This is a genomic window from Micromonospora sp. NPDC048839 (assembly GCF_040649915.1).
Taxonomy (GTDB): Bacteria; Actinomycetota; Actinomycetes; order Mycobacteriales; family Micromonosporaceae; genus Micromonospora.
The window spans coordinates 283,097-446,416 of record NZ_JBEZGL010000005.1; the positions used below are offsets into that span (position 1 = coordinate 283,097).

General features: G+C 70.6%; 122 protein-coding genes and 3 pseudogenes (1 of these 125 running past the window's edge). 53 read left to right on the plus strand and 72 right to left on the minus strand.

Translation table 11 applies throughout. The features are described from left to right. From AB0C25_RS12555 to AB0C25_RS12600, 10 genes are all read right to left on the minus strand, one after another. On the minus strand, positions 1-832 hold the 5' portion of the coding sequence (locus tag AB0C25_RS12555) for a S9 family peptidase (RefSeq protein WP_357372483.1). Its footprint begins 1,013 nt before the window's first position; 832 of the gene's 1,845 nt are visible here — the first part of the coding sequence; its start codon is at positions 830-832; its stop codon lies off the left edge, out of view. After that, complete coding sequence (locus AB0C25_RS12560) at positions 833-2,611, minus strand: N-acetylglutaminylglutamine amidotransferase (protein WP_357372485.1); 1,779 nt, start codon at positions 2,609-2,611, stop codon at positions 833-835. It lies immediately after the preceding gene. A 99-nt stretch (positions 2,612-2,710) separates the two neighbouring features. Then, the gene (locus AB0C25_RS12565; RefSeq protein ID WP_357372744.1) at positions 2,711-5,380 is read right to left on the minus strand and encodes a carboxylate--amine ligase/circularly permuted type 2 ATP-grasp protein; all 2,670 of its coding nucleotides are present in this window, start codon (positions 5,378-5,380) and stop codon (positions 2,711-2,713) included. A gap of 208 nt (positions 5,381-5,588) precedes the next feature. Then, the gene (locus AB0C25_RS12570) at positions 5,589-6,968 is read right to left on the minus strand and encodes a cellulase family glycosylhydrolase (protein WP_357372487.1); all 1,380 of its coding nucleotides are present in this window, start codon (positions 6,966-6,968) and stop codon (positions 5,589-5,591) included. A gap of 123 nt (positions 6,969-7,091) precedes the next feature. Then, entirely contained in the window at positions 7,092-8,324 is a 1,233-nt protein-coding gene (locus AB0C25_RS12575) for a VWA-like domain-containing protein (RefSeq protein ID WP_357372489.1), read from the minus strand. Continuing rightward, positions 8,321-9,547, minus strand: a complete 1,227-nt coding sequence (locus AB0C25_RS12580) for a MoxR family ATPase (protein ID WP_357372491.1) — start codon at positions 9,545-9,547, stop codon at positions 8,321-8,323. Before AB0C25_RS12580 ends, AB0C25_RS12575 begins: the two co-directional genes overlap by 4 nt. Before the next feature lie 60 nt (positions 9,548-9,607). Continuing rightward, the gene (locus tag AB0C25_RS12585) at positions 9,608-10,987 is read right to left on the minus strand and encodes a hypothetical protein (RefSeq protein WP_357372493.1); all 1,380 of its coding nucleotides are present in this window, start codon (positions 10,985-10,987) and stop codon (positions 9,608-9,610) included. Positions 10,988-11,163: 176 nt separating this feature from the next. Next, positions 11,164-11,766, minus strand: coding sequence for a dihydrofolate reductase family protein (locus AB0C25_RS12590; RefSeq protein ID WP_357372495.1), 603 nt, complete (start codon positions 11,764-11,766; stop codon positions 11,164-11,166). A gap of 163 nt (positions 11,767-11,929) precedes the next feature. Beyond that, positions 11,930-13,195: a GDSL-type esterase/lipase family protein gene (locus AB0C25_RS12595; RefSeq protein ID WP_357372746.1), complete on the minus strand. Its 1,266-nt coding sequence runs from the start codon at positions 13,193-13,195 to the stop codon at positions 11,930-11,932. A 137-nt stretch (positions 13,196-13,332) separates the two neighbouring features. After that, positions 13,333-13,941: a dihydrofolate reductase family protein gene (locus AB0C25_RS12600; RefSeq protein ID WP_357372497.1), complete on the minus strand. Its 609-nt coding sequence runs from the start codon at positions 13,939-13,941 to the stop codon at positions 13,333-13,335. Between the two features lie 104 nt (positions 13,942-14,045). Between AB0C25_RS12600 and AB0C25_RS12605 the strand changes: the two genes are divergently transcribed. Then, positions 14,046-15,023, plus strand: a complete 978-nt coding sequence (locus AB0C25_RS12605) for an aldo/keto reductase (protein ID WP_357372499.1) — start codon at positions 14,046-14,048, stop codon at positions 15,021-15,023. Between the two features lie 24 nt (positions 15,024-15,047). Here the strand turns inward: AB0C25_RS12605 and AB0C25_RS12610 are convergent, their stop codons facing one another. Then, entirely contained in the window at positions 15,048-15,791 is a 744-nt protein-coding gene (locus tag AB0C25_RS12610; RefSeq protein ID WP_357372501.1) for a DUF2071 domain-containing protein, read from the minus strand. A 336-nt stretch (positions 15,792-16,127) separates the two neighbouring features. Between AB0C25_RS12610 and AB0C25_RS12615 the strand changes: the two genes are divergently transcribed. The 3 genes from AB0C25_RS12615 (at position 16,128) to AB0C25_RS12625 (ending at position 19,205) form a co-directional block, all read left to right on the plus strand. Continuing rightward, a complete protein-coding gene (locus AB0C25_RS12615) occupies positions 16,128-16,892 on the plus strand; it encodes a glucose 1-dehydrogenase (RefSeq protein WP_357372503.1) in 765 nt (254 codons plus the stop codon). Between the two features lie 36 nt (positions 16,893-16,928). Beyond that, positions 16,929-18,422, plus strand: a complete 1,494-nt coding sequence (locus tag AB0C25_RS12620; protein ID WP_357372504.1) for an MFS transporter — start codon at positions 16,929-16,931, stop codon at positions 18,420-18,422. 156 nt (positions 18,423-18,578) lie between these two features. Next, positions 18,579-19,205, plus strand: a complete 627-nt coding sequence (locus AB0C25_RS12625; RefSeq protein WP_357372506.1) for a TetR/AcrR family transcriptional regulator — start codon at positions 18,579-18,581, stop codon at positions 19,203-19,205. Between the two features lie 56 nt (positions 19,206-19,261). On the opposite strand, the gene AB0C25_RS12630 is transcribed toward AB0C25_RS12625, so the two are convergent. Further along, on the minus strand, positions 19,262-20,428 hold the full coding sequence (locus AB0C25_RS12630; RefSeq protein WP_357372508.1) for a winged helix DNA-binding domain-containing protein: 1,167 nt from the start codon (positions 20,426-20,428) through the stop codon (positions 19,262-19,264). Positions 20,429-20,667: 239 nt separating this feature from the next. On the opposite strand from AB0C25_RS12630, the gene AB0C25_RS12635 reads away from it, so the two are divergent. The 3 genes from AB0C25_RS12635 to AB0C25_RS12645 all read left to right on the plus strand — a co-directional run bounded on the left by AB0C25_RS12635 (position 20,668) and on the right by AB0C25_RS12645 (position 23,160). Further along, complete coding sequence (locus tag AB0C25_RS12635) at positions 20,668-21,591, plus strand: sigma-70 family RNA polymerase sigma factor (protein ID WP_357372510.1); 924 nt, start codon at positions 20,668-20,670, stop codon at positions 21,589-21,591. A gap of 112 nt (positions 21,592-21,703) precedes the next feature. Continuing rightward, positions 21,704-22,588 (plus strand): alpha/beta hydrolase, encoded by an 885-nt coding sequence (locus AB0C25_RS12640; RefSeq protein WP_357372512.1) that lies wholly within the window; start codon positions 21,704-21,706, stop codon positions 22,586-22,588. 110 nt (positions 22,589-22,698) lie between these two features. Next, positions 22,699-23,160: a DUF5709 domain-containing protein gene (locus tag AB0C25_RS12645; RefSeq protein WP_357372514.1), complete on the plus strand. Its 462-nt coding sequence runs from the start codon at positions 22,699-22,701 to the stop codon at positions 23,158-23,160. A 62-nt stretch (positions 23,161-23,222) separates the two neighbouring features. Here AB0C25_RS12645 and AB0C25_RS12650 read toward each other — a convergent pair whose 3' ends face one another. Further along, entirely contained in the window at positions 23,223-24,803 is a 1,581-nt protein-coding gene (locus AB0C25_RS12650) for a DHA2 family efflux MFS transporter permease subunit (RefSeq protein WP_357372516.1), read from the minus strand. A 533-nt stretch (positions 24,804-25,336) separates the two neighbouring features. Between AB0C25_RS12650 and AB0C25_RS12655 the strand changes: the two genes are divergently transcribed. Beyond that, positions 25,337-26,170, plus strand: coding sequence for a helix-turn-helix transcriptional regulator (locus tag AB0C25_RS12655; RefSeq protein WP_357372518.1), 834 nt, complete (start codon positions 25,337-25,339; stop codon positions 26,168-26,170). 6 nt (positions 26,171-26,176) lie between these two features. Here AB0C25_RS12655 and AB0C25_RS12660 read toward each other — a convergent pair whose 3' ends face one another. Then, positions 26,177-27,001: an AraC family transcriptional regulator gene (locus AB0C25_RS12660; protein ID WP_357372521.1), complete on the minus strand. Its 825-nt coding sequence runs from the start codon at positions 26,999-27,001 to the stop codon at positions 26,177-26,179. 49 nt (positions 27,002-27,050) lie between these two features. Here AB0C25_RS12660 and AB0C25_RS12665 point away from each other — a divergent pair, with 49 nt between their 5' ends. Together AB0C25_RS12665 and AB0C25_RS12670 are read left to right on the plus strand one after the other, a co-directional pair. After that, positions 27,051-27,473: a DUF2000 domain-containing protein gene (locus AB0C25_RS12665; RefSeq protein WP_357372523.1), complete on the plus strand. Its 423-nt coding sequence runs from the start codon at positions 27,051-27,053 to the stop codon at positions 27,471-27,473. A 167-nt stretch (positions 27,474-27,640) separates the two neighbouring features. After that, the gene (locus tag AB0C25_RS12670) at positions 27,641-29,254 is read left to right on the plus strand and encodes a ricin-type beta-trefoil lectin domain protein (protein ID WP_357372525.1); all 1,614 of its coding nucleotides are present in this window, start codon (positions 27,641-27,643) and stop codon (positions 29,252-29,254) included. A gap of 212 nt (positions 29,255-29,466) precedes the next feature. Here AB0C25_RS12670 and AB0C25_RS12675 read toward each other — a convergent pair whose 3' ends face one another. Both AB0C25_RS12675 and AB0C25_RS12680 read right to left on the minus strand, forming a co-directional pair. Further along, positions 29,467-31,998 (minus strand): ABC transporter permease, encoded by a 2,532-nt coding sequence (locus AB0C25_RS12675; protein WP_357372527.1) that lies wholly within the window; start codon positions 31,996-31,998, stop codon positions 29,467-29,469. Then, positions 31,995-32,753: an ABC transporter ATP-binding protein gene (locus AB0C25_RS12680; protein WP_357372529.1), complete on the minus strand. Its 759-nt coding sequence runs from the start codon at positions 32,751-32,753 to the stop codon at positions 31,995-31,997. Before AB0C25_RS12680 ends, AB0C25_RS12675 begins: the two co-directional genes overlap by 4 nt. Positions 32,754-32,979: 226 nt before the next feature. Here AB0C25_RS12680 and AB0C25_RS12685 point away from each other — a divergent pair, with 226 nt between their 5' ends. The 4 genes from AB0C25_RS12685 to sthA all read left to right on the plus strand — a co-directional run bounded on the left by AB0C25_RS12685 (position 32,980) and on the right by sthA (position 37,381). Further along, positions 32,980-34,173 carry a histidine kinase gene (locus AB0C25_RS12685; protein ID WP_357372531.1) on the plus strand — a complete coding sequence of 398 codons (1,194 nt, stop codon included), beginning with the start codon at positions 32,980-32,982 and terminating at the stop codon, positions 34,171-34,173. Next, positions 34,170-34,808 carry a response regulator transcription factor gene (locus AB0C25_RS12690; protein WP_357372533.1) on the plus strand — a complete coding sequence of 213 codons (639 nt, stop codon included), beginning with the start codon at positions 34,170-34,172 and terminating at the stop codon, positions 34,806-34,808. The genes AB0C25_RS12685 and AB0C25_RS12690 overlap by 4 nt, the downstream gene beginning before the upstream one ends. 90 nt (positions 34,809-34,898) lie before the next feature. Beyond that, the gene (locus tag AB0C25_RS12695) at positions 34,899-35,924 is read left to right on the plus strand and encodes a fibronectin type III domain-containing protein (RefSeq protein WP_357372535.1); all 1,026 of its coding nucleotides are present in this window, start codon (positions 34,899-34,901) and stop codon (positions 35,922-35,924) included. Positions 35,925-35,977: 53 nt separating this feature from the next. Continuing rightward, a complete protein-coding gene (gene sthA, locus AB0C25_RS12700) occupies positions 35,978-37,381 on the plus strand; it encodes a Si-specific NAD(P)(+) transhydrogenase (protein ID WP_357372537.1) in 1,404 nt (467 codons plus the stop codon). Between the two features lie 5 nt (positions 37,382-37,386). Here the strand turns inward: sthA and AB0C25_RS12705 are convergent, their stop codons facing one another. Beyond that, positions 37,387-38,418: a CU044_5270 family protein gene (locus tag AB0C25_RS12705; RefSeq protein ID WP_357372539.1), complete on the minus strand. Its 1,032-nt coding sequence runs from the start codon at positions 38,416-38,418 to the stop codon at positions 37,387-37,389. A gap of 1 nt (position 38,419) precedes the next feature. Next, positions 38,420-38,965 (minus strand): sigma-70 family RNA polymerase sigma factor, encoded by a 546-nt coding sequence (locus tag AB0C25_RS12710; protein WP_357372541.1) that lies wholly within the window; start codon positions 38,963-38,965, stop codon positions 38,420-38,422. Between the two features lie 167 nt (positions 38,966-39,132). On the opposite strand from AB0C25_RS12710, the gene AB0C25_RS12715 reads away from it, so the two are divergent. From AB0C25_RS12715 to AB0C25_RS12725, 3 genes are all read left to right on the plus strand, one after another. Beyond that, positions 39,133-39,576 (plus strand): hypothetical protein, encoded by a 444-nt coding sequence (locus AB0C25_RS12715; protein ID WP_357372543.1) that lies wholly within the window; start codon positions 39,133-39,135, stop codon positions 39,574-39,576. 324 nt (positions 39,577-39,900) lie between these two features. Next, a complete protein-coding gene (locus tag AB0C25_RS12720; RefSeq protein WP_357372545.1) occupies positions 39,901-40,302 on the plus strand; it encodes a PadR family transcriptional regulator in 402 nt (133 codons plus the stop codon). Then, positions 40,299-40,883, plus strand: coding sequence for a hypothetical protein (locus AB0C25_RS12725; protein ID WP_357372547.1), 585 nt, complete (start codon positions 40,299-40,301; stop codon positions 40,881-40,883). The genes AB0C25_RS12720 and AB0C25_RS12725 overlap by 4 nt, the downstream gene beginning before the upstream one ends. Before the next feature lie 54 nt (positions 40,884-40,937). Here the strand turns inward: AB0C25_RS12725 and AB0C25_RS12730 are convergent, their stop codons facing one another. Next, positions 40,938-41,240, minus strand: a complete 303-nt coding sequence (locus AB0C25_RS12730; protein WP_357372549.1) for a transposase — start codon at positions 41,238-41,240, stop codon at positions 40,938-40,940. Positions 41,241-41,729: 489 nt separating this feature from the next. After that, a complete protein-coding gene (locus AB0C25_RS12735) occupies positions 41,730-42,122 on the minus strand; it encodes a MerR family transcriptional regulator (RefSeq protein ID WP_357372551.1) in 393 nt (130 codons plus the stop codon). Between the two features lie 43 nt (positions 42,123-42,165). Between AB0C25_RS12735 and AB0C25_RS12740 the strand changes: the two genes are divergently transcribed. After that, on the plus strand, positions 42,166-42,861 hold the full coding sequence (locus tag AB0C25_RS12740) for a methyltransferase domain-containing protein (RefSeq protein ID WP_357372553.1): 696 nt from the start codon (positions 42,166-42,168) through the stop codon (positions 42,859-42,861). A 155-nt stretch (positions 42,862-43,016) separates the two neighbouring features. Here the strand turns inward: AB0C25_RS12740 and AB0C25_RS12745 are convergent, their stop codons facing one another. Both AB0C25_RS12745 and AB0C25_RS12750 read right to left on the minus strand, forming a co-directional pair. Further along, positions 43,017-44,354 carry an endo-1,4-beta-xylanase gene (locus tag AB0C25_RS12745; RefSeq protein WP_357372748.1) on the minus strand — a complete coding sequence of 446 codons (1,338 nt, stop codon included), beginning with the start codon at positions 44,352-44,354 and terminating at the stop codon, positions 43,017-43,019. Positions 44,355-44,467: 113 nt separating this feature from the next. Next, the gene (locus AB0C25_RS12750; protein ID WP_357372555.1) at positions 44,468-45,823 is read right to left on the minus strand and encodes a PHB depolymerase family esterase; all 1,356 of its coding nucleotides are present in this window, start codon (positions 45,821-45,823) and stop codon (positions 44,468-44,470) included. Between the two features lie 315 nt (positions 45,824-46,138). Here AB0C25_RS12750 and manD point away from each other — a divergent pair, with 315 nt between their 5' ends. Beyond that, complete coding sequence (gene manD, locus AB0C25_RS12755; protein WP_357372558.1) at positions 46,139-47,347, plus strand: D-mannonate dehydratase ManD; 1,209 nt, start codon at positions 46,139-46,141, stop codon at positions 47,345-47,347. Between the two features lie 25 nt (positions 47,348-47,372). Here the strand turns inward: manD and AB0C25_RS12760 are convergent, their stop codons facing one another. The 6 genes from AB0C25_RS12760 to AB0C25_RS12785 all read right to left on the minus strand — a co-directional run bounded on the left by AB0C25_RS12760 (position 47,373) and on the right by AB0C25_RS12785 (position 56,370). Continuing rightward, positions 47,373-49,487, minus strand: coding sequence for an alpha-glucuronidase (locus tag AB0C25_RS12760; RefSeq protein ID WP_357372560.1), 2,115 nt, complete (start codon positions 49,485-49,487; stop codon positions 47,373-47,375). A gap of 87 nt (positions 49,488-49,574) precedes the next feature. Further along, the gene (locus tag AB0C25_RS12765) at positions 49,575-50,261 is read right to left on the minus strand and encodes a DUF624 domain-containing protein (protein ID WP_357372562.1); all 687 of its coding nucleotides are present in this window, start codon (positions 50,259-50,261) and stop codon (positions 49,575-49,577) included. A gap of 142 nt (positions 50,262-50,403) precedes the next feature. Beyond that, positions 50,404-52,041, minus strand: a complete 1,638-nt coding sequence (locus AB0C25_RS12770; protein WP_357372564.1) for an extracellular solute-binding protein — start codon at positions 52,039-52,041, stop codon at positions 50,404-50,406. A gap of 55 nt (positions 52,042-52,096) precedes the next feature. Next, on the minus strand, positions 52,097-53,005 hold the full coding sequence (locus tag AB0C25_RS12775) for a carbohydrate ABC transporter permease (RefSeq protein WP_357372566.1): 909 nt from the start codon (positions 53,003-53,005) through the stop codon (positions 52,097-52,099). After that, on the minus strand, positions 53,002-53,991 hold the full coding sequence (locus AB0C25_RS12780) for an ABC transporter permease subunit (RefSeq protein WP_357372568.1): 990 nt from the start codon (positions 53,989-53,991) through the stop codon (positions 53,002-53,004). Before AB0C25_RS12780 ends, AB0C25_RS12775 begins: the two co-directional genes overlap by 4 nt. Before the next feature lie 12 nt (positions 53,992-54,003). Further along, positions 54,004-56,370, minus strand: a complete 2,367-nt coding sequence (locus AB0C25_RS12785; RefSeq protein WP_357372570.1) for a glycoside hydrolase family 3 N-terminal domain-containing protein — start codon at positions 56,368-56,370, stop codon at positions 54,004-54,006. Positions 56,371-56,689: 319 nt separating this feature from the next. Here AB0C25_RS12785 and AB0C25_RS12790 point away from each other — a divergent pair, with 319 nt between their 5' ends. The 5 genes from AB0C25_RS12790 to AB0C25_RS12810 all read left to right on the plus strand — a co-directional run bounded on the left by AB0C25_RS12790 (position 56,690) and on the right by AB0C25_RS12810 (position 61,925). Next, complete coding sequence (locus AB0C25_RS12790; RefSeq protein WP_357372573.1) at positions 56,690-57,727, plus strand: LacI family DNA-binding transcriptional regulator; 1,038 nt, start codon at positions 56,690-56,692, stop codon at positions 57,725-57,727. A gap of 21 nt (positions 57,728-57,748) precedes the next feature. After that, complete coding sequence (locus AB0C25_RS12795; RefSeq protein ID WP_357372575.1) at positions 57,749-58,774, plus strand: acetylxylan esterase; 1,026 nt, start codon at positions 57,749-57,751, stop codon at positions 58,772-58,774. 260 nt (positions 58,775-59,034) lie between these two features. Next, positions 59,035-60,174, plus strand: a complete 1,140-nt coding sequence (locus AB0C25_RS12800) for a cellulose binding domain-containing protein (protein ID WP_357372577.1) — start codon at positions 59,035-59,037, stop codon at positions 60,172-60,174. A gap of 144 nt (positions 60,175-60,318) precedes the next feature. Next, positions 60,319-60,705, plus strand: coding sequence for a YciI family protein (locus tag AB0C25_RS12805; RefSeq protein ID WP_357372579.1), 387 nt, complete (start codon positions 60,319-60,321; stop codon positions 60,703-60,705). Beyond that, complete coding sequence (locus AB0C25_RS12810; protein ID WP_357372581.1) at positions 60,705-61,925, plus strand: sigma-70 family RNA polymerase sigma factor; 1,221 nt, start codon at positions 60,705-60,707, stop codon at positions 61,923-61,925. Before AB0C25_RS12805 ends, AB0C25_RS12810 begins: the two co-directional genes overlap by 1 nt. A gap of 68 nt (positions 61,926-61,993) precedes the next feature. On the opposite strand, the pseudogene AB0C25_RS12815 reads toward AB0C25_RS12810, so the two are convergent. The 12 genes and pseudogenes from AB0C25_RS12815 to AB0C25_RS12870 form a co-directional block, all read right to left on the minus strand. Beyond that, positions 61,994-62,347 (minus strand): annotated as a pseudogene (locus tag AB0C25_RS12815) (hypothetical protein); the annotation flags it as partial. Beyond that, positions 62,266-63,441, minus strand: a pseudogene (locus AB0C25_RS12820) (endo-1,4-beta-xylanase); the annotation flags it as partial. The pseudogenes AB0C25_RS12815 and AB0C25_RS12820, both read right to left, overlap by 82 nt. A 453-nt stretch (positions 63,442-63,894) precedes the next feature. After that, positions 63,895-64,356 carry a MaoC family dehydratase gene (locus AB0C25_RS12825; RefSeq protein WP_357372583.1) on the minus strand — a complete coding sequence of 154 codons (462 nt, stop codon included), beginning with the start codon at positions 64,354-64,356 and terminating at the stop codon, positions 63,895-63,897. A 17-nt stretch (positions 64,357-64,373) separates the two neighbouring features. Continuing rightward, on the minus strand, positions 64,374-65,522 hold the full coding sequence (locus AB0C25_RS12830; protein ID WP_357372585.1) for an acyl-CoA dehydrogenase family protein: 1,149 nt from the start codon (positions 65,520-65,522) through the stop codon (positions 64,374-64,376). A gap of 50 nt (positions 65,523-65,572) precedes the next feature. Beyond that, complete coding sequence (locus AB0C25_RS12835; RefSeq protein WP_357372587.1) at positions 65,573-68,359, minus strand: AAA family ATPase; 2,787 nt, start codon at positions 68,357-68,359, stop codon at positions 65,573-65,575. Between the two features lie 63 nt (positions 68,360-68,422). Further along, on the minus strand, positions 68,423-69,034 hold the full coding sequence (locus tag AB0C25_RS12840) for a TetR/AcrR family transcriptional regulator (protein ID WP_357372750.1): 612 nt from the start codon (positions 69,032-69,034) through the stop codon (positions 68,423-68,425). A 434-nt stretch (positions 69,035-69,468) separates the two neighbouring features. Continuing rightward, positions 69,469-70,755, minus strand: a complete 1,287-nt coding sequence (locus tag AB0C25_RS12845; protein ID WP_357372589.1) for an ABC transporter substrate-binding protein — start codon at positions 70,753-70,755, stop codon at positions 69,469-69,471. Between the two features lie 84 nt (positions 70,756-70,839). Next, positions 70,840-71,937, minus strand: a complete 1,098-nt coding sequence (locus tag AB0C25_RS12850) for a branched-chain amino acid ABC transporter permease (RefSeq protein WP_357372591.1) — start codon at positions 71,935-71,937, stop codon at positions 70,840-70,842. Further along, positions 71,934-72,812: a branched-chain amino acid ABC transporter permease gene (locus AB0C25_RS12855; RefSeq protein WP_357372593.1), complete on the minus strand. Its 879-nt coding sequence runs from the start codon at positions 72,810-72,812 to the stop codon at positions 71,934-71,936. The genes AB0C25_RS12850 and AB0C25_RS12855 overlap by 4 nt, the downstream gene beginning before the upstream one ends. 30 nt (positions 72,813-72,842) lie before the next feature. Further along, positions 72,843-73,607 carry an ABC transporter ATP-binding protein gene (locus AB0C25_RS12860; protein ID WP_357372595.1) on the minus strand — a complete coding sequence of 255 codons (765 nt, stop codon included), beginning with the start codon at positions 73,605-73,607 and terminating at the stop codon, positions 72,843-72,845. Then, a complete protein-coding gene (locus AB0C25_RS12865) occupies positions 73,604-74,389 on the minus strand; it encodes an ATP-binding cassette domain-containing protein (RefSeq protein WP_357372597.1) in 786 nt (261 codons plus the stop codon). Before AB0C25_RS12865 ends, AB0C25_RS12860 begins: the two co-directional genes overlap by 4 nt. 136 nt (positions 74,390-74,525) lie before the next feature. After that, complete coding sequence (locus tag AB0C25_RS12870) at positions 74,526-75,416, minus strand: alpha/beta hydrolase (RefSeq protein ID WP_357372599.1); 891 nt, start codon at positions 75,414-75,416, stop codon at positions 74,526-74,528. A gap of 184 nt (positions 75,417-75,600) precedes the next feature. On the opposite strand from AB0C25_RS12870, the gene AB0C25_RS12875 reads away from it, so the two are divergent. After that, a complete protein-coding gene (locus AB0C25_RS12875) occupies positions 75,601-77,862 on the plus strand; it encodes a catalase (RefSeq protein WP_357372601.1) in 2,262 nt (753 codons plus the stop codon). 69 nt (positions 77,863-77,931) lie between these two features. On the opposite strand, the gene AB0C25_RS12880 is transcribed toward AB0C25_RS12875, so the two are convergent. Together AB0C25_RS12880 and AB0C25_RS12885 are read right to left on the minus strand one after the other, a co-directional pair. Further along, a complete protein-coding gene (locus tag AB0C25_RS12880; protein ID WP_357372752.1) occupies positions 77,932-79,938 on the minus strand; it encodes a serine/threonine protein kinase in 2,007 nt (668 codons plus the stop codon). Positions 79,939-80,087: 149 nt separating this feature from the next. Continuing rightward, positions 80,088-80,960, minus strand: a complete 873-nt coding sequence (locus AB0C25_RS12885; protein WP_357372603.1) for an LLM class F420-dependent oxidoreductase — start codon at positions 80,958-80,960, stop codon at positions 80,088-80,090. 126 nt (positions 80,961-81,086) lie between these two features. Here AB0C25_RS12885 and AB0C25_RS12890 point away from each other — a divergent pair, with 126 nt between their 5' ends. The 3 genes from AB0C25_RS12890 to AB0C25_RS12900 are packed head-to-tail and all read left to right on the plus strand — an operon-like array spanning position 81,087 to position 84,420. After that, positions 81,087-82,235 (plus strand): acyltransferase, encoded by a 1,149-nt coding sequence (locus AB0C25_RS12890; RefSeq protein ID WP_357372605.1) that lies wholly within the window; start codon positions 81,087-81,089, stop codon positions 82,233-82,235. Further along, a complete protein-coding gene (gene alr / locus AB0C25_RS12895; RefSeq protein ID WP_357372607.1) occupies positions 82,232-83,374 on the plus strand; it encodes an alanine racemase in 1,143 nt (380 codons plus the stop codon). The genes AB0C25_RS12890 and alr overlap by 4 nt, the downstream gene beginning before the upstream one ends. Next, entirely contained in the window at positions 83,371-84,420 is a 1,050-nt protein-coding gene (locus AB0C25_RS12900; protein WP_357372609.1) for a D-alanine--D-alanine ligase family protein, read from the plus strand. Before alr ends, AB0C25_RS12900 begins: the two co-directional genes overlap by 4 nt. Here the strand turns inward: AB0C25_RS12900 and AB0C25_RS12905 are convergent. Genes AB0C25_RS12905 through AB0C25_RS12920 form a run of 4 tightly spaced genes read right to left on the minus strand, consistent with a single transcriptional unit; the run spans position 84,413 to position 88,038 of the window. Next, positions 84,413-84,907, minus strand: coding sequence for a hypothetical protein (locus AB0C25_RS12905; RefSeq protein ID WP_357372611.1), 495 nt, complete (start codon positions 84,905-84,907; stop codon positions 84,413-84,415). The two genes, AB0C25_RS12900 and AB0C25_RS12905, sit on opposite strands and share 8 nt — an antisense overlap. Next, positions 84,904-86,358, minus strand: coding sequence for a HAMP domain-containing sensor histidine kinase (locus AB0C25_RS12910; RefSeq protein WP_357372613.1), 1,455 nt, complete (start codon positions 86,356-86,358; stop codon positions 84,904-84,906). The genes AB0C25_RS12905 and AB0C25_RS12910 overlap by 4 nt, the downstream gene beginning before the upstream one ends. Further along, positions 86,355-87,050 (minus strand): response regulator transcription factor, encoded by a 696-nt coding sequence (locus AB0C25_RS12915; RefSeq protein ID WP_357372615.1) that lies wholly within the window; start codon positions 87,048-87,050, stop codon positions 86,355-86,357. The genes AB0C25_RS12910 and AB0C25_RS12915 overlap by 4 nt, the downstream gene beginning before the upstream one ends. Before the next feature lie 16 nt (positions 87,051-87,066). Beyond that, the gene (locus tag AB0C25_RS12920; RefSeq protein ID WP_357372617.1) at positions 87,067-88,038 is read right to left on the minus strand and encodes a phosphatase PAP2 family protein; all 972 of its coding nucleotides are present in this window, start codon (positions 88,036-88,038) and stop codon (positions 87,067-87,069) included. Positions 88,039-88,289: 251 nt separating this feature from the next. On the opposite strand from AB0C25_RS12920, the gene AB0C25_RS12925 reads away from it, so the two are divergent. After that, positions 88,290-88,796, plus strand: a complete 507-nt coding sequence (locus AB0C25_RS12925; RefSeq protein WP_357372619.1) for a winged helix-turn-helix domain-containing protein — start codon at positions 88,290-88,292, stop codon at positions 88,794-88,796. Between the two features lie 72 nt (positions 88,797-88,868). Here AB0C25_RS12925 and AB0C25_RS12930 read toward each other — a convergent pair whose 3' ends face one another. Then, on the minus strand, positions 88,869-93,272 hold the full coding sequence (locus AB0C25_RS12930) for a S8 family serine peptidase (protein WP_357372621.1): 4,404 nt from the start codon (positions 93,270-93,272) through the stop codon (positions 88,869-88,871). A 240-nt stretch (positions 93,273-93,512) separates the two neighbouring features. Here AB0C25_RS12930 and AB0C25_RS12935 point away from each other — a divergent pair, with 240 nt between their 5' ends. Further along, a complete protein-coding gene (locus AB0C25_RS12935; RefSeq protein ID WP_357372623.1) occupies positions 93,513-94,097 on the plus strand; it encodes a winged helix-turn-helix domain-containing protein in 585 nt (194 codons plus the stop codon). A 129-nt stretch (positions 94,098-94,226) separates the two neighbouring features. Beyond that, positions 94,227-94,730, plus strand: a complete 504-nt coding sequence (locus tag AB0C25_RS12940) for a VOC family protein (RefSeq protein ID WP_357372625.1) — start codon at positions 94,227-94,229, stop codon at positions 94,728-94,730. 61 nt (positions 94,731-94,791) lie between these two features. On the opposite strand, the gene AB0C25_RS12945 is transcribed toward AB0C25_RS12940, so the two are convergent. The 5 genes from AB0C25_RS12945 to AB0C25_RS12965 form a co-directional block, all read right to left on the minus strand. Then, positions 94,792-96,075: an OFA family MFS transporter gene (locus AB0C25_RS12945; RefSeq protein WP_357372627.1), complete on the minus strand. Its 1,284-nt coding sequence runs from the start codon at positions 96,073-96,075 to the stop codon at positions 94,792-94,794. Between the two features lie 50 nt (positions 96,076-96,125). Then, positions 96,126-97,202 (minus strand): NrfD/PsrC family molybdoenzyme membrane anchor subunit, encoded by a 1,077-nt coding sequence (nrfD, locus tag AB0C25_RS12950; protein ID WP_357372629.1) that lies wholly within the window; start codon positions 97,200-97,202, stop codon positions 96,126-96,128. Continuing rightward, positions 97,199-98,248 (minus strand): 4Fe-4S dicluster domain-containing protein, encoded by a 1,050-nt coding sequence (locus tag AB0C25_RS12955; protein ID WP_357372631.1) that lies wholly within the window; start codon positions 98,246-98,248, stop codon positions 97,199-97,201. The genes nrfD and AB0C25_RS12955 overlap by 4 nt, the downstream gene beginning before the upstream one ends. Before the next feature lie 3 nt (positions 98,249-98,251). Beyond that, a complete protein-coding gene (gene fdh, locus AB0C25_RS12960) occupies positions 98,252-101,527 on the minus strand; it encodes a formate dehydrogenase (protein WP_357372633.1) in 3,276 nt (1,091 codons plus the stop codon). Between the two features lie 144 nt (positions 101,528-101,671). Continuing rightward, entirely contained in the window at positions 101,672-102,469 is a 798-nt protein-coding gene (locus AB0C25_RS12965) for a PrsW family glutamic-type intramembrane protease (protein WP_357372635.1), read from the minus strand. A gap of 107 nt (positions 102,470-102,576) precedes the next feature. On the opposite strand from AB0C25_RS12965, the gene AB0C25_RS12970 reads away from it, so the two are divergent. Further along, on the plus strand, positions 102,577-103,281 hold the full coding sequence (locus AB0C25_RS12970; protein ID WP_357372637.1) for a permease-like cell division protein FtsX: 705 nt from the start codon (positions 102,577-102,579) through the stop codon (positions 103,279-103,281). Between the two features lie 223 nt (positions 103,282-103,504). Here AB0C25_RS12970 and AB0C25_RS12975 read toward each other — a convergent pair whose 3' ends face one another. The 7 genes and pseudogenes from AB0C25_RS12975 to AB0C25_RS13005 all read right to left on the minus strand — a co-directional run bounded on the left by AB0C25_RS12975 (position 103,505) and on the right by AB0C25_RS13005 (position 111,224). After that, complete coding sequence (locus tag AB0C25_RS12975; RefSeq protein WP_357372639.1) at positions 103,505-104,089, minus strand: hypothetical protein; 585 nt, start codon at positions 104,087-104,089, stop codon at positions 103,505-103,507. 21 nt (positions 104,090-104,110) lie between these two features. Next, entirely contained in the window at positions 104,111-106,012 is a 1,902-nt protein-coding gene (locus tag AB0C25_RS12980; RefSeq protein ID WP_357372641.1) for a hypothetical protein, read from the minus strand. Next, complete coding sequence (locus tag AB0C25_RS12985) at positions 106,009-106,773, minus strand: ABC transporter ATP-binding protein (protein WP_357372643.1); 765 nt, start codon at positions 106,771-106,773, stop codon at positions 106,009-106,011. Before AB0C25_RS12985 ends, AB0C25_RS12980 begins: the two co-directional genes overlap by 4 nt. Positions 106,774-106,821: 48 nt before the next feature. Beyond that, complete coding sequence (locus AB0C25_RS12990) at positions 106,822-107,652, minus strand: FkbM family methyltransferase (protein WP_357372645.1); 831 nt, start codon at positions 107,650-107,652, stop codon at positions 106,822-106,824. Positions 107,653-107,695: 43 nt separating this feature from the next. After that, the gene (locus AB0C25_RS12995) at positions 107,696-109,357 is read right to left on the minus strand and encodes a sulfatase-like hydrolase/transferase (protein ID WP_357372647.1); all 1,662 of its coding nucleotides are present in this window, start codon (positions 109,355-109,357) and stop codon (positions 107,696-107,698) included. 214 nt (positions 109,358-109,571) lie between these two features. Then, a pseudogene (locus AB0C25_RS13000) lies at positions 109,572-110,246 on the minus strand (CDP-alcohol phosphatidyltransferase family protein); the annotation flags it as partial. 159 nt (positions 110,247-110,405) lie between these two features. Further along, on the minus strand, positions 110,406-111,224 hold the full coding sequence (locus AB0C25_RS13005) for a helix-turn-helix transcriptional regulator (protein ID WP_357372649.1): 819 nt from the start codon (positions 111,222-111,224) through the stop codon (positions 110,406-110,408). 120 nt (positions 111,225-111,344) lie between these two features. On the opposite strand from AB0C25_RS13005, the gene AB0C25_RS13010 reads away from it, so the two are divergent. Next, complete coding sequence (locus tag AB0C25_RS13010) at positions 111,345-111,689, plus strand: DUF1330 domain-containing protein (protein ID WP_357372650.1); 345 nt, start codon at positions 111,345-111,347, stop codon at positions 111,687-111,689. 99 nt (positions 111,690-111,788) lie between these two features. Here the strand turns inward: AB0C25_RS13010 and AB0C25_RS13015 are convergent, their stop codons facing one another. Continuing rightward, the gene (locus AB0C25_RS13015; protein WP_357372652.1) at positions 111,789-112,964 is read right to left on the minus strand and encodes a beta-propeller fold lactonase family protein; all 1,176 of its coding nucleotides are present in this window, start codon (positions 112,962-112,964) and stop codon (positions 111,789-111,791) included. A 208-nt stretch (positions 112,965-113,172) separates the two neighbouring features. Between AB0C25_RS13015 and AB0C25_RS13020 the strand changes: the two genes are divergently transcribed. From AB0C25_RS13020 to AB0C25_RS13040, 5 genes are all read left to right on the plus strand, one after another. Further along, the gene (locus AB0C25_RS13020; protein WP_357372654.1) at positions 113,173-113,568 is read left to right on the plus strand and encodes a hypothetical protein; all 396 of its coding nucleotides are present in this window, start codon (positions 113,173-113,175) and stop codon (positions 113,566-113,568) included. Positions 113,569-113,738: 170 nt separating this feature from the next. Continuing rightward, the gene (locus tag AB0C25_RS13025) at positions 113,739-114,665 is read left to right on the plus strand and encodes a hypothetical protein (RefSeq protein ID WP_357372656.1); all 927 of its coding nucleotides are present in this window, start codon (positions 113,739-113,741) and stop codon (positions 114,663-114,665) included. After that, positions 114,662-115,114 (plus strand): ABA4-like family protein, encoded by a 453-nt coding sequence (locus AB0C25_RS13030; protein ID WP_357249857.1) that lies wholly within the window; start codon positions 114,662-114,664, stop codon positions 115,112-115,114. The genes AB0C25_RS13025 and AB0C25_RS13030 overlap by 4 nt, the downstream gene beginning before the upstream one ends. 5 nt (positions 115,115-115,119) lie before the next feature. Next, the gene (locus AB0C25_RS13035; protein WP_357372658.1) at positions 115,120-116,361 is read left to right on the plus strand and encodes a histidine kinase; all 1,242 of its coding nucleotides are present in this window, start codon (positions 115,120-115,122) and stop codon (positions 116,359-116,361) included. Beyond that, positions 116,358-116,984, plus strand: coding sequence for a response regulator transcription factor (locus tag AB0C25_RS13040; RefSeq protein WP_357372659.1), 627 nt, complete (start codon positions 116,358-116,360; stop codon positions 116,982-116,984). The genes AB0C25_RS13035 and AB0C25_RS13040 overlap by 4 nt, the downstream gene beginning before the upstream one ends. A gap of 8 nt (positions 116,985-116,992) precedes the next feature. Here AB0C25_RS13040 and AB0C25_RS13045 read toward each other — a convergent pair whose 3' ends face one another. From AB0C25_RS13045 to AB0C25_RS13060, 4 genes are all read right to left on the minus strand, one after another. Next, positions 116,993-118,783 carry a gamma-glutamyltransferase family protein gene (locus AB0C25_RS13045; protein ID WP_357372661.1) on the minus strand — a complete coding sequence of 597 codons (1,791 nt, stop codon included), beginning with the start codon at positions 118,781-118,783 and terminating at the stop codon, positions 116,993-116,995. 74 nt (positions 118,784-118,857) lie between these two features. Further along, positions 118,858-120,075 (minus strand): MFS transporter, encoded by a 1,218-nt coding sequence (locus AB0C25_RS13050; protein ID WP_357372663.1) that lies wholly within the window; start codon positions 120,073-120,075, stop codon positions 118,858-118,860. Between the two features lie 393 nt (positions 120,076-120,468). Continuing rightward, positions 120,469-124,503 carry a discoidin domain-containing protein gene (locus AB0C25_RS13055; RefSeq protein WP_357372665.1) on the minus strand — a complete coding sequence of 1,345 codons (4,035 nt, stop codon included), beginning with the start codon at positions 124,501-124,503 and terminating at the stop codon, positions 120,469-120,471. A 275-nt stretch (positions 124,504-124,778) separates the two neighbouring features. Further along, positions 124,779-126,713 (minus strand): Na+/H+ antiporter NhaA, encoded by a 1,935-nt coding sequence (locus AB0C25_RS13060; RefSeq protein WP_357372667.1) that lies wholly within the window; start codon positions 126,711-126,713, stop codon positions 124,779-124,781. A 269-nt stretch (positions 126,714-126,982) separates the two neighbouring features. Here AB0C25_RS13060 and AB0C25_RS13065 point away from each other — a divergent pair, with 269 nt between their 5' ends. Further along, the gene (locus AB0C25_RS13065) at positions 126,983-127,537 is read left to right on the plus strand and encodes a Uma2 family endonuclease (protein WP_357372669.1); all 555 of its coding nucleotides are present in this window, start codon (positions 126,983-126,985) and stop codon (positions 127,535-127,537) included. 17 nt (positions 127,538-127,554) lie between these two features. On the opposite strand, the gene AB0C25_RS13070 is transcribed toward AB0C25_RS13065, so the two are convergent. Continuing rightward, on the minus strand, positions 127,555-133,620 hold the full coding sequence (locus AB0C25_RS13070) for a DUF4011 domain-containing protein (RefSeq protein ID WP_357372671.1): 6,066 nt from the start codon (positions 133,618-133,620) through the stop codon (positions 127,555-127,557). 118 nt (positions 133,621-133,738) lie between these two features. Between AB0C25_RS13070 and AB0C25_RS13075 the strand changes: the two genes are divergently transcribed. Then, positions 133,739-134,227 (plus strand): hypothetical protein, encoded by a 489-nt coding sequence (locus tag AB0C25_RS13075; protein ID WP_357372673.1) that lies wholly within the window; start codon positions 133,739-133,741, stop codon positions 134,225-134,227. 280 nt (positions 134,228-134,507) lie between these two features. Further along, on the plus strand, positions 134,508-134,879 hold the full coding sequence (locus AB0C25_RS13080) for a hypothetical protein (RefSeq protein WP_357372675.1): 372 nt from the start codon (positions 134,508-134,510) through the stop codon (positions 134,877-134,879). 162 nt (positions 134,880-135,041) lie between these two features. On the opposite strand, the gene AB0C25_RS13085 is transcribed toward AB0C25_RS13080, so the two are convergent. After that, complete coding sequence (locus tag AB0C25_RS13085; protein WP_357372677.1) at positions 135,042-135,293, minus strand: hypothetical protein; 252 nt, start codon at positions 135,291-135,293, stop codon at positions 135,042-135,044. Beyond that, on the minus strand, positions 135,290-135,580 hold the full coding sequence (locus AB0C25_RS13090) for a DivIVA domain-containing protein (RefSeq protein WP_357372679.1): 291 nt from the start codon (positions 135,578-135,580) through the stop codon (positions 135,290-135,292). Before AB0C25_RS13090 ends, AB0C25_RS13085 begins: the two co-directional genes overlap by 4 nt. 229 nt (positions 135,581-135,809) lie before the next feature. On the opposite strand from AB0C25_RS13090, the gene AB0C25_RS13095 reads away from it, so the two are divergent. The 4 genes from AB0C25_RS13095 to AB0C25_RS13110 all read left to right on the plus strand — a co-directional run bounded on the left by AB0C25_RS13095 (position 135,810) and on the right by AB0C25_RS13110 (position 141,196). Next, the gene (locus AB0C25_RS13095) at positions 135,810-136,697 is read left to right on the plus strand and encodes a helix-turn-helix transcriptional regulator (RefSeq protein WP_357372681.1); all 888 of its coding nucleotides are present in this window, start codon (positions 135,810-135,812) and stop codon (positions 136,695-136,697) included. After that, a complete protein-coding gene (locus AB0C25_RS13100) occupies positions 136,690-136,893 on the plus strand; it encodes a DUF397 domain-containing protein (RefSeq protein ID WP_357372683.1) in 204 nt (67 codons plus the stop codon). The genes AB0C25_RS13095 and AB0C25_RS13100 overlap by 8 nt, the downstream gene beginning before the upstream one ends. Positions 136,894-136,948: 55 nt before the next feature. Next, a complete protein-coding gene (locus AB0C25_RS13105) occupies positions 136,949-137,764 on the plus strand; it encodes a hypothetical protein (RefSeq protein ID WP_357372685.1) in 816 nt (271 codons plus the stop codon). Positions 137,765-138,094: 330 nt separating this feature from the next. Further along, positions 138,095-141,196, plus strand: coding sequence for an N-6 DNA methylase (locus tag AB0C25_RS13110; protein WP_357372687.1), 3,102 nt, complete (start codon positions 138,095-138,097; stop codon positions 141,194-141,196). Between the two features lie 34 nt (positions 141,197-141,230). Here AB0C25_RS13110 and AB0C25_RS13115 read toward each other — a convergent pair whose 3' ends face one another. Genes AB0C25_RS13115 through AB0C25_RS13125 form a run of 3 tightly spaced genes read right to left on the minus strand, consistent with a single transcriptional unit; the run spans position 141,231 to position 151,134 of the window. Continuing rightward, the gene (locus AB0C25_RS13115; protein ID WP_357372689.1) at positions 141,231-142,475 is read right to left on the minus strand and encodes a protein kinase; all 1,245 of its coding nucleotides are present in this window, start codon (positions 142,473-142,475) and stop codon (positions 141,231-141,233) included. A 50-nt stretch (positions 142,476-142,525) separates the two neighbouring features. Beyond that, complete coding sequence (locus AB0C25_RS13120; protein WP_357372692.1) at positions 142,526-144,709, minus strand: UvrD-helicase domain-containing protein; 2,184 nt, start codon at positions 144,707-144,709, stop codon at positions 142,526-142,528. Then, positions 144,706-151,134 (minus strand): DEAD/DEAH box helicase, encoded by a 6,429-nt coding sequence (locus AB0C25_RS13125; RefSeq protein ID WP_357372694.1) that lies wholly within the window; start codon positions 151,132-151,134, stop codon positions 144,706-144,708. The genes AB0C25_RS13120 and AB0C25_RS13125 overlap by 4 nt, the downstream gene beginning before the upstream one ends. A gap of 137 nt (positions 151,135-151,271) precedes the next feature. Here AB0C25_RS13125 and AB0C25_RS13130 point away from each other — a divergent pair, with 137 nt between their 5' ends. From AB0C25_RS13130 to AB0C25_RS13140, 3 genes are all read left to right on the plus strand, one after another. Further along, a complete protein-coding gene (locus AB0C25_RS13130; RefSeq protein ID WP_357372696.1) occupies positions 151,272-152,126 on the plus strand; it encodes a hypothetical protein in 855 nt (284 codons plus the stop codon). A gap of 54 nt (positions 152,127-152,180) precedes the next feature. Continuing rightward, positions 152,181-153,584, plus strand: coding sequence for a CBS domain-containing protein (locus tag AB0C25_RS13135; RefSeq protein WP_357372698.1), 1,404 nt, complete (start codon positions 152,181-152,183; stop codon positions 153,582-153,584). 221 nt (positions 153,585-153,805) lie between these two features. Then, positions 153,806-154,585 carry a hypothetical protein gene (locus tag AB0C25_RS13140; RefSeq protein WP_357372700.1) on the plus strand — a complete coding sequence of 260 codons (780 nt, stop codon included), beginning with the start codon at positions 153,806-153,808 and terminating at the stop codon, positions 154,583-154,585. A 1,046-nt stretch (positions 154,586-155,631) separates the two neighbouring features. Here the strand turns inward: AB0C25_RS13140 and AB0C25_RS13145 are convergent. Beyond that, complete coding sequence (locus tag AB0C25_RS13145) at positions 155,632-156,030, minus strand: hypothetical protein (RefSeq protein WP_357372702.1); 399 nt, start codon at positions 156,028-156,030, stop codon at positions 155,632-155,634. Between the two features lie 115 nt (positions 156,031-156,145). On the opposite strand from AB0C25_RS13145, the gene AB0C25_RS13150 reads away from it, so the two are divergent. The 4 genes from AB0C25_RS13150 (at position 156,146) to AB0C25_RS13165 (ending at position 160,943) form a co-directional block, all read left to right on the plus strand. Further along, on the plus strand, positions 156,146-156,418 hold the full coding sequence (locus AB0C25_RS13150; protein ID WP_357372704.1) for a hypothetical protein: 273 nt from the start codon (positions 156,146-156,148) through the stop codon (positions 156,416-156,418). Further along, positions 156,411-157,022, plus strand: coding sequence for a DUF6879 family protein (locus AB0C25_RS13155; protein WP_357372706.1), 612 nt, complete (start codon positions 156,411-156,413; stop codon positions 157,020-157,022). The genes AB0C25_RS13150 and AB0C25_RS13155 overlap by 8 nt, the downstream gene beginning before the upstream one ends. 3 nt (positions 157,023-157,025) lie before the next feature. Beyond that, positions 157,026-159,425: a tetratricopeptide repeat protein gene (locus tag AB0C25_RS13160; RefSeq protein ID WP_357372708.1), complete on the plus strand. Its 2,400-nt coding sequence runs from the start codon at positions 157,026-157,028 to the stop codon at positions 159,423-159,425. Between the two features lie 102 nt (positions 159,426-159,527). Then, on the plus strand, positions 159,528-160,943 hold the full coding sequence (locus tag AB0C25_RS13165) for a hypothetical protein (protein ID WP_357372710.1): 1,416 nt from the start codon (positions 159,528-159,530) through the stop codon (positions 160,941-160,943). Positions 160,944-161,156: 213 nt separating this feature from the next. Here AB0C25_RS13165 and AB0C25_RS13170 read toward each other — a convergent pair whose 3' ends face one another. Beyond that, complete coding sequence (locus tag AB0C25_RS13170; protein ID WP_357372712.1) at positions 161,157-162,494, minus strand: PIN domain-containing protein; 1,338 nt, start codon at positions 162,492-162,494, stop codon at positions 161,157-161,159. Between the two features lie 422 nt (positions 162,495-162,916). Here AB0C25_RS13170 and AB0C25_RS13175 point away from each other — a divergent pair, with 422 nt between their 5' ends. Continuing rightward, on the plus strand, positions 162,917-163,225 hold the full coding sequence (locus AB0C25_RS13175; RefSeq protein ID WP_357372714.1) for a hypothetical protein: 309 nt from the start codon (positions 162,917-162,919) through the stop codon (positions 163,223-163,225). The last annotated feature ends 95 nt before the right edge of the window (positions 163,226-163,320 follow it).

A 163,320-nucleotide genomic window follows, 5' to 3' on the forward strand; every position in this document is an offset into this window, starting at 1 on the left:
CGCCGTAGGTGTTCCACAGCAGCGCGACACGGCGGCCGTCCGTGCTCGGAGCGGCGTGCTCCAACTCGGCGTCCGGTCGCCCGGCGAGCCGGGTCGGCGTCCGCTCCGGTCGGGTCAGGTCGACCCGTACCAGCGCGGCCAGCTCCGAGAACGCGTCGGTACGGGCCAGCACGCTGGTGCCGTCCGGGCCGAACCAGCCCTGGTCGGTGCTGCCCTGGCCGGTGTCCGGGAACAACCGCAGCTGTTCGCCTGTCGCCACGTCGAGCAGCTCCAGCCACCGGGCGTTGCGGGGGCCACGGCGCAGCAGGGCGGCACCGGCGTCCGGGGTCACGTCCAGGAGGGTGAGCAGGTCACCCTCGGCGAGCACCCGCCGGTGCCCGGTGCCCGCGTCGACCAGGACGGCCCGGCCCCGCTCGTCGGTCTCGGTGACCATCAGGACCGCGCCGTCGGGCAGCCAGCCGGCCAGCGCGGCGCTGCACCTGCCGAACCCGGCGACCTGCCGGCGTCGCGAACCGTCCGGGCGCAGCACCCACAGCTCGGTGCGGGGCGCGCCACCGGGGGCGACGACGCAGGCCAGCCACCGCCCGTCCGGGGACCAGCTCAGCGCCAGCACCGGCTCGTCACCGGTGGGCAGCACGACGGCCTCGGCGGTGTCGACGTCGCGGACCCAGACTCGTGGGCTGCCGCCCTGGTCGGAGAGGTACGCGATCCGGCGGCCGTCGGGCGACGGCGCCGGACGGTACTCCTCGCCCACGGGCACCGGCACCGCCGGCGCAGGGCTGGCCGGTCGGGTCCGCCAGACGGTACGCGGCACCTCGGTCCGAACGATCATCTAAACCCCGATCCGCTGCAACCAGAGCTCCAGCAGCCCGAGCTGCCAGAGCGCGTTGGAGCCCAGCGTGGTCCGCCGGGCGTTCGGCGCGTCCAGCAACTCCTCCAGGTAGTCCTTGCGGAACAGCCCCCGCTCGCGCGCCGGCTGGGCGGTCAGCGCGTCCCGGACGTCGTCGAGCAGTGGGCCGGAGAGGTGCCGGATGGCGGGGACCGGGAAGTAGCCCTTCGGCCGGTCGATCACCTCGTCCGGGACGATGCCCCGGCTCGCCGCCTTGAGCACGCCCTTGCCGCCCTGGGCCAGCTTCAGCGCGGGTGGGCAGGCCGCGGCCAGCTCGACCACCTCGTGGTCGAGGAACGGCACGCGCGCCTCCAACCCCCAGGCCATCGTCATGTTGTCGACCCGTTTGACCGGATCGTCGACGAGCATCACCAGGCTGTCCTGGCGCAGCGCCGCGTCCAGCGCGGTGTCCGCGCCGGGCGCGCCGAAGTGGGCGGCGACGAACTCCAGGCTCGCGTCGTGGTCGAGCATCCACTCGGGCGCCAGGTGCCCGCCGAGCGCGTCGTGCCGACGGTCGAAGAACACCTGGGCGTACGCCTCGACGGCGTCCGCGCGGGCCACGTTGGCCATCGGCGGGTACCAGTCGTAGCCGGCCAGGATCTCGTCGGCGCCCTGCCCGGACTGCACCACCGTGATGCGCTGCGAGACCTCCTCGGAGAGCAGGTGGAACGCGACGCAGTCGTGGCTGACCATCGGCTCGCTCATCGCCGCGATGGCGTCGTGCACGGCGGGGACGAACCGGCTGGCACCGATGCGGATCTGCTGGTGGTCGGTGTCGAAGTGGCGGGCCACCAGGTCGGAGTAGTGGAACTCGTCGCCGCTCTCCCCCGCCGCCGCCTCGAACCCGATGCTGAAGGTGGCCAGCCCGGTCTGGCCCTGCTCGGCCAGCAGCGCGACGATCAGGCTGGAGTCGAGCCCGCCGGAGAGCAGCACCCCGACCGGCACGTCGGCGACCATCCGTCGGCGTACGGCGGTGCGCAACGCCGCCATGAGCCGTTCCTGCCATTCGTCGGCGGACATCGGGTCGGCCGCGGCCCGGTTGAACTGCGGCTGCCAGTAGAGCGTGTCGGTGCTCCGGCCGTCCGCGGTGATCACCCGCACGGTGGCCGGTGGGAGCTTGCGGACCCCGGCGAGGATCGTGCGCGGTGGGGGCACCACCGAGTGGAAGGTCATGTAGTGGTGCAGCGCCACCGGGTCGAGGTCGGTGTCCACGTCACCGGCGGCGAGCAACGCCGGCAGGGTCGAGGCGAAGCGGACCCGTCCCGGCCCCTCGGACACGTAGAGCGGCTTGATGCCGAGCCGGTCGCGGGCCAGCACCAGGGTGTGCGTGGCCAGCTCGACCAGGGCGAACGCGAACATCCCGTAGAACCGTTCGACGCAGGCCGTCCCCCACCTGTGGTACGCCTTGAGGATCACCTCGGTGTCGGAGGTCGACCGGAAGGAGTAGCCGAGGCCGGTCAGCTCGTCGCGCAGCTCCCGGTAGTTGTAGATGCAGCCGTTGAAGACCAGGGCCAGGCCCAGTTCGGGGTCGACCATCGGCTGGGCGCCGGCGTCGGAGAGGTCGATGATGCGCAACCGGCGGTGCACCAGGGCCGCCGGCCCGTGCTGCCACACACCCGCACCGTCCGGGCCTCGGGGGGCCAGGACGGGGAGCATCCGCTCGACGGCGGCAACGTCCGGTGGCGTCCCGTCGAGGCGTAACTCGCCTCCGATACCGCACATGGCACTCACCTCTCATCGGCTCGGATCCGCTCGGGCCGCTGACCGGTCCAGGTTTGGCGGACCGGGTTGCGAACCGATGACGGGTTGGTCAACCGTGCGTTACACCGAATTCTGCTCGTCTCCACCGAGCAGCCAGGTGTCCTTCGACCCACCGCCTCGCGACGAGTTGACGATCATGCTGCCGGCGGGTGCGACCCTGGTCAGCGCCACCGGCGCGACCTCGGCCTGCTCGCCGAGGAACACGAAGGCCCGCAGGTCGACGTGGCGGGGAACGAGAGCCGTCCCGTCGAAGACCGGGTGGGTGGTGAGCGAGACCATCTCCTGGGCGATCCACCGGTGCGGGGCCGCGAGGATCTGCTCCCGGACGGCGTCCAGCTCCTCCGCCTCGGCCCGCGGGCCGATCACCACGCGGTCGCCGCCGTACCCGTCGACCGGCTTGAGCACCAACTGGTCGAGCCGGTCCAGCACCTCGGCCCGCTGCTCGGGCAGCCCACACAGGTACGTCGGCACGTCCCCCAGCAGGGGCTTCTCGCCCAGGTAGTACTCGATCAGTCGGGGCACGTACGCGTACAGCGCCTTGTCGTCGCCGACGCCGTTGCCCAGCGCGTTGGCGAGCGTGAGCCGCCCGGCGTGCACCGCGGCGAGCAACGGCCAGCCCAGCGGCACCCCGTCGGCGCCGGGCGCGTGCAGCAGCGCCTCCTCGTCCATCCGTAGGTAGATCACGTCGACCCGGCTGCGGATGCCGGCCCGGACCAACCAGACCCGACCCTCCTCCACCAGCAGGTCGCTGGTCTCGGTCAGTGGCACCGCCATCTCGTCGGCGAGCAACCGGTGCTCGAACCACGCGGGGTCACCCGGGCCGCTGCTGAGGACCACCACGGCGGGATCGTCGGCCGCAGCGGGCGCGGCGGCGATCAGCGCCCGGTACAGCATCGCGGGCGTCTCGTCGGCGGGCAGCAGGTCGTCGGGCACCGGCAGCTCCGGGAGCACCGCCTGGGTGAGCCGGCGGTTCTGCACCGCGTAGCCGATCCCGGAGGGCACCCGCAGGTTGTCCTCCAGGACGTACCAGCCGCCGTCCGGGTCCCGGACCAGGTCGGTCCCGGACACCTGGGCGCGGGTGCCCCGCCGGCCCATCAGCGCGCCGGTCGGGCGCAACCCGGGTGAGGACTCCACCACCCACGCCGGCACCACGCCGTCGGCCACCACGGCCCGGTCGCCGTAGACGTCCCGGAGGAACGCGTCCAGGGCGTGGGCACGCTGCACCAGGCCGGTGCGCAGGGTCCGCCAGTCGGCGGCCGGCACCACGCGAGGCACCAGGTCGACCGGGAAGAGCCGGGTGCTCGCCTCACCGGCCACGCTGAACGTCACGCCCCGCGCGCGCTGCTCCTCGTCCCGGTCGTGCTCCCGCTGACGGAGGGCGCCGGCACCGAGGTGGCGCAGGGCCGCCAGGATCGGGGCGTACGCCGGCTCCGGCCCGACCGCTCCGAAGACCTCGTCACCGGCATCGGCGTACGTGGGCAGCTCCGGTGGTGTGTGCGCACCCGGCAGCGTCTCGCGGACCCGGCCCCGGGTCTCATCGAGGAGCAGGTCCACCACGTCGGCCAGCCGGCCGCGACGCTCGTACGCCCGCCGCTGCCGCGCGGCGGAGCTACCGCGCTCCAGGGCGTACCGGGTCAGCTCCCGGATCTGCTCCCAGTCACCGGTCGCCTCCAGTTGCGGGCGCAGGTCGGTCACCAGGCGGCGGACCGCCTCGGCGGCCGGCACCGGCCGGGCCGAGCGGGGTAGGTCGAGCAGGTCACCCTCCAGGCCGGAGCGGGCCGCCCGCCACACGGCGGCTCGCAGCACCGGGGGCCGCACGGCGGTGCGCTCCACCCCGGCGCGCAGGGCGGCGACCTCCCGCCGGACCAACGCCCGGAACAGGCCGGTGAGCAGGACGATGGTCTCCACGTCGGCGTTGGCGTCGGTGATGCGCAGCTCCACGGTGGGGACGTGCGCCGACGGCCGGACATCGAAGTAGATCATGGCGGGGTCGGTGATCGTCTCGGAGGAGATCAGCTCGGCGACCAGGGCCTCGTGATCCGCCGCGCTGGTCACCTCGCCCGGGTCACCCGCCGTGGGCCAGCGCTGCCAGACCAGCGACCGCATGCTGGCGTAGCCGCTGTCCTGACCCATCCAGTACGGCGAGCTGGTCGACAGGGCGAGCAGCACCGGCAGCCACGGCTGGACCCGGCGGGTGACCGCGACGGCCAGGTCCCGGTCGGTCACCCCGACGTGCACCTGCGCGCCGCAGATCAACTGCTCCCGCGCGAGCAGCTGGTACTCGTCGAGCATCCGCCGGTACCGGGAGGTCGGGGTGACGCTCGGGTCGCCGTCGGCACGCAACGGCACCGTACCGGCCGCCACGATGCCCAGCCCGGCCCGGTCGGCGACCTGCACGGCCAGCCGGCGCAGCCGGGTCAGCTCGGCGCGGATCTCGTCCAGGGTGCGGCAGACCGCGGTGTTGGTCTCCACCACGCTGCGGTGCAACTCCGCGGTGAACGAGTCGGCCGGCAGCCGGTCGAGCAACTCTCCCGCCCGGGGCACCAGCTCCCTGGTGTGCAGGTCGACGACGTGGAACTCCTCCTCCACACCGAGCGTGGCGAGATCCGCCGGGTCGCCGTCGTCGAGGGTCGCGGCCGTGTTGGCGCGCGGCGTGGGCACTGCCCGGCCGTTGCCGGACCGGCTGGTCGGCCCGTCGAACGTCGGCACGTTCGTGGTGTTGTCGGCCATGGTCACCCCGGTTCGCGTATCGGTGGTCGTGGCTGTCCGACGAGCGTTCCCAGGTTTGGTACCGGGCGTGTTTCCGGTGCGTTAAGGTGGCGGACCGTTCTGCCTCGGGCCACTCAGCGATGGCGGAACACCGCGATGTCGGGGTGTCGCGCCGCAGCGGACACCCCGACATTGGCGATCTGGAGTTGATCAAGCGTGCGCGGCCGGGTTACCTCATGTTCGCCACCACGAACGGCGCGTGGCCGTGCAGGTAGTTGCTCCACCCGCCGGTCACCGGCGCGCCGGGGCTGAGCAGGTTCGTCGTGTCGGTGCCGACGTCGAGCTTCCACGCCGTCCAGGAGATGCCGTTCGCCCTCATCCAGTCGATCCAGGACTGCGCCTCGGGCAGGCAGGAGCGTCCGTCGAGCCCGCCATCGGCGTTGCTGGCGCCCCACTCGGTGACGAAGAGCGCGAGGCCGGCACGGATCGCCGCGTCACCCTTGGCCCGCAGCGACGCGCCGTGCGTGCACGAGTAGAAGTGCAGGGTGTACATCAGGTTGGTGCCGCTCACCGGGCTGGCCGCCGCCACGTCCACGTCCTGCGACCAGGTCGGTGTGCCGAGCACGACGATGTTGTCCGGGTCGGCGGCGCGGATCGCGGAGACCACCGCCTGGTGGTACGGCTTGATGACGCTGGTCCAGCTCACCTGCAACGGCTCGTTGTACGGCTCCCAGATGACGTTGGGCAGGTGGCCGTAGCGGCGGGCCAGGTCGCCGAAGAACGCCACCGCCTGGGACTGGTTGTTCTGCGCCTCGTGCGCGTGCCAGTCGACGATCACGTACACCCCGGCGGTGACCGCGTTGTTGATGATGGTCTCCACCTGCGCCCGCGCCCTGGCCGGGTCACTCAGGTACGCGCCGGCCGGCTCCACGCCCATGGCCGCGCGGATCACCTGGAGGTTCCAGTTGTCCCGCATCCACCTGAGCGCGGAGAGATTCTCGGCGTACGGGGCGGTCTCCCAGTTGAGCCACATGCTGCTGATGCCGCGCAACTGCACCCGCGCGCCGGACCTGTCGCACATCGTCGTGCCGCAGACCCGGAGCTGCCCGTGCCGCTCGACGGGTGTGCCGGTGCTCGGCGGCGGGGTGGTCGGTGGCGGAGTCGTGGGCGGAGTGGTCGTCGGGGGCAACGTGGTCGGTGGCGCCGTCGTCGGTGGCGTGCCACCGGTGCAGGACGCGCCGTTCACCGTGCAGTTGAGCGGAGTGCCGGTGCCGTTGACGAGAAAGCCGAACGACGTCGAGGCCCCGGCGGCGAGCGCGCCGTTCCAGGACACGTTGGTGAAGGTGTAGTGGCTGCCGGAGGTCGTCTGCTGGGCGTTCCACGACTGGTTGACGCTCGATCCGGCCGGCAGGTCGAACTCGACGCGCCAACTGTTGATCTGGGCGGAGGTGTTGTTGGTGACGGTGACCTGCCCCTGGTAGCCGTTGCCCCAGTTGTTGGTCACGGAGAACACGGCGGTCGCCGCGCTGGCCGGTGTGGCGACTGTCGCCACCGCACCGGCGAGCAGGCCGGCGACGGCCAGAGTCGTGACAAGTCTCAGTGCGCGCATGGTGAACCCGCTTCGGTCGATCGACGGTGATGGCCTGGGGCGGGGCGGCGCCTGCGGCCGACAGTATCGATCATCGGCTATGCAGTTCAAGGTCGGGCCACTGATTTTCTCGGCTGCTCGGACTCAGTGCGGCCCGATGGTCACCACCCGCGCCCACTCCGGTGGCCTGAGCGGCACGCGGTCCGCGTCCTCGGTCCACGACCCCCGGCCCCGGGGAAAGAGGCCCACCACCGTCCGCGCCACCGGGCGGGCGCGCGGCCAGGGCGTCTGCCCGTCGGTGAGCGCCACGATGACGTCCGGCCGGACCCGCTGCGCACGGGTGAACCCGGTCCGCAGATCCGTGCCACCACCGCCGATCAGCGGGATCTCCTCCGCGCGACACAGTGCGTGCACCGCCCGGGCCGCCGCGTCGCACGGCACCACGCTCACCAGGTCGCGTCGACCGCCCACGGCCCGGGATATCGCCGCCACCTCAAGCAGCGCGCTACCCAACTCGGCGTCGCTGACCGACCCGGACGTGTCGACGATGACGCAGACCGTCGGAGGTCGGCGGCGCAGGCTGGGCAGAATCACGCCCGGCACGCCCTGGGACCGCCGGGACGGCCGGCCGTAGCTGTGGTCCGTACCGGTCCCGGCCGCCACCGCCGCCGAGCGGACCGCCGCCCCCAGCAGGTCACGCCACGGCTGCGGTGGGTGGAACGCCTGCTCCGCCCACCGTCGCCACCCCTGAGGCACGGATCCGGGGCGGCCGGTGATGCCCTCCGCCACCCGGAACCGGACCGCGTCGCGCTCCTGCTCGCTGAGGCCCTGTGCGCCGTCCGGTCCCAGGTCCCACTCCCGTTCCAGCCCGTCCGCGCCACTGCCACAGTCCAACCAGACCAGACCCTGCGTACGCGGACCCAGCCCGAACTGGCGCAGGTAGTCCTCCATCAACTCCCCCGGGCGGAGGCCCAGCGACGCCGGCTCGACGGCGCCCTCGGGCATCGTCAACCCGTCACCGAAGACGTCGTCGTTGATCTCGCAGTCCGCGGCGATGTTCATGCGCAGCCGCTCCCCCGGGCCGTTGAGCCCCCGGTCCCGGGCGACCCGGTCACCGCGGCCATGGTGGTCGCGCAGCAGATGCGACACCTCGTGCACCCACACCCCGGCGAGTTGCTCCAACGGGGTGCGGTCCACGAACGTCGGCGAGACGTAGCAGCGCCAGTGCCGGTCCACCGCCATCGTCGGCACCTGCCGCGACGCCACCGGGTGCAGGGCGAACAACGCGGTCGCCAGGTAGGGACGCACCCGGGCGGCGTACAGGCGGGCGGCGTACAGCTTGTCGACGTCGAGCGTCGTCCGGACGCCCGCGTTCATCGCCCGGCCCCGGCGGTGGCCGCGATCCGGGTCGCCACCTGGTCGGCTCGCCGGGACAGCGACACCGCCCCGGCGAGGCGTTCGATCGTCGCGGGCACGTCCCAGTCCTCGCGGCGCAGGCTGGCGAGAGTGGTCGCGGGGACCACCACCAGGTCCGGCGGGCCCGTGTCCACGGCCCGCGCCAACAGCACCCACGCCGCGTCCCACCGGGACCGCTCCGGGCGGTTGCGGACCGCGGCCACCACGGCGTCCAACACGGCCTGCCGCAGATCCCCCCGCTCGGGCAGCACCGCCGCGGCCGGGTCAGCCAGCAGGTCCTCCGGGTCGGGCAGGTCCATCCGATCCATGCTGGCCAGCAGCTCCAATCCGGGGCCGTCGCCGACCGTGCCCCGGACCAGGAGCGACAGCACCTCACGGGAGACGCCCGCCGCCGTCGCGAAGGCGGTCAGGCGCAGCGCCATCTCCCAGCTCCGCGGGGACGGCCACGGCCCGCCCCGGGCGGCGTCGGTGGTGGGCAGCCGGTGCACGAGATCCGGACGGACGGACAGCAGACCGCACACCGCCCGGCGGGCGAAGGTGACGGCCTCCGGCAGCAGGTCCGGGTCGAGCCGGGGCAGCGCCGCACGCGGCCAGGTGCCACCGAGTCCGCGTACGACGATCTCGTGGTCGTGGGTCCACTGCAGATGGACGAAGCGGTTGGCCAACGGTGGACTCAGCTCCCATCCCTCGGCGGCCGACGACCGTGGGTTGGCGGCGGCGACGATCCGTACGCCGGGTGGCAGCCGCAGGGCGCCGACGCGGCGCTCCAGGACGAGGCGCAGCAGGGCGGCCTGGACGGCGGGCGGCGCGGTGGACAACTCGTCGAGGAACAGCAGGCCCCGACCCGCCCGGACCAGGCGCACCGCCCAGTCCGGCGGGGCCATCGGGACGCCCTGGTTCGCCGGGTCGTCGCCGACGATCGGCAGTCCCGAGAAGTCGGACGGCTCGTGGACGCTGGCGACGACTGTCGTCAGGGGAAGGTCCAGGGTCGCGGCCAGGTGGGTCAGGGCCGCCGTCTTGCCGATGCCGGGCGCTCCCCAGAGCAGGACGGGCAGATCCGCCGCCACGGTCAGCGTCAGGGCCGACAGCTGGATGTCGGTACGGGGTTCGGTGGTGGTCGCGCTCAGCAGAGCGATCAGGTCGTCGGCGACATCGAGTTGGGGACTGGACGCAGGCATGGTCATCACCTTTTTGGGTTGGCGTTGGGTGCGGTGGGAGTCGTACCGGGAAGAGCCGGTGTTCGGTCAGCCGGATGTCGCCTGGCGCGTGCGCCGCCGGCGCACGCCCGAGCGGCGGGGTCCGTCGGCGGTGGGGCCGCGCCCGGCCCCGATCAGGCCGGCCCGGAACAGGCCGTGGTTGATCCGCCGCTGCGCGGCGGACTCGAGTTCGTCGCGCAGGGCGCCGTCGCGCAGCAGCGCCTCGGGGCCGAGCAGGGCCTCGACGGTGGCCAGCGCGCCGGCGGTGTCGCCGTGGTCGAGCCGCGCCCGCACGTCGGGAAGGCACTCCGGTTGTCGGTGCGCCTCGTCGATGGCCCGCAGGCAGGGCAGCGGGGTCCCGGTGAGCGCGGCCAGCAGCTCCTCCCGGCGGATCTCGGCCGGGTCGTGGTCCAGCGCGGCGAGCACCCCGTCGACCAGGCCGATGCGATGCAGGGCGCCTCGGCACGGCACCAGGCGCGGTGCCGAGGCCCGATCCGACGCCGCCGGGCGGGTGGACACCTGACGTTCGGGCACCAGCGCCGCCGCGACCAGGGGATGCAGTTCGGCCGGCTCGATCAGCCCGGCGCGCAGCAGCGCCAGGTCGGGCAGCACCCAGGTCGCCGCGTCGGGCAGCACCGGCAGCCCGGTCCCGCCCGCCCGCGGGCCGACCCGCGCCAGGGCTGACCGCTCGTCATCCGCGCCCGCCACCACACCAGCTCGTGGGTCGGGGGGCAGGACCAGCCGGCGTCCGGTGCCGAGCCGCACCGCGACGGCACCGTTGGTCCGTCCCTCGGCCGCGAGCAGAAGCGCCGCCTCGGCTCGCCACCGGTCGATCGCGTACCGGTACGCGTCGACAGTCGTCACCAGTTCGTCGGGGACGCCCTCGGGTGGGACCGAGGCCCGGCCCGCGCCCGATCGGGTGCGCAACTCCGTGGTCCGGCGCGCGTCGAACAGGTGGCGGTGCAGGTCGAGGCGGAACCGCTTGTCGGGGTGCGGATGTCGGCCGGACCCCTCCCACAGTCCGAGGCTGATCCGTTGCCCGGCATCCGCCCAGGCCGGCGGAGTACGGGCCACCAGGTGCACCGTGCCACCGGTGGGCTGCTCCGGGTCGTACCGGATCAGCGAGATGGTCAGGCCCGGACGCAGCAGACCATCGGGGGCGACCCTCGGTAGGTGCCAGCGCAGCAGGTCAGGGGCCAGGTGACGGAGGTCCGCCCGAAGCCGTGCCGCCAACTCTCGACCGTGGCGGTGGGCGACCGCTCGCAGGCTGAGGTCGGCATCGACACGCGCGGCGGCACACGCCCCACCCCAGTCACCGACCAGGCGGCGAGCACCCGCTCGCTCGATCATGGACGGCGGCACGGCGAACTCGCGCACGCGCCGCCAGCAGGACAGTCGAGAATCCGCATCCGCGGCCCGGGAGTGCATCAGCACTCACCGTTCGCGGATCGGACCCCCAATCTGAAACGAGAGGAAGTGATCATCGCGGCGGAGCATACCGCCCCGGGTCCCGGGTCCGCCAGAGCCGGCGGTGGCGCGCAGAGCAGCGGACCCGGCGTCAGGTCGGGCGGGGACCGACCCGACCGGGCCGGTCCCCGCGGCGCTCAGGCCGTCGGACGTACCGCGTAGGCCAGGTGGGTGACGCCGTTGCCCTCGACGACGCGCAGGGGGCCGTCGAGTTGCAGGGGCGCGATCCTCAGGTCGGCGAACAGGGGGATGCCGCTGCCGAGCACCACCGGCACGAGATCGACGTGCACCTCGTCGAGCAGGCCGGCCTCGACGACCTGGGCCGCGATGGTGCCACCGTTGACGCCCACCTCCTTGCCGCCGGCCAGCGCCTTCGCCCGCTCGAGGGCGCTGGCGATGCCGTCGGTGACGAACACGAAGGACTCACTCTCCGGCTCCCACCCCGCCGGCACGCTGTGCGTGACGACCACGACGGGAACGTCCATCGGGTGCCGGCCACCCCACCCCTTGGTCATGTCGAACAGCCGCCGGCCGACGACCAGCACCCCGGTCCGCTCGGTGAGCTCCCGCAGGTGCCGGGCGCTCGCCGCGGACGTCCGGAACGTCAACGCGGGGTTGGCCGTCGGCGTCTCGACGTCGCCGTTGTCGTACCACTGGAAGAGGTACTCGAAGCCACCGTGGGACGCGTTCGCGATGTAGCCGTCCAACGACATCGTCGCCCCGGTCGTCACCTTCGTCATCGATCCACTCCTTGGTCCATGCCGTGTCTGCCTTCGGGTGGGACCGGATGTGTCCCGGCCCGCACCCGGTGGTCGAAGCCGACGCCGACGCTCTCGACACGTCCACCTGACTATTTTCGACCTCGCGCCGACTGGAGCCCACCGAATCGCCGAGAGCTGGTGCTCAGCGGATCCGGGCGGCGACGACGACAGCGGCAGCGGTCGCCCCGGCGTCGTTGAGGTGCAGGTGATCGCCGTGGTCGTACGCGGGCCGTAGCGCGTCCCGGTCGGCCGGATCGGCGAGGACCCGGTCGAGGTCGACGACGGCGTCGTACGCGCCGCTGGTGCGGATCCAGTGGTTCACCTCGTCGCGGACCGCCTCGTTGGCCGGGGTGTCGTAGCCGGTCGCGTTCTTGATGGGCGGCATCGTGGCGCCGACGATGGTGATCCGCTGGGCGTGGGCGGCCCGGATCAGCGCCCGGTGACCGTCGATGAGCTGCGCGGCGGTCACCACGGGTGAGGCGCCACAGCCGAAGTCGGGGTAGCCGCCGCCACCGATGTCGTTGATGCCGATCAGGACGACCGCCGAGCGCACCCCCGGCTGTCCGAGGGCGTCGCGGCGGAACCGGTCGACGCCCCGCTCGCCGAAGCACGACGAGTCGGCGAGCAGCTTGTTGCCGCCGATGCCGGCGTTGACCACGGCCAGCGGGCGGCCGGCGGCGACCAGGTGCTCGGCCAACTGGTCCGGGTAGCGGTTGTCGGCACCCGGGGTGGAACCGTAGCCGTCGGTCAGTGAGTCACCGAACGTCACCACCGTCCCCCGGGTACGCGTCGACCCGGCGACGTCGACCCCCGCCAGGTGGTACCACGACTGGCTGGTCTCGCCGGAGAACACGGCGCCACGGTGATCTAAGCGGTGATCGCCGGTCGCGCGGTACGTGCTGGTGAGCCCGTCCTGGTGGTAGGTCGCCGGGCCGGTGGCGCCGGCGAAGTACAGCGTCACGGTCAGCGCCTCCAACGCCCGTACCGGCAGGAGCACCGGGTCGGAGGTGGCCTCGGCACCAGCGGCCACCGTGGTCGAGCGCCGCCGGTCGAAGGTCACCGGGACCAGGGTGCCGGGTCGCACCGCCGCCCCGGCGTCCGGCCGGCCCACGGTGGCACCGGTCAGCCGCAGCGGTTGGCTGCCGTACCGGTTGGACACGCGGATCCGGATCCGGGAACCGGCCGCGCTGACCCGGACCACCTGCCGAACCGACTCGTCGGCGAAGCCGGGCACGGACCAGTTCGCGCCGAACCAGTCGTTGCCCGGCACGGGGTGGTGGTGCGCGACCGACCAGGCCGCCGACCAGGTGACCGGGTTGTCGCGGCCGGTGCTCGCGGCGTTCGCCGGGGCGGCCGACGCCAGCAGGAACAGGGCGGTGAGTACGGGGAGGAGGCGGCCTGTCGACATCGACACGGGAGTGTCCCTTCCGGAGGCTTTGGTGGGTGAACTGCCGCCCGTGGCGGCCGATGTGGTTCACCCTGCGCCGGCCGCCTTACCGTCTGCTTACGGTGTTCTGCCGAACCGCCCGCCCTACCCGCGCTTCGCTACAGGACGGTGCCGTACGACGGCTCGCCCGCCACCTCGTAGGTGGCGTAGACGACGCCGGCCCTGGTGGTACGCGAGCCGGTCAGTCGCAGCCCCGCCGGGGCGGTCCCCTCGGCGAAGAGCCGCTTTCCCTGGCCGAGGACGACCGGGAAAATCAGCAGGCGGTACTCGTCGACCAGCCCCGCGGCCTGCAGAGTACGCAGCAGGTCGCTGCTGCCCTGCACGAGCAGCTCACCGTCGGTGCGCTGCTTGAGCGCGGCGACGGTCTCGGCGGCCTCGCCGACCAAGACCTCGGTGTTGTGCCAGTCGGCGGTCATCGGGCTGCGCGTCGCCACGTACTTCGGCATGCTGTTGATCTTCGCCCCGCCGTCCTCGTCGGGGACGTTGGGCCAGTGCCCGGAGAGGGTGTCATAGGACCTGCGGCCCAGCAGCAACCCGTCCGCGCGGTCGAACACCCCGCCCATGATCTCGCCGAATCCCTCGTCCACGTGCGGCGGCAGCCACCCGCCGTGCGGGAACCCGAACGAGTCGTCCTCGCCGGGCCCGCCGGGGCCCTGCATCACACCGTCCAGGGACAGGAACGTCCCCACCACCAGCTTGCTCCCCACGTGGCAGCTCCAATCGCAGGTCAGAGGCAACGATCAATGGTCCGACCCTACTGGCCCGCCACACCGCATGCGGGCCGCCCGAGCCGGGTCGTAGCGTGGGGCGCATGCGAACCACCACGCTGGGCAGCGCAGGCCCCGAGGTCGGCGTCATCGGCCTCGGCTGCATGGGCATGACCCACGCCTACGACGTCACCGGCCCGCGCGACGACGACACCTCGATCGCGGTCATCCACCAGGCACTCGACCTGGGCGCCACGCTCATCGACACGTCCGACGTGTACGGGCCGTACACCAACGAGGAACTGGTCGGGCGGGCGCTGGCCGGCGGTCAACGTGAGCGGGCCGTCCTCGCGACCAAGGCCGGTCTGGTGGTCACGTCCCCCACCGGTGGCCCCGGCAACCTCGCGAAGATCGGCAACAACGGCCGCCCGGAGCACATCCGCGCGGCGATCGACGACAGCCTGCGCCGGCTCGGCACCGACCACGTCGACCTCTACCAGTTGCACCGCGTCGACCCGGAGGTGCCCATCGAGGAGTCCTGGGGTGCGATGGCGGAGATCGTCGCGGCGGGCAAGGCACGGCAGATCGGACTGTCCGAGGTGACGGTGGCCCAGATCGTGCGGGCCCAGGCGGTACACCCGGTGGCATCGGTGCAGTCCGAGTTGTCACTGTGGACCCGCGACCCGCTGGCCGAGGTGCTGCCGTACTGCGTCGAGCAGGGCATCGCCTTCCTGCCGTTCTCCCCGCTCGGTCGCGGTTTCCTGGCCGGCCGGTTCACCTCGTTCGACGATCTGCCCGCCGACGACTTCCGCCGCGGCCTTCCCCGTTTCCAACAGGACGCGCTGCGCGCCAACCTCGCCATCGTCGCCCGGGTCCGGGAGATCGCCGACCGGGCCGGGGTCAGCCCCGCGCAGGTCGCCCTCGCCTGGGTGGTCGCCCAGGGCGCCCAGGTCATCCCGATCCCGGGCACCAAGACCCCGAGGTACCTGGTGGACAACTGCGCCGCCGGCGACGTGCGGCTCAGCGCCGAGGACCTGGCCGACCTGGACGCGCTGCCCGCACCCGAGGGCGGTCGCTACTGAGGCTGCGGCGGCCCGGCACAACGCTCAGCCGGGCCGCCGCAGTGCCACCGGCGGGCCGAACCTGACCCCGACGCCGGGCGAGTAGAGCACGCTGACCGGCGGCCCGACCGGTGCCGGCAGCCCGGCGGCGGCGACCAGCTCGTCGTCCAGGTGCAGCAGCTCGGCCCGGTGCAGCGGCCAGCGCGGATGCCAGTTCGGCAGGTGCAGGGTGCCCCCGTGAGCCCGCGTGTGCAGGCCCCAGCGCGCGGTGACGAAATGCTCAAGGGGGGTCGGGTCGGCGATCCGCTCCCCCACCCGCACCACCATCGCGCTCGTCGTACCCGCCGGCCCAGGCCAGCGTCGCCGGCACCGGTAGCTGCGGCGGTCACCGTCGTGGTCCAACCGCATCCACGACCAGAGGTACGGCAGCCGCAGAGTCGCCCGCGCCACCAGCACCGGCACCAGGCGGGACGCGTCGAGCGAGCGGAACACCACGGCTCGCCGGCCGGCGTCGTCGACCGAGTAGAGCCGGACGTTGGTCTCGGCGAAGGTGCCGAAATACGGCACACCCGGACCGCGGCCGAAGCCCAGCCCGACCATCCGGAAGCCGATCAGGCCGACGAAGCTCACGCCGTCCATCGTGTCCGGGCGGGTGCCGGCCGGCAGCAACGGCGCGACGATCTCCGGGGCGACGGCCCAGTACAGGAAGGTGAGGTCCTCCCAGCGCTGTCGCAGGACCGCCCAGGGGAACGCCTGCCGGGGCGCGTGGTCGACCGGCTCGATGTCCACCTTTCCATCCTGCCCCGACGGGTGGTCTCCGGGTGTCGGTCGGCCGACGGCGTACGCATCCGTCGGGCGGTGGCTGAACGCTTTTGTTCCTGCTGCGGGGATGGCCAGGGTCACTCCGCCGATCGCCAGCAGAAGTGGACGACGCTCGTCCCCTTGGGCTAACTTCGCTGAAGCGGACGATGACCGTCCGGCCGCGGATGACCAGGTGGCGATCTTCCGACAGTGCCGCGGAGCGCTGTCCGCCACCGCACACGCCCGATCCGTACCGCCGATTCGCGGGCGGCTCGTGCTCACCCGTGGAACACCCCTGCCTCAACACCCAGAGAAGGATCAATCATGCCCGCACGCTTCGCAAACAAGGTCATTCTGGTCACCGGTGCCACCTCCGGCATGGGGCAGGCCCTGGTGGAACGGGTCGCCGCCGAAGGCGCGAAGGTCGTCCTGGCCGCTCGCGGCAAGGAGGCCGGCGAGGCACTCGCCGCCACCCTTCGTTCCGCTGGGCGAGACGCGTTCTTCGTACCGACCGACGTGACGGTCGGCACCGAGATGGAGAAGCTGGTGCAGCGAGCGGTCGATCACTACGGCCGACTCGACGGCGTGTTCAACAACGTGGGCGCGGCCACCGCGATCGGTCCGATCACCGAGATCGGCCACGACGCGTGGGCCGCCGAGATGGCGCTCAACCTGAGCAGCGTCTTCTTCGGACTCAGGTACCAGATTCCCGCGCTGCAGGCCTCCGGCGGCGGCTCGATCGTGAACAACGCCTCCGTCAGCGGTGTCACCGGCTCGGCCGGCATGGCCTCCTACAGCGCCGCCAAGCATGGCGTGGTCGGGCTCACCCGCTCGGCGGCACTGGAGGTGGCCGCCACGGGTGTACGGGTCAACGCCCTCGTCACCGGTGGCGTGGACACGCCTCTCCTGCGGCGCAACCTGGGCCCGAACCCGGACGAGGCTCTCCAGTTGGGCAACGCCATGCACCCCGTCGGACGCATCGGGCGACCCGACGAGATCGCCGCGCTTGCCGCCTTCCTGCTGAGCGACGAAGCCCCGTTCATCACTGGCGCCGCGCTCGCGATCGACGGCGGCCTGACCGCCGCGTGACGACCCACTGCCACTCCCTCCCCGGAAGGAACAACGATGCCGACTCCGCACACCGCACCGGACTCTCAACGGTGGAAAGCCCTGCTGTTCATCTCCATCGCCCAACTGATGGTCGTTCTCGACGGCGCCGTCATGAACATCGCTCTGCCCTCGGCCCAGCAGGCGCTGCACTTCACCGACGGAAGTCGTCAGTGGGTGGTCACCGCGTACGGTCTGACCTTCGGGGGGCTCCTGCTGGTCGGGGGCCGGATCGGCGACATGGTGGGACGCAAGCGCGTCTTCCTGATCGCCCTGGCGGGCTTCGCGATCGCCTCGGCGATCGGCGGCCTGGCGGCCAACGCGGAGATGCTGCTGATCGCTCGGGCGTTGCAGGGAGCCTTCGCGGCCCTGCTCGCGCCGGCCGCGCTCTCGCTGATCTCCCTGTCGTTCACGCAGCCCCGGGAACGAGCCAAGGCCTTCGGCGTGTTCGCTGCGGTCTCGATCGCCGGTGGCGCCGTCGGCCTGATCACCGGCGGTCTGCTCACCCAGTACCTGAACTGGCGTTTCGCGATGTTCATCCTGGTTCCGATAGCGGTCATCGGGATCCTGGGCGCCACCGCCACCGTGCACGACAACGGTGAGCGACACCGTTCCCGGCTCGACATCCCCGGCGTGGTGCTGGCGAGCCTCGGTCTCGTCGGCCTGGTCTACGGTTTCAGCGCCGCGGAGAGCCACGGCTGGCTGGCCGGTCCGACCATCGGGTCCTTCGTGGTCGGCGCGCTGCTCCTGACGGCCTTCGTCGTGGTGCAGTCACGGGTGACGGCCCCGCTGCTCCCGCTGCGCGTCCTGAGCGAACGCAACCGGGCCGCCGCCTACCTGTCGGTGGGTCTCGCCATCGTCAGCATGTTCGGGATGTTCCTCCTGCTGAGCTACTACTTCCAGCAGGTCAAGGGATGGTCACCGGTCATGGCCGGGTTGGCGTTCATGCCGATGGCGGTGCTGCAGGCCCTCGGGGCCACACAGGTCGGCGCCCGGCTCGCGCACCGGATCGCGCCGCGGCCGATCATGGTCGGCGGCTACCTCGTCAGCGCGGCTGGCCTCGTGCTGCTCGCCCTGCTCGACGCGGACAGCAGCTTCCTGGAGATCGCGATCGCCGAGGCGGTGGTCGGCATTGGCATCGGCACCGCGTTCATGCCGGCGATGAGCATCTCCACCCACGGTGTCGACGCCACGGACGTCGGTGTCGCCTCCGCAATGATCAGCTCGTCGCAACAGGTCGGAGGGTCGATCGGCGTGGCGCTGCTCAACACCGTCGCGACCAGTACCGCCACCTCCTACCTGGTCACCCACGGCGGTACGGCAGCGCCCGTCCACGTCCAGAACCAGGCGCTGATGCACGGCTACTCGGCCGCGTACTGGCTGGCCACCATCTTCGTCGTGGCCGCGGCCGTGGTCTCCGCGATCCTGGTGAACGCGGGCGCACCGGAGCACCTCCCGACTCCGGCGTCGGACGACGTCACGCTGGACGCCGTCCCGCTGCCCGCTCACTGAGCGGCGGGTCGGCTGGGCGATCGTCGAGATCGTCGCCGCGTCGGCTCCCGACTCTTCTGGTAGCCGGGAACTCACCCGCATCTGTCGGGCGCGCGGCCGATGGGCCGTACGGTCAACAATCGGACGATCGACGTCCGCTTGTGCTACGCTCTCCGGATGCCTGATCTGGACCCGGCGTCCGGGGTCCGCGCGGACGCGCGGCACAACCGACGCCAGCTGATCATCGCGACGAGGGAGGCGATCGCCGCCCGCGGGCTCGACGTCTCGGCCCTGGACATCGCCACCGCCGCCGGCGTGGGAGTCGGCACGCTGTACCGGCGCTTCGGCACCAAGGAAGCGCTGCTCGACAACGCCGTGCTCGGCCTCTACGACGAGTTGTGCGACACCGCACGGGCCTGCCTGGAGCGCCCGGATCCGTGGGACGGACTGGTGGAGTTCGTGCTGGAACTGGCCGGCGCCCACCGGGACAGCCGTGGCCTGGCCGAGGTCACCGCGGCCTGCGACCGGCCGCCAACACCCGAGCTCACGCAGCGCACCGTCGCGCTGCAGGAGGCCGTCACCAAACTGACTGACCGCGCGCACGCCGCGGGTGCTCTCCGTGTCGACGTGACCTGGCCGGACGTCCTGCTCTGCTCACGCGCGGCACTGGACACCGACCACTGCCTCGGTGTCGACGCGGCACCGGACGGGTGGCGGCGAGTCGTCCTGATCCTGCTCGACGGCATGCGCGCCCCTGCGCGCACCCCTCTGCAGGGGCCGCCACCGCAGGTCCGGCCGGCGTAACACCGCGCGGAGCGCGGTTCCAGACGAGCGGAGAGGCCGCATCCGGGCCGATGCCCTCAGGCGTGCGGGCCGATGGTGACGGTGCCGATCGTCAGCGACGGCTTCCCTTCCAGGATCTCCCCGACCCGCTCGACCTCCTGCTCCAACGCCCGGCGGCGAGCGGCGCCGAGCGCCCGCAACGGCTCGACGGTGATGCGGATCGTGCGCCCGGAGCGGCGCTGGTGCCACACGCCGGCGACCGTCCCGTCCACGAGCAGCACCGGAAAGTTGCCGGCCTGCCCTCCGGCCAGCGCCCGCTCGGCAGCGGCCCCGGGAAAGAGCCGCTCACGGGGGTGGCAGCCGACCGCGTACGCGTCGAAGTAGGGCAGCAACCGCAACCCGGACGGCGGACCGTCCGGGAAGTCGGTGTCACCGGCGACCACCCACGCCCGCGTGCCGGCCACGGTGACCTCGGCCAGATCCAGCGACCGGAACACCCCGGTCGCCCACCGCTCGGTTGCCGACAGCCACTGGGCGAACTGGGCCGGAGTGGCCGGCCCGTACGCGTGCAGGTAGTGCCGGACCAGGTCGGCCAGCGCGGCCGGGCCGGGCATCGGCGTGAACCCGGGCAGCCAGCGGGCCGGGCTGGTGTAGGTGGTGGCGCGTCCCCGGGTCGGGCCGTGACACATCACGCCGCCCCGGGTGGCGGCCGACATCGCGGCCATCCACCTGGGCCACCTGTCCTGGAAGGCCTCCATGACCCGCTCGCCCGCCCAGCCACCCGTGCGGGCGACGATCTCCTCGGTCAGCTCGGCGCTTGTCAGCTCGGCCTCGGCCAACGCGTCGGCGATGGCCGCGAGGACCTGCTCGGTCTGCTCGGGAGTCAACAGCCCTCGGCTCTGCTCCCACGGCGGGGCGGGCATCGCGCTCAGCGCGCCGGTCCACATCGGCAGGTCCGCGGCGGCGAGCAGGTGCACCGTCCCGCGCGGACCACGGGTCTTGACCAGGGTGCGGTCCCCCCACACCGCCTGGCGCACCAGGGCACGAGTCGCGCCCGGGACGCGGAGCCCGACGGACAGCTCGGCGGCCGAGGCGACCTGGGCATGCGCACCGCACATCGTGGACACCACGTCGGCGACGCGGTCCACGTCCGGGTCGGCGTCCGGCGCGGACGCCGCCGGTGCCGAAAGCCCGTGTCGCGCCAGTCGCCGGGCGGACACCTGCGCCCAGCTCAGCTCGGTCACCGCGGGCCCCCGCGGACGTCGGCCGCACAGGAGGGCGGGACTTCGAGAGCGCGTCTGGTCATGCCTCCCACGCTACGACCGACGTACGTCACTTTCCGGCAGCCACCGTCGGCGTCGGACGACGGTCCGGGTTCCGGCCCAGAGATCGACGCCATCACCCGTCGTAGGCTGGTAGGGGCGACAGGCACCGAGAAAACCGACCAGACCGCCGCGAACGGGACGCACGGGAGGACGTACGCGTGACGCAGGGTGAGACGGAGCTGGTGGTGCTCGCGCAGGCCGGCGACGCGGCGGCGCTCGGTGTGCTGCTGGCCCGTCACGAGGCCGAGATGCGGGCCGTGGCGCTCAGCGTTCTCGGCTACGGGCCGGACGCCGAGGACGCGGTGCAGGACGCGATGGTGGTGGCGCTGCGGCGTATCGGCGACGTCCGCGACCCGGCCGCCGTCGGCCCGTGGTTGCGCGCCATCGTCCGCAACAACAGTCGGATGGCGCTTCGCAGCCCCAGAGCCGTCCCGGTCGCCGAGCCGGAGTGGTTCGCCGGCCCGGCCGACACACCCACCCCGGAGGAGGCACTGGACCGGGGCGCGATGCGCGACTGGGTGTGGCACGCCATCGGGCGGCTGTCCGAGCCGGACCGGCTGGTCACGCTCCTGCGCTACTTCAGCGACGCGTCCTCGTACGAGCAGATCGCGGCCGTGTGCGGGATCCCGGTCGGCACCGTCCGCAGCCGGCTCAGCCACGCCCGCCGTGCGCTCACCGGCGGCCTGCGCACGGCGGCGGACGCCGCGCACACCGACGTCGCCGCGGCGAGCGAGTCCCGGTGGCGGGAGGGTCGCGACATGATCGCCACGGCGATGGGCGGCGACTTCGACCGGGTCGTGCGCGAGAGCTGGTGGCCGCACGCCGAGATGCTCGTCCCGGGTGGCCCGCGCGGTGGCCGTGACCTGGCGGTCAACGGCATGAACCGCGATCTGACCGCCGGGGTACGCCAGCGGCTGCGCAACGTGGTGGCCAGCGGCGACGTGCTGATCTGGGAGACCGACCTGATCAGCCCACCGGACGACCCGGAGCACTGTCCGCCCGCGGCGCTGTGGTTGCAGGTGCTGCGCGAGGGGCGGGTGCGCCACCTCACCCTCTTCCACCCCGTGCCCGCGCTGCGCTGAAAAAGGTCTCCGACCGAGCGAACTTTCCCGTGGACCCACGCATCTGGTCCGTGTCATGCACCAGTCGCCGTGCCGGCACACGCCGCGCGGGTCTCGAATCGGGAGTTAGTTCATGGGTTCCACCAGCCACGACGTCAGCGCCCTCGCACCGGGCGCCCACACCTTCGCCGTCGACGGCGTCCGGCAGGTCTACCACGTCGCCGGCACCGGCCCGGTGTGCGTGGCGCACTCCGGCGGTCCCGGCATCGAGTGGGCGTACCTGCGGACGCCGAGCCTGGAAGAGCACTTCACGATGGTGTACGTCGAGCCGGTCGGGACCGGCGCCTCGGGGCGCCTCGACGACCCCGCCGACTACCGTCTCGACACGTATGTCCGGTTCCTCGATGCCGTCGTCCAGCACCTCGGCGCACCCCGGGTGTACCTCCTCGGGCACTCGCACGGCGGTTTCGTCGTCCAGCGGTACGCGCTCGCCCACCCGCACCGGGTCGCCGGTCTCGCCCTGTACGACACCTCGCCTGTCACCGGCGCCGAGTTCTGGGCCGAGGCGATGGCCGGGCTGGCCGCGTACCCGCAGCGGCACCCGGACCGGCCGGAGGCGGCGGCGGTCCCGGCGGCCTTCGGGCAGATCGGCGCCGCCACCGACGACGAGTCGTTGGCGACCGCCCTGCGCGCCGCCCTTCCGGTCTACTTCGCGGACTTCTGGGGCCGGCAGGACGAATTCGCCGCGTTCCAGGCCGCTGTCCGGATCTCGTTGGCCCCGGCGAGTGCGCAGGACCCGACGCCCTTCGACGTGCGGGAGAACCTGGCGGAGATCGCCGTGCCCGTCGTGGTGATCGTCGGCGCGTACGACTTCATCTGCCCCCCACGCCGCGCCGAGGAACTGCATGCGGGCCTCAAGGACTCGCGGCTGGTGCTGCTGGAGCAGAGCGGGCACTTCGCCCACATCGAGCAGCCGGCGGAGTTCACCGAGGCCGTGGTCGAGCTGCTCACGCGCTGAACCGGTGCGGCCGAGGCCGGTTCGTCACAGCGGGCAGGCCTCGGCGCTCGCCGGCGTTGCACGGTCATAGGCTGGGCACTTTGGTGCACCGTGACGAAGAGGAGACCGCCGTGAGCCAGACCGAGCGGATGGATTCCGTCGACGAGTGGAACGTGGCCGAGGACGACGGAGTCCTGGACGCCTCCGACACCCTCGACGACGACCGGGTCGGCGACCCCCTCGACACCGGCATCGTCGCCGCGGACCACTGGACCGCGGCCAACCGGTTCGGCACCACGCCGGCCGAGGAGCGGGCGGGCGAGTCCGTGGCGCAGCACCTCGCCCAGGAGGTGCCGGATGTCGACCCCTACGCCGAGGGCGGCGACGACGAGGACGAGCTGACCCGCCGGGGGTACGAGAGCGAGGCCCGCGCGGGCCGCCTCGTCGCCTACGACGAGGGCGTCCGGGAGGATGACGAGGCCGAGTCGGTGGCGTGGGACGCCGGCATCGACGCGGGCGGGGCAAGCGCCGAGGAGGCCGCGATCCACGTGGTCGACGACCCGGACGGACCCGGCGACGGCCCGTTGCGCTGACCCACTGCCGCGCCCGCCGCGCTCACCTCCGCAGGAGGTGCTGAGCGCGGCGGGCGCGTCGCTCAGTGGATGACGACGGGCGTCCGGACCTGCTCGCCCTGCGGGTCGTCGAGCTGCGCCGGCTGACGTCGGCGCGGCAGGAACGCCGCCGGAACGATCGTGAGCACGACAAGCGCGAACGCGACCCAGAACGTGGTGGCGAACGACTTGGCGGCGAAGTCGAGCCCGCGTTCGATGATCGACAGGTCCACCGGCATCTGCTGGAGCAGCTCCGGCCGCTGCTGGGAGGCGATGGCCAGCCCGGCCTCGGTGATCGGCTTGCCACTCTCGTCCACCAGGCCGGGGATCGGCCGGGATCCGTTCAGCTCGTTGGTGAGGATCACCGACATGACGGCGGCACCGACCGAGCCGCCGATCTGCTGGAGGATGTTGACAAGCGTCGAGCCGCGCGCCACGTCGTTTGCCGACAACGTCCGCAACGCCGACGTCATGATCGGCATCATCGTGCCGCCCATGCCCAGGCCCATCACGAACAGCGAGCCCTCGAGCAGCAGGTACGACGTCTGCGGGTCGACCTGGGTGAAGCCGAAGAACCCGACGACGATGAGCGCCAGCGCGAACGGGACGGTCCGCCCGATCGGCACCCGGTCGGCCAGAATGCCGGCGATCGGCATGGTGATCATCGCGCCGATGCCCTGCGGGGCCATCAGCAGACCGGCGGTCAGCGTCGTCTCGCCGCGCACCTGGAGGAAGTAGCTCGGGAACAGCAGGCCGGCGCCCATGAACGCGATGATGAACACGAACAGCGTCAGCGACGCGATGGTCAGGCTGCGGTTGCGGAACAGCCGCAGGTCGAGCAGCGGGTGCCGGGGCTTGAACGAGTAGAGCACGAACGCCACCACCAGCGCGCCGCCGACGAGCATCGGGGCCCAGACCTTGGTCGCGGCGAAGGTGCCCGCCTCCGGCAGCGACGACACGCCGTAGAGGAAGAGCGCCAGGCCCGGCGAGAGCATGAGCATGCCGACGAAGTCGAACGACTCGGACGGCTCCGGGGCGTCCTTCGGCAGCGCCATCTGCGCGTAGATCAGGCCGACGACGCCGATCGGCAGGTTGATCAGGAAGATCCAGTGCCAACTCGCGGTGTCGATCAGCCAGCCGCCGAGGATCGGGCCGCCGATCGGGCCGAGCAGCATCGGGATGCCCAGGACGGCCATCAGTCGGCCGATCCGGTGCGGCCCCGCCGCGCGGGTCATGATGGTCATGCCCAGCGGCATGAGCATGCCGCCGCCGAGGCCCTGGAGCACGCGGTAGCCGATCAGCTCGCCGATCGTGTCGGCCGTGGCGCAGAGCCCCGACCCGATGGTGAACAGGGCCAGCGCCACCATGTAGAGGCGCTTGGTGCCGAACCGGTCGGCCGCCCAGCCGCTGAGCGGGATCACGGTGGCGAGCGCGAGGGTGTAGGCGGTCATCGTCCACGCGACGCGGGCGTACGACGCGTCGAAGTCGCTCTGGAATCTGGGCAGCGCCACACTGACCACTGTCACGTCGAGGATCGACATGATCGCGCCGAGGACGACGACGCCTGCCACCTTGAGCACCGCGCCGTCGAGTTTGTCCGATGTCGCGACGGATTGCTGTGTCACTAACTCTCCTGAAGTCGATTGAGCGCCGAATGGTGGGTGGTGGCGACGTGCCGCGCCTGCGTCGGCGCGTGGCGCGACGTACCGGGGCGTCGACGCGCGCTGGCAGACTAACCGTCAGTTGTGACGGTTCGCCGCCGGGTTTCGTGACCACCTGGAGGGCGCAATCCGATCGGCCGTCCCATTTGGGCCGGACGTCGGGGTGTCGATCAGCGAGTAGCACCGCGAAATGGACGAGTAGTTCCTGACCCTGGCTGGGGCGGTGGGCGCAGTTGACGCTGGCGGTGACTGTCGATCACCTCACTGGGGGCGGGTGCAGTGGCGAGCCATATACCTCAGAGTCATATTCATGACTCTGAGGTATATGGCTCGACAGCACATCGACCTGGCGGGCAGCCAATGCGGATGGCCAGTGCCCTTCGATCGCCGTCGTCCTGGCCGCACGCTGCGGAACACCACGCCCCTGCGCGCCTGTTGCACCCGGTGTGCCGGCCACCGCCGGCACCACCAATCCGACCGCTGAAGGATGAGACACCGTGGACCGCGCCTCGCTCGCCAGTTTTCTGCGCACCCGCCGCGAGGCCCTTCAGCCCGAGGACGTCGGGTTGCCCCGGGGCCCACGTCGGCGCACCAGTGGGCTACGGCGCGAGGAAGTCGCCACGTTGAGCGGAATGTCCACCGACTACTACAGCCGGTTGGAACAGCAGCGGGGGCCGCACCCGTCGGAGCAGATGCTCGCCGCCCTGGCCCGTGGCCTGCGGCTCTCCCGGGCCGAACGGGACCACCTGTTCCAACTCGCCGGCCACGCCGTCCCCCACCGGACGGTACGGGCCGACCACGTCAACCCGGGAATGATGCGGATCCTCGACCGGATGCACGACACACCGGCCCAGGTGATGAACCACCTCGGCGAGACCCTTGCGCAGACCGCGCCGGCCATTGCCCTGCTCGGCGACGAGACCCGGCACACCGGGCTGGCCCGCAGCGCGCACCACCGCTGGTTCACCGACCCGACGGCACGGCGGCTGCACCCGGCGGAGGACCACCACACGCAGAGCCGCCTGCTGGTGGCGAGCCTGCACGCCTCGTACACCCGGGACGGCCGGGGGTCGCGGGCAGCGACCCTCGTCGAGGATCTGCTGGCCCGGAGCCCGGAGTTCGCCCAGCTCTGGCGGGAGCACCCGGTGCCGGCCAGCTACTGCCCGCCGAAGCGCTTCCTGCACCCGGAGGTCGGGGCGTTGGAGCTGCACTGTCAGACCCTGGTGGACCCCGACGCGTCCCAGACGTTGCTGGTCTTCACCGCCGTGCCCGGGTCGGAGAGCGACGAGAGACTGCGGCTGCTCACCGTCATCGGCGGACAGCTCGTCTGATCGCCGTCAGCCCTCGCCGGAGCGCTGGGTCCGGCGCCGGGTGTAGCGCGCCGGGCTGACGCCCAGGTGCCGTCGGAAGTGGCGGGTCAGGTGCGCCTGGTCGAAGAAGCCGGCCGCGACGGCGACCGCGGCGGGCCGCTGCCCGGCGAGGAGCAGGCGGCGCGCCAGCTCGATCCGACGACCGGTCAGGTACGAGTGGGGTGGTACCCCGTGCACGTGGGTGAACGTGCGGACCAGGTGGGTCGGGTGGGCGTGCAGGAGCTCGGCGGCTTCCCCGAGCGTGATGCCCTCGATGGTCCGGGAGTCCAGCAGCTCCCGCAGTCGGGCCGCGAGGCCACCCGCGGGCGGTGTGAGACTGACCGGGGTGCGCTTGTGAAGCTGCCCGCGCAGCCGGTCCAGGATGAGCGCGAGTCGACTCTCGGCCTCGAACTCGTCACCGGGTGCGGCGAGCACCCGGTGCAGGTGGTCGATCCGGTCGCGCAGCCGCGGGTCGGCCAGGTCCGGCTCGTCGACCGCCCGGCCGACCAGCTCGGCCCCGAGCGCCGAGGTGTCGAGGTACAGGACCCGCTTGCGGAAGCCGTTCGCGGTGGCGGAGCGGCCGTCGTGCGGCACGTACGGCGGCAGCAGGGTGACCGAGGTGCGCAGCGCGCCGTGCCGGTGTCGGTCGAGGTCGAAGCGGACCGCGCCGTCGTCGACGATCAGCAGCGTCCAGACGTCGTGGATGTGCCGGGGGTAGGCGTGGTCCACGAAATGGGCGTGGAAGACCTCGGCGACCCCGGCTACCGCAGGTCGCCACGCGCTGACGTGCGAGCCCGGCGGGCGGGTGGCCACGCTAAGAACGTACAAGACCGTTCGATGTCGCGGCGGGCAGGCTCGACGCATGAGCGAACCCATCCGATTCCCCACCAAGATCGCCGTGTTGCTGCGCAACGACCTGGCGAGCTGGCAGCGGCTCAACGTCACGGCCTTTCTGGTCAGTGGCATCGCGAACGCCGTGCCGGAGCTGCTGGGCGAGGAGTACCGCGACGCGGACGGGACCGCGTACCTGCCGATGTTCGGCCAGCCGGTGCTGGTCTTCGCCGGTGACCGGGCGACGCTTGTCGGCGCCCACTCGCGCGCCCTGGCCCGTGGGTTGCGGATGGCGGTCTTCACGTCGGAGTTGTTCGCCACCGGCAACGACCGGGACAACCGGGCCGCCGTGCAGGCCGTCGGCCGGGACAAGCTCGACCTGGTCGGCGTGGCGCTGCACGCTCCGCGCGCTGTGGTGGACAAGGTGCTCAAGGGTGCGTCCATGCACCCTTAGTGCGTGGGTCAAAGCCCCTGGCCGGCCTGCGGCGGGCCCAGCTCGACCGAGGACTTCGACACACGCCCCAACGGCATCCGGGGCGACGAAGGCATTGATATCGGTGCGTATGACTGTAATGATTAACACACTTTACAGTTGTTTCGCCGCCCCGGAAGGACCCCCACATGGCGCGACGATCGGCCGGGCCCCTGCCCCGCCGCCCCCGCATCAGACTGACCTCCGCGCTCGCCGCGGCCCTGCTCGCCGTACCGACCGGCCTGACGGTCGGCGCCGCACCCGCGATGGCGGCCGCGACGGGTGCCATCATCGGGTACGGCGGCAAGTGCGTCGACGTGGCCGCCGCGAACCCGGCCAACAACACAGCCGTCCAGCTCTACACCTGCAACGGCTCGACGGCGCAACAGTGGACGGTGGGCGACGACGGCACGATCCGGGCGCTCGGCAAGTGCCTCGACATCGCCGCCGCCAGCACCGCCAACGGCGCCCGGGTGCAGATCTACGACTGCAACGGCACCGGGGCTCAGCAGTGGTCGTCCAGCGCCGGGCAGGTGGTCAACCCCACCTCCGGCAAGTGCCTCGACGCGACCGGCCAGAGCGCCGCCGACGGCACCCCGCTGCAGATCTGGAGTTGCACCGGCACCGCCAACCAGATCTGGACCCTGCCCACCGGCGGTGGCACCACACCACCCCCGTCCGGTGGTTTCACGCACCCCGGCGTGCTGGTCAGCCGGGGGCAGCTCGACTTCGTCCGCGGTCGGGTGCAGGCCGGCGCGCAGCCGTGGGCATCGGCCTACAGCCAGATGATGGGCAGCCGGTACGCCTCGCTGTCGCGCACCCCGGCACCCCGCTCGGTGGTCGAGTGCGGCTCCTACTCCAACCCTAACAACGGCTGCACCGAGGAGCGGGAGGACGCGATCGCCGCGTACACCGACGCGCTCGCCTGGTACCTCACCGGCGACGCCCGGTACGCGCAGAAATCGATCCAGATCATGGACGCGTGGTCGGCCACGATCACCGCGCACACCGGCAGCAACGCCCCGCTGCAGACCGGCTGGGCGGCCTCGGTCTGGCCCCGGGCCGCCGAGATCATCAAGTACACGTACACGAGCTGGCCCAACGCCAACCGCTTCGCCACCATGCTGCGCAACGTCTACCTGCCGGTGGTGCGCAACGGCTCGAACAGCAACGGCAACTGGGAACTGACAATGATGGAGGCAGCGGTCGGCATCTCGGTCTTCCTGGACGATCGCAGCGCCTACGACGCGGCGGTCAGCCGCTTCCTCAACCGCACCCGGGCCTTCGTCTACCTGCCCAGCGACGGCGCACTGCCGTACACCACGCCCGGCAGCGGCCTGGACACCAGCTCGGAGATCATCGGCTACTGGCAGGGCCAGTCCACCTTCGTCGCCGGCCTCGCGCAGGAGACGTGCCGCGACTTCGTCCACACCGGCTACGGGATCTCCGCCATCTCGCACGTCGCGGAGACCTCCAGGATCCAGGGACGGGACCTGTACCCGCAGGTCGGTGAGCGGTTGCGCCAGGCGCTCGGCTTCCACTCCCGCTACCAGCTCGGCGAGGCGCCGCCCTCCTGGCTCTGCGGCGGCAGCCTCACCCGGGGCCTGGGGCCGATCACCGAGGTCGGCTTCAACGCGATGAGCACCCGGCTGGGCAACGTCATGACCAACACCCAGACGCTCACGCTGCAACAACGTCCGGCCGGCACCAACAACCTGTTCGTCGCGTGGGAGACGCTGACCCACGCCAACAACCCCAATTAAGGCCTGTTTCATAAGAACTGGCCGGCCTCCGGCGGGCCCGGACGACGACCGGCGGCGTTGCGCTTTCGCCCGGATACAACACCGGTATCCGAACGAAATCGCGCCTTGCCGGATCGCCGCCCGGACTCCGCCTCGGCTCGACCGCCCTTATGAAACAGGCCTTGGGGCCGCCGTGGGCCGGCACCAGGTTCCGGTGCCGGCCCACGGGGTGCTCAGTTGTCGGCGCCCAGCGCCACCACCGGGCTGACCCGCGACGCCCGACGGGCCGGCAGCACCCCGGCCAGCGCGGTCAGCGCGACGAGCACCACGAACAGCCCGGCCAGCGGTAGCAGCGGCGCGGTGAGCGGTGCCTCGATCCCGAGGGCCTGGACCGCCAACCAGGCGTACGGGATGCCGAGCACCAGGCCGATCGTCGCCCCGATCACCCCGTACAGGCCGGACTCGACGGTCAGCATCGTGCGCAGGCCGGTCCGGGACAGGCCGATCGCGCGGAGCAACCCGGACTCGCGGATCCGCTCCACCACCGACAGCGCGGTCGTGGAGCCCACGCCGACGACGGCGATCAGCACGGTCAGGCCGACCAGGCCCACCGCGATCCAGACCAGGGTGCGCACCAACGCGTCGTTGCGGTCCCGTTCGTCGGCGAGCACCGCGAGGCCCACGCCGTCGCTGCCCCCGATCGCCTGCCGCAGCGCCCGCACGCCGGCGGTGCGACCGTCCTCGCCGGCGCCGGCCGCGTCGGCCAGCAGACCCGTGTACGCGCCCGGCACGCCGATCCGGTCCAGGTCGGCCGGATCGGCGAGGATGCCCGCGTGCAGCGGGCCGTCACCGGGCAGGACCGCGGCCACCCGCACCTCGACCCGGCCCGTGTCGACGGCGAGCGTGACGGTGTCGCCGGCCCGCAGACCCGCGTCCCGGGCGACCCAACTGTTGAGCACGATCCGGCCGGGGCCACGATCGGCCAGGGTGCCCTGGGCCACGTCCAGGTCACCGGTGCTCGGCAGCGCCGCCAGGTCCAGGTCGCTGGTCGGGTAACCGGACTCGACGTCGCCGAGCTTGTCGGCCCCGCGCAGCAGCGTGGCGTCGCCGACCATCCGGTACGGCACCACCCGGGCCAGTGCGCCGCGCGCCGCCTCGGCCCGGGTCACCACGTCCGGCGGCAACGTCCCATCGTTGCCGGTGACCTCGAAGTCGGTCGGCGCCGACAGCGCCATCTCGCGGTCGGCGAGGATCTGCAACGACGCGCCGCCGATGACCACCCCGGAGATCAGGGTCACGCCCAGCGCCACCACGACGGAGACCGCGGCCGCGCGGCGCGGCGCCCCGCCGATCCCGCCGACCGACATCCGCCCGAGCGGCCCGAGCTGGCGCAGCGGCCAACCCACCACGGCCAGCACCGGGCGCACCAGCAGCGGGCCGAGGGCCACCAGCGCGAAGAACGCCAGCGCGCCGGACGCGACGAGCAGGAGCAGTGGCATCGACGGGTCGTAGTCCGACTGCTCCGGCTTCGGCAACCGGCTGATCGTGGCGACCGCCGCCAGGACCGCGCCGACGGCCAGGAGCAGCCCGAGGACCAGACGCGGGACCCCGATGCCGCGCCGGCCGGCGGTGACGCTCGCCGTCCGCAGCGCCTCCAGCGGGGAGACCCGGGCAGCCGAGAGCGCCGGTGCCAGCACGGCCAGCACGGTGATCACGACCGCGCCGATCACCACCGCGACCGCCGCCGCCAGGGGCAGGCCCGGTGAGGAGACCTGGTGGCCGGTGGCGCGCAGGATCGCCGGCAACGCGTACCCGAGGGTGAGGGCGCTGGCGACCCCGACGACCCCGGCGACCAGGCCGGTCAGGGCGCCCTCGGCGGTCAGCGCGCCGACCAGGGTGCCCCGACTCGCGCCGACGGCCCGCAGCAGCGCGAGCTGCCGCATCCGCTGGGCGAAGACGATGCGGAAGGTCGAGGTGACCACCAGTGCCGCCGCGACGACCGCGATGGAGACGAACATGCCGACCAGGATGAAGAGTTTCCCGACCTGTTCGGCCGCCGCGTTGGCCTCGGCGTCGCGCACCTCGGCGCCGGAGCGGATCGGCTGGCCGGCGACCGCCGCGCTCACCCGTTGGCGGACGTCCTCCGTCGAGGTGCCGGGACCGACCCGCACGTCGACGCGCTCCACCGCCGTCAGGCGCGCCCAACCGATCACGGCGCTGTCCGGGGCGTACGCGTCGTAGCCGGCGTCGGCGCCGACGTCCACCACGCCGGTCACGGTCAGGGGTGCGGGCGAGGTGAGTTCGCCGCCGGTACCGCTGGTGGTGGTGCCGACCGAGAGCCCGAGCCGCTCGGCGGTACGCGGGGTGATCGCGATCTCGCCGGGCTGGTCCGGATACCTGCCCTCGATCACCCGGACCGTGCTCAACGGGCCGTTCCCCGGATCGGACTGGAGGTTGAGGTACCCCGCGCCGATGGAGACCCCGGTCGCCACCCGGGGCACCGCCTCGGCCACCCCGGGCACGGCCCGGATCGTCCGCAGGTCCGTCACCGTGGGTGGCGGCACGTCCACGCTGCCGATCACCAGGTCGGTGACGGCCGGGGTGCCACTGAGGTTGTCCCGCACGGTCCGCTCGGTGATCTGCTGCACCAGCACGGTGCCGAAGACGACGAAGGAGGCGACCAGGATCGCCAGGCCGGTCAGGATCAGCCGGCCGGGCCGTCGGGCGGCGGCGGTCGTCTGCGTACGCAGCACTGTCGCCCTCATCGACGGGCCGCCAGATCACGCAGCGCGTCGGTGACCGACACCTGGTCCGGCTTGTCGATCTCGCCGGCCAGCCGCCCGTCGGCGAGCAGCACCACCCGGTCGGCGTACGCGGCGGCGATCGGGTCGTGGGTGACCATGACGACGGTCTGGCCGAGGTCACGTACCGAGTCGCGCAGGATGGTGAGCACCTCCGCGCCGGAGCGGGAGTCGAGGTTGCCGGTCGGCTCGTCGGCGAAGACCACCTCGGGCCGCGCCACCAGGGCGCGGGCCAACGCGACCCGCTGCTGCTGGCCGCCGGAGAGTTCGCTGGGCCGGTGGTTGAGCCGGTCACCGAGGCCCAGCACCCGCACCAGGTGCGCGAGGAGTTCGGCGTCGGGCTGTCGGCCGGCGAGGTCCAGCGGCAGGGTGATGTTCTGTGCCGCGGTGAGCTGCGGCAGCAGGTTGAAGGACTGGAACACGAAGCCGATCCGCTCCCGACGGACCCGGGTCAGCGTCCGGTCCGACTGGCGCGTCAGCTCCGTGCCGCCGAGCAGGACGCGGCCGGAGGTGGCCGTGTCGAGACCGGCGAGGCAGTGCATGAGCGTCGACTTGCCGGACCCGGACGAGCCCATGATGGCGGTGAACTCGGCCCGGCCGAAGCCGACCGAGACCCCGTCCAGGGCACGGACGGCGGTGTCGCCGCTGCCGTACACCTTCACCAGGTCGACCGCGGCGACCGCGGCGTGGCTGGTCTCCGGCGGGGCGTGGGTTGTCATTGTTCCTCCAGTGGCTGCGATGTGACCCGGGCAGCCAGTGGCTGCGATGTGACCCGGGCAGCCGGTGGCTGCGATGTGACCCGGGCAGCCGGTGGCTGCGATGTGGCCCGGAAAGCGTCGCCGCCACCGGCGGGTGGGCGCATCGGCCCGTGGCCGGGTATCGCCGGCGCCGGGTCTGTCTTTCGGCCGATCTGCGCGCGCCGCCCGCTGGCTACGCTGGGTCACCATGAGCACGCCGGATCTTCGACGTTTGTGGGTACGCCTGGCCCAGGCCGCCGGCCTGGTGGCCATGGGGCTGCTCGCCCTCTTCGACCTCCGGCGCGGCGCGCCCGAGAGCATGGCCGCTCTCCTGGTCCTCCTGGTGCGGATGGGGCTGGCGGTGGCGACGGTGCCGCTCTGGCTGCCGGTGCACCGGCTGGGTTCGCGGGTGGTGCCGCTGGCCGCGCTGGCGCTCGCCTTCGTCTCACTTGCCGTGACCGCGGCCGTCGTGCTCCTCGCCAACGGCATCTACCTGTTCGGCGGCAGCTGGGGGCTCGCCGAGTCGGCCGGGCTGATCGGGGTGGTCTTCGTGGTCGCCCGCTGGGGCGCGACCCGGCTCGCCCCGTGGGCGGCGGTGGCCGTCGGGCTGGCCGTCGCCGCGTTGCCACTGCGGTCCGGCACCGAGAACCTGCTGGTGATCTTCGGACTGCTCCAGGTGCTCGCCGCGGCCGGCGCCGCCGGGGTGGGGCTCTACCTGCGGATCATCGCGGCCGGTCGGGACCGGGCGATCGCGCTGGTACGGGCCGAGCAGCGCACGGAGTTCGCCCGTGACCTGCACGACTTCATCGCCCACCACGTGACCGGCATCGTGGTGCAGGCGCAGGGTGCCCGGTTCGTCGCCGAGCAGGACCCGGGTCGGGTGATCGTCGCGCTGGAGCAGATCGAGCGGGCCGGCACGGAGACGATGGCCTCGATGCGCCGGATGGTGGGGATCCTGCGGAACCCGGACACCCCTCCGGACGCGCCGTTGGCCCCCCTCGCCGGCGTGGCCGACCTGCCGCCGCTGCTGGCCGGGTTCAACGGCACGGCGAGCGCCCCGGCACGCCTGCACGTCGACGGCGACCTGGACGGACTGCCGGTGGAGGTCTCGACCTCGGCGTACCGGGTGGTGATGGAGGGGCTGACAAACACCCGCCAGCACGCCCCGGACGCCCGTTCCGTCGACGTCGCCGTGCGTCGTACCCCGGACTGGTTGCTCGTCCGGGTCGCCGACGACGGTGCGGCCGGGCGGACCGCGCCCGCCCGGGGGCACGGCTTCGGCCTGATCGGCCTCACCGAGCGGGTACGCGCCCTCGGCGGCACGATCACCGCCGGACCCGGCGTCGCCGGCGGCTGGGTGCTCGACGCGGCGTTCCCGCTGCGGGCGGCGGTGGGACGATGATCCGGGTGTTGATCGCCGACGACCAGGCGATGGTCCGGACCGGCTTCGGCATGATCATCGGCGCGCAGTCGGACATGGAGGTGGTCGGCGAGGCCACCGACGGGGTGGTCGCCGTGGAGTTGGCCCGACGGCTGCGCCCGGACGTGGTGCTGCTGGACATCCGGATGCCCCGCCTCGACGGGCTCGAAGCACTGCGGCTGATCGCCGGGCCGGGCGTCGCCGACCCGATCCGTGTGGTCGTGGTGACGACCTTCGACCTCGACGATTACGTGCACACCGCGCTCTCCAACGGCGCGTGCGGATTCCTGCTCAAGGACTCCGGCCCGACGTTGCTGGTGGAGGCGGTCCGCGCGGCCGTGTCTGGCGACGCGCTGATCAGCCCCTCCATCACGGTACGGCTGCTGGAACACCTCAGCTCGCCCGCCCCGGCACGCGGCGACACCGGGCTGTCACCACGGGAACTCGACGTCGTGAAGCTCGTCGCCCGGGGCCTGACAAACGCCGAGATCGCCGCCGGGCTCTTCATCGCCGTCGGCACTGTCAAGACCCACCTGGCCAGCGTGCAGATGAAGCTCAAGGCCCGCAACCGGGTGGAGATCGCCGCGTGGGCGTGGGAACGCCGCCTCGTCGGCTGAGGGGGACAGCGACGCGACCGCCACTGGCCTACCATCGTCATCAGTCGATGACTGGTCCGCTGCGGTCACCCGAATGCGAGGCGATCAACCATGCGCGATCATCCCTGGCGCGGCGTCCGGTCCAGGGCAGCCGCACTGGCCGCCTGCACGCTCACGGCGGTCCTGGTGGCGACGGGCGCGACCCCGGCCCTCGCGGCTGCCGCCGACACCGAGCCTCCCACCACCCCAGGCCCGATCACCGTCGCCGCCATCGACGCCACCTGGGTCGAGCTGACCTGGGCTGCCTCGACCGACAACGTGGGGGTGGTCAGTTACCCGGTCTCCGCGCAGTTCGAGGACAACGGCAGGACCTGGTCGACCGACACCAACAGCATTCGGCTCACCGACCTGCAGCCGTCACGCACGTACACCTTCTTCGTGAGGGCGCTGGACGCGGCCGGCAACAGCTCACCGTCGACCGGGCCCCTGCGGTTCACCATGTCACCGGGAGACGACCAACCGCCGGGCGCGCCGGGTCAACCGGTGGCGCTCGACGTCACCGCCACCGGGGTTCGGCTGCGCTGGGCGCACTCGGTGGAGAACGGGGCGGTCGAACGGTACGAGGTGTTCCGGGTGGACGCCGGCGGCGCTCTCACCCTGGTCCGCGATGTCTCCCAGTACCCGCCCGTCAACAGTGCCCAGATCAGCGGGTTGACGGCGAACACCACGTACACGTTCGTGGTGCGGGCTCGCGACGAGGTCGGACTCCTGTCCCCGCTGTCCGCACCGGTCACCGTGACCACCCTGCCACCGCCGCCGAGTTGCTCGGTCCGGTCCGACGTGCGGCAGTGGTCGGACGGGTTCGTGGCGCACCTCGCCGTCAAGAACACCGGCACCACTGCGATCAACGGGTGGACGATGACGTGGCGGTTCTGGGCCAGCCAGCAGGTCCACGGCATCTGGGGCGCGAAGTTCGTCGACCGCCCCAACTACGGCCTCCTGCGGGTGGGCAACACCGGTCGCAACGCGGTGATCCCGCCGGGCGGCACGGTGTCGCTGGGGCTCGTCGCCTCCGGCACGCAACTGCCGCAGGAGATCACGCTCAACGGTGGCCTCTGCGTGGTGGCAGACGAATAACGCTCGGCTCCGGGGTCTGGCGCCAGTCGCGACATCTTGCGACGCTAGCGGTTGTGTATGACTACGACCTGTTGGTGCTGGGCTCCGGACCCAGCGGTCAGAAGGCCGCGATCGCTGCCGCCAAGCTCGGCAGGCGCGTCGGCATCGTCGACCGCCGCGACATGATCGGCGGGGTGTGCATCAACACCGGCACGGTCCCCTCCAAGACGCTGCGCGAGGCCGTCCTCTACCTGACCGGGCTGAGCCAGCGAGACCTCTACGGCAGCAACTACCGGGTCAAGGAAGAGATCACGGTCAGCGACCTGGCGGCCCGGACCCAACACGTGATCACCCGGCAGACCGACGTCATCCTCAATCAACTGGCCCGCAACCGGGTCGCGCTGATCACCGGCACCGGGCGCTTCGCGGACGCGCACTCGATCTGGGTCGACAGCGACTCCGGCCGCGAGTCGAAGGTGACCTTCGACAAAATCATCATCGCGGCGGGCACCCGCCCGGCCCGCCCGGACAGCGTCGACTTCGACGACCGCACGATCGTGGACTCCGACGGCGTCATCAACCTGCAGGCCGTCCCGCGCAGCATGGTCGTGGTCGGCGCCGGCGTGATCGGCATGGAGTACGCGTCGATGTTCGCCGCGCTCGGCACCAAGGTGACCGTGGTGGAGCGCCGCGAAAGGATGCTCGACTTCTGCGACGACGAGGTGATCGAGTCGCTCAAATACCATCTGCGCGACCTGTCCGTGGCGTTCCGCTTCGGCGAGGAGGTCGCCGCCGTGGAGAAGCACCAGACCGCCGCGCTGTGCATCCTCAAGAGCGGCAAGAAGATCGTCGCGGACACGGTCATGTACTCGGCCGGTCGGCAGGGTCAGACCGACGACCTGGCCCTGGAGGCGGCCGGGTTGGAGGCGGACCGACGCGGCCGGATCAAGGTGGACGCCAACTACCGCACGTCGGTGGACAACATCTACGCCGTCGGCGACGTGATCGGCTTTCCCGCGCTCGCGTCGACCTCGATGGAGCAGGGCCGGCTGGCGGCACAGCACGCCTGCGGCGAACCGATCCGGGAGATGCACGGCCTGCAACCGATCGGCATCTACACCATCCCGGAGATCAGCTTCGTCGGGCAGACCGAGGCGCAGCTCACCGACACCTCGACTCCGTTCGAGGTCGGCATAGCGCGTTACCGGGAACTGGCCCGAGGTCAGATCGTCGGTGACTCGTACGGCATGCTCAAGCTGCTCGTCTCCCCCGAGGACGGCCGGCTGCTCGGGGTGCACGTGTTCGGCACCGCCGCCACCGAGATCGTCCACATCGGGCAGGCGGTGATGGGCTGCGGTGGCACGATCGACTACCTCATCGACGCGGTGTTCAACTATCCGACGCTGGCCGAGGCGTACAAGGTGGCCGCCCTGGACGCGTCCAACAAGATCCGCAACATCACCCGCATCGACGGCTGAGCCGTTCAGCCTGGCATCGGGGCGTACTCCGCGACCAGATACGTTCGGTAGGTGATCACCGCGGGGATCGTCACGTTCAACCTGCCCGCCGTCGTGGTCAGCACCTCCTCGTAGCCGAGCAGCACGCCCGAGTCGGGATCGATGATGATCGTGTACTGGGCGGGCAGCCCATGGACGCTGGAGGTGATCGAGTACGCCTCACCGGCGCGGCCGGCCCGGTCGGTGACGGTCCCGGTCACGGTGATGCCCGGGAGGTCGGCCAGCAGCCGCAGCGTCGTGGCCCGCTGCGCCGGGTTCAGCAGCCGCACCCCGGCCAGCTGGGCGACGTCCTCCAGATACTGCACCGGCTCCCCGGGTGGGCTGCCCGCGTCCAACCACCCGCGCAGCGTCGCGACGTCCGTCGGCACCGCGCCCGGCCAGCCCGGGGTGAACTCACCAGCGGCGTAGTCGGTCGTCTCCCGTGACGAGTCGACCCGGCCGCCCCGCCGCTGCCACTCCTTCCGGTCGGCATCGGAGCGGAAGACCGGCGGCAGCTCCTTCCTCACCATCCGGCCGGCGTCGTCGTCGGTGCGCCACGACCGCCACTGCTGCGGTACGACGGCGGACGTCGTCCGGCCGCCGGAGATCGAGGAGTTGAGGAACCAGTTCGCCGACTCCAGGTGCTCCACCGTGCCCGCCGGCCTCGGTGGCGCCGGCTGTGCGACCGCCACCTCGGCCAGGCGGCGCAGCCGGACGTCGGCCCGTTCCGTGGTCAACGCCGGGCCGTAGGTCAGCATCGCCGGGGTGACCGCCCACACCGGCTGCGGCTCCCGCACCGTCTCAAGCGTGACGACCCCGGCTGCCAACGCCAGCGCCGCCGCGCCGGCCGCCAGCACGAAACGGCGTCGCGGGCGGACACGACGACCGGCAGACGGCGCACGATCCGTGGCGAGGATTCGGGCGAGGTCCGCGGCCGGACGCCGCTCGTCGGCGGGAACAAGCTCGCGCGCCGGGTCGAGGTCGCCCAACAATCGGCGTACGTCATCGAGGGTCTTCATCTCACCCACCCACGTTCATCGACGGCGTCTCGGCCGATGGTTGGCTCGTCCCGTCAGCTGTCACATCCAACCGTGCCCGCAGCCGACGGCGGGCACGCATCAACCGCATCGCGAACGTCGCTCTCGTGCATCCGAGCACCACCGCCGCCTCGGTCGGGGTCAGCCGCTCCCAGGCCACCAACCGCAGGATCTCCTGGTCAGCATCGGAAACCTGAGCGAAGGCGGTCACGACGTCCCGCTGGCTGATCACCTCGTCGGCGTGGTCGTCCTCCACCGACCGACCCGGCTCGGCCGCGACCCGCAGCGTCAACTCCCGCCACCGCTGTCGCCCCCTCGCCTCGTTCGCCAACACCAGCCGGGCCACGCCGTAGAGCCACGGCAGCACCGAGGCGGGCGGCACGTCGGCCAGGCGACGCCACGCCACCAGGAACACCTCGGCGACCACGTCACTGACGTCGGACCCGATGACCCGACGCGCCACGTACCGCCACACGTCGTCGTGATGACGCCTGTACAACTCGGTGAACCGCTCCTCCACCACGTCCACAGCACCCCCTATCGGGCTTATGTCCGGGACCAGCCAGGACATCACACCTGATCAAGGCGGCCGTGCGGGTTGGGCGCGACAAAACGCCGCGCGCACGTCAGGGTCGCGATGTCGGTGCTGCCCGCTACCGTGCCGGCACTGTTGGGACCTGGAGGAAAGAGGCAGCGGTGGGCGCATCCGGATGGAGCTACCTTGTGGCGTACCAGCCAGACCTGGACGCGGCGTTGGACGCCCTGCGGGACACCGTCTTCGCCGAGGGCGACTACTGGTGGGCCCGGGGTGAGACCCCCAACGTGGCCAGCGACTATCCCCACCGTCCCGCCACGATGGAAGAGCTGTTCGACGACGAGTGGGTGCAGGAGATGGGCACCCACTCCATCCTCGACGTCTACCGAGTCCTGGCCGAGCGCGAAAAGCCCGACTTCGGCACGGTCGAGCCGGTGAGCGCCGCCGAGGCGCTGCGCGTGGCCGGCACCGAGCGGCTCACCCGCGAGCACCTGGACGCGATCAAGGGGCTGGCCTCGCAGGCGTGGTTCGGCCGCTGCGCGGTCCTGCACGACGAGCGGGGCAAGCCGGAGGAGATTTACTTCTGGGGATACTCCGGCGACTAAGGCGTGTTTTCAGAGGTCGTGGGTGGCCGGTGAAGGTCACGGCGTGGCGGTGACCTGGCTGACGGTCCAGGGCAAACCGGCCGTGATCCGGAGTGGTCATGGTGGTGGTGTCCGAGGCGGGGCCACGTGGTGCATTGACGCGCTGGACCTGAAGGCGGATTCCCCGGCCACGTTGTGGGATTCACGATTGGCCTGAACAGGCGCCTGTCTACCGTGCCTCAGTGACCAGCACTCCGGACGCGGCGCGCATGCGCCTCCGCTTACGCGTTCACCACGTGTCCCACTATCTTGTGAAGCAAGACAGCGTTTGAGACGGTAGACAGCATGGTGTCGGCCGGCGTGGAGAACTCCGAGCAGCGAAGAAGTCAACTGCTGCGCGGAGTTCTCGACGTCTGCCTCCTGGCCCTCATCAGCGAAGAGCCCCGGTACGGCTACGAGTTGGCTGAGGGCCTGGCCCAGCGGGGACTCGCGCTGGTGAGCGAGGGGAGCATCTATCCGCTGCTCAGCCGCATGCAGAGCGCCGGCCTGGTGTCGGTCTTCAAGACCGCATCGGGCAACGGCCCGCCGCGCAAGTACTACCAGCTCACCGACGCAGGGGCCGCGGAGCTCGCGGCGGGCCGGCGGAGCTGGGCAGCCTTCGCCGAATCTGTAGGCCAGGTCCTGGCCGTCCCGACTCGTCCCGAACCTTCGCCATCCGTACCATCGCGCCATCAGGAGGACTCGTGAACGGACACCACGATGCCGAGACCACCGCGTCAGGTCATGACAAGGTGCTCGCCCGCTGCCGTCATCAATGGGAGACGGCGGGCCTGTCGCCGGCCGCGATCAACGACATGCTCGACGAACTGAGCACGCACCTGACCCAGGCCGCGACGCGCGGGCGCACCGCCGAAGACGTGGTCGGCCCCGACCTGGGCACGTTCGCCCGCGAGTGGGCGCGAGCCCGTACGCCGCGCCCGACACGCTGGCTGCGGCTGGCGGTGAACGCGATCACCGTCCTGATGCTGCTCTCCCTGGTACGCCACTTGATCCTGCGGGACGCCACCCTGGAGATCACGCCGGGATACATCGTGTTCGCGGTGTCGCTGCTCGTCATCCTCATCGGCTGGCCGAAACGTAGTGGCGAGCCCAGCTACGGGCAGTTCGCCGCTGCGAGCGCGGTGGGCCTGGCCCTGGCCGTCCTCGTCGACCTGGTGCTGCTGCCGGATCGGACAGTGTTCATCCTGCCGCTGTGGGCAACAGCCACGGTGGCCGCCCTCACCCTGGCCTTCGCCTACTGGGAGAACCGGGACCGATCCGCTAGCTGATCGGGGCACGGCCCTCATAGGGTCATACCGACCCATAAGGCAAATAGTTGATGTTCAGGCAGCGGCGTAGCGGACTTCTGGCCTGCGGAACAAGGCTTTCACGATGTCCGGCTGGTTCTGTCTACGTCGAAGACGCGCCGTCGCGGCGGCGGTCAACTCGGTCACGTTGCCTGGATTCGCTTGCGCCACACGGCGTTCGACGTCGCCGTTGAGCAGTTCGACGGGGTCCAGTTCGGGTGCGTACCCGGGCAGCATGTGCATCTCAATGCTGGCCCCGTTTTCGGCCGGCCAGTCCCGTACCGAGATGCGGCGGCGCACGGGGTGCCGGTCCACAATCAGGTGGAAGGCTGGAGACACCCGACGCGCCCGACCTGACCGCCCGCGTACGCGGACAGCTCACCGCACCCCTCCCCCGGCGACGCCGCTGGGGCGCCCGTGTCGCCGCCGCGCTCGTCGCCCTGCTGGTGGCGGTGCTGCCGCCAGGGCGGGCGCAGGCACGCTGCGCATCGACGCCTTCGACGGCCGCCTCGACCTGGCCTTCCACGAGCGGACCAGCCGGCCCGGAGCGCAGTGGACCCAGGTTGGCGGCGACTTCGCCATCCGGGTCGGTGGCCCACACGTCTTGTCCTCCGTGGACCGGACGGGAGAGGTCCGCCGTGAGACGGCCCGACTCGCCGCCTCGACGCTGATCTGGGAGGCGGCCGGCGTGAGCTACCGACTTGAGGGCGACCTCACCAGGCCCGAGGCGATCAGGATCGCCGAATCGCTTGAGGTCACCTCACGATCGGCGGCTGCCGTACTGAAGCCTGTTTCGTAAGGGCGGTGTCAGTTCTTATGGAACAGGCCTCAGCCGCCGCCCCCGACCTCCACCATCTCCGCCAACTGGCTGCGGTAGTTCGGGCAGGTCGCGACGTCCTCGTGTGAGCAGTTCAGCCCGGCCTCCAACAGATTGAGCGCCGACTGCAGCGCCGCCATCCTGGCTCGCAGCGCGCCGTGGTTGCGGCGCAGCACGTCCTTGCGCACGGCGGGGTTGCCTGCGGCGAGGACCGCCCGGATGTCCGGCAGCGACAGGCCGGCCTGCTTGGCGCGCAGGATCGAGGCCACCCGGAACAGGTCGTCGCGGGTGTAGCGGCGATGACCGCCGGTGACCCGGGCGGGGCAGAGCAGGCCCACCGACTCCCAGTGCCGCAGTACGTGCGCCGGCAGGCCAAAGTGGTCGGCCACTTCACCGATCGTCATCGTGCTTGACATCATGTCGACATTAAGTCCGAGCATGGCGGGCATGTCCAGTCTGCTAGCTGTCCTCGATGTCATCGAAAGCAAGCCCGCCGCCGTCGAACTGCGCGCCCGTTCCTACGAGTTACTTGGCGACCTCACTGACCGAACCGTCGTCGACGTTGGCTGTGGCAGTGGCCGCGCCGTCGCCGAGCTGGCCGAACGCGGAGCCCACGCGCTCGGCGTCGACCTCGATCCCGAGATGATCGGCGTGGCCCGTGAGCGCTGGCCGGCCGGCGAGTTCCGTGTCGGCGACGCCACGAAGCTGCCGCTGGAGACCGGATCGGTCACCTACTATCGGGCGGACAAGGTGTTGCACGTGCTCGACGACCCGGCGCGAGCCGTGGCCGAGGCCCGGCGGGTGCTCGCGCCGGGCGGCCGAGCCGTGCTGCTCGGCCAGGACTGGGACCTGATCGCCATCGACTCCGAGGACTCGGGGACCACCCGTCGGCTGGTCCACGAGAAGGCGGACTCGCTGCCGTCGCCGCGCGTTGCCCGTAGGTATCGCAACCTGCTGCTCGACGCCGGGTTCACCGACCCGGTCGTCGAGGTGCACACCACGGTGCTCACCGACGACACCGCGCTCGACGTGGTGAAACGGATCACCGACGAGGAGAGCTGGCTCGCCGAGCAGACCGAGCGCGCCCACGCGAACCGGATCCTCGTCGTCGTGCCGATCTTCCTCGTCGCCGCCCAGGCTTAACGGTCGGTGCTGCCCGCCCCGCCACAGCACGCGGTGATCATGAGGTTGGCGTCCGGACACGCCAGGCAGGATGACCGCGAACCTCATGATCACCGAGCGCTGGGGGTGGGGCCGGTGCGGGGCTGGGTGGGCGTCCGCACCGGCCGATGATCCGTCTACCTGGCCGCGCAGGTGGGGCTGAGGCTGCCGGCGGTGCCGGTGCCCTGGAAGCCGAACTCGGTGGACTGCCCGGCGCCGACCTGGCCGTTGTAGGACACGTTCGTCCAGTTCGTCGTGCCGGTGGTACCGCTGGAGTTGGCACTCCAGGAGTTGGTGACCGTCGCGCCGGACGGCAACGTGATCGACACGGTCCAGCCGTTGAGAGCTGACGAGCCGGCTGTCACCCGTACGTTCGCCACGAAGCCGCCGGTCCACTGGTTCACCGTCACCGTCGCGGTGCAGCCACCCTGCCCCGGCGGAGGAGTGGTGGGCGGTGCCGTGGTGGGCGGGGCCGTGGTGGGCGGCGCGGTGGTCGGCGGGACGCTTGTGGGCGGGGCCGTCGTGGGCGGCGTGGTGCCGTTGTTCAGCGCGGCGAGGACGGCGTCGTACGCCGGCTTCTTGGAGCCGTTGCTGTTGAACAGCAGCGGCGTCTGCGAGGCCCGCCACGAGTCACTGTCGCGGATGCCCCAGACCGTGATCCCGTTGCAGCGAGCCACGGCCAGGCAGTCCTCGACGACCCTGCGGTAGGTGTCCGCCGACGCCCCCTGGATGTCCAGCTCGGTGATCTGCACGTCCACACCCAGCGCCGCGAAGCTCGACAGCGTCGTGCGGTAGTTGCTGGCATACGGCGAGTCGTTGTTGAAGTGCGACTGGAAACCCACGCAGTCGATCGGCACACCACGGGCCTTGAAGTCCCGCACCATGTTGTAGACGCCCTGCGTCTTGGCCCAGGTCCAGTTGTCGGTGTTGTAGTCGTTGTAGCAGAGCTTCGCGCCCGGATCCGCGGCGCGGGCGGCCCGGAACGCGGCCTCGATCCAGTCGTTGCCGGTGCGCTGCAGGTTCGAGTCCCGACGGCCGCCGGAGTTGCCGTCGGCGAACGCCTCGTTCACCACGTCCCAGGAATAGATCTGTCCCCGGTAGTGGGTCGCTACCTGCGTCACGTGGTTGAGCATCGCGTTGCGCAGCGCGGTGCCCTCCATGCCCTGCATCCACCCCGGCTGCTGGCCGTGCCAGGCCAGGGTGTGACCGCGTACCTGCATCCCGCGACTGCGGGCGTGGTTGACGATCGGATCCGCCTGGGTGTACCGGAACTGACCCTGCTGCGGCTCGGTCGCGTCGATCTTCATCTCGTTCTCGGCCGTCACCATGTTGAACTCACGGTTCAAGATCGTGGTGTACGCGCTGTCCGAGAGCTTGTACGCCGCCACCGCCGTACCGAAGTAGCGACCCTTCTCGGCGGCGGACGCGCCGAGCGTGGTCCCGGCGGAGGCGGGTGCCGTCACGAACAGCGCCATGCCGACGGCGAGGGCACCCGCGCCGGTCAGCGCGACCACGGCCCTCGATGCCGCCTTCCATCTCGTGTTTCTCATCGTGTGACTCCCTCTGTGGTGGTGGGGTGGCAGGACAGTCAGGACACCGAGCAGGCCGCGCCGTTCAGGGTGAACGACGAGGGTTTGCCGGTGCCGCCTCCGTGCGTGGCCTGGAAGCCGATCTCGACCGACGCGTTCGGGGCGATGGTGGCGTTGTAGGAGACGTTGCGGGCGGTCACCGCACCGCTGGTCGGGGAGTACTGCGCGTTCCAGCCGCCGGTGATGGCCTGCCCGCTGGGCAGCGTGAAGGCCAGCGCCCACCCGTTCACGGCGGCCGTGCCGGTGTTGGTGACGGTCACGCTCGCGGTGAGCCCGTTGTTCCAGGCGTTGACCGCGTAGCCGACCCGGCAGGCGCCCGTGCTCGGCGGCGGCGTGGTCGGGGGTGGCGTGGTCGGGGGTGGCGTGGTGGGCGGTGGAGTCGTCGGGGGCGGTGTGGTGGGGGGCGGTGTCGTCGGCGGCGGCGTGGTGGGCGGGGTGGTGCCGTCCAGCCCGAAGAAGCGGATGACCTGCGCGGCGTCCACCGGCAGGTTGTGCGTGACGCCCTGCATGCTGATCGCCTCGACGGGCGCCATCGGGCCGCTGCTGCCGTACCGGGTGCGGGTGTGGCCGGACTGCGGCGAGTCGGTGTACGTCGGGGTCTGACTCAACCCGTGCACGTTCGTCCACTGCTTGACCTGCTCGCCGAAGTTCGGGTAGCGCAGCGTCTCGTCGTTGGTGCCGTGCCAGATCTGCATGCGTGGTCGCGGACCGGTGTAGCCCGGGTACGCCGCACGGACCAGGTCCCCCCACTGCTGCGGGGTCCTGATGAGCTGCCCGTTGGCGCACTCGCTGTTCCACTCGGAGCTGCCCCCGGTGGCGAAGCAGCCGAACGGCACCCCGGCGAAGGAGGCACCCGCCGCGAACACGTCCGGGTAGTCACCGAGCATGACGTTGGTCATCATCGCTCCGGACGAGGTGCCGGTGGCGAAGATCCGCGCCGGGTCGGCGGCGTAGCGCTGCCGCACGTGGTCGACCATCGACATGAGCCCGACCGGGTCGCTGCCTCCGCCACGGCGCAGGGCCTGCGGTGAGGCCACGTCCCAGCACTTGCTGCTGCGGGTCACCGACGGGTAGATCACGATGAATCCGTACCGGTCCGCCAGGGACGCGTACTGGGTGCCGGAGTGGAATGCCGGACCCGACCCGGTGCAGTAGTGCAGGGCCAGCAGGATCGCCGGTCGGGTGGCCACCCGGTCCGGGACGTACAGGTGCATCTGAAGGTTTGTGGGGTTGGTGCCGAAACCGGTCACCTGGGTCAGCGTCGCCGCCGACGCCGGGGTGGCGACGGTCAGCGCGGCGGCGGCCAGCGTCAGGGCCGCCATGGCGGCACCGAGCAGCCTTGTCTTGAGTGTCATCGATCGCGATCCCTCGGGAGATAGGCGCGTGGAAGGGGACTGAAGTCGAGGACTGCCCTTCGCCCGACCCTGACCGCGGCTCGCGTGACGAAGTCAGCTTCGATCGAGCACACTCGATTGTCAAGACTTCCGGAAACCTTTCGCTGCAAGGGATTGCGGGTTCACCTGCGCAACCCTTCGCACGGGCGGGTCCGGCCGCCGGTGGCGGCTCGCGGGCTATTATCGGGAGGTTCTCGAAACGTGCCGGACTTTCACATCCCTCCCGCCCCTCGATGCGCGTCCGCCGACGACGCCCGCGGGCACGAAGGAGATTTAGTGAGGATCATCGATGCCCGGGTCATCCTGACCTGTCCGGGCCGCAACTTCGTCACTCTCAAGATCGTCACCGACGAGGGGGTGACCGGGGTCGGGGACGCCACCCTCAACGGCCGGGAGTTGGCCGTCGCGTCGTACCTGCGCGACCACGTGGCACCTCTGCTGATCGGCCGGGACCCGGCCCGCATCGAGGACACCTGGCAGTACCTGTACCAGGGGGCGTACTGGCGGCGCGGCCCGGTCACGATGAGCGCCATCGCCGCCGTGGACACGGCGCTGTGGGATATCAAGGGCAAGGTCGCCGGCCTGCCGGTCTACCAACTGCTCGGTGGTCGGTCGCGCGAGGGCGTCACCGTGTACGGCCACGCCAACGGCGAGACCGTCGAGGACGTGCTGGTGGAGGTCGCCCGCTACGTCGACCTCGGCTACCGGGCGGTCCGGGTGCAGTGTGGGGTGCCGGGCCTACCCAAGACGTACGGGGTCAGCACCGACAAGTTCTTCTACGAGCCGGCGGACGCGGCGCTGCCCAGCGAGGCGACCTGGTCGACACCCCGTTACCTGGCGCACGTGCCGAAGGTGTTCGCCCAGGTACGCGACGAGTTCGGCCCGACGCTGCGGCTGCTGCACGACGTGCACCACCGGCTCACCCCGATCGAGGCGGCCCGGCTCGGCCGCAGCCTGGAGCCCTACGCGCTGACCTGGATGGAGGACCCGGTCCCCGCCGACCTCCAGGAGGGCTTCCGCCTGATCCGGCAGCACACCACCACCCCGATCGCCGTCGGGGAGGTGTTCAACAGCATCTTCGACGCGGCCCAGCTCATCCGGGAACAGCTCATCGACTACATCCGGGCCACCGTGGTGCACGCCGGCGGGATCACCCACCTGCGTCGCATCTTCGACCTCGCGGCGTTGCACCACGTCCGCAGCGGATCACACGGCGCCACTGACCTCTCCCCCGTCTGCATGGCCGCCGCGTTGCAGCTCGACATCTCCATCCCCAACTTCGGCCTGCAGGAATACATGCGGCACACCGAGCAGACCGACGAGGTGTTCCCGCACGGCTACCACTTCGCCGACGGCTACCTGCACCCGGCCGAGACACCCGGTCTCGGGGTGGACATCGACGAGGAGGCGGCGGCACGTTATCCGTACTCGCCGGCGTACCTGCCGGTGAACCGGCTGGAGGACGGCACGGTCCATCCCTGGTGACCGCGCCGCCGGTGCCCGGCGGGGTTCAGTGGATGCGCCGTCCCCGCTCGTCCGGCACCCCGGACTTGCGGAAGAAGTACGTGTTGATCTGGTCGCGCCACTCGGTGGCGGACCGCACCTGCTCGTCGAGGCGTTCGGCCACCCGCTCGTACACGGCCGGGTCGATCATCCCGTTCAGCGTCTGCCACCTGCGGCGCATCGCCGTCACCTCCTCGACACCGGCGAAGTGCGTGTCGTAGATGTGCTGGATGACAGTTGATCCGCTCCGCAGGACGTGCCGGTACGGCACATGGTGGAAGAAGAGCAGCAGCTCGTCGGGGCAGGTCTCCGGAGTCTCGTACACCTCGGCCCAGTACGGCGGGTACTGGCCGGCGAAGCCGGTGCCCGACGCGCGGCTGCGGTCCACGCCGACGCCGTCGCGGTCGGCGAAGTGGTAGGTGCCCCACCGCGAGTACTCGTACCCGTCGACGCCGGGGCCGTAGTGGCCATCGGGGTTGACCATGAAGCCAACGCCCAACGGGGCGGTGTACCGCTCGTAGGTGCACCACGAGTCGTCCATGATCTCGTGCAGCGTCCGCCGCACCAGGGCCGGGTCGGCGGTGGCGGACGGCGGGAAGGTCAGCGTCATCCATTCGTCGAGGACCACCGTCGGGTCCAGCTCCGGATTCCAGGCGAGCCGCCCGAACGAGTACAGGTTGGCCTGCGCCAACGGGTGCCCGGTCCAGAACCTGTCGTCGCCGGTGTTGGCGACCGCGACGAGGCCACCGCCGGCGCCCGCCGTCCCCGCCACCACGTCGGCCACCGAGCGTCCGCCCGGTCCCCAGGGGGCGAAGCGCAGCACCTCACTCCACCAGGGGCCGAGGTGGCAGATGTGTCGCTGCTGGCCGGTGTATTCCTGCGTGACCTGCAACTCCACCGCCAGTCGGGTGGCCGGCATCGCGGCGATCACCGGGGAGACCGGCTCACGGGTCTGGAAGTCCACCGGACCGTACTTCACCTGGAGGATCACGTTGGTGCGGAACCGCCCGTCGAGTGGGGCGAAGTGGTCGTACGCGGCGCGCGCCCGGTCGGTCGACCGGTCCCGCCAGTCCTGGTGGTGGTTGTAGACGAACGCCCGCCAGTGCACGACTCCCCCGTGCGGGGCGAGCGCGTCCGCCAGCAGGTTGGCCCCGTCGGCGTGGTCGCGTCCGTAGGTGAACGGGCCGGGTTGCCCCTCCGAGTCGGCCTTCACCACGTAGCCGCCGAAGTCGGAAATGCGGTCGTAGACGTTGCGGGTGGTCTCCGCCCACCAGCCCCGCACCTTCTCGTCCAGCGGGTCGGCGGTCGACAGGCCACCGAGGACCATCGGCGCGGCGAAGGTGACCGACAGGTGCACCCGGATGCCGTACGGGCGCAGCACGTCGGCGATCTCGGCCACGTCGCCGAGCCGGTCGGTGAGCAGCAGCGCCTCCGTACGGGCGACGTTGACGTTGTTCACCGAGATGGCGTTGACGCCGCTCGCGGCCAGGAGTCGTCCGTACTCGCGGATCCGTGCCAGGTCGCGGCGCGACCGGCCGTCCTGCCAGAAGATCGAGCCGCCCGCGTACCCCCGTTCGACCTGGCCCATCACCGGGTGCACGGCCACGTTGTCCCAGTGGTTCAGCATCCGCCGGCGCAGCGCGGGCCGGTGCCGCTCCGGCGGGCGGGTCGGGTCGAAGGCCGCCGCGCAGAGCCGGACCACGTGGAAGAGCCCGTACAGCAGACCGGCGGGCGCGTCGGCCAGCACCACTGTCACCGGGCCGGCGTGGGTCAGCAGGAACCCCTCCTTGCCGAGCGTGCCGTCGCCGGCCTCGGCACGTGCCGCCTCCACCGCCGGGCCGGGCGGCTCGCCCGCGCCCCGCACGGCGAGCACCAGGTCGACGTCGACGTCCCAGGAGGGGTTGTGCCACACCCGCCCGCCGTAGCGCGCGCAGGCCCGCGACACCTCGTCGAGCACGGTGTCGACGAGCAACCCGTCGCCGTGGACGAGAACGCGACGCGCGCCGAGGGTCCGGAAAGCCTCAGGTGGCAGCCAGGCCGGGTGTACGCGCGGCTCGTCCGTGTCCAGCGACTCCTCGACGAACATCAGTTGCTCCAGGTCCACCCATTCTTCGGCGTTCATCGATCCTCCCTCAGCACGACGACACCGTACGCCAGCTTCCCCACGTTCGGTTGTCGTCGCCCCCGAAAGGCACCGTGACGGGCGGGCTCATCGGAGGAAATCCTTCTGGATCAGCCGGACCATTGGGTCGCTGACGCCCAGGAGCGCCAGGACCGCGACCGAACCGAGCATCGCCAGCACGGCCTCGGAGAAGACCGCGGTGACCGCGGCCGCCGCGACCACCAGCAGCGCGTTGCCGACGGTGACACCGGGGGTACGCACCAGGAAGTGCACGGCCAGTCGGAGTACGTCCCGGGTGCGGAAGTCGAACAGCGAGGTGATCACCAGGGCGTTCGCCGCGCAGAGCGTCACACCCACCGCGAGCAGGATCAGCGGCACGGTCCACCAACCGGGGAGCCCGACCGCGCCCCGGTAGGCGAGGTTCACGGCGAGCACGGTCAGCCACAGCAGCGTCGGCACCCAGACGCGCAGCACGCCGGACAGGTTGGCCCGGTAGCCGCGCCAGAAGACGGCGGCGGGCCGCAGGTCGGTCAGGTCGCTGCGTTGGTGGCGCAGGGCGTACAGGGCAGCCGAGAGAGCCGGCCCGACCGGCACCAGCAGGAGGGCGGCCAGCGGCAGGTTGCTGGGGTCACGGCTCAGCAGCAGCATCGGGAGCAGGCCGGGCAGGGTGGTGAGCAGGAGCAGCAGCTCGACGACGAGCAGGATGTAGACCCGCGAGGTGATCCGCGACAGTGGCCCGTCGCCGAACTGTCGCCAGGTGCGCGCGGCGCTCACGGCTGCTCCCTCCGGTCGCGACTGCGCATCGCAGTCCTCTGGTCGTCCGGCGCGAGGGTGAGCGGGTCACCCGCGCCCCGGGCCGGTGGTGTTCGGGGAGTCCGGTCGGGCCTGGTGACCGCCCGCCCGGACTCCCCGCTGATCAGCCGTTGTCCTTCTGGAACCGCTCGTAGGCCTTGTTGACCACGTTGATGTACTGCTCGGAGTTCTTGGCCTTCAGCTCGGCCACGTAGGCGTCCCACTCGCTGAGGGGCCGCTGGCCGAGGGCGAACTTGAGCGTGTTCTGGGTGACGAAGTCCTTCAGCGGGGTCTCCCAGAGCGACACCTGCTCGCGTTCCTCGTCGGTGAACGGGCGCGGCGGGGGGACCTCCCTCGGCTTGCGGGCGTCCATCACCTTCTGGAACTCCAGCTCCTCCGGCGAGAAGAACCCACGGACCAGGTCGGGTGCGCCGCCGTAGGCGAAGACGCCGTTCTGGAAGCCGAAGTCCTTCTGCAGGTGCTTGGATGCCTTCGGGTTGAGCCCCAGGAAACTGACGTCAGGGACGAGCGTGCGCTTGCCGGACGCGTCCTTGGTGAAGGTGGTGCCCTCGACGCCCCAGCGGGCAAATTCCAAACCCGCGTCCGAATACCACAGCCAGTCGATGAACTGCATCATGGCGACGAAGTTCTTGCTCTCCCGGGCCTTCGAGGAGATCATGATGCCGTTCTCCAGCCGGGGGAACGGGTTGACCTCGCCGGCCGGGCCGATCGGCAGCGGAATCTTGGCCATCTTCGCGTTCGGCAGGGTCTTGGCCAGGTCGGGCCGGTGGTTGTTGACAAGCGTCTGCGCGTTGCCGGTGACCACGAAGGACTTGCCGTTGGCGAGCTTCTGGCGGGCCTGGTCGTCGGTCTGGGTGAAGCTCTCCGGGTCGAGCAGGCCCTCGGCGACGAGCTTGTGCAGGAACGTGACCATCTGCTTGTACTGCTCGGACGACCCGGTGTAGGTGAACTTCTTCTCCGCCGGGTTCCAGGTGGCGTGCTGGTAGTCCCAGCCGGCGTAGGTGCCGTGGGACGAGCCGAGGAGGTTCAGCAGGGCGCCGGTCGGGTTGGGCTTGCTGAAGAGGTCGGAGTACGGGTAGACGTCCGGGTACTTCGCCTTCATCGCCTTGAGCACCGTGTAGAGGTCGTCCCAGGTCTTCGGGACGGGGAGGTTGAGCTCCTGCATGATGTCGGTGCGCACCAGCACCGTGTAGTCCTGCGTGGGCTTCTCGTGCAGGCCGGGCAGCAGGTAGAACTTACCGTCGGCCTGCCGCAGGTTGTCGATCTCCGGCTTGAGGTTCCACTTGGTGATCTTGTCCTTGAGGTTGGGCATCAGATCCAGGTAGTCGCTCACCGGGAGGATCGCCCCGGAGGACACGAACGCGTCCTCCTGCGGGTGGTACGTCTTGGGGATGATCAGCGGGGCGTCCCCGGCGCCGATCAGCAGGCTGCGCTTCTGCTCGTAGTCGCTCAGCGGTACGGCCACCGGCTCGATCTTGACGTTGGTCCGCTTGGTCAGCTCCGACCAGAACGCCCAGTCTTCCTTGAGCGGGTAGAACGTGTGGTTGTTGTAGAGGGTGGAGAAGGAGAGCGCCTCGGTGGCCTTGAACTGGTCGCCGACGCCGTAGCTGGCCATCGCCCCGACCTTGTTCTCCGAGAGGTCCGTCGACTCGCCGGGGTCCTCGGAACAGGCGGTGCTGAGGGTGAGCGCGAGCAGACCCGCGGTGGCTATCGCCACCCGGCGCCACGTCTTGTGGAGCATGGCTCGTCCTTTCGGTGGTGGTGGGGATTCGAGGTGGAACGGTGCGGCGTCGGCGTCACCCCTTGACCGCGCCGAGCATCACGCCGCGGACGAAGTACCGCTGGACGAAGGGATAGACCACCAGGATCGGCAGGGTGGTCAGCACGATCGTCACGGCCTCAAGGGTGGCCGCGGCCTGGACCTTGTCGGCGTTGGCGGCGGCGGACTCGGCACTGGTGGCGCCCGCGATGAGGTTGCGCAGGTAGACGGTGACCGGCAGCAGGTCCTGCTGGTCGATGTAGAGGAACGCGGTGAACCACGAGTTCCAGAACGACACCGCGTAGAAGAGCACCATCGTCGCGATGATCGCCTTCGACAGCGGCAGCACGATCCGCAGCAGGATGCCGTACGTGTTCAGCCCGTCGACCGCGGCAGCCTCCTCCAGCTCGCTCGGCAGGCTCTCGAAGAACGCCTTCATGACCAGCAGGTTGAACACGCTGATGGCGTTGGGCACCGCTACGGCCCAGATGGTGTTCTTCATGCCCAGGCTGGTGACCAGCACGTAGTTGGGGATCAGGCCGCCGGAGAAGAACATGGTGAACAGCGCGACGCCGACGAGAAGGCCGCGCCCCTTGAGCTGGGGCTTCGACAGCACGTACGCGTAACAGGTGGTCAGCACGATCGAGATGAGCGTGGCGACCACCGTGTACACCACCGTGTTGCGGTAGTTGGTCCAGAACAACCCGTCGGACATCAACAGCTTGTACGCGGTCAGGTCGAACCCGCGCGGGACGATACTCACCTTCCCCGCGATGATGTACGCCTCTTCGCTGAGCGAGCGGGCCACGATGTTGAGGAACGGAAACAGTGTCACGACCACGACGCCGATCAGGACGACCGTGTTGACGATCCGGAAGATCCGGTAGCCCCGACTGTCCACCGGGCCCCGCGTCTTCGGGGCGTCGCTCTTGGTGCCGAGGATCACCACAGGCTCGTCCCCACCGTGCGCCGGGAGATGAGGTTCGCCGTCAGGACCAGGATCAACCCGATCACCGCTTCGAAGAGGCCGACGGCCGCGGCGTAGCTGAAGTTGCTGGACTGGAAGCCCATCCGGAACAGGTAGGTGGAGATCACGTCCGCGGTGGGGTACGTCAGCGGGTTGTAGAGCAGCAGGATCTTCTCGAATCCGACCGCCAGGAAGCTGCCGATGTTCAGGATCAGCAACGTCATCATCGTCGGCCGGATCCCCGGCAACGTCACGTGCCAGGTCTGGCGCCACCGGCTGGCGCCGTCGATCCGGGCCGCCTCGTACAGGTCCTCGTCGACCGTGGTGAGCGCGGCGAGGTAGAGGATCGTCCCCCAGCCGACGGTCTGCCAGACCTCGGACGAGACGTAGATGGTGCGGAACCACTCCGGTTTCTGCAGGAAGGGCACCGGGTCGCCGCCGAACAGACCGACGAGCTGGTTGGCCGCGCCACCGACCGAGGTCAGTTGCATGACCATCGCCGCCACGATCACGATCGACAGGAAGTGGGGCAGGTAGGACACCGACTGCACGAACCGCTTGAACCGGCGGGCGCGCACCTCGTTGAGCATCAGCGCCAGCACGATCGGCAGTGGGAAGCAGAACAGCAGGGTCAGCGTCCCGAGCACCAGCGTGTTGGTGAAGACCTCCCAGAACGTCGGGTCGCTCAGGAACATCCGGAAGTACCGCAGGCCGACCCAGTACTCACCGAAGATGCTGCCGCCCGGCTTGAACCGGCGGAACGCGATGATGTTCCCGACCATCGGCAGGTACCGGAAGATCAGGAAGAACAGCAGCGGCAGGACGGCGAGCGAGTAGAGCTGCCAGTCCCGGCGCAGCGCCTGCCGCCAGCTCCGGCGGCGGCGCGGCACCCGCGGGGCGGGGCTGGCCGCCTCCGCCGGCGACCGGGGTGGCGCTGGCGGCGGTGGCCGTAAGGTCGATGTCATCCTCGGCCCCTCCTAGGCGGAATGCGGGACGGCCACGAGGGGCTCCACCCGCACCGACGTGAGCAGGTCCCGCTGGTGGCCGACCTGGCGCTCGACGCCGGTCAGCCGCAGCGGCAGGGTCGCCGCCACGTCGCCGCTCGACCGGCCGAAGCGCAGCTCCACGTCGCCGGGCTCGACGATCCGCCGGCCGGACAGTCCGCAGAACGAGGCCAGGTCGGCGGGTACGCCGAACGTCACGTGCGCCGCCTCGCCGGGTGCCAGCGGCAGTCGGGTGTAGCCGACCAGCCGGACCACCGGGCGGGTGGTCTGCGCGACCGGATCGTGCAGGTAGAGCTGCACCACCTCGGTGCCGGCCCGGTCACCGGTGTTGGTGACGGTGATCCGCACCCGCGCCTCGCCGTCCACCGGCCAGGCCGCCGGCGACTCGTCGGCCGCACCGACCACGGTGGCGTCGGCCCACTCGAAGGTGGTGTAGCTCAGCCCGTGGCCGAACGGGTACGCCGGGGTGGGGTCGACCGAGGAGACCTGGGTGCGGCGACCGAGCGGCGGCGCCAGGTAGGTGCCCGGCAGGCCGCCGGCGTCGCGGGGAACGCTGACCGGCAACCGTCCGGACGGGTTCACCGCGCCGGTGAGGACCTCGGCGAGCGCCTGCCCGCCGAGCTGCCCGAGGAAGAACGCCTGCACCACGGCCGCCGCGGTGTCGACCTCCGGGCCGAGCGCGTAGGGGCGACCGGTCATCAGCACCAGGACGACCGGGGTGCCGGTGGCCAGGACGGCGCGGACGAGGTCGGCCTGGACGCCGGGCAGCCGCAGATCGACGGCGTCGCAGCCCTCGCCGGAGGTGCCCCGGCCGAACATTCCCGCCCGGTCGCCGACGGCGAGCACGCACACGTCGGCGGCGGCCGCCGCGGCGACCGCGGCCGGAATGCCTGAGGTGTCCTCGCCGGTGATGGTGCAGCCCGGTTCGTGGCTGAGCAGGGGGACGCGTCGGGCCAGCTCGTCGCGCAGCGAGGGGATCTCCAGGCCGAGCCCGTGGTCAGCGTGGTGGATGCCCACGTGGTTGGGGAACGAGTAGCAGCCCAGCATGGCCATCGGGTCGTCGGCGACCGGGCCGATCAGGGCGACCCGGCTCCCGACGGCCAGCGGGAGGACGCCGCTGTTGCGCAGCAGGACGACGGACTCCCGGGCCAGGCGGACGGCCACGTCCTGGCTGGCCTCGTCGTCGAGTCGCAGGTTCGCCACGTCGTCGGGGAGCACCTGCCAGTCCTCGTCGAGCAGGCCGATCTCGATCTTCTGGATCAGCACCCGTCGCAGCGCACGGTCGATCAGCGCCTCGTCGACGTCGCCGCGGCGTACCGCCTCGACCAGCGGGGCGCCGAAGGCGTCCACGGTGGGCAGCTCGACGTCGATCCCGGCCCGCAGGGCGAGCCGGGCGGCGTCGGCCGCGTCGGCGGCGACCCGGTGCAGGGTCTCCAGGAAGCGGACGGCGAAGTAGTCGGCGACGACGATGCCGGTGAAACCCCACTCGTCGCGGAGAAGGCGGGTCAGCAGTTCCTCGTCGGCGGCGGCGGGCAGGCCGTCGATCTCGGCGTAGGAGTTCATCACCGAGCGGGCGCCGCCCAGCCGAAGGGCCATCTCGAACGGCGGCAGGATCACGTCGGTCAGCTCCCGACGACCCATCGGCACCGGCGCGTGGTTGCGCCCGCCCCGGGAGGCGGAGTAGCCGGCGAAGTGCTTGAGGGTGGCGACGACACCGGCGCCTTCCAGGCCCCGCACGTACGCGGCACCTGTCGTCCCCACCAGGTAGGGGTCTTCGCCGATCGTCTCCTCCGTGCGGCCCCAGCGGTAGTCGCGGGTGACGTCGAGGACCGGCGCGAGCCCCTGGTGCACGCCCGCGGCGCGCATGGAGCGCCCGATCCGGTCGGCCATCGCCTCGACCAGGTCGGGGTCGAAGGAAGCGCCCCAACCGAGCGGGGTCGGGTAGACGGTGGCCCGCCAGGCCGCGAACCCGGTGAGGCACTCCTCGTGCACCTGGGCCGGGATGCCGAACCGGCTGGCGGCGACGATCTGCGCCTGGGAGGCGGCGAGCGACCGGGCGCCGACGACCGGGTCGACCGGCGCGGTGCCGAACGGCCGGGTGAGCTGGCCCAACCCGTACTCGATGAGGCTGTTCCACGGCGGAAGTTCGGTGATCATGTCGGACTGGTGTGGGGCGACGCCCTCGCCGGAGGCGTCCGCGCCGACCCAGACTCCGACGAGTTGCGCGATCTTCTCTTCCAGTGTCATCAACGGCAGGAGCGCCTCGGCCCGTTCGGTCGGCGACAGCCGCGGATCGCGCCACGGCGCGGCGTCGCTGTGCACGGGCAACTGACTTCTCATGCCATGACCCCTTAGCTCCGGCCACATCCCCGCGCCCTGGTGGAACCCGGTTCCGTGGCGGACGTTCGACCGATCCGAAACTTTCCGGAAGCCTGCGCAACCTTTTCGGCAACCTAAGTGCCCCATCGATGAGTGTCAAGGGTCTCAGCTGGACTCCGGCGGCACGTTCCCTGCACACGGTGAGTCCATCATCGGCACTCCGTCGCGAATCCGCCCCGGAATGACCCGCGAACGGGCCGAGCAGCTGTCGCATCGGCTGGTGTGACTGGCCAATCGTGTTAAGGTCTCCCGAAAATTTCGGATGCTGCATGGGGCTGCGATGACAGAGCACCGCCCGCTCGATCCACCCGCCTCCACCACCATCGCGACAATCGCCCACGACGTCGGCGTTTCGGTGGCCACGGTCTCCAAGGTCCTCAACGGACGTGGCGATGTCGCCCCCGGCACCAGAGCGCGCGTGGAGGCGAGCCTCGATCGCCACCAGTACCAGCGCCGCACCCGGCGACCCTCGACCAGCGGGGGGCGCATCGATCTCGTGTTCCACGAGTTCGACACCGGATGGGCCATGGAGATCCTGCGCGGTGTCGAGGCGGTGACCGCCGCGGCCGGCATCGGGTTGTCGGTGGCTCAACTCAACGGCGCGCACCGCCCGCCGGCGCGCTGGCTGGACGCGATCCTCGCCGACCGCCCGTTGGGCGTGGTGTTCGTCCTGTCCCACCTGGCCGAGGCCCAGCAGCAGCACCTGCGGCGTCAGGGCATACCGTTCGTCGTCGTCGACACCGACAGCGCGACCTCGGCCTCCGTACCCACCGTCGGCTCGAACAACTGGAACGGTGGCCTGCTGGCCGCCCGGCACCTCCTGGAGTTGGGGCACCGGCGGATCGCCATCATCTCCGGGCCGCCCGATGTGCTCTGCAGCCGGGCCCGCGCTGCCGGCTTCCAGTCGGCCCACGAGGAGGCCGGGCTCGTGGTCGACCGCGAGCTGGTCCGCTACGGCAGCTTCTCCGCGGGAGCCGGACACGCCCACGGGCTGGAACTGCTCCGCCTGCCGTCCCGACCCACGGCGATCTTCGCCGGCTCCGACACCCAGGCCATGGGGGTGCTCCGGGCCGCCCGCCAGTGCGGCCTGCGGGTGCCCGAGGACCTGTCGGTGATCGGGTACGACAACCTGCCGGTCTCCACCTGGACCGACCCGGCCCTCACCACGATCAACCAGCCGTTGCGCGACATGGCGGGCATCGCCACCCAGATGCTGCTCGACCTGACCAGGGGCAACGAGCCGGCGACCAGCCGGATCGACCTGGTGACCGAGTTGGTCGTCCGGGAGAGCACCGCACCCCCCGCCAGCCCGCACTGACCCGAGCCCCTGCGAGGACCCGTGCCCCACGCCGCCGCCCTGCTCGACGACCTCCACCGGTACGCCCCGGACATCGTCGAACCCGACGACTTCGACGAGTTCTGGCGCGACACCCTCACCGAGGCGTCCGCCCGACCGGTGCTCGTCGACGTCCGTCCAGAGTCCACCGACCTGCGGCTGCTGGACTCCTGGGACGTCACGTTCGCGGGCTTCGGCGGCGACCCGGTCCGGGCCTGGTACACCCGCCCGGCCGGGGTGTCCGAGCCACTGCCCACCGTCGTCGAGTACGCCGGCTACGGCCGTGGTCGCGGTCTGCCCCACGAGCGACTGACCTGGCCCACGGCCGGGTACGCCCACCTGCTGATGGACAACCGGGGCCAGGCCGGCCAGTACGCTCCCGGGGACACCATCGATCCGCACGGCGCACCCGGCGGCCCCTGGCCGGCCACCTGGGGGATCCTCGACCCGCGCGACTACCACTACCGGCGTCTGATCACCGACGCGGTCCGGGCGGTCGAGGCGGTCCGCGCTCTGCCGGGGGTCGACGGCGCCCGGGTCGCCGCGGTCGGCAACAGCCAGGGCGGCGGCCTGGCCCTGGCGGTCGCCGGCCTGGTCGGCGATCTGGGCGCGGTGCTGACCACCGCCCCGTTCCTCTGCGACATGCGGCGGGCCGTCCAGCTCAGCGAACCGGCGCCGTACGGCGAGATCGCCCGCTACCTGGCCGTGCACCGGGAGGCCGAGGACGCGGTGTGGCGCACCCTGTCCTACGTCGACGGGGTGAGCTTCGCCCGGCGCGCCACGGCGCCGGCGCACTTCGGGATCGGGCTGCGGGACACCGTCTGCCCGCCGAGCACCGGCTTCGCCGCCTACAACCAGTACGCGGCGGTGGCCCGGCCGCCGGTTCCGCCCACCCGCGAGATGCACGTCTACCCGTTCAACGGTCACGAGGGCGGCGAGGCCGTGCACGTCCGGCGTCAGCTGCGGTGGCTCGGCTCGACGCTGCACCCGGCTGGCCCGTCCGGAGGGCCTCCGGGTCACAACTCATAGTCGGACACCGATCTCTTGCCGGTGTTGGCGATGCCACGTTAAGGTGCGTCAGGCGAGGTGCAGGGCAACACTTCCGCCGCCGTCCATCGATCCGTCACCCCCGACCATCGATGACAAGTGTCAGCGCCACGACCACCAGCGCAGATGTCCGGGTTCCTGGTCGTTCCCCGCAGCCCGCTCCCCCGCGTACCGCGTCCTGGCGGCGACCGTCCTCCCGGTGGCCGCTGTCGTCGCGCACCCTCACCACCAGAGGAAGTCCCATGAGCAGTGCAACGCTCGGCCACCCCGTCCCTCCGCCACCCACCACCGCCGCGACGACGTCGAGGCCCGGACGAGCCCGCCTGTGGTGGGCGGCCCTGGCCGCCGTCGCGGCGGTGGCCGCGGCCGTACCGATCGCGACCGCTCCGGCGAACGCGGAATCCAACGGCGGCGTACGCGTGATGCCCCTCGGCGACTCGATCACCGACGGGTTCAACGTCGCGGGTGGATACCGGATCGAGCTCTGGCAGCGGTTCACGACCGGTGGTTACCGGATCGACTTCGTCGGCTCCCAGTTCAACGGCCCCGCCAGCCTCGGCGACCACGACCACCAGGGCCACTCCGGATGGACCATCGCCCAGATCGACGCCAACGTCGTCAACTGGTTGCGGGCCACGAATCCCCGGACCGTGCTGCTGCACATCGGCACCAACGACATGTACGGCGACACGTCCGGCGCCCCGGGCCGGCTGGCCACCCTCGTCGACCGGATCACCACCACCGCCCCGAACGCGGACGTGTTCGTCGCGACGATCATCCCGAAGTCGGGCGCGGACAACCAGGTCCGCGGGTACAACGCGGCGATCCCGGGGATCGTGCAGGCCCGGGCCGCTGCCGGCAAACGCGTCCACCTGGTCGACATGTACCGCGCCCTGACGCTCAGCGACCTGGCCGACGGGGTGCACCCCAACGCCACCGGCTATCGCAAGATGGCCGTGGCCTGGTACGACGCCCTCCGGTCGGTGCCCGGCAGCATCGGCGGCGACACCCCGCCGACCACCGCGCCGCCCACCACCGCGCCGCCGACCACGCCGCCGCCGTCGGGTGCGTGCCGTGTCACGTACACGGTCAACGCCTGGGGCAACGGGCTCACCGCAGCTGTCTCGGTGGCCAACACCGGCAGCACGCCGGTCAACGGTTGGGCGTTGACGTTCACGTTGCCGGGCGGGCAGACCATCACCGGCGGCTGGAACGCCAACTACTCCCCGTCGAGCGGAGCGGTGACCGCACGCAACGTCTCCTACAACGCGACGATCGCGCCGAGCACCTCGGTCGACATCGGCTTCCAGGCCACCCACACCGGGAACGCCGGGCGGCCGTCCGCATTCACCCTCAACGGCACCGCCTGCACCCTCGCCTGACGACTCTTGTCGCGGTGCCGGGCCGCACCGGCCCGGCACCGCCGCGGTGAGAGATCATCGAGGCGCCGTGTCGATCCGCGCGCCGCTCGTTCGACATGGGGGTGCGCGGGCCGGGACGCGGCCCCGCCGGACGAGGAGGACGTGATGTCGACGTACATGCTGATCATGCGGGGCACCGACGAGACGAACGCGGCCATGATGGCCACCATCGACGAGGCGATGGCCGCGACCGGCCGGTTCATCGAGGAGATGATGGCGGCCGGCGTGCTCGTCGCGGCCGAAGGGCTGGACGATCCGGGCCGGGGCGTCGTCGTCGACTTCAGCGGCGAGGCCCCGGTGGTCACCGACGGGCCGTACGGCGAGACCAGGGAACTGTTCGGTGGCTACTTCCTCCTCGACGTCGCCACGCAACAGGAGGCGGTCGAGTGGGCCAGGCGGTTCCCGGCGGTCCGCGGCTCCAAGATCGAGGTCCGGCGGGTGGCCGGCGCCGACGAGGTGCCGCCCGGCAGCGAGAGCAACGGCCAGATCTGATGGGTACGGCCGACGTCGAGGCCGTCTGGCGGGTCGAGTCGGCCCGGATCGTCGCCGCGTTGACCCGGTTCACCGGTGACTTCGGGCTGGCCGAGGACGCCGCCCAGGAGGCGGTGGCCGAGGCGCTGGTGTCGTGGCCGCGCGCGTCACCCACCAACCCGGCCGGCTGGCTGATGGCCACGGCCCGGCGGCGGGCGATCGACGCGATCCGCCGTCGGGTCGCCCTGCAGGACCGGTACGCCCTGCTGGCGGCCGACCCGGCCGTGAACTCGGCGGTCGACGAGGACGTCGATCTCGACCGGATCGACGACGACGTCCTGGCGCTGATGTTCGTCAGCTGCCACCCGGTGCTCTCCCCGGCGGCCCGGGTGGCACTGACCCTGCGGGTGGTCGGCGGCCTGACCAGCGAGCAGATCGCCCGTGCGTTCCTGGTGCCGGTGCCGACCGTGCAGGCCCGCGTCACCCGGGCCAAGAAGACGATCGCGGCGGCCGGAGTGCCGTTCGAGTTACCGCCGGCCGGCGAGCGCCGGGATCGGCTGGGCGGCGTGCTCAGCGTCCTCTATGTGATCTTCACCGAAGGGTCGACGGCCACCTCGGGCGACGACCTGTTGCGCCCCGACGTCGCGTACGAGGCGGTCCGCCTGACCCGCATGCTCGCGGCGCTGCAACCGGACGAACCGGAGGTGCACGGCCTCCTCGCGCTGTGCGAGCTGACGGCCGCGCGCTTCCCGGCCCGGACCGGGCCGGACGGTTCGCCGGTTCTGCTCGCCGATCAGGACCGCCGGTTGTGGGACCGTACGGCGATCCACCGCGGGCTGGCCGCACTGGCCCGGGCATCGGCCCGCGGCCCGTACGGCCTGCAGGCCGCGATCGCCGCCAGCCACGCGTCGGCACCCTCGGTCGAGGAGACCGACTGGGACCGGATCGTCGTGCTCTACGAGGCACTCGGCCGGACCGCGCCCTCCCCGATGGTCGAGCTCAACCGGGCCGTCGCCGTGGCCATGGCCTCGGGTCCCGCACCGGCCCTGGCCATCGTGGACGAGCTGATCGCCGCGAACCGGCTCCCCGGCTCGCACCTGGTCCCGACCGTACGCGGTGAGCTGCTGACCCGCCTCGGCCGGCGACCGGAGGCGCGCGCCGAGTTGGAGCTGGCGGCCCGGCTCTGCGCCAACCAGCGTGAGCGCTCGGTGCTCCTGGGCAGGGCGGCGGCGCTGAGCTGACGTCGGCCAGCCGTGGACCCGATCTGGTCACGGAGGATGGGGCGGCGACGGAATCCGTCGCCGCCCCATCAGCGTGCGGTGGTGCTCAGGAGGCGGTGCAGGAAAGCACCTGTGGGCGGGTCCAGTTGCCGTTGGCCATCGTGGTGAAGCCGAAGACGTTGCCGCTGCCGTTCGACCGCATCGTCATGACGTTTCCGCTGCTGTCCCAGGTGGGGCTGCCGTTCCAGGTGGCGGACACCTTCTGTGGCGGGGTGACGGCCACCACGACGCTCCAGTTGCTCGCCCCGCTGACGGTCACCTGACTGTTGAACCGGTCGCCCCACCGGGTGCTGTCCTGCAGCGTCGCGGTGCAGCCGCCGCCGGGCGGAGGCGTAGTGGGCGGAGCGGAGGTCGGCGGCGCGGAGGTCGGCGGAGTGGAGGTCGGCGGAGCGGAGGTCGGCGGAGCGGAGGTCGGCGGAGTGCTTGTCGGCGGAGCCGTCGTCGGGACCGCGGCGCCGTTGTTCAGCGCGGCGAGGACGGCGTCGTACGCGGCCTTCTTGGAGCCGTTGCTGTTGAACAGCAGCGGCGTCTGCGAGGCCAGCCACGAGTCGCTGTCGCGGATGCCCCAGACCGTGATCCCGTTGCAGCGGGGCACGGCCATGCAGTCCTCCACCACGCTGCGGTAGGTGTTCGCCGGAGCGCCCTGGATGTCCAGCTCGGTGATCTGCACGTCCACGCCCAACGCGGCGAAGCTCGACAACGTGGTGCGGTAGTTGCTCACGTACGGCGAGTTGTTGTTGAAGTGCGACTGGAAGCCGACGCAGTCGATCGGCACGCCACGGGCCTTGAAGTCGCGCACCATGTTGTAGACGCCCTGGGTCTTGGCGTGCGTCCAGTTGTCGGTGTTGTAGTCGTTGTAGCAGAGCTTCGCGTTGGGGTCTGCGGCGTCCGCCGCCCGGAACGCCGCCTCGATCCAGTCGTTGCCGGTGCGCTGCAGGTTGGAGTCGCGACGCCCCCCGGAACTGCCGTCGGCGAACGCCTCGTTCACCACGTCCCACGCGACCACCTGGCCGCGGAAGTGCGTGGCCACCTGCGTCACGTGGTTGAGCATCGCCTGTCGCAACGCGCTGCCACTCATGCTCTCCATCCAGCCGGGCTGCTGGGAGTGCCAGGCGAGGGTGTGACCCCGCACGCTCATCCCACGGCTGCGGGCGTGGTTGACGATCTGCTCCGCCGCCCCGTAACTGAACCGGCCCTGCTGCGGCTCGGTGGCGTTCATCTTCATCTCGTTCTCGGCCGTGACCATGTTGAACTCACGGTTCAAGATCGTGGTGTACGCGTTGTCGCTCAACCGGCTCGCGGCCACCGCCGTGCCAAAATAGCGACCCTTCTCGGCGGCGGACGCGCCCAGAGTGGTTCCGGCACTCGCCGTGTTCGGCAGGAACGCTGCGCCTGTCGCGGCGAGCAGAGCCGCGGCGGCGAGGACGATAGCCGTACGCGCTCGTGGGCGGGTGTCCCCGTGGCACCTCTCGGTCATGTCTTTCCTTCCGGTGGGACCCGGGATGGAGTGTCTGACGCAGCACCCCGGTGGGTGGTGGTGTCATCGACTTCGATGGATGTGGAGTATGTCAGCGTCGCCGATCGACGAGCAACAATTTCCGGAAGTTTTACGAGACCCGCACGGTGCCGTTCAGCTGCCAACAATAGAGCCGTCCAGGTGAACGGCCACTCGACACGAGCGCGATGCGGTGAACCGACGAGCGCGGCGGAGCAGTGGAGGCGGGAGGGCCACAAGTTCCGGAACTTCTCCGCAAGGCAGGGCCGCCGCAACGACGACCTGGACGAGCAACTCCGGTCACCGTCGGTCACCCAGGTGGGGTGGGTGCGGTAGTGAGCGGTATACCTCAGAGTCATGAATATGACCCTGAGGTATACCGCTCAACAGCACATCGACCTGGCGTGCGGCCCCAAGCGGAAGGTCAGCGCATCATCAACTCGTCGCGTGGTAGAGCCGGCTGACGGTCTCGGCCACGCAGACGGGCTTGCCGCCGCTGTCGCTCTCCACGGTGACCGTCGCGACCACCTGCACGCCGCCGGTCACCGGGGACACCTCGGCGAACGTGACAGCGGCCCGGACGGCGGCGCCGACCCGCACCGGGGCGGGGAAGCGGACCCGGTTCAGCCCGTAGTTGACCCCCATCGCCACCCCCTCCACCCGGTAGAGCCGGCCGGCCAGCGCCGGCAGCAGCGACAGCGTCAGGTACCCGTGGGCGACGGTCCCGCCGAACGGCCCCGACGCGGCCCGGACCGGGTCGAGGTGGATCCACTGGTGGTCGTCGGTGGCGTCGGCGAAGAGGTCGACCCGGCTCTGTTCGATCCGCTCCCACGGACCGGGTCCGAGGGTCTCGCCGACCGCGGTGGCCAGTTCCTCGACCGAGCTGAAGACTCGCATGTCAGGTCTCCCGGAGACTAGAAGGCGTTGACGCCGGTGAGCGCGCGTCCGATGAGGAGTTGCTGGATCTGGCTGGTGCCCTCGTAGAGGGTGGCGACCCGGGCGTCACGCAGGTACTTGCCGACCGGGTATTCGTCGATGTAGCCGTACCCGCCGAAGACCTGGACCGCGTTGTTGGCCGCGCGGACGGCGGCCTCGCTGGCGAAGAGCTTGGCCATCGACGCCTCGGTGGCGAACGGCTGGTCCCGGTCGATCAGGTCGGCCACCTGCCACACCAGCAGCCGGGCGGCGGCGGTGTCCACGGCGATGGCGGTGAGCAGTTGTTGGACGAGCTGGTGCCCTGCGATGGGCTTGCCGAACTGGGTGCGCTGCCCGGCGTAGCCGACCGCCGCGTCGAGGCAGCCCTGGGCGATGCCGACGCACCCGGCGGCCACCGACATCCGGCCCTTGGCGAGGGTCGCGAGGGCCAGCCGAAACCCGGCGCCCTCGTCGCCGAGGCGGGCGGCGTCGGGCACGCGTACCCCGTCGAAGCTCAACTCCCCGGTGGCCTGGCCGCGCAGGCCCAGCTTGCCGTGGATCTCCCGGCGGGTCAGCCCCGGGCTGTCGGTGGGCACCAGGAACGCGCTGATGCCACGGTGCCCGGGGCCGCCGGTGCGGGCGAAGACCAGCGCGACGTCGGCGGTGGTGCCGTTGGTGATGAACGTCTTCGTGCCGGTGAGCAGCCAGTCGGTGCCGTCGCGGACCGCGCGGGTGCGCAGCGCGGCGGCGTCCGAGCCGCTGTCCGGCTCGGTCAGCGCGAAACAGCCGAGCGCGGTGCCGGCGCAGAGTCGGGGCAGCCACTCGGCCCGCTGCTCGGCCGTGCCGTGGCCGGCGATCGACTTCGCGACCAGGCCGAGGGAGACCGAGACGATGCCGCGCACCGCCGAGTCGCCCCGGCCCAGTTCCTCCAGGACCAGGCAGTACGCGAGGTGGTCGCCGCCGGAACCGCCGTCGGACTCGGCGATGGTCAGCCCCAGGAAGCCCAGGTCGCCGAGCATGCCGACGATGGCGGGGTCGACCGACTCGCGCCGGTCCCAGACGGCGGCGTGCGGCACCAGCTCACGGTCGGCGAACTCGGCGGCCAGCTGGCGGACCGCGGCCTGCTCGGCGGAGAGGGTGAGGTCCATGGCCATTAAACTAGCGGTGATAGTTTATGCCGTCCAGAGCGGACCCCGGGTCACCGGTCGGAGGCCAGCCCGGCGTGCCGCTCGCCCGCGAACGCGCGGGCCAACTCGGTCCGCGAGCGGATGCCGAGACGGTGGAACACGTTGCGCAGGTGATGGTCGATCGTGCGGATCGAGAGGAACATCTGGGCCGCGATCTCGCGGTTGGTGGCACCCTCCGCGACCAGCTCCGCGATCCGCAGTTGCTGGCCGGTCAGCAGCCGCGCCGCCGGCAGGTCCGGCGGACCGACCGACTCCCCGGCGGCCCGCAGCTCCGAAGTGGCCCGCTCCGCCCAACACGCCACCCCGAGCAGACTGAACGTCTCCCGGGCCTGGTGCAGGTGCGTACGCGCGTCACGTGGGCGTCGACTGCGCCGCAGCTCCTGGCCGAAGAGCAGCTCGGTGCGGGCCAGCTCGAACGTGCCGGCCTCGGTCGGGTGCAGCCGCAGCGCCGCCTGGAAATTGCGTTCCGCCTCGGCGCTGCCCCGGGGGGCGAGCAGCGCGTGGCACCGGGCGGACAGGGCCCGGCGCAGCGGGCTCGCCGTGCTGCTGGCCCATCTGTCGAACACGGTGAGCGCGGCCGCGGCCGCCGGTCGGTGTGCCAGGTGCGCCGCCGCCTCCACCAGGTACGGCGTCGCCATCACCTGCACCAGGACCTGACCTCGACCGGTACCGAGCCGAGCCAGCGACGCCAGCCGGTCCGCGGCCTCGGCGTGCCGTCCGTCGATGAGGTCGAGCACCGCCAGCGCCCACCCGGCGAGCGCGTGCGGACGGCTGCCCGGCGTCGGCGACTCGCCGATCTCACGGATCTGCCGCAGGCTGGTGTCGCGGTCGGCCCGGATCGCGGCGAGCACCGCGAGCATGCCCAGGTGGACGTTGGCGCAGTTGACCTGACCCGTGGCGCGAGCGACCCGCAGCCCGTCGCGGGAAGTCTCCGCCGCCGCCTCGTGCCGGCCCTGCCAGTACTCGGCGATCGCCCGCAGCTCCAGCGCCCGGGACAGCATGGACAACTCGCCCCGATCGCGGGCCAGCGCGACCGCACGCTCGGCGAGCCGGTGCGCCGCGCCGTCCACGGCGACCACCAGGCCGGCCGCCGCCGCACAGGTGAGCGCGGTGGGGGTCATCGCCGAGCCGTTCAACCGGGCACCCAGCACGACGGCGCGGCGCAGCGTGGGGCCGGCCCGCTCGTGGTCGCCGCGCAGGGTCGCCGCCACCCCGGTGACCAGGCTGCCCATCAGCTCCATCGCCGGCGGGTCGGCCGACCGCCGGAGGGCCAGCGCCCGCCGACCGACCTCGGCGTACCGGTACTGGTCGCCGGCGAAGCAGACGGCCTCGCCGGCTCGTACCAGCCCGGACATCGCCAGGAACCGGTCGGTGTCGGCGACCGCTCCGGCCGCGTCCAGCAGTCGGGCCGAGGCATCCGACGCCGCGCCGCACCGCAGCTCCAACTCACCACGCAGCAGGTCGGCGCGGCCCCGCAGGGCCGGGTCCGTGGAGACCCCACGCAGGCGGTCGAGCAGCAACCGGGCCACCTCGGGTTGCCCGCCGACCCAGGCGTACTGGGCGGCGCCCAGCAGCCGGACGGCCGTCTGGAACGGATGGTCGCTGAGGTCGGCGGCCCAGCGCAGCGCCTCCGAGGCGACGGCCCAGCCACCGGCGCCGCCCGAGGCCGCCTCCTCCAACTCCGCGGCCAGGACCGGATCGGCGCCTGCCGTGGCGGCGGCCAGGTGCATGGCCCGGCGCAGCCGCTGCCCGTCGTCGCTCAGCACCCCGGCCAACAGCCGGTGTGCGGCGCGGCGCTCGGCGAGGGGCGCGCTGGCCACGATCATCGTGCGAACCAACGGTTGGGGGAAGGTGACGCCCTGCGGCTCGACGCGGACCAGGCCGGCGACCTCCGCCGGGGCGAGCGCCTCGACCTCGGTGCCGGCGGCGCCGGCTGCCCGGATCAGCGTGCCCGGCGCGCCGTCCTGGTCGAGCGCGGCGAGCAGCAGCATCCGCCGGGTGTCCGGCGGCAACCGGTCCAGCCGTGCCCGGTACGCGCGGCCCAGCGCACCGTCCTCCGGCGGCGCGGCGGGCAGCGGCTCCTCGCCCCGCCACTGGGCCGGGCTGAGCACCTCGGCGAGGTCCACCAGGGCCTGCGGGTTGCCGCCGCCGATCGCGGCCAAGGCGCTCACCACCGACGCGGCGGGCCGCTCGGGTAGCCGGTCGGCGAGGACGGCGACGCTGCTGCGCGTGTCGAGCGGCCGGAGGCGGTGCGCCGGTATCCCGTCGATCGTGACCCCGACGTCCGCGGTGAGCAGGACGACGATCGGTAGGTGCCGCAGCCGGCGGGCCACGACGGCCAGTACCTGCCCGGTCAGCGGGTCGCCCCGATCCACGTCGTCCATGGTGACGAGCAGCGGGCGGTCCCGTGCCCCGTCGGCGAGGATTCCGAGCACGGCCATCGACAGGGCCAGCCGGCGATGGGCTGGGCAACCGTCCCCGCCCAGTGCCCGCCGGAGCAGGTCGCGCTGCGGCGTTGGCAGGGCTGCGGCGTGGTGCAGCACCGGGTCGAGGAGTCGTTGCAGACCCGCGTACGGCAGCGCGGCCTCCTCGGCCAGTCCGCTCGCGGCGAGCACGGTGACGCCCTCGGCGTGGCGATGGGCGTGGCCGAGCAGCGCGGTGCGGCCTGAGCCCGGTTCACCGTGCAGCAGCAGGGCACCGCCACCGTTGGTCACGCCGTCGAGCAGGCACCGGACGGCGCGGCATTCGTCGTCCCGGCCGCGCAGCACGGTTAGTTGCACTCTCGATGCAGTAACCATGCATGAAGTGTCACTCATCGGTAACCAAATGGAAAGAGGAGCCGATATCGGCCCGAGCCGGAATCAGTCGGCCGTGACCTCGGCCAGCAGCGCGCCCACCGTCCGGGCCATCACGGCGCGGGCCGAGTCCACGCCCAGCCCGAGCCCGTAGCGCAGCATCGACCAGGCCTGCCACGTGCTCGCCGCCACCAGTGCGTTCAGCAACTGCTCCCGCCCCGGCCCGGCCGCGGCCAGCTCGACGGCGAAGAGCTCGGCGACCTCGTCGCAGACCCGTTCGATGTGCTTGAGGCGGTTGCGGTGCAGCTGCTCGGAGACCGGCTCGCGCATCTGGGCGGCCCGCGCCGACGGCGCGATGAGCTGGAGCAACCGGGCCCGCTGCCGGCAGTACGCGTCGACTCGCTTCGCCAACGGCAGCCCGGGAGAGATCGGCCGATGGGCGGCGTCCTGCTGCCGGAGCACCTCCGCGCCGCTGGCCTCGAAGAGCGTCTCCATGTCCTTGAAGTTGGTCCAGAGCGTCCGCAGCGAGATGCCGGCCCGATCAGCGATGCGTTCCCCGGTCGGGCGCAGGTCCCCCTCGCCGATGAGCGCGAGGTGAGCCTCGACGATGGCCGCGCGGGTGCGCTCGGCCCGAGCGGTACGCCCGTCGACCCGGCTCGCGACCTCGACCCCGTCCATCCGCCCCCGCCCCTTCACCGCCACCGCGCCTCCTGACGCACCGACGAGTCTAGACAGGCGGTGATCAGCGGCCCCGGACCGACCGCCGCGCTCATCCGACGCGACCGGTGAGCGCGACGCCACCGCCGGTCCCCCGACCGACGCCGGTGACGATGGCGACACGGCTCGCAAGCCGAACAAAATATGCATTCACAGTGCAGATATTAGGAGCGGTAATCGGTGTCGGTCAACGTCTCGACGACATCGCCGGGGGAACGGGCACGGCCACTCGGGCTGGCCCGGCATCTCAGGTGCTGTTGAGCGGTATACCTCAGAGTCATATTCATACCTCTGAGGTATACCGCTCGAAACCGCGCCCGCCCCGACCGAGGCGACCGACGGTCACCGCCGGCGGTAAGTACGAGATCGCCGAGCAGGGAGGCCGAGATGGGTCCTCAGGAGACGGTCGGCACCCCGTTCGCCGGTGGCGCGGCCGGGGTGGCGGTGTACTCGTTGACCGGCCCGTCCGCCTCGTCGGTCTCGTACGCCGGACCGAAGTAGCTCTGCACTCCCCCGGTCACCCGGCTCAGCCGCTGACCGCCGTACCCGGAGTGGTCCTTCGCGGAGAAGCGCAGCGGCACCAGTCCGGGACCCTGGAAGCCGCCCTTCTGCACGGCCTCCAGCACCTTTTCCCGGGTGAGATCCTTGCCGGCGGCGAGCAACGTCTGCACGAAGAGATAACCGACCGACATGCCGTAGACGGTGTTGCCGTCGAACGGCGCGTCCCCGTTGTGCTCCTTGTTGATCTTCGTGAAGAGCTGGATCCACGGGTTCGCGGTGTCGTTCTGCATCGGCAGGTAGTTGGTGCCCACCATGCCCTCCAGGATCGGGGCGGCGGCGCCGAGCTGCTTGGCCAGGGTCGGGTAGTCGGCGCCGACGTTGGAGACCAGCCACTGCGCCTTGAAGCCCAGCCGGGCGGCGGTGCCGACGGAGAGCGCGGTGAAGCCGGGCACGGTGGCGAGCACGATGACCTTGCACCCGGCCGCCTTGAACGCGCCGATCTGCGGCGCCACGTTGGTGTTGCTGGTGACGTAGGTCTGCTTGACCGCCACGGCACCGGCGCCGAGCACCTTCTCCACGCCGGCCAGGCTGTCGCGACCGAAGTCGTCGTCCTGGCCGAGGAAGCAGACCTTCTGACCGGCCAGGTTCGCCTTGGCGTAGTTGGCGAGGATCTTGCCCTCGACCGTGTAGTCCGGGTTGAACCCGAACGTGCCCGGATACTTGTCCGGCTGGTCCCAGCTGCGGCTGCCGGAGGCGACGAAGAGGTCCGGCACCCGGTTGCTCTTCAGGAAGTCGAGCACCCCGGTGTGCGTCGGCGTGCCGAGACCGTTGAGGACGGCGAAGACCTTGTCCTGCAGGACGAGCTGGCGTACCACCTGCTGGGTGTTCGCCGGGTTGTAGCCGTCGTCCATGATCTTGTAGGTGATCTTCCGACCGTGCACGCCGCCGTTGGCGTTGACGTAGTCGAAGTACGCCTTCGTCGCCGGGGCGATCTTCGAGTAGCCGGCCGAGGCCGGCCCGGTGAGCGGCATGTGGGTGCCGACGACGACCTCGGTGTCGGTGACGCCCGGCACCGATGCCCCGCCGGGACCGGAGCCGTCGTCACCGCTGCAACCAGCGGCGGCGGCCAACAGGGCGATGGTGCTGGCGATCGCGAGACCACGTTGTGCCAAACGGTGCATGGAGAACACCGACCTTTCTCGGTCCGGTTTGTGGGGAACGGTGTGGGTGGTGGAACGCCCGGCCGGGGCCGGGCACGGAGCAGCTCAGGAACGCCGGGTCCGCAGACGCCGACCAAGACGGGACAGCAGTCCCTGTACGCCACCGGGTGCCGCGATCATGACGACGATCAGGGTGAGGCCGAAGATCGCCAGCGGCAGGTTTCCCTCCAGCCGCTGTGCCACCGCGGGCGAGAGCGTGAGCAACTCGGTCGCGGAGTGGGTGAGGTCGGGCAGGGCGACCAGCAGGACGGCCCCCCACAGTGCGCCGGTGAGCCGGCCGAGACCACCGATCACCACGGCCATCAGCAGGAACAGCGACAGGGTCAGCGAGAACGCCCCGGGCGAGACGCTCTGCGCGAGTACCGCCAGCAGTGCCCCGCCGAGCCCGGCGGTGGCGGCGCTGACCACGAACGCGAGAACCTGGGTGCGGGCCACGTGGATGCCGGCCAGTCGGGCCGCCACCTCGTCGTCCCGAACCGCCCGGAAGGTGCGCCCGTACCGGCTGCGGATCAGGTTGGCCAGCAGCAGCAGCGCCAGCAGGGTCGCCGCGCCGGTGAGCCAGAGCTGCCACCGCTCGTAGGGGAAGTACGGGCCGAGCGACATCGGCGGCGGCTCCACCGGCACCGACAGCCCCTGCTCGCCGTTGAAGACGCCGTCGAAGGTGACCGCCAGCGCCGGCACCACCACGGCCACCGCGAGGGTGACCCCGGCCAGGTAGGGGCCGCGCAGTCGGGCCGCCGCCACACCGACCACCGCGCCGACCGCGACCGTGCTGACGATCGCCGCGCCCAGCGAGAGCGGCAGCAGCCAGCCGCCGGTCATCCCCCGGTCGGCGAACGCGTTCTGGCACAGCGCCACGGTGTACGCCCCGGTGGCCATCAACGCGCCGTGCCCGAGCGACAGTTGACCGTTGAGTCCGGTGAGGACGGTCAGCCCCGCGGTCGCGCAGAGGTAGGCGGCCACGGTGGCGAGCTGGAAGTTGCGGAACGGCTCGACGGCGTAGCTGACCCCGACCAGCAGCAGCCCAACGACGAGCACGATCGCGAGATGGCGCAGCAGCGTCGAGCCGCGTCGCCGGTCGACGGGTCGGTCCGCCTCGGCGGTCTGCTGCTTCGGCGGCACTGCCGCCCTCGTGGCGCTCACACCCGCCTCGCCGCGACCGGGGCGAACAGCCCACCGGGCCGGACCAGCAGCACCGCCAACAGCAGGACCAGCACCGCGAGCGGCGTCACGTCGCTCCCGGCGTAACCGCTCACGTAGGAGAGCAGCAGACCCACCACCAGGCCGCCGACCACCGCCCCCGGTGGGCTGTCCAGCCCACCGACCACCGCCGCGGTGAACGCCGAGACGAACACCAGGTCCATCGCGTGCGGGTGCAGACCCAGCTCGGTCGGCAGGACCAGCATGGCGGCCAGCGCGCCCACCCCGGAGGCGAGCGCCCAGCCGAGGGTCAACATCCCACCGACGTTGACCCCGAGCAGCCGGGACACCTCGGGGGCGAAGGCCGCCGCACGCATCCGCAACCCGACCGGGGTACGGGCGAACATCCAGGCCAGGCCGCTGACCGCCACCGCGATCGTGGCGAAGACGAACAGGTCGTACGGTGACAGCACGGCCACCCCGCCGACGGTGAGAGCGGACCGACTGAACGGCGCCTCGGCGGGACGGAACTCGTTGCCGTACACCATGCCCAGCACGGCCTGGATCAACAGCACCAGGCCGAGCGCGACGATCACGGGGTTGAGCGGCGAGGTGTGGTCGACGTGCCGCATCACGACACGGTCCACAAGGGCACCGAGCAGCAGGCCGGCGACAATCGCGACCACGAAGCCCAGCCAGTAGGAGCCGGTCGCGGCGCTGACGGTGTAGGCGACGTACGCGGCGGCGACGGCCATCGCCCCCTGGGCGAAGTTGACGACCCGCGCCGCCCGCCAGATGAGCACCAGGGCCAGCGCGAACGCGGCGTACACCGCGCCCCGGGACAGGCCGTCGATGGTGAGGAAGACGAAGCGGTCCAACAGTCCTCCCTCCGGGGGACGAGGTGGTGGTCAGAATCCGAGGTACGCGTGGCGCAGGTCGACGTCGTCACGCAGCTTCGCCGCCGGGGCGGCGATCACCACCTGACCGAGGGACATCACGACGCCCTGGTCGGCGACGGCGAGCGCGCTGCGCACGTTCTGCTCGACCAGCAGGACGGTCAGGCCGGTACGGTCGCGCAGCTGGCGCAGCAGGGCCATGGTCCGGGCGACCACCCGTGGCGCCAGGCCGAGCGACGGCTCGTCGAGCAGCAGCAGGCGGGGTCGGCCGACAAGTGCCCGGCCGAGGGCGAGCATCTGCCGCTCCCCGCCGGAGAGCTGGTGGCCGAGGTGCCGGCGGCGTCGGGCCAGCGGCTCGAAGAGTTCGTAGACCTCGTCGAGGGCACGCGCCGCGTCGGCCCGGTCGCGCCGCCACAACCCGCCGAGCCGCAGGTTCTCGTCGACGGTCAGCTCACTGATCACGCCCCGCCCCTCCGGCACGTGCGCCATGCCGCGTCGGACGAGCTGCTCCACTGGCGTGCCGCGCAGGTCCTCCCCGGCGAGGAGCACCTGGCCGGCGGCCGGGCGGATCATGCCGGAGAGGGCGCGCAGCAGGGTGGTCTTGCCGGCGCCGTTGGCGCCGACGACCGCGGCGATGGTGCCGGCCGGGACGGTGAGGTCGATGGCCCGCAACACGGGCGCGGCGCCGTAACCGGCCACCAACCCCCGCACGACGAGCAGATCGGGGGTGCCGCCCGCGCTCGGGGCTCGCACATCCGGCTCACTCCTCGCGGTCATGGGGAGACCTCCTCGACGGTGGCGCCGAGGTAGGCGTCGGTGACCGCCGGATCGTCGCGGATCTCGTCCGGGGTGCCGGCGGCGATGACCCGGCCGAAGTCGAGCACCACGAGCTCGTCGCAGACGGCCATCACCAGGTCCATGTGGTGCTCGACCAGCAGCACCGCACAGCTGTCGTCGTCGCGCCGGGGCAGGTGCCGGACCAGCTCGGCCAGCTCGGCGATGTCGTCGGCGCCGAGGCCACCGGCGGGCTCGTCGAGCAGCAGCAGCCGGGGCCGGGCGGCGAGCGCGCGGGCCAGGGCGACCCGCTGTCGTACGGCGAAGGGCAGTGTGGTGGGCGCGGCCTCGGCGTGCCCGGCGATCCCCAGGTCGTCGAGGATGGCCAGGGCGTGCTGACGGAGCCGGCGCTCGTCGCGGTCGCTGGCCGGCAGCCCGAGCAGGGCCGGGACGAAGCCCGCACGGGCGGTGTGGGAGGCGCCGGTCATCACGTTCTCCAGCACGGTCAGACCGGCGAAGAGGCCGGTCCCCTGCAGGGTCCGGGCGATGCCGAGCCGGGTCAGCCGGTGCGGCCGTGGCCGCAGCGGTCGGCCGTCGAGGGTGAGCGAGCCGGTCTCCGGCGCGACGAACCCGCAGATCACGTTGAACAGCGTGGTCTTGCCGGCGCCGTTGGGCCCGATCACGCCCACCACCCGGTTGGGCGGCACCCGCAGGGAGACGTCGTCGAGGGCGGTGAGGCCGCCGAAACGGACGCCGATGTGGTGCAGTTCGAGGCCGCGCTCCATCACCCATCCCTCTGTCGTGGCGGGTGTTTATTTACACTCGCAGTGTACGTTTCTCGGGTATCGCGTCAAGACCTTCAATGGCCCTGCGTGCACGCCGAAAGGGCGGCCGCCACCGGCGACCGCCCCGCGACCACGCTCAGGAACTGGGACAGGTGTTGCGATACTCCTCGATCTGCGATCCGCTCGGCCCGGGGCAGAGGAACTGCTCGTAGCGGGTGTCGTCGTCGACGAACCGCTTCAACCAGGCCACCATCTGCCGGGCGGTGGGCGTGTTCGTCGTCTGCGGGAAGAAGTGGCTCGCCCCGTTCAGCTCCAGGTACGCCTTCTCGGCCGAGGCCGGGATGCTGTTGTAGAACGGCACCGAGTGCGACGCGACCGGCGCCACGGAGTCGCTCTCGCCACCGATGATCAGCGTGGGCACCCGTAGCTCGGACCAGCTCTTGTCCGTGTTCCACGGCGCGAGCGGCACGGCGGCCTGCAACGACGGCCGCGACGAGGCCGCTTCCAGGGAGCCCCCGCCACCCATCGAGTGCCCCGCCACCGCGAGCCGACTGCTGTCGATCCGGGTGCGGACCGAGCTGCGCTCGGTGAGGTAGTCGAGCGCGGCGAGCAACTGGCGGCCCCGGCTGGCCGGCTGATCCAACCGGCTGTTGGTCTCGATGCCGATCACCACGAAGCCGTGCGAGGCGATCCGCGGTCCGAGCCAGCTGATGCTGGACCAGGCGGCGGTGTAACCGGGCGAGATGGCGATGGCCCCGAAGGTGCCCTCGCTGGTGCTGGTCGGGTAGTAGATGACGCCGCCGCCGAAGCCGGTGACGCTCAGCGACGACACGCTCTGCGACGCCGTGGCGAACGGGCCGCGACTGGCCTCCAGGATCGAGGTGGTCGGGGCCGGGCCGCGCTCGTACGGGCCGGCGGCCTGCGCGGCGCCGGTCGGGCCGGCGAGGACGCCGCCGGCGACCAGGACGGCGGCCACCGCGAGTCGGGTTACGACGGAACGGGGACGGGTGGTGGTTGGTGAGGACACGTCGGGCACTCCCTAGGGTCGAGGGATATCGACGTACGTCAGTTTTGGCCGGTCCACCGGTCCGCGCATCGGCGAAATCACCAGTTCCGACGCAGGTTGCCGGGATCGGTCGTGTTTCGACCCTCTGACCAGGGGTAGCAGGGCTCTCGCCTGCCCACACACGCTCCATGGAGGGGTTCGTCAAGTGGAAACGAGCAAGCCCGCCGAGGCGGTCAAGAACGCCGTGAAGACGGCCTCCGGAAAGATCGCCGACGCCCTGACCCCGGATGTCCCCGGCGCACCGGGTAGCGCGCCACCAAGCGTCGAGGAGCCGACGACGCCGCACGACCCGTTGCCGCCGAAGGCGGAACAGGGGGCACCGCAGACGCGTACGCCGACCGGCGCGGAGACCGGCGCACCGACGACCGCGAACGGTCAGCAGGGCGCCTACCTCACGACCGCGAACGGGGCGCGGCTGCGGGACACGGACCACTCGCTCAAGGCCGGCCCACGCGGCCCGGTGCTCCTGCAGGACCACCACCTACGCGAGAAGATCACGCACTTCGATCACGAGCGCATCCCGGAGCGCGTGGTGCACGCCCGGGGCGCCGGTGCGCACGGCGTGTTCACCGCGTACGGCACCGCCGAGGCGGTCACCAGGGCCGGCTTCCTCAAGAAGGGGCGCGAGACCGACGTCTTCGTGCGGTTCTCCACCGTGCTCGGCTCGCGCGGTTCGGCCGACACGGTCCGCGACACCCGCGGCTTCGCCACGAAGTTCTACACCGACGAGGGCACCTTCGACCTGGTCGGCAACAACATGCCGGTGTTCTTCATCCAGGACGCGATCAAGTTCCCGGACATCATCCACGCCGGCAAGCCGCACCCGGACCGGGAGATCCCGCAGGCGCAGAGCGCCCACGACACCTTCTGGGACTTCGTCTCGCTGCACACCGAGGCCCAGCACCACACCATCTGGAACATGTCCGACCGGGGCATCCCGCGGTCGTACCGGACGATGGAGGGCTTCGGTGTGCACACCTTCCGCCTCGTCAACGAGGCCGGGGAGACGGTGCTGGCCAAGTTCCACTGGAAGCCCAAGCTCGGTGTGCACTCCCTGACCTGGGAGGAGGCGCAACTGCTCGGCGGCATGGACCCGGACTTCCACCGGCGCGACCTCTACGACGCGATCGAGGCCGGCGCCTACCCCGAGTGGGAGTTGGGCATCCAGGTCTTCCCGGACACCCCGGAGGAGACCTTCGCCGGCATCGACCTGCTGGACCCGACGAAGATCGTGCCGGAGGAACTGGCCGAGGTGCAGCCCATCGGGCGGCTGGTGCTCAACCGGACGCCGACGAACTTCTTCGCCGAGACCGAGCAGGTCGCCTTCCACCTGGGCCACCTGCCGCCGGGCATCGACGTGACGAACGACCCGCTGTTGCAGGGCCGGCTCTTCTCGTACGTCGACACGCAGCTCACCCGGCTGGGCGGTCCCAACTTCACCCAGATCCCGATCAACCGCCCGCACGCCGCCGTCAACGACATGCTGCGCGACGGCTTCCACCAGCACGCCGTGCACGCGGGCGTCGCCCCGTACCGGCCGAACTCGCTCGACGGCGGCAACCCGTTCCCCGCCGGGGACGCCGAGCACGCGTTCGTCGACGTGCCGGTCACGGTGGCGCAGGCGCCGAAGGTACGCGCCAACCCGGCCTCGTTCGACGACCACTACAGCCAGGTACGCCTCTTCTGGTCGAGCATGTCGCCGGTCGAGAAGGAGCACATCATCCGGGCGTACACCTTCGAGCTGGGCAAGTGCTACCACCAGGCGATCAAGGAGCGCCAGCTCCAGTGCCTCGCCAACATCGACCCGGTGCTCTGCGAGCAGGTCGCCACGGGGCTGGGCCTGCCCGCCCCGCAACCGACCGTGCCGCTGCCCGACGTCACGCCCAGCCCGGCGCTGTCGCAGGTCGGCCGGGAATGGCCGAGTGACGGTCGTACCGTCGGCATCGTCGTCGACCCCGACGGCGACCTTGACGACGTCGACGAGGTCCGGCGGGCCGTGTTCGCGGCCGGCATGGTGCCGCTGCTGATCGCCCCGCACGGTGGCATGGTGGGCGACCTGCCGGTGCAGCGCACCTTCGCCACCGGCCGGTCCGTCGAGTTCGACGCGGTCCTGCTGGCCGGAGCGCCGGCGCCCGCGCCGGATGCCGTCCCGGCCCGCGACGCCAAGGCGGGCAAGCCGGGGCCGGCCGCCGTCGATCCGCGCGTGCTGCTGCTCGTCGAGGAGAGCTGGCGGCACGCCAAGGCCGTCGGCGCCTGGGGTGCCGGCGTCACCGTGCTGGAGCAGGCTGGGGTGGCCGGAACGCCCGGCGTCGTGACGGCGGATTCCGGTGCCGAGGCGTTGGCAGTCGTGCAGCAGTTGATGGCCGCGCACCGGGTGTGGGAGAGGTTCCCCGCCACGGTCGCCTGACCCGCACACCGAGGGGCTGCCCTCCCCCGCACGGGGAGGTCAGCCCCTCGGGCTGTCCCGGGGCAGCCGTCAGCTCCGGGTCCAGCGCAGGTCGTTCGTTCCGGCGCCGCAGTCGCGCTGTTCGATGAGCGCGCCGTCCGCGGTGCTCTGGTCGACCGCGCCCAGGCACAGTCGGCTGTGCGCGTTGACCAGGTGGCGGTCCGCGTCGAGGGTGAACTGCTGCGCCGGTGTCGTGTTACAGGTGGTGAGCTGGATTGCCGCACCGGCGTCGCTGGAGGCGCCGAGCACGTCCAGGCACCGCCCACCGAGCCGCACGCTGCCGTCCGGTCCCGTGGTCCAGAGCTGGTTGGCGGCGCGGTCGTCGCGGCAGTCCCGGAGTCGGAGCCGGACCGGATCGGGCGACTGCGGCGTCGCGATGTCCAGGCAGCGCTTACTGGCCGTCCCGACGAACCGGTAGCCCGACCGGGCCGGTGACGTGCTCGGCCTCGGTGATCCGCTGGTCGGAGGTGTGCCGGTCGGTGGGGTGCCGAGGGCTGCCGACGCCGGCCGGAACCCCGAGGTGACCTTCCGGAACGCGTCGACACCCCAGGCGGTCTCGGGCGTGAACCAGGCGAGGCTGTAGCCCTGACGCTCCGCCGTCCGGAAGGTCCGCTGACGGGCGTGCATCGCCGTGCCACCGTCGCCGGTGTAGAGCCACTCCAGGTCCGCGGCCCTGACCTGGTAGTTGACGGCGAGCAGCTCGACCTGGCGATAGTCGCGATACCGCTCGCTGACGGCCGAGCCGTCCAACTCGGCCAGCGGGTCGGCGCGTGGCGTGTCGGTCTGGCTGACCACGAGCATCCGTTCGCCGTCCGGCTCGTGGAACTCGACCCGCTGACCCCGCCGGACGACCTGCCAGTCACGCGGCGCCGGCACCACGAAGCCACTGCCGTCCCGGTAGACCGACCAGGCGATCGGCCCGGCAGCGGCAACGCTCGGTGGGCCGCCGGGCGTCGGCGTCGTACCCGGCGCGGCCGCACCCACCAGCTCGGCGGCGCCGCCGCTCGGACGCGGCGCGGGTCGGGTGGCCAGCGGAATGCCGATCCCCAGGCCGAGCGCCAGCGCGACCGCGACCCCACCGAGCAGCCAGGTCCGCCGGCGGCGGCCCGGCGCGGGGCCGTCACCGTCCAACCGGGAGGCAGGCCCCGTCGGGGGTACGTCGCCGGCCACCACCGCCAGGGCGGGGGTCCCCGGTGGACGCGTTCCCGCCGTGGGCAGCGCGGTGCCGTCGAGGGCCGCGCGCAGCAGCCGCTCGGCGGTGTCGGCGTCCATCCGTTCGGCCGGGTCCTTGCGCAGCAGGCCGGCCAACACCGGGGCGAGCGGTCCCGCGTTCCGCGCGGTGGGTGGTGGTTCGGTGACCAGGGCGGTGAGGCTCATCAGACTGGACGGCCGGGCGTACGGCGACTGACCCTCGACCGCCGCGTACAGGGTCGCGCCGAGTGACCAGAAGTCCCCCTCGGGGTCGACGGTGCCGCGCATGGCCCGCTCCGGAGAGACGTACGCGGGCGAGCCGAGCACCACACCGCTGAGCGTCAGGTTCACGTCCTCGACGGCGGTGGCCAGGCCGAAGTCGGTGAGCACGATCCGACCGTCCGCGCCGACGAGGATGTTCGCGGGTTTGACGTCGCGGTGCACGATGCCGGCGCGGTGGGCGGCGCGGAGCGCGCCGAGCACGGCCAGCCCGATGGCGGCCGCCCGCACCGGTGGGATCGGACCGTCGGTGGTGATGGCGTCGTGCAGTGACCGGGACGGCACGTACTCCATCACGATCTGCGGATCACCGTCGGCGCCCACCAGCACGTCGAAGACCCGGACGACGTTGACGTGGTCGAGCTGCGCGATCGCCCGAGCCTCCCGAAGCGACCGGATCCGCAATTCCTGACGCGCCTCATTGGTCAGCCCGGGCGGTGGAACGATTTCCTTGATGGCGACGTCCCGCTGCAGCATTCGGTCGCGGGCTTTCCACACTCGGCCCATTCCACCCTGGCCGAGGAGCTCCACGACGTCATACCGATCGGTAACAAGAAGCGGCAACATCTGCGACACGCGGAGAGGCTACCTGGCACACCGTGCGAACAATTTTCGGGCAGTCGGAACGGCCGCTTACGTGATCCGTCTCTTTACCGCCGGGAATCGGTCCTTTGTACACGGTGACTCCGTTTCCCGCGACCGCCGCCGCGGCGGAGTCAGCCGATGTCCGCCAGTCGGGACACCACCTCGTCGCCGAGCCGCTCGGCGAACTCGACCGGGTGCCGATCGGGGGTCACCTGCACCTCGCGCACACCGAGCGCGGCGTAGTCGGACACCTCGGCGAGGAACGCGTCGGTGTCGTCCAGCGGCGACCGGGAGGCGACCACCGTCTTCTCGATGGTGTCGTAGTCGCGACCCTCGGCGGCGCAGTGCCCGCGCAGCACGTCCAGCTTGCGCGCCACGTCGTCGGCGCCCGCACGGCCGAACAGGTTGCAGGCGTCGGCATAGCGCGCCACCAGCAGCAGCGTCTTCTTCTCGCCCCCGCCACCGATCATGATGGGCGGGTGCGGGCGGCGCAGCGGCTGCGGCGAGTTGATGGTCTCGGCGAGCTGGTAGTGGCGTCCGTCGAACGGGCCGTCGTCGGCACTCCACATCTGCAGGCAGATGCGCAGCGTCTCCTCCAGCCGCTCGAACCGCTCGGCCACCGGGACCACCGGCACGCCCAGCCCGAGCTGCTCCCGCTCGTACCAGGAGGCGCCGATGCCGAGGCGGGCCCGGCCGCCGGAGAGCACGTCGAGGGTCGTCACGGTCTTGGCCAGCAACCCCGGGTACCGGTACATCACACCGGTGACCAGCACGCCCAACGTCATCCGCTGGGTCTTCGCCGCGACGAAGCCCAGCGTGGTGTACGCCTCCAGCATCGGCTCCTCGGCGGCGAACACCGCGTCCATCTGGAAGAAGTGGTCCATCACCGTGAACGACGCGACGCCGGCCTGCTCGGCGGTGGTGGCCGCCTGCGCCAGGGTGGGCGCGATCGCGGCCGGGTCGGCCGGGGTCGAGTAGTTCCAGTAGTGCAGCCCGAGCTTCATGTTCGGCACCTCCGCACCGAGCCTAGGGGACGTCTCGCGACCTGTCTCGTGGGCTGGTCGCGTCCATTACCGGTTCATGACAATTCGTGGACCACGCGCGGATATCCGGCTGGCAGCTTCTGCTGAGTGATCCAACAGTTGTCTCCCACCGAGTCCCAGCCCGCCGAAACGCAGCCGGGGGCGACGCGCGTCCGGTTTCGCCACCGATACTGGACCGGGACCGTCTCCACCGGCCGGCAGACACACCGGGCGCAGTGGGCCGACGCGGCGAAGGGCGTCTGCATCATCCTCGTCGTGCTGTGGCACGTCGTGGTGAAGGACTACCTGCAGATCGACTGGCACGTCGGCGTACCGGTGCCGGGCCTGTGGGGAACGCTCGGTGAGCAGTTCCTGCCGCTACGGATGCCGCTGTTCTTCACGATCTCGGGCGTCTTCGCGGCGAACGCCGCGCAGCGGCCGTGGCGGGTCGTCGCCCGCAGCCGGATCGGCGGGTTCCTCTACCTGTACGTCGTGTGGCTGCTGATCCACACCGCGGTCCTCGCCGCCGCCCCACAACTGCCGACCGACCGCGCCACCTCCGTCCTCGGCCTGTTGGAGCAGCTCACCATCACGCCATCCAACCTCTGGTACCTGTACGCGCTGGCGCTGTACTTCACCCTCGCCAAGGCCACCCGCCGGGTGCCCCGGGCGCTGGTCCTCGTACCCGCCGCGGCGCTGTCCGCGATCGCCGCCGCCGGCCTGCTCGACACCCCGGGCAACCGGGCCGGCCTCTACCAGAACCTGGTCTTCTTCCTCGCCGGACTGTCCCTGCGACCGCAGATCGAGCGGTGGGCGGACACCGCCAGCGGACGCCGCCTCGTGCTGACCTCGGGCGCCTACGCGCTCGCGCTCGCCGCGATGGCGGCGGCCGGCGCCCAGCAGTGGTTCGGCGTATGGACGGCGGTGTCCGTGCTGGCAGTGATCTTCGGCATAACCGCCGCTGCCCGGCTGGCCCGGTGGTCGGCGCTCAGCAGTCCGCTGGCTAGGCTCGGCCGCATCACACTGCCGATCTACGTCATTCACATGCCGGTCCTGGCCCTGCTGCACCGGCTGCTGCTCGTACCGGTTTCCGGGCTGGACCGGTCCGCCCAGGGCCTGATCGTGCTCGGTTATCCGATTCTGCTGAGCGGGCTGGTGATCGTTCTGAGCCTGGCCGTCCACCGCGGGCTGTTGGCGGTGCGCGCACGTTGGCTGTTCGCGCTCCCCGGCCCCCGCCGGGTGGAGGCGACCGGATGAGCGCCCTGGCCGAGGCGGTGGTCGACCTCGGGGCGGTCGCCGACAACGTGCGCGCCATCACGTCGCTCACCGGCACCGACCTGATGGCCGTGGTGAAGGCGGACGGGTTCGGCCACGGCGCGGTGCAGGTGGCCCGTGCCGCGCTGCGCGCCGGCGCCCGCTGGCTCGGGGTGACCTCGGCGGCCGAGGCGCTGGCCCTGCGTACGGCGGGTGTGACCGCCCCCACGCTGAGCTGGCTGCACCGGCCCAACGACGACTTCGGGTCGTTGATCACGGCGGGCGTCGACATCGGGGTGTCCACCACGACGCACCTGCACGCCGTCGTCGACGCGGTCCACCTGCTCGGCGTACCGGCGATGGTGCAGCTCAAGGCGGACACCGGTCTGTCCCGCAACGGGGCCGCCGGGGACGACTGGCCGGAGTTGGTGGGTTGGGCCCGCAAGTACGAGCGGGAGGGCGCGGTCCGGGTGCGCGGGGTGTGGTCCCACCTCGTCGACGCGGACCTGCCGGGCGCTCCCGAGCTGAATCGGCAGGTGGCGACCTTCGAGGAGGCGTTGCGGGTGACCCGCGCCGCCGGCCTCGACCCGGACCTGGTCCATCTGGCCAACTCGGCGGCCGCGCTGTCCGCACCGCGGACACGCTACGACCTCTGCCGGATCGGGATCGCGCTGTACGGCGTGGACCCGTTCGGGGCGAGCGGTCCGGGCGAGTTCGGGCTGACGGCGGCGATGACGTTGCGCACGAGTGTGGTCAACGTCAAGCGGGTGTCCGCCGGCACGAGCGTCTCCTACGGTCCCGACCACGTCACCGCCGCGCCGACCACGCTGGCGCTGCTGCCGCTCGGCTACGCCGACGGGTTGCCCCGCGCCACCGGCGGTCGCGCGGAGGTGTGGCTCGGCGGCCGACGCTGCCCCATCGTCGGGCGCGTCGCCATGGACCAGTGCGTGGTAGACGCCGGGGACCTTCCGGTGGCGATCGGCGACCCGGTCGTGGTCTTCGGCCCCGCCGAGGGTGACCAGGCCCCACCGACTGTCGTCGAGTGGGCCCGCTGGGCCGACACCAACCCGCACGAGATCTTGACCGGGATCGGGCCGCGGGTGGCCCGTGACCATCTCCACGAAAGGGCACGGAATTCATGACGACCCGACTGGCAGTGCTGTACGGCGGGCAGAGCGGCGAGCACGAGGTGTCCTGCCGCTCGGCGGAGAGCATCCTCGCCAACCTGGACCGGGAGCGGTACGAGGTCACCGAGGTGCTCATCGACCGTGCCGGCGGGTGGCACGTCGGCGGTCGCCCGACGACACTGCCCCAGGCGCTGCGGGTGCTGCGTACCCAGGATGTGGTGTTCCCGGCCCTGCACGGCCCGTACGGCGAGGACGGCACGGTGGCGTCGCTGCTGGAGTGGCTCGGCGTGCCGTACGTCGGAAACGGTGTCTTCGCCAGCGCCGCCGGCATGGACAAGGGGGTCACCAAGCGACTCCTCGCGGCGGAGGGCCTGCGGGTCAGCCCGGGGGTGACCCTGCGTCCCGGCGAGGAGTTGTCGCCCACCGACCGGCAACGGCTGGACCTGCCGGTCTTCGTCAAGCCGGCCCGGGCCGGTTCCAGCCTCGGCGTGGTGAAGGTGGACGAGTGGGCCGGTGTGCCCGCCGCGCTGGAGCAGGCCCGTGCGGTCGACCCGAAGGTGCTTGTCGAGCAGGGGGCGCGCGGGCGGGAGATCGACGTGGCGGTCCTCCAGCACCCGGACGGGCGGGTGCAGGCCGGCCCGCCGCTGGAGATCCGGGTGACCGGTCCCGGCTTCTTCGACTACGACGCGAAGTACGACGGCGGGGCGGCGTTCCAGATCCCCGCCCCGCTCGACGCGGAGACCACCGAGGTGCTCCAGGACCGGGCGATCCGCGCCTTCCGCGCCCTGGACTGCCGTGGCCTGCTCCGGGTCGACTTCTTCCTGCCCGCCGAGGGGTCACCCGAGCCCATCGTGAACGAGGTCAACACGTTCCCCGGTTTCACCGCCGCGTCGCAGTTCCCGCAGATCTGGGCGCAGGCCGGTCTCGGGTTCGCCGCGCTTATCGACATCCTGATCGCCGGCGCGCTCGTCGATGAGGACCGGGGTCACCAATCCGGGCTGCCCCGGCATGCGCGACCCGTCGACCTGGCGCGCAGCGGCGGTCGGCACGCGGTCAGCTGAGCGGGCACGGCCGGGGTGGCCGGGCGCCGTCGGACCCGACGATGGTGACCGCTGTGGAATTCTCCGCCAGGCCAGACTGGGCCGCGGCGTCGGCCACCGTACAGATGATCTGGTCGGCCGCCCTCGACGACAGCGACCGCGCCGCGGCAGTCGTCCGTACCGTGAGGTCGTCGGACCGGTTGGCCCCGGACGTCAGCGTGACCGGGTCGAGCCCGGCCGGCACCTCGCTGGTGAGGCCCTGCTTGCGTTCGTTCTCGTCCGGACCGGCCGCGAGCAGGGCGAGCGCGTTGGCGGGCGAGGCGTCCGCCGACGCCGGGCGGAGGACCAGCACGAGTTCACCCTCCGCGAGCAGGTAGAGCCCGACGCCCCGGGAGGGTCCGCTGACCGCGGGCCGGCCGGTGATGACCTCACTGGGCCGTACCCCGCAGCCGCCGGTGGCGAGCAGCGTGAGCAGGACGCCACCGGCGAGCAGCGCGCGCCTGGTCACCGGGCACCTCCGGCGTCCGCCGGGTCGCGGGGCAGGCGGAGGGTGAACACCGCTCCGCCACCGGGGGCGTTGCCCGCGACGAGGCTTCCCCGCCGGTCGCCGTGGTGGTGCAGGCGGGCGTTCTCCCAGGAGATGGCGAGGCCGAGGCCGCTGCCCTCGGAGCGGGTCCGGGCGGTGTCGGCCTTGTAGAAGCGGTCGAACACCTGCGGCAGGACCGCCGGGTCCAACCCCGGCCCCTGGTCGGCGACCTCGATGGTCACCCAGTCCGCGTCCGCGCGCAGGCGTACCGACACCGGCTCGGCGCCGTGCCGGAAGGCGTTGCCGACCAGGTTGGCGACGATGACGTCGAGCCGGCGGGGATCCAGCCGGGCCACCACTCCGGGTGGCAGTTCGGCGCGTACCCGGTCGAGCCAACCCCGGATCCGAAGGGTCGCGGTCACCGCCGCGGCCACGTCCACGTCGTCCAGGGCGAGCCGTGCGGTGCCGGAGTCGAACCTACTGACCTCGATGAGGTCGTTGACCAGCTGGGTGAGGTTCTGCGTCTCCCGGCTGACCAGCCGCGCGGCCCGGCCAGCGTCGCCGGGCAGGTGCTCCGCCTCCTCGTCGAGCACGTCGGTGACCGCCGTCATCGCCGCCAGTGGCGTACGCAGTTCGTGCGAGACGTCGGCCACGAAGCGGCGGGCGTCGGACTCCATCCGCCGTAGCTCCCCGACCTGCCGTTCCAGCGTGCCGGCGGTGTCGTTGAAGGTCCGCGCCACATCGGCCAGTTCGTCGGCGCCCCGGACGGTCAGCCGGGTGCTCAGGTCGCCCTCGCCGAGGCGGCGTGCCGCCCGGCCCAGGTCGCGGACGGGTCGCAGCACACCCCGGGCGGCGAGCAGGGCCAGCAGGACGGCGAGGATCAGGGACAGCCCGCCGGTCTGCCACGCCCGGGTGGCGAGCCGGTCGATGCTCTGCTGCTCGGGCACGAGGTTGCGCACCGAGTAGACCTCCAGCCCGGACGGCCGGGACGTGCCGTCGGACACCTCGAGCGTCAGCTGGGTGCCGATGAGCAGCCAGGGTTGTCCGTCGCGCGCGATCCGCTGCCAGGCGATCCGCCCGTCGCCGACCTCCCGGCGCAGCTCGGGGGTGAGCGGGTCGGCGATCTCCGCACCGCCCGACGACCGCATGTCCCGGTAGACGACCACCGCGAAGCCCTGCCGGTCGGAGAGCCGCTGGGCCAGCAGGTCGAGGTCGGCCTGGGTCGGTGGGAGCTGGACGATCGGGTACACCTTGGTGAGTTGGTCGGTCAACGACATCACGGCGGCGTCCTGCGCCTGTTGCAGGATGACCGTCCGGGCCTGGACGTAGCTGCCACTGGCCACGGCCGCCGTCGTGGTCACGCCCAGCAGCGCGAAGGTCAGCAGCAGCCGGACCCGCAGGCCCAGGACCCGGGCACTGGCCCAGCGGGTCACAGCGGCCCGAAACGGTAGCCGAAGCCACGCACGGTCTGGATGAAGACCGGCGCCGACGAGTCGATCTCGATCTTGGCGCGCAGCCGCTGGACGCACGCGTCCACGAGTCGCGAGTCCCCGAGATACCCGTGCTCCCACACGGCCTCCAGCAGTTGCTGACGGCTGAGCACCTGGCCCGGGGTGTGCGAGAGTTCGAGCAGCAGGCGCAGCTCGGTCGGCGCCAGGCCGACCGGCGTCCCGTCCTTGCTGACCACGAGCGCGGCCCGGTCGATGGTCAGCGGGCCGTACTGTTCCACAGCGGCGCGCTCGCCGGCGGGACGCCGCGACTCGCCACCGGTGCGTCGGAGCACCGCGCGGATGCGCGCCTCGAGCACCCGGGCCTGCACGGGCTTGACCACGTAGTCGTCCGCGCCGGCCTCCAGGCCCGCCACCACGTCCATGTCGTCGTTGCGGGCGGTGAGCATGATGATCGGCAGGTCACCGAGCTGCCGAATCCGGCGACACACCTCGAACCCGTCCATCCCGGGCAGCATGAGGTCGAGGACCACCACGTCGGACGAGGTCGTACGCAGCCGGTCCAGTCCCTGCTCACCGGTCCCGACGGCGTGCACGGTGTGGCCCTGTCGGGTGAGCGCCAACTGCAGCCCGTCGCGCACCGTCTGGTGGTCTTCGATCAGCAGCACCTGCGACATGTCGTCAAGTATCCCATCATGAGATCTTTTGAGATCCGGTCGATGACCGCGACCGCGCGGGAGGCGGACCCGCGAAGTCGGCCGTCCGCACCAGGAACACCACCGAACCCACCAGGACCATCGTCACCGCGCCGACCCCCACGATGGCGACGAGCGCCCCGCGCTGCACCGCCGCGGCCAGCCCGGGCACGACCACCACCAGCGCCCACACCAGCGCGACCAGGCCGGCCGTCGCCGCAGCCAGGCCGCGCCACCGGCCACCGCCCTCCGGTCGACCGTCCGCGCCCTGGTCACCGCCCCAGGCCACCAGCGCCGCCGCGGCGAGGCAGAACAACGCCACCCCCAGCAGTACGCCGCCGAGCGCGTCACTGAACCGGTGCCAGCCCGCGATCATCGTGGCCGAGGCGATGACCGCCACACCGGCCGCGCCCGGCACCACCAGCCACCGCCGGGCCCAACCGGGCAGGACCAGCATGAACGCCAGCAGCAGCGCCGTCGCCGCCGCGACGTGGCCGCTGGGGAAACTGTTGTGGGTGGTCGAACTCTCGATCTGGAGATCCGGGCGGGGAAGCGCCGACTTCACCACGCCGGCCACCACCACCGCGCACACGACCAGGCCCACGCCGACCACGCCCGCCGCCAGCCGTCGGCGGAGCGCACCCACCACCAGCACCGCGCCGAGCAGGGCGGCGAGGAGTGTCGGGCTGCCGAAGGCGGCCAGGACGCCCTTGGCCGGACCCACCAGGACGGTCTGCTGCTCGTACCCGCCGCCCCGCTCGGCGCGCGGCAGGAGCGCGCCGTCCCACCACTGACCGGGGTACGTGCGCACGAAGACGGCCGCCGTGAGGGTCAGGGCGAGCAGGCCGCACAGCGACGCCGCGAGCAGCCGGAGACCCAGCGGCACCACCGCGCGGGCGTGTGGCAGCGGGCGCGCCGGCTGCGGGCCGGGCGTCGACCGCCCGACGGGGTACGACGATCCGATGGACATGGCCACCATGCTCGCCCGGGCAGGTCCGTACGCCGTACGCGGAATGTCTTGGTTCTGTCACAACCGCTGTCGGACCGTCGAAGGCCCGGCTGGCGCCCCGGTGACGTGGTCAAATTCATCTGCTTACATGCGACGATGTTTTACCCGCCCGAGATCAGCCGCCACTAGGGTCAGGGCGCCGATCGATGTGTGCGTCGACGGTGCGCAAAATCCATCCGGAGTGAGTTGGGGAACCGGAAGGGGTTGGGGGAATGCAGCAAATTCCAGTCGCCAGCCTGGTCATCGGCATCGCGTCGTCACCGGCCGAACGCCGACAGCTGGCCCGACTACTCGGCGGGAGCGACGCCTTCCTGATCGTCTCGACAGTCGACCAGGCGCGGGAGTTCCTCGGGGTGATCGAGACGCCTCCCCTTCCGGCTCCCCCGGTCACGGGCGTGCTCGCCGAGGGGGCGCCGAGCCCACCGCCACCGCCACCGGAGCTGACCGTCGACTCCGACCGGCGGGTGCTGCGGTGGCGCGACCAGGAGATCGACCTGACCCGTCTGGAGCACGACGTCCTGCTCTGCCTGGTGCACGTGCCCGGGCAGATCTGGACCTACGAGCGCCTGCACCTTGAGGTCTGGGGCAACCGGCACCTCGGGCGCGGCTCCGACATGCACTCGGTGGTCCGCCGGGTACGCGGCAAGCTCGCCCGGCTGAACGCCGCCGCGACGATCCACTCGGTACGCGGGGTCGGCTTCCGGCTCGTCCCGGTCTGATCCGCCGGACCCGGTCCGGCCCGCCTGGTCTGCAGACCAGGCGGGCCGGACGTCGTCGCTACCGCTGGGGTGTCAGCACCGGATCGGCGCCAACCCGAAGTTCTCCACCGTGGGAGTGGCGACGTTGATCTTCGTCTGACGGGTCTGCGGCTTCCAGCCGTCCTTGGCGACGATCATCGTGATCGGGTTGTTGCGGCGGTCCACCCAGTAGGCGTACCTGCCCTCGGCGTCGGTCGCGAAGGTCCACGACGACGCCCACGAGTCGACCTGCACGACCGCGCCGGTGAGCGGCGAGGTCGCACCCTGGCAGCTGGTGCCGGTGACCGTACCCATGAGCTTGCCCCACGTCTTCGGGGGGTTCACGGTCATGGTCACCGCGACCGGCGCGACCGAGTACGGCGTGTTCTCCGCGATCGCGACTGCACCGGAGTAGGTACCCGGCTGGTCCACGTTCGCCGTCATCGTGACGGTGACCGTGACCTTCGCACCCGGCGCGAGGGTGGCCGCCGACTTGTCGATCGCCATCCAGCTGACATCGGCCGCCGACTCGGCGCAGCCCTCGAAGCCGGGCAGCACCTCGCTGTCCGGGGCCGCGTCGAAGCTGCCGGACGAACCGCCGATCTTGTAGAAGCCACACGCCGCCCCGCCGCGGTAACGCGGGGTGTTGGCGTTCGGCAGGTTCGACCACGAACCGGCGCCCGGGTCGAAGGCGAAGCCCGCGTTGCTGATGGCCCCACCCTGCGAGCCACCGACGACGAGGAGCTTGCCGTTGGCGACGGCGTACGAGCTGGCCCAGTTGTCGCTCGGTGCGTCCGCGATCGTGGACCAGGTGTTGGCACCCGGGTCGTAGGCGTAGCTGGACTTCTGCGCGGCGGCCCCGTCGTTGCCGCCGGTGCAGTAGATCATGCCGTCGATGCCGCCGCAGGAGGCGAAGGCCACCGACTTCGGGTAGTTGGCAAGCGTCGTCCAGGTGTCACTGCCCGGGTCGTACCGGACGACACTGTTCGACATCGGCGTGCAGCCGGCGGTGGTACAGCCGCCGATGGCGTACAGCTTGCCGTCGACGACGGCCTGACCGGCCGCCGATCGCGGCGCCGGGTTGTCGGCCAGCTCCGTCCAGGTGTTGGCCCCCGGGTCGTACGACCAGGTGGCGGAGTCCGGCCCCGAGTCACCCCAGCCGCCGGTGACGATGATCTTCCCCTCCACGACGCCCGCCGTCAGGGCGTTGCGGGCACCGGGAAGGTCGGCGATCGCCGTCCAGGTCTGCGCGACCGGGTCGTAGGCGTAGTTCTTCGTGGTGGAGGCGCTCCCGTCGCCACCACCGAGCGAGTAGACCTTGCCGCCCAGGTTGACCACCCGGTTGTCCATGATGGTGGACGGGTAGTCGGCGATGTCGGTCCACGGCGCCGCTTGCGCGCCGACTCCGGCGGTGGCCGCCTTGGCCTGCTTGCCGGACGCCTTCGCGGCGAAGGACGTCGCGGCGGTGATCCGCTGCTCCGGCGCACCGGAGCCACCGAGCACCTGCTGGCGGGTGACCGTGGACCCGTCCGCCCGGAGGAGTTCGAATCCGTTGTCCCGCTCGGCGAACTTGACCTCGACCGGCGCGCCACCGGTGTTGGTCACCGTGAACGTCTTGCTGGCCTTGCCGTTGGGCATCTGGAGCGTGGCGCTCAGCTGCGTCGGCGTCACCGACAGCCGACCGGCCGCGAGCTGGAAGTTCGCGACGGTCGCCCAGTCGGCCTCCACGTCGACCTGCTTGGTCTGGCTGACGTAGTTGCCGGCGCTCGCGGTGAACGGGTGCGTGCCGGTGAGCGTCGAGTAGATCCAGTAGAAGCCGTCGGCCAACTCCGGGTCGTCCGGGGTCGCCACGGTGACCGCCTTCTCGGCGGGCTTGTCCTTGCTGGTGACGGTCGCGCCGTTGACGTAGCTGTTGTCGTTCTTGTCGCGGACGTTGCCGACGACCAACCCGCCGTCGACCGGCACGCAGGTGATCTCGCTGCCGATCAGGACGTTGTCGACCTCCCACCACCACTCGTAGCTCGCGTCGTAGTAGTGGAACCGGACCTGCACCTGCGCCTGACCGGCCGCCTGCGGGATCGCGATCTCGGTCACCTTCGGGCCCCGGACGTCGGTCTCCTGGCGGAGCACGTTGGTCCAGGTGGCACCACCGTCGATGCTCAGATCCACGTCGGCGGTGTCGTCGTTGAGCTGGTTGAAGTCCTGGTTGAATCGGATGACCGGGGCCGTGACGCCGGTCAGGTCGACCACCGGGCTGACCAGGGAGGTGTCCTGGCTGGTGCCCGCACCGTAGTTGTCACTGTCGATCATCGCGAAGTTGCCGCTGCCGCCGGTCAGGTTGCCCCGGTCGCCCTCGTCGGTGAACGTCCAGACCTGGCCGCTGCCCGCGTTGTCCACGACCGTCCAGCCGGGCGGCGCGGTCGTGCCGTCGAAGGACTCGTACTCACCGTCGGAGCCGAACGTGTAGCCGGGCGCGGTGGTGCAGGTGGTGGTGTCCACCGGCACCGCGACGTTGGCGGTGGTGTTGCCCGAACCGACCACGACCTGCTTGGTGACGGTCTGGTAACCCGGGTACTGCGACTCGTACGTCAGGGTGTAGGTCTGCCCGGCCGGCAGCTTGAGGCTGTATCGGCCGTTCGACGGCGTGGTGTAGTCGTAGACACCGGCCACCCCGGTCACGGTCACCTTCGCGTACAACGGCCAGCCGTGGCCGGAGCCGTCGGTGACCGCCCCGGTGACGTTCACGCTCGGCACCGGCGTCAGCGCGACGTCGAGCGTGGTGGTCGTTGCCTTGGTGACCGTCGCCGACTTCGTGGTGCTGGCGTAGCCGAAGGCCGCAACGGCGACCTGGTAGTCGCCGGTGGGGAGTTGGGTCGAGTAGGTGCCGTTGGCGCCGGTGGTCACCTCACGCGCGGTGGGGCCGGTGAGCGTCAGGGTCGCGCCGGCGATCGGGGCGCCGGTCGCCGCGTCGGTGACCGTGCCGGCCAGGGTGCCGATGTCGCCGGTCGGCGCGGCGGTGAGCAACGCGAGGGCGTCCAGCCGGCCTTCGCCGTAGACGTTGTTGTCGGCCGTGGTGCCGCCGCACTGGGCGTCGGCCTTGTCGATCGCGGTGCCGTTGAGCAGCGCACGGGTCGCGTCGACGTCACCGATGAGCGACGGGGCCGCCGAGTACAGCAGCGCGATCGCACCCGCGAGGTGCGGTGCGGCCATCGAGGTGCCGCTGGCGCTGCCGTAGGCGTTGCCCGGGATGCTCGACCGGACGTTCACGCCGGGGGCGGAGATGTTGGGCTTGATCTCGCCGTTCTGCCCGGCACCGCGGGCGGAGAAGCCGGCGATGTTGTTGTTGGCGTCGTACGCGCCGGTGGAGTAGTTGCTGGCGAGGCTGCCGGGTGAGCCGCTGGTCTGGCATGCCGGCCCGCTGTTGCCGTTGGACCAGACGCCGAAGATCCCGGACGCGGCCCAGGCGTCCGTCACGTCCTCCATGAAGGGCTCGTTGGACGGGTCCCGGGTGCCCCACGAGTTGTTGATGACGTTCGGTCGCTTGCTCGCGTCCGCGTTCTGGCCGTTGAGGTCGAGCGGTTCGAGCATCCACTGTCCGGACTCGATCAGAGCGGCGTCGGTGGGGCAGCAACCGTTCGCCGCGATCCACTTGACCCCGGGGGCGACACCGATCTGGTTCGCGCCGTCGGAGCCGGCCATGGTGCCCATCGTGTGCGTACCGTGGCCGTCGTCGTCGCACGGGCCGGTCGCGCAGGCGTCGGCGGCGTCGAACCAGTTGTAGTTGTGGTCGAACGTCCCGTCGCCGTTGTTGCCGCGGTAGGAGTTCACGAGCGCCGGGTGGTCGAACTGCACCCCGCTGTCGATGCTCGCGATGGTGATGCCCTCGCCCTTGACGCCGAACTGGGACCAGACGTCGTCGGCGTTGATGTTGGCGATGCCCCACTCCAGGGCGTTCACGGTCTTCTCGTCGGTGCCCTTGATCGTCTCGGGCAGCTTGTAGGCGACCGGGGCGTAGAGGCCCTCGACCTCGGCGTGGCCGGCGAACTTCTGCGCCATCGCGAGGGAGCCGCTGTTCACCTTGATCGCGTTGGTGACCCAGAAGGTCTGGTACTTCGCGCCCGCGCTGTCGAGATTGGCCCGGATCTTGCCCTGGCTCGCCGCGGCGGTCTTGCGCAGAGCGTCCGCGACCGCCGTGCCGCGCTTCGACCAGTCCTTGATGGCGCTGGCCTTGCTCAGGTCCGCCCGGTCCTTGAACCGGATCCAGAAGTCCCCTTCACTCTTGGCCTGGAGCTGCTTCGCGAGCTCCGGTCGGATCTTGTCTCCCGCCCCCATCGCGCCGCCCGGCGCGGCCTGCGCGCCGGATCCGATGGTGACCAAGCAGGTTGCGGCGAGGATCGTCGCCGCCCCGGCGCTGACCAGTGATCTGGCCGCGCGCCCCCATTGTGGACGTCTGAACATTGGTGCTGCCTCCCTCAGAACGACCCAGGGTGTCAATGGGCCATGGTGAGGGTGCGGGAGGATCGTCTCGGCGGGCCGAGCGATCGAACCCCCATGCCTCCCCATGCACCGCGCGGGTCACGCCGGTTGCCCGACTGGACACTATGATCGAGATGAACGGGCGATCAAGAACTTGCCGTGAGCAACTTGTCGCTAAGAGTTGCCCTGCTGGCGACGCGCTTGCCAATCATTGTCAGGACCATGACGATAGCTGGGCAGGGATGCCCATCGATCCCGGGCGGTGCTGTGGCCGAGGACGACGACGAGGCGACGTGGAATCGGGGTGATCCGGCCGACGAGCCGTTCCCGCTGCTGATCGCGGTGACCTCGTCCCCGGCCGAACGGATCCGGCTCGCGGAACGCCTCGACGGCATCGCGCCACTGCTGCTGGTGGCCGACCTCGACGAGCTACGCCGACTGATCGCCGTGCCACAGCAGCCGGCGAGCACGACGCCCGCCCCTGCGACCGGAGCCAACTCCGCCCTGGTGATCGACTCCGCCCGGTCCGTCGCCCGCTACCGGGACCGCGAGGTCGACCTCACCCGGCTGGAGCACGACCTGCTGATCTGCCTGACCACCGAGCCCGTCCGGGTCTGGAGCTACGCCGACCTGCACCGGTCGGTCTGGCGGGACGAGGGACGAGAGCGCAAGGCGGACGTGCAGTCCCTGGTGAAGCGGCTGCGGCGCAAGCTGCTCGAACTCGACACCGGAGCCAGCATCGAAGCGGTACGAGGCGTCGGGTTGCGGCTGACCGATCGTCGGCATCCGCGCATCGAAAGAGCGTGACGCCTGCCTGATGTGGGCAGGCGGCGGGTGTGCGGCCGGACACGTCGTCGCATGATCCGGCGCGAACGGGGTACGACACCAAGATCAGCAACGACAAGGCGACGAAGAACGCTGGTAAGGAGAGTCAGAATGGCATTCCCGAACCCCTCGACGGTGTCCATCGGCCTCACCTCGGCCGCGCACGTCGGGATCGCGGTGAGTGACCTTGACCGCTCGGTCGCGTTCTACCAGGCCCTGCTCGGCGCGGAGCCGGTCGTACGGGACGAGAGCATGCACGGAGCCGGATTCGCGCAGGCACAGGGGCTGCCGACCACGAAGCTGCGGTACGCCACGTTCAACCTCGACAACCTCGGGATCGACCTGATCCAGTTCCAGGAGCCGGTCGGCGACGCCGCCCAGGTCGCCGCCAACCGGCCCGGCTCGATGCACCTGTGCTTCCACGTCGACGACGTGCGGTCGGTCTTCGACCGGATGAGCGCGGCCGGGATCGAGTTCCTCGGGCAGCCGTACACCTTCGCCGACGGCGAGGTGAACCCGCCGGCCGCCGTCGGCACGGAGGTCGCCTACTTCAACGACCCCGACGGCACCAACCTCGAAATCATCGCCCCCAAGGGCGGGTTCTCCCGCGAGTGATGTCGACGTGGGGTGCGGACCGGTTCGCGGTCCGCACCCCACGTCGCTCTCGCCAGCCGGCTCAGCGGCCTGCGCCGCCCGATGACCGGGGCAGTCCCGGCTCGGACGGCATCCGGGTGATCGGCGGCAGGATCAGCGCGATGAGGGCGAGGATCGCGATGACCGTGAACGGCAGCGTGTAGCTCTTTCCGCTCGCCTCGTAGAGCAGCGACGTGACAAGCGGGCCGACCACGCCGCCGATGCTCCAGGCCACGATCATCGCGCCGTAGATGGCACCGCCGTTGGGCGTGCCGAAGTAGTCGGCCGCGGTGGCGGGCATCGTGCCGAATCCGCCGCCGTACGCGAGGTAGACCAGGGCGGCCAGGACCGCGAAGAGCGCCAGCGACGCGGCGTGCGGCAGGATGAAGAAGCAGATCGCCTGGAGCAGCAGCATCCCCAGGAACGCCGGCATCCGCCCGGTGCGGTCGGACAACCACGCCCAGGCCACCCGCCCGGCCCCGTTGAACAGACCGAGCACACCGACCAGGGTGGCGGCCGCCGCCGCACTGGCCCCGGTTATCACCTGGGCGGCGTCGGACGCCTGGGAGATCAGCGCGATGCCACAGGTGACGTTGAGCGCGAGGATGCCGGTGAGCAGGTACCACTGCCGGGTGCGCAGAGCCTCGCGCAGGGTGTAGACCCGGGTGCCGGCGAGGGCCCGACCGGCGGTCTTCGGAGTGAACCCGGGCACCTGGTAGCCCGCCGGCGGGTTACGGAAGAACGACGCTCCGAGCAGGACCGCGATCAGGTACGCGACGCCCAGTGGGAAGAACACGTGGGTGGGATCGTCGGTGCCGTTGAGCAGCCCCTTCGCCACCGGCGCGACGATCACGGCGCCGAAGCCGAACCCGGCGACCGCGATGCCGGTGATCAGGCCGCGCCGATCCGGGAACCACTTGGCGAGCATCGCGATCGGGGTGATGTACGCGGCCCCCAGGCCGATTCCCCCCAGCACGCCGTAGGTGAGCACCAGCAACCACAGGTCGTCCTCCGACGAGGTGAGCGAGGCCAGCATGTTGCCGACCGCGTAGAGCACCCCACCGCCGAGCGCGACCGGTCGTGGGCCACGCCGGTCCTGGATGCGACCGCCGATCAGGCTGCCGATGAAGATCGTGCCGATCGCCACCTCGAACGGCAGCACGGCCTCCCACTTGGCCCAGCCGAATTCGTCCTGCAATGGCTTGTTGAACACGCTCCACGCGTACACCGCGCCGAGCGCGAGTTGGACGAGCACCGCGGCGACGACGAGACCCCATCGGCCCCGCGTCGGCGCGGATCTTCCCTGGTCGGTTGCGGAGTGTGCCATGAGCTGAGTCCCCCGTCTGCTGGCTCATTGGCTGGCGCCTGCTGGTCGAGCTATGTCCCCTTCTCGGCCGGCGACCGGCCCTCCCGGCGGTCGCGCCGCTCCCGTTGCGGCACGACCGTGTACTTCGGGTCGCGCGCCGACGCCATGCCCGCCTCGAAGACGCCGAACCGGGTGGCCACCGACGATGCGACAAGTGCGGCGCCGGAGAGCGCGGACAGGACCCGGCTCCGCCGGCTGAACAACGCGGCGACGGTGCCCACGCCCAGCAGCACGTCTCCCGCCCGGACCAGACGGCCGCTGCGACCCTGCCGGTAGGGCTCACCGACCAGACCCATCCGCTCCATCCGGCGACCGCCGAGATACTTGATGGTCGACGCCACGACGGCGAGTCGTCGCAGCGGAGCGGTCTGGGCCGTGGGTGCCGCAATCAGTCCGACCCCGGCGGCGGCGGCGAGCGCGCTGCCACCGAAGACGAACGGCATGAAGGGGTACGCCTCGTGCCAGGCCGGTACGGCGGTGTCGGACAGCAGCACCCCGGTGTACGTGGCGAGCGCCGGGGCGGTGACCGCCGAGGCCAGCCCGGCGACGTCGCCGACGGTCGGCGCCAGCCGGCGGACGAATCCGAGAAGACCATGCTCGGGGAGCCGGGGCGCCAGCTCGGCGATCGCGGCCACACCGGCGGCCGGGCCGAACGCGGTGAGGATCCAGGTGCCGACGGACATCGGCGAGGTCAGCTTGGCGACCCGGAGCATGTGGTGGAACCGGGCGGGCCGCCCGAGGTCGTGCACCAGCAGGTACGCGCTGGCGGTGACGCCGCCGAGAGCGGTCCACCGTCCCACCTGACGCAGGCCGGGCCGGCCGGTCAGTTGGGCGCCCGCGCCGATCAACGCGCCCCCGGCGGCGAGGCCCCCGGTGAACAGGTAACCGGCGATGTCGTGCTTCCACACCGGCGGTTTCAGGACCGGCCGGCCGTAGTAGGAGGTGAAGTCGGCCACCGGGACGGTCAGTTGCTCGCCGTCGTGACCGCGCCCCCGGCCGTGCTGGCGCTGCCCGACGGCCTGGTCGACGCGGTCCTGGAACTCGCGGAACCGGGCGCCGGCCGGCTCGTTCGGTGGCCGGTCGGTCATCGCCGACCTCCCACGAACGCGAACACGGTGGCAGCCGTCATGGCGAGGGCGGCGAGCCCGGCGCGTTTCCACATGGCCGGCAGGTCACGGGTCGTCACGACCGGATCCGGTGGCAACCCGTACACCTCGGGCTCGTCCAACAGCAGGAAGAACGCCCCGTCACCACCCACCCCGTCATTCGGATCATCCCCGTACAGACGGGCCTCCGGCACCCCCCGCCCCCGCAACGTCGCCACCCGCGTGGCCGCCCGCTCCCGCAACTCCTCCAGGGGCCCGTACTGGATCGACTCCGTCGGACACGCCTGCGCACACGCCGGCGTCATCCCCGCACCCAACCGGTCATAACACAGCGTGCACTTCCACGCCCGACCGTCGTCCTTACGCTGATCGATCACCCCGTACGGACACGCCGAAATGCAGTACCCACACCCATTGCAGATGTCCTCCTGCACCACCACCGACCCGAACTCCGTCCGGAACAACGAACCCGTCGGACACACATCCAAACAAGCCGCATGCGTGCAGTGCTTACAAACGTCCGACATCATCAACCACCGGAAATCGGTACGCTCCTCAACGCCCGTCCCCCGCCCCGGCGGCTGCGCCCCCGGCATCCCCAGGAACTCCGGTTGCGGGCCGGCCGACATGCGCGCCGCCGCCCCGGGCGACCCGGTGGGCAACCCCGGGTTGGTCCCGGTGTCGACGCTTGTCAGCGCGCCCAGCGCCGCAGTTGCCGGGCTGATCGCCGGCCCGTCCGGGTTCTGCTCGAACGCGGGGGTCGCCAGGCCGGCCCGGCGGGGCTGCTCGACGAACGCGACGTGCCGCCACGAGTTCGCGGTCAGCGCGCCGGTGTTGTCGTACGACATGCCGAGCAGGTCCAGGCCGCTCTCCGGGACGCCGTTCCACTCCTTGCAGGCCACCTCGCAGGCCTTGCAGCCGATGCAGACGCTGGTGTCGGTGAAGAACCCCATCCGCGGCGGCGCGTTCTCGTAACCGGCGTCCGGCGCCGGATCCAACGGGCCGTACAGGGCGTTGGCGTGGGGCATGGGTCAGACCTCCTGGTCCGGGCCGCCGTCGGCGGAGTCGGTCGTGACCTGCGGTGGGTAGTGCGGGTTGAGGTCCCCGGAGCGCCGCCGGTAGTCGACGACGAGTTCCTGGAGCTGGAGTCCCCGGGGGCGTCGCCCCGGCCGGACGTCGCAGGTGCCGACCTTGCTCTCCTGGATCAGGACGTTCGGATCCAGGCTGATGCCGAACAGGTCGTTCGCCGAGTCGCCGGTCACCAGGCCCTCGAAACCGAAGTGGTACGGCAACCACACCTGGTGGATGATCCGACCGTCCACCCGCAGCGGAGTGAGCCGATCGGTCACCAGCACCTTCGCCTCGATGGCGGCGCGGGCGGTCACCAGGTGCGCCCACCCCAGGTGGGTGAGCCCGCGCTCGACCGCCAGCTCCGGTGACACCTCGACGAACATCTCCGGTTGCAGCTCGGCAAGCGTCCGGACGGTCCGACTCATCCCACCGGCGGTGTGGTGCTCGGTGAGCCGGCTGACCGTGAACACGTACGGGAACACCTGGCTGTGGGGTTCCGGTGGGCTCGGGTTGAGCGTGTTGATCGGATGGGTGTAGACCTTGCGGGTCGGGTTGGCCTGCTGCCGGTAGAGCGGGTTGCGCACCGGCGACTCCACCGGCTCGTAGTGCGTGGGCATGGGTCCGTCGAGCACGCCGGTGGGCGCGTACAGCCAGCCCTTGCCGTCGCCCTGGAGGATGAACGGGTCGTCGCCGGCGATGCCCGCCACACCCGAGGCGTCCTTGGCCGGCCGGTACGACGGCGGTTTGGTCTTCTCGAAGTCCGGCACGTCGTAGCCGGTCCACTCGGATTTCTCCGCGTCCCACCACACGTAGCGTTTGCGCTCACTCCACGGGTTGCCATCCGGATCGGCCGAGGCACGGTTGTAGAGGATGCGCCGGTTCGCCGGCCACGCCCACCCCCACTCCGGGGCCACCAGGGACTGTTCCGCGCCGGGTTTGCGGCGGGCAGCCTGGTTGACGCCGTCGGCGTACACCCCGGTGTAGATCCAGCAACCGCCTGCGGTCGAGCCGTCGTCCTTCATCTCGGTGAAGGAGGACAGGGGTCGGCCGGTCGCCACGTCGTACCCGTTGATCTCGTAGAGCACCGCCTCGGCGCTCGGCTCCGCGTACGGACCGTGCGTGGGGTAGTTCCAGTTGAGGTCGAGCAGGGCACGGTCGCGCGGCCGGGTCGACGACGCCAGCCGTTCCCGGACGATCCGCCCGAGGTGGTAGAAGAACCACAGCTCCGAGCGGGCGTCACCCGGCGGCTCGACGGCCTTCTCCCGCCACTGCAACAGCCGCTGCGTCTGGGTGAACGTGCCCTCCTTCTCCACGTGCGAGGCGGCGGGCAGGAAGAACACCTCGGTCCGGCACTCCCCCGTCATGATCTCGCCGGTCTCGATCTCCGGAGCGTTCTTCCAGAACGTGGCGCTCTCGATCTCGAACAGGTCCCGGACGACCAACCAGTCGAGGTTGGCCATGCCGAGCCGCTGCGCGCGACCGTGGGCGGACCCGACCGCCGGGTTCTGACCCAGCAGGAAGTACCCCTTGATCTTCCCGTCGATCATGTCGAGCACCTGCTGGTAGGTGCCGTGGTCACCGGTCATCCGCGGCAGGTAGCCGTAGCAGTAGTCGTTGTCGGCGGTGGCGGCGTCACCCCAGTACGCCTTGAGCAGGTTGACGCCGTAGGTGCGCGCGTTGCCCCAGAAGCCCTTCTGCCCGGGGTGCGCGATGCTGTCCACCCATTTGTCCAGCGTCGGGTGGTTGGCGTGGTGCGGCATCGGCAGGTACCCGGGCAGCAGGTTGAACAGCGTCGGAATGTCCGTCGACCCCTGGATGCTGGCGTGCCCCCGCAGCGCCATCACACCGCCACCCGGACGACCCATGTTGCCGAGCAGCAGCTGGATGATCGCGCCCGTACGGATGTACTGCACACCCACGCTGTGCTGCGTCCACCCCACCGAGTAGACGAGCATGCCGGTGCGGTCCCGACCGGAGTTCTCCGTCCACGCCTGGGCCAGTCCGAGGAACTTCTCCTGCGGGATGCCGCAGACCCGTTCCACCATCTCCGGGGTGTAGCGGGAGAAGTGCCGCTTGAGGATCTGGTAGACGCAGCGCGGGTCCTGCAACGTCTCGTCGCGTTCGGTCTGCCCACCGACCGGTGCGCCGTGCGACTCGTTCTCCAACCCGGCCGCGGTTTCCCGCTGCGTCTCGCTGTCGCGGGTCGTCTGGGTCTGGCTGTGACCCTCGTACCGCCAACTGGCCTGGTCGTAGGTGGCGTTGTCGTCGTTGAAGCCGGAGAAGAGCCCGTGCATGTCCTCGGTGTCGACGAACTCGTCGGTCACGATCGTCGCGGCGTTGGTGTAGGCGACGACGTACTCCCGGAAGTCCAGCTCGTTGTTGAGGATGTAGCGGATCACCCCGCCGAGCAGGGCGATGTCGGTGCCGGCCCGGATCGGCAGGTACGAGTCAGCCAGCGCGCTGGTGCGGGTGAACCGCGGGTCGACGTGGAACACCTTTGCGCCGCGACGCTTGGCCTCCATCACCCACTGGAAGCCCACCGGGTGCGCCTCGGCCATGTTCGAACCCTGGATGACGATCACGTCGGAGTTCGACAGGTCCTGCTGGAACTGGGTGGCGCCGCCGCGACCGAAGCTGGTCCCCAGACCGGGGACGGTGGCGGAGTGTCAAATACGGGCCTGGTTCTCGATCTGGAGCGCCCCCATCGCGGTGAACAACTTCTTGATGAGGTAGTTCTCCTCGTTGTCCAGCGTCGCCCCACCCAGACTGGAGAAACCCAGCGTCCGGTTCAGCGGGCGGCCCTCGGCGTCGACGTCCTCCCAGGTCTCGTCCCGGGCGGCCAGGACCCGATCGGCGATCATGTTCATCGCCGTGTCGAGGTCGAGGTCCTCCCACTCGGTGCCGTACGGCCGGCGGTAGCGGACCGTGGTCTGCCGCAGCGGGCTGGTCACCAGACTCCTGCTGGCCGAGCCCTTCGGGCAGAGCCGACCCCGCGAGATCGGGCTGTCCGGATCGCCCTCGATCTGACTGACCTGGCCGTCCTTGACGTACACCCGCTGGCCGCAGCCGACGGCGCAGTACGGGCAGACGGACCGCGCCACCGAGTCGGCGGTGTCGGTGCGGGCGGTGAGCGCCCGGGATCCGTCGGACTCGGCCGCCGTACCCCGGCCGAGCGGGTCGGTGCCGGTGAGCTGGCGGTAGACCGGCCAGCCCTCGATCCAGGTCCGCACCCCCATCGCCGCACCTTCCCGACTAATCACACCAAATGTGAACAGCCTGACAGTAGACGAGGCGTCGACCCGATCGCAGCGAGATCACCAACAGTCATGCCTCCCCCGGCCCTTCGTGCGGGCCGGGGAAGGCATGGAGGACGGCGCTTGTCAGCTCGGTTGCAGTCGGCCCACGTGCTGGTCACCGAAGGCCCGGTAGCGGCGCAGCTCCCAGAGCAGCCACCCGATGCTGATGATCGCCAAGACGACGAAGACAAGTGAACCGGAGAACGTGTCCCACAGGGTGTGCAGGACGACGACACCCAGGAACGTGCCGAGGAAGCCGAAGAGCCGACCGACGCTCGGGCTGGCCAACAGCGCCCACAGCGCGCCGGCGGTGAGCCCGGTCCACGCGGTGTGCCCGGCGGGCGCGGTCAGACCACGGATGAACAGGGTCTGCTCCACCGCGCCGATGTTGCCCTGCGAACTCAGCAGCGCGGTGAAGGCGTACCCCATCGTCTCCAGCGCGGCGAATCCCATCCCGGCGGCGATACCGATGATCAACCCGTCCGAGGGCACCCGACGCCGATGCTGGGCCACCACCGTGAACAGCAGCACCACCGGGACGATCAGCTTCGCCGACTCCTCGATCAGTGCCACGAACAGCATCGGCAGGGCGCCGAGGCCGCGCAGGGTGTCGTACTCCAGCGTGCCGGCGACCACCGTGCCGATCACCCCGCCGAAGAACGCCGACGTCACCAGCACCGACGCCGGCACCTGCCATCGACCGGTACGCGCCTGCGCGAACGTCAGGAACGTCAACGGCACAAGCGTCGCGCCGAGCAGGATGAGCGCCGGGACGAAGTTCGGATTCTTGGTGCTGACGAGCGTCCGCAGCACCGCAAGGTAAAGGATCAGCCCGACGACCAGCACTCCGACCCACGCCCACCGGCGCCAACGATCACCCATACCGCGGAGTCTGGCGGATCCAGGTTACGAACACTAGCCACAGCGCTGAGATCCTGACGACTCACGTGGGCGCCTGTCCTGCTTCACGATCACCTACCATCTGCGCCATGCGTCGCGTGGCACGGTCCCTGGCACTAACCCTCCTCCTGGTCCTGTCGACCTGCACCGGGAAGCTCGACGATGCCGGGGACGTCGCGTTGACCGTCTTCCTGGACAACGACGCGACGGCGACACAGAGAGACGCCGTGCAGCAGCGACTCCGGTCGATGCCGAGTGTCGAAGGCGTGGCTCTCGAAACCCGCGACCAGGTGTACGAGCGCTCCAAGGCCGATTTCCAGGACCAGCCCGACCTGCTGGCGGATCTCAAGCCGGAGTACGCGCCCGAGTTGGTGCACGGCACGGTCACCGACTCTCTGATCGCTGAGGCGATCGAGATGGTGATGGCCGAGGCCGACGGTGTCGACGGGGTGTCGTTCCGGATGGCGGACGCCGACCCTCGGCCCTCCCGGATCGGGGTCATCGTTCGGTTGGAAACCTCGGCGACAAGCGAACAACGAGCCACCATCCAGGACGCCGTCCGCGCACTGCCACACGCGACGTCGGTCGGGTTCGAGGACCGATCCGCCGCGTACGAGCGCCTGCGCAAGCGGTGCCAGGGCAAGGGTGACCTGACCACGCAGCTCAAAGCGCTGATACCGCACGAGTCGTGGCGGTTCACGCATCCCCTCAATGGCAAGGGCTCTGGAGTGTCGGACCTGATGACACTCGACGGGGTCGACGGCATCAATCTGGTTCCCGTCGAGATGCTGTAGTCGCGCTTCTCTTCCTCACCTGGTTGAGCCGGCGGCCGGCGTCGGTCACCTCCGTGGGGGCGGTGCAGTGTTGAGCGGTATACCTCAGGGTCATGAATATGACTGTGTGGTATACCGCTCCACCGCACACCGACCTGGCAGGCGGCCGCAGCGGATGGCGAGCGCCGTTCTCCGCGACCCCAGCCGTCTGATCAGCGTTGTGCCCCGGATACCCGGGAGGGAGTCACCTGTTGCGAGATCCGGCTTGGGTGGCGAGCCAGTTCGGCGGCAGGGGAATGGTGTGGAACCACTCGCGCGATATCTGGCCGTAAAATGGCGCCTTGAGCACCGGAGTTCCCCCACCGAACCGGGCGGCGGCCGCGGAGGCTCGCCGGACGTTCAGCCACCAGCCACCCCTCCCCCGGGAGGCGACAATTCTGCCACCCTGGACGATTCCCACGTGCCGGGTCGTGGGTGGCAGATTACTCGTCGTCCACACCCGACCCTGGAAGTAGACGATGGCGTCGATGTTGGACCACTTCTCGCGCGTCGCGGGCCGGCCGAAGTCGTCCGGGCCCAGGTAGACGCCCTGCTCGTCGATGGCGAAGAGCAGTTCCCGACGCATCGCGCTCTGCACGCGACGACGTGCGGTAGCGAGGAAGATGACCTCGAACAGCACCCCGAGGATGAAGAACAGGAAGCGGACGCGCAGGTCCTGCAGGCCGATCACGATGGCCGTGACCGGCAACAGGCTGTACAGCCCCAACGTCAGCCCGGTCCGGGTCCGGCTCCGCCGAACCACGTACGCCGAGGCGGCATCCATTCTCATGACTAGAAGATACGGTGGCGATCAGGAGCGGCCCGGCCGCGGCCGGCGGTCCCACAGCACCAGGCCGGTGAGCAGCATCGCGACGCCCAGCCCGACCATCGCCAACCCCACCGCCGTGTGCGCGCTCCCGCTGAGGTGACCGGCCACGATCCACCCACTGTCGATGCCGAACGCCAACGGCATCACCCCCTGCGGGATCACCGGGATCCACCCCACCGTGAGCAGTCCGAGTGCCCACGCGGTCGCCGTGTTCTCCCGGTACCACCCGGCGTCCCAGGTCAGCGGGAGCACCGTCTCCGGGGGCCGGCTCCGCTGGCCGGCCGCGGCGAGCACGTCGGTTCCGCGTCGGGTGAGGCGTTCGTCGGCCAACCAGATGCCGCCCCAGCAGGCCGCGGCGCCGCTGAGCAGCCCGACCAGGGGCAGCAGCGGTGCCACCTCCGGCGGACCCCAGATCACCAGGGCGAGCACCGGCGCGGCGGCCACCAACCCCGACCCGGTGGCGACCAGCACGCTGACGACGTCGGTGGGGTTGTCGGCCGACGTCGGGTGCCGTGGGTCGGCTACCGGGCGCACCCGCAGCAGCGACACCCACACCGGCACCGCCGCGCCCGCGCCGAGCAGAGCCGGCAGGGTGGAGAGCGCGGCCAGCGGGTCGACGTCGGGCGCGAGGAGCACACCGACGACGGCGAGCAGCACCCCGATCGGGGTGACCAGCGCCAGCCAGGCCAGGGCCCTACCCCGGACCTCGGCCCGTTCGCCGCCTGGTGTGGTGAGCGGCAGCCACAAGGCGGTGCCGTCCAGTCCGACCAGTCCGGCCGACATCGCCGCCGCGCCGAGCACGGCGAGCGACCCGGCCCACGGCAGCAGCAGGTACACGTCGGACAGCAGCGGCAGCCCAGCGAGCAGCGCGCCGTACACCACCGCGAACGCCAGATACTGCAACCGCAGCGGATGCCGCATCCAGGCCCGTACCTCACGCCCCGCGACCGCCCGCGTCGCGGCCGGCACCCACGCCCGCCAGCCGCGCTCGGGACGCCCGACTCCGGCCGGTGACGCCGCCGTGGTCGCGCGCCGCGCGGCCGGCTCGTCGCCGTCGCGCCGGACGAGCGGGAACGGGGTGGTCCCGCGCGGCCGGAACGGCACGCCCATGGTGATCACCCTTCGCACGAGCAGGAGGTACGCGGCGGCGCAGAGCGCCACGACGCCCACCAGGGTCGCCATCAGGCGCACCCCCTGCCCGCTTGGTCCGGACGCGGCGGCGACCGGCCAGGCGCTCGGCACGTACCCCATGGCCCGGACGACCCTGTCCGGCGCCCCGACGAGCAGGATCGACACCCAGGGGAAGACCGCCCAGAGCGAGCCGGCGACACCCATCGCCGTGCCGGTGAGGATGCCGGTGAGCAGTGCCCCGGCCGGACCGCCGGCGTGGCCGACGATCTCCAGTGCGATCGCCGAACCGATCAGCCCGAGCAACCAGAGCAGTACCGCGCCGACGGCGGCGACGAGGACCGCGGCGAGGCCGTGCCGAGCGGCGTGCACCGGCAGCGCGGCGAGCGCCACGAGTGAGACGGCCGGGCCGATGCCGATCGCCGACGCGGCGAGCAGGCCGGTGGCGGCCGGGACGCCGCCGATCGGCTCCAACCGTAGGTGAGCTGGGCGGACCCGGCCGCGCCCACCGCCGAGCAGCAGCGGCAGGACGATCCAGCCGAGCACCCACGCCCCGACGAGCAGGGCGAGGGTGTGCTGGTCACCGCGCAACGCGTACCGGATCAGCCAGACGGCGGCGAGCAGACCGGCCAGGCCGGCCACCGTGGGTCCCGGATGCTCGCGCAGCGAGCGACGCAGCATGGCCGCGCGCATCCGGGCGGGCACCGCGATCGTGTGCAGGGTGCCGGCCTGCGCGGCGTGCGGTTGCGCGCTCATCGTGCCTCGGTCAGCCAGTCCAGACCGGCGCTGCCGGAGGCGTCGGCGCCGACCAACTCGACGAACCGTTCCTCCAGGCTGCCGCCGGCGGCGACCTCGGCGACCGGCCCCGCGGCGGCGACCCGGCCCTGATGGATCACGGTGACCTCGTCGCACATCTGCTCGACCAGCAGCATCGAGTGGGTGGACAGCACGCAGGTGCCGCCGCCGCCCACGAACCGGCGCAGCACCCGGCGGATGGTGGCCGCGGAGACCGGGTCGACCGCCTCGAACGGTTCGTCGAGCACGAGCAGCCGGGGGGCGTGCAGCAGCGCCTGGGCGAGGCCGAGCTTCTTGCGGGTGCCGGTCGAGCAGTCGGCGAGTGGTGTGCCGGCGCCCTTGGCCAGGCCGAGCACCTCGATCAGCTCGGCCGCGCGTTCGGTGGCCGCGACGCGGTGCAGCCCCCGCAGGCCGGCGCTGTAGCGCAGCAACTCGGCGCCGGTGAGGCGTTCCGGGAAGTCGAGGCCGTCGGGCAACACCCCGGTCAGCGCCCGGGTCAGGCCACGGTCGCGCAGCGCGTCGTGCCCGAGGATCCGGATCTCACCGGCGTCGGGAGTGACCAGCCCGACGGCCATTCCGATGGTGGTGGACTTGCCCGCGCCGTTGGGACCGACGATGCCGTGGAACGTGCCCGAGTGGACCGTCAGATCGATGTCGTCCACCGCGCGATGCGCCCCGAAGGTCTTCACCAGGCCGCGGATCTCCAGTGCTGGGGTGATCACGCGCCGAGCATAGGGGACCCCTTCGATCCATGGTGGACCGAGCGGGGCTCAGACGGCGGGCGTCAGACGGCGGCGGGCGATCGACGCGGCTTCGGCCTGACGCCGACCGGTCACGCAGTACACGTCGCCGGAATTCGTCAGGTGTGGCAGGTCGCGCAGGTGTGCCGCCATGTCACCCGCGGGCAGCCACCTCTCGAACGTCATCGACTTGTCGTCGCCCAGCGCGACGTCGAAGCCGTCGAACCCGAGCACGGTCAGGCGATCGAGACACCGACCAGCGACCGCGCGCGCGATCGTGGTGAATTCGAACGAGAGCGCCGGCAGCGGCCCGCTCAGGCCGGCCAGCACCTCGTCCTCGAAGCCCTCCACGTCGATCTTGGTGAAGCGTGGCGTGCCGTACTCGTCGATCAGCGCGTCGACGGTGACCACCGGGACCTCGATGACCGAGTCCCACACCTCGCCCTCCCACCCGCCCGCGCCCCGGGCCGCCCGCACGAACTCGGGTGAGGCGGTCGACACGGTCGGGTTGGCGGAGTTCACCTGCAGCCGGGTACGGCCGGGGGCCGCGCCACACGCGGCGTCGACGAGCGTCACCTGATCGTCGTCGGCGTAGATCGCCCGCAGGGCACGCAGGCACAGCGGCTGCGGCTCCACGGCGACGACCCGGGCTCCGAGGCGGCGGAAGCTGCCAATGTGGTCGCCCACGTGGGAGCCGATGTCGAAGACGAGATCCCCGTCGGTGACGAACCGGGAGTAGAAGGCGTCCATCCGCGCGTCGCGTTCGGGGTCGCCGTAGTAGACGTCCAGCGAGCGGTGCAGCGGGGACATCGCCGGGTCGCTCCGGAGCGCGGCGATCCTGGTGTCGGTGGTAGCCGTCATGCGTCTGGGTCCAGTCCGTGAGAGGGGTGCGACGGGGACCGGGTCACGGTCCGAAGGCGGTCAGGAACCGGTCCCGGAAGGTGTCCATCCGCCAGACCGGCGCCTGCGGTCCCGGCTTGAGACCGTCCTGCCAGCCCCACCCGGAGATCCGGTCCAGCACGGCCCGGTCCTTCGTGATGATCGTGATCGGGACGTCGTGGCTGGCGTTCTCACCGGTGACGACCGCGGCGGGCTGGTGGTCGCCGAGGAAGACGAACACGAGGTCGTCGTCTCCGTAGGTCTGCACGTAGGAGATGAGCGTGTTCAGCGTGTACTCGATGGTCGTGCGGTAGTCCGCCCGGATCTGGGTGGTGTTGCGGCGCCGGTCGTCGTCCGACCCGCCCGCGCCGGCGGCGCGGTAGACCGACCCGTCGCCGACGGCCGCCCAGTCGAGCAACGGCGGAACGGGGGTCCAGGGCGCGTGGCTCGACACCAGCGCCAGCTCCGTCATCACGTTGCCGTCCGGCTTCGTCTGCTCCAGGCGCTGCCAACTGGCCAGGGTGTACTGGTCCGGCATCGTGCCGAAGCTGAACTTCGGGCCACGGTACGCGAGCGCCTTGGCGTCGTAGAACCGCTGGTAGCCGAAGAACGACCCCTCCGGCCACGCCCTGCTGACGGCCGGCATCACCCCCACGGTCTGCCAACTCGCCCGCCGGAAGGCGCCGTTGAGGGTCAGCCGGTCACTCGCCAGCAGGGTGCGGTGACGCTGGTCGTTGTCGATCCAGAGGCCGGAGAGCAACGTGTCGTGCGCGAGCCAACTGCCACCACCGAACGTCGGCGAGGTGAGGAAGCCGCTCTGCGCCGCGAAGCCGGCCGCGCCCAGCCGGCTGGTGCCGCCGTCGAGGACGGCACCGACCTGCGGCGCGAACTCCGGGTCCTCGACGGCGTCCCGGCCGTAGCTCTCCACGAACGCGACGACCACGTTCTTGCCCCGCAGCGCGGTCAACAGCTGGTCGCCCGGGGTGTCGCGGAACGGGTCGGCCTCGATCAGCGAGGAGAACGTCTTCCGGTCGTCCAGACGCAGGCGTACCTGGAAGCCGTGACCGTTGGCCAGGGTCGTCGCGGACGTGTCGGCGACCGGAACGGCCGGCGTCACCCGCACATCGAACGCGGCGCAGGCCACCCAGATGACCACGAGCGCGGCCACCACCCGGGTGGTGCCGGTGCGATGCCCGACCACCAGCCGCCGCAGTCGCCGCACCGACAGCGTCACCAGGACGGGCAGTCCCACCAGCACCACCGCCACGATGGCGGCGACACCGATCGCGGCGGGCCGGCCGTACGACTCGCTGAGGAAGGCGAACCCCTCGTCGAGCAACGCCCAGTCGAGCACCGGGTCGAACGTCCGACTGAGCGCGGCCGTGAACCCCAGGTCGAGCAACTTCAGCAGGCCCAACAGGCCGAGGGCCACCCCGGCGAGGGTGGCGACCAGTCGGCTGCCCCGCTGCGGCAGGGCGAGCAGGAGGGCCACGACCAGCAGCGCCTCCAGGGGGATCCGGACGAACGCGGCAGGGGTGAGGCGGCCGAAGTCGTACGGCATGGTGAGGACGACCAGCACGAGCAGCGCGGCCAGGACGGCCGTCAGCCCGGCGGCGACGCGCCGCCTCGCGCGACCCGCGCCCGCGCTGCCGTCGTCGGCGGTACCACCCGGGACTCCGTCCCGCAACGCCTTCCGTCTCTGGTTCGGCAGCTCACGTACTCGCGTCAAGAGCGACAACCCGGGCATCCTTCCATGGGCAGTGCGGTGTACGGGCGGCTCAGACGCGGGCGACGTCACCGCGGGTCGCGGTGACCGTCGGGCGGTGGCTGCTCACCTGGACCATCGTGGCCGGTACGCCCAGGATGCTGCGGAGCGGGGTGCGGCGACGGTGCCGGGTCACCCACAACCACCTGACGTCGCGGCCGAACGACTCGATCAGCAGCGCCAGCGACGCCATCAGCACGACTGTCGTCAGCAGTCCGGGCAGCGCGTCCGCCAGGGCCACCAGCAGCACCACGCCCTGGATCGCCGCGACGACCTTGCGCCAGTAGCGCGGCGGCAGGGACCCGCGCATCCACCCCAGCACCCAGCTCGCGGCGACGAAGACGTAGCGCATCGCGCCGATCGCGAGCACCCAACCGCCCACCGCCGGAGCCACGTGGAGGCAGAGCACCAGCACCAGGAACGAGTCGATCTCCATGTCGAAGCGCGCGCCCAGCTCACTCGTGGTCCCGGTGCGTCGGGCCGTGTACCCGTCCACCGCGTCGAGGGCCAGCGCCACGGCGGTCAGGGCGACCATCACCGCGATCGGCGCCGGCCGGGTGAGCGCGTCCGCGGCCAGGGCCGTCACGCCGCCGACGAGGATCGCCCGGCTCAGGGTCACCCGGTCCGCCGGGCTCAGACCGGGCGCGACCGACCGGGACATCCCCCTGCCGAGCAGGACGCACAGACCCACCCCGTACGCCAGGCCGGCCACCCATCCCGCAGCGCCGAGACCCACCGTCCCGGCAAGCACCGCCAGCAGCGCGATCTGCACGATCAGTCCGAGGACCGGACCGGTTCGAACCGTTGACATCGTGCCTCCGCGACTCTGGTGGGTGACCTCACCGGGAACACGGAAAATATGACCGATAGGTTCATTCTGAAACGCCCGCGGCAACGGCTGGCACTGCGCACGCGGGAGGAGTCGCCCCGGCCGAGGTGTGCCGACAGGACGCCCCGACAGGCGTCGAGGTCAGCGCGTGCCGGCTCCAGGCGTGCCGAGGGCGTGCAGCGCGGCGGCGGTCACCGGATCGGCGGGGAAGAATGCCTCGACGGCCAGCCCGGCGACGGTGACGTCCAGCGGGGTGCCGAAGAGGGTGGTGGTGCTGATGAAGGACAGCTCCCGCTCACCGTGGCGGTACCGCAGTGGCATGACGACACGCGGCCGTTCGTCGCTGGTGGGCGCCACGACGTCGTCGCCACTGGGATAGCCGCGAAGTTCTTCGAGCAGGTCGGACAGGACCGGGTCGGTGGTCATCGCGGCCTGCTGACGCAGGCGTGCGAGCAGGTGGGCCCGCCACTCGGGCAGGTTGATGATTCTTGACGCCATGCCGTCGGGGTGCAGGCTGAGCCGCAGCACGTTGATCGGTGGGGTCAGCAGGTGAGGTTCCGCGCCGTCGGTGAACAGGGCGACGGCGGGGTTGGCCTCGACGAGCTGCCAGTGCTGGTCGACGAGCACCGCGGGGTACGGACTGCGCCCGTCGAGCATCTGCCGTACGGCGGCCCGTAGCGGGGCGAGTTCCGGGTCGCTCAGCTCCTGGCTGGGATAGGCGGGGGCGTATCCGCCGGCGAGCAGCACCGTGTTGCGCTCCGCCAGTGGCATGTCGAGCTGCTCGGCCAGCCGCAGGATCAGGTCCGGGCTTGGCCGCGACCGCCCGGTTTCCACGAAGCTCAGATGCCGGGCCGACACTCCCGCCCCGATCGACAGGTCGAGCTGACTCAACCCACGGGCTCGACGCCAGTCGCGCAGCAGCTCCCCCACCGCCCGGCCCGGCCTGGTCCTGGTCGTCACTCCCTGACCCTAGTGACCACAACGGGGTGCGCCCTATTACCTGCGACGTAATCGACAGCGAGCGCCGTACTCGCGATCATTTCCGGCAAGGCCACGACCCGTCCGCAACGAAGGAGAATCATGACCGCGTACATGCTTGCTCATCTGCGCCGGGCACCCATCCACAGCGAGGTGCTGGAATACCTGGAGCGCATCGATGCCACTCTGGTGCCCTTCGGTGGCCGGTTCATCGTCCACGGTGGGTCTGTCGAGGTGCTGGAAGGTGGTTGGTCGGGCGACCTGGTCATCGTCGAGTTTCCCGATTCGGCAAGTGCCCGATCCTGGTACCACTCGCCCGCGTACCAGGAGATCAAACCCCTGCGGACGAGGCACCTCGCGGGCGAGTTGGTCCTCGTCGATGGAGTCGACGCCGACCACCGCTCAGCGGATTTGGCTGCCGCGCTCAGACGGGCGAATGGCTCCTGACGTCGGGGGCAGGTCCTCGGCGGGGCACGGCCCTCGGGGGCGGGCCCCCACGGAACTGGTCCCGGTCGGCGAGCGACCGGGACCAGCGGGTGACGCCGTTCAGGAGGCGGCGATGCCCTCCATGCCGATGCCGTTCTCGAACTTCGGCAGGCCCTCCACGGTGGTGACGAGCTTCAGCGAGCCGTCCTCGTTCACCTCGTAGCCCTGCACGTTGCCGGCGGTGGCGTTCTGGACGTACAGGAAGCCGTCGCTGGTGGTCATGTCGATCGATCCGCCGTTGGTGTCGGCGGCGACGTTCTTGACCAGTTCGAGCTTGCCGTCGTCGTCGACCCGGTAGGAGCTGATGGTGGAACTGCCGGCGTTGGCGACGAAGAAGTAGTCGCCGACGCGTTGGATCCAGCACGGCGCCAGCTGACCGTTGGGCACCGACGACCCGACCTGGTCGAGCGTGCCGTCGTCCTCGAGCTCGAACCGGCTGACCGCGTTCGCGTTGGACTCGGTGACCAGCAGCGAGTCGTCGGTGTCGAAGGTGAAGCCGAACGGACCGTCCCCCGCGTCGCTGACGACGGGGTTCCGGGCCAGTTCACCGTGACGACCGATCTCGTAGCTGAACATGACATTGGCGGCCTTCGTCGACACCAGGACGAACTCGCTGTCCGGGTCGATCTTGACCTGAGCCGGGGCGGTGCCGAACGCGGGCGGGTTGCCGTTGTGCAGTCCGAGCGACCGGTTGGCGTCCTCGATCCGCGACAGGCGGCCCTTGTGCAGCTCGAAGCCCTGCACCGAGCCCTCGCCACCGGCGTTGAGGACGTAGACGAGGTCGCCGCGGGCCGCGATGCTTACCGGCAGCAGGCCCCCGGACCAGATGACCTGGAGCTTGTGCAGCTTGGTGCCCTCGACACCGAAGACGGTCACGGTGTTGCTGCCGGCGTTGACGGCGAAGAGCAACCCCTTGTGGTAGATCAGGGAGCCCTGCGAGGCCAGCGCGTCGAGCGGCGCGCCGATGGTGAAGCCGCCCAGCCCGCCGGTCTCGTACTCACCCGCCTTGGTGAGACGGCCGTCGCCGTCGCGGTCGTACACCTTGATGGTGTTGCCCTCGGCCTTGTTGGTCTGGACGAAGACCGCGCCCTCGTCGTCGCCGTGGTGGTGTTCACCTCCCTTGCGGTCGTCGTGGTATCCGGGGCCACCACCGTCGGCGAGAGCGGTCCCGGGGGCTGATCCGACGCTGGTCAGACCCGCCAGGAGGGCTGCCGCGAGCGCAACGCTGCGCTTCATCACTGACTCCTTTACGCACACGAAGGGAGGAATACGAGTTTTCCTCTGCTTCGAAAGCTATCGGAGGATGTAGTCGTGATGGGTGCTCTTACCCTAAAGCGGTAATTTCGTGCCGTTGTGTGAAACGAGCAGACGTACGCGCTTGGGTGGCATATCGCGAAGCGGACGGTGATGGCGTGCACGGACCACCGGATGGGATGCTGCACGGGTGATACGCCGACACACCGTCCGGCTCGGGCTGGCGATCGCGCTACTCGCCGGCTGCTCCGAGGCGGCGTACCCGCTGCCGGACCGAAACTCGGCTGACGTTCAGGCTGAGGAGGAACGGCTCTCGACGCTCCTCCCCGGCGAGCTGCTGGGCGGACCAGGCACCTGCAAGGTCCGACTGCTCGGGCGCGACGGCTCTTCCTCGTTTGCGTGGGCGCACTGCGATGCAGCCCCGGGGCCCGAGGGCGGCTGGAGCGTCTCCGTGCCGGTGCGAGTGGACGGCGATCGCGTAACGCAGCCCGGCGACGGCAGCGAATACTCCGCGAGTGTGCGCCGCATGTTCCCCGAGCGGCTGGCAAGAATCGTTCTCGACGACGACGGCAAGCTGCGGCCCTGACGGACTCGGATGGCGACGGCATCGCTGCCGGTTCGCGGATCTCGGGCGCGGGGAGGTCCGAGGCCGGCTTTCGCCTCCTACCCAGGGAGGAGGCCCGCTCCGACCGCCGGCCGCAACCGGGGCTCGCGGTCGGACGCTTTCGACCGGACTGGCCGCGAGCATCTACAGACATGACTACCGTGCTGCGTCGGGCGACGCACTGGAACCGCCCACTGATGGTCCTGGTCTCCGTGATGGCGGTGCTCACCGTAATCGCCGCGGTCGGCACACTCGCCGACTCGCGCGTCCTCACCGGTGTTCCGATCTGGCTCAAGCCGTTCAAGTTCGGGGTGTCCTTCGTGCTGTACGGCGCGACGCTGGCCTGGATGCTCTCCCTCCTGCCCCGACGCAGCCGGGCCACCGAGAGGGCGGCCGTCGTCATCGTCGGGGTGGCGGTCGTCGAGAACGCGTGGATCGTCGGTCAGATGCTCCGCGGGGAGACCAGCCACTACAACATCTCCACCCCCCTGAATACCCTGTTGACCGCGTTGACGGGCCTGGCGATCATGATTCTGTTCTTCGCGCACCTCGTCATTGGAGTCGTCGTCCTGATCCAGCGGATTCCCGACCGGGCCGCCGCGACCGCCGTCGGGTGGGGCCTCGGCCTGTCCCTGCTGGGCATGCTCGCGGCGGTACCGATGGTGCTGCCGATGCAGGACCCGGGCATCGAGGGGATCAGCGGGGCGCACAGCGTCGGCGTGCCCGACGGCGGGCCGGGGTTGCCGATCGTCGGCTGGAGCACCACCGGCGGCGACCTGCGGATCGGGCACTTCGTGGGGCTGCACGCCCTTCAGGCGCTGCCGATCCTGGCGATCCTGCTGACCCGGTTCGCCACGCGGCTGGACCAGCGCACCCACGTCCGCCTGCTGGTCGTCGCGGGCAGCGCGTACGGCGTACTCATCGTGCTGTTGACCTGGCAGGCGCTGCGCGGACAGCCGCTGCTGCGCCCGGACGCCAGCACGCTGGCCGCGGTCGCGGTCCTGGTGGTCGCGACGGCGGCCGCCAGCGGGCTGGTGCTGGCCGGCCGACGCCGCCCGGAACTGGCGTTGGCCGCATGACCGAGACGCTGTTCTCCCTGACGTTCACGGTGGCCGCGCCGTTCTGGGCGCTGATGATCCTGCTGCCGCGCTGGTCGTGGACCGCCCGGATCATCGCCTCGCCGCTGATCGTGCTGCCGGTCGTGGTGATCTACGCCCTGCTGGTGATCCCGGCGATGGGCGACGTGCTGACGGCCGTGGGGTCGCCGACCCTGGACGGTGTGCGTGACCTGCTCGGCACCTCCACCGGGGCGGCGGCGGGCTGGGCGCACATGATCGCGTTCGACCTGTTCGTCGGCCGCTGGGCGTGGTTGGACAGCAGGGAACGGGGGGTGCCGGCGCTGGTGATGGCTCCGGTGCTGCTGCTGACCATCCTGCTCGGACCGCTGGGCCTGGCCGCGTACCTCGCGGTCCGGCCCCGGTGGCGGCGGCCGGCGGCTGCCGCCACCGACCCGCAGCACCTAGGCTGACCACCGTGGGATGGCCGGCGCGACTGTTCGACATGCGCGACACGCTCGTGCGGATGGCGCTGCTCGACCTCAGCGGGATCTGCTACCTGCTCTTCGTCCCCCACTCCACCAGGACACCGACCGGCACACAGTGGACGCTCGCGATGCTGGCGTTCGCGGTGGCTCTGGTGACACACCGTTGGCCGGTGGCCAACCTGCTGACCCAGGCCGCCGTGCTGGTGGTCGCGATCGGCCTGGTCGACGACTTCACCATCAACCAGGTTGGTGCCAGTTGGGCGCTGCTCGAGGTCACCATGCGGGCACACCGCCCCCGGGTCATCTGGCTGTCCGCCGCGTTGCTTGTCGCGGTCGACCTGACCGACTCGATCGGCGCCCCGGCCAACCAGGTCGCCTCCGGCGTCGTCGGACTGGCCCTGGAGGTTGGCGTGCCGGTGCTGCTCGGCCTCGTCATCCGCACCAACCGCCAGTTGAGTCGACAGGCCGTCGAGCGGGCCGTGGCCGAGCAGCGCCAGCACGCGTCGGAGACCCGCGCGGCCCGCGCCGACGAACGCACCGCCATCGCCCGCGAGCTGCACGACGTCGTCGCGCACCACGTGGCATCGATGGTCCTGCGGGTCGGCGTGGCCCGGCACGTGCTCACCGACCTGGACCCCCGGGTGGACGAGGTGTTCGACGACGTGCACGGCACCGGCACCGCGGCCCTGGCGGAGCTGCGCCGGCTGGTCGCGGTGCTGCGCAACCCCGACGGAGTACGCGGTGACGCGGCGCTGACCGCGATCGAACCCTCCGCGCTGCCGGCGGCGATCGGCACCTCCATCGACCGGGCCCGGCAGGCCGGCATCACCGTGGACGCCGACCTGGACCCGGCGATCGGTTCGCTCGACGCGGTCCGCGGCATGGCGGTCCTGCGACTGACCCAGGAGGCGCTGACAAACGTGGCCAAACACGCGGGGACGTCCGCGCTCGCGCACCTCGTGGTCGCCGTCCGCGACGGCGCCGTGCACTGGGAGGTGACCGACGACGGACACGGTGGGAAGCCGGTGGGCGTACCGACCGGCGGCGGGCACGGCATCACCGGAATGCGCGAACGCGTCGAGGTCCTCGGCGGTCGGCTGGAGGCCGGCCCGACCCCGACGGGGTGGCGGGTGCGTACCGTGCTCCCGGCCTCCGGCGCCGAGCCGCCCGCCCCCACGGTGCCCCGGGGCCGCACGTCCCCCGCCGGTTCGCCCGCGCCGGAGCCGGCGTGATCCGGGTGCTGCTGGTCGACGACCAGCACCTCATCCGCGCCGGGCTGCGGATGCTCTGCGACGCCCAACCCGACATCGAGGTCGTCGGCGAGGCCGACAACGGCCGCGAGGCGATCCCGCTGGCCGGGCGGCTCCTGCCCGACGTCGTCGTCATGGACCTGCGGATGCCCGGTGTCGACGGGATCACCGCGACCAGCCGGATCCTCGCCGACCGGCCCAGCACCCGCATCCTGGTGCTGACCACGTTCGGCGACGACGACCACCTCTACCCCGCCCTGACCGCCGGGGCCTGCGGGTTCCTGCTCAAGGACGCGCCCCCGACCGAGCTGCTCGACGGCATCCGCCGGGCCGCCGTCGGTGACAGCCCGTTCAGCCCGGAGGTGCTGCGGCGTCTCGTCCAGCGCGCGGTGCACGCCCGACCCGGGACACCACGGCAGGCGCAGGGTCTGACCGCCCGCGAACGGGACGTGTTGGACCTGGTCGCCGAGGGCCTGTCCAACACCGAGATCGCCGACCGGCTGCACATCGGTGTCACCACGGTCAAGACCCACATCACCAGCCTGATGACCAAGACCGACAGCCCCAACCGGGTACGCCTCGCCCTGTTCGCGCGCGGCGTCTGACCCACGCCCTAACGGCCGCACGCGTAGCCCTGCATCCCCCGGGGGTTCGCACCGGCGGACAGCACACCCGTCGCCGGATCGCGGGTCACCGCGCACAGCCGGCCCAGGCTCCACCCGTCGGTGACCCGCACCTCGTGCCCGTACGCCCGCAGGGCCGCCCGCACGCCCTCGTCGAGCCGGTCCTCCACCACCAGGACGCCGGGCTCCATCGCGCGTGGATAGAACGACTCCGGCAGGCTCAGCGTGTGCCACGCCGGCGCGTCGATTGCCTCCTGCAGCGGCTGGCCGGCGACGAGATGCCGCAGCAGGAACGGCAACTGCCACTGGTCCTGCTGGTCGCCGCCGGGGGTCCCGCAGGCCAGCACCGGCTCGCCGTCGCGGTGCACCATCGTCGGGCTCAACGTCGTACGCGGCCGACGGCCCGGCGCCAACGAGGACGCGAGCCCCTCCTCCAGCCAGCACATCTGCAACCGGCTGCCCAGCGGGAAGCCGAGGTCCGGAATGGTCGGCGAACTCTGCAACCAGCCACCACTGGGGGTCGCGGAGATCATGTTGCCCCAGCGGTCGACGACGTCCACGTGGCAGGTGTCGCCACGGGTCACCCCGTCCGCCTGCACGGTCGGCTCCCCCGTCGTGGGATCCGTCGCGGCCGCCCGCCGGACGGTGTCGGGTCGGACGTGGGCCGGCAGGCGTGGCCGCGAACCGTCCGGCCTACCCGGCCGCAACTGCGCCGACGCGCGGTCACCGATCAGGGCCGCCCGCTCGCGCGCGTACTCCCGGGAGAGCAGCGCCGCGCCGGGCACGTCGACGCCGTCGCCGTACCAGGCCTCCCGGTCGGCGAAGGCGAGCTTGAGCGCCTCGACCTGAGCGTGCACACCCGCCGCGGTCGCCGGGTCGTACGCGCCCGGATCGTCGAGCGCGTCCAGGGTGGCCAGCGTCTCCAGCAACACCGGACCCTGGCCCCAGAAACCGGTCTTCGCCACCGAGTAGCCGTGCCAGTCGAGGGTGACGGGCGCCTCCCAGGTCGCCGAGTACGCGGCCAGGTCGTCGCCGGTGACCAGTCCGGCGTGCGGCCGTCCACTGGAGTCCTGGAACGGCCGCCGGCTGAACGTGTCGATCGCCTCGGCCACGAAACCCGTGCTCCAGGCCCGCCGGGCGGCCTCGATCTGCGACTCCCGGTCCGCGCCGGCCGCCTGTCCCGCCTCGACCAGCCGGCGCAGGGTGTCCGCGTACGCCGGGTTGGTGACCAGCTCCCCCGCCGCCGGTGGCCGGCCACCGCGCAGCCAGAGGGCGGCGGAGGTGGGCCAGTGCTCCTCGAACAGTGATTGGACGGCGGCCACGGTGGCACCGACCCGGCCCACCAGCGGGTGTCCGGCGGCGGCGTAGCCGATGGCCGGCTCCAGCACCTCGGCGAGGGTACGTGTGCCGTGCTCGCGTAGCAGCAGGAGCCAGGCGTCCACGGCGCCGGGTACGGCCGCCGCGAGCGGCCCGGCGCCCGGGACGAGGTCCATCCCGAGGGACCGGAAGTGCGCGATCGTGGCACCGGCCGGCGCGGGACCCTGCCCGCACAGCACCTTCGGCCTGGGATCCTGCGCGGTGGCCACGATGGCCGGCACCTCGCCGCCCGGTCCGTTGAGGTGCGGTTCGACCACGTGCAGGACGAACCCGGCGGCGACCGCCGCGTCGAAGGCGTTGCCGCCGCGTTCCAGGATGCCCATCGCCGACTGGCTGGCGAGCCAGTGCGTCGAGGAGACCATGCCGAAGGTGCCCCGCAGCGTGGGCCGGGTGGTGAACGTCATGATCACACCTCACTCGGATCCACGGTGCGAACGCAAGACCTGCGGGTCTGCCCGCGCACCGCCCCGCCCGGTGCTCAGCGCGCGGGCCGGGTCCGGTTGCCGCGGAAGAGACTGAGCAGGACGACCAGGGCGAGCACCGCCACCACCGCGCTGAAGATCTCGGCGGCGGGACGCAGACCGGTGCCCTGGATCAGCAGGCCCACCCCGACGGCGGGCACGCCGAGCATGGCGAACAGGATCGCGAAGAAGGTCGACACCGCCTCGGCCCGGTGCTGCGGTTCGGTCTTCATCGTGATCGTCGCGATGCCGTCGCCGACCGCCACCCCGGACGCGACCCCGATGATCGCCGCGCTGAGGACGAGCGTCCCCAGCAGCGCCATCCACATGCTGAACGCGAGCAGGCCCGCCCCCACGATCAGGCCGACGCAGGCGCTGGCCAGCGCGGCGCGCGAGGACAGGACTCGGGTCAGCAACTGCCCGAACGCGGCGCCGGCGAACGCCACGAAGACCACGAGCGCGGCCAGGGTGTGCGAGGTCTCGTGCAGGACCATGCCGAGGAACAGCCCGCTCACCGACGTGAGCACCCCGAGGGCGGCGAACCCCGCGCCAGCGGTGATCGCCGAGCGGACGAAGGCGCCCCGGATGTTCGCCGGCACGTGCAACCGTTGCACCCGCAGCGTCACCGGCGAGCGCTCCCGCACCGTCTCCGGTACGCCGCGCAACGCGACGATCGCGGCGACCGCCAGGAGCAGCACGATCACCCACGGCAGCCGGAGCGGGTCGGGCGCCACGTCCGCCACGATCCCGGACAGCAGGGTGCCGGTGGCCAGGCCGCCCAGGTTCGCGAAGATCGAAACGGTGGCGGCGCGCTTCGGGTGCCGCGGGCTGATCAACTCGGCCAACGCCGCGGTCGCCGCGCCGATGATCAGGGCGGCGGAGAGGCCGGCCAGGATCCGACCCACAATGATCATCGCCAGGTCCACGGCAGCCAGGAACACGGCGTCCGCGGCGACCGAGAGCAGCAACGCGACGAGGATGACCGGACGTCGTCCGATCTGGTCGGAGAGCCGACCGAAGACCAGCAACCCGACGACCACGCCCAACGCGTACAGCGCGTAGACCACTGTCACGGTCAACGACGCGAAGCCGAACTCCATCTCGTAGAGCGGGTAGAGCGGCGTCGGCACGGTGGTGCCCACCAGCGTGATCCAGAAGGCGAACGTGACCCGCACCGCGCCGGATGTGGAGCCCGACCGTGTCGTTGCGCCATCGGCACGGCTGGCGTTGGACATGATCGGTCCCTTCGGGCTCGGACACCCCTGCTGCGGGCCATCGCGGCTCCTGTCCCCCGTGCAGCATGGGTCCTGGCCCACCGCGCAGGTGCGACAACGGCCCGAAAAGCCCTCATCAGGTGGCCAGACCATCGAAGAGCCGCTGCCGCGCCGCCGCGTACCCAGCCGTCGGTGTGGTCGGCCCCGCGTACTCCTCATCCCAACCCTGGCTGGGGCGGTGACCGTCGGTCACCCTCCGCGGGGGCGGATGCGGTAGTGAGCCGTATACCTGTGAGTCATGAATATGACCCACAGGTATACCGCTCAACTGCACATCGGCAGGGCGGGCAGCCACAGCGGAGGGCCAGCGCCCCTCGCCGCGACGCAGCCCCGTCTTGACTGGGGACCTACCGTCTAGGAGTTGTACGCCTGCGCCGTCACCGTGACCTCACGGGCGAGGCCTGGCCGCGCGGGCCAGGAGACCTCCACCTGACGGGACTCCCCGGGCAGGAGCCAGAAGTAGTTGTCGTCGAAGCGGGCCGGCAGGACCCGGTCACCGCGCTTGTCGCGCACGCCGAGTCGGACCAGCGCGGCGACGGCCCGACCCTGGTTGCGGACCGTCGTGGTGACGGTGTTCCGCCCGTGTACGACGCGGACCATGCCCGACGACGTGGACAGTCGGGTGCTCGGCAGGCCGTTGAGCGCCCGCATCTGCTCGGCCTTGTCGTAGCGCCAGTAGGTGTTCTCCGTGAGCAGCCGGTCGCGGCTGTCGCGCAGCTCGAGCCGGACCAGGTGCAGACCGCCACCGTCCGGCGCGGCGAGGACGAAGGCCGGCGTCGTGGCCGACCGGGCGACGTCCACCTGCTGCCGCTGGGGTGAGCCCAGCGAGCGGCCACTCAGGTCGTACCGGCGGGCAGTGGCGGTGACGCCGGTGAGCGGCGCGGCGGTGTGGTTGACCACGCGCACCTGCCAGGTGCCCGGGTCGGCCTGCACGTGCAGGGGCTCGCAACCCTTGCGGGCGCCGTAGTAGGCGCCGTTGACGTCGAGGTCGTAGTCGTAGGTCTGCCAGACCGTGCTGTGCCATGCCGGGTGCGACATCCACAGCAGCAGACCGGTGGCGTCCTGCCACAGGTTGGCGTTCCACGCCTCGAACATGGCACGGTGGCTTTCGTAGTTGACGAACTGCGCCCGGTCGGCGAACTCGTCGAGGGAGCCGGATTCGCCCAGCCGCACGTCGATCGCGGCCTGGTACGTCCCGACGCGTTGGTTACCGATGGTCGACCAGTCGTGGTAGTTCCACACCTCACCGATCGGCCACTGCGGTGCGTCGCCGACGAGGTTGCGCATGCTCTCCACCACCGGAATCACCGGCATGCCGATCTCGGTGTGGAAACCGAACGCCCCGGTGTCGTACGTGTTCCGGTTGTTGTATGTCGCCGGCTCCACCCAGTGGTACGGGCCGTGGCCGCTGACGATGCCGCCGGCCGAGTTGGGGATGTAGAGGATCTCCGGGTGTTCGGTGGCGGCGGCCTGCTTGAGCCCGGCGTCCACGATCGGCGGCGGGTCCCCCTCGTTGGCGCCGCACCACACCACGATGCTGGGATGGTGGCGGAACCGGCGGATGGTGTCGGCGGCGATGTCGACGTAGCCGGGCGGGTTGGGCAGGAACGCGCCCGCCTGCCAGAAGTCGTTCCACACCAGGATGCCCTGCTCGTCGCAGGCCTGGTACAGCTCCTCGCGGTTGCTGCTGCCGAGCCAGTTGCGGATCATCGTGAAGTTCATGTCGCGGTGCATCTCGACCGTGTCGGCCAGCCGGTCGGGCAGCACCCGACGCAGCAGTTCGTCCCAGCCCCAGTTGCCGCCCCGGGCGAACACCGGCACCCCGTTCACGCTGATCTTGAGCTGGGTGATGGCGTTGCTGACCGACTTCACGTCGGTCCACCGCTGCCCGTCGTTCGAGACCTGGATGACGAAGTCGCGGGCGTACGCCTGCTCCCAGACGATGGTGACCTGGTCGAAGCTGACCGCAGCGCCGAGGTCGACCTGGATCCACTGGTTGTCCTCGAACTGTGACGACCACCGGGTCCGGGGGTTGCCGTCGACGACCCGGTCGGGCCCGGTCGAGTCGCTGTCGGACGACGACGCGGTGGCGGTCTTGCGCAGGGCCAGGTCGTTGTCCGGCTCGGCCTGCCGTTGCACCGACAGTGCCCACATGGACACGCCCCACGAGGTCACCCGCGCGCCGGTCTGGATGCGCAGGTGCTGGGCGGTCTGACTGGCGAACGTCTCGACCTGGGTGGCGCGACTGCCCAATGGGGTGTCGTTGCTGACCGACGTCACGTCGTTCCAGGCGTCCCCGTCGGTGGAGACCTGGACGCGGTAGTCAAGCGCGTACGCCTGCTCCCACACGATGGTGACCCGGTCGAAGTCGACCGCCGCGCCGAGGTCGACCTGGATCCACTGGTTGTCCTCGGCCTGGGAGGCCCAGCGGGTCGCCGCGTCGCCGTCCACGGCCTTGCCGGGCCCGTTGCCCTCGTTCTCCGACGACGACGCGGTGGCGTCGCGGCGCAGGGCGAGATCCGGACCGGTGCCGTCGGCCACCGACAGCGCGAACATCGAGATGCCCCACCCGGTGGCGCGCTGGCCGGCCTGGATACGCACGTGCCGGGCGTGCTGCCGGTCGAACGTGACCGTCTGGGTGGCCGCGCCGTCGACGAACTCCAGGGCGGGCTTACCGGGCGGCGAGATCACGATCGGCTGGTGCCAGTCGTAGGCGAACTCCCGGATGCCGAAGCGGAGCTGGCGCCGGTCGCTGACCGCGCGCTTGACGGTGGCGGTGAGCGTGAGGTCGTACAGGTGGGGCTCGCCGTAGCCGTTGGGCCACCACAGTCGCGGCTTGCGCAGGCGCAGCGCACCGAAGCGCTCCGGGGCGAAGGTGACAGTGGTGCTGCCGCCGCCGGGGACGGTGACGGTGGACTCGACGCGTACCCTGTCGAATTCCGCACGGACGGTGACCGTGGTGGCGGTGGTCGACGCGTTGCGGACCGGCACCCGGATGGTGACCTCGGCGACGTCGGTGCCCGGCAGGTCGGGAAGGGTGGTCTGCACGTGTGGATCGCCGATGACCACGGCGCCGGTGCTGCGCAGGCGGACGTGGTCCCACAGGCCGGTGGCCCGGTCGCGGACGGCGGGCATCCAGTCCCACCCGGAAACCGCCAGGTACGTCGGCGCGTCGAGGTAGTGATGCGCCGACTGGAGGAAGGTACGACCGTCGGTGCCCTTGTCGCCGGGGGTGCCCGGGTGCGGCATCGGGGTGACCCGGACGGCGAGGACGTGCTCGCCCCGGTGACCGGCCAGGGCGTCGGTGATGTCGAAGGCGGCCCGCGCGAACGGGTGCGTCACGTTGCCGACCCGCACGCCGTTGACCCAGGCGGTCGCCTCGTGGTTGATGCCGTCGAACTCCAGCCAGATCCGACGACCGGCCGAGGTGTCCAGGCCGCGCGGCAACCGCAGCGCACGCCGGTACCACCAGGTGTGCCGCGACAGCGCCTCGGGGATGCGCATGTTGTTGAAGCCGGCGACGGGGTCGGGCAGGTGGCCCTGCTCGACAAGGGTGCCCAGCACGGTGCCGGGCACCGTCGCCGGCAGCCAGGAGCGCACGTCGACGCCAGCGCGGGCGAGTTCGGCGCCATCGGCGGTGCCGGCGAAGTCGTCAATCGTCAGCGACCAGCCCGACTCCAGCGGCACCGTGCCGTCGGCGGCCACCCGCAGCTCGGGGGCCGGACCGGTGTTACCGCCCTCCCAGTTGGTCCAGCCCGCGGCCTTCGGCCGGGCCGCCAGGGGTACGCCGTACACCTGGAAGCCGTTGAGGCCCACCGGGTTGCTGTTCGAGCGCCTCGTGGCGGTCATCCGGATCCACCGGGCGGTGACCGGCTCGGGCAGCTTGATGGTCTGCGTGCCGCCCTGGCCCTCGCTGGTCTCGTACACCGACCGCCAGGCACGGCCGTCGGTGGAGACCTCGATCCGGTATGCCGTCGCGGCGCTGGAGAGGATCTCGTCGCCGTCGGTGTCGGTGTAGTTGCCGTCGAACGGCCCGTCGGCGAGCGTGGCCTCGAAGACCAGGGTGACGGCCTCGATGCGGCAGGGGGCCTGCAGATCCACCGAGATCCATTGCGGATCGCCGTTGGCGGCCCGCCAGCCACTGCCCCGGACGCCGACCTGCGGCAGACCGTCCACGGCGAAGCCGCCGGGGGTCGGCGCGTAGTCGGTGGAGGAGACCGCCACCGGGCGGTTCCGGGCGAGGTCGGTGGCCGGTGCCGGGGCGGCCGGCGTCGCCGGGGCGGCGGCGGCGACGGTGTCCGGCAGGACGGCGGTCACCCCGACCGAGGCCAGCAACGTGGCTCCGGCGGAGAGAAAGGTACGCCGCGACAGGGGCGGTAGCTCGGACATCTTGCCTCCAGACATGACAACGTTGTCAGATGGTGGATGATGACAACGTTGTCAGATCGTGTCCGCATGTTTCCCCAGAGTCAAGACCCAAACTCCATCGTGATCCCACGAACACATTCCGCATCTGTTCCACTTCGGACCTGGCGTGACTGTCCAGATATCCACCGTCCCCGGCTGCGACCCGAACGTGCTGCCGCACTGTGGTGATCGGAATCGGCCAGGGCATCACGCGACGCTGATCGACCACCTGCCGGCTGACGATCCCGGTCGTGCGGTCAGGTCGCCGGGCCGCTCTCCCGGTGCCCGGGATCCCGAGGGTGGTACTCGGGGCGGAGCTTGGCGCTGGCGAACGCCCCCTTCACCGCCGCGGAGAGCGCGGCCATGTCGTACGCGCCGTGGTGCCGCCGGCCGTTGATGAAGAACGTCGGGGTGCCGGTGACGCCGCTGAGGTCGGCGGAGTCGACGTCCTCGGCGACCCGGTCGACGCCCATCCGCTTCACCATGTGCTCCCGGAACTGGTCCGGGTCCAGGCCGAGCTGTTCGGCGTAGCCGAGCACCTCGGCAGGGTCGAGTGCGTGCTGGTGCGTGAGGAGCAGGTCGTGCATCTCCCAGAACGCGCCCTGCGCCCCCGCCGCCTCGGCGGCCTCAGCCGCGAGTTGGGCGTGTGAGTGGACGTCGGTGAGCGGCAGGTGCCGCCAGACGTACCGGACGTTGGCGAAGTCGGCAAGCAGTTCCCGGACCACCGACTCGGCCTGCCCGCAGTAGGGGCACTCGAAGTCGCCGTACTCCACGACCGTCACCGGCGCCTCGACCGGTCCCCGCATGTGGTCGCGCTGCTCGTCGACCGGCAGCATCAGGTCGACGATCCCCTCGGTGACGCCCAGCAGCGCCCGGGTACGCCGTGCCGGCGACATCCGCCCGGCCGTGCGGAACACCAGCCAGGTGACGAGGGACGCGCCGAGCGTCGCGACGAGGATGCCGAGTTTCGCCTCGTCCAGGGCGGGACCGCTGAGCGCATGGGTGGCGATCAGGAGGGCGACGGTGAACCCGATGCCGGAGACCGTGCCGACCCCCGCGACGGCGAGCCAGCCCACGGGCGGGCGGAACCGGTTGCCGCTCAGCCGGGCCACCAGCCACGACGTGGCCACGATCCCGGCCGGCTTGCCGACGACGTACGCGACCACGACACCGAGCGTGACCGGCGAGGTCACGGCCCGGCCCAGCAACTCACCGTCGATCACGATTCCGGCGTTCGCCAGTGCGAAGAGCGGTACGACCACGTAGCTCGCCCACGGATGGTAGAGAGTCTGCAGCCGCTCGTTCGGCGACACCGCCGAGGTGAGCCCGGCTCGGGCCATCCGGGCGAGCTGCGGGGTGGGCTGTTCCCGGAAGAGGCGGAACTGGTCGGTTGCCCGCTGCAGGTCGCCGCGACCGGGGGCGTAGGCGTAGGTCAGCAGGCCCATCACCAGGCCCACCGCGACCGGGTCGACACCGGATTTCGAGACGGCGACCCAGGCCGCCACCCCCAGCAGCGCGTAGATTGGCCCGAATCGCACGCCGCACCCCCGCACCAGCAGGACGACGGCGAAGATGCCCACCGCGACGAGCAGCGCCATCGGCGAAGGATGCTTCGGGTAGGCGATCGCGAGCACCACGATGGCCAGCACATCGTCGACGACTGACACGGTCAGCAGGAAACCTCGCAGCCGATCGGAGAAGCGCGGCCCGAAGACGGCCAGCGCGCCGAGCGCGAGCGCCGTGTCCGTGGCCATCACCGCCCCCCAACCCGCGGCGGTGGTGTGCCCGGCGTTGATCGCGAGATAGATCCCGATCGGCAGGAGCATGCCGCCGAACCCAGCCAGCATCGGCAACGCCAGTCGACGCCGCTCCCGCAGCTCGCCGATGTCGAACTCGCGGCGCAACTCCAACCCGGCCACCAGGAAGAAGAAGGTCATGAGGCCGCTGTTGACCCAGGTACGCAGGTCGTGTGACAGGGACCAGTCGCCGAGTTGGACCGACAACGACGTGCCCCAGAGCGACTCGTACGACCGGACGTGCAGATTGGTCCACGCGAGAGCCACCACCGCGGCGACCAGCACCAGCCGGGCACCACCGGTCTCGGTACGCAGGAACGCGCGCAGCGGAGCGTTGAACCGCCCCTCCCTGGCGGTCCGGCTGCTCCATCCCCGGTGCGTGTTGTTGCTCGTCACGGAGACAATCCTTGTCGATCTGATCTCGACGCGGCGGTAAATCGTCCACCCGGTGCGGCGTCAGTTGGGAGGGACGACATGGTGGAGTTGTACGACGTGGCGGCGCTACCACCGCGAGGTGCGGCGCTCCACCGATCGGTTCGAGGGCGTGCACGACCCGCAGGCGCCCGGTCCACGACCCGCCCCAGCTGGACCGCGTCGGGGAGCAGTCCACGGCGGCGCGCTCCCACCAGCGCCGGAGTGGGGCGGCGAACCGGTACGATGCGCCCATGAGCTCAGACGCGGTTGGCAGGTACATGCCCCCGGTCGTGACGCTCGATGACCTGACGGCGATGATGGCCGCAGACGACAACCACCGGTATGAAATCAGCCCCGAGGGAGTCGTCTCCATCATGCCGCCGCCGGGGTACAACCACGCGATCATCGCGACCCGGCTCATGGTGTGGCTCGCTCAGGGTGGTGTCCCGGCGGAACACATTGCCCAAGCAGTCGGGCTACGCATACCGGGTCGTGACGGCGGCGTCGGCGGACGCATTCCTGACCTCGTCGTTTGGAGCAAGGCTCAGGCAGACGGTGTGTGGCTGCCAGTCGCCGACGTGCTCCTTGTGATCGAGATCGTTTCGCCCGGCTCCGAGGGTGTCGACACGGTGACCAAGCGCAGTGAGTACGCCGCCGCCAGCATCCCCCAGTACTGGGTGGTCGACCAGGATGCGGCGCAGACCGTCACCATGCACCGCCTCGACGGCGACCAGTACGTCGCCCGCGCGACCATGCCGCTCGCCTGGGTCCTCAACACACGCCCGGACGAGCACGGCCTCGGCTGAACGAGTCGTGACCCTCGTCAGCCGCGGGTGAGGCGACCGTCCTGGTCGACACGGAGGCGACCGCTGGTCACGGCGACGTGCAGCCCGTACCGGAGCAGTTTGTCGATCTTTTCGGTGCGGCGGCGGTAACCGAGCCGTTCCAGGCCGGCGCGCAGCAACCGCTCCTCGTCCATGCTCGGTACGCCCTGGAGTACGTGCACGAAGGCGTTGGCCACCTCCTCGGGTGGCACCTCCTCGAACGCGCGGTCGTTGCTCGCCTGCGTGACCCGGTACGCGCGGTACGTCCGCGGGTCGGCGTCCTCGGGCCAGGCGTAGCGGCTCACGGTCGGGTGCGCGTACAGGCGGCGGGAGTCGACGAGCGACAGTACGGCGACACGCCGGTCCTCCCGGGTCCGGAGGAACCCGAACCGAGCGAGGGCGAGGCGGGCGAGCCGGTGCTGCTCGACGGGTCCCTCCGCCTCGATGATCTCGCGGAGCGCGTTCCGCATCAGCTCACGGATCCGACGGTCGGTGGCCAGGAGGTCGAGGTCGGCCTGGTCGCCGAGCGACGTGGGCACGTAGGGCACGAACGGGCCCACCGTGATGGTGTCCGCGTCCGAGATCGCCGTCGTCGTGGCGGCCAGTGCGGTGACGGGTGCCGACGATTCGCTCCGAAAGAGTTCCTCGTCCACCGCGAGGCGCGGCTGCGGCACCTCGGCAGTCGGTGCCGGGTGCGGCGGTTCCACATCCGCCTCGGAGCGCGGCTGCGGCAGTTCGATGGCTTCGGGCGACGCGGCGACCGCCGACGAGTCGGGTTCCGGTTCGGCGGTCGCGGGGGCGTCGGCCCGGGTGACCGCCTCGTCGACCCGGTCGAGCAGCGCCGACCGGTCGTGGATCCACGACGGCAGCCAGAACCGCACGACCTCCGGCCAGCCCATGATCGAGCGCAGGAGCGCGGGCGCCGAGTCCCGGTCGGCCACCGTCGGGCGTGCGCTCCAGTCCGGGCCGTCGAGCATGACGGCCACCTGCCACCGGGGTGCGCCTGGTCGGCGTACCGCGATGTCCACGGTGAAGTCGGAGAGACCGTGCGAGGTACGGACCTCGTGGCCGCGGTCGCGTAGCGCCGCGGCCACCTCGTCGCGGATCCGGCTGCGCCGCTCGGTGCGGTCCGTGGCGAGGTCGCCCAGGCGCTCCGCGCCGGCGGCGGCCATCTCGCAGTACGCGCGCAGGTGCTGGGTGCCCAGCGCGGACGTGCGGGACAAGTCGATGTCGGACGGGTCGAAGGACGAGTAGAGGACGACCTGGCGGCGGGCGCGGGTGATGGCCACGTTGAGCCGCCGCTCGCCGCCGGCCTGGCTCAGCGGGCCGAAGTTCAGCGGGAGCTGACCGGTCTCCGGGTTGGTGGAGAAGGCCAGGGAGAACAGGACGACGTCGCGCTCGTCGCCCTGCACGTTCTCCAGGTTCTTCACGAAGATCGGCTCCGCGACCGCACCGGACAGGTGCTCGCGGATGATCGGATCGGCGCTCTCCTCCAGCAGGTTGAGGATGAGGTCGCGCTGCTGGATGTTGAAGGTGACCACGCCCACGGACTGGGTTGCGGTCGCCGGGTCGTGCAACCGCCGGGTGATGTCCGCGAGGATCGCCCGCGCCTCGACCTCGTTGGTGCGGGATCCGCCCCGGTCGTACCGGCCGTCGACGCGCCGCCAGCTGACGCCCGCCTCGCTGGCGGCTCCGGGCGACGGGAGGCTGGACAGTTTGTTGTCGTAGTAGTAGCGGTTGGAGAAGGCGATGAGTGACTCGTCGTGACTGCGGTAGTGCCAGGAGAGCCACCGTTGCGGCAGTCCCGACTCGACGGCCTCGCTGAGAATGCTCTCCAGGTCCTCCGGCACGGGACCGTCACCCTCGTCGACCTCGTCCAGGCTGTGGCTGGCCTGCATGATGCTGCTCGGTGGCATCTGCCGGGAGTCGCCGACCACCACCACGGCGCTGCCCCGACCCATCGCGCCGATCGCCTCCGCCACCCGGATCTGCGAGGCCTCGTCGAAGATGACCAGGTCGAAACGTTGGCTCCCCGGTGCCAGGAAGTTCGCGGCGGACGCGGGGCTGACCAGCACACACGGAGTCAGTGCGAGCACCGCGTCCGGGTACTGCTCGAACAGTTCCCGGAAGGACCGCCCGCCGCGCTTGCGGCGAAGCTCCGCCGCGAAGTCGGCGAAGCGGCCCCGCCGGTCGGTCGGGCTGAAGGGGCGGCGACGGACCAGCACCGACGGCAGCTGCGTGGGCAGCGCGGACCGCAGCTCACCGGCGGCTGCCTCGAACTGGCTGATCTCGTCGTCGTGCAGTTCCGCGTCGAAGTACTGCAGGCCGCCGGCCCGGACCCGCTCGGCCAGGGACGCCGTCGCGACTCCCCGCCGGTAGACCTCCTCGGCGAGATGCGCGGGCACCTCGGCGCCCAGCAGTTGGTCCCGGTAGTCGGTGAGACCTGCCGAGGCGAGCACGTCGGCGTGGGCCAGGACGGTCGCCCACCGGCGCAGCGGGAACAACTCCTTGCCCCGCAACTCGTGCAGCCAGGTCGCGCCGTCGCGCTGCCAGGCGTCGACCCAGTGCGCACCGGCGGCCCACCGGGCCAGCTCGGCCGCACCGGAGCGCAACACACCCCGCCAGGCCCGCCACCGCGAGGCGAACCGGTCGAGGAGCACCGCGTCGGCCTCGGTGCACCCGCCGTCGAACAGCTCCCAGGCTCGCGGGTGCCGGGCCAGGAGCGTGCGGCCCACCCGGGTCGCCTCGATCGCTTCGGTCAACCGCTCCTGCGCGTCGGGGTCGGTGGGCTGCCACCGCGACAGCCGCAGCCCGCCCACCGCCACGACATGCTGGTGGAGGGCCGCCGCCTGCGCCTGGGCGGCCACCAGCCGACCGGTGGTGACCTCCACCCGATCGACGTCGAGCGTCGCGCCGGCGACCAGGTGCACCGCCAGCAGATCCGCGACGGCCTGCCGCCGCTTGCGCTTGCCGAACAGCTTCTTCGCCGCCTCCTGCGCCGCCGCGTGCCAGGCGGTCAGCTCCGGTCGAGCGAACACGTCCGGCCGGAAGGTGGCCAGCTCACCGGCGAAGCCCTGCCGGAAGGCCGCCAGGTCCGCCTGGAGCCGGGCCACCGCCTCGTCCCACCGTCGGTCGCCGGCGTGCAGGGTGGTCGGCCGGTCCGGCAGCAGTCCGCGTACGGCGAGCCACGCGCCCGCCTGCAGCTCACTCACGGTCTCCGGGGCGGGCAGCGTCCGCAGCAACTCCACCAGGTGCGGGTGGGCGGCGAGGTCGGCACGGAGACGTTCGAGCTCACCGGCGATCTCGGTGACCGCGTCGCCGTGCAGCCCGTCGAGGGTGCGGCAGCCGCTGAGCGCCCACGGGTGCGCGGCCCGGAGTCGAGCCGATCGTGCGGCCGCCGGGAACTCCCGCAGGGTCGTCTCGACCTGTACGCGTGCCGGGGCGGGTGCGTGCAGGTAGGCCACCGGGATCGGGGCGACCGGGCCGTCGCCGTACGCCAGGGTCTGCTCGTAGGCCGACCAGAGCGACATCCCGACGGGGTTCGTGGTGTGCACCTGGGCCGGGTACTCGGTCAACGGGGCCAGCCGCGTCCGGTAGGCCGTCTCGACGGCCGTCCACGTGCCGCCGCCGCCGTGGTCGGACTGGTCCAGCGCGTCGCGCAACTGCTGGCGGATCGCGTTGAGGGACTGCTTGCGCCCGTGCAGGTCGAGCGCGAACGGCCCGAGGCCGATCTGCTTGAGGCGGCGCTTCACCACCTCCAGTGCGGCCTGCTTCTCGGCGACGAACAGCACCGACCGGCCCGCGCCGACCGCCTGCGCGATCATGTTGGTGATGGTCTGGGACTTGCCGGTGCCCGGCGGACCCTCCAGGACGAAGGAGTGGCCCCGCTCGGCGCGCACGATGGCCTGCATCTGCGACCCGTCGGCGGGGATGGGCAGGTGCAGGTCGGCCTCGTCGACGGCGATCTCGACGTCGTGCTCCGGGCGGGCGGGGTCGTCGAACGTGGCGCCGGAGGACTCGACCAGGTGCCGGACGACCGGGTTCTCCAGAAAGCGGGGCCAGTGGTCGGTGAGGTCCCGCCACATCTGGAAGGTGGAGAACTGCAACAGGCGAAGGCTGGCGGTCTCGTCGATGCGGTAGTTGAGCCGGTTGTCGAGCAACCCGGTGTTGATCGCCGCGAGGGTCTTGGCGATGTCGATGCCGTGCTCGTCGAGGACCGGTCGTTCCAGCTCCGGGATCCGCACACCGTGCTTGACCCGCAACCACTCGATGAGGCAGTGGTTCGGGCTGGCGACCTCGGTGCCGTCGATGACCATCGCGTACGGGCGACGGCCGCTGCCGCCCTCGATGCGCACCGGCAGGAGGAACAGCGGCGCGTACGCCTCTCCCCCGGTCGTCTTCGTGTGCACCAGGGTGCCGATAGTCAGGTAGAGGTAGTTGCTGCCGGTCTCCTGCTCCATCGTGCGCGCCTCGCGTTGCAACGCGCGCATAGCGGTCTTGTAGCGGGCGTCGGTGACCGCACCGTAGACCCGCCGGTCGGTACGCAACTCCCGGGTGAGGATCTCGGCGTCGAGGTCCTGCGCCCGGCGCGTCCCGGCCAACTCGTGGACGTGACTGATGGCGTCCTGCGGGATGACCTGCACCTGGCGACCATCGTGGATCAGGTCGTCGAGTAGGGCCAACGCACCCGCCGGCACGTGCAGGTCCAGGCCACGGCCCCGCTTGGGCAGGTTGAGCAGCGGATTACGCAGGCTCAGGTCGAGCAGCGACTTCTTCCACTGCTGGACGCGCGCCGGTGACCCGTCGGACTGCTGCGGCACCTCCTCGCCCTCGTCGGCGAACTGGCGCAGCCGCGCGGCGGCAACGCCAGGAGGCAGGTCGAGGGACGCTGTTGTGGCGGGCGTCGCTTCGGCTGTCTTCGGCGTCGCCTCAGCTGTCTTCGGCGTCGCCTCGGCGTCGACCGCGGCGGGCGCGATCAGCTCGTCGGCTGACGGCAGGGGGCGGATCCCCGAGCGATGGGCTAGGTGCACGTCGACGACGCCCTGCATGCGCTCGCCGTTGCCGCGGAAGTGGCCGAGCCCGACGCGTACCGCCTCGGTGAAGGTCGCCGACTGCGCGCCCGGCCCGATGCGGGTCAGCTCGACCGGCACGGCCCGGCCCGAGTCCACCATGGAGATCAGCAGATTGGTCTCGATCACCGCGGCCGAACCCAGCCGCTCCTCCTCCAGCAGGAAACCGCCGAAGGCGTGCCCCGCGCTGACGAAGACGAGCGGGTGCAGCCCCGCCGCCTCCAGACAAGCGGCGTACGTGACGGACAGGTCGAGGCAGTTGCCGAGCCGCCCGTCGAGCACCGCCGCCGTCGTGCGCACCTTCTGGCCGGTGTTCTCGAACGACGCCGGCAGGGTCTGGTAGGTGATCTCCAGTTGACGCAGCGCCTCGTAGACCGCGCCGGCGATCAGCGCCGCCCGCTCCGAACCCTCCTGATAGCCCTGCAACGAGCCGGAGCCGGTACGCGCGAGCAGGAGCTGGGCGGCAGCGCGCAGGACCGCCTCCACCGCCTTGGTGTTCGGCTGCACGAAGGCCGCCAGGCTGTCGTACAGGGCGGGGCTGTTGAACCACTCGTTGTGCGCCAACACTCTGGACGGGGCGACAAGCGTCAGTGCGGTCTCGCGTGCCTCGACTGCATTGTCGGCTGCCGCGGCTGCGTTTTCGGCTGTCGCGACGGTGAGGCGGTAGTCGACCGGGAACGCCTCGTCGGTGCGGTACAGCAGCGTGCGGTCGGGTGTGAAGTCGCGGAAGTCGTCCCAGCTCGTGCTGGCCCCGGGCCGCAATGGCTGGGTCAGCGTCCGTGCCCACGGCTCAGTCAGCGCGCCGTCCGGGCGGCGCAGTTCCAGCGTCACCGTGACGTCGGTCAGCGGCACCGCGCCACGGTTGACGAGCGTGAGGTGACGGACCAGCGGCACCCGGTTGTGCACCAGGGCGGCGTTGATCGCCGGCTGCACGAGCAGCCCGACTTCGAGCTGGTCGTCGTCGGCGGTGAACTGCGCGAAGACGCTGTCGGACATGGCGTTTCTCCAGGTAACGAGACCAGGGAGGGCCAGCCTAGCGGTCGACCGACCGGTGGAGAGGGCCCCGGCCGTAAGACGATCTTGGAAGTCGTACGTCTGAGGCAGGATGTTCGCCATGACGACGCAACACCAGCACCTGGTCTACGGCCACGCCACGGCGCACGACTGCCTTGCCTTCGCCGACGCGGGCACCGCTACCGAGGAGGCCGCGGAGATCCGGGCGCTCGCCGCCGCGCGAACGTGGGGCGAGGCCCGCCAGGTCCGGATGACCCACCTGTGGAACCCCGCCGGCCCGGATTACCACGACCCGGAGGACGGGTACGCCGACGACAAGCCCTTCGACGTCACCGGTGTGGGTGCGGTCGCGGACGGACGCTGGCCGCGGATGGTCACCGAGCGGGCGTTCACGGTGCTGCCGCAGGACCTGCAGGACCGGTACGGCAAGCGCCAGGTCACGGTCCATGACGGCGACTACCTCGAGATCCCGGTTGCCGGCGAGGGCGAACTGGTGGCCGAACTGCGTGAACGCGGCTACGAGGTGACCCGCGACGACGCGCTGATCAACCAGCTCGGCGGTTCCCGGCTGGGCTCGCTGGCCAGCTGACCGGCCCCCCGACCCAGCGGCGGCGTAGCTGGCTCAGAACGTCCCCCTCGAGTCCGAGACGCCGCCGCTTCGGCCCCGAGGCGGGCTCTCGCCGCCATCCCTGCCCTGGCAGCTCAGGCGATGCAGGTGTCTTAAGCAATGGAGATTCATGAGCGCGTATACACGTCGAAGGCATTGGCGGCGTGGCCACTGGGTCAACGACCACCGAGTCAATCGTCCACATCCCACTGCACGCCGACGACCGAGTCCCACCTCGGCCCCATCAGGCGTCGGAGCCTTCATGTGGCTTGCAGGGATCATCATCGTAATCCCTTTCGTTGTCATGTACTGGGCCGTGAAGGCCTACATCAAGTGGCCAGCCGCACGGGTCGCCGCCCTCACCTTCTTCTGTTTCAACACTGCGGTAGCGGTTGTGGGTGCAGCGACGCAGGATGCTGAGATGTGGCCGGCCGCAGCATTTAGTGCGGTGATCAGCGCCCTGATTGCCTGGCACGTGCGACACACCTTTACTCGTCGTCGCAGGGGGAATGCAGAGAACGTGGCGACCGAAGCGCTCCACATCCCCCGGCACTGGAACACCGAACCGCACGCTGAGCCGACAGCATCCACGCAGACGTCAACCGATCTGCAGGTAGAGCACCTGGACGGTTAGTGGCGGACCGGAAGCCAACTGGACGAGTTCTAACAATTGCCGGTCAGCGGCCACCGGCCGTGAATTCCAGGAGACCGACAACGGCGACGCACCGAAACTCCAGACCCTTCATCGCGTGCATCGTCGCGAGTCGCACCCGTTGACGGCGCCCATTCGCCCACCTCATCGGCGCAAGCGGCGGGAGCAGTCACCTTCGTGGCCGTCGCGCAGGAGGCAGCGCCGGCCGCCAGGCAGCCGCAGGTCGCAGAAGACCCGGTGGCGGAGGAACTGCTGGTCCTCTTCGGAGACGGTGGTCTCCCCCGGGTCCGCCATCGGCAACACCAGCATCCACCTGCCGATGACCCGGGCCAGGCGTTGCGCGGCGGGTAGGTCGGCGGCAACGACGGGCAGGTGGATGACGTACCGCTGGCTCACCGGGTGTGGCCCCGCTCGTTGCGGGCACCGGCCTGATCGGTCTGCCCGCGAAGCAGGCCGGCCTTGACCCGGGCAGTCTCGCGGCGGCTCTCGGCGAGAGCGGCGTAGACGGCGGCCATGTCGACGGCGACCCGATCGAGGAAGGCGTACACGTCGTCGGGGTCCAGACCGCGACGTCCGAACCCCGTCGGCGCGAAGCGGCGCTCGCGCACCTGCCAGGGCAAGAGACTGGTGTACGCGGTGGAGTGGTAGGTCGGTGGCCCTGGTCGCTGGTTTCTGGGGTTCATCTGCCTGCCTTCCGGACGCGGAGGGGCGAGGTGTGCTCGGGAAGCACGGCGGCCGTTCGGGGGGACCGGCCGGCCCCCGTGCTGCGACCAGCCTGCGACACTCCGCAGTGGAAACGCAACGTTCCAGAACGCATTTTCGCCGTTGTGCATTGACTTTCTTGGCTGCAACCCGTAGGAGTTGCAGGAGCAGGTCACGCAGTGTTGCGTGGCGGAACCAGGGAGTGTGCGGATGCCCGACGACATCGGGTCGACAGTGCCGCGCCGACAACTCGGCCGGCTCCTGCGACAGTTCCGCAACGAGGCCGGGGTGACGCTCGACGCCGCCGCCGAGGCCCTCGAATACAGCCGACAGAAAATCTGGCGCCTCGAGTGCGGCCAGGGCTCGGTCCGGGTGCTCGACGTCAAGGCGATGTGCGAGCTGTACGGGGTGTCGCCCGAGATGACCGAGGCGATGCGCGGGCTGGCCGTGGAGACGAAGTCGAAGGGCTGGTGGCACGCGTACGGGGACGCGGTGCCGAACTGGTTCGAGCTGTACGTGGGGCTGGAATCCGCCGCCGCCCACCTCCGTCGTTATGACGAGTCGCTCATCCCTGGGCTTCTGCAGACCAAGGAGTACGCCCACGCGCTCTACCGCCGTGGCGGGATGCTGAGCGAAGAGGATCGCGAGCGGGCCGTACAGGTCCGACTTCAACGGCAGGCATTGCTCTTTCGGCGGTTACCGGCAGCTCCCAAGCTTGAGTCCGTGCTGTCTGAAGCGGTACTCCGCCGTGGCGTTGGTGGCTCGCCGGTCATGACCGAACAGCTCGCTCACCTCACCAAGCTGTCCGAGCTACCAAACGTCAGCGTCCGGGTGCTGCCGCTGGCGGCGGGACCGCAGCCCGGTGCGGTTGCGGGATCCTTCGTGGTCCTCGACTTTCCGGCGACCAAAGGTGGTCGCGCCGCGCCGGAACCGTCGGTGGTCTACAGCGAATCCTTGACCGGGGCGCTCTACCTCGACAAGCCCGACGAGTTGGCCGCCTATGAGCGCGTCTGGCGCGGGCTGGATGCGCTGGCCCTCGGCGAGGCAGAATCGACTGACATGATCAAGCGGATCGTTGGGGAGATGCGGCATGACTGACCTGACCGGTGCCATCTGGCGCAAGAGCACCCGCAGCGGCGACAACGGTGGCGACTGCGTCGAGGTCGCTACCAACCTTCCCAGAATCGTCGCCGTCCGCGATTCAAAGGACGCCACTGGACCACTGCTCACCTTCACCATGCAGGCATGGACCGACTTCATCGCGGCTGCCTGCCGCGAGGGACGCATCAGTTGAAGTTCAGCTTCCCCGTCGGTTGGCACGCGCGATCGATCTTGGAAGGATCAGAGCCATGACCGACCACAAGGTGGCCCACCCGTCCGACGAGACTGGAAGCAGATCCGGATACTGCGTCTACCTTTACCGCCAGCGTGGCGTCATCGTCTATGTGGGGCGCGGCGCGAGCCCGCAACGCGCCCTCGACCACACCACCGGCAGCCATAATCCTCAGCTTGAGAACCTCATACTCGGCCGCGAGTACGAGATCGAAATCGCTGGCCCCTACGCCGATTCTGACGCTGCAGCACAGGTAGAGGCGGCCCTGATCTCCGCGCTGAAGCCCGCCGGGCGCCATGACCTGTACAACAAAACAGCAGGTGAGGGACCAAAATTTCGGCCCCTTGGAGTACCCGCAGAGTTCGCCGACCGCCAGATGGCCGATCCCCTGACGCTTACTCAGGTCGGCCAGATGACGGGCGGCGCTCTGATCGTTCGGAACGCGTTTGGAGCCGACCTAGCGCCCGGGAGGCCCCGCCTCGACCCTCTACGCCCGGACAGTGCAGTGCTGATCGATAACCTCCGACGCCACTGGCAGCTGAACCGGCTACACGAGGAGTGGTCCACCGACCTGAGCCTCAAGCCACATGTGGCAATGAGCGCGGCTGGACCCGTCGGCCATCGTTACGTCGCGGCTGCCGTCCCTATCGACCGGGCCGCGCTCGGTGACGAGCCGAGGGACGAGATTCCATTGGATCTCGTCGCTGCCCCGAACCTCGACGCGTGCGGCTTGCGGGGGCGCCTCCTCGCCGATGTCCGGTTCAGCAACATACGGCAGAACCTGGTCATCTGGGTCGACGGCTTCGGCGCAGTCCGCTGGCCGCGCCCCTAGTTCCCTCCAGCGAGGCCCCGCACCGGGTGGGGTCAGCTGTCGGTCGAGGCGTTTCAACGAAGGACCTGCAGCTGGCAATGCCAGGGCCAGCGAGCGCAGGAAGAAGGCTGCGATGTTCAGTCTCCTGCCTGAAGGGTCGACGCGTCAGTGCGCACATGGCCAGGTTGCCATGCCTCCTGCGTGATCGTCGCCGCGGCGGATACGACCCAACCGGCCACGCTGTCGGCTTCCAGGCCCACCTGAATCCCATCACTACCGGTAGCTGTCCATAATCCGACAGCGATTCACTATTTCCTTGGATCCGATGAGTCACCGGATCCAGACTGGTACATGGCCCGCTCGGACGGTACGCCACATGCAAGCCGTAGCCGCCAGACGTCGCCTCGACCGGAGGTGCGTGCGCCCGACGGCTTTCCCCCTTCGCTGCAGCCGTTGTTGGCGCGAATCGCCGATCGCCGCGCCGCCCGCAGCGAAGCGACTCTGCAGGCCGACATTCGACAGCTCCTGCTGGCCGGCGACTTCGGCCTCGTTGACTCCCACCTCGACGTTGACCTTGAGGCTCCAGCCGGCGGCGGCAGACGCATCGACATCGAGGTCGGTTACACCGTCATCGAGGTCAAGCGCCGGCTCCAGAACGGACGTCCGTTGCAGGAGGCCGAGCGGCAGCTCGGCGGCTACGTCCGGTCGCGGAGCCAGGAGAGCAGCCAACGGTACGTCGGCATTCTCACCGACGGGGCCACCTGGCGTGCGTACCAGCTGACCGGCGATTCGCTGACCGTCATCGACAGCCACACGCTGGCTGCCGCCCGCCCCGACGGTCTGGCCCTCTTCTACTGGCTGGAAGGCGTGCTGGCGACGAGCCATCGGGTCCGGCCGGCACCGGCCGAGGTTGCCCGTCGCCTCGGCGCGGCGAGCACCTCCCACAAGCTGGATCGCGCCGCGCTCGCCGCACTCTACGACGAGCACGCGCAGGTGCCGACCGTGAAACTGAAACGGCAGCTCTGGGCAGGGCTGTTGGACAGCGCGCTCGGCACGCAATTCGTCGACGACCCGGACCTCTTCGTCGAGCACACCCTGCTGATGAACAGCGCGCACATCATCGCGCACCTGGTCGTCGGTATCGATGCCATGGACTTGCAGCCGCAGGACCTCATCACTGGGCAACGGTTCGACCAGGCCCGCATCCTCGGCGTGGTCGAGCACGACTTCTTCGGCTGGACCACGGAGGTGCCCGGCGGCCGCGAATTCGTCCAGGGGCTCACCAGGCGGCTGGCCCGGTTCGACTGGCTGCGGGCCGACCACGACATCCTGAAGGTGCTCTACGAGTCGATGATTGGGGCCGAGACGCGCAAACGGATGGGCGAGTACTACACCCCAGACTGGCTTGCCGAGCATCTCGTCGATACCGTCGTCACCGATCCACTGCGGCAACGGGTGCTGGACCCCGCCTGCGGCTCCGGCACCTTCCTCTTCCACGCCGTACGCCGGTATCTCGCCGCAGCCGAGGCGGCGGCCGTTCCGCTCGACGCCGCGTTGACGCAGCTCACCAAGCATGTGGTCGGTGTCGACCTGCACCCGGTCGCCGTGGCGCTCGCCCGGGTGACCTACCTGCTCGCCATCGGCCACGAGCGGCTGACCGATCAGCGCGACGCCATCACCATCCCGGTCTACCTGGGCGACAGCATGCAGTGGCGGGAACGACGCGACCTCTTCAGCGAGGAGCACGTACGGATCAGCGCCGGCTACAACGCGAGCGAGGTCGAGGAGTGGCTCCGCTTCCCGAAGGATCTGCTCAACGAGCCGAGCCGCTTCGACCAGATCGTCGCGGGGCTCGCCAGCATCGCGGCGAAGCCGAGAGAGGGAAACGGCCCGCCGTCGCTGGCGGCGTTCTTCCACCGGATGCAGATCGGGCCTGACGACCAGCCGATGATTCTCAGCACCTTCGAGGCGATGTGCCGGCTGCACGACGAAGGGCGCGACCACATTTGGAGCTATTACCTACGCAACCTGGCCCGGCCGGTCTGGCTGGCCATCGACGACAACCGCGTTGACATCCTGATCGGCAACCCGCCGTGGCTGTCCTACCGTCACATGCCACGGGACATGCAGAGACGGTTCAAAGAGCTGTCCCACGGCCGCGGGCTGTGGCACGGTCGAGAGTTCGCCACGCACCAGGACCTCTCTGCCCTGTTCGTGGCCAGAGCAGTCCAGCAGTACCTGCGCGACGACGGCTCGTTCGCCTTCGTCCTGCCCAACTCGGTGCTCGATCGCGACTACTTCGAAGGCTTCCGTAGCGGCTGGTACGAGGACACTGGCGAAACGGCCGGTGTCGCTTTCACTGGCTCCTGGGACCTGCGACGCTTGCGTCCCCACCTCTTTCCGCGTGGTGCCTGCGTCGTCTTCGGCGACCGAGCCACCCTGGGCACCTACCGGCGTCTACCCTCGGTGACCGAGCGGTGGACGGGCCGAGTGCCGATGAACGCCAGATCATGGCGCTTGGTCGAACCGCTCGTCACCCGCGAGGCAGCCGATCTGGTTGTCGGCGAATCGGCCGTCTCTGAGTCACCGTACAAGCCGCAGTTCACCCAGGGTGCCACGATCGTGCCGAGGTTTCTGTTCTTTGTCGAGACGGCTTCCGGTGGGCGGCTCGGCCTTGGTGCCGGCCGTCGCTTCGTACGCTCGTCGCGGAGTAACCTTGAGAAGGCCCCGTGGAAGGACCTGCCGGCTCTCGAAGGCGTCGTGGAGACCGAGTTCGTCCGGCGCGTGCTGCTCGGCGAGAGCCTGGTGCCGTACCGGATCCTGCCGGCGAAGGAAGCGGTGCTACCGCTCGACGGATCCGCTTTGATGACGGGCCCCGGGTCGCGACTCGACTACTACTTTGGCCTCGCCGAGTGGTGGCGGCAGGCCGAGACCACCTGGGAGGCGCACCGAAGCAGCGCTCGTCTCACCCTGTCCGACCGGCTCAATTTCCATCGCGCGCTCACCGTGCAGTTCCCTGCGCCACCGCTACGTCTGGTCTACGGCAAGTCGGGCATGCACGTCGCCGCTGCCGTTGTCGACGACTCGGCCGCGATCATCGACCACAAGCTCTACTGGGCACCTATCGCAACCCCTGAGGAAGGCCTCTTCCTATGCGCGATCCTGAACAGCACCGTGCTGACGGAGATTGCCCGACCACTGATGTCCTACGGCAAAGATGAGCGCGACATCGACAAATACCTGTGGGACCTGCCCATCCCCCGGTACGACCACGCGAACTCGACGCACCAACGCCTCGTGGAGTTCGGCCGTGACCAACACCAGACCGTGGCCGAGCTCAACCTCGCCGAGGGCACGAACTTCGTGACGCTACGCCGCCGGATCCGTTCCGAGCTCGCGCGACACCCCGGCACCTCGAAGATCGGAGCCATTGTCAGGAACATGCTGGGGTAACGGTGAGAGGGCGGCACGGAAGCGTCCGGTGGATTCAGGACACCCCCAGCTCAAGCTGGCAGGCCATCGCCTGATATCGGCACTCCTCGACCAGATCCTGCTCGCCGCCTGACTGGTCCACGTCTCGGGCCAATTCCTCGAAAGCGTGACGGGCCCGCCGGAAGTCTCCTGCGAGCATCAACAGGTTCGCGAGATCCACTCGTAGCGCCACGGTCTCGGTGGGGAGTAGCTCACCGCCCGGCGGCACCAAGCGAAGGGCCCGCTCCAGCAACTCGGCAGCCTGCACGAAACGCTCGTTCTCGGCGAGTTCCCTTGCCTGCGCACGCAACTCCACCAGTTCCCGCTGGGACCTCTGCGGCGGCACCGAGACGGAAGCGGTGTGCAGTGCGGCGCTGGAAAATTTATCGTCCGTGCGGGCGGCCGCTAGCCCTGAAGAATCGCCGCTGTCGAGGAAAGGCACCAGGAGCTGACGAACCTCGCCTGCCGACGCTGGCCTTTCCGCTGGATCCTTAGCCAGGAGGCAATAGAGGAGGTGCACAAGGTCGTCGGGCACGTCCGATCGATATTCACTGATAATTGGAGTTGGCGAATACAGGTGACGACGCATCATGTCCGGAGCGTTTGCCGCCTCATAAGGAGGGTTGCCGCTGAGCATCTCGAACAGAATGCAGCCCAAGGCATACAGATCAGCGGCAGGCCCGACAGGACCACCCTGGGCCTGCTCGGGTGCGATATAGGCGGGGGTTCCGAGCGTCCGCCCGGTTGCGGTGAGGCGGGATGCTTCAGCCGGGCCCAGTAACGCCGCCACTCCGAAATCGAGCACCTTCACCACCCCGGCTGGGGTGATCATGAGGTTCTGCGGCTTCAGGTCTCGATGCACGAGGGAGGCGGCGTGGGCGGCGGCGAGCACCGAACAGACCTGCGCGGCGATGGAGGCCGCCTCGACGACCGACAGTCGTTCCTGTTCGGCGATGTGGTCGGCGAGGACGATCCCCGGCACGAGCTGCATGACGAGGAAGAGATCTTCACCGTGTACGCCCAGGTCGTGCACGGCCGGCAAACCGGGGTGGTCGAGTCTGGCGGTCGCTCTCGCCTCTCGCCGGAAGCGCTTGCCTGCCGTCTCACGCTCGTCCTCCGGCACCTCCAACTGCCGGAGAAACTTGATCGCCACCGGCCGGTCGAGTCGCTCGTCGAAGCCGGCCCAGACCTGGCCCATACCTCCTCGACCGACCGGATACGTCAACTCGTACCGGTCACCGACACGATCCCCCGCCTGCACCTACAGCCTCCCCGCATCGCACGCCAACCCCGTTTGAGTAGGAGCGGCAATCAGGCTAGCTGCCGCTGTACGAGCCGGCCGGTCAGGAACAGGCTGGGCGTGCCGTGCCAGTAAACCGCAAGCTCATCACGCGCGCGGGTGGCGGCAACGAACAGCAACGACCGGTCACGCTGGCGTTCACGCTGGTAGCGCTTCGGGTCAGAGTCCCGGTACCTGCTGATCATCTGCCGAGGCACCAGGCCGTCGCTTACCCCAGCGATGATCATGCGCTGGTACTCGAGGCCCTTGAAGCGGTGCATCGTGCCGACGTGCACGCCGTCAGGCCGCTTCGGGCCATCCGGGCCGATCTCCACCACCTCCAGGCCGTTGGACTCCAGCCTGCTGATGACCTCCGCCGCCAGGTCTTTCGTGGGTACGCAGATGGCCACCGAGCCATCCGTCGGGTTGCCCCAACTGCGCAACTGCTCGACGATCAGGTCCCTCTCCTGCGCCCACGTGGCGGCACCGCGGAAGATCGGTCGGCCGCCACGCAGCAGCGACCGGTAGCCGGCCAGGTCCTCCTCACCACCGTCGAGGTCGTCGTACACCTCCCCGGTCATGATTTGCAGGGCGTCGGCGAGGATCTGCCGGGTGGTGCGGTAGCTCAGGGTGAGCCGAGACGACCGACCGCGGATGTTGACGCCGAGGCTGCTCAACGTGACGTGGTTGTCGTAGATGCGCTGGTGGGTGTCGCCGGTGAGGAACATGTCGTCCGGGCCTGGAGCGACCATGGCCCGCAGCATCTTCCAGTGGGCGGCGCTGAGGTCCTGCGCCTCGTCGACCACCACGTGGCGGTAGCGCGGCCGGTAGAACCCGCCGGACGACTCGCTGGCGACCCCGGTGTCGTGGGCTGTCCGGTCCATCTCGAGACGGGCGGCCCGTTGTGCCACCTGGTGCCAGGTCCAGACGCCACGGTTCTCCAGCCAGGTGGTGAACCGCTCGGTCAGCTGCCAGATCTGGTCCCGTTCGATCCGGGTGAGGCTGCGGCCGCGGTTGGGACGGCGGGCCTTGAAGTAGTCCGTCCGCGAGTTGAGCACCTGACCGAGGATCACCTGGGTCCACTCGGCGGCGAGGAACTCCGCCTCCCAGGCGCTCTCCCCGGTCTCGATGAGGAACTCGTCCCACAGTTCGAGGACCCGGTTGTCGTCCACCACGCGGCGGCTGCCACCCGCCTTGGCTTCGGCCACCACCCGGCTGGCCAACCGGTCGATGTTGACGATGTCGACCCGAGCCACCAGCTCCTGTCCACCCAACGCCATCAGGCGGGTTCGCAGGTCAGCGGCCAGGTTCCGGTTGAAGGTGGTGAGCAGGATCGGCTTGTCCACACCCGGCGGCAACTGCCGGGCGAGGTGCGCCACCCGGTGCAGAGCGACGATTGTCTTGCCGGTTCCTGGACCACCACCGACTCGCGCAGGGCCCTTGTAGGGTCGCTCGACCAGCTTCCGCTGGGTGGGGTGCAGGAAGATCTGCCACCGCTCGAAGGCTTCGCCCAGCATCGCCTGCAGTGCCTCGTCGTCGGAGGTCACCTGGGTTGCGGGACGCTCGACGGCGGCTTCGAAATCCTCAGGGTCGACCGGCTCGTCGGCACGGACCGGGTCGGTGACCTGCTGGAGCACCTCGTCGTAGGGAGTGCCGTCGAAGAGCGCGAAGAGCACGTCGGTGGTGAGCTGCGGTGCCCGGTCGAGCAGTTCCAGAAGCTGCGCCTCGGTGGTCAGTTCCCGGATCTGTGGCAGCAACGGCTCGGAGACGCCGAGCTCCAGCAACTGGGCGTCGGTGTAGGTGTCGAAGAGTGGCTTCTGTGCAGGCTCAGGCTCCACCTCGGGCGGCACGACCCGCCCGATGATGCTGTCACCAACGGGCGCCATGTCGACGACCTCGATGCCGCCGGTGACCCGGTTGATGCGGTACGCGTACCGGGTGAGGTCGTCGTACACCTCGCCACGATGCTTGACCGCGACGAGCAGGTAGTCGCGTTCGGCGATGTGCAGCAGAAGCGCGCGATAGTCCTTGTTGACGCGGGCGGACATCAACCGGGAGTCGCCGTTGAGTGCCTTCAGGTGGAGCCCGGGGTTCTCCGGGTTGTGCCGGAACTTGTGCATAAACTCGTAGACCGCTCCGATGTCGGCGCGGGTGAGCTTCATGACCTCTTTGTCGGCGCGGTCCAGCATCCGCAGGATCGTTGCTCCGGTGCTCATCGGCGTTCTCCCCCGGTCGTCGCCTTGATCTGTGCCGCCAACTCGTCAATCGACCATTCCCGAGCGGTACGGGCGTGCCAGCCCGCCGCCGCGTACGCCCGATCGCGGTCTTCCGTTTCCGGGTCGTCGGAGGGACCGGTGAGCACGATGGCGATTCGCCGATCGGGCCAGGCCAGCTCGGCGGGCCAGCCCTGGTCGCCCAGCTCGTAGCCGACGACCGGGGCGGGCAGGTCCTGTCGGGCGAGCTGCTGGACGAGCTGGTCCAACGTCTTCTCGTCCGGGTCCAGGTAGCGCAGGACATCCAGCCACGGCGACGCCTTGTCGAGCGTTTCAGGCTCGGCGGCCGCCGGCTGCGCTACGACGCCGAGCCACGTCGCTGTCTCCTCGTCGAGGGGCAGTGCCCGTTGGGCCAGCACCAGCCCGGTGCCCTCGGTGACGGCCATCGAGGCCGGTTCGAAGGTGCCAAGGGTGGACACGGCGAGCTGACCAGCGTCGCCGCCGCCGTTGCCGAGGAACTGGATGACGTTGCCCCAGGCGAGCCATGCGGCCCAGCGGTCCTTGTGGCCCGTCCCAGCCACGGCAGCCGGCAGGTCGTCTAGGACAGTCAGCGCCGACCACGTCGGCAGAGGCTTGCTGCGCCCGTCGACAACGACGGTCACCGGGCAGTCCGCGTTGTCCCGAGCGCGAGCGATCATGATGTGGCGGGCGTTCGGCCCGGGAAGCGGCTCGCCACGCAGCGCGGCCAACAGTCGCTCTCCCACTCCGCCGGAGTCGGTGGCCGTGTTCTCCCGGGCCTGCTTCAGCATGCCGGCCAGGGTGGCCTCCGCTCGACGCTGCCATCGGGTGGGCTCGGGATCGGCGAGAAAGCGCATCAGCTGCTCGATCGGGTTGACCCAGATCGTTTCCTCGAGCTCATCCGGGTCGGCGCCAGGAAGGAACTGTCGGTATTTCTCCCGGGCGGCCTGCTTGCTGACCCCGCCGTACGGGGTCCACCGCCCCTGCCCGTCGGTGCCACCCCAGGTCTTGACATCGTCCCAGGTGGCGGCGAAGACCAGGTAGCCGTGCGCGCGTAGCCGCGCGCGCTTCTCCGCGTCGTCCGCGAGCCGGTTGTACTGCGACGAGGCGTGGTATTTGAAACCGTCAAGGTAGACGGCCACTTCTGGCGACGGCGCATCGAGGCGTTTGAAGTGGACGTCGGGGCGGGTGCCGCGAACGGTGTTCTGCAGCTTCATCTGCCAGTGGGTGACGCTCTGGCCATTGTCCCGGACGAATCGCAGGTCGGCGATGCGGGCACCGTCGTGATCCGTCCGCCGATCGATCCGCAGGCCCGAGTTGGGTGTCTCGCCAAGCGCCAGCAGCTTGGTGAGGAAGCGCATCTCAAGCTCGCTCTCCACCTGGTGGATCAGCGAGATCTCATCCGTCCGGGTGCCCTCCTCGACGTCCCAGGTGTCGAGAAGCTTGTCCAGCATCCCCAGTGCCTCGTCGCGGCTCATCAGGGCGAAATGCTCGTTGCGTGCGTGGCGCAGGAGGCAGCGGTGACACACCGCCCGGCCTTCGTGGCGACAGACGCAGTCGGCGATCCGCTGCCGCGCCAACTCCAGGATCGCGCGGAACTCCTCAGGCTTGGCGAGACGGTGCAGATAACCGGTGCCCTGCGGCTGCGTGTCGAAGACGACCACGAAGTTGCGCGTCCCGTCACTCTGCCCGTCCGGCATGGTGGCCGACACGGCTTGCAGGTGCGCGGGGTCGCCGCCGTACTGCGCCGCGATGCCGAGGCGGATCGCGGCGGCGAACGAGGCGATTCGTTCCTGGACCACGGCGGTAGCGGCGGGGATCAGGATGCGCAGCGCCTCGGTCTCCAGCTCATGGGCGAGGATCAGGTCGACATGGGCGTCCGGGGCAGCTGGTGAGCGGCGGTAGGGGCACCAGGGCCGGTGGTGCTCGGCACCCTTCGCAACGGTGGACCCGGAGGTCTCCGCAGCGAGTTGTTGGCTCACCGCGGGGACACCGTCGACGGTCGTACCGCCGCAGGAGGTGCAGGTGTGGAAACGATTGATCCGCACCTCCTCACCCGCGAAGAGTTCAGCTGCCCGGTCGTAGCGCTGCGCGCCCAGGTTGAAGTGACGGATCATCGCGTGTCGGCTGTAGTCGACTCCGAAGGTGTCGTGCGCGTGCCGCCAGGACGAATCGACCTTGGCCGGGTCGACGTCGACGGCGATGGTGGTGGCGTAGAAGCGCCTGTCCCGGTCGTCGCTGTCGTCGCGGATGCGGGCGTCGTCGCGCTTGTCGCGGCTGAGCACCCGGGTCGGCTGGAGCACCTGGAACAGTCGTCCGTGATCGGCGATGCTCTGGTCCGCGCATCGCGGGCAGGCGCTGGTGTCCTCCTTGGCAAGGTGGGTGCGGACGTAGCCACACTGGGCGCAGATCCGCCACTGCTCGTACGCCGGGCGGTCCGCCGGACCGACGTCGAGCCCCGAGATCTCGTGCTTGTAGCCCCGCACGTAGTAGCTGTTGCCGGGGGCGATCTCGACAAGCGCCTGGCGGGCGGGACGCGCATACTCGCGTAGCTCACTGTGGAACCGGCGGTCGCCGTCGGCCTTGTCCTCCCAGGTCAGGGTGGCTTCGAGGTCGGTTCGGGTGTCGATGAGCGCATAGTTCGGCAACAGACCGAACTCGACCATCGCTCCGTGGGCGGCCGCCGCGCTGACCTCCCGCAGCCGACGACGGACCGCCCCCTCCTCCGCCTTCAACATCTTGATCTCGCGGGCATGGTCCGGATCGCTGGGCACCAGCGTGCCTCGGGCGGCGGCGAGTTCCTGCATTCGGCGACGCAGGTCGGCCAACCGCGAATCCCAGACCTCGTCGGCCTCCTTGACCCGGTGGACGATGCCATCCGCCGCGAACTCGCGCAGTTGGTCGGCGGCGGCCCGCAGGACCTTGTCCCCGAACAGCGCCAGGAAGTCCTCCACCAACCGAACGCCTTCGCGACGGCCGGCCTCGGCGAGGCCGGTCAACCAACCGGTCGGACCAAACAGCACGTGGGCCCGCCGTGGCATCGGCAGCACTCCGGCCAGGCGCCCGCGAGCAGCCAGGTCGATCAGATGGGCGAGGTACTGGCGACGCAGGATCTCCACCGCCGACAGGAAACACCCGGGCGGGACGATCTGGCCGGCGATCATGTCGCGTGGATCGGCCAGGTAGTAGCGATCCCGCTCCGTCCTCCCGACCAGGGTCAGCACCAGCGCGTTGCCGCTCTTACGGCCGGCGCGCCCCGCCCGTTGGACGTAGTTGGCCGGGCCGTGCGGGAGCGACGCCAGCACCACCGCCGATAGGGCACCGATGTCGATACCCATCTCCAGGGTGGGCGTACAGGAGAGCACGTTCGGATCGGTGTAGCGGGCGCCGTCGCGGAACTGTTTCTCGACCGTCTCCCGCTGGAAGCGGGTGAGCATGCCGGTGTGCTCGCCGGTGACGACCCGGAACACCGGGCTGTCGAGGTAGAGCCGCCGGTAGTAGTCGTCGGCGGCAGTGTCGTCGTGGGCGGCCTGGAGTTGACCGCGACAGCGGTACTGCCGGCACGGCTGGCCGATCCAGTCGGCCACCCGGTCGGGGTGTTCCGTCTGCTGCCAGTGGCAGGTGTCGCAGCCGACCCCGGCTGCCGCGGCGGACGCGTCGTCGAGCCGGGTCACCCGGAGGTGGCCGGGCATCAGCCCGTACACAGTGTTGCCGTCCTCGGTGTCGCCGACCGCGACCACGTTGGCGGCGGCGAGGGCCGGCAGCAGCCGGCTGAGGAAGCCGGCCGCGTCGCCCGGGTCGAGACCAAGGCAGCGCGACGTCCAGTCCTGATACCAGTTGCCGCGCGCGGTGATCACGTCGAACTCCGAGCGGGACTTCGGCGTCGCGAGCAGGAACGCGGGCGCGGACAGGCCCTTCGGGAACGCGGGCATGCCTGCCGGCCGGCCGCCCCAGATCTGCCACCGGGTGCCGCCACGCTTCAGGTACGGCACCAGCCACTCATGGAACACCGCACCCCGGGTCCGTAGCCGCTCCAACAGCCCCCGGAGGAAGGCGAGGTAGCGAGCGTCGTCCGGCGCCATCCCGGCCAGGTGACCGGGGCCCGTGAGGTCGACGTCCCGACAGATGGCGGCGGCCCGCGCCGGATCGTCGAGGGCAACCTCGACGGCGACGCTACGGGTCAACTCCAGGGTGCGGCCCTGCCGGGAACGCAGCCCGGTCTCCATCACGGTGGCGAAGACGAGCCGCTCGCTGATCAGCTCCCACGTCTCCCGGCTGCCGCTGTGCTCACCGGCGAGCAGGCTGTCGACTCCGGGTTGATCGTGCAGGTCTGGCGGCACGACGGTGGAGAGGATCTCCGGCTGCGCCGCCTCCTCGATCATCCTGACGAAGAGATCGTCGAGCCCGATCGACTCCCCGGCTTTCAGACGGCCGGCGAGGAGCGAGCGCAGCGAGAACGAGTAGGACCGGTTGGCGACGAAGCCGGCGCGGTGCGCGGCGTCCTGCACCGAGTCGTTGAAGAGCAGCGTCTTCTTCTCGGCCTCGTCGAGCTCCCGACCGGTGAAGAGCTGCGTGATCGCCACCGAGGCTAGGGTGGCCAGGCCGGCACCGAGGAAGCGGATCCCGTGGTCCAGTTCGCAGGACGGGCAGCGGTCCTTCTCGGCTCCGTCGATGTCGAGCACGTCGCCGAGCACGACGATCGCGTCGTCGGTGGGCTTGCGATCGCGCTGCCCGTCGAAGGGGCGCACCCGACGGCCGTATTCCAGGACAAGCAGGCCCCGGTAGCGCTGGCGTACCTCATCGTCGGTCGCGGCGATCAGCGCGCGGACCCGGCGTTTGTCCCGACCGACGCTGGCGCGGTAGATCTTGTCCGGGTCGGTCTCCAGCTCCTGCGGGTCCTTCTCCGGCGACAACGCCATCCACCCGGAGCGGCCACAGTGCCGACAGTAGATGGCCGGCAACCGTGGGTAACGGTTGTCAGCTACGACAACGTCCGCATCGGCAGCATACGGGTCCAGCTCGCGCGGCGCTTCGCCGTACCAGCCGAAGGCGGCCTGGCTGGAGGTCCCACGGAGCAGTCGGGCGACGGCACGTACCCACAGATGGGTTTCGATGTTGAGTAGTGGGCGACCGGGGACATCCGGGTTCTGCGCGACGGAGAGCAGGCCGACGAACCGGGCGAGAGCCTTCGCCGTGATCTCCGGCCGGGTCTTCATCACGCTGCCCCAGCCGGTGGCGTTCTTTCGAGGCAACACATCGATGATCTCGTCGAGGGTGCACGGCCGCGCCTGGAGCGAGTCGAGCACCGCCTTCGTCAACGGATGCTGACGAAGCAGCCCACCGAGTCGCGCCGGGTCGTCAAGACAGCGCTCACCAACGACAAGCTCGGCGACCTCGGCCATCATCTCCTCGGGGTCGCGGTCGTCCACCGCGGCGAGCTGTTCCGGGGTGGGTAGCGGCAGGTTGAAGTCCTGCCTGGCAATGAACTCGCCGGCCTCGTACCGGTCCTCCCCCACCAGCGAGCCGGCGTCGAAGACGACGCCGAAGACCTGCTCGGCGACCTCGCGGATCGCGGTACGACCATCCCGGCCGCCTCCCTCACCAAGGGTCGCGGAGGTCGCCACCGGGCAGATCGGCCCCAACGGCCGCCCCGGTTCGTCGAGGTCGAGCGCCGCAGCGAGGCGGCGCAGCAGCATCGCCACGTCGGTGCCCTGGGCTCCGTCGTAGGTGTGGAACTCGTCCAACACCACGTACGCCGGCTCGGCACCCTCCCACAGCGGCAGGTCGTCGGCGCGCTGGAGCAGCAGGTCCAACATCTTGTAGTTGGTGATCAGAATGTCCGGTGGCGTGCGGCGCATCTCCGACCGCTTGGTAAATACGTGCGGGTATTCGATGGCCGCGACATCGCCGATGTAGAGACCCGCGGTGACCTGACTGAGCGCCGGGTCGGTGAGCAACTCGTTGATGCGCTGTGTCTGGTCCGTCGCCAGAGCGTTCATCGGGTAGAGCAGGATCGCCTTGACTCCGGCTTTCCCTTGCTGCTTCTGCCGTCGGCAGTGATCGAGCACCGGGACCAGGAACGACTCGGTCTTACCCGAGCCGGTGCCAGTGGTGATCAGGGTCGGCTCGGCTGGCTTGCCCTTCGTCGACAGCCGGGCGAACGCGTTCGCCTGATGCAGGTAAGGGGTGAAGTCGGCCGGCGCCCAGTCGAGGTGCGCCCGCCAGTTGCCCTCCGCCGGGCGGAAGGGGGTGCGGATCCGCAGGTAGGGGCCGCGGAAGATGCCCTGCTCCGGATGGGAGAGAAAACCCTCCAAGCCTTGGCGTACGCCGTCTTCGGTCAAACCGAAGGTGGTGGTCAGGTACTGGGTGAGGGTCCGACGCAGGGTGTCGGCAGCGATGGTCGGCCTCATGAGCGGATCACCGCCGCATGCTACTGCACCCCTTACCGGGGTTGACCTGCCCGACGACCTTTGCAGAGAGCAAGTCAGATTTGTGACACCACTTGCGGTCAAGCATCGCCTACGCTGCGACGACCTGAGGTCGAGCGATGGGCACAGCTGATTTGGCGGAGATCGATAGCACCGAAGAGTATGTCTGCAAGAACTGCAGGGTGATCTGCAGGCAGCAGAACGGCACCTGGGTTCATCCGGAGCCGTGGGCCACGCTGAAAGCGCGGCAGCTCTGCGAGAACCCCCAGCCTCTGCGGCAAGCGAAGCCACGGGAGATGCGCTCTGGGTCCATGCGCTCGTTCCGGCGAGACAGGTGGATAAACGAGGAGCAGCTACAACAGCTCGTGGTTCCCTGCGGGAATGCCATCGAGGTTGGCATCGTCGGCTGCTTCCGATTGCGTTCGACCGGCTCCGGTCACCCTCGTGGTTGGGGTTACCTGGCCAGCGACGGCCACTATGGTTTCGGCGCAACCACTACCCAAAGCCGGTTTGACGGGCCCGGCGAGTTGGCGGCGGAGACGCGTGCGCTCTTCTGGGCCCTCCGAAAGCTCGTGCCGAACTATCGCGTCACCCTAATCACTGATTACGCCGAGATCGCCAGCATGGTCGATGCCTGGCGCTGCGGCGACGACACCGCAATGCCACCCGGATACGACGCGGCGATGAGCGAAGCCGGCTACGAGCGCAAGCTTCTCCTGGCCGCACGGAAGGTGCACGAGAACGCCGAATCCGTCGCTGTGCGGCAGGTCAACGACTACGCCGATACAGCCCTCGGCGCCGGCGCCAACAAGCTGTCACTCATCGGTTGGGAATGGTGCGCCGGCGAGATCACGAAAGCTGACGCCAAAGCGCGGGCGCTTGCTGTGGCGAGCGGCGCTCTCGATGTCGCTCCCTTACTTGTCGCAGGCGACGATCAGGCTGAGGAAACGGACGACGGTAACGAAGAAGAGTAGCCGCACGGCCCTAAGTACCTCACCCATCAGCATCCCTCTGGAGCCGCAGCACCCATGTCGAGTCCATCCCGTCCAAGGCGAAAGCATCTGCTCAACGGCCGTCGCGTCCGCATCTCCGACCTGATCGACGCCGACCTGCTGAAGCCGGGCGACGAAGTCTTTTTCCAGCAGCGCATCGGGGAGGCGCCGCACCAGGCCACGGTGACGGACCGGGCCAGGCTCCGACTGCCGGACGGCCGAGAGTTCACCACGCCCTCCCGGGCTGGTGCCACCGTCGCCGGGCGACGGGCGGTGGCGGGGTGGTCGGCCTGGCAGGTGGGCCGGAGCGGTCCGACTCTCCATCGCCTTCGGCTGGAGCTGCTTCAAGACGTCGCCAACGAGGTCAGCGCGGACCAGGAAACGTCCCAGGAAGAGGCCGAGGCGGTCCGCCACCGCTTCGCAACACTGGAAGCAGCACGCGCGGATGCAGAAGCCGGTCGGCCACGTTCGTTCACCGTCCGAGAGTTCATCGGCCTCTGGGGCCTGGAGGATCGGGATCGGATGGCAACCACACAGGTCGAGGCAGATCTGGCGAATCACGGCTTGACGACCAGCCCGGACTTCCGAGCCGTCAGTCTGGACCGGACCATCCGGGTCGTGACGCCGCCAGAGCAGGAGGACAGCGAAGACGACGCCGGTGAAGCGGGCGACACCGTCGAGGCCAACTCCGATGAGCTGAGCGAAGAAGGCGTCGACATCGGGTTGACGCTGGAGAATCTGTTCCCGCACCGAATGTCGCTGGTCTCGGTAACCCCCTCAGCCACGTTCGAAGAGGCGATCACCGCGATGCAGATCAACGACTACTCCCAGGTCGCCGTCCTAGCCAACTCCCATCAGCTCCATGGATCTGTTTCATGGGAGTCGATTGCTGCCGCCAAGCAACGGAACCCGAATGCCAGCTTCAGCGACGCCATAGACCGCCGGGCACGCGACCGGGTATTCGACTATGACACTCGGCTCCTGGACGTGTTGGGTACGTTGCAGCAGCACGGCTTCATCTTCGTCCGCGACGACCAACGCAAGATCAGCGGAATCGTCACGGCCGCTGACGTGGTGCGCAAGTACGACGAGACGGCTACGCCGTTCTTTCTCATCGGTGAGATCGACCAGGAGCTGCGGCATTTGATCGTCAACACCTTCGACGAGGAGACGGTCCGGCAAGCATGCGTGGGAGCCAAGCTGTCGTTCAAGTCGATGGACACGATGTCGATCGGCCAGTACCAGGCCGTGCTCAACAACGCCGCGTGCTGGGGACAGCTCGGGTGGCCTCTGGACCGCAGCTTGTTCATCGCTCGCCTGGACGAACTGCGGCAGGTACGAAACAACGTGATGCATTTCAATCCGGATCCGGTCAGGCCTGCGGAGGTAGCGAAGCTTCGCCACTTCCTCAGTCTGATCCGCCTCTACATCGGCTCGTGACGCCGTCCGACGAAGGTCTGGCTGAATCGTGGCGCACGGAATGCCAGCGCTGACCAGCGAGGTGACGGACGCCAAGAGCCCGCTGGCCCCGCACGGCATTCCCCTACCACCACGACGTACAGGCCGACTACCGGGAAGCCGTCGGCCTGACCCGGGTGCTGCCGTCCCCGATGGTTGCGCTCGGGACGCAAGGCACCGCTATCGACTGGTGGTTGCGGTTCATGATCGACCCGGCCCCTTCGGTCAGGCTCTCAGTGGCCGGGGTGAGCACACGGCGAGCGCCGTGCGGACGGGCTGGCCTGGAGCTGCTGCATGACCTGGGTGCGGTCGATAACGATGGCAATCACGTCGGGCCGATCCGCCCGGCCCGGTTCAGGGAGCGCTCTGACGAGTGGTGGGCACGGATGTCCCACGCGCTCACTCTCCTGGTCGAGCTGTACCGGGCGGCTCGGGTAGACGGATCCCGCCTGATGCAGCTCGGCCCGGGAGGTCGGGCGTCCGACCTGCTGGCACTGGCCAACGCCGACGAGGTCGCCGACCTGATCGCGATGCGCGACCTGGCCGTGGAGCAACTACTAGCAGGGTTGCCGTCGGGCGCCGTGGCCACTGGCTCGACGTTCGAGGGCAGCGCCGACCTCAACGCGGACGCCGATCTCATCGTCGGCGGAGTGCTCGTCGACTTCAATGCCTCCCGAGGCAGGGCCCGGCCGGGCGGCAGCCGTGCGGCCGGGCCGACAAGGACCGATATCGACCAGTTGCTGGGGTACGTGCTGCTGGACTACTCCGACGCCTTCGCACTGCACTCGGTGGCCATCTACGCCGTCCGCTACGGGCATTACGTCGCATGGCCCGTGGACAACTTCTGCGCAGAGCTCGCCGGGCGGCCAATTGACCTCGCCGCGATGCGGCAGGAGTTCGCACAGGTGGTGCAGGTCGAGTTGCCGGATTACCGCACGGCATCCATCGTCGGCCGGATCCGGCGGCGGATCGGCCCCAGATAGCCGGTCACCAGTCGCAGGCTCAGTCGACCGCGCGGTCCTCGCAACTCGCTCTCGAAGCGGATCTGACAGCACAACGCCTACCCCCGGTTTCCGTCGACCTCCCATTGCAGTCAACCATTTGTCACCCGAGTAAGACGAACGGCCACTTCCGGGGACAACTCCGCCGTCAATAGCATCGAGATCCTTGCATGGTAGAGGCGCACGTGCGCTCGGTTCTTCCGTGGCAGATGCAGGTCCGGCGGCATCGGAGGCAGCGTGGTAATCAGGCGAACCATCAGCGACTGGTACACCAACGCGGAAGGGCGGTATTCTTCCGATTCCCGACGCGACTGGGAGAATGACGACCAGCCCGACCGTACGCCTGATGTCTGGCTCGACCGGCTCCAACCCGCAAGTCGTGCGGGCGACGCCCGCCCCTCACGTGGATCCGCCTCCAGGGCCAACTCGGGGATCGCCGGTCGCCGAACGGCACCCACGCAGCGAGACCTGGCAGACGCGGCCCGTGCTCTCCGGGAACGAATGCCCACCATCAAGGACTCGACGATCGCCCGGCACCTTCGTCAGGACGGCTGGCCACAGGTCTCGGCTGACCAAATCCGGAAGGCACTGAGCGCCCATCCCGCCCTGCCCCGGAGACAGTCGCCTCCCGTTCGCTCATCGAAAGCGCGGCGAGTTGCCCCGAAGCAGCGACAACAGCAATTCCAAGGCGTCAGCACCACAATCGGTTCACCCACTCCGACCAAGCCGGCGGGATCCTCGACCCCTGCACGGGGGAGCCAAACCCTCGCTGAGGTGGCCCGTGCCATGCGAGTGAAGCATCCGCATCTCGGCATGAGGAAGCTGACCAAACAGGTACATGCACATGGTTGGCCAACAGCGACCTTGAAGCAGGTAGAAGAGGCTCTCCAGCGACCGCGACCCGAACGATCGGCTCGGGATCGGCCAGCGCCGCTATCTTTCCCGGCTGCGCGAGATCCTCAGCCCGACACCTGTCTCGCCTGCGGGGTAGTGCCGTCGCTTCTCGGCACGTGCCGCTGTTCCTGACGTCAGTGTCGGGCCGACCCGTCGCCAAGATGGATGCCGCCGTGGACATCACGCGCCTGCACCACCGACCCGTGCACATCGCCGGAGACCGAGTTCTCGACGTCGCCGGCACCTTCGGCAAGGGCGACCTCCACCTGCGACCACCGCGCACGCAGCTCAGCGCCGAAGGCCCTGTCGCGGCGCGACTCGCTTTCGAGTAGCTCGGCGAGGCGACCCACGGCCTGAGGTGACGGCTGCTGCAGAGCGCCTTCGATGACGGCACGCGACGCCGGCTCGTGCTGAACCCGGGTGCGGAGAAATCCGATCAGGGAGGACACCGCGGCCCGCCCGCTCTGGGCCAACTCGGTGGTCGCCCACGCGACCAGCGTCGTCGCTGCGGTAACCATGATCGGGTCTGTCATGCGTCCGCCTCCCGCCCGTTGCGCCCGGCTCCTGGAAACGGAATGGGCGACAGCCATCTAGTCAACTCGATGTTACCGTGGGTGCTCGCGCGAGCACTAAGCCTCGGAGGCGAGCATGGGCGGACAGATTTGGCAAGCGGACCCTACCGCCGAGCTGACACGCCGTTGGGGTAAGTCCTCCCACGAGTTGGGCAACACCTCCGGCGACGGCAGCTGCCCCGACGTCTGGGAGTTGAGCAACGGCGACATCGCGGTGATCGGCCAGGACCTCACTGAGACGTACCAGGAACGACTCCCAGCTGGTGTCTCAGTGGATCCGGGCGAGCGGCTTATCATCATTCCCCGATCGACGATGATCGCGGCGAAGGTGGACATACCTGATGCATGACCTGTTCCGCGGGGATCCTGGCGAGCAACTCCGCCTGGAGGACTATTGGGCGGACTTTGAGGATCGGTTCTGGCAGACCGGCGATCCGGGCTTCTGGAAGCTGGAACGTCAGCAGACCTTCAAGGAGCCCGGCGACGAGGGTTGGCGGGCGTTTGCTGACGGGCGGTGGGAGGATTCGCTACGGATCCTCGACGCGCGCCGCCCTGAATTTCAGAGCTACTACCGGCGGATCGTCGTCAGCGGGTTCGCCACCCGACGGGTACGGGTCGTCGAAGAGCCCTTCACGCCTTATCTCCAGTGGGAGCTGCACGTGCTGCGACTGCGGCACGAGTGCGGCGGTCTGACCCGTGTCGTCGGCGCGGACGCGGTGGCGGCAGCCGAGTCGGGTGGACGGGTTCCGGAGATCTACACCCTCGGCACCGAGGTGATGTATGAGGCCGTCTACGACGCCGACGGCGTGTTGGCGGCAGCCCGCCGCTGGCGTGACCCCGACCTGGTGGCGAGCTGCCAGTCCTTCATCGAGTCGCTCTACCAGGGCGGTGAGCCGCTCGACGAGTTCTTCGCCCGTGTGGTGGCGCCGTCGGGACCTCCCCACGTGGGGTGAGAGATGGAGGGCACCGGGTCGGACGGAGCCGGGCAGCGGCCCACTCAGGTGAACCGGTCCGCGCTGTCCGGACCGGCGGAGCTGGTTCAGGCCCGCGACGTGTACGGCGGTGTGCACTTCCACGGCGAGGCAGCCTCGCAGGAGCGACCGCAACAACTCCCCGGCGACGTCCGCGGTTTCGTCAACCGGGTGGCGGAGCTACAGACGCTCAACCGGCTGCTGACCGACGGGGAAGGGAGCGTCGATGTAAGCCTGTCGGTGATCACCGGGACGGCCGGCGTCGGTAAGACCTCAGTCGCCCTGCGCTGGGCGCACAGCATTCGGAGCAGGTTTCCCGACGGGCAGCTCTACGCCAACCTGCGTGGTTACGATCCGGGTCAGCCGGCGCAGCCGGACCAGATCCTCGACCGTTTCCTGCGGGCCCTTGGCGTTTCACCCTCGGCTGTGCCAGCAGATCTGGACGAACGGGCCGCTCTGTACCGCTCCCGACTGGCCGGCCGGCGCGTACTTGTGGTGTTGGACAACGCCGCCACCGCGCGTCAGGTGCGCCCACTGCTGCCTGGCACGGATCACTGCCTGGTCGTTGTCACGAGTCGGAACATGCTCTCCGGGCTGGCCACCCGCGACGGCGGTCGACGGCTGACGCTGCGCATGCTGAACGAGGACGACGCCATCACCCTGCTGCGCGGCATCACCTCGCCCTACCGCAGCGGGGACGATCCCGCCGACCTGAGAGAGCTGGCCCGGCTTTGCGCTCGGCTGCCCCTCGCGCTGCGCATCGCCGCCGAACGGGCGGCGAGCCGGCCATTCATGCCCCTCGGCGAGCTGATCGAGGATCTACGGGACGAGTCGGCCCTGTGGGACGCACTCACCGCCGAGGAAGACGAGGAGTCCGACGCGGTACGTGCGGTGTTTGCCTGGTCCTACCGCGCCCTGAACACGGACGCCGCCCGACTGTTCCGGCTGCTCGGGCTGCACCCTGGCCCAGACTTCAGCGCCCCGGCCGCCGCCGCATTGACCGGCGTGCCGGTGTCCAGGGTCCGGCAGCCGCTCGACGCTCTGGTCAGCGCTCACCTGTTGGAGCAGAGCGCTCCGGGGCGCTACCAACTCCATGACCTGCTGCGCGCGTACGCGGTCGACCAGGTACGGCATCTGGAGAGCGTCGAGGATCGGCAGGCGGCACTGCGCCGTGGGTTGGACTGGTATCTGCACACCGCTGACGCCGCACTGGCCCGTACCCTGCCCTTCTACCGGACCGTACCGCTGGATCCGCCGACCGACGTCACGCCGCTCGCCATCGCGACCAACGCCGAGGCCGACGCCTGGTTCGACGCCGAACGGGACAACCTGGTGTCCGCCACAAGGGTCGCTGCCGACGCCGACCTACCGCGGACCGCCTGGCAATTGGCTGCGCTGCTGCGCAGCGTCTTCATGCATCAGAACACCTTCGAGAGTTGGTTCGCGACGGCCCGCATCGGGCTGGCGGCAGCCCGTACGCTCGGTAACCGGCGCGGCGAGGCTGAGGCACTGGAAAGTCTCGGCAAGGCCCACTTCCAAGCCCGCCAGCTCCCCGAGGCCGCCGAACACCATCAGGCCGCACTGGTCATCCGGCGGGAGATCGGCGACGAGTACGGCACAGCAGTGTCAATCAACGCGCTCGGGTTGTTGGGTCTGCGCAGTCGTCGTCTCACCGACTCACTCACCCACTTCGGCGAGAGCCTGGCGATCTTCGAGCGGCTCGGCAACCAGCGGTGGCAGGCCCTGCTACTCGGCAACCTCGCCGAGGCTCGCTACGAGCTGGGCGAGCTGACCGAGGCAGCGGCCCTGCTGGAGCAGGCGCTCGTGGTGCAGCGAGAGATTGACGACCGGGGGCAGGAAGGCAATTCGCTCTTCTTCCTGAGCATGACCCTGCGGGAACTCGGCCGCACCGACGAGGCGCGGGCCGCGATCAATTCGGCTATCGCCATCGCCGAGGGCGCGAGCCAGCTGTGGCTGGGGCACTGGCTGGTGGAGTACGCGCGAGTGCTGCGCGCCTTCGGTCGGCAGGCCGAGGCGCTGGAGGCCGCGCACCGGGCGGCCACCATTCAGCGCCAGCTCGGGGACCGTAGCCGCGAGGCGATGGCCCTTGACGGCGCAGGTGAGGCGTACCGGGAGCTGGGGCAGGCGGACGAGGCGATCGCCTTCCATCTGCGCGCGGCGGCGGTGCACCGGCAGCTCGGGGACGATTGGCAACTCGCGCTGACGCTGGACCACCTCGCGACGGCGCTGATCGGCATCAGCCGTTCTGAGGACGCGTATCTAGCGTGGCACGAGGCGGTCGCGCTGCTGTTCACGTTTCCTGATACCCGGGCCCGGATCCTTCGCAGACGCATGGAGCAAATCCTTGCGGCGGGGGACGACTGACGGGGCGTTGTGTCGCACTCCGGCGCATACATTGACACCCTGAAATTACTCGATGACCCTAGGTACTTGACCTGCACGGGTGATCTGCATCGGGGGTGACCGGTGGATCTTGACTCGCTCGTACGATCGCTCGGGCGTGAGTCGACGCTCGCGGTCGAGTCCTCCGAACAGGTCGTCGCCGAGGTGCTTCGGTACGCCAAGGAAAAGGCGAGGGACTACGAGGCGTACCGGTACGGCAAGAATCCGTCGCCCGTGCGAATCGGGCCGCCGGTGCGCACCAGCCCGGCGCAGGTGCTGCACGAGGTGGGTGTGGCCACGACGTTCCTGACCGCCTCGCCCCTGGCCCAGGTAGCTCGGCACTGGGCACACGTGCGCTACTGCGCGACGCTGACCGCACGCGGGGGCTGTCTCGCCCTGTCCCGCCACGCCGGCAACGTGGTCTACCACCACAAGGTGGCGCAGTCCGAGCAGTTGGGCATCGGGTTGGCGCTGGTGGTCGCGAAGGCCGTGCTGCGCCGGCAGTATCCGGACTGGGACTTCCACGCGGTCGACGCGGAGGTGGCGCTGAAGGCCGGCTTCCTCGAGGGCGTCGGCGCGGTGGACACCATGTCCAGGACGAAGAAGCGGCCGGACTACATCCTGCTCGGGCACCACAGCTCCGGACGACGCAGCGGCGTGAAGATCGTGATCCTGGAGTGCAAGGGCACCCATCAGCCGGCAGGCTTCGCCTACGGGCAACTGGCACGGGCCACCGTGCAGGTCGACGCGCTACGGGTGGCCGGACGCAGCCAGCCATCGCTGATGGTGGCCTCGTGTCTCAGCGGGACGCGCATCACGTCATACGTGCTCGACCCGCCGGGCGACGACGAGTTGTGGTCCGGCGCGGACGACGACCTAGATGAGCTGCTGCGGGCCAGCCCGGACGACCAGGACTGGCGTCCCCAGCCCGCAGCGCTTGACGACGCCCGCGCCTTGGAGGTCCCCCCGGGCGCCGCTCCCCCGGCCGCAGACTTTGAAGTGCCGCCAGCCGAGGAACTGCCAGCCGGGGCACCCGACGTGTTCGATATCCCCGCCGAGCGGCGCGGCTGGTTCACTCAGATTCTGACCCGGGCAGCGGCAGCAACCGCGCTGCTCTTCGCGGGCAACAACGCGGCGGCCCGCGGGTACGCCACACCGCGGCAACGCGGGGAGGCGGGAGCACCGGCGCAGTCAGCTCTCTTCGAGCCGGATCTGCCGTGGGCGTCGAGCACCGCCGAGACGCTCCGGTTGCGCAACGGCCTGCACGCCGAGGGCACCCGCTACCACGCGCCGCTACCCGGCGGTCGGACGTTGGAGGTGTTCCGAGGCGTGGAGAGCAACCTGTACCGACAACTCGCGGAGGGCCAGATCGGCCCATACCTGCGGGCGGCACCGCGCATCTTCCGCCAGTGGTCAGCCATTCGCCCGCAGGGCGAAGTCTTCTCGCTGGGCCGGGACGGCACCGTCCTCGTCGTCCGCGCCGCTGACGGGCGACGCTGAGCACCCGGGCAGCGTGAGGCCAAGGCCAAGGCCAAGCCGCCAGCCTGCTGGGACTCGTCAAGTCGTCAGTCCACGCTCACGCCACCGCTGGATGGTCCGCTTGCAGGGCTCGGGCATGCACAGATGCGGCACCTCGTCGTACGTGAACACGCCGAGTTTTCTTGAAGTAGCCCGGCTGCTACAGGCGCTCCGGGCGCACCGGTAGGGGCTGAGTCATGAGGCGATCGCCGTCGCAGACTCCCGATCCCGGATCCGCGACAGGAACAGCGGCAGGACGTCGTCGTGTATCTGGAAGCCAGCGGCAACACCGAAAGCTGGCGAATCCTCGTTGTAGACAGCCCAGAACAGGTCCACTGCCTCGTCGGGGAGAGTTCCCTGATCCCGCATGATCTGCACGATCCGGTTGAACGGCCGAGTGAATCCGCGCAGACTGCGTTCCTCGGGGTAGCCAGCGATCTCGTATACCTGACTCCTGGCGACATACCCATCTTGGCTTGCTGCCGCCACAAGGACGACTGCCTGCTGGGGTGCCTCGTTGGTAAGACGATTGAGCAGGTAAGTCAGCGCCTCCTGGCTCCAGCCTCCGTACTCCAGGTGGGGTTCTGGCTCGGACAGGAACGTGTCGACCCGATCCGCATCCTGAACGGAGTCCTCACGGACGGCGACGGAGAGAACCACGCCCGCATAGCTGAGGAGCTGCCCTGGGCGAGCCATGAACAGCCTCACGCCGGCGCGGTCGCGCAACTCGTCCACGAGTTCGACGCGGGGGCCACGCCGCTCACCACCTTCTGTCCGCCACCAGTCTTCCTTCACGTCACCGGTCACGAAGAGGACGTCACTGTGGCGCCTTTCCGCCTCTCGGAGAGTTTGCTCCCACACCAGGTAGTCGCCAGCGCCTTCGGCGTTGTCCTTCTTCCGGTCCATGTAGCCCGGCGGGACCTTCTCATCGAGCCGTCGCTGTGCCTCGACCAAGGCGACGGCCAAGTCCTTCTCATCCAGCGGCTCGCCGACCCTGCCCCGCAGAATCGAGGCCAGTGAGCGCAGCACAACATCCGTGTTCGTGTCGCGGGCGGCCTCGGTCGCCGCGGGATCTTTGAATTTATCCACGTTGAGCAGGACCTTGTCGAATCCGGCGCTGAGTTGCTCGATGATCTCCGAGGCTCGCTCGGACGTCAGCGAGACCCGGTTCACCCACGTCTGCACGGCGCGCACCGCTCGACCACGAATCTCCTGCAGCTCCTGGGCGGTCTTGGCAGTGTCTCGCGGATCTCGCAGTACCCGATCCCGATTGCGCCAGAACTCCGTCAGCACCTGGTGCGGAACCCAGAGCCTGTCCGACAATTCCGTGAGGACGGCGAGCAGGTCGTCGCGGGCATCGGCCGTGTAGCGGTAGAGGTTGAGCAAGACATTCGCGTCCAACACGACCATACCGGTCCGCAAGACCTCGGCGTATTCTTCGGCAGTCGGAGTCACGTACCCCTCGAAGCCGTCGACCATCCCTCTTTCCCGGGCAGCGGGAGATGCGCTCAGTTCAATATCAGCCGTCGTCACGGCGGCAGAGTAGCCAAAAGGTCATCCCTGTCACTGTCAGTTCGGAGACAGAACGGCCAGTCAGTTCGATGCGGCGGAACGGGAGCCGCGGCCATGCAGGGCGTCCATGTAACCTCGCCGACTTCATCGCAGTAAAACACCGAGGACCCGTCCATGCCGGCTCTCACCGCTAGAGCCAGCTTTGTACAGGTCACCGAGTTTCGGCGCTGAGTCGGGTATCAGGCGGGAGAGCAGCCTCCGGACGCGCTCGGGCAGCACGATCGGTCAAGAGACCCGTTCCACCGCAGGAGAACCAACCCCGACCCCAGGCTGGGGCACATCCTCGAACAACGACCGCCAGTCCGCAGTGCCTCGACGTTCTCGGGTAGATCGCGGCCTGCAAGCTATCCGGGCGGCACGGGCGAGCGCCGCCAGCGCTTGCCGTGAACTCGTCGTACCGCTGCCGCACCGCGACCGCCCTGCTGCGGTGGAAACTGGCCACGCCGTTGATCGGGCTCAGCCTGTTGATGGTCGTCCCGGCCGTGTTCGGCACCGTGAACTGGTGGTCGTTCTACGGGGTCGGGTATTGGATGCTGAGCGTCTTCATCTGCCTCGTGCGCGCCGCTCAACTGGCAGTGGCGGTCTCCATCGGCGTCCGGCCGAGCAGGGACGTGCCCTGGACGAGGGTCGGGCTGGTCATTGTCGGCATGCTCGTCGCCTGCGGCCTGACCCGGATCCGCTACGGGCTCTAATACTCCAGCAGGAGATCCGTTTCAGGGCTCAGTGAGGGCTTGTCGTGCGTAGTGGCTGATCTTGGCTTCGGCTTGGTGCTGGCGTCGGAAGATGG

Bases quoted from the DNA above. Each gene is read 5' to 3' on its own strand.
- AB0C25_RS12560 (WP_357372485.1), bottom strand. From the start codon at position 2,611: ATGTGCGGTATCGGAGGCGAGTTACGCCTCGACGGGACGCCACCGGAC.
- AB0C25_RS12565 (WP_357372744.1), bottom strand. From the start codon at position 5,380: ATGGCCGACAACACCACGAACGTGCCGACGTTCGACGGGCCGACCAGC.
- AB0C25_RS12570 (WP_357372487.1), bottom strand. From the start codon at position 6,968: ATGCGCGCACTGAGACTTGTCACGACTCTGGCCGTCGCCGGCCTGCTC.
- AB0C25_RS12575 (WP_357372489.1), bottom strand. From the start codon at position 8,324: ATGAACGCGGGCGTCCGGACGACGCTCGACGTCGACAAGCTGTACGCC.
- AB0C25_RS12580 (WP_357372491.1), bottom strand. From the start codon at position 9,547: ATGACCATGCCTGCGTCCAGTCCCCAACTCGATGTCGCCGACGACCTG.
- AB0C25_RS12585 (WP_357372493.1), bottom strand. From the start codon at position 10,987: ATGCACTCCCGGGCCGCGGATGCGGATTCTCGACTGTCCTGCTGGCGG.
- AB0C25_RS12590 (WP_357372495.1), bottom strand. From the start codon at position 11,766: ATGACGAAGGTGACGACCGGGGCGACGATGTCGTTGGACGGCTACATC.
- AB0C25_RS12595 (WP_357372746.1), bottom strand. From the start codon at position 13,195: ATGTCGACAGGCCGCCTCCTCCCCGTACTCACCGCCCTGTTCCTGCTG.
- AB0C25_RS12605 (WP_357372499.1), top strand. From the start codon at position 14,046: ATGCGAACCACCACGCTGGGCAGCGCAGGCCCCGAGGTCGGCGTCATC.
- AB0C25_RS12615 (WP_357372503.1), top strand. From the start codon at position 16,128: ATGCCCGCACGCTTCGCAAACAAGGTCATTCTGGTCACCGGTGCCACC.
- AB0C25_RS12620 (WP_357372504.1), top strand. From the start codon at position 16,929: ATGCCGACTCCGCACACCGCACCGGACTCTCAACGGTGGAAAGCCCTG.
- AB0C25_RS12625 (WP_357372506.1), top strand. From the start codon at position 18,579: ATGCCTGATCTGGACCCGGCGTCCGGGGTCCGCGCGGACGCGCGGCAC.
- AB0C25_RS12640 (WP_357372512.1), top strand. From the start codon at position 21,704: ATGGGTTCCACCAGCCACGACGTCAGCGCCCTCGCACCGGGCGCCCAC.
- AB0C25_RS12665 (WP_357372523.1), top strand. From the start codon at position 27,051: ATGAGCGAACCCATCCGATTCCCCACCAAGATCGCCGTGTTGCTGCGC.
- AB0C25_RS12670 (WP_357372525.1), top strand. From the start codon at position 27,641: ATGGCGCGACGATCGGCCGGGCCCCTGCCCCGCCGCCCCCGCATCAGA.
- AB0C25_RS12675 (WP_357372527.1), bottom strand. From the start codon at position 31,998: ATGAGGGCGACAGTGCTGCGTACGCAGACGACCGCCGCCGCCCGACGG.
- AB0C25_RS12680 (WP_357372529.1), bottom strand. From the start codon at position 32,753: ATGACAACCCACGCCCCGCCGGAGACCAGCCACGCCGCGGTCGCCGCG.
- AB0C25_RS12685 (WP_357372531.1), top strand. From the start codon at position 32,980: ATGAGCACGCCGGATCTTCGACGTTTGTGGGTACGCCTGGCCCAGGCC.
- AB0C25_RS12690 (WP_357372533.1), top strand. From the start codon at position 34,170: ATGATCCGGGTGTTGATCGCCGACGACCAGGCGATGGTCCGGACCGGC.
- AB0C25_RS12695 (WP_357372535.1), top strand. From the start codon at position 34,899: ATGCGCGATCATCCCTGGCGCGGCGTCCGGTCCAGGGCAGCCGCACTG.
- AB0C25_RS12705 (WP_357372539.1), bottom strand. From the start codon at position 38,418: ATGAAGACCCTCGATGACGTACGCCGATTGTTGGGCGACCTCGACCCG.
- AB0C25_RS12720 (WP_357372545.1), top strand. From the start codon at position 39,901: ATGGTGTCGGCCGGCGTGGAGAACTCCGAGCAGCGAAGAAGTCAACTG.
- AB0C25_RS12735 (WP_357372551.1), bottom strand. From the start codon at position 42,122: ATGACGATCGGTGAAGTGGCCGACCACTTTGGCCTGCCGGCGCACGTA.
- AB0C25_RS12740 (WP_357372553.1), top strand. From the start codon at position 42,166: ATGTCCAGTCTGCTAGCTGTCCTCGATGTCATCGAAAGCAAGCCCGCC.
- AB0C25_RS12745 (WP_357372748.1), bottom strand. From the start codon at position 44,354: ATGGCGCTGTTCGTGACGGCACCCGCCTCCGCCGGGACCACGCTCGGC.
- AB0C25_RS12750 (WP_357372555.1), bottom strand. From the start codon at position 45,823: ATGACACTCAAGACAAGGCTGCTCGGTGCCGCCATGGCGGCCCTGACG.
- AB0C25_RS12760 (WP_357372560.1), bottom strand. From the start codon at position 49,487: ATGAACGCCGAAGAATGGGTGGACCTGGAGCAACTGATGTTCGTCGAG.
- AB0C25_RS12770 (WP_357372564.1), bottom strand. From the start codon at position 52,041: ATGCTCCACAAGACGTGGCGCCGGGTGGCGATAGCCACCGCGGGTCTG.
- AB0C25_RS12780 (WP_357372568.1), bottom strand. From the start codon at position 53,991: ATGACATCGACCTTACGGCCACCGCCGCCAGCGCCACCCCGGTCGCCG.
- AB0C25_RS12785 (WP_357372570.1), bottom strand. From the start codon at position 56,370: ATGAGAAGTCAGTTGCCCGTGCACAGCGACGCCGCGCCGTGGCGCGAT.
- AB0C25_RS12790 (WP_357372573.1), top strand. From the start codon at position 56,690: ATGACAGAGCACCGCCCGCTCGATCCACCCGCCTCCACCACCATCGCG.
- AB0C25_RS12800 (WP_357372577.1), top strand. From the start codon at position 59,035: ATGAGCAGTGCAACGCTCGGCCACCCCGTCCCTCCGCCACCCACCACC.
- AB0C25_RS12805 (WP_357372579.1), top strand. From the start codon at position 60,319: ATGTCGACGTACATGCTGATCATGCGGGGCACCGACGAGACGAACGCG.
- AB0C25_RS12810 (WP_357372581.1), top strand. From the start codon at position 60,705: ATGGGTACGGCCGACGTCGAGGCCGTCTGGCGGGTCGAGTCGGCCCGG.
- AB0C25_RS12825 (WP_357372583.1), bottom strand. From the start codon at position 64,356: ATGCGAGTCTTCAGCTCGGTCGAGGAACTGGCCACCGCGGTCGGCGAG.
- AB0C25_RS12830 (WP_357372585.1), bottom strand. From the start codon at position 65,522: ATGGACCTCACCCTCTCCGCCGAGCAGGCCGCGGTCCGCCAGCTGGCC.
- AB0C25_RS12835 (WP_357372587.1), bottom strand. From the start codon at position 68,359: ATGGTTACTGCATCGAGAGTGCAACTAACCGTGCTGCGCGGCCGGGAC.
- AB0C25_RS12840 (WP_357372750.1), bottom strand. From the start codon at position 69,034: ATGGACGGGGTCGAGGTCGCGAGCCGGGTCGACGGGCGTACCGCTCGG.
- AB0C25_RS12845 (WP_357372589.1), bottom strand. From the start codon at position 70,755: ATGCACCGTTTGGCACAACGTGGTCTCGCGATCGCCAGCACCATCGCC.
- AB0C25_RS12860 (WP_357372595.1), bottom strand. From the start codon at position 73,607: ATGACCGCGAGGAGTGAGCCGGATGTGCGAGCCCCGAGCGCGGGCGGC.
- AB0C25_RS12865 (WP_357372597.1), bottom strand. From the start codon at position 74,389: ATGGAGCGCGGCCTCGAACTGCACCACATCGGCGTCCGTTTCGGCGGC.
- AB0C25_RS12880 (WP_357372752.1), bottom strand. From the start codon at position 79,938: ATGTTGCCGCTTCTTGTTACCGATCGGTATGACGTCGTGGAGCTCCTC.
- AB0C25_RS12885 (WP_357372603.1), bottom strand. From the start codon at position 80,960: ATGAAGCTCGGGCTGCACTACTGGAACTACTCGACCCCGGCCGACCCG.
- alr (WP_357372607.1), top strand. From the start codon at position 82,232: ATGAGCGCCCTGGCCGAGGCGGTGGTCGACCTCGGGGCGGTCGCCGAC.
- AB0C25_RS12900 (WP_357372609.1), top strand. From the start codon at position 83,371: ATGACGACCCGACTGGCAGTGCTGTACGGCGGGCAGAGCGGCGAGCAC.
- AB0C25_RS12915 (WP_357372615.1), bottom strand. From the start codon at position 87,050: ATGTCGCAGGTGCTGCTGATCGAAGACCACCAGACGGTGCGCGACGGG.
- AB0C25_RS12920 (WP_357372617.1), bottom strand. From the start codon at position 88,038: ATGTCCATCGGATCGTCGTACCCCGTCGGGCGGTCGACGCCCGGCCCG.
- AB0C25_RS12925 (WP_357372619.1), top strand. From the start codon at position 88,290: ATGCAGCAAATTCCAGTCGCCAGCCTGGTCATCGGCATCGCGTCGTCA.
- AB0C25_RS12930 (WP_357372621.1), bottom strand. From the start codon at position 93,272: ATGTTCAGACGTCCACAATGGGGGCGCGCGGCCAGATCACTGGTCAGC.
- AB0C25_RS12935 (WP_357372623.1), top strand. From the start codon at position 93,513: ATGACGATAGCTGGGCAGGGATGCCCATCGATCCCGGGCGGTGCTGTG.
- AB0C25_RS12940 (WP_357372625.1), top strand. From the start codon at position 94,227: ATGGCATTCCCGAACCCCTCGACGGTGTCCATCGGCCTCACCTCGGCC.
- AB0C25_RS12945 (WP_357372627.1), bottom strand. From the start codon at position 96,075: ATGGCACACTCCGCAACCGACCAGGGAAGATCCGCGCCGACGCGGGGC.
- nrfD (WP_357372629.1), bottom strand. From the start codon at position 97,202: ATGACCGACCGGCCACCGAACGAGCCGGCCGGCGCCCGGTTCCGCGAG.
- AB0C25_RS12955 (WP_357372631.1), bottom strand. From the start codon at position 98,248: ATGCCCCACGCCAACGCCCTGTACGGCCCGTTGGATCCGGCGCCGGAC.
- AB0C25_RS12965 (WP_357372635.1), bottom strand. From the start codon at position 102,469: ATGGGTGATCGTTGGCGCCGGTGGGCGTGGGTCGGAGTGCTGGTCGTC.
- AB0C25_RS12970 (WP_357372637.1), top strand. From the start codon at position 102,577: ATGCGTCGCGTGGCACGGTCCCTGGCACTAACCCTCCTCCTGGTCCTG.
- AB0C25_RS12975 (WP_357372639.1), bottom strand. From the start codon at position 104,089: ATGAGAATGGATGCCGCCTCGGCGTACGTGGTTCGGCGGAGCCGGACC.
- AB0C25_RS12980 (WP_357372641.1), bottom strand. From the start codon at position 106,012: ATGAGCGCGCAACCGCACGCCGCGCAGGCCGGCACCCTGCACACGATC.
- AB0C25_RS12990 (WP_357372645.1), bottom strand. From the start codon at position 107,652: ATGACGGCTACCACCGACACCAGGATCGCCGCGCTCCGGAGCGACCCG.
- AB0C25_RS13010 (WP_357372650.1), top strand. From the start codon at position 111,345: ATGACCGCGTACATGCTTGCTCATCTGCGCCGGGCACCCATCCACAGC.
- AB0C25_RS13015 (WP_357372652.1), bottom strand. From the start codon at position 112,964: ATGAAGCGCAGCGTTGCGCTCGCGGCAGCCCTCCTGGCGGGTCTGACC.
- AB0C25_RS13025 (WP_357372656.1), top strand. From the start codon at position 113,739: ATGACTACCGTGCTGCGTCGGGCGACGCACTGGAACCGCCCACTGATG.
- AB0C25_RS13030 (WP_357249857.1), top strand. From the start codon at position 114,662: ATGACCGAGACGCTGTTCTCCCTGACGTTCACGGTGGCCGCGCCGTTC.
- AB0C25_RS13045 (WP_357372661.1), bottom strand. From the start codon at position 118,783: ATGACGTTCACCACCCGGCCCACGCTGCGGGGCACCTTCGGCATGGTC.
- AB0C25_RS13050 (WP_357372663.1), bottom strand. From the start codon at position 120,075: ATGTCCAACGCCAGCCGTGCCGATGGCGCAACGACACGGTCGGGCTCC.
- AB0C25_RS13055 (WP_357372665.1), bottom strand. From the start codon at position 124,503: ATGTCCGAGCTACCGCCCCTGTCGCGGCGTACCTTTCTCTCCGCCGGA.
- AB0C25_RS13065 (WP_357372669.1), top strand. From the start codon at position 126,983: ATGAGCTCAGACGCGGTTGGCAGGTACATGCCCCCGGTCGTGACGCTC.
- AB0C25_RS13070 (WP_357372671.1), bottom strand. From the start codon at position 133,620: ATGTCCGACAGCGTCTTCGCGCAGTTCACCGCCGACGACGACCAGCTC.
- AB0C25_RS13075 (WP_357372673.1), top strand. From the start codon at position 133,739: ATGACGACGCAACACCAGCACCTGGTCTACGGCCACGCCACGGCGCAC.
- AB0C25_RS13080 (WP_357372675.1), top strand. From the start codon at position 134,508: ATGTGGCTTGCAGGGATCATCATCGTAATCCCTTTCGTTGTCATGTAC.
- AB0C25_RS13090 (WP_357372679.1), bottom strand. From the start codon at position 135,580: ATGAACCCCAGAAACCAGCGACCAGGGCCACCGACCTACCACTCCACC.
- AB0C25_RS13095 (WP_357372681.1), top strand. From the start codon at position 135,810: ATGCCCGACGACATCGGGTCGACAGTGCCGCGCCGACAACTCGGCCGG.
- AB0C25_RS13100 (WP_357372683.1), top strand. From the start codon at position 136,690: ATGACTGACCTGACCGGTGCCATCTGGCGCAAGAGCACCCGCAGCGGC.
- AB0C25_RS13105 (WP_357372685.1), top strand. From the start codon at position 136,949: ATGACCGACCACAAGGTGGCCCACCCGTCCGACGAGACTGGAAGCAGA.
- AB0C25_RS13110 (WP_357372687.1), top strand. From the start codon at position 138,095: ATGGCCCGCTCGGACGGTACGCCACATGCAAGCCGTAGCCGCCAGACG.
- AB0C25_RS13120 (WP_357372692.1), bottom strand. From the start codon at position 144,709: ATGAGCACCGGAGCAACGATCCTGCGGATGCTGGACCGCGCCGACAAA.
- AB0C25_RS13125 (WP_357372694.1), bottom strand. From the start codon at position 151,134: ATGAGGCCGACCATCGCTGCCGACACCCTGCGTCGGACCCTCACCCAG.
- AB0C25_RS13130 (WP_357372696.1), top strand. From the start codon at position 151,272: ATGGGCACAGCTGATTTGGCGGAGATCGATAGCACCGAAGAGTATGTC.
- AB0C25_RS13135 (WP_357372698.1), top strand. From the start codon at position 152,181: ATGTCGAGTCCATCCCGTCCAAGGCGAAAGCATCTGCTCAACGGCCGT.
- AB0C25_RS13140 (WP_357372700.1), top strand. From the start codon at position 153,806: ATGATCGACCCGGCCCCTTCGGTCAGGCTCTCAGTGGCCGGGGTGAGC.
- AB0C25_RS13145 (WP_357372702.1), bottom strand. From the start codon at position 156,030: ATGACAGACCCGATCATGGTTACCGCAGCGACGACGCTGGTCGCGTGG.
- AB0C25_RS13150 (WP_357372704.1), top strand. From the start codon at position 156,146: ATGGGCGGACAGATTTGGCAAGCGGACCCTACCGCCGAGCTGACACGC.
- AB0C25_RS13155 (WP_357372706.1), top strand. From the start codon at position 156,411: ATGCATGACCTGTTCCGCGGGGATCCTGGCGAGCAACTCCGCCTGGAG.
- AB0C25_RS13160 (WP_357372708.1), top strand. From the start codon at position 157,026: ATGGAGGGCACCGGGTCGGACGGAGCCGGGCAGCGGCCCACTCAGGTG.